Origin of the sequence: Gracilimonas qinghaiensis, assembly GCF_046602855.1 — a bacterium.
In the GTDB taxonomy this organism is placed as follows: Bacteria; Bacteroidota; Rhodothermia; order Balneolales; family Balneolaceae; genus Gracilimonas.
In genome coordinates this window covers 980,416-1,211,101 of record NZ_JBKINJ010000001.1, presented here as the reverse complement: position 1 = coordinate 1,211,101, position 230,686 = coordinate 980,416, and the positions used below count along the sequence as shown (strand labels likewise).

The following is a 230,686-nucleotide window of genomic DNA, read 5'->3' as shown; positions in this document are numbered from 1 at the left end:
AAGGAGGATTGACAGAGATTCGTCGCAACAATCAATCGTACGAACGAACCGTGACCGTGGATTACCTGGGGAATTACCGCATGGGACGTGAGTTTATTGAATCGGTGATCGAGACCACACCGGTACCTGTGGGAGCTGAGATCACCTTTGGGCGCGGATTCTTTGGTTTCGGTAATGATGAAAGCAGTCGGAATTTTATTTTTATCGCCCTGCTAAGTTTGCTGAGCGTGTGGATGATCGTGTCGGCTCTGCTTGAAAGTGTGAAATATCCTGTTTTTGTGATCATGGCGGTTCCATTCAGTTTGGTTGGTATCATGTTGGGTACCCTGGCCAATGATATGGCTTTTGACCGAGGAGCTATTGCCGGCTCATTGTTATGTATCGGAGTGGTGGTGAATAACGCCATCCTCATTTATCATCAGAAGCAGCTGGAAAACGGAAATGGCATCTTTGGGCTGCGCTGCTGGATGCATGTGTACCGGAAACGCATCCGTGCCATACTGATCACCACCGTAACAACTATCACAGGATTGATACCTATGATGATCTTCGGCAACAACGAATTCTGGCAAAACCTGGCTATTGTGGTTATTTGGGGGCTTTCGGTGAGTACGATCCTTTTGTTGGTGATGACGGGGTTGAGGGTGAAGAGTTCTCTTGGGAATAATTAAAAATTCAAGATGAAAAATTTAAAATGAATTATATAACACACCGAGTTATTACTGGCTTATTGTTTTCAGTACTTATTTTTACCGGCTTTGGATGCGTAAGTGGTGGGGATGATACCTCTGCTGTTAAAAAGGAAAACGGTTTGTTTTTAATTAGTAACGATTCTTTTAACCAAACTTTTAATGTTGAGGTTAACAAAATAGAGTCTCTTGATACTCAATTATCCAATCCAAAATTTATAGTCATTTCAAACTCACTCATGTTAATACGAGATGGAAATACTGACAATGATATATTTAAATTTTTTAGAGTTTCTGATTTTAAATTTATTGGTTCATTTGGTGATCAGGGAGAAGGTCCTGGCGAAGTAAGCTCGCCAGCATTTGTTAATCAAGGTGCATTTAAAGGAGATAGTACTTTTGAATATCTGGACTGGGGTAGAAGAGTTCTTCAAAGGTTTAAAGTTGATTCAGTTTTATATAGCGAGAGACCTTTACCTGAATATGAGTACTCCCTTCCATCTAATGTCATTATGCTTCAAAGAGCTTTTCTTTTAAATGATAATTATCTGGTTGGTTCAGGTGGTATGAGGGAAGATAAATTGGTTAAAATTGATACAAGGGGAGATTCGATTATCAGTACAACTCCATTTACGCCAGTTCTGAAAGAGGAATTGGGAAATAGGTCAGCCGGGTATATTTATGCAGGGGAAATAGCTCCAAATGAGGACAAAGAAAGAGTCGCCGTAACTACTCAAAGATTTAAAACCTTAGAAATATATGACTACGATTTGAATCTGATTTCAGATACAAGATTTGATGAGAATCCGGTTACAATTCTTGGAGATGAAAACTCAATAGCTACTGGCGAAACACTAATTCACTACTCCAATATCACTATTTCTGATAACTACATTTTCTTGTTGTATTCAGGTAATAATTATGACGATTTAGAAAATGCATTTTATGGTGATACTTCAAATTTAAAGGAGAGTGAAATTCATGTTTTTGATTGGAATGGTGAACCAGTATTTAGAATGGTTACGGATTCCTATTTATCAGCAATATCATTTGATAAACGTAACAACAGAATAGTGGGAGTAGCACCTTATATGGAAGATTATCAGAATTATATTGTTTATTTGGACATACCCTTTTGAAAATTGATCACCCTTTGCGGTTAAACTTTAATGCCTAAGTTATATTCAAATAAATTGTATACAGATCAATCGGATAAATGGACTACATAACACGTAAAATTTTTACCGGCTTATTAGTATCGGTACTTATGATAACCGGTTATGGATGCGGAAGCGGTGGGGATGATATTTCTGCCATCAAAAAGGAAAACGGGGTGATCTATAATCCCTCTGTGGGGCTTTTGCAGGATGAAGAGGCACCGGTGAAGATTGAACTGGTTGAGACCATTGACCTCTCTATGATCGAGGAACCTGTTATAAGCAACATAGGCTATCTGCAAATTGACAACGATGGTAATTTCTATTTCATAGATCGCCGGTTAAGCAAGCTGATCTCTCTTGATCCTGAAGGTAATCTGCGTTGGGCGACAGGAGAAGAGGGTAAAGGCCCCGGTGATTTTGAAAGTCCGTTTGGGATCAGCCTTTACAAAGACAAACTGTATGTAGCTAATATTCAGGGCTCCCGTTTGGACGAATTCGATCTTTCCGGCACCTTTATCAAGACCTACAACTTGCCTGAAGATATGCGCTTTGCCAGCCTGGTGGATATTCGTGAAGATGGCTTGATATTGATGAGCGGTGCAAACTTTGGAACCGTGGGTGCTTTGGTTTACACTATGGAGTTAACTGACAGCCTAAGGGTACAGGATAATATTAACATCATTGAGACAGAAGATGAAGAATACAGCAGGGCAACGATCCGTGGTGGAATAGAAATGCGGGATGAAGATTTTATTTACTCATTCAATACAGGATATCGGCATCAGATCTATGATTATGCTGGGAATCTCAAAACAGAGGTTCACAGAGAGTTTGACGGCATCTTAGGGCCGGGAATATATGCGAACGAAAACAGTGTCAGTCTTTACGGTTTAGGAAACATTAATTCTCCTGTTTTTTTAGACAGCGGACATTACCTGGTACAGGTTGAACACCCGGTCAATATTGATGATTCGCATGCGTATGCTCGCCGGGCATCAACCGGTGAAACGGAATCCCCGATCTATGAGCACTTTATGGATGTTTATAATGCAGACCACGAATTGTTATATACCTTTGAGGACTCAGATCTTGTAGAAGAATTAGGTAGTCTTTCCGTGCGGGATTATGAAGGCTACTACTATTCAGTGTTCAGCAGTGATCTTTTGATCAAGAAGTATAGGCTAAACACGAAAAATGAGGAATCTGAAATGGAGGAGAGTGACCAAATTCCTATTGTTAATTAAAAATCATTCGATCACAATCCGGATCACCGTAACATGGGAAAAAGCATTTAAAAGTAATTTTTGAAAAATGAGGATTTGATGCTGAAATCATTTGTTAAAGCTCTCACTCATATATTTAAAGTAGTTTTAAATCATTAATAATCTAATTACATAACTATGAAAAAATTTCTTCTAATTTTCTTATTACCACTATTTGTTATTTCCTGCAGTTCCTCTGACATCAAGGATAATAGGAATAATCAAAATAATACCAACCAAGTTGAAACACTAGAGGTTGTAGATATTCGGATTTATGAGAATGGGGATCTTAAAATAAATGGGACCTTACTTTCAGACTCATCATTACCAAGCCACATTGATGCTCTTGAAATGGGGCAAGAAACAAAAGTTCGAGTTTCAGCATCAGATATGGTTTATACAGGGTTAATTAATAAAATTTCCCGAGAGTTGGTTCTCAAAGAAGTAGAACAAGTTGAGATCAATATGATGACTCCGGAAGCTTTCAAGCAGTTCGAAAATGATTTAATAATTGATATCATGAGTAACGGAAAAATTATGCTTGACGGAAATTTACTTTATCCTGCAGATCTATCTGTTGCACTTAAAAATAACAGCGAACTTATAAGTGATACTAAAGTGAGGCTTTATGTAAATGATATGGCTTCTATGGGTACGGTAACAGATATTCAGAAAATACTTGTAAGTAATAAGGTAACCCAGATTTCAAATCAAACCGATAGATCCTGAGCGAATAGAATTCATTATGACCCATGTTATGGCTGCACGTATTAATTCTATTTTCTTTATCACCCTACTTGTTTTGTTTTTCGGCTCCTGCTCGCCGGATGAAACCGATCTGGAAAATCCCCGCTCTGTTTCTTTATCTAAAGTAGATTCGGTGGTTTTAAGTAATTCCGAACCTTTATTTGGTAAGTTTGTAGAACAATTTCGGATTAATGATGCGGGAGATATTTGGATATTTGCCGAACGGAATCAAAACAGAATCTTTGCATTTGATAGCTTGGGCCAGTTTATAAATGTAGTGGGTGAAAGAGGTAAAGGCCCAAAAGGAATTATGCATGTCAGCGGGTTTGAAGTTAATAGCGAAAATCAGGTGATCATAAATGATGCAGCTCAAAGAATGCTTAAAATTTTTGATTTGAGCGGGGAACTCATTCAATCAAATACAATATTTTCGGAGGGTGATTTGTGGGCTCATCCCTATGCTATATATAATTTTAAAGACCGACTTTTAATTCCTGTTACGGAAAGCGAATTTATCCGTGAGCCGCATAAATCAAAATTGTTAGCTATAGTGGATTATGAGGGTACGATTGATACTGTCTTTGGAAAACATGATACATTTACGACGGAAGACAATTCCTATAGCGCAGAAAATACAATCCTAATTAGTTCAAATACCATATTTACCAGTTCAGTTGGCTCGCCTTATATACAAGCTTACAATAGTAGTACCTATCAACAAACAGATTATTTTGGAGGAAGTTCAAGTTTTTCCATACCTAGCAAAGAAATCCATGCCAACCTCCCTATCTCCGAAATTAAAAAGAGAGCAGACGGTAGTTCTGTAACGGCGGGCCTTTATGGTGCAGATCATTTTATAGTTTTGCATATACAAATTCTTACTAAGGAGTTTTTTGAAACTACAGACTTCAATATGAAGAAAAATGTTCTGATACTCTATGACAGGGAGACAAAGGATTTCATAAAAGAGATTCCCGTTCCACATACGTTGGCAGCTGTCCACCATAATAAACTCTATTTCATCGAAGATTTTAATGCGGATAATTATACCATAGGTATATATAAGTTTATTAATGAAAAATGACTTTTATACTCGTACCGCTTTGGAACGAGTATGGATTTCTCCATATATACATTAAACATGAATAAATTCTTTTTACTACTTATTCTCTCACTGCTACTTAGTTCTTGCAACAAGAATAATGAAAGTAGAATACATCCTAACTCAGAAAATATTCCTAATCCTGGACTAGAGAATGAACACATAATCAATAAGAAAATTAATGACTTTCCTAATCTTGATTTCTCAAGTGATCAATATAGTTTTACTGAAACTCTTGGTGATGATAGAAATATTGGTTTTATCAAAGATGTCGAGGTTGATAAAAGTGGCCGTATTTTTGTATTGGATGACCGACAGCAAAAAGTATTAGTATATAGTTCTGATGGAGATTTTCTTCAAACAATTGGAAGAAGAGGTCCAGGACCTGGAGAATTATCTTATGCTAAGTCCATTGAACTTTATGAAGATTCTCTTTTATTGATATCAAGTCGTTTTCGAATTGAAGAGTATGATATTTCTAGTGATTCTATTTCATTTAATCGTACTGTAAATTTTGAAAAGAACATTAAAAGTATTTGTACTACTAATGAAGTGTTATACATACACAATTCAGATATTCTAGATAGTGGTCTGATGAGTTCTGAAATGCGTAAAACTAATATGCTGCATGAGTTCACTCTACCTCAATATTCATATCGATTATCTTTTGGAGAATCATATATTTCAGACTCACCAGTTTTTGTTGATAGATTAACTCAAGGTGATATTATTTGTGACCCATATAATAATGTGCTTGTATATATATCAGATAGAGTTAATGTCCTTAAAGGATATTCACTGTCAAATGGTAAGCAGATGTGGAAGTCTTCAATTGCAGATTTGAACTTCCCCAAGATTGAAGAAATTGTAACTGATGGAAGTCCTGGGCTTAAGATAATGCCTCCAGAAAATGACATCTTTGATAATTTTCTAAAACCTGTACTAATTATGGATGGCTTCATTTTAGTTCAAGTAGATCGGCGAGAAATTGTCGACAGAGAATCCCTCGAATCTAAGAGTTCAATCCTAAGCTACCTAATAGATACAAAAACAGGAAAGGGACATTATCATTCAGATGAATTAGGTAGAATGCTATATTTTTCTGAAAATAGTATTATTGAAGTTAATGAATCATTCACTGAATTAGAGTTAAAGTATAAAGAAACTCGATAGCTTGTACTCGTTCCGTATGTCCATCTTTTGGTGGGTTACAAACGTGGTGCTCCGATGGATCAGGTTCAGTGTTTATCTTGTTACCATAGACAGGTTAGGAAGACGGGCTCGGCTGCACGGTTTGCGTTTAGAAGCTTTTATCTTTTGGGAAGGCCGACATTCTAACTATAACCTGATCCTGTCCCGTTAGGGACAACTTGTTTGTAAAAAGATGACAGCCCTCCAAAACCACGTCCCTTAGGGACGTTATGTTGAGTTGATTTGTACTTCCTGATTATTTCGGTAACATACCGCACCTACGGCGCGAGGGCATTCCTGGGTCTGGTGGGTTACAAACACGGTGCTCCGATGGAGCAGGTTTTTGTACTGGTTTCGAAGGTCCACCTTTGGAACGCAGTCCCGGAAGTAAATAAGAATGCTACGCTCGTAAATTGTTTTCTATAAAACCACAAAAGCCAACTTCAGGTAAACATCAGTGGCTCTTATGCCAACCGGGCGGAGGTTTTACGTCTTGGTACTTATTTACCCCACACCTGTCTCTCCGGCAGACAGGCTGAAGGACGGGGCTAATTTCGGTGATCTCACAGGGTATTTTTCCAAAAAATCATAGCGTTCCAATAACCAATCATTCCGTCTGGTCATATCCGATTGTTCATCTGCAAAGGTGAGGACGGGGTGATGGATGGTTGCTTTGGTGAGTCGTAAATTCAGGCAAACGTGGGATGCAAAAGTAACTCCAACACCCGGCTCTTGTTGGTATTAGAATCTGTTCCAAAAATAGACTGAGCCGAATGATGGAGTGTTTTCGGTCCTTCCTCATCTTTCAAACCAGATTCTAGCGAGATATCTTAATTTCACTCCGATGTACCATCTTCAGCTGCTAGTCCTGGAAGTTTGTCTTTGCTGCCAGGCTTCGAAACACCGGGGTTATATTTTTTAGTATTCTACTTTGAGGCCATAAACTAAGTTGTTTGCCCAGTCAATTTCTTTCCATTCACCAAATGGTTGTCTTTTTACCAATGGATTTACATTCATATGAACTGATTTGCTAAAAAGAGGGGCTACATTTTTTGAGTTACTCATTTTAAGCCATTCGAAAACCACATAGAATTGTTTCTCATTTATGAGCAATAGATCGTCCGTAAAATTACACGTTACCCAACCACTCTTTTTATCAGTGGTGTGAATATAACTTAATGGTATTAGATCTTTTCCGGGATTTCCTGAATCATCAATACTCATAAACCTGCATCTTATGCGAAGGCTGTCGTTAAGGTTCTCATTAAGGAACAAACGAGCATTCAAAGGTCTTAATGGAAGCCTATCTTGCCATTCTATTTTAAATGCAAAAGCTGCTCCTATCGTCTTTCCCGGTCCGCTGGCGCCAAATGCTCCCGGCATGATCGGACGAATTTTTTTACCGATCCATTTATTTTTTGGTTTACGGTCTGATACCCTGATCTCCTCGAATTCATAAGTTCGAGGTTTTAGCTTTAGTGTATCAGTTTGTAATGCTTCTAAAACCGATACTTTTATACTATAATATCCAATGGCAGATACCTGTAGCGGATCAAAATCATCACCATTGGGTAAACGGAGTTCATACATGCCGTATTCATCTGTTGAAGTGCCTTTCCCTATACTTATGAATCCAATGTTTGCATAAGCAATGGGTTCGTTTGTCTGGCTATCTACCACCAAGCCTTTTATATAACTATTCGGTTGAGCTAAAGAATAGCCTGATAGCATAAAAAATATTAATACCTGTATTATTGTACCCTTAAAAAACATTCCCTGTAAGTATTATTTATTATTTAATCTCGTCCAGCAGCAGAGCTTAGGGATAAGTATAAAGTATACATCACTCCATCACCCGGCTCGGGTGGGTATTTGAATGTGTTCCAAAAATGACTGAGCCGAATGATGGAGTAGGTTAAAACCCTATCCAAACTTCTTAACCAGCTCCCAGCGCTTAACCTTACCGGTTTCGGTCATGGGAAATTCTTTAACGATCTTCAGTTCCTTGGGGATCTTAAAATCGATGAGGCTGTCTTTGAGCTGTTCCTTGATCTCTTCGATCTGAGGGGTTTTGCCGTTGGTCAGCGTTACCACAGCCGTAACTCGTTCGCCCCATTCCTCGTCCGGTAACCCGATAACAATGGCTTCCTTGATCAGTGGCAGCTTGATCATGGCTTCTTCCACTTCATTGGGGTTTACATTCTCTCCACCGGTGACGATAAGATCTGTGCGTCGGGATTCAATGAAAAGATGACCAAAACCATTCATATGTCCGTAATCACCGGTATTGAACCAACCATCCTCATCAAACTTAACGTCATTTTCCGAGCTATTGTAATATCCGTCAAAGACCTGGGGACCTTTGAGCCATAATAATCCCGATTGATTCTTACCCAATACCTTTCCGTTTTCATCTCTGATCTGCATTTCGTTGGGGGGGAATGGTTTGCCTGCGCTTTTCAGGGGGGTATACATACCGGAAGGGGCCAACAGCGGATTTGCTATGATCTGTGCACAGGTCTCCGTCATTCCATAGCTTGAAACGATCGGTATACCACGTTCAGCGGCTTTTCTCAGTAATTGTTGGGTTACCGGTCCGCCCCCAAGCAGTATGGATTTGAACTCACGATGAGTTTTAAAAAGGGAGTCGTTCATCAAGCGCTTGAGCATGGTTGGAACCAGTGATGCAGCCTGAAAGCGTTTATTATTCTCCAGAAACTCACGAACCATTTCCTCGTCAAATTTAGCAAGCCGGTATATAGCAGAACCATAGATCAGGGATCTCAGAATAATAGATATACCCCCGATATGGTTCAGAGGCAGACAGAGCAGCCAAAAATGGTTGGGATCCGGTTTGAAATTCTCAGCAGAGGCAATGGAAGCATTCAATATCTGTCGCCGTTTAAGTGGAACGATCTTGGGTTCACTGGTGGTGCCTGAGGTAAAAAAGTATCCAAAGATGAGGTCTTCTTCCAGATCGTTCGCTTCAGGAAGATCTATATTGCGGGCGTCAAAATTAAAGGAATCGAGCAGAAAATTATCATCGATCTGTATGACGTTATCAAATCCCAACCGGCTTCGGTTCTCACTGTCACAAAATATAAGGGCGGGTTTAAGTTCGTCAAGATAACGCTCAAGGTCACCATTTTTAGCATTTGGATCGATAGGAATAAAAGGGATACCCAATTTCCAGCAAGCTGCGATACAAAAGACCAGTACGTCAGACGATTCAGCAACAAAGGCTACCGGCCACTTCAGGGAATCCCCATTATCTTCAACAAGATCCTTGAAATAGGCCGAAAAGCGATCCAGATCTGAGTAGGTGTACATTTCGTGTCTTGAAGACAAAAAGGTATCCTGCTTTTCGCTTTTGTTGAATTCAAAATTATGTAGCCTTGATTTGAACATATACCTTTAAAGCTCTTCGAGTCCTTCCATATCAATATTAATACCTAAACCGGGTTCCTCAGGGATCTCAACGATGGGAGAGTTAAGCCAACTATCAGAAGAAAGATCCTTCTTAAGGAACGAACCGGTTGCCAAGCCCTGAGCATATTTAGGATCACCTAAGCCTGCTGAAAGGGTTGCAATAGCTGCACGACCTATCGCACTTTCAAGCGCCGTGGTCAGTACAGCCTCAATAACATGAGTGTCGACTATCTCTTTTGTTACGAAAATATCCTGGTAAGTCCCCATCAGTGTCGGTTTAATGATCACCATATCCACGGCTTTCACAAATGATAGTTCCTTTGCTGACCTTTTGTTCCGAAGAGATTCATCGGCAGCTATGGGAATGGTCACCGCATCAGTAACCCGCTTCAGACCATAGATATCATCCTTCAATACCGGCTGTTCACAATATTCTATGTCAAATTTTTCCAGAGAGTTGAGATGTTTGATCGCTTCATCCGGCAGCCAGGCCTGATTGGCATCCAGACGAATTTTGAGGTCGGGATATGTTTCACGAAGTTGTTTAACGATGCGATATTCCCTTGTTATTTGATAGCCAACTTTGATCTTGAGCGTGTTATATCCGGCTTCAATAAATTCATCAGCCTTTTTAAGGGCGGTTTTAACTTCCTGAATGCCAATGGTGGCATTACACTGAATGTTGGAACCAAACTCTTTAAACAGATATTTGGCCAGTGATCTTTCTTCGCGTTTGGCAGTCAGGTCATGGAGCAGTGTATCGAGTCCGAAGCTGAGGGAGGGGAAGCGGTGGATTCGGTCAAGTACTCTAAGTGCCTCCTTACCATTGTTCTCTTTGATGGAAGAGGTGATATATCCACGGTTCGATCTCAGAACCTCGATAACCTCACTTATTTCCTCTGTTGAAAATCCGGGTAGTGGCGCAATTTCACCAAAGGCCGTATGTCCTGATTCAGGATCTTTATAGGTCAATATCACACCATCCCGATGAAAAAACTTCTTCCCCGAGATCTGTAATGGGGAGGTGAACGGCAGATGATATTTGTAGTATTTAAGCATTAGTTCATGAGTATACCTAACGAAAACAGAAATCCATACAATATCATAAATTTAGCGGTTTTTTCAAGCATCTCGTTCAGATTACTTTTGTCTCTTTCTGACCATATGCGATAGCAATAGTAAATAAGTAAAGGTGCGACCAAAATGGGTAAAAAGATCCACAGATCATATCCCAGTACAAAGTAAAAATGGGGGGGGGTCGTATAGGCAAGAGCAGCCATTAATATATATTCGGTCTTAAGAGCATTTTCACCTAAAAGAACCCCAAGGGTTCTTTTTCCGGATTTTTTGTCCTGTTCCACATCCCGAAGATTATTTACTACCAAAATATTCACACATAAAGCTCCCACCGCTATGGAAGCCCAGAAGGATGCCTCAGACCATTCCAGTGCATTCACATAATAGGTGGTCATAACAGCCACGAAACCAAAGAAGATGAATACGAAAAGATCACCCAGTCCATTATAACCTAAAGGGAAAGGTCCACCTGTATAGAGGACTCCAAAAATGAGGGAAAGGATGCCGATGACCAGAACTATCCAGCCGGCAGCCCATACAAGGTACAGTCCCAGAAGAAATGCCAGAAGCATAGTAATAATGGTGGCCTGCTTCATCTGTTCCGGAGTGATTAGTCCCGAAGCGGTTGCTCTACGAAACCCGATTCGTTCATCGGTATCAGAGCCTTTGATGAAATCAAAGTAGTCATTGGCAAAATTAGTGCCGATCTGAATAAGCAGGGCACAGATGAGCGCCACGGTAGAATTGGTCCAGTTGATAAGTTCAGCATTATAAGCCAGCGACGCACCAACGATGACCGGAACAACCGCAGCGGGAAGTGTTTGAGGGCGAGCTGCTTCGATCCAAAGACTCCAGTTTGATGAATTCAATTGAAAAAGTTTTCAGGTTTAGTTGTGGATAATTTGAGAATAAAAGATACGACTTTTGATGTTGGCTTAAAAAGTGAAGAGATACAGTAATGCAGGCAAATAAATTAGGCTGAAAGCGGTTTAAATTCCCTAAAATATTAATAAAATTAAGTAAATATATTAATTAACCTGTGTAAGTTATTTGTTAATAAAAAATTAATTAAAAAAGTTGAGTAAAAGAGAAATATAGCTTTATATTTGGTCGTCATTTAAACAACCAACCAAATTCTTTAAAGAATCACATGACCAAGGCTATACAACGATACGACAATTTAGCTGCTGCAAGAAACTTTAAACCGGGTGAGTTGAGAAGTACATCCATGGACATTCCGGAGATCTTTGGTAAGAACACGCTTACCTTAGAAAAGCTTGAGGAAAGACTTCCCAAGGCTGCGTGGAGGGATCTTCAAAAGACCATAGATGAGGGGCAAACCCTGAATATAGACGTTGCTGATGCTGTAGCATTAGCCATGAAAGACTGGGCCACTGAAAAGGGAGCCACTCATTACACGCACTGGTTTCAACCATTGACCGGTTCCACTGCTGAAAAACATGACAGTTTCATCACACCTAATCAGGGTGGCGGAGCCATGGCTGTTTTTTCAGGCAAGGAATTGATACAGGGTGAACCGGATGCATCGAGCTTTCCGAGTGGGGGACTTCGCCCAACGTTTGAAGCGCGCGGATATACTGCCTGGGATCCGACCTCTCCTGCTTTCATCATTGAAAATCAAAACGGAACGTATCTGTGTATTCCTACAGCCTTTGCCTCCTGGAAAGGTGAAGCTTTGGATCATAAGACACCTTTATTGCGTTCGAATGATGCTCTTGATAAGGCTGCCAAAGGTGCGCTGGATCTGTTTGGTGTTCAAACTAAAAGAGCATTGGCAACAGTTGGATGCGAGCAGGAGTATTTTCTTATCGATCAGGAGTTTGTATACCGCCGCCCCGATATCTTGACTTCAGGAAGAACGTTGGTGGGCGCCAAGCCACCAAGAGGGCAGGAGCTGGATGATCATTACTTCGGTTCTATCCCCGAGCGCGTATTGTCATTTATGCTGGAAGCTGAAAAGGAATTGTATAAGCTGGGTATTCCGGTTAAAACTCGTCATAATGAAGTGGCTCCTAGCCAGTATGAGCTTGCGCCTATCTTTGAAATGGCAAATGTGGCGGCTGATCATCAGCAGTTAACTATGATGGTGCTTAAAAAAACCGCCAAAAAATACGGCTTGGAATGCCTTCTTCACGAAAAACCATTCGATGGATTGAATGGAAGCGGTAAGCACCTGAACTGGTCATTATCTACCATTGAAGGCGATAACCTGCTTGAGCCTGGTGAAAGTCCCCATGAGAATATGAAATTCCTGTTTTTCTTCACGGCCGTGTTGCTGGGATTGTATCGTCATCAGGACCTGGTGAGAATATCAGTAGCCCATGCCGGAAACGATCATCGACTTGGAGCAAATGAAGCTCCTCCGGCTATTATCTCTTCTTTCATTGGTGAACAGCTTTATGACATCATTGAACAGCTGGTAAATGGTGGTGCCAAGAGTTCAAAGCAAGGTGGATTACTTGGGTTGGGAACACCTGTTCTGCCGCATTTGCCAAAGCACGCCGGTGACCGAAACCGAACTTCTCCATTCGCTTTTACGGGGAACAAATTTGAATTTCGTGCTCTTGGATCTAATCAGTCTCCTTCTTTCCCGATCGTGGTACTGAATACTATTGTGGCAGAAGCGATAGAGGATATGACGGAAGACCTCAAAAAGGCGAGTAAAAAAAGTTCTATTGAAAAAGCCCTTGGGAAAGTACTTTCTGATAATCTGAAGGAATGTGAGGCTGTGATCTTTAATGGTGATGGTTACTCAGATGACTGGCAAGATGAAGCGAAAAATCGTGGATTGCTTAATTTGAAGACTACACCCGATGCTTTACCACACCTCAGCAACAAGAAGAACATCAAACTGTTCAACAAGTACAAGGTTCTGAACGATAAGGAAATTCACTCCCGAAAAGAGATATGGACTGAGCAATATATCACTGCCAGAACCATTGAAGTTGATACGATAGAGTCAATTGCCAAAACCATGATCTATCCGGCAACCGTAAGATATATTGGTGAACTCAGCAAAGCTGCAGAGCAGGCTGATAAGCTAGGTATTAATAATTCCGGGTCTAAATCTATGCTTACTAAAGTGAATGACGGACTCAATAAACTTGGGTCTGCACTTGATACGCTTGCGGATGTTCAATCTAAATTGAAGTATAAAGACACCTCAGAACATGCCGCAAAAGTAGAATCAGAAGTGCTTCCGGTCATGACAGAGATCCGGGATGCCATTGATTTCCTTGAGCGATATGTAGCTGACGACTACTGGCCACTGCCTGTATATCGTGAGATGTTATTCATCAAATAGCCTATATGGTTATTCATTTTTAGTTAAATTAAAGCCCTGTTACCGAAAGGAAACAGGGCTTTTTAATTTTAAAAGAGATAGGGTAAATGGAAATTATAAGCTGGAATGATTATAAAAAGGTAGAACTCAGAAGCGGAACGATCATAGAAGCGGACGACTTTCCTGAAGCAAAGAAACCGGCTTATAAACTCACTATAGATTTTGGGGAATCTATTGGTATAAAACGGTCTTCAGCTCAGATAACTGAAAATTATACTAAAGATGATCTGGTGGGAAAAACGATCCTAGCTGTAGTTAATTTCCCTCCAAAGCAGATCGGACCATTTATGTCTGAATGTCTTGTTACCGGGTTTCCGGACGAGGATGGTCAGGTTGTTTTGGCCGTACCCGACAAACATGTGAGTAATGGTATGAAACTATTTTAAAAGTGCTTAGTTTAATATGTTGAATTAAGTTGGGCACGTATTTAATTTTTTAGAAGACCGTTTTTATATGAAATCAGTTTACTCACTTTTAGTTTTTGCATTACTTGCAGTAAGCGTCTCAGCACAGGAAATATCTTATCCGGAATTTGAAGACAATATGTCTTCATTTGAATTGGTAATAGAAGGTATTTCTGAGGTAAAAGGGGAAGTCAGAATTGCCGTATTTAATTCTGAGGAAGCTTACGGTGATAAAGAAGAGCCATTACACGCCGTAGTACTGGAAGTTAAAGGCGATACGGTTGTCTGGGACGAGGCGAAATTACCATTTGGAGATTATGCCATTGCCGTGTATCACGATAAGAACGTGAATGGGAAACTGGATTCTAATTTTTTGGGAATACCGAAGGAAGCTTATGGTTTTTCGAATAATGCGAGAGGAAAGTTTGGCCCTGCATCATGGAAAGATGCACATTTCAGCATTGAAGAAAAACAGTATTCATTGTCCATCAAAGTTGATTGACAAGTTTTTGGTTTAGATAATCCAAAATAAAAATGGAATTGTATGGAAGGAGATTATACCACACCTGAGTTGAACCAATATGATCAGAATGTAATGAGCCTGGGCGAGTGGGTTCTGACTGTTTTTATTTCATTTCTGCCTTTGATCGGGTTGGTTATGCTAATTGTATGGTCCCTGAGTGATAACATTAATCCGAACAAGCGAAACTGGGCACGTGCTACTTTGATCATCTATTTGATCTTTATGGTCTTGTACTTTTTATTGATGATCTTTGTTTTTGGGAGCTTGATGTCCGGTGTGGAAGAGATGTACCGAATGTGACAAAATAAAGGCGCAAAAATGTAGCGTTTAATTGCTAGCCAAATTTAGTTGTTTAAAACCATTTCCCTCATAATAGATACAGAATAGTTAAAAATTTACTGCAAATATAGATCAAAGCACATCTTTCAGATCGTCGTTATTCATTATAACAGACTTTGCAAAAGAACAAAGTGGCAAAACCTTCAGGTTATTTTCTCTGGCAAATTCAACGCCGTGTTTAACTAATTTTTTACCATAGCCTTTACCGCGACCTGAATCAAAGACTTCGGTGTGATCAATGATGATCTTGTTTTCACCGGCTTTTGAGTACGTCATTTCAGCGATACGCTCACCGTCTTTTTGAATATAGAACTCGCCTTTATTTTCTGTAGAATCATGCTGGATTTCCATAAGCTAAATCCTAAAATTTGTCTGGTTCAATGTTCAAATGAAGCTACATTTTACGATTACAGAATTAGGATGGAGAACGGTCAAATTTATCCCAATCCGGCTTACGCTTTTCGAGGAAGGCATTACGGCCTTCTTCAGCTTCATCGGTCATATAGGTCAATCTCGTAGCCTCACCGGCAAATATCTGCTGACCTACCATGCCGTCATCAATAGCATTTAAGGCAAATTTGGCCATTTTGGTTGCGGTTGGGCTTTTTGTCAATATCTCCTGAGCCCACTCATAAGCCACCTTTTCTAAATCGTCATGAGGTACCACTTTGTTTACCATACCCATATCGAAAGCTTCCTGAGCGGAATAGTTAGCGCCAAGAAAGAAGATCTCACGGGCCCGTTTTTGCCCCACCTGCCGTGCTAATAGGGCTGAACCGAATCCGCCGTCAAAGCTGGCAACGTCAGTGTCAGTCTGTTTAAAAATAGCGTGTTCTTTACTTGCAAGGGTGAGGTCACATACTACATGCAGGCTATGTCCGCCACCTACGGCCCAGCCGGGAACAACGGCTATAACTACTTTTGGCATAAAGCGAATGAGTCGCTGAACTTCTAGAATATTTAACCGGGCAATTCCGTCTTCAGCTTTATATCCTGTTTTTGAACGTACATTCTGGTCGCCGCCCGAACAGAAAGCCCATTTTCCATCTTTTGGTGAAGGCCCTTCGCCACTGATCAGTACAACTCCAATATCATTATCCTCTTTTGCATCGCTCAATGCCTCATACAATTCGAAAACAGTTTTAGGTCGGAAAGCATTTCGGATCTCAGGTCGATTAAAGGCGACCCGGGCCACTCCATTAGATTTCTTGTAAGTAATGTCTTCGTAGTCTTTGACCGTTTTCCAATTCATGATCGATTATGATTTTGTATAAATGTTTTCAGAATTCTATTCAATTTTCCGGGTTGTTCCAAATGGATGCGATGCCCTGCATCTTCAACAATACCTAACTCTGCGCTCGGTAACTCTTTCTCCATCTGATTATTGACGTGAAGAAATTTAGAGTCATTCTTGCCTGCTAGAAGTTTCACAGGTATGCGTATGTCCTTCAGATCTTTCTTAACGCAGGGCATGGTTCCGGTACCAAATCCAAGTAATGAATTTGAAAGCCAGAATGGATTCTGATCCTTTTGGATCTGCATCATGGAAGTCATCAGTTCAGGTTCAATTTTATCAGACCGGAACATGGGCATTTTCTGCCAATCAGTTAGAAAGCCCTCAAAATTACCAACGATGGCATCAGCTCGCCGGGCATCAAGAGCTTGCCGGGCCTGTCGTTCAGTTTCGCCTTCAAGTCCAAAGGTTGCACTTTCCAGTATCAGGCCTTTGAAAAGATCAGGACGGTGCTTGGCCAGTTGAAGAGCAAGACGTCCACCCATGCTGTAGCCATAGAGGAAAAGTGGTACCTGCAGCTGTTCAGAGATCAGTTTACTGAGGTCGGTAACTTGTTCCTTTGTGGAAAAGCGATAATGAAGCTCGGCTCCTTCACTGCGTCCGTGTCCAAGCAGGTCTATGGTAACAGGGTTACAATAAATCTTAAGTTCTTGAATGAGGTGTTCGAAAACTTTCCCGCTACCCATAAATCCGTGCAGTAAGACAAGTGTAGGAAGTTCATGGTTTTCCTGATGGATCTCGAAATAATAAGAAACACCACGGATCTTAATATTCATGATCAGTTCTGAACTTTAAAATTCCACAGGTCATGTCGTTGTCTCATGGACTCATCCGGACCCGTCATAACTTCCATTACGTGGAATCCTTTTTGGGTGATCAAGCTTTCAAATGTAGGAATGATCTGTTCAGGTCTTGATACAAGGGTATGATCAACACTATGAGCCCTGCATAATGCAGCGATCTTCACATTATGGGGTGTTTCAAAATATGGGGAATATTTATCTTTTAGCTGGAATACCGGGAGCATTCGGAAAATGGTACCACCACCATTGTTCAGGACAACAACAACGAGGGGATGTTGTACTTTTTTTGTGAGCATTAGGGCGTTGGAATCGTGGAGAAATGCGATGTCTCCGGTAAACAGTATTCCCGGCTTATCCTGAGTAACACTCAAACCGATTGCAGTCGAGGTTATCCCATCAATTCCGGCAGCACCGCGATTTACATAGATCTCTTTTCCATCAAATTCTCCAAATAGGGAGATATCCCGAACAGGGAAGGAGTTAGATGCCATTATAAAAGACTTCTTGGGTTGAGTTTCCAGGATCTTAGAGAATACGTAACCATCTGAGATAGGGGTGGAGGGATGGAGTTGGTCATCCCGGTGGATCTTAAAAGCTTTTTCAGTTTCTTTCCACGTTTTCAGCCAGTTTTTACCGGCCACTCCGGAGACATCAGATATCTCCAAAGGCGCTTTTAGAATAACCTGTTTGGATGATGATAAGCTGCCGTCGATCCATTGATTTGGATTCATAAAGCTGATCTGCAACTTATCTGATTGTTTATCCAGATAATTATTCAATGCCTTACTCACCGGCTGCTGACCGAATCTGAGTATGAGGTCGGCTTCAAGGTTATTCCAATTATCAGAGTTTCTTAAAAACCCGTCAAATCCTTGTATGGTATGGCGCGAGGAGGGGGCCATGGAACCTGGTTCAGCTAATACTGGTGCATTCAAGGCACGAGCTAAAGGTGTAATAAAGTCCAGTTGATCGAATTTGGAAGTAGGGCCAACCACGATCAATGGTTTTTCTGCAGAGATCAGATCTGACCAAAAGGTCTCACCCATTTTCATGGTGCCAGTTTCGTAGGTATATTTTGGCAGGGGTTTTCGGGATCGTTTTTCGTTTTCGAATTCAACCTGTCTCAGATAATTTGGATCGGGTTCAAAGGGCTTGGAAAAGGGAAAATTTAGATGAGAAACACCGGAGTGTTCAACTGACATTTGTACGGCCTGAGTAGCGGCAAGCCCTAATCTCTTGTGGTTCCGATCACTGGAATCCGGTTCTCCTACGTCATGATAAAATACAGGGAAATTGCCGAATATCTTTTGCTGGTCGATGGTCTGGGAAGCCCCCAATCCCTGATAATGGGGGGGGCGGTCTGCACTAAGTATGATCAAAGGAATGCCTGAGTAAGCAGCCTCGATCACAGCAGGATAGTAGTTGGCAAGAGCCGTACCCGAAGTGCAAACCAAAACGGTAGGGATACCGGTTGATTTAGCAATACCCAATGCAAGAAATCCGGCAGAGCGTTCATCAACGGCAATATGTTTTTCAAATCCCGAATGAGCTGAAAAAGCAAGCGTCAGTGATGTAGACCTTGAGCCGGGTGAAATTACGACGTGTACAACGCCTTGCTCATAAAGTGCCCTGACAAAAGTAGTACTCCAGTAAAAAGCCGAATTCTGAGGTTCATTTTCTAGCATATTCCAACGCAGTTAACATGGGTATAAATTTCAAATTTGTCTCCTCCCATTCTCTATGGGGATCAGAGTTCTCTACAATACCACATCCTGCGTAAAATCTCACCTCATTATTTTTCAATAATCCGCTTCTGATGGCAACTACAAACTCTCCATTTCCATGGGCATTGATCCAGCCAACAGGGGCAGCATACCATCCGCGATCAAAATGTTCCAGCTTGTTTATGTATGGCATGGCAGCATCGCGCGGATAGCCACCAACGGCAGGGGTTGGGTGCAATTTAGATAAAACCTCAGTTCTTGATACACCATCTTTAATTGTGGCATGAACCGGAGTGTAAAGATGTTGTACATTCGACAGTTTCTTTACATCTGGTGAAACAGGATGCTCAAACACATCGGAATATTGCTGGAGGTTCTCTTCGATCGCATCAAGCACAAATGCATGTTCGTTCAGGTCTTTCTGGCTGTGCCGTAAACGGTATTCAAGTGCGGCGTCTTCAGAGGCAGTCTTACCTCTTGATATGCTGCCGGCCAGTCCTTCTGTTTCAATATCTCGATCGTGAAAGGAGGCAAGTCGTTCAGGAGTTGATCCTAAGAATGCAGTTTCACCATCGTGACTTATCATAAAGGTGTAGCAGTCGGGATACTGATTTCTGAGTTGATTTAATATTCTTGTTGCTGAAGCAGGTTGGTGTAGCTCAATCTTCAACTGCCTAGCCAGCACGATCTTTTTAAATTGGTCTGCTTTAATAAGGTCTGTTGCATTCTCAACAGAGTCCACCCATTTGTTGTATTCATCAGAAGCTTTTTCAGGCGCCTTTATACGGGAGTTGAATGAAGTATCTGTATTGGTCTTATATGTGCCAGCATCACAGATCTTCTCAAGTTTTTTTATACAGCTCGAAAAGGCATTAATGTTCTCAGATACATCTTTGTCGTGATCAACCTTTTTAGTGATCGTCAAAACTGTTAGGTCACCTTTTCTCACCAATAGCCATTCTGGAAGAGTAAAAGAACCTGCACCGAATTCTCTCCATTCCTTGCCAATATTATGGTCAAAAAAGGAAAATCCACCGAGTAAGTGTACTGATGCCAAAGAATGTTTTAATTCAGAAATATGGTATACGTTGTTCAGAAGACTCTTTCCCTGATCAGAAGCATGTCTGAAACGCTGCTCACCGGTTGTTTTTATGCGATGAATGGCGCCGGCTGCTGCCATGGAGAAATTCTCTGATGGTTTCTCCCAATAATAATGGAAAGTGTCTGCTTTCTCATTTTGTTCTAAAACGGCCAGGGGGTCTACAGTAGGAATCTGAATTGAAAGGGAAAGATATTCAAAAATACCATTCGGTTCATTCCTGACTAGTTGAATGGCTTCTTTCAGGGCAAGTGCGGTTATTTGCTCGCTGAAACATTCCTCAATAGTTCCTATTTGGGGATTCTCAGAATCCATATGCTACCTGTTTAGTTTTCAATATAAAATGAAAGTACGGAATTTAATAGCAATGTAAAACTATTTTTAGTTCCGTATCTAAACAGACTATTCAATGATGGAAAAAATAGTGAAGAGCTTAAGCCATTGGGATAGATATGATTAGGAGATCATATCGAGAATCTATTCTGCGTCGTCATCCTGTCCGTTGGCATAAGGATTGTAAATGCCATATTCAGTGGGGTCGTATTCAGCCAGCTTAAAAAAGTGTTCCCAGGCAGCTTCACTTTTACCGCCTTTGTCCACCCAGGTTGGATGACTTTGTTTAATAAGGCCGACTACACGCTTTGCGTAGGAAACACGTTCTTCAGTATCCTCGATACGTGGCAATGCTGCTATCATCAGATCAAGGTTGTAGCCGCAGTCAAAATCTTTTGGTTTTTCTTGGTGTATGAACATGTGGTAAGATAGGTTTTATTTCGGCTCGAAAATAAGCGTTAAAACAGATATATGTAAATAATATCTGTATTTAAATATCTGGAGTGACATAAACCGGAGTTTGTGAATATTCTTAAGTGTGTGGACTAATTATTTCTTAGTTTTAAGACAGTAAATCAATCAACACAAATTATAAATATGTATCTGAACTCCATTCTGGAAGCGGTTGGCAATACTCCGCTCATCAAACTGAATCACGTAAATGGTAATTCAAAAGGCACCTTACTGGCTAAGGTTGAATATTTTAATCCGGGCCACAGTATCAAAGACCGCATTGCTATCAAAATGATCGATGATGCAGAGGAAAAGGGGCTTTTGAAACCGGGTGGGACCATTATAGAGGGAACTTCAGGAAACACTGGGATGGGACTGGCTTTAGTAGCGGTAACCCGTGGTTATAAGTGTGTATTTACTACTACTGATAAACAAAGTAAGACGAAGGTTGATCTATTGAAAGCTCTTGGAGCAGAAGTGATCGTGTGCCCAACAAATGTAGAGGCAGATCACCCCGATAGTTACTACTCAGTGGCAAAACGGCTAAGTGAGGAGATCGAAAATTCATATTACCCGAATCAGTACGATAACGAAAGTAACCTGATAGCTCATTATGAAACTACAGGTCCTGAGATCTGGGAACAGACTGAGGGTAAGGTAACACATTACATAGCGGGGATGGGTACAGGCGGTACAATATCCGGTGTTGGGAAATACCTGAAGGAGAAAAATCCTGACATCAAAGTGATCGGTATTGATAGCTTCGGTTCTGTTTATAAAAAATATTTTGAAACCGGGGAGTTTGACAAGAATGAGATCAAGCCTTACATGACGGAAGGCATCGGTGAGGATATTATTCCTGGTACCATAGATTTTGATTATGTAGATGAGGTAATACAGGTGAATGATAAGGATTCGGCACTTATCACCAGAAGATTGGCTCGTGAAGAAGGATTACTGGTAGGTTGGTCGTGCGGTGCTGCTGCCAAGGGAGCTTTGGATTACATAAAGGAAAACCCATTAGGAGAAGATGACGTCTTAGTGATTATAATGCCGGATAGTGGTACACGTTACATCCATAAAGTGTATAATGATGAGTGGATGAAAGAACAAGGATTTTTGGACGAGTAACATCCGCAGTCAGAATTTAAATTCTAAAGAAATAAGAAAATGGATAAGAAAGATCAGACAATGAACCCCGGTCAAATGGAGATTGAACTCAAAGAAGATGAAGCTACCGGGACCTATTCAAACCTGGTGATGATCACTCATTCTCCATCTGAATTTATATTGGATTTTATTGCAGTTATGCCCGGACTTCCTAAAGCTAAAGTGGTAAAAAGAATGATCCTGACACCAGATCACGCAAAACGTCTGGCCAATGCCCTCAACGATAATGTTTCGAGGTATGAAAAGGAACACGGGGCCATTAATTCCAATGATAAGGTGGATATGCACATGTATAGAGGTCCACAGCCGGAAGCGTGAGAACTTAGAATATTCAATATTCACTGTTCAATTTAGAACTTATTAAGATGAATGTTGGAGTTACTTTTTGGCTTCCAACAGCAAGCCTATTCCAAGAAGAAAGAAAAATATATGGGGCAGGGTGGCTGCCAGCTCGGGGGACAGTGTGCCATAATAACCGAAAGGTTCTATGATCTTCATAAATGCCAGGTATAAAAAGCTTATGGTTAAACCTGCTGCCAGATAGGCACCCTTACCGCCTCTGCGACGGACACTGGCGAATGAAAAGCCCACAATGATGACCACGATGATTGAGAAGGGATAGGCAATCCTGCCAAAGAGCTGAACCTGCGGAATCTCGATGCCACCGGCACCGCTTCGTTCGATGGAAGCAATATAATTAAAAGCTTCTTCATAGGTCAGCTGATAAATATCTGAGGTGGTTCTTGCCAGATCCCTAGGAAAAGCATTGATCACCGTATCTTTGGTTGTATAGGACTCTTCGGTATAACCCGTTTCATTGAAAACTAACTCTTTAACCACTTCCATCTGCCAGCTTTGGGTCGAGTCGATCCAAACCATACGGTTGGCATTGGTGGTTCGGCTGATCTTGTCCCCTTCAAATTCTAACAATCTAACCCGATAGGCTATGTTCTTATTACTATCGAAATAGTTTACCTGCAGTTTTGTGCTTGGCGAAGGTTGCCTGTAAATATCATTTTGATCGATCTTTTCAGACTTATTTTTAAGGTACCTTTCCTCAAAAGCGATCCTTTCGGCGTTTGATTTAGGTATCACATTTGCGTCTAGGTAGCTTATCCCAAGAGCGCAAATTACAGCAAATACTAAATAAGGCACTATCAATCGGTATAAACTCACACCCGCTGCTTTCAGGGCTGTGATCTCTAGTCGGTCGGATAATTGTCCTGTGAGAAAAAGACACGCTACAAATACAGCCACAGGTATAACGAGCCGTGTCATTTCCGGAATGTAGTTGAGATAGTAGTTCTTAAAGATCTGCCCCATCTGAGCTCCCTGATCAGCAAAGTCATCACTATTCTCAGAAAAATCGATCATAATGAATATGAAGATCAGCATGAGCAATACGAATACGGTAATACTTAGCAGTCGAGAGAATATGTATCGGTCAAATCGGTTTATCACTGTTTTCTGAATATATCTTTAAAACTGAAGCCTGTTGAAAGGTGTATGATTAGATAAATACCGGCTATGGATAGCAGGATATTGAAGGTCCACATACCTACAAAAGGTGTGACATGGAGCCGGTCAGCTAGCTTTTCTCCCTGTATCAAGGAAACCCAGTAGAATGTAAGTACCACAGTACTGATCAATGCAGCGTAACCAAAATTGCCGCGTTTGGTCATAATGCCAACAGGGGCTCCAAATAGAATGAAAACCACGCAGGCAAAAGGGATGGATAGTTTTTTATGTATCTCGACCAAATATCTCGCTATCCTTTTTTCGCGCCATTCCACATTGGCTTTGATTGATTCTATCCGGCCGCGGTATTCACGGACTTTTCGGGTTGACTCATCAACCAACCGTCTCTGCAGATCCGCTTTGTCAAAATGATTGACCATAACGTAATCAGATTGATAGCCGGGAATAGTATCAAGATGTGAAGGCATCACAAGTTCAGATGAGAAAAAGGATTCTTCACCTCTGTAGACTTCTGTTGGGTAAAGAGGTTTGTCGGTTATCAGCATTCCGAGCTGTTGATCGATCTCTTTTTTAAGTGAGTCAACCACAGCGAGCATGGCCCGGGAACTCATGGTCCGGTCACTTTTATTGCGCTCATCTGGATCGGATCTCATAAAGGATAGATCTGAGAGATCCAGCGTCATGATGTGTTTATTGAAAGTATTTCGTTCAATGACTTCCTTATTATTTCTTCGGGCCTGAGTGTGTTTTAGAGTGTTTCCGTTAATTAAGTGAAGGTCTAATGCCTGATCTCCTTTACTCACCAACATACCTTTATCAGCGGTAATGATCATCCTATCTCTGTTATTTTCAGGATCCTGAAACAAGGTGATATTGTACAGGCTATCGGTGGTTCCGTCGATCTCTTCCACCAGAAAAGTGTAACCTTCAATACCATCATAAAAGATATTTGGTTTGAGGTCGAAACCCGGTTTTTTGACCCTGATATCAATAAATAGTGAGCGAGCCTTTTGATTTGCTTCAGGCAATACATTGTTAGAGAACCAGGCCAGCCCAACAAACAGCAGGATGGAAGTTACAAGAACCGGTCGTATGATCTTCAGTGGGTTGATACCGGAGGCGCGTAAGGCCGTGAGTTCATTCAGTTCAGAAAATTTACCATATGCCATTAAGGTGGCTACCAGCACAGCCATAGGTGCTGCCAAAACGACCATATAAGCCAGGTTGGTAATAATAAGCTCTAAAATTACAGAGAGCGGGATATCCTTGCCTATCAAGTTATCGATGTGAAGGATCAGAAATTGCATCAACAACAGAAACATCAATGTAAAGAAGCAGAAGAAAAAAGGGTTGACATGCCTTTTAAGCAGGTCGATCTGTAATTTATTTATTTTTGATGCCACAATACTACGTTCGGTCATTAGGGGTTTTAGCAGAAAAATTGCCTCTGTGTTGATTGAGAGCCAAAAAATTCATTTATGATAACATTTTCAAGATACGAAGGTGGATACATTTCTATAATCGTACCCATAAAGGTTATAGAGCCTGATTTTGGAGCTTTCCAAAAAATGATGCTTCACCCTATGTTCACCTAAATTGGTGAATTCACCTATTTTTATACACATAGTGTAAAACATGGTGTCTAGTTATTTCTTTTATAGAATTCACTTATTTCAGGCTTCATTTGTTTGTTCACCATACTAGCATAAATCATGGTGGTTTGATAGTTGGAATGACCAAGCTGTTTCATAATGAATTGAACAGAGAAATTATTGTTCATCAACCAACATCCATGGGAATGCCTGAAGTCATACAAACTTATTTTCTTGTCAGGTTTGAAAGTCTTCAAGACCCTTTTAAAAGTGTAGAAGACTGTCCTTAGATAATCTCCTTGTTCATTCTTCCATTCACGAGGGACAATATAGTCATCAGAAGCCTTACCTTTGATAACTTTTTTCATGTACTCATGAGCCTTTTTTGGGAACCACACAGTCCTTTCTTCATGGGTCTTGGTGGGGTGGTTCTTGCCAATAGTTATCCATTCACCTTCAAAGTCAATGTCTTTCACTTTGATGTGAGCTAGCTCCTCTGTTCTCATCCCTGTATAAAAGTAAATAACCATGTACTGCATGTGGAGCCAATACTTATGCTTTCTACTGCCTTCCTGCTTCATGCCCAATTCATAGAACTTCCAAAACTCATCTTCTTGAAATATTTCATAAGCCTTTTTTGCATTCCTTTGATTCCTAGTGCCAAACTTCTCAAATGTTGGAGTGTATTTGTAGTCATGCTTCTTTTCAAGGTAGGTATAGACATATCCAAACATAGCTAGGTAAGCATTCTGTGATGTGATGTTGTCTGTCTTTTCTTCAATGTACTTAATGACATCAGCTTCAGTGATAGTTTTCATCAGTCTATCTGTTCCAATCCAATTCACAAAACTCATCAGAACTGATTCTCTAGACAGATAGGTTTTCAAAGCAAGCTTACCTTCTATAGTATTCAGGTAAAGCTCCACAGCTTCAAGAATTGTGATCCCACCATTTAGGTCAAAAGAATCAAAAGGGTCATAGGCAATATCATCAGCATTGTGAACAATGTCTTTGGCTTTTATTTCCTTGATGAGATTCTGAACTTCTTTCTTGGTGTACTTGTCCACAGGGAATGATTTCTGTTTTCTCTTCTCTGTGATCTTATGCTTGTACCTGACTACCCAATTATTTCCATTGTTGCTCTTCTTTGGAGTGTATATGTAGTAGTTATTCATTGATTTAGCATTTGTTATATTTTATTGGGTATAAAAATATAACAAATATATATGACACTTAAGTACAATAATCAGAAGTGCTTATAAATAACATGAATCAAGAAAAGGTGGGTGAACCTGTAAGTTGTGAGGTGTTCAGGACTATAATTTTACCACCACAGACTAGGAACCACCACTACCTGCTTACCTAACTAAAGTCCCATAGTCTGCATGCTTTTCTTTTTCAAGGCTCTTAGAATCAAAATCTGACAAGAACATTTGTATTTGAAATACAAATTCTAATCAGTTAACCTACCCCTGAATTACAATCAAATTATTTCGGGTTATGACACTATCAAAAAAAGTAGTTACCACTCTTTTCTTATCCATAATAGTCACCACAATTTCATTTGCTCAAACTACTCCTGCTAAATATATCTGTGACAAGGTTGATGGGGAATTAACAAAGTTCACTGAAGAAAGAAGTTTTGTTGGAGACACTTACAAATGTTCTGTGAAGGAACAATGGGACATGATGATAATGAGTGAGTGAGATAAATGGACTGATAATAGAAGATGATTACTTTGGTAGAGCTAAAGAGTGGAAAAAAAACTTATGTGGACTCAGAGTACTATTCAAGAAGATCATTCAACTTTGATGCAGGGGAGTACTTTATTGTGAATTTGTATGTTCCATTTGAGCAGAAAACAAATCATTTCTACATAGCTGAGTAGTTAACCTGAAAATATTTTGTAAGGAATTGCTCTGAGATTGCTCTTACTACAAACATCCAAACAATAAATAAATATCACTATGGAAAGGTATTTTATTGATACTTCAGGAGTTGACTTAAAAGCAAGAGCTGAAATAGTAGGGAAAGCATTTGAAGTTGCAAAAAAATTAAATGTATCTCATATAATTCTTTGTGTTCCAACATTTGGTGGAGAATGGCTAAATGGAATTTTTGAAGAAGAAGTAAAAGAACAAAGACTAAGAGAAAGAGTACCCATAAATGGTATCGAATTAGGATTGGAATCAAGAAACACAGTTAATGAGTTATTTTTTGATTATGTAATAATCACTATGGGGCTGAGAGCAGATGACTTATTTAATTTTGAGTGTAATAGACATGTAAAAGCAATTCTTGCTTTACCATGGATTAGAGAAGAAATTGATGATTGGGTAAATGGATTTGGTGTAACCGAACTAAGGTCAGGTGTACAGCAAGAAAAACTTCAACTTCCATGTGTTGTTGAAAAAGCTCTTGAAGAACTAACTGAATCAATTAACCTATCAAGTGGGATAACAAATTCTTATGATAATGATAGAGCCAAGACTACAGTACGGGCCCTCAATAAATATAATTATGAGTTGAGTGTTCCTGCAATTAAAGCATGGTTGATTGAACATTATTGGACTCAAGGTGGGATGAATTCATTTACTGAACTCGTTGAAAAAGTCAATAATGGAAAGTATTTCCAAGGTGGCGAAACAACAGGTCTTCAACACTACAAAAACAGGTGGGAAGATGAGTGTAATTAGCTTTAAAGTGTGGAAATAAAAAAGGGAGCCAAAAATGACTCCCTTTCAATCTTACTTATTATGGTTTTTCAGCCTCTTGGATGTCTCTTTTAATAGAATCCTCAATAACTTACTCTTGGTTTTAAACTTAGGGTTGGTAAAATCAGAAGCAGTCTCAACTAAGAGACCCATTGTTCCACCAAGACCATAGACTGAATTCAAATTTTTGAAAATGAATTCTTCATGTATCTGATGGATTGCTTTCAATTCTCTTAAAAGACTTGTTGGAAGCAGTCTGTTGTATTCAACCAACTTGCACATCTCATAGAAACCCTTCTTTTGGAGTTCTTTGAAAGAAATGTTTAATCTCACTTTTAATAAGTGGTACAGCTCTCTTGATAGGAGATTATAATTTTCATCAAGGACTTTCAGATCCTTAATGGTTTTCGGGTTTTTAATTAACTTGGTTTTCATTTTAATTCCTCGTCTTATATATGCTACAATTATATCATTTATACCTTCGTAGATGAGAGACAAATTATGTAGTGCTTCCCGATTATTATCTCCTAAAGAAGTACTGTATAAGTTATGTGTGAGACCACCACACCGCAAATAAAAAACCGATTACTTTTCCACAAATACGGGGACTTATCCACAATGAAAATTATTAACTTCAGATTTATAGAAATAGTTATAAAAATAACTAGAGATATTAATAATGATTCATCCAATTAGTGTCATAAAAGGGTTTATAAGGTATAAATGAGGGGTGGGGTTGAAGTAAAATTCAGCCACAATTGTTTTACAGTAATTGTTAAATGATGTAAAAAAATAAATCTTAAATTTCATTATAAATAATAATATTAGAAGTAATATTTCACATAATAACAGGTGTTATAAAACAGGCAATAAACTTTCTTAACTTACAATTGCAACTATCATAAGTAATTGATAATGTTAGGTAAACCGATTTGTAAGGGTGCAAAACCAACAAAAACAACACTCATGAGATATCTAATCACTTTTCTGCTATTTCTATCACTTCCATTAATTGTCCAAAGTCAGTCCATTGACTCTTTAAATGCTGAAATTGAAGCTTTAGAGCTGAGAGAGCAGAGCATACAGCAACAGATTGACTCCCTGAATGAGAAAATCAAAGATGTCAGATGGGAGCTAGTTAAGAAAAGAAATGAACTTGAAGACATTCAGGATCAAGAAGAAAAGGAACAAATGTTGGAGGAGGGATTTACTGCCACAGTTTCAAGCAGTTTATATAGCATGAAGGAAGAACCAACTGTCTCTGCTAAAAAAATTGCTGATCTTTCAGTAGGAGATGAGGTAATTGTCTATGACTTTTTTCAACGTCCTTATCTCAAAATATCATATAAGGGGCAAGAGGGTTATATAACCCATGGTGCTTTGGAGCAGACAGACTTGTTGGATGAAATAACAGGAGAGACTGAGAGGTTAAGAGAAGAAGATCCTAGATTACCTGAGTTGATTGATAAGTTTGGCAGGGCAACAGCAAGAAAGATAATTAGGGAAGAAGTTTGGATCGGTATGACTGATGAAATGGCAAGAGCTTCATGGGGTAGACCAAGAGATATAAACAGAAGCACCAACGCTTATGGTGTAAATGAGCAATGGGTGTATCCATATGGTAAGTACCTTTACTTTGAAGATGGGGTATTGACCACTATTCAGGAATAAATAACAACTTTTAGAAGCTGAATTTCAGAAACTTTGCGTTGATTATCCATTTGTATTTTATGAATATTCTTCATAAAATAAGATTCAATTAAATGGAAAAAATTATGTCTTATGAAATAACCTGTATTAAAAAAACAGTGGATAAAGTGAGTGGTGAAATTTGTGGTGGAGATCCTGCTGATACTTTCACTCGAAATAGAAAAGACTATGCCATTAAGCTTGCCAAGAAATTAAGCATGAATGATAAATGGCATGAAGTGATGGTTTTGAAATCAACAAGGGATGATCCTGAATACCAAGCATACTTTAGTGATGGTAAATTAAAAGTCAGGATGTTTTAATGAATATCAAAAAGCTTAGAAAGTCATTAGGATTTACCCAAACAGAATTTGCTAAACATCTTGGCACTACTCAAAGAACAGTTTGTGAATGGGAGAATGGTCAATGTCCTGCTTATATTGATAATCTTGCTAAACTTGCTTTAAAAAAAGAGCAAGCCAAATGAATGACTTTCCTTTCTTATTGTCCTTCCGATTTCTCAGGCACCAAGTATAACAGAATTTTAAGCAACAGCATCTAATTTCAGTGGAGCTGTCATTCCATATTTCTCTTTACTTCCCTTTGCCATCTTGGTAAGCAAATTTAGTGCAATGTCTTTGTTTACCATAATTCCATCAAAGATATTCATGAATGGGATATCATGCGTAAGAAGCTTTTCTTCATATGAATGAATGAACTTTGATTCAAACTGAGACATTATGTGACCTAGATTCTTGTGATGATATTCTTTCCACTTCATCATGACCCTGTATACCTCAATGAAATAATCCATGTAAATCTCATCCACTCCAAATCTCTTCCAATTGTATTCATTGCTTTTATTGATCATGGTACTAATATCTTTCTTGAATTTACTTCTATCAGTAGTATCAGGGTCAAACTCCATTAGTACATCATATGTTATTCCTGCCAATGACATGAGTACATACAGGGTTAGTTGTCTTCTCTTTTGATCTTCAAATTCAATCAGATTGGTCTTGGTATCGATATCTAAACCATATTTGTATTTTAAATCAAAAAACAAATCCAACGTCCAATAAAACATTTTTAAAGAATCCTTATCTCTAAGGGCATCTACAAAGACATCAATGAGTTCTTTCTTACTTTTCTTTGATATTTGATGAAGTACCTGGCCCATGTAGTTTACCTGTTCTAATTCTTTCTTGGATAGATCCATCTCTTCAACTAAAACAGTAGATAAGAAATACTGAAATGAGTTGGACAACTCCACAATCTGATGTTCAGTACCTTTGGGTTCAGAGATATGTCTCATGAAGGGTCTGAGTCTCTTATCTGCTAGATTATTATTATGGTAGTCTCTGCCTTCTTTATAAGAGTTATCTGTGTAGAATTTTTTCTGTTTTTTATAATCTTCAGCTACAGGAAGTAGGTCTTCAGGTAATCTATCTTCATCAAGTACCCATTCATCAAAATGTTCTTTTCTTTGCAGTCCAAACTCAGAAGGCTTTGGTTTTGTATTCTCTTCCTTGTACTTGGCTTTCTTCTTATTGTTAAGTGAATCAAAGTACTTCTTAGTAATTCTGAGTCTAAATCTTTTTTGCCATGTATGTTCATCTCTGTAGTACTTAGGATTTACTCTGTACTTGTAGCAACGTGTATAAGCAAGTCCTGCATTAGGAGATACATACTTCTCTCCATCTCTATTATCTCTCTCTATTAATCTATTTTTATAACAGAATTTGAGCAGAAATTTTCTGTGCTCAATGCTAAGTATATCTTGTTGCCATTTGCAACTTTGCTCCCTGAAGTACCAATCAAAATGATAGCTTCCTTCAGTATTGTCAGGATCATACAGACTGCTAAGTAGTATGTAGATCCTATTGGTATACTTCTTTACAAATTTGTTTATGGCTTCTTGCTTGTCCTGCTCTGTCACTAGTTTTTTGTATCTCTCTCTTTGTTTTCTTCTGTCACTGTTCTTCAAGAAAGGGATGTAGTGTTCATTACAATAGTCTTGGAGTAATGGTTTTATGTCTTCTGTTTGTAATTTGTTTATGTAGTAATTCTTCACTTAATGCATCTGTGTGTTTTAAAATTCGAGTTTTATTGTAGTCCATATAGTTTCTGACAGAAGATTTCTCATATTATTTTTAATATCTGCCTTTGTATATGTTAACGTTTGAATTAGGGATATATTGTTGTGACTAAATGAATTTTTCTCATGGACACTACTAATGATATGTGAAAAAAAACGCAGAAAAGCTTCTCTGTATATACCACTTATTACACTGTACATATATATTATATTATATACATAATTATATACTTTAATGAATAATTAGAGAAGGAGTGGAAGATAAAATGATGGGAAACAGAGATAAAAAAGTAGGTAATTCCTCAGATTGGCTAGAAATAAACTATAAAATCCCTGTTTAAAGAAGATAGAGAAGGATTATTGAGGGTTTCAACACTAGCCATCTCAAATTTTGCCATTAACACTGTTAATGATAATTAATATATATATATATAATAGGTATATACTAGTTATTACTACTATACTAAATATTTAAGTTATATGGTATATACTTAATTATTAATAGATAAAAGAAGAAAGAATTACTTATTACTTATTACTTATTACTTATATTAGACTTAAATAGACAATTATAGGGGTAATAATTGGTAAATAGATGTTTAATTAATTATTAATACTAGACTTAAACAAAAGAGTACTTAATTGCAGAACAAAGAATAGATATCTATAATACTATTAATTATGTACTTAAAAAGAATTAAATTAAAATCTAAGTTTAAAATAAAGATATTTAATTAATTATTAATACAGGACTTAGATAGTTAAACTCTCAATAAAACAGGTATAGATCAGTTATCTGTTTGAAGCCAATTTAAGGGGTATTTCAAGTTGAAACTCCAAAAAAGGGGTTAAGAATGACCTATCATTTCCAACCTCAGCAAAGGAAAAGCGCTTCTAAAGAGACTTCACTAAAAAAGGGAGTAAGGATATGGCTACTCAAATTTAAGGCTCTTAGAATTGAAATATAAGGTAAACTTAAATTTGGCTAAAGGAAGTTAAATGATCAAGTAATATTGACGATTTGATAAAGCATATAAGCATTATATATTAAATTATACGTTAAAATGCATATAAATAATACCTAATATTATATTATATATGTACTAGCTCTCATTTTACCATACCTCAAATCTTTTATGTATACATAACAGTCGTTTATCTATTTCCCATCCTTGCGTTCAAAAAAAGCTTCTATATATAAGCATGAATGATTGTTGGGTTATGTTTTTATGCTATTACTGAGAATACACTCGCAATGACTTCTCTATTTATTCAATGATAAGATTATAAAAAAGTATGTAGGAAAGTGCTATCAAAATGATCCCACCATACTTAGGGGAAGTAATTTTTAAATCAGAAGTTACCTGATATAGAAGGTTTTTTTGATTATATAGGCCCGCGCTTGTTTTTCCAATACAAAAGTGAGCATCAATTCTAAATCATTCCAAATGAAAACCTATATAATAGAACTCTATAAAAGACTCATAGAAGCACAGCACCATCTTAGAATTAGCTCTGTAGTACACCAAATGCGTAACGTGGTATCTTACCTCAGCTACCTCATTTCATGCTCTTCAAGACCCATTAAAACGCAAATTCATATTGATTCCAATTCTGTTACTAATTCACTAAATGAAGACAAGAACCTGACAGAGATTTCCAAGATTGAAAAAATTAAGTCCGAAGAATCTCTCGAGGAGTTACTAATGGAGCTTAAAAAGGCAATCGAAGAAGATGAGGGTTATTCGAATGCTTTGGATCTTTTTGATACAGCTATGTTTAACAGCTTGACGCTAGAAGAGTCTTTTTTTCTAATAAATAAAATTCAACTTCTATACGCGGGCTTAGAAGAACCATCACAAGCACAGCTCATAAAGAGTTTAAACCGTAATCCTGTAAAGCAGATCGTCCAATATCCCCCTTCTCTAGACGAACTTATTGATTACAATATTTATGATGAGTATTTCCTTTACCAAGCAAATAAGGATGATGAAAAGCTATATTTCATTAAAAAGAGTGATCTTTTTAAAGTGAAAGAAAACCTCAACTCGTTAGTAAAAAATGAATGGGTTGAGTTTCCTTGGAAATTGAATTGAGAGATTAACTTTTTAGTGAATCCCGTAAAACAGCATTAGTATAAATTTGCTTGTTTAAAATTTTTAGCCTTTTATTAACCCATTAATAATTGTGCAAGTTATACGAATACCTTAGGCAGCGACCATTCGTATAACATCTCAAGAATTACATTATGCGAATCAAAAGAGCCATTAAAGCGTATATGAGCGTTTTCATTCTGTTCGCCCTAACAAACCCCTTGTTCGTATAATATTACGTTAAGTTGATCTAAATTAATGCAAAACAATGAATAAAAACAAAGAGATGAAGTTAGTCGCAACAGTACTACTATTTTTTATTCTTAATTGTTCTATAGTAGCTCAAGATTACAAATACCATAATGTTCTCTTTGGTGGAGATTCGCCTAATGGAGAGCTATTTATAAGTGTGAAAAATTCTATGCTTGATTTTCAGCAACTAGACAATGATGGCGAATATTCGATATTTATTGATACATCTGCGCTTAATTATCACGTATATAAAACTGTCTATATAGGGATGGAGATAATAGTACTTACTAATGATCCCACTACTGTTGTTATGAATGATCTAAGTTTTAATGAACAATTATATAAATCAAAAGATGAAAGAGTAGATGAGATTATTATTGATGGTGAACTTCATTCTATAAAAAGACATCGCTCAGCTTGTTATGAGACTGATGGTAAACAAGATATATATCAAACTATTAGAACATATAAATTTGAATGCACGATAGGTTATCATGATGACGGCACATCAAGTCAGTTAATTCATAATTTTTTTATAAGTGGCAGCGCTAGTATCAAAAACACATCTTCTGAAGATATTTATCATCTAAGTGATGGGATGAGACAAGTTGGAATTGAAGCTTTGTCTTTACATAGGAAATATGACCAAAGCGATAATTAGATATATATTTTTATTAATCATACATCAGCAACCTAACAAAGTAAATTAAGCGGACGCGGACGGGGTTAGGCTGCCTGTTTTCCTGTAAATTCATTTTAGTGACTTTTACTAAATCATAATTTCAGCGCCGCATATTTGCCAAACCGTTATAGGGTTACCATAAAGCTAAATTTCAACAAACTTCTAACTCAATGCCATTATCAAACGAGCAAGAGCGTAAAATAAAACAAAAGCTATCAAGCTATATTCAATTCACGAGTTGTAAATTTTGTAATGGAAACCAATGGACTATCAACAATGAATTGGTTGGATTTCCTATTTTTGATACTGAGCATAAAATGACAGTCGAGGGTTCATTAATGCCAATGGTAGTATTGAGTTGTAATAATTGTGGACATGCTCATTATTTCAGTGCAATGAAGCTCGATATTTTATGATTGTATTTCTTTTCGGTGCTGGAGCATCATTTGGGTCAGGTAATGTTCATCCAATCAATCCCCCGCTTGGAAATAATCTTTTTAATTCTCTTCAAAGATTATTTCCTACGACATGGGGTCAAATCCCTGATGAACTCTCGTCTAAGTTTGAAAATGATTTTGAAAAAGGAATGCATGAAGTGATAAGGAATCACAGCTTTTCTATTGCTCCTCTCATGCAGCATATGGGAATTTTCTTCTCTCGATTTAATCTATATGATGACAAATCCAATTATTACAAATCTTTGGTGAGTCATATAAAAAATGTGTCATTGTTAAACCAAACTGTATTTTCATCGCTCAATTATGAATGTTTATTAGAAATAGCTGTCTCCCAAAAAGGTATTCAAATAAATTACTTTGATGAACCTTCTGATAATTCCGCATCAATTTTCAAACTTCACGGATCTAGCAATTTCAAATCCAATAATATTCAGGCTTCAAGAGGTGTTCAATTTTCTAGTGGCGTATCTTTTGAAGGAGGAATACAAGTAATTCAACCAAGAGATGTACCAAGGGTTTTTAAAGGTAACACTGGGTTATATCCTGCAATGTGTTTATATGCTAAAAATAAACCACTAGCCATTGCTCCTTCTCAAATCAAGGAAGCTCAGAAAAAGTGGAAAGGTATTATTGAGAAAGCAGATAAAGTATTCATAATTGGAGTCAAGCCGAATGTTGAGGACAAACATATTTGGGAGCCATTGGCTAACTCGGAAGCCCATTTATATTATGTTGGCTTGGAAGAAGATTTTTCTAATTGGACAACTGAACATAGATCATATAATTATAAATATTTAGGTTCAACTTGGGAAGAAACCCATGACAAAATATTAAGAGAATTAAACTAAATTCATGTTGCCCTATAACCTACGCATTAAGTGGGAGGTGCCTCACCATTGGCTGCCCGTTTCAATTTGGTCAGTTTCCGCAGTACATTTTAAATCAAATTCGGGGCAACTTTCACCTCTCTTATGCGCAATATCGTTATACTGCCTTAGCTCTATTCATAAAACATTAATATCTGATAAATGGATTATAGAACGTTTCTTAAAAACAAATTCGAAACCGTAGTAGAAAATTTATCAAACAATACTGGGAAGCTAGCCTACTTGAGTTTAACTAGTAAACCTGAAGGTCCTATTCGTGATGAATATGCGTGGTTGTTACAAGAAGAATTACAGAGCAGCACTGATAATTTAATATCAGCACGAGAATATAGTCGATATGATTTAGCGGTCCTTAAAATTCCTGAAAATTCTGAGATCAAAAACGAAGAAGAAGTTAAGCATATCATTGAGTTTAAAGTTGGTTCTGCAGCAAGCTTTCGCGGCGGGCTCCAACAAGCAGATAAATTTGTTAACAGAGTTGTCAGTGATTTTCAAAAAGCCTATGAAAATGATATTGATCTAAATAAAATAACCTCTGCATTTATTGCAGTTGAACCACTACAAGAAATTGATAATAATCAAAGATCATATATTAAATATGCTGCTAGATCAAATATGCTTAGAAAGAAAGTGAACTCAGCTGATGAAGTTGAGTTTGAGATAAGTGAAAAAATGATATCTAAGTTTAAAGAGCGAAAGGAAATTGATTTTATTGATCATATAGCTTCGACAACTGCAGCTTTCAAAAACATTAAAGTAAGATTACATCTAATAATTTTAGGTGCCTTTAAGCAACATTTTAAAGCCTAAATAAACTAAGCAGGCAGTATCCTATATGGATTAAGGAGATGTGCTTAGCCAACTTTTGATGTTTTAGCTCTCCGTTCATTGGTTAAAAATCCTACCTCAAATCTTTTATGTATACTTAACCGTTGTTTATCCATTTCCCATCCTTGCCTTCCAAAAAGCTTCTATATATAAGCATGAATGATTGTTGGGTTATATTTTTATGCTATCCCTGAGAATACACTCACAATCACTTCTTTTCATTGATAAGATTATAAAAATGTAAGTAGGGAAGTGCTATCAAAGTGATCTCTCCATACTTAGGGGGGAGTTTGAAATCAGAAGATTACCTGAATTAGAAGGTTTTTTTGGTTATATAGGCCCCGCTCATTTTTTGACCTCAAGAAATGAGCACCTAACCCTAAATCATATCAAATGAAAGCCTATAACACAGACCTCCCAAAAAGATTTCAAACTGCAAGGAAATACTTCAAAATTCCCGCTGAATCGCACCAAATACACAACGTCATATATGACCATGGCTTTGGCTACAGCTTTCCTTCAAAGCCTATTACGACACAAATACCCGCGGGTACGTATCAGGTTGGATATACAAGGGATCATGATTTTATTCTCTCTAAAACTTCAAAAGTCAATAGAATTGATTCTAATGAATCCATAGAGGATTTGTTAATGGAACTCAATGGGTTTATCGATGAAAAGGAAGTTGATAAAAACCAATTTAAAAATGTCGCACATGAAAAAAGCTACGGCTTTATGGGACGGGGGTATTTCCCGCTTCATGAGTACAATAGTTCATTAAATAGTGTTTATGAAGAACTAATTCTGTTTCTGAACAACAAGGAGTTTTACCAAAAATCTGAATTGGGATTTAAAAGATCAGTCTTGCTTTATGGGGACACGGGGGTGGGTAAAAGTCGTTTCTTGGATTGGTTCTCTAAATCCATGATAAAAGAACTCGATGCAATCGTTATTCGACTGAACAATTCAGATGATATAGATCGACTAAACTCACATGGTCTTAATACACTCAATCGTGTTGCTAAAAATCGCTTAATCATCTTCTTGATTGAAGAACTTTCATCTTTAGTTGGTTATCGACAGAGTCATCTTGGGCTTCTAAATCTCCTCGATAATCCAATATTGAGAGATAACGTGCTTTTCTTGTCAACTACCAACAATCCTGAAAAAATTCCTGCTAATATCATTGCTCGTCAGCAAAGACTAGATGTGCTAGCAGAAGTTAACCCCAAAGATAACAGCGATGATTTTGTGGATGCTTTCTACGAATTTGTATTTCAGGAGGAGTTTCCGCCCAAATACAAAACATCTGAGTGGTATGAAAAACCATTGACTCCTGCAGCTCTTAAAGAGCTATTCATATATGCGCAGATGCACCAAGTAGACCTTGATGCTTCCTACCAAAAGATAAAGGAGAGGGAGAGGCTCGTGAAAGATAATTTTGATAGCAGAGATCCCGTAGGGTTTAGTTTGTTTGATGAATAGTATGAGTCTAGAAGATTGTTTCCTTCTGATATGGGAGATCCAAGTCTTATTTGAGGGACTAGAGCACCCATCCCAATCGCAGCTCTTTGTGTCTTTGAACAGAAATCCCGTCAGAAGGATTATAAAATATCCACCTTTGTCTCCGACGGAAATAAAGAATTATCCTGATTACGAAAATTATTTTTTGTATCAACCGATAAAGGATGATGATAGAATCTACTACATACGTAAAAATGATCTATTCAAGGTTAAGAAGAACCTTCGTGCTTTGGTGATCAATGAATGGATGATCTACCCGTGGAAGCTCAACTAGTAATGTCATAAAGTTGAATAAGCTCGCCAAAGAGCTTAGATATTCAATCAATTGTGTTGGGTTCTGAACTTGTTCATAAATATTAAGAAGTATTTTGTGCCTTAAAAGCTGCTAAAAAGTAATTGGCAGTTTTATTCTAAATATCTACCCATAAATACCTGTCAAACAGACATTTATTTAAATTGATTATTGTACCTTTTATACATAATCAAGAAATACGTGTCTCTTTGGGCAGTCATCTTTATAAATCCATTTAAATAATCATGAGAATTCAATATTTCTTTTCGGCGGTATTAATTTCACTTTTGGCAATAACATCCTGTTCAACAGATAGCACACCCATATATCAACTCACTGTCAATGTAGATCCTGCAGAGGGAGGTAGTGTTAGTCCGACAAGTGGAGAGTATGAAGAGGGAGAAACTGTTGAAATTACAGCATCAACAAATGAGAATTGGGTATTTGAACGGTGGCAAGGGGATCATACAGGTACTTCCAATCCTGCGTCTGTCACAATGAACGCAGATAAAAGTGTAACAGCAATTTTTTTAGAACCATTTGTCCTTGCTCCAAATGGTATTACAGTTCGATGTCCTAATGCTATAATCGGGCAGGTTAGTGTAATCAATGACATTGAATATGAGGCAGTGGATCGTGATTTGCTAATTCAAAGAAGAGATGAAGAAGCTGATTTATCTAAAGTTTGTACGAGTTTGGTAAATGATATGAGTTCTTTGTTCTTAGAAAAATATCATTTTAACCAAGATATCAGTAGTTGGGATGTGTCTTCAGTTACTAATATGAGGGCTATGTTTTATACGGCTTTTGATTTTAATCAGGATATTGGCAATTGGGACGTATCTTCAGTTACTGATATGAGAATGATGTTTGGTCATACTGCTTATTTTAATCAAGATATCAGTAGCTGGGATGTGTCTTCAGTAACTAATATGGGGGCTATGTTTAGAAATGCTGGTTTATTTAATCAGAATATTGGAAGCTGGGATGTTTCTTCAGTTACTAATATGGAAGATATGTTCGGAACTGAGAGAGATATTGTAAAAGGTGCTTACTCATTTAATCAAGATATTAGTAGTTGGGATGTGTCTTCAGTAACTAATATGAAAGGTATGTTTTATAGCGCAGAGTCTTTTAATCAGAATATTGGAAGCTGGGATGTGTCTTCAGTAACTAATATGAGCGATATGTTCAGAGAAGCTCATTCATTTAATAAAGGTATCAATAGTTGGGATGTTTCTTCCGTTACTGCTATGTACGGTATGTTCAATAAAGCTGGTAATTTTAATCAAGATATCAGCAATTGGAATGTATCTTTAGTTACTAATATGGAGGGCATGTTTAGACAAGCTAGTTCATTTAATCAGTATATCGGTAATTGGGATGTATCATCAGTAACTAATATGAGATATATGTTCATCAGGGCTGGTTTATTCAATCAGGATATTGGCAATTGGAATGTATCTTCAGTTACTAATATGGAAGCTATGTTTTATAACGCTGGGTCATTTAATCAAAATATTTCAAATTGGTGTGTTTCGAAGATAGCTTCAAAGCCCACTGACTTTGCTACAGGAAGTGCTCTCATTGAGGCAAACAAACCAATATGGGGCACTTGTCCACAATAATGCCTTTGAATTGACTAAGTATTAATAAATTGTTTGAAAATCGATATTTCGAACGATAGAAAATTAAGCAATAAGCGGTGACAGCATCTGTCACTGCTATGCTATAAGTTAAAGGCACCTCATAAACTTAAATCGGGAGTATCATGAGTGCTTTAACTTATTTAATTGGTTCAACTACGCTATTCTTCATAGGCTTTTATTTGGGGTTTGATAAAGGAATCAGAAATGGTCGAAGTGAGGGGTTTAATGATGGAATACAGGTTGCTTTACAAGAAGTGGATCGGTTAATGAGAGGGGGTTTAAAAACACCGTTAGATTGGGATACTGCACGTCAGCTAATGCAAGAGAAAATGAGCAAGAACTAAATTCAATAGAATTAGTTCAGCTATAGCTGTAGATTGGACAAATAACTAATAAAATTTGAATAATCTATAGATAGCATTTAAGTATCTATTGACAATAAAACTAAATATTAGAGATTTGCTATGTCTTTAAGTCAGCTGTCTTTTTTTTGTGAGGACTATAATGAGTTATCTGTAATTGAAGATTATGAAATGAAACAGCATAATCTACTTAAATGTAATTATTGTGGCTCCGAAAATTATTTCAAAAATGAAATACAGCATGTCTATATAAGTGACAGTGATAAAACAGATCTACTTAAGATAGGAATGTCTGCAAGAGATCCTCAAGAGAGAATTAAAGAATTTAGCAGGGCAACATCTTCAGTCAATTGGAATTTAGCTGTTTACTATAAAACACTATCATCTGTCGATTTAGAGAAGGCAATTTTTAACATACTAAATAGCTATAGGTATGAGTCTAAGGAAATGTTTGAAATCGACCTATACAAGGTTATTGAAATTATAAACGATGCATTAGGAATTTTGCCTAATCATCTTCGTAAAGATTTAGAATTTATTAAAGAGGATTTTGAATTGCCTCTATATCATCGGGATAAAAAAGTACAACGATCGAAAGATAATGCTGTTTTGAAAGATAGCATGAATCAAAGATTTGATGTCAATAAACCACCTAAATAGTTAGAGAGCCTCAGGTTTGCTCAATCTCATTTCTGTAGTATTTTTCTGCAAAGTTTCTTGCCTTATTGAACTCACTAAAAAAATCAAGAGTCATTGAAATTCTATCTTCAAAAAGCATATAAACACTTATTAGTAGAAGTTTTTTATACCAATTAAAGATCACACATCAATCCCTTGAAGCATACATAAAAGCTGTTTATTTATTACTTCATGCTCTTCTTCAACTAAATTATTATAGTTCTCGACTAGTTCATAATACATCTCATGACCATCGATTTCTGCAATGGATTTGATGTTCGGCAGGTACTGCTCAATGAATTTATTACTAATGATGGGATGTATTACATTCATGATCTCAACAGTTTGATCTGATAAATTGTATTGAGATAAGTTTTGAAAAATTAATTTAATGTACTGATTAAGTAGTCGCGCGGTATAACTGTACGGATTGTTCTTTTGGATCTTCAAATTGTCCATATATAGTGGAAATAGTGACTGATGCAGGTTCTTTACTATTTGGTCATAAGTCTGATCATATTGATGTAAACTTTTTGATGTTAAGAGTTCTTGAATATCACACTCGAGAAACTTTGCAAAAATCGGTTCTTTAGTTCCTTTCTTAAAGATCCCCATAGCCCCCGACTTATATATAAAGTCGAGAGCATTCGTGGAGAGTTGCTTGATGTGATTAGTTAATGGCTTTTCTAAATTCATTTTTGTTGTTATTTATATGTTTAATTTTTTCATAAGGGGGACTACTAACTCATCATATTTATCTGTTTCAGATTCTACTATTTGTCGGTATTCATCCAATACTAATTTATATGTGGTTTGATCTGTGATGCCCTCAGTCGACTTTATCCCCGTAATCATAAGATTCAAGAATTCTTGACTCATTACGGGGTGCTGCAATTGGATAATGTTTAGTATCGTTTCAGAAGGGATATAAACTTTGCAAGCACTTACTGCAGCTCTCAGGTAGGCATTTAGTAAATTAGCTGTATCAGGATATTGGCGAAAGACAGCTACATATACATCGTCCTCATAATAATGGACTATCCTCTCGTGTAGCTTTGGTACAAAATCAAAGTAGTATTCATCAAATTGCTTCTCACTTTCAACTTCAAAAATTTTATATAGGTCTACGCCTCTCAGTAACGCAGCTACAACTTCATGGGAGTCCTTATCAAAATGACTTAGCTTTCCTCTCTTTATGAGATAATCCGTTGCTATTCTTGCTGCATCCTCAAATAATGGTGGTATAAATTTTTCTTCAATCATAATCCTGTTTGTTTACTCTTAATTATAATCGAAAAAGATTTTAGGGGAGGGACTGGGGGTAAAAAGGAGTTTTTTATTAAAATTAGAGTATGATCCGAATCAACACAATTCTGAAAACTGAAATCATTTGTTAAAGCCATACCTGTCCCCTTAAGGACGAGGTGTTAATAAAGACCCGATAAGAAAAATCAGGACTAATTTACTTCAGTAAAATACTCCTCATTTAATGTCTTTCTAACTTTATCGATGGTGGAATAGCTACATCTACATCGATGGGATATTTCTTGAGTGGTATAGCCGTTATCAAGATCTTTTATAATCATCTGAGTTTTAGGTTTATTCAAAAACTTCTCTCGACTTTCAGATGTACCTACTTTCCTGCCTCGGTATTTCCCTTCCATTTTACTTCTCTCGATGCCTTCTCTCTGTCTCTCCCTAATCATTTTTCTTTCAAAATCTGACATAGTGGAGAGGATGGAGATCATCAGTTCGGAAAACATATCTGTATTTCCATCTTCATTCAGATTTTGAAAGTTGGGATTTCTACAAACTAATCGTATTCCCAATTCTGTCAGTTCTTTCCATAAATTGAGTACTGAGAGTGTATCTCTCCCAAGGCGGTCGATAGAGTGAACTTCTAAATGAGTAAGTTTCTCTTGATCAATCAGTGTTTTGATTTGAGAACCCTTAGGTCTTTCCCATAGTGGAATAGATCCACTACATTTATCAGTGAAGACATAGTCAAACTCATTGAGATTTTTCAACTGCCTTGAATCATTCTGATCTTGAGTAGAAACGCGGGAATAAAAGACTTTCATTTGTTACTATTTAAGGGTGGATTTTTTCAGGGCCTTAAATAGTAAAATAAGGCGAGTATAACAAGGCCTGAGAGGGGATGGAATTTTACTCTTTGGGGTATACCCAAAAAGAGTAAAGTGATTGTAACAAAAAATTAAATCTAAATAGGGGGTTCATGTAGAAACCAACTTCTAAAAAGATATAGAAATATTCAGAAGATGGTTTGTCAATTCATGATGTGTCAAAAATAGTAGGTTACTCTACTTCAACGGTTCAGAAGCTGAAGAACTTAATTTGAAGGACAGGTTCCCCAAACGGGTTTATACTCTTCAATAAGTGGAGAGTTGAAAGAAAAATATTCAGGTTCTGACGATATGTTTGAGACACACCAACTGGATATGTTTTGATTGAAGGAAGATTCATTAAACATATAATCCATATTCGTCACTGAACTCACGTGCCAACTACCGATGTCTTGGTTGAATGGTGATTTCCTAAACATAGAATCCATAAATGTCACGGAACTCACATCCCAACTTCCAATGTCCTGGTTAAAAGAAGATGAATGAAACATATTACCCATATGAGTCACAGAACTTACATCCCAATTAGAAATATCTTGATTAAATGAAGCATCATAGAACATTAACCACATACTGGTCACGGAACTCACATCCCAACTCGAAATATCCTGATTGAATGGAGTCTCAATAAACATTGAAGTCATATCCGTCACAGAACTTACGTCCCAATTTCCAATGTCCTGGTTAAAAGGAGATGAATGAAACATACCTTTCATATCCTTCACGGAACTCACATCCCAACTCGAAATATCCTGATTGAATGGAGACTCATAAAATATCAATTCCATATCCCTTACAGAACTTACATCCCAACTCGAAATATCCCGATTGAATGAAGATTTATAAAAGACGGTCTCCATGTTAGTCACGGAACTCACATCCCAACTCGAAATGTCCTGATTGAATGGAGACCTATTAAACATTCCCCCCATTTCCCTCAACGAGCTTACATCCCAACTCGAAATATCCTGATTGAATGAAGACCCATAAAACATCAACCTCATATCAGTCACAGAACTTACATCCCAACTCGAAATGTCCTGATTGAAATCACTGTTATAAAACAAATATCTCATATTTGTGATTAAAGAGACACAGACTTTTGAAAGGTCTTTACCTTCATATAAACGTTGTTCTAATAGCTCCCTGTCCACTACTTCATACTCAATTCCGTTGACTATACTAATATCACCAATTTTACCATCAGGACATTTGATGGTAATTCCATCACTACTTAAATAGGTTGGGGTGGTTTCAGTCCCACATGAGGACAGAGTCAAGAGAAGTGAGAAAAGTATCAGATAATATAATCTGGTATGTGTCATTTAAAATCCCTTTAGATATAAAATTATGTTATTAGATATTAATTAAAATCAGTCCCATATACCAACATTCCAAAATTGTAGCTCTTTTTTACCACACTTTGGACACTTGAATTTCAACTCGTCTATAAATACATCCTCATCATCCGAAAGGAATGGTTCAAAAGGTTCAACTTCTCGTTTACATCTAGAACAGATCAGATCTTCATGATTGACATCAATTTTTGTCAGCCTCTTGCAGGGGTAGCAGGGAGTAGGCACGATATTGGCATGAGGTGTAATAATTCCACACCCGACCATAATCTCTCTGTAGTTATGGTTACAAGAATGACATATTGGTTGATAGATGAATCCCATGTGTTATATGTATTCTACAATTAAAAAATTGAAGTATATGAATAAACCAATCTCTAAGAAGATAAAAGACTACTTGGAAGATGGACTTACCATCAGGGATATTTCTAAGGTGGTAGGTTGTTCTACTTCAACCGTTCAGAAGGTTAAAAATATTATTGACTATGTAAGTATTTAGTTAAGTTATCTTGTATTGACTTCACATATAAAACTAAGTCAAATTATATCGAATAAATATTCGGGTTTAAGTATGAAACGGTATTCTAATTTAATCTTATCTCTACTTCTTGTTTTAATTTTTCAATCCTGTTCTGACATTAAATTTAGTGATTCGTATGTGTTGACAGAGAGACTTGTTGAAAGAAATGATACAACTTATCAAGTAAATAGTAATACGCCTTTTACAGGGGTTGGTGTTGACTCTACAGAAAATGTGATGACCTTAAAAGTTGAATATGAAAGTGGGTTGAGAGATGGTCTTTATCAAGAGTTTCACTTGAATACACAATTAAAAAAGGAAGGTAAATTTGAGAATGGTTTTAAGGAGGGAGAGTGGAAAACATTTTATGACAATGGACAATTACTTAGTGTTGGTAATTATATAAATGGTAAAGAAGACGGTAATTTTAAAACCTACTTTAGAGATGGAAGTATTAAGTCAGAGATAATGTACAAGGGAGGAAAAAAGGATGGAATATTCAAAAAGTACCATCAAAACGGTGTTTTGAATGTTGATGTGAGATTCTCTGATGGATTATACGATAGTAGATATGTGGAACTAACTTCAAGTCAAGATACGATATTAACTTTAGATTTTAGTGAGGGGTCGTTTAATGGAAGATTTGTTGTTGATATAAGTCAATACCATAGAAAGGGTGATGGAAGTGAATTATTCGATTTAATTTCTACAAATGTTGGAACTTTTTATAGTGTTAGTTTCAAGAAATTTAGTAATCATAACTTATTCGAAGATGGAAATTTTTTTCTTTTTGAAGATGATATAAGTTCTGTGTCAGGTTTTTATAAAAATGGAGAAAGAGATGGTAGGTGGGTAGTAAAATCTGTTGGTAAAAAAAGTTTAGAATTAGAATACAAGAATGGGGTTAAAGACGGGGAATTAATAAAATTCTATCCATTATCTGATACACCTCAATTAAAAGGAAATTTTAAGGATGGTAGTAAAAATGGTTTATGGAGTATCTTCTACCCAAACGGTGATATTAAAACAGAAATTAATCTGACAGATGATATTTATGATGGTTTTTATAAAAGATACTATGAGAACGGTAATGTTAAGTTAGAGGGACAGTTCAAGAAGGGAGATTTTTTTAATGTTTGGACTGAGTATAAACCTGACGGAACATTATGGAAACAAAGAACTTATGACAGTGAAAAATATAAATTAGAAGAGTTTGATGAAAATGGTAACGTAATTTACACCACTCTAATGGGGTATTAAGTACATTTCAATCTTATCAACCAAGTATTCTTTTTCTACCTGTAAAACCTTCGAGTAAATTCGACTCTTGAAAGACATCAACGGTTTGATATGTTGATAGAAATATCGGCTAAAAAAAACCCAAAATTTCTTGACACAGTTTATGAATTTATATTAAAAGGACCTCTGTCAGTCAAATATAATGCCTCAGAGTGGTATCATAAAGAGCTTACTCCTTCAACCATGAAAAATCTCTTTAATTACATATAAATGAATCAGGTTGACCTTGGTGAAGCGTATCACTTAATTAAAAAAAGAGAGAAATTTGTATGCTATGATTTATAGGTAAGAGAACGCATGAAGTGCAGTCAACAATCTTAATTAGAGTTAAGTTCTAATCACATGAAAATGCAAAAAGTTCTATTGTTTGTTTTATTATCAATCACCATTGTGCAGAATTGTTTTTCACAAGAAAGGAAAAACTTTAAATCTAGTGAAATCGATTCCACAATTGAAAGAGAAGGTTATGATGAGCCAATAATTATAAGTCAAAAAAAATTAGAAGAATTTACACTTTGGGATTATTTGGATGGTAAAGAAGAGTGGAAGGGTAAAAAAGGATATGTAAGTTACTTAAAAGAGTCTAATGGAGGGTTGGTATTGAGTAAAATTAAATTTCAGGATAAGAATTTATACTCAATCTCATATGAAGAACATAATGGTAATGATATAGAAACGACGAGTTTACTATTATCAGATAAATCAGCTAATGCTCTTTTTAAACCTGACAAATTTAATTGGGTTTGTGTCTTAAATGAATCAACAGAGGAACATTTTTATTATTCTAGAAAATCTATCTATTCTAGATTGTCTAGAACAATAGAAAATCAAATTGATGACTTATCGGAATATGATTATTGTGAAAGTTACCTTCCTTTATATATTTCTGATGAGGGAGCGTTAAGGTTTACCATAGTAGTATTACCAAAAGAGAAGGATGAAGAGTACTACATGAAAAGATTCGAAATGGGGCCATACATAGAAGTTGACTCAATAAACTATCACTCGACTTTTAATAATAGATTTACAGAAACAATATTTGATGATGAATTCGTAGTGAGAGATGTAGATTCCTATTCAGAAAGAAATATTAAAGATACTCAGACAAGTTTATACTTCAGTGGTTCAGGCATTAAGAATACAGATGTTTTTACTGCTGAAAGCCCTTGGAGAATTACATGGACGAATGATGGACAATTTATGTCAGGATATTTAATAGATGAAAATGATGAAACTGTAGAAGTAATAATAAATTCAGATGATAATAGGGGAAGAAACAACATCTATAAGACAGGTACTTTCCATATAAAGGTCAATTCAATTGGTAATTGGGTAATTAAAATACATAACTAAGAAAGTCATGATTCTAGTAGTGTGCATGTTATGCGTTGAAAATATTTATAATTAAACAAGGTGCAAATGCTATTTACAACCGTCAATTACGACTCAAAAGACATTGTACAAAGTTATGGAATGGTTGATTCTCACATTGTTGTGGGAGCCAATTTATTCAGAGATGCCTTTGCAGGCTTCAGAGATATTTTTGGGGGAGAGACAAAGAGTTATAAGAAAGACATTAATAAAATGAAAACTGCAGGTATGCAGGAAATGAAAGAGAAAGCAAAGAAGATGGGAGCCAATGCAATCATTGCTTTGAATGTGGACTTAGATGAAGTCTCAGGTTCAGGAAAGTCGATGTTTATGTACAATATGTATGGGACTGCTGTTAAGTTGAAAGAAGAGTTGATACACTCGGAAGACAATAATACTAGTGAACTAGATATTGAGTTTGAAGAGTTTGAGGAACTGAAAAAACTCATTAACAAAAGGGATAAAATTGAAAAGCCTGAAGACATAAAAAAGAATTTACTTCAGAAACTTAAAGAGAATAATCTACTTGATGAAAGGCTTATTAATATTTACATGGAAGGATTTTTAGAAAGCAGGGGACTTTACGATTGTAAAGATTTTTTGTCTTCCATCCCGCTTAGATACTATAAAGATACTTTCTTTTCTAAAATAGATGAACTTGCTCCTTCAAAGCTTAATAAGTTCATAGATGCTTTATCGGAGAACAATTATTATGATGTAGATAAGATTACTCAACTACTTCAGTCTGATAATATGACTATCAGATTGAGAGGATTGAAGTTTGCGCTCATGTATAAAGAAGTATACAGCAAAAGCGATATTTCAAAATTTAAATCTGTTCTAAATGTACTACGGTCAGACTTAAGTTTTGAAGTTGATATAACGGTAATTGACAAAATGATTGGTAGTGAGCAGAAATATAAATGTCCAAACTGCCTAAACGAAGCAAAAGTCAGTATTGCGAATAAATGCAATAAGTGTGATGCAAATTTATTGGGTTTCTTGTCATTACATGATACAGAATTTCCCTATCCCATTGTTCAGACGATTGAAGGAGCAATCAATGAACTTGAAAATAGAGTAAAAGTACTTGAAGAGGTTTTGTAGAACAAAATAAGTCCTTGAGTTGCAACAAAAAGTGTATGATATTGAGCTCAACATGATTGATCTTGAACTATTTCCTGATGAGTTACATCCACATCAATTTCCACCTGAATTGGTGGATTTCATTTAAGGAGTAAACAGACGATAATCATAGGGGTAAAAGCACCAAAAAGTGGTTCACCCTATGTTCACCTAAATTATGATAAATGAGTATAAAGTTCACCCAATGACTGACAAGAAATGTTGCTTAAAGTCCCTATCAAGTTATCGATGTGAAGGATCAGAAATTGCATCAACAACAGAAACATCAATGTAAAGAAGCAGAAGAAAAAAGGGTTGACATGCCTTTTAAGCAGGTCGATCTGTAATTTATTTATTTTTGATGCCACAATACTACGTTCGGTCATTAGGGGTTTTAGCAGAAAAATTGCCTCTGTGTTGATTGAGAGCCAAAAAATTCATTTATGATAACATTTTCAAGATACTCAAATATATGGTATTATCGTTCGCAACCATTCACTCGCTAATTAAAAAAGAAAACAACTTCTGCCTATCGCATAAAGCTACAGAAAATAAGTAATAACCGAGCCAGTAAATATCCGGTGTATTCTTTTTTAAAGTTAGTTTACTATTTGCCATTCGTTTGTCTTATGAGTGGGTTGCTTTTTATCAGTTCGTCTTACGCACAGGAACGTTCCGATATGGCTATGGATACGACTGTCACAGATTCCGCGGACAAAAGCACTAGTCTGATCTTCAGGTCTCCCGGCAGATATCCAACGGCAGTACCATTACCAAAATTATATTATATCCAAAGTCAGAAAGAGAACTTTGACGTCCGCTGGGATTCTACCTCAACCTACAAGATCTTTCGCCGCATTGGTGGTCAAAACGTCTCGCCACCGGCCACTTTATCTTTCACTGAATACGTAAGATTTAAAAGAGAGCAACAAAAAAGAGAGATAAGGTTTCAGCTGATCGAGGAAGGGAAACGGTTTACGGGAGATGAAAGAGGGTTACTTGATTTCAGCCTTCAGATTCCGGGCGGGGAAGAATCTGTATTCAGTTCTATATTTGGAAAACCGGAAGTAAATCTGACTGTAAACGGAACGGCTAATATGAATATAGGTGTATCGGTTCAAAATATCGACGACCCTACCATAGATCCGGATCTTCAGCGGAGAATTGACCCGACCTTCAATCAAAATTTACAGTTGAATATACAGGGTACTGTTGGTGATAAACTGACTATTGCAACAGACTGGGATACAGAACGTGCCTTTGATTTCCAGAACAGGCTGAACATCATTTATGAGGGTTATGAGGATGAGATCATAAAATCCATTGAATTGGGTAACGTGTCGATGGAGACAGGCAACTCACTTATCAGGGGTGGGGCGTCTCTGTTTGGTATAAAATCAGTGGCTGAGATCGGATCATTGAAAATGACATCTGTGATCTCACAGCAAAAAGGCGAAAGTCAGACTCAAACCATCTCAGGTGGGGCGCAGGAAACACAGTTTTCACTGCGTCCGGCACAATATCAGAATAATCGGCACTTCTTCATTGATTTCTATAATCGTCAGGAATTTGAAAATAACGTGGCTGATCCGCAACAACTTGGTCAGGCTTACCAGATCTCAGATATGAGAGTTTGGATTTCTGAACCTCAGGTTAATACTACCGACCCGGAAGCGGTAAGAGCAGCTGCCTTTGTTGATCTTGGTGTTGTTGAGAATCCTGATGGTACCTATAGTTTGCCAAATCCATCAAATGACAGTATTGATGATGCATTGCTAGAAGCAAACCGAGGGAATAACAGCGCATCAGCAGAATCATTCAACGTTAATGGAAATGATTTTTATAACGGATATTTTCGGCCTCTTCAGGAAGGAAGTGATTACACAGTTAACAAAACGCTTGGTTACATCAGCCTGAATCGTAACCTGAATTCAGGTTCTTATCTCGCTGTTTCGTATGTGAGGGAGGGTGTGCCTGATGAAAGTATCGAAAATGTTGTGGTTGGAGATGTAAATCCGCAATCAACAGGTTTGACCTACCTTAAATTGATTAGACCCAGCAACCCTACACCTGACCTGAAAGCGTGGCCACTTACCATGCGAAATATATATTCCTTGGGGGTATCAAACGTAACGCAAGATGGCTTAGATGTTGAGATCAATTATACAACCGGTAATGTGGACGAAACTAATCTGCCGGGCCGGAATCAAACACTGCTTCAGGATCTTGGGCTTGACCGTACAGATACACAGGGTTCTGTAAATCCAGACAACCTAATTGACTTTTCAGGTATAGTTTTGAACCCAAGAAATGGAAATATATTGTTTCCTTATTTAGAGCCGTTTGGAGACCGTATAAGATCATTATTGGAAGAAACAGGCGCATCGGATTCACTGATCGAGTCAGTAACTTATATCGAATTATATAATGAAAGGCAGAATACTGCTGACCAATCGAATAAGAATAATTTTTATCGGATTGATGGGGTTTCAAGTGGCGGTGTGTCTGGAAATTTCTCATTGGGAATAAGTTTGGTTGAGGGCTCGGTCAAAGTCTTTGCCAGTGGTACGGAGTTAATAGAAGGCGTGGATTACGAGGTAGACTATTCGTTTGGAAATATCACGATCCTGAATGATCGCTATCTGGCATCGGGTCAGGATATCAGGATTGAGTATGAAAATAATCAGCTGAACGTGATCGGGCAGAAAAACTTTACAGGTTTACGGGCTGAATATGAGTTTACGGATGATATCAAAATTGGAAGTACCTACTTCAAACTAAAAGAACAGCCACTTTCCGATAAGATCAGGATAGGTAATGAAACTATTAATAACACTATTCTCGGAATGGATGCTCAGGCTTCTTTTGACACACCATGGCTCACGAAGGCCATCGACAGAGTTCCATTATTGCAAACAAAAGAACCATCCAACATTGAAGTAAGCGGTGAAGTGGCTCAGCTCCGGCCCGGAGTTTCACAGACAAATGCGGTCAGGGATGCCATTGATAAGGGTAATTTATTCAGTGATGAGGAGAATGGTCTCGTTTTTATCGACGATTTCGAGGATTCTGAACTTACTATTTCTTTTATGAGTCCGACTAGATGGAATCTTGCCGCAGCACCGGCTGCTATTCCCGGCTATGCTCCTGATCAATCATATTTCACGGATCCATTTGTAACACCATTGAATACACTGAAATCAAAAATTGAAAGGTCAGATCTGCGGAGTCAGTTTGCCTGGTATAGCATCCCAAGAAATATCAGCAGTATCTTAGGTGGTGTTGAAGTTACGCCTGAATCAGAAGTGGTATTGACTGAAAACGTGTTTCCGGGCCGTGAAACGAATCTGGCTCAGGATGAGGTGATTAATACACTGGATTTATACTACGACCCGTCTGTTCGTGGTCCTTATAATTATAATTTAAATCTGAAAGAGAATCTTGAAAATGCACCTGAGAATCAGTGGGGTGGTATGACAGCAGCTGTACCATCGGGACAGGAAGATCTCACGCAAAATAATGTGGAATTTATCGAATTTTGGGTACAGCCTATTTTGCCTGACGGTCAGTCCCCTTCATCCGGCGATCTCCAAAGTTATGACGGTAAAATCTACATTGATGTTGGTACTATATCAGAAGATGTAGTTCCCAATTTTGATCTTAACTCTGAGGATGGTCTGGCCAATAACCCGGCAAACCTTGAACTTGACAGCTTTGGTGAGAATGCACGGTCTTATGTTCCTGCAAATCCTACTGCGCCTCAGGGACAGTTCTCCAACGAAAACAGATCTCTGGAAGATGTCGGTTTTGACGGAGTTCCAAGTGCTAATGGCTTTGATGCCCAAAAAGTAGAAACGGCCTTATTTTCAACATTTATCGACTCGATGCGTGTTGCCTATGGGGTCAGCAGTGATAAATATCAGTCTATATTGGCTGACCCTTCCAACGATGACTACGTATTTTACGGGGAATCAAGGGTGCAGAATTTACCGCTTCATGAGCGTTTTCACCGGTTGTTGGGATATCACGAAGGCAACACACCCACAGCCGGAGGTGATTCCCGGGCTATAACTCCAAGACCTGATTCCGAAGGATTGGTAAGCCGTGCAAATATTGAGACCAATAATAATTACTATCAGTACGAGATCGATTTTAATCCGGCCGATTTCAGCTCTTTGCAGATCGGAAGTCCGGGAACTTATATCGTGGATAAGGTACCTGGCGACAGGCAGCAGGACCGCTGGCACCTGGTGCGATTACCACTTTCAGAATTTACACGCAAGGTTGGGGATATTGATGGTTTCCAAAATATAAGCCACATTAGAATGTGGATGTCAGGCTACGAAAAACCATTTACACTTAGATTTGCCAGCTTCGAATTTATTGGAAGCCAATGGAGGAAGGTTGATAATATTGAGGAAACTCAAAATGCTTCTGCAGATTTAAGCATCGCTACCATTAATATTGAGGAAAATGCCAATAGAACACCAATACCTTATCGGCAGCCGGATGGGGCTATCCGCGCCTTAAACCGAGGTGTTCAGGTTCAAACGCTTGAGAATGAGCAGTCTCTGATACTTGGAGTTGAGAACCTTGAAGCTGGTGAGCTTCAGATGGTAAAAAAGGTGTATCCCGGTGGTTTGAATCTACTTAATTATTCAAACATGCGCATGTTTGTTCATGGTGAGGGCTACGGAGACGGACGGGAGGAACGAAATAATGCCGAACTGGTGATCAGGATGGGAACTGACTTGAACGCCAACTACTATGAATACAGGCAGCCTGTTACACCATCAGATCCTAACTTCCCATTTTCTACTTACAGTCCCGATGCAGCCGGCAGTCTTGAAGGAGATGCGGAAGAAGTCTGGAAATATCAAGAGAACAGTATGAATGTAATACTGTCAGCGTTCAATGAGTTGAAGCAATTAAGGGATCAGCAGGGTACGGGAGACTTAAATCAAAAATTTGAATTGCCACTTTCAACTGAGGAGGATGAAGCTGTACCCGGAGCCATTATAGCCATCAAGGGTAATCCGTCTTTAGGAAGGATCTCTGAACTGGCTATGGGTATCAGAAATCCTTTTGACCCAACCGATGTGAACTCTGAGGGTGTACCTGACCTGACGGCAGAGTTCTGGTTAAATGAATTAAGGGTATCGGGCTTTGATAATGAAAAGGGATGGAAGGCAAATGCCAAAGCCAGTTTTAAACTCGCGGATTTCGCAACTGTTAATACCAATTTCTCTAGAACCACAAACGGGTTTGGAGGGCTCGAATCTCGTTTAGGCCAAAGAAGTATTTCGGATGATATCGGCTATGAACTCAACTCAACAGTAAATTTACATAAACTTGTTCCCGACCGCTATGGTTGGAACTTTCCCGTTACTGTTTCGACCCGAAGAAATATATCAACTCCTAAATTCCTTCCAAATCAGGGGGATATCAGGCTTGAGGATTTCAAGAATGCAACAATCAATAACTCACAGCTCTCTGATACAGAGAAAGAGGAAGTCATAGATCAGCGTATTGAGGAAATTGAGACCGTACGTAATAACTTTTCGGTTAATGTTGCCAATATCTCTAAACAAAACTCCAAAGGGAAATTGGCTCAGTATACCATCGACCGAACGAAGCTGAGTTATGTTTATAATGAAGGCAGTTCGAAAAATCCGGAAACATTATTTCAGAATGATTGGAATTTTACGTCGTCGGTTCAGTACAATCTATCATTCAACAACGTTGGATTGATCAGGCCGTTTGAATTTACAGAGGAGGTTCCGCTGATAAATGTTTTATCAGGCCTCAGATTGGGTTATATGCCTTCATCTCTTAATGCTTCAGCTAACCTTAACCGATCTTATTCTGAAAGGAGACGGAGAAACCTGACGAGCCTGAACGGTCCGGAAGATATTCAGCCACTTCAACAGAGTCATACTTTTAATCAAAGGTCCTCATTTGGGTTTAATTATAACCTGACACGGAGTATCCCTATCTCATTCAGAAGCAGTACCGGATACGACCTTTCAAGGGCAGGAAGGACAGATATCAACGCCACAGGAAAGGAAGCTGATAGTCTTTCCTATAGTGTAGTGCCAACTTTTGAGGTTCTCAATAAGATCATTACAGATTCTCTATCAGCGCGAAGATCGAATTATGAGGAAAGTTATACCCTGAGTTGGCGACCCAGGTTGAATAATATAAATCCTTTGAACTGGATGAGCTATACTGCTTCCTACAGCGGAGGATATAACTGGACAAACAGTCCCAGGGGTTCACAACTTGGCGCAGGAATAGCAAACAATTTTCGTATTGATCACTCTCTTATATTTGAAGTTGAAGAGTTATTCGATAAAATGCCATTCTATACAAAAATGGTAGAGAAGAACCGGGAAGATACTCAGCTTCGAAAACGGGAAGACCAGGAAAAAGATCCCGATCTGGCTAAGGATTTTACCTACGTTGGCCGCAAGTTTATTCTGGCACTATTCAGTATGCGTAGTATTGATATCAGTTATAATGATAACAAAACTTCAAGTCAGTCTGGCTATAGGGGCGATTCTCAATTGTATTATGCTTTTAGAAATCCCGATTCTGATCATTTTTCCCCTCCATTTGCGTATCGGATAGGTTTACAAGATGAAATACCTAGATCGCAATTAATACGGCAAAGTCCGCAGGGACGAACTATCACGTTACCGAAAAACAACACTTATTCTGATAACATCACGCTTGGGACGACCCTAAATATACTCACAAACCTGAGCCTGGATCTTTCCTGGGATACTAAATGGGATGAAAGAAGAACAGATAACCTTGCTCTGAATCAGGACGGTGATATAAATTCAACTGTATCAGCAAGCGGAAATATCAGTTCTTCGGTTTGGGCTTTTGGAAATGGATATAGAGATCTTTTTGAAAGACAGTTGCAAACCGCTTTTGAGGATCTTGATGGCACTAATACCATCAGTGATGAAAGTGGAAATGGAGATGGACGTATTGTTTTGAACCGTAATACCCTGGAAGAGGATTTCAGGAAGGCTTATCTGGGAGGTGGTGTTAGCTCCATTGGTGAAAAAGGTTATACGCCAATTCCAAGACCAAACTGGAGACTCACATGGACGGGTGTTGAGAATGTAATCCCCTTCATCGGTGATAACATGAGGCGGGCAACTTTAACCCACAGTTACAGTGGCAGTTATCGTCTTGGCTGGAACCTGAACAGTATTACAGGATTGCAATCGGAACAAGGGCTTGGAGCCTTTAGCCTGATCGACAGTAGAGATCTGTATGAGCCGAATTCAATAAACATCGAACAGCGATTCTCTCCATTTTTACAGCTTAACGTAACCTGGGAATCGAATCTTAGAACGCAGATCAGCTTAGACAGAAGTAAGACCAGCAGTTTGGCATTATCAAGTAAAACAGTAACAGATCGACTTTCAGAGGGACTTACCGGTTCTATCAACTACACCTTTAGAAGAGTGACGCTCCCATTTTTGCCTCGGATCAAGAATAACATCGATGTGACCATTAACGGTGGTTTCGCCGATGATACGGAACAGAAGTATTACCTGAATCAGGATATAGGTCAGGCATTGAGTGATCCTGATCCGGTAAAAAATGTAGGATTATATGATTTTACGGCCCCGTTCGTCACAGGACAGCGCAGGATTAACGGATCCATTGTACTGGGATACCGCTTTTCTCAAACTGTCACATCAAATTTTGAATATACTTATACTAAGGTGGCTCCAAAGTCCTCAGCTTTTCCGCCAAGAACCAATCATGATATTAGATTTAATTTTAGGATCGCTATTCAGTCACGATAGATCAGGAATTTTCTTTTCTGAAATAAAAGAAACCCCAAAACCCACCGGTAAAAATCAGGCAGGTTACAGGAAGCCAGTTTCCAAAGCGGGTGTAAAGGGTTTCAGTGTATCGGTTATACACTTGTGAGACAAAGCCGGTTCGAACCCAATAATCTGTTTGACTGATGACTTTACCGTTTGGTGCTATGATTCCGGAAATACCATTATTGGCACTCCTGGCGATCCATCGATCGAACTCAATGGCTCTGAGTCGGGCATAGGCAAAATGTTGAAGGTGACCTGAGGTGTTGCCCCACCAGCCGTCGTTGGTGATAATAGTTATAAAAGTGGCTTCATTTCTGACAAATTCCCGGATCCAGGAGGGGTATACGGAGTCATAACAGATCAATCCGGGTGATGTAAATGCTGTGGTTTCGATCATATCAGGAGTTCTGCCCCTTCCAAAACCTGCAATACTGCCCCAATCAACGAAGTCAAATACATCAATTGTGGCAAGTATTTCTACAAATGGGATTCGTTCTACAATAGGGACCAGGTTTGCTTTTTCATAATCTGAAATGCTTCCGTCTGCTTTCACAAAAAGGGTGGCATTGAAATAATTGTATGGGTGTCCGGAACTTTGGATAATGCCTCTATAAAGCTTGTCGGTATCGGTATCGTAAGTTTTGAACAGTCCGGTGCCTACAATAAAGTTTGTGTTCCATGATCTGGCAGAATCAGCTATTCTGGATGCTGTTCTGGATTTGGAGAATATAGCACCATCAATGGCATTTTCCGGCCAGATCACGAGTTCCGTTTTAGGGTTGATCGTTCTATCTGTCAGGCTCATCAAGCTATCCATGACTTCATCCAATCCACTCATACCGGCAAAATCCTCATAGGAATCGTGATTGGGTTGAATGATGGCAACCTCAATTTCGTCTTTAGGATCTGTTTCAATCTCATTAGTAACGAATAAGGTGAATGACCACAAAGGAAAAATGATAAAAACGGTAAGTGTTGTATAGAGAAGTCTGTTCTCTTTGTTCAAGATAAACTGATAGGTTAGGGCTGAAGTAAGCACTACCCAAAGCGAGATACCCAGGAATCCGGTAGCAGATATGTATTGAATGATCCCTATCCAGTTAGACCAGGCATTACCGATGGCCAGCCAGGTCCACGATAGGTCCCAGTTATGGTGTAAAAACTCATACCCAACCCATGCAGAAGTTTGTAACAGTGCGATAAGAACAGGCGAGCTGCTTTTGGCTGAAAAATACTTTGCCAGGCACAATGGGATGGTCATAAGTACGCTGTTGGCAAGAATAGCGGCTATACCGGCAGGGAGACTCGCCATCATCAGCCAGTAGGTTCCTATCAGATTCCAAACTACAAACCCGGCATAACTGTAGTACGCCAGTTGTTTATAAGAATCTGTTTTTTGAACCAGATGGAACAGCAATATAAAGGCGGGTATACTAAGAAAAGATAAATTAACCGGCGGAAAACTCAGCCCCAGTAAAACCCCGGCGCTTATCGAAACTACCCAGTTGTTATCAAACCAATGCTTCATTCTGAATATCCTTTTCCGGCAACGATCACCACGATCTCACCTTTAATACTGTCGCGTGACTCAAACTCAGTTTTAAGTTCATTTATTGTACCGCGCACCACTTCTTCAAATTTTTTGGTGAGTTCCCGCGCTACGGCCGCAAGTCTTTCAGGTTCAAAATGCTTTTCTATCTCACCGAGTAACTTTAAAAGGCGATGAGGACTCTCATAAATTATAATGGTACGTTCATCCTCTGCAAGTTGACCCAATCGCTTTTGGCGCCCTTTTTTATGTGGCAGGAATCCCTCAAATACATAACGGTCGCAGGGTAAAGCACTAGCAACAAGAGCCGTTGTAGCTGCATCCGGACCGGGAATGACGGTGACGGTATGGTTCAAATTCTGTGCTTGCCGCACGGCAAGAAACCCCGGGTCAGATATTCCGGGCATACCGGCATCACTTATAAGAGCTACATTTTGGCCTGCATCCAAAATATTGGTCAGGTGCCCAACTTTTCTATGTTCATTATGTTGATGAAATGAAAAAGTAGGTTTATTGATTCCAAAATGTCGAAGCAGATTACCGGAGGTTCGTGTATCCTCGCACGCAATATAATCCACTTCATTCAATACCTCTACGGCACGAGGGGAGAAATCACTCAGGTTTCCAATAGGTGTGGCAACAATATATAGTGTAGACAAAAGACTTTTTTTATTTTAAACTGTATAAATATCAAAGTACGCGAATCAAAAACCAAACTGTAGTTCATGTTTAGGTTTGTAATTTAAGCAGTTGGTTGTATGTTTAGCGGAGAAATAAAAAATAAATTAATTATCGTTAGAATATGAATTTTAAACCATCAGGTCTTAATCACATTACCATCAGAGTAAATCGTATAGATGCTTCAAAGGAATTTTATGGTGATATCCTTGACCTGGAGCTCGTAAGAACTATGGGCCAAAGTATGGCCGTGTATAAGATAGGGGATGAAGATACTTTGGTGATCGTTGAGGCAGAAACCAGTTACGACCCAACATCTAGAGATTTCAGGGTAGATCACTTCGGTTTTTATGTGGATAGCCCCGAACAAGTTGATGAACTGGCAAAATACTTCCGGGAAAAAGAGGTTACCGTGATGAGCGGACCCGCGAACCGTAAAAAAGGTCGTTTTCTATTTATCTCAGACCCAGATGGTAATATGATCGAATACTTCTATGAGGAAAAAGAATGAAATAGAAAGAGAGCTGGATAAAAAAGGAATTAGAGGCAGATCTTCATAAGAACCTTAACAGTCAGTATTCCCGCATAGAAGTGTTGGAAAGGTTTTATGAGGATAGAAATCCATATGTGATAGGCCTCATGAACTTTTTTTCAACTTTGTTCTTCTTTGAAATTTTTTACTTCTTGATAAGTACTCTTATCAATGGTATGACCCTTGGGTTTACAGGGGAATTCTTTTCAACTCTTGGTCCATTTGCTCATATATCCATTCTGTTCCTATGCGTGACTTCTGTAATTAACAAAAGGTCAGCTGTGGATGTTGTAATCGATAGGTGGACTTTTTGATGATAAAACACACTAATTTTATATGTCTGATACACTGAAAACCGGCACATTACCATTTGAGATCGATGTACCCTATGAACTTATCGAAACCGGTTTTGGGAAATCTAAACCAATGATCGTGTACTTGCATGGATTCAAGCAGAATATCGAATACTTTGAAAAGAAGGTTAGCAGGATGTTAGAACTGAATGCCTATCATCTTTTTATTCAGGCACCTTACCCGGTGTATGATACGACACGTAAAATTAAAGTTTCCCGTTGGGGCAGAGCGTGGTATTTGTATGATGGAGATCAGGAACAGTTTCTTCAGTCGATGGAAGCTGCATCAGCTTTTATTCAGGAAATATTGGAGGAAGTAGTGTTGGATCTTAATGTTGAGAAGGTCTGTTTATTTGGATATTCAATGGGTGCCTATTTAGGTGGGTACTATGCACTATCCAGACCAAAGAGCGTCGATGAGCTTATAACTATAGGCGGACGTATCAAAACCGAAGCGTTTGAGGGTAAAAGGCGAGAGGCAAACCATATTAATGTGCTGGCATTGCATGGCAAAAACGATTCCAGTGTCTATCCTGAACCGCAGAAAGAATGTGTGGAACAATTAAAGGAAGATGGGTTTAAAGCAGAATTCAGGTTAGTGAATGCCGGTCACAAACTGGAAGACATTTTTATAAATGAGTCTAAGGAATGGTTAATGTCACTTGGGTATTCTGATACGTGATTTTTTGTTATACTTTGTTTCTAATGTTTGTTAAGTTATTTTAATCCAATTATAATAAGGCGGCTAATATGGTAAACAAGTACTTAATTTTGCCATATCATCACTAAATAATTTCAGGTAAAAAATGAACATACTTGTAATAGAAGATGATCCTTCAGTACGAACTTTGGTTAAAGCCGTACTGGAACATAACGGTAATTCAGTCTCAACTGCTGATAATGCAACCGATGGAGAATCGCATGCAATAAATAACGATTACGATATGATAATTCTTGATCTAGGGCTACCTGACGGGGATGGATATGAGGTTTGCAAAAATATTCGGGACGGGAATGTTGAGACACCGGTTTTGATACTTTCAGGCGAACAAGAGACTGATGTAAAAGTGAAAATGTTGAAAGTGGGTGCTGATGATTACCTGACCAAGCCATTTAATACTGAAGAGCTGATAGCCCGCATGACCGCCATCAAACGAAGAACTGAATCGGGCGGTGAACAGCAAATTTCCTGTGGGGAGCTGAAAGTTAACCTCTTAAAGCGAGAATTTACGATCAACAAAGAACCTGTTCAGTTGACCAACAATGAGTTTAATCTCCTTGTTTATTTTATGAAAAACAGAAACAGGGTCATCACTCAGGAAGAATTAGCTGAAAAAGTGTGGGATATTCATTTTGACACGCAAACAAACTATATCAATGTGTACATCAGCTACCTGAGAAAGAAGATCAGAGAACATACAGAGGTCGATTATATTGAAACCATTCGGAAAAAAGGATTTGCATTTCGGTGTGATTAAGAACTCATTTTGAACTAATTAAGTATAGTCCCTCAAGTTTTTGTTTGAGGGACTTTTTTTTGTCAACTATGAAACAAAGCACTTTGTTAAAACTCACTGACTACCTGAAAGGGTTCGCTACTGAGGAAAGGTGGAATACCATCACGGAAGTTGCGAACAAAAGAACCCAACATATTACAGTGGTGATTGAGGATATTTATCAGCCACATAACGCCAGTGCCGTTCTTAGAAGTTGTGATGGATTTGGAATTCAGGATGTGCATATCATAGAAAATAATAACGAATTTGATGCTTCAAGTCAGGTTACGATTGGGGCAGATCAGTGGCTTAGCATCCACAGGTATAACAATGAAGGCATAAATAATACTACAAGATGCCTGGAAAGCCTGAGAGAGCAGGGGTATCAGATCATAGCTACTAGTCCCCATGAAAATGATACGGAATTGAATGACCTGAATATCGATCAAAAAACTGCTCTTGTATTTGGAACCGAATTGGATGGCATCAGTGATACAGTTAAGGAAAATGCGGACGGTTATGTCAAGATCCCAATGGCCGGTTTTAGCGAAAGTTTTAATATCTCCGTAAGTGCAGCGATCTGTTTGTATGACCTGACCCTGCGCATGAGAAGATCAACTTTAAATTGGCAACTCAGTGATGAAGAGCTTGATCTACTTAAATATGAATGGCTCAAAAGATCTATTAAAGCAGGCGAAAAGCTGGAGAAACAGTGGTTAGAAAATAATCTCGATAAATAATTTATACTGAGGTTCAGCTCATTTACGTACCTAACCTTTATAGATTACCTTGGGAGTCGTTCTTCAATGTCTGCAACAGCATATGCAAAAGTGGCCATTGTAGCCACGCATTCATTAAAGTCATCTTTGTCGAGCTTGTCCATGGTATCTGCTGCCGTATGATGGTACCAAAAGTACTTTTCTCCATCAACAACCAATCCCATACCGGGTACACCGTCGTTCATAAGAGGACCAATATCAGCACCACCACCGCCTTTTGTTACTTTTCCTGATTCAATTGGCTGGAGGGTTTTACCGATCTCAGTCAATATTTCAAACCCACGGTCGCTGCCGGTAAAACCGAAACCGATGGGGTCAAAAACACCGGCATCTGATTCCATAGCCAATACGTGGTTATTGAGGGAGTTTTCTACTTCCTTGATCCAGCGGTGATATTCAGTGGCACCTCTAAGACCGTTTTCTTCATTAGCCCAAAGTACAACGCGAATGGTACGTTTTGGACGGATACCATTCTTTATCATCAATCGAACCGCTTCCCAGGATGCAATACTTCCACCGCCATCATCCATTACGCCCTGGCCAACATCCCATGAATCTATGTGGCCTCCAAGAACTATAATCTGATTAGGATATTCGGATCCTTTAATTTCAGCGATGATATTACGGGATTCAAAATCTGGAAGTGTTTTAGCATTCATATCTAGGTAAATCTCGATCTTGTTACCTCTATCGTACATTCTTTGGATCATCATGGCATCTTCTACCGTGATTGCAGCATGCGGGATCTTATCAACGCCTTCTTCATAATTCATAGTGCCGGTATGAGGTGTTTGCATAGAAAAAGGGCCAACAGAACGAATGATACTTGCCACTGCACCGAGTTTGGCAGCCTCAACAGCACCATTCATTCTATACTGAACAATACGACCGTAGGAGGTGAATTCTGCGTTATACAGAACGATCTTTCCTTTAACCTCATCCTTTACACTTTCAAGCTCTTCAAAGCTTTTAACCACGATCACCTCCGCAGTAATGCCACCTTCCGGAGTTGCGACACTTCCACCTAATCCCAGCATAGGGAGTTCTTGTTTGCGTGGAGAAATAAGAGTTGCACGCTCTTCACCCCGAACCCAGTGTGGCACCATAACGGGTTGACCCCATACTTTATCAAATCCATCCTTTTGCATTTCCTCCAGGATCCAATCCAGGGCATCCTCCAGATTTTGAGAACCACTGAACCTGGGGCCAAAGGTATCAGCCATATAACTCAATCTATCCCAGGCGAGATCACTTGATACAGCGTTTTGTACCAATTTGTCGATATTTTCTTTATTTGTAGATGAGAGCACATCCTGAGCTTGAATAGCAAAAAGGCTCATAACGCTGAGCAGGGTAGAAAGGAGTAGGCGTTTCATATTCATTTCTTAGAGTTTAAAATCGAGCCAATTAAACGAAAAGATTTAATCTATTCCACAAAAAAGCCCGAACCAATTTGGCCGGGCTTAATATAAAGTTCTTTAGGTGGATCTCGTCCTAATCCATAGAATTTTGGTTGGTCTCTGCTATCTGTTTGAACATAGCATATTCTTCCGGTGAAGTATCTGCAAATAGATAGTAAATAGGATCGACAGGACGCTTGTTGTAGTGAACTTCATAATGCAGGTGAGGTCCCTCAGAAAGTCCTGAGTCACCGGCCATCGCAATTTGTTGTCCGCGTTTAACCTCAACACCTGAACGTATACCATCAGCAAAGCCGGATAAATGGGCGTACATTGTTTCAAAACCAAAACCGTGATTTACAATTACAACATTACCGAGAGTACTTTTCTTACCGGCAAAGCGGATCTTACCGTCACCGGTTGTAAGCACGGGATCGCCCACATCAGCTCTGAAATCGAGCCCGTTATGAGGGCGGGGATAACCTAAAATTGGATGATTACGCATTCCGAAGCCACTAAGCAGAATCCCTGTCGTTGGTTTGATAGCCGGAATATTGCCCATCTTCTCCTTATTCACATTGTACTGATTCTTGATCTGCTCAAAACTTAATTGTTGAATACCAATACGTCTTTCCAGATTATCAACTTTGGAAGCTGTCCATTTAAGCAGTTCAGATGTGGATTCTGAGTATACATCAAAGTCTTCGTAAGGATCTGAACCACCAATACCTGCTTGCCTTTCTTCGTAGGATATTTTGTCCATCCCCAAAACTGATCGATACATCTCGTTATCTTTTTGAGCGATCTCACTTAACTGATTATCTAGATCAACAATGGAATAACGGGTTGATTCTAACTGCTCGTAGAGAGCTTCGTTTTCAGCTTTTAAAGCAAGTTCAGCAGGGGTCCCAATATAATTTGAGAGAAGAATAATCCCTATACCGGTTAATATGACACCGGAAAGGATCCAAATTGAAAGATTGTAAATTACTTGTTCGGTTCGTTTGTACGTAATAGGAACAAACTCACACTTAGCCTCGTCGTAGTAAAAATGATTTTTTAAAGACATAAATTATTCTTGTTACAAAACGCATTCAAGATACAGAGCTCACCGCCTTTATCAAAGAGTAGGAATTAACTCTAATGTTACATGATATTTATTCAATATCTCCCTCAAAGTATTCAATAGCTCTTTTTGGGGCCATGTCACCGCCTTTGGCTTTATCATCAATACTTGTTTTTATCCGTTCCTGAAATGCCTTGGCCGGGTCGTAACCATAATGTTTGAGCAAATAGTTCATGGCGATCACCTCAGCGATCACGGTAATATTCTTACCTGGCGTGATTGGTAGATGAATAAGCGGGATCTCCAGATCCAGGACTTTGACCGAATCGTGGTTCAAACCCGTTCGCTCAACTTCCTGTGCTTCATCCCATAAGGTAAGTTCAAGTACTACTTCCAGTCGTTTTTGATATCGTATCGACCGGATCCCAAACATAGACATTACGTCTACAATGCCGAGTCCTCTGATCTCCATGAAATGCTTGCTCATTTCGGTTGCTGAAGACATCAGGACATTATTTTTTTTTGTCAACATGACTACATCATCCGCTACCAGACGGTGACCCCGTTCAACAAGATCGAGAGCCACTTCACTTTTCCCGATCCCGGATCTTCCGGCCACGAGAATTCCAATTCCGTAAACGTCCATCATAGATCCATGAACCATCGTTTGTATGGCAAACTGATCTTCCATAAAATCCCGTAGCAGATACATGAAGCGAGTAGTCTCAAGTGGGGTAGAATAGACCGGGACCCCTGCTTCTCTGGCTGCCTGTAATAACTTTTCGGGCAGTTCATTACCATCAGTCAGGAAGATGACGGGAATATCGAATTGAGTTATATTTCGGAAGGCTTCAAGCTGCTTATCGCTACCCATATGGCCCAGAAACTGAGTTTCCGTATTTCCAATTATTTGTATTCGCTGATAGGTAAAAAGTTCAATATAACCTGCAAGAGCCAATCCCGGCCGGTGTAGATCAGCCTCGGTAACAAATTTGTCTGTACTGCAGTTTTCAGCAACACAGGATTCAATTTTTATATTGACTCGTTCTTTTAGTTTTTCAACTAAATATTCTACCGAAATTTTATCCTTTCGGGGGATCGGGTCTTGCGGTTTAAATGGCATATTAAAAATTATTGATTAGCGTGCATTTTGTCTTTGTATTTTTTTAGCTGCCGTGAAGCGGTATCAACAGCATTGTGCACAGCCTGTTCGTATGATTTTCCCGGTTCTTTAACTGTGATAACTTTGCGGGGTACTTTAATGATCAATTCGGCTTGATGTGGATTTTCATCTGATGGAGTAGGCTGTAAAACGATATCACACATAACTATTCGGTCGTAAAACTGTTCTAATTTTTCGACACTGTCTATACAATGTTGCTGTAGATCTGCGCTTGCTTCAAAATGGCGTGCTGTGAATGTAGTTTTCATATTTTCTACTCCTTAATTATAGTAATTTTATTTTTAATTATGTTTTTGCTCTCGGATGGGCTTGCTCGTACACATTTTTTAGTCTGTCGATACTTGTATGTGTATAAACCTGCGTAGCAGCAAGATTAGCATGCCCTAGAAACTCTTTAATGATTCGAATGTCTGCACCGTTGTCTAACATATGGGTTGCAAAACTATGCCGCAATACGTGAGGGCTTTTCTGTGTGACCTCACTGGTCTTTTTAAAATATTTTTCAACTATCAGTCCAACAGCCCTGTCATACATCCGTTGACCACTTGCTGCAATAAATAAGGCTCTTTTAGCATCGGCGTCAGTTCTGTTTCCATAAAGTTCCGGTCTCTTCTCGATAAACTCCTTAAGAACATCAGATACTGTTTTACCTAATGGGATTATTCGCTGTTTATTGCCTTTTCCTTTAACAATTACCTGATTTTGTTTGAGATCGATGTCTGTCCGGTTCAAACCGGTTAATTCACTGAGTCGCATTCCGGTACCATAAAACAATTCAAGTATGGCACGATTTTGAAGCCCCCGTGTGGTTTCAGTGTTCACCGCATCCATCATACGTTTAATATCTTCTACGGTAGCAGTTTTGGGCAAGCTTTTATCTTTTTTGGGGACAACCAGCAAGTGAGCCGGGTTCTTTTCAATATGTCCACGTTTGAAACAGTACTTGAAAAAGGAGCGAAGTGCAGCCACTTTTCGTGCAATGGTAGATTTTGCCATACCTTTCTCTGAAAGATCACCCAACCACAGTCTGATCGATAGTCGAGTTATTGATGAAAGGTCGACCTTTTCAGGATCAGTGTCTTCAACACCGGCCGTGAAAATCAGAAAAGTCTCCAGGTCGTGTCGGTAAGAAGTGATAGTATGTTTAGAAGCATTTTTTTCTACGGCAAGGTATTTCAGGTATTTATCTATCAATGCTTTCATATGCCTGAATATGTCCATGTATCTGCTAAAAAGAAAACTAATATTCGTGAAGGTGGAATGAATTTTTCGTTAAACTTCCCGGCCTTTCCATCTGGCTTTTTTACCGGTGTAATGATCCCAAAGGCAGCGAATGCCAAGGACTTCAAACCAAAGTATGGTAAGTGGTTGTAAAAGACTCATAAGCGGATTCCAATTGAATTTAATGTCAAGCAACCAACGCTGTATAAATATCACCCCAAGAATAATGGCTGCATAAAAGCGCTGATCAGGTTCGCCCATTAACAGAATATAAACCGGTGCAATGTATACAATAAACTGCATAACAGACATAAATAGGAATAAAACCGTATTTTTACCGAAACCCACGAAGAAGTTTTTTCTTAAGCCTTCAAAGATCTCATGGTGTGATCGATACATTCTGCAGTTCACTGTCTTTAGTCCGTCGTACATAGTGATGTTAAGACCGTTTCTTTTTATGACCTTAGCAAGTTCCACATCCTCAACGATCTGATTTTTTACCGATGAATGCCCCCCGATCTTTTCATAAGCTTTTCGGTTAAAGCCGATAAACTGACCGCAGGCAGCTGCAAATTGTACTCCAACCTTTTTTCTGATTGTTTTAGGAAGCCATTTCGGATTTTCCTCTACGTACTTTGCAGGAAGCAGACTGTATAACCCGTAATATATCATCGGAATGATAAGTTTCTCCCAGAAGGTTTTGAGCTCTTGCTTTGGCCAAACTGTAATGGCGTCAGAGTCATTAAGGGCATTGACCGATCTGGAAACGGCTGTATTTTCAAGCCAAACATCGGCATCAATGAATACCAGGATCTCTCCACGAGCTTGTTTGCTTAGTTGTTGACACGCCCACGGCTTGCCCAACCAGTTGTCAGGCTTAAGTTTACCTTTTATGGTTCTGAGAGTTGAATTATCAGCCTTAAGTTTATCTAATATGTAAGGAGTTTTGTCTGTTGAGTTATCATCAAGAACCAAGACCTCAAAATTGTTATAATTCTGATCCAAGGCAGAGCTTACGCATCGTTCAATTACGAGTTCTTCATTTCTTGCTGGTATGCAAATGCTGACCAAGGGTTGTTTATCAGATCCATATGAGCACTCTTTGAGAGAACGAAATTCGAACAAGTTGCGTACAAATACGGTAATAGTGTAAATAAAATATGATGCAGCGACAATAAGTAAAATGTCCATAGATGAATATAACAGGCAGAATCTTAAATTGAGCCTTTGACTCAAAAAAAATTATTATGAATATAAGTACTGATTTAGATCAAGTTTCTCCGGATCATGGGAAACCACTTGAAGGGTATGAGTGGTGGTATTTCGATGGAATGAGTTATGATGGTGAATTTTCTTTTGTGATCATCTTTTATCATGAAAATCCATTTTCCACTAAAAAGATCAAAGAACTACAGAAAGAACCGGTTGAGGGTAAAATACATCCTGCAATTAGTATCTCAATATATCGAAACAGCAAGCCAGTGTATTATAGTTTCCTGGAATTCGATGAAAAAGCATTTAATTGGGACTCGGAACAACTGAGACTGTGTGTTGACAGCAACAGCTTTCAGTATGATCTAAAAAATGATCTGTTTACTTACAAGATGATACTTGATCAAACTCTTCCGTCTGGTCACAGTTTAAGGGGGTCCATATCCGGTAGCGGACCACTTCCTGAGAAGACGCTTCTTGAATCCAAGAGCAAAGACAAACATTTATGGAATCTGATCCTGCCGAGTCTTCATTTTAATACTGACTTGAGGTTGAATGGTAAGGATGAAAGTGAAGTGATCAAGACAAAGGGTAGGGGTTACCATGACCATAACATTGGTTACGAACCTATGAAGGAAAGTTTTAAGGATTGGTATTGGGGAAGATATCATTATGATGAATTCACACTCATCTATTACCTGATGGAAAAGCATGACGAAAGACAGTTCGAAGCGTGGCTTATTGACAGTGAAAATCACAAAGTGATCGAGTATTTAAGTGAAGCTGAATTGGGGTATAAGGTATCAAATGTGTTTGGATTGAGATCTGCCCGAAAAATCAACTTGAAATCAGCACAAGTAACTGTAAATATTAATTTAAGAGATAAAATTGATAATGGCCCTTTTTATCAGCGATTCATTGCTAATTCAGTAATCAAGTACAAAGGCCAAGTGCATGCAGCGCAAGGTATATCAGAATACATATATCCTGAAAATATATATAAGAAAGTTTACTGGCCACTCGTACATATGAGGCTCAACTATACTAAACACAAGACACATTGGGTGCAAAAATCGCCCCTCATGTATCCCTGGACTTGGTGACCTAAATTATTTAGGCTAAAATTGAGGAATAAAGCCTTCATCAGAAAAGCCGGCTGTTGCTCTAATATGAGCTAAAATTTGTTGCATATCATGCTCAAATAAATTATTTAATTCATTGTTATTCAATTGATTATCATAATCAACTGTATCTCCTATTGATATATATAACTCAGGTTTGGCTGATCGGAACGAATGCATGTATATACCGATTGGAACGAAGTCAATTTCTTCCACTTTTTTATACAGCCAGCTCAAACCATTTTTAAAATCCGGTTTAGATTCTGAGGCGGGTTTGATCTTTCCTTCTGGATAAATAAAGAGACAGGCGTTGTTTCTTTTCAGTGACTCTATAGCATAACGCAATGAGGTTACTGAGGCTTTTGGGTCGTTAAGATCTATGGAGAACGCGCCGATTTTACTGAAGAAGGGATGCTTCTTCATTTGTTTATCCTCCATGATGGCCCGGGCATTTTGTTTGAAGAAATATTCATTCAGATATAAAGGGATCAATCCATCCCACCAGGAGTTATGGTTCAGGAAGTACACTGTTTTAGTATCATCAGAAGGGGTGTATTCCTGTTTAATCCATACCTGTTCGAAAGTTCTCTTTAGTTTCCATTTGGTGTATAAACTGAAAAACCTGATATACAATGGGGATTCGTTGGCTGGTATAAAACTCAAAGCGATCTTTTTTGGTCATAATAGGGGGTTGCCCCTTATCTTTCAAATATGAAGAATTGTAGAAATAAGCACATCGTTCAGATAACTGATCCGGGAATCGAGCAGTATACCTTAAATTTTACATCTGAGGAGTCAGGTACAATAAAGAGTATTATTGCTTTATCTGGCAAAGAGCTCGACTTTATAGACATGCTGAGCGGCGATTTGATTGGTCAGTTACTTAAACTACTCATTTCCGTCAGCGGTGCCCGGAGAGTTCTTTAGATCGGTACTTTTACAGGGTATTCAGCTTTGATGATGGCTGAAGCTCTTCCTGATAGTGGCGAGATCGTCACGATGGAAATGAATGTCAGAAATCAGGAATTAGCGGAACGTCATTTTCGGCAGTACGACAAAAAAGGAGCTATAAAGTTAATTAAAGGAAATGCACAAGATGAGTTACTTGAGCTGAATGGTGAATTCGATATGGTTTATATTGATGCAGATAAACTTAGTTATGAATATTATTATAATCAGGTGATGGATAAATTAAAGTCAGGCGGGTTGATCGTAATGGATAATGTACTTTGGAATGGCGCTGTTCTTGACCTGCAAGATTCCAAAGCAGTGTCTCTTCATGAATTCAATCTCAAGGTTTCTCAGAATGATAGGGTTGAGCAAATTTTGTTACCTATAAGAGACGGACTTCTTATCGTCAAAAAGATATAATATTATTGTTAGAAGATCGCAATTATCAATTGAATTCCAATTGAATACGTATATAAGTTGAATTTCATGAACAAAGCCAATGTCGACTAAAGTACTGATCATCGGAAAAGTTTGGCCTGAACCAAATTCTTCAGCGGCGGGCTCAAGAATGGTGCAGATCATTGAACTGTTCAGGGAGCAAGGCTGGTCCGTTACGTTTGTAACGGCAGCTGCTAAAAGTCCATTTATGGCTGACCTTGAATCCATGGGCGTAAAGACTTATGTCATAAAGCTCAACGATTCCGGTTTCGATGAATTTATCAGACAAATCAAACCTGATATTGTGTTGTACGATCGCTTCATGACGGAAGAGCAGTTTGGTTGGAGGGTTAGAGAGCAGGTGTCTGAGGCAATGACGATTCTTGATACGGAGGATCTTCACTGTTTAAGGCAGGGCCGCCGTAAAGCCTGGAATGAAGGTCGTGAGTTCGATGATGAAGATCTGTACAGTGATATTGCGAAAAGAGAGGTTGCCAGTATCCTGCGCAGTGATCTCTCAATTATGATATCAGAAATTGAAATGAGCATTCTGAGCCAGCATTTTGAAATCAAAGATGATAAAATAATTCATGTTCCGTTTCTTATTGATTCCCTTTGTGAAAATGATATAAATCAATGGCAGCCATATGATAATAGGAAACACTTTATAAGTATTGGAAATTTTTTGCACGAACCAAACTGGAATGCTGTGCTCTATTTAAAAGAAGAGATATGGCCAAAAATTCGTGAGAGACTACCAGATTCAGAGCTCCATATTTACGGAGCTTATCCATCTCAAAAGGTTGAACAATTGCATAATGAGAAAGAGGGGTTTCTGATAAAGGGACGGGCAGATGATGCCAAAAAAGTAGTGAGTGAATCTAGGGTACTACTGGCTCCACTTAGATTTGGGGCAGGTCTAAAAGGTAAGCTAATTGAAGCTATGCAATGCGGGACACCAAGCATAACAACTCCGATTGGAGCAGAAGGTATGCATGACGGCCTTCCGTGGCCTGGGGCTATCTGTAATGATCCGAATAGGTTTGCAGAGGAAGCTGTTCGGTTATATACGAATAAAGATTTGTGGGAGAAATCACAAATTCTCAGTATAGATCTCATAAACACTTTGTATGATAAAAAACAGCATGGTGATAATTTGACAAAGCGCATCTATGAGATTAGAGAAAATCTTTCAGCCCATCGCATGCAACATTTTACAGGAGAAATCTTACATCATCATAAACTTGGAAGTACCAAATATATGAGTAAGTGGATAGAGGCTAAAAACAAGATTAAAGATCTGTAGAGTTCAGGGATTCCAGAGATGAATAACCATTCATTTTATGAATAGTCCATAAATCAAGCCAGTCCCTGATTCCTACATATCTGTGATCAATAGAGTTCATATTCGAGCAAACGGGCATCAATGGTTGAGTTATAGAACTCAATTCTTTGGTTGGTTCGCAACCCGATCTTTTTAGCGAGGTCAAAATTTCCGGTAAACACATATCCCCAATAACCGGTGGCTTCCTGTTTAAAGAAATCTCCAATACCTTCATACGTCGGTTCTAGGTCCTTCTCATTTCCAATGCGGTCTCCGTATGGAGGGTTCAGCATGATCACTCCGGTTTTATCGGAAGGTATCTCTGTTCCACTGAAATCGCATTTATTTATCTCAATATGATGATCCAATCCGGCAGTACGTGCATTTTTACGTGTGGCATTAACAGCTCTTACGTCGTTATCTGTGGCAATGATCCGTCCTTCGAATGATTTATTCGTTTTGTTATTTAGATCGGACCTGAGATCATTCCAGCGGTCTTCATCAAAGCCAAGAATATGCTTTATACCGTAGTTTGGTCGTAATAAGCCGGGAGCTTTGTTGAGGGCTTGCAGGGCTGCCTCAATAGCAATGGTTCCGCTTCCACACATGGGATTGATAAAATGCTGTCCAGGTTCCCATTTGCTTGCCAATATCAGGGCAGCTGCCAGAGTTTCCTGCATGGGTGCTACGCTGGTTTGTGTTCTGTAACCGCGACGGGATATGGATTCGCCGGATGTATCGAGATAGACTTGCGCACGATCGTTTTTCCAGAACACAAAGATCACAGACTTGTTCAAGTTTGAGCCAGAATCCGGCCTCACACCCGTTTTCTGTCGAATTCTATCCACAATTGCATCTTTGGCCTTTAAATTCGCAAACTGTGTGTTGGTAACCGTTTTATTCTTGATGAAAGAGGTTACACTTACGTACCCATGTTTATCAATGTATTCTTCCCACGGAATCTTAATGAGTTCGTTATAGAGTTCTTCAGCATTTTTAGGCCTGCAATCTTTCAGTCTGTAATGCACACGGTGAGCCGTCCTTAAGCTAAGGTTCAGTAACATACAGTCGTTCAGACTGCCCTCAGTTTCTACACCTGCCAGTCTTTCTTTATTGATCGGAAATCTGAGATCCCTAAGTTCTTTTTTAAGGTAAGGGGTTATCCGCTTTGGACAGGTTATGGAAATTGTGCTTTTAGAATCAAAATCAGCCATAGGAGTAGGGTGGGGTTCAAAAATAAAAAAATGGAGTTCCTCTTTAAAAGAACTCCACATATAAATTTAGTTGAACTAAGATCAGTCTACGATCTCAACCAATTCGATGTCAAATACCAGATCTTTGCCTGCGAGAGGGTGATTAGCATCAATAGTGATGTTCTCATCTTCCACTTTCGTGATCTGAACAGGTACCGGCTGGCCATTTGGCTGATTTAACTGCAGTTGCATACCAACTTCAGGTTCAATGTCTTCAGGAAGCTGATCTCGCTCTATAGACAATTCGAGGTCTTCTCTGCGTTCGCCGTAAGCGTCGCCTGTTTCGATGGTTGCTGTGGTCTTATCTCCAACTTCTAAACCAACTACAGCTTTTTCAAAACCGGGAATTAATTTTCCTTCTCCCAGTGTAACTTCCAGCGGATCTCTGGATTCAGATGTATCAAATACTGATCCGTCTTCTAATTTTCCAGTGTAGTGAACTTTTACGGTGTCACCGTCTTTTACTTTAGACAAAATAAATATTGTTTTAATTGTGAATATATTGTGTTAGCAAATATACATAATATTCGAGACAGATGAGGATCGTAAACACCTATGAAGAAGATCAGTGATAACAAAGAAATTCGGGAAATTCTTAAACAGGCTAAAATCATAGCTATGATCGGCTGTTCGCCTAATGAGTACAGAACCAGTAACTATGCAGCCAAATACCTTTCTAAGAAAGGCTACAGGGTCATACCTGTAAATCCAGAGGCTGATGCAATTTACGGCGAAAGGAGTTACAATAGTTTGACCGATATCCCTGATGACGTCAATATCGATATCGTAAACGTTTTCAGGAACTCAAGGTATTCTGCGGATGCAGTCAGTGAAGTTGTAGACTGGAAAGATATGACCGGTCAAAACCCTGTGGTATGGACTCAACTTGATGTTTCGTCTCCCGAAGCAGAGAAGATAGCTGATGAGCATGATATTCCTTATATCAGGAACAGGTGTATCATGGTAGAATGGGATAGGAATTTTAAGTGAATAATGCTCAATGTTAAATAGATACCCTTTAACATTGAGCATTTAAAATTTTATCACTTCAAATTTACAAACTGCAGTGGCACACCCATATCTTTAGCTTTTAGATGTTTGATGACCGCCTGAAGTTCATCGATCTTTTTCCCTGTCACGCGAACCTGATCATCCTGAATTTGAGGCTGAACCTTTAGTTTTAGTCCTTTGATCTCCTTTGTGATCTTTTTGGCTGTTTCTTTGTCAATGCCTTCTTTCAGTTGTACATCCATCTTTAAATGACCCTGAGATGTTCCCTGCGGTTCTTTAAAATCCAGTACTTTAGGGCTGATATTTCTCTTGATGAAATTCTTGATAAGCATGTCTTTAACTGCCTCGAGCTTCATACTTTCAGCAGCTACTAAATGGATCCTGTTTTCTTTTTTGTGAAACTCAACTTCTGTGTGTAACCCCCTGAAATCGTATCGTGTATTGATCTCTTTTAAGGTATTATTAATGGCGTTATCAACTTCCTGAACATCAATTTTATTTACGATATCAAATGAGGCCATAGGGGGTATTTTGGTTTATAATAGTTGGGTTTTAAAATAAGAGAATAAAACAATGTATAATATTTCATGTTTTCTTATTCCTTTTCAAAATTCGTCATTTTCCAGTCTTTCGGCAATTTTTTTAGATAGTGTTTTTTCCAAATAAAGTTCATCTTCTTCAGGGATCATGGTCTTGAAGCTTTTGATCGCTCCATTTTGTTTATACTCGATCTCGATGACCCCCTCAGAGAACCATGAATAGGTTACGAAATCATCCCATTTGATCTGCCGGTCAAGTAATATCAAGCCTTTAGCCCTGAATTCGGGAACTAAACGAATTGTCAGCCCATACAATCCAAACGCAATAATTGATAGGCCAGATGTAACACGAATGGGAGTTATGGGAATGTCTGAAAATATTGAGGTTCGCTGTATCCCGAATAGGATCACTCCAAGAGCGATCACATTTGGTAAAACATCGGTCCAGAAGGACCGGTTTACGTACAAAATCTTACCTGCATCCATTTTTTGATTGAATTGTTGAATTGAAGCCCCAAAAAAGAACCCGAAAAGTGATGCATACATATTTGCCATGGTAAATCCTGCAGCAGCTTCAGGAAAGTATCCTATTCTGTGTAATAACTGCAGGCTCAGAAAAAGTAACAGAACCAAAATAAGTGTAATCGATGAGCGTCTTGGTGTGATCTGATCGATGTGCAGTAGACGCGAATGACCCAAATAAATACTGACAAGAGAAACTATAATTGTGGAAACAACTATCCAAAGCATTGGTTAATTTTGACGTGGTTCAAATTAAAAGCATATAAGGTACTAATGGACGAAAACGTAACACCCACAGGTATTGAAGTTAGCAATAAAGATCAGGTTCTGGAAATCGCATGGAGCGATAATGTTGTTTCCAGATATCCACTACATGGTTTAAGAGTAAATTGTCCTTGTGTAATGTGCAGAGGCGGGCATGGAAATATGGGAGATTTTGAACCTGAAGCTTTTTTAGAAGAAGATCCACCAAGGATCGAGATCCGAAATATTGAACAGGTTGGTAATCATGCTATTAAGATAACCTGGGGAGACGGCCATAATTCAGGCATGTATCAATGGAAGACTCTCAGATGGCTTGATCCTGAGAATCATAAGCAGTGAACGTATCCTTTTATAAAGCAGTGAAATTTTATTTAGACTCTATCTAAATAAAGTCTTAGTTTTAATTCATTCTAAATATATAAAGAATGTAATTTTAACTTAAATTTATATTATGAAATCTTTTCTTTTGTCGACCATTGTGATCGCAATGTTCATGGTTTCTTGTTCAAGTCAGCAAGAGGTGAATGTTTACTCAGCACGTCACTATGACACAGATCAGGATCTATACAGTCAGTTTACTAAGGAAACCGGCATTGAGGTAAACCTGATCGAAGGTGGATCAGATGAACTAATTGAACGCGTAAAGAGTGAAGGGCTTAATTCTCCTGCCGATGTCCTGATAACGGTAGACGCAGGTAGGCTTTGGAGAGCTGAAGAGGCGGATATCTTGCAACCAATTGAATCGGAAACACTTGAGGAGCGAATTCCATCCTCTTTCAGGCATCCTAAAGGACTTTGGATCGGACTGTCAAAAAGGGTCCGCGGTTTAGTAGTTAATCCTGATGCTGTAGAGGATCCTGAGGACCTGACTTACGAGGATCTTGCAGATCCTAGATTTGAAGATCGGGTTTGTATCCGCTCATCAAATAACATATATAACCAATCTCTGGTTGCCTCCATGGTGGAAACCATCGGAGCGGAAGCCACAGAAGAGTGGGCCAATGGCTTGGTTTCAAATATGGCCCGCGAGCCGCAAGGTGGTGACAGGGATCAGATCCGTGCTGTTGCTGCCGGTGTATGTGATGTGGCTGTCGCAAACCACTATTACCTTGCTGTTATGATAACAGGAGATGATGAAGCTGATAAGGAAGCCGCATCCAAAGTGCAATTCGTATTTCCAAATCAGGGGGAGGGCGAACGAGGTGCCCATGTCAATATCAGTGGTGCCGGCATTCTTAAGAATGCTCCCAATAAAGACAATGCTGTACGTTTTCTTGAATATCTGACCACACCGGAAGCTCAGGAATATTTTATTAGCGGTAATAATGAATATCCGATAAACGATGAAGCTGATGTAGCACCGGTTCTTCAGGAATTTGGAGAGTATAAGAGTGATTCAGTGAATGTATCAGCTTTAGGGAGTAATAACCCTGAAGCCATAAGAATTATGGATAGAGCCGGCTGGAAGTAGTCAATTCTAACTTATAAAATGACTAATAAATTGCCTCGTACGCTTTGCGTCGGGGCTTTTTTATTGCGTTTCAGACTTTCTGGATTTTGCTATAGAACGACTGATAATGATCACCGGAATGATTCCAACCAATACGATCATCAAAGCGGCTCCGGCCGATTCAGCCAGTCGCTCATCTGAAGCATAGCGATACACTTGAACCGCCAGGGTATCAAAATTGAAAGGTCGAACAATAAGCGTAGCGGGCAGCTCTTTCATTACATCCACAAATACAAGGAGAGCAGCTGTAAGCAGGCCACCCGACATCATGGGAATGTGGATCTTTCTTAGAACTTTAGAAAAGCGATGTCCTAGTCCGCGTGCGGCTTCATCCATATTTGGTGTAATTTTTTCCATGCTGGCTTCCACACCGCCATATGAGACGGATAAAAATCGAACCAGATAGGCAAATATCATTGCGAAGATGGTTCCACTTAGTAACAATCCGGTTGAAAAGCCAAACTGCTCTCTGAAGAACCCGTCAATGGTGTTATCAAAGAGACCAAATGGAATCAACACACCTACAGCGATCACCGAGCCGGGAACAGCATATCCGAGTGAGCTGATGCGGTTGAATACTTTAACATAACGGTTTGGATTTAATCGGGCTGAATAAGCCATTACAAGTGCCAAAAGAACAGCCAAAAAACCTGTTATAGCTGATACAGTGAAAGAATTCAGTGCCAGTTCGAGAAATTTAAAATCCAATAGTTCAAGGTTGGAGAAGAACATTTCCAGTAAAAGGATCATTGGAATCACGAAACCAATCAGCACAGGAATAAAACAAACAGTGAATGCGAGCGCAGATCTTGCTCCTTTGAGTTCAAATCGGTTCAAACGTTTAAAACGCGTGGAATTGGATTTCTCATTACTGATCTTATTTCGTGACCATCTTTCAAGAATGAGCAGTACCACGATAAATGCCAGCAAGAAGGCAGCGAGCTGAGCTGCAGCGGGTCGTTCACCCAAACCAAACCAGGTTCTGTAGATACCGGTGGTAAATGTTTGCACTCCAAAATATTGTACCGTCCCAAAGTCATTCAAGGTTTCCATGAGGGCTAATGCCATTCCTGCTGCAATTCCGGGTCTTGCCACAGGGAGAGCAACTCGAATGAAACTTTGCCAGGTTGAATAGCCCATGATCCGGCTTGCTTCAAGAAGCGTGGTAGATTGCTCAAGAAAAGAAGACCTGGTTAGCATATATACGTAGGGGTAAAAAGCCAGAGACATAATAAGTATAGCACCTTCAACCGATCTGATATTTGGAAACCAGTACTCATCAATTCCTAATCCAAATAGATTTCTGATCATATTTTGCAATGGACCGGTTATGTCTAAAAAATCGGTATAAATATAAGCCAGTAAATAAGCAGGTATGGCGAACGGTAATATAGATGCCCATTCGAATATTTTTCGTCCGGGAAACTCGGTCATAGTGATGAGCCATGCAGAAGATACCCCAATTAATATCACTCCGATTGAAACGCCTGTGATAAGTAAAAGAGAATTTTTGATATAGTCATCAAGCACTGTTGAGGCCAGGTGACTCCAAATTTCACCTGCCGGTGTGAAAACTGAAAAGACAACCGTTAGGATGGGAATGGATATCAATAGGGCTATTAGAAGGCTCAGTAAGGTCCATTGCCTCGATCGACTTTTTTGTCGGCTGGAATTCGATCTCAAGTTTTGAATAGTTGTATGCAGCGCTTTTAGCATGCTCAAAGATAAACTTATATCACTTTATATATATTATGAGATGTGAAACTCATTTTTTAAAACGGATTCTGCCGCATGATAACCTGGCATTCCATGAACACCACCGCCGGGAGGAGTAGAGGAAGAGCAAATATATAAACCACTGGCCGGTATTTTATACGGGTCCCATTTCAAGATGGGGCGGCCAAACAGCTGCGTTATCGTTTGTGCACCACCATTAATATCTCCGCCAATATAATTGAAATTGTACTGTTCCATTTCCATGGCATGCATGGTATGCTTACTGATGATGGTGTCCTTGAATCCGGGAGCATATCGTTCGATCTGATCCTCAATGATATCTGTCATGTCATCTTCTGAACCGTTCGGAACATGGCAGTAAGCCCATAGCGTATGTTTGCCATCAGGAGCTCTTGTGGAGTCACAAACTGATGGTTGAGAAACCAGTACATAAGGCTTTTCAGCGTGTTCACCATCCCAAACGGCCTGCTCGGCTAAGGCTATTTCGCGATAGGTTCCGCCCAAATGTAATGTACCTGCTTTTCGTGCTTCCTCGTTTGTCCATGGAACAGGCTCAGATAAAGCCCAATCCATTTTAAAGGTTCCGGGCCCATATTTGTAACTTCTAAGTTTGTTTAAATATGCTTTTGGCAGATCATTTTCTGCAATTCGTGCGATCTGATGAGGAGTAAGGTCAAATAAAACGGCTTTTGCAGGTGGAATATCAGATAGCTTTTTAACGTGGTACCCCGTTTTGATCTCCCCGCCAAGTGACTTAAATAACTCTGACATGGCATTAGTTATAGTAGCAGACCCACCTTTAGCTACAGGCCAGCCAACAGAATGTGCCGAAGCCCCCAAAACAATACCGAAAGAGGCGGTGAAAGACCGGGTTAATGGGACGATACTGTGTGCAGCACATCCTGTAAACAATGCCTTGGTTTTTTCCTTTTTAAATAATGAATCACCCAAAAGCTTTGCAGAAAACATCCCATACCATCCAAATTTAGCCATGAGAAGTGGATGTTGAGGGATGCGTAACGTTCCAAAGATATCCTGAGATAAATAGTCCCACTGGTTTACAAATTCATTATATAATTTGAGGTAAGCGTCTTTATCGATTCCAAGTCCTTCTGCTGTTTTCTCAAGTGATCGGTAAGCTATAGCGGCGTCACCATCTTCAAGAGGATGGGCGTAAGCCACTTCGGGCTGTATGAATTCAAGTCCAAACTTATCAAGGTTTAAGGTTCTTAAGTAAGGGGATCCGGCTGCAGTGGGATGGACCGCTGAGCAGACATCATGCAAAAAACCCGGCTCGGTCAATTCCATTGTGCGTGTGCCACCGCCTATGGTTTCTTTTGCTTCAAGAACAAGAACTTTCAAACCCTCCTGTGACAAACGGATAGCTGAACTCAGTCCGTTAGGCCCTGAGCCCACAATAACAGCATCATAATCATGGTTTGATCGACTCATAGAATTGAATTACCTGCTGAGTTCTTCTGCTGTTCTAATGGCATTGTATGCATTGATAATTCCACCTGTTGAAGATAGTTCTGAAAAAGAAACAGCACTCATATCACCAGGTTTATAGACACTTAAATTTATCTTGGTTACGGTTTTTAGCAAAATGTCCTTTATCTGTGTGGTACTCAAATCCGGGTAATAGGACATCATCAGAGCGGCAATACCTGACACCACGGGCGCGGCCATACTTGTACCGCTGTTCTTTTCATATTCATCGCCGGGGTAAGTGGAATACACATCAACACCGGGTGCAAAAACGTCAACGGTGTTTTTGCCATAGTTACTGAAGCTGGCCACAAGGGTAGAATCTGTTTTCCATGAAGTGGCACCAACGCTAAGAAAGTTAATAGCCTGATTGCCATCCTCATAAAATCGACTTGGAAAGGAGTCAGTCTCATCAATATTCTCACTTCCATTACCGGCTCCTGAAACCAAGAGTACACCCTGTTCATCTGCAAATTTGATGGCGGCATCAACATATTCTTTTTGAGGGGAGTAGCCTTTTCCAAAACTCATATTAATGACCTTTGCCCCATTTTCAGTTGCGTACCTTATTGCATTTGCCACATCCTTATCACGTTCATCCCCATCAGGCACCGTTCTGACGATCATCAATTCAATGTAGTCTGCAATTCCCTGGGCACCAATATTATTGTTTCGGATCGCACCTACAATTCCTGCCACATGGGTACCGTGATCACTCCTTGGGCCTTTTACATCATTGTTTCCATAATAGCGATTACTGAGATCATCATAGTCATCACCCACAATGTAGCGAGGGTCAAAATCCGGGTTCAATCCATATTCACTCAGATCATTGAGTTGCTGATTATATTCGTCCAGATCTTCAATATCCTTTTCTGTGGCTCCATTTGCTTTTAAGCTGCTGATGATCTGTTTGGACTGTAATGTTTGCTGATCTTCGTTGCCGGTAAGTTGAAGACTGTCTTCCGGAATATCATCAATACTGTCGATACCCAGCGTATTTTTAGCAAATTGAACGGCCATCCTTATCTGAGTGATCTGCTGTAACTCCTGTTGGTTTCTATTCACTCGTGTTTGGTAAGCCTCTTTGATATCAAGGAAGTATTGGTATTCATCCATTTTGTCAGAAGGAATTTCTGAAGGATCTTTTTCTTTGAATTCATCCCTCATCTCAGCATAAAGACGGGTAACTTCATAAGTATCTTTGTCAACATTTTCTCCATCCGCACCGCCAATAAAATTCCAGCCGTTAAGGTCATCTACATAACCATTGCCATCATCATCAATATTATTACCGGGGATTTCATCATCATTTATCCAGATCTTATCGGAAAGGTCTTCATGTTCGATATCAGTTCCTGAATCAATGATGGCAACGATCACTTTTTGTCTGGGTGATTTACCGGACAGTAATTCCTGGTATGCCTGCTCCACGCCGGTTCCGGTGTAGCTTTCATTCAGGGCAGGGGTCAGGTGCCAGGTCTCAGTTGGTGTTTCAGCTGCTGGTTTGAATGAATTAATGGTGAAACTATTTGCCGAGTGGCTGATCTCATCAGTTATATTTTTGGTACTGTTGCAACTGACCACAAAGATGAGGACTGCTATTATATAAAATGCCCTGGATACTGTTTTCATAATAATTAGCCAATAATTTGAATTAGTTTGTTCTCTTGATCCTGATCAAAATCATGTCCAGGAACAGTGTTATCCCTATTATAGCAGAAATAACAAGTAAGCTGGCAATTGGTTCCCAGATAATCAGCCCACCAAAAGTACCTAAAACTGCACCTAAATACTGAATATATTGCAATTGATCATTACTGGCATTTTTGATGAGGGTCTCCAGTTTCTTCTCATCGTATTGTCTCAAATTATCTTCAACAAGTGCTTGAACATCCAGCTGATTGATAAGTTTATACAGCATTTTTGTAACCATTTCTTCTATCACTGAACCGTTTTCATCCAGTTTTTCTGGCAGTTCATCCAAAAAGGTATCCATCTTATTCAAACTGTTCTCAATACCGGTCGGAAGTTTGAGCAAGGCACTTTCAACCAAGTCCTGCATTTCCTGACCTTTAAAGAAACTGTAGGCTCTTAGCGCTACTTTTTCAAATGATTTTTCATCAACTGCCTCGTCGATCTGCTCGATCAGTTTTTTTGCAATATTGGATCTGATCTCCCGATCAGCGATCATCTCATCCACATAACCCACTGCTATCTGTTTCAGATTGAAACGGAATTCAGGGTCATCTATGATCTTTTTTATATAGACGGTCGCTTTCTCACGATACTTTGCAATGGCTTCTGACTCATGGACCTTTTGCTTTATGATCTCCGGGTTGATGAGGTCTTCAGATACCGCGCGAGACAGGCGATAGGCAATTCGGTCTTTTTGGGCCGGTATCAAACCCTGACCGAGAATTGGCCGCTTATATGTGGGCCGAAAAAGCATAGTGATAGCGATCCAGTTCGTTAAAAAACCGATCAATCCGCTTATGCTAACAATTCGGAGTATGCCTTCAAAGTTGAAGGTGTGATCAAAAAAGGCAGCTTCGTATCCTGTAAAATCCCAATAAAACGAGAATACAAATATTCCCAGCAGAATATAGGGTAATCCAAAAAGAAGGTTCAGCAACCACCGGTATTCCAAGGTTTTCTTAGGCGGGATATCACGGTTACCTGACGGAAGTTCCTTGGCACTGTGTTTATCAACCTGGGCGCGAAGCAGATCCCAAAGCTGCATTCCAAAAGCCTTGGTTTGTTCCTTGATGATATTTGGTTTGTTATCGGTGCTCATTCACTTTTTGAAGTGATGTACGTAAAGTCTGCTTATTTGTTGTCTTCAGACAACGCCAGATATTTGTCTTCAAGTTCGGTCATGGACCTTTTTTCTTCCTCAGTCTGATCATTATAACCGATCAGGTGCAAAAGACCGTGTATCAGTATTCGTTCAAACTCACGTTCTGCAGACTCTCCAAATTCCTGAGCTTGTTCCTTAATCCTTGGGGCACAGCAGAATAATGTGCCCTCGATCTCTTGGTCACCATCAGATTCTTCATCATACCGAAAGGAGATAATATCGGTAACGTAATCTCTGTCTAAATGTTCATTGTTGATGCGTATGATCTCTTCTTCATCAACGTAGACCAACTCAACGAAACTATAAACCACTTTTTCATGTACCTCGATCAATGATAAGATCTTCTGAGCGGTCGGTTGATCAAGAGGAACATTGACCGAACTCTCATTAAATGACTGCAAAGTCGGTTCACTCATTGGTGGAGGAGATGGGTTTAGAATGAAAAATCATCATCCATAGACTCAGTGAGTGAAAGTGCAATACCGCACATCATCAGGTCTTCGGGAAGTTGAGTGAAGTCGCCGGTCAATATGGATTGATCCACGTTGGCATACAAGCTGCATCCGGCTGTTTTCTCAACGATAAGTCCGGAGGTTTTTTCACCGGATCGTCCGAAAAAGGTGACTTGCTGCAGCATTTCACTGGCAACAAAAGCGGTGCAGTTATGCAGCTGCAGAAAGGTGTTATAAGCATACACGGAAACCATGTTCATGGTTTCTCCGTCTACCTGAAGCCCAAGATGAATCTCCAGGGCTAATTTTCGGGGATCATCTTCGTTCTTTACCTCAAATCGGAATACATCATTACCAAGCGGTTTTGGAGATGTACCAAGTACTTTGGCGATCTCATCGATATTTTCTTTTGTAAATTTGTGAATCATAACTGCTTATTAATATGCTTTGAATATAATATAGTGCGGTAAATAATTAAACAGGCACTTATTTAATTCCTAAACCGTACCGACTGATCTCAGCCTCGCTTTCCGTTTTACTAGCCGGCATAGCAGGGAAATCGGGTCCCATGAAGGAATCAACTTCCATTGCCAATTGCTCTGCTTTATCAGTTTCTTCTGCCATAAAGTACGCGTATTGAACAAGGGTGAGTGACTGCCTGACCGTCCTAACCTGTGTCAGATATTCCTGAGCATCTTCATTCAATTGATTCAACTCTGATCTGATCTCACGCTGACGGCTAATATCACCCTGACTTCTTGCGCTTTCAAACTCATTTCGTAATTCGTTGAATTTTGTTTCAACTCGCACAAAATTATTCAGGCTTGCATTAAGGTCGTTTAGCAGGGGAGCCTCAGCAGTACCAGCTAATCTTGTTGCATCTTCGCCTAAACCAACCTGGGCATAGCGTACTGAGTACAAGAGTTTGATAGACTCATTGGTCTCAGAAGGCCTGAAGGGGATCTTATCTTCGCCCCATTTCAGCCAGTAACCGGCACTGTCCGCCTGTCCTTTTTCCATGAATTTCATGGCAAGGGACATGAAGTTGAATCGGTAATTGCTCAACATTCTTCTAATATTTTCATCGAGATATACATCCGGATTGTCCCATTCTCTGAACTGAAATTTATTCAGGCGATCAATGAAGATCCTGGTGTTAATGTGGCCATCCTGTCCGGCTCCAAAATTCTTAGGGACTACCCGATAGGCTTTACCTTCAGTTCTGAAGTAATCCTGAAGGTTTAGCTGGCTTTGAGATGAAACCGTATTGGCAAAGTAAACCGGTCTTAGCCAATTATTGGTTCGGAGAAGATCCAGAATGAGGTGATCCTGAGTCTGCAAGTAGTAGATACTGTTGCCCTGTTGGTCCTGTCCATATAGGCGACCATCTAATTGCCAGTTCATTGTCTCATCTAATGAATCGACAGGCATTTCAAAATCAATGCCCTTACGTAAAACCTGTAAGGAAGTATCTTGAGGTATACCAATTGATTCCTTGTAATTCCGATCATCGGAAAATGCCTGTCTCAGCATTTCTTTATTCACAGGAATATTGATCTGCTGAGGTTGCCACTGTGATAAACCGGAAGTGACGCGTTCTATCTCCTCATCAGAAAGTGAAATAGGAAGTGGTGCCGACTCATGCGACCATTGATCCCGTAATTGCTTGATATACCAATCTGTATTTAACAGGCTCAGACATACTATACGGACATCCGTTCTGACACCTTCAACTTCCTGCAAGTACCATAACGGGAAGGTGTCATTATCACCGTTGGTGAACAAGATCGAATTTGGTGCCGTGGATTCCAGCAGGTTACGGGCATAGTCTGGTGCCACATAACGGCCACTGCGGTCATGGTCATCCCAATTCTGGTAACCCATCCAGACAGGGGAGGCGATCATGGTGAGCATCAAAACACCCACGCCGGCCCACCTGTTCCTGATAGAGTTGGTAACCAGTTCGATCAATCCGGTCACCCCCAAACCGATCCAGATCGAGAAAGCAAAGAAGGACCCCACGTAAGCATAATCCCGTTCCCGGGGTTGATAGGGGGTTTGATTCAGGAATACGATGATAGCCAGTCCTGTGACAATAAATAAAGCCAATACGGCAAAAGCCCGCTTCCAATCCGAATTAAAGTGATATATCATCCCAAAGAGCCCAAGCAGAAAAGGAATAAAGAAATACGCATTGCTGGCCTTATTACTTGGATAGGCAGGAGCAGTGAATCCGGATTGCCAACCGGCATCCTGAACATCAGCCTGCCGACCAATGAAATTCCAGTTAAAGTACCTTACATACATATGATTCACCTGATAGTTCCAGAAGAAGTCCCAGTCTGAACTGTATCTGGAGTAGTAGTCAATATGATTTGGAGCCGGTGAATAACGGCGGGGGAAAAACTTTTCAGCATCTCTTGTTATCTGCTCGGTACTGTCGTCAAAATAATTTCCTTTCAGAATAGGAGTGGCGCCATATTGCTCACGTTTCAGGTAACTGATAAAGGCTTCGGTGGTTTCAGGATCGTTTTCATCAATTGGGGGATCTGCAATAGAACGTATCATGATAACCGAATAGGAGGAAAAACCGATCAATATCATCGCATAACTGATGGTGATGATATTTGCCAGGCGCATCTTCTTGATGTGCGTATAGTAGATGCCAAATGCTACCACTATCATGATCAGAAAAATAAACGCGATCGGACTTATAAGACCATAAGTTGCTTCATCCATTCCATTTGCGATGCTTGGTATATTCTGAATAGTGAACGGATAGATTGCAAAGAAAGTAACAACGGATATGCCTCCCATGGCCAGGAACGACTTCCACTCAAATTCGTAGAGTTTGAAGTAGACGATCAAAGCTACAAAGAACAGAGCAAGCAAATTCAATAAGTGAACACCAATGGCTAAGCCGAACATATAAGCGATCAGTACGAGCCATCGTTCATTATAGTTTTTGTCATAGTTTTCTGCCCATTTAAGTGCCAGCCACACTACAATAGCGGTAAAGAACATTGAAAGGGCATATACTTCGGCCTCCACAGCGTTGAACCAAAAGGTATCAGTTACGGCAAAGGTCATGGCGCCAACAAATGCACCTCCGTACATGCCGATCTGATCAAAGAAATTCATTGCATCAGGATCGCCTTTCCATTCACGTACCAGTCGTACGATGATCAGATATAGAAGCATAATAGTCAGTGCTGATGAAAGGGCACTGATAAAGTTAATGCTTACTGCTACATAGGCCGTAGGCATGAACATGGAAAAAACTCTCCCGAGCAGGGAATAGAAGGGGGCTCCCGGCGGGTGATTGACCTGAAGTCCGTGACCTACTGCTATAAACTCACCGGCATCCCAAAAACTGGCAGTGGGAGCCAGTGTCAGTATATAGATGATCAGTGAAGCGAAGAATGCTAAAAGTGCCAGATATTTGTTCGTTGTCTTGTGATCTGCAAACATAAAAATAAGTTAACGGCTCAAAAAAGGTTTTGGAATATTGTTGAATACACTTTATGATTGGCTCGCAATGATAAGCACAGCCTTATATTAATCAAAATAAGATACATAAGATTTTAAACTTCTCGCAGCCAAAACGAGAGGCAGCCCTTTTGTATTGTAACTGAAAATAAAACTCCTATGTCAGCACCTTCTAAAGAACGATTTTCCACTAAAATGGGAATGATCCTTAGTGTATTGGGAATTGCAGTCGGAACCGGTAACATTTGGCGCTTTCCCCGAATTGCAGCTCAAAATGGTGGGGAGGAAGGAGCCGGGGCCTTTTTATTTGCCTGGATCTGTTTTCTTTTGCTTTGGTCTATACCTCTTATTATTGCAGAATATGGAATGGGACGTAATGGACGTAAAGGCGTTGTTGGATCTTTCGTGGCACTCATTGGCGAAAAAAGAGGGTGGCTCGGAGGCTTTGTAGGGTTTGTTGCTACAGCCATTATGTTCTATTACAGTGTGGTAGCGAGCTGGTGCCTGTATTACCTGATCACTTCCATTACTACGGCTCTTCCGGCAGATCTTCAGCAGGCTAATGCTATATGGGAGGGATTTCAGGGGTCGAACTGGCCGCTGGCCGGGCATGCACTGGTAATGGGTATCGGTGGATTCATTGTGCTCAAAGGTATTTCATCTATTGAAAAGGTTAATAAGATACTTATACCTTCTCTTCTTTTGGTTTTGGTCATCTCCCTGTTCAAAGCCCTTTCTCTTGAGGGAAGTGGACTTGGAATTGAATATCTATTTACGCCGGATTGGTCAACCCTGAAAAAACCGGGAATATGGCTGGAAGCCCTGACACAAAATGCCTGGGATACGGGTGCTGCCTGGGGACTCATTCTCACTTACGCTGCTTATATGCGCAAAAGTGATGATGTAACCATCAGTGCCTTTCAAACCGGTATCGGTAATAACATGGTCTCTTTGGTTGCGGCCATCATCATCTTCTCAACAGTATTCGGGACTTTAAGTCCTGCCATGGGGAGTGGTGAGATCCTTGAAGTAATGCAAACTTCAGGGCCTGCTTCAACCGGTCTGACTTTTATCTGGATGCCTCAGCTATTTGCAACCATGGGAGGCGGTGGGATCTTTGCCATCCTTTTCTTTCTGGGACTTACTTTTGCTGCTTTCAGTTCGCTGATCTCCATGATAGAGCTGGCTGTTAAGGTCTTTGTAGATATGGGAGCTGTTCGAAAGAGAGCTACTGTTGTGATCTGTCTCGCTGGATTTGGTTTCGGTATGCCATCTGCCCTGAACCTTGACTTCTTCGCCAATCAGGATTTTGTTTGGGGCGTGGGACTGATGGTTTCCGGAGCTTTGATCTCATATGCAGTCATCAAATATGGAACCACTAAATTCCGTAATGAGCTTATCAATACAGAAGAACGCTCATCTACACTTGGCAAATGGTGGGAGATCATCATTAAGTATGTGGTGCCTGTAGAAGTTGTAACCTTATTGGGATGGTGGATGTATTTAAGTGCCACTGAATATGCCCCTGATACCTGGTATAATCCTTTAAGTCCGTTCTCAGTGATGACCGTGATCGTACAATGGGGTATTGCCCTGGGATTGGTCTGGTTCTTCCGTAAGCGACTGATGAAGAGCGATGCAGGAAGCAACATTGAGAAAAGTGACAGTGCAGGTGAAGGCCATGGGCAAGAAAGCTAATTCAAAAAATAAAAAGGCTCCGCATTTAACGGAGCCTTCTTGCATTAAAACTGTTCAGACTTGGTCAAGCGGTCATTTGTTCATTATGTACTCCTTCCCGGATCTCTTCGATCATTTTATCATTAAAGGCCGGCAGATCTTCAGGACTTCGGCTTGTTGTCAATCCCTGATCTACAACTACCTCATTATCGACCCATCTTGCACCGGCATTCTTAAGATCGGTTTTTATAGATGGGTATGAAGTTAGTTCACGACCCTGCAGTACATCTGCTTCGATCAATAGTTGCGGCCCGTGGCAAATGGCAGAAACGGGTTTGCCGTCACTGAAGAAATCTCTTACAAACTGAATGGCGTCACTATTCATACGCAATTGATCGGGATTCATAACGCCGCCAGGCAGTAAAAGCGAATCGTAGTCGGAGGCTGAAACTTCATCCAATGTTTTGTCTACATCAAAATTATCTCCCCAGTTACCATCATCCCAACTTTTTATTGGGCCTGAGTCGGGAGCGACCAAATGTGTTTCTGCACCAGCTTTATTAAGTTCTTCTCTGGGATTGGTTAGTTCAATTTCTTCGAATCCATTGGTTGCTAAAATTGCAACTTTCTTTCCATCTAGTTGATTACTCATGAGGATCTCCTTTCATATTCTATTCTCTCTGTTTCATTATTAAAATGAATTTTAACCGATCAGAATTCCGCCGAAAGCATAAGTGGCTACAATCAAACAAATGAGGGATCCTTATATTTAAAGCGGTCTTACATCCGGCTTAATTTTGTAAGTAAAGAAGATTACCGACAGTAATTTATTTAAGAAGCGGATTATCTAATCTCAAAGATTTAGTAAGCAAGTTGGAATTGACCATAACGAAGAGCAAGATTCCTCTATTCCGTTCTAACAATCTCCACTTCTGTTGCTGATAACCAATGAAAGGCTCCGGTCTGCTGATCCACGATCTTTAGTCCAACCGTAATCTTTGAACCGGTTTCCCAGGTTGGACCTCCTCGTGAAAGTATTACAAGTTTCTGAGGATTACTTTGATCTTGCCGGAATTCCATATCACTGGGACGCCAGATCTCATTTCCCTTGACCACGTATTGTTGCATAACCTCAATAGAGCTTTTGATAGGATCTCCATCTGTTCGAACCAGTGTATTTTTTAAGATCAGTCTTACCGGGGGATCCACGATCGGCATAAAATCTCTCCAAGTGTATGATTCGATCCTATATTCAACTTCTCCGATCATAGTTGAAGAGGAGGACGATCGTATCTGGGATGCAATTTCCTGATCCTGTATTATATCACCATTCTTTGGCGATTCAGGATCTAATGAGGCACTGCTGACACAACCTGCAATAGTAAATATGATCACGGCCAATAGTAGGATAGAAACTCTCATAACTTTGGATATTTATTAGAACCACTTTTGAAAAGGTGTCATATTAAACAAAATAATTCAAGAAAATACTGAACTTATTCTTCTCAAAACCTCAATATCTTACTGAATCAATTCAAAAGAAATAGTATCATCGTGTGTAGTAAAAGTTTCTGCCTCAAATTTCCAGTTACCGTAAGTTATAGGTAATAACCGTTGGTGTAACTTGTATAGGATCGATCAGATACCCACAAAGTTAGGAAGGGAGCGGTGATCTCAAACACTAACAAACCAGACAACCCGTGGAGATTATGGGTCAACCCATGGCTAAACATTTAAAATAAATATCTTCGAAAACCAACGACAAAGCAGCTGCTGACTCCCGGCAGATCCGCGTGCGTTTTATAGCGTCTTGTTAGGCTTGTACTTTCGGTACAGCGCATAAATATATGGACGTGGATCGCCGCTAGGGTTGATATATGTATAATCTTCGTGTTTGATTAGTTCAAAGTCTGAGCCCATGCGTCTTGTCATTTCTTCTATGGAGTAGCGATGGAGTTCAAGGCCTGCGCATTTTTGAACTCCTAAAGTCGAGAACTCTGCCAGTAATGCGTATCCGCCTGGTTTTATCACGGACTGTAAGTTCATAAAGTACCCCTGAATATCTTTTTCCTCGAGCAAAAAATGAAGTACAGCACGATCAATCCAAATATCGGCTGGGGGACTTCCTTCGGGTAAGGGTTTGGATATATCGCATTGCAGCCATGTTAGATTCTTACTTGTACCAACCCGCTTTCTAAGCTTATTCAGGGCTTTATCGCTGATATCGTTCAGAACGATTTGATAGCCTCTCGCCAAAAGCTCATCGACAAGCATGGAAGTTCCTGCCCCCGGGAGGAAGACCGTAGCGGACTCAGACTGTGGAATTTCCTCTAGAAACTTCAGCGTCTGTGAGATATTTTTCTCGTACCAGCCAAGTTCGGGATCAGCTGTGGTGGAGAAGATCCCATTCCAATGTTCATTTCTTGTAGTCATACTTTCCTTCTTGGTAACGACCCGGCATTTAAACGGCGAGCCTGGTTGTTAAAAATTAAAGCCCCGAACGTTAAACGAGTCCGGTTTAAAACGCCTTGTTATGTTTTAAACAGGGTTTACTAAATATTTCTTCCGGATTTAAAGCCGCTTTGATAAGCCTCTGACAAAACAGAGTAATCTAGGAAGATGAAACCGACAGCAATTAATATCAAACTATCAACAAACATCTTGGTTCTATGCTTTCTGTAATTCTTGAAAAAGCTTAATACAAATAAAATTATGCCACCAATTTAACTTAAGTCAATAAGTAGGCCACTTATAAATTTTAGCATGATAAAAGTCTGTATTTAAATTTAGAACATAACATAATATTATTCGAACAATAAGTCCGTTAGGATGAACCGTAAAAAATGGTTCAAACTGGTATCAAGACCATTTCGGTTCGAATATTTTGATTTGAGAAAGATCATACATATTAGCCGTTCGCATATACTCCGGAAAACATTTCAGCCAAAATACCATCTTTGGAAGTAATGTCAATTTATAAGCTTAGGCGAAGGTGTGGGGTACCTGCAGTGGCCGTTTAAATAATGTAGTGTCTTTGTAGAGATGATCTTGTTTGGTTGTTTCGACAACATGCTGTCTTTACAGTGATCAGTAAACAGTAAGCAGTAAACAGTGTTTAAAAAGATAAAATTTGGATTTTTAATTGATAGTTAAATCACGTGGCTGCACGTTGGCAAAAACATTGATCTCAAATTGTGGAATGCTAGCCTTGTCTGAATTTGAGATCCTTCGCGGTATGGATAATAATCCCGTTCAACCCGAAGCCGCTCAGGATGACACCTATAATTTAGAGGAGATCACTAAAACAAAGCCAGGTATTTGAATCATTTTTAACCTTGCCCTAAGGGATGGAGCTACTTGTAGAAATCAAGATCATAGTGTTCACCTAAATCCTGAACATTCATTAGTAATCCTGAAAATCCCGGTTCAAAAAAGTAGCAAAGGTGGGTTCTTGCAACGAGTGTAACGGAAGGATACTCTTGAACATCCTTCCCACACTTTAAATAGCAGTTATTTATAACCTCTTAATCATTCTCTTTTAGTGGACAAGTTCTGATACCAAAGGGAGCATAAAGAGGACAAAAACTGATCAGGCTTGTTAATACAAATACTGCTGCTAAAACTAACAAAGTTATGCCCAGTGTACCACTAATGGTACCTGTGAAGTATAAAATACCTACTACTACTGCAATTATGACTCTGATTACTCGATCTGTTGTTCCCATATTTTTCTTCATGATTCTAAATTTTTTAGTGTTATAAATTAATATGGCATTAATATGGTAACTGATTAATTACTTATCAGTGACTGGGGTCACTACTCTTCAATAATTTTTATACCAATTGAATTTTGAACTACTTTACCTTCAGTTTTAAGCTTGCTTAAGACTCTTGTAACCACTTCGCGGGCTGTTCCTAATTCATTCGCAATCTGGCTATGGCTCATTCTAATGGTGCTATCTTTTGTTAAAAGTGACTTCTTTTTTAAGTGATCATATAGCCTCTTGTCCATATTGTCTACCAGAAGATGACCTATGGTGTTCAAAAGCTCTGTATATCTTAAGTTGAATTGATTGTAGAACAATTCATTGAATTCCGGGTGATCTTTAAGCCATCCCGGTAGATATTTAACCGGAATTAAAAGAATTTTTGAAGCCTCTTCGGTTACTGCAAAAACTTGGCTTGGAGTATTTTTTAAGGCAGCATAAAAAGTCATAACACAGCTTTGGCTGGGTTCGATGTAATAGAGCAGTAATTCTTTCTCATTAAATCTGGAGTAAACCTTAACCAGTCCCTCGATTACGATAGGCAACACTTTTACATATTGTTCTTCCCTTAGAATTTCCGTGCCTTTGGAAAATTCTTTGACTGAAGACAATTCAATTACTTCTTCTCTTAGCTGAGGTTTTAAAAAGGATAAAAATTGTTTATCGAACTCCATCACTGTGTGGTTTATTTCGAAGTTATATTCAAGTTGAGATACATGAAAAGATCCTAAACACTGAATGAAAACCCCTGCCAGATCTTTTGTTGAGTATTCATATTCCCACATTTGTCCTTAAAATTACAACTACCTCGCCAGAATAATTATATGGAATTTAAGATGTAACAGAGGTTTAATGCTTTTAAACGAATAATATTAAAACCCAAAAACCTTGAACATATTACAAAAGAGGAATTAGGAAATCCGAAAATTTATAAAGGGAAACTAATGAACAGGTTTTAGTAAGCAGTGATCTATTGTTAGATCATATACTTTTTTACCTTTCCATGGACTACCCTCAGATCTATTCCTGCTTTCCGAACTCAAACTCCTTTGGCGGATTCACGTTCTTCAGGTGTTTCACAAAGTAACCCCATCGCTTGCGCATCATGTAGTCTTCGCTGTAGTAGCCGTGACCGCGGTTCGGGAACATGATCATGTCGAAATCTTTATTGGCCTCGATGAGGGCATTTACGACCAGCAGAGTGTTATAGGGAGGTACATTGCTGTCGAGAGTACCGTGCGTCAGCAATAGTTTTCCCTTCAGGTTGTCAGCCAGTAACTGGTTAGCCTGATTATCATAGTTAGTTGATTGATCATCCGTTACGCCATCGTTATTCATTCCTTTAAGTAAACCCTGCCACTTTTCACCCCATGGATCGGCATAGTTTCGGTTGTCATGGTTTCCGGCCCCTGATACAGCTACATCATAAAAATCAGGATACGCTAGGATGGCACGAGTTGAGGCGAAACCACCTCCGGAATGTCCGAATATTCCCACTCGAGAAGTATCCATCCAGGAATGGCGTGTACCTAACTCCCGTATCATAGCGATCTGATCCGGAATTCCGTTATCACCCATATTGCCGTAGTAAAAGTCGTGGAAGGCTTTGGATCGCCCGGGAGTACCTTGAGCATCCACCTCAACCACCACAAAGCCCAACTCGGCCAGGGCCTGCTTGTCGGAGCGGGAGGCACGGAATGCACGGCTTCCCACACTGCCCGATTGAGGTCCCGGATACAGGTAATTCAATACCGGATAGGATCTGGAGGAATTAAAATTAGATGGTTTATACATCAGTCCGTATAGTTCAGTTTCATTGTCACGGGCTTGAACCATAAAAGGTTCAGGAGCTACCCATCCTGCGGCCTGAAGGTCACTGATATCAGCTGTTGCAAGCTCCACCACAATCTTTCCATCCATAGTTCTTAAAACTGAGATAGGAGGAGTGTCTGGGGTGGAATAGGTATCCACAAAGTACTCACCTGAATGTGACAGGCTGATCTGGTGATGGGCATTTTCAGGCGTCAGGAGTTCCATGCCGGTTCCATCAAAATTTATGCGATACAAGTAATGGTAGTATGGATTATCGCCGTCACGACCGCCACCGGTAAAATAAATGGTTCGGTTTTCTTCATCTACTCTCAGGATCTCAAGGACGGTCCAGCTACCGGAAGTGATCTGATTTTTGAGCTCTCCGGAAACCAGATCATAAAGGTACAGATGACCCCAGTTATCGCGCTGTGAGAACCAGATAAATTCGTTACTGTCTTCCAACAGTCTCCAGCTGATGCTTTCCACCCCGGATTCAAAAAAAGTATCGGTTTCTTCTCGGTAAACAGATCTTATTGATCCGCTATTTGGATCGGCTACAAAGAGTTCCGCATCCTGATGATCACGGGAGACTGATACGAAGGCGAGAGTACTGCCATCCGCGCTCCATTCATTATCCAGGAATTTTCCGGACCAGTCGGCTACGTGGTCTGTGATAGTTGATCGCTGCGGATCAGGACTTTTTTGAAGTGGCACAACCTTTGGAGAAGGTTCAAGATTGATCACCACACGGTTGAGGCGAAAGATAATACTATCACCGGGAAGAGGATATTTCCATGCCTCCAGTTCGGGGTGCCCGACTTTGGTTGATGCCAGATACATTTCACCGACCCCGCGAGCATCCTGTTTGAATGTTGAAATTCGTTTTGAATCAGGTGACCAAAGTACTATAGGGCTGTCTCGTTTTACCCAACCGGCATTGTTGGTCGCATAACCGAAATGTTCTTCGCCATCGTAGGTAAGCTGTGTAATACTATTGGTCTCAAGATCGCGCATATACAAATTGTGATCCTGGATGAAAACAGACTTTTTACCATCCGGGGAAACCGATTCACTCCAGTTTCGAACACTCGCATCACCGTTTGAATTACACTCATAATCGATAAGGCTGCAGGTAAATATATTGCCATTCGTACTGAATGTAATAGACTCACCTTGGTCTGTATAGTCGAAGCTCCGAAAGGGCTGGTCTAATGGTTCCACATCTTTGTCCAGAATACCTGATAGCACATTGGCGAGACGGTCGTGATCAAATGCGCGTTCTGCCGTTCCTATAGCTGGATCCGCTTTCATATGTTCGGTTCCTTCTTTTACAGTATGCTGATAGAGGAGTATACCATCCTCAGTCCAGCTTTCTCCGGAAATAGTTCCGTAAACAAGATCATTCGTTTGAGATGAAAGAGCCCTTTCAGCTCTTTTATAGTCTTCGTCAGTCACTTGCTCAGGAGCAAAAGTACAACCGTTATAGGCTATTACCATGACAACGTATATGAGAAGGGCAGGTATCCTAAATTCCATAAAGTTATGTTTAATTATCGGCTTTATCCGAATATATAGAATTGAAAGATTCAATCAAGTAAAAGACTGTCACTAAATTATTTAGATACTATGTGAAAGATAACTCTTTTGAAATTCTTATTAAGTGCTTTCAATAAAGTATAGTTTCCAAGATAGACTGATAGAACCCACTTTTCATTTTGAAACTTTGTAAGCAAATTGGTTGAGATTTCAGTAAGGAAAAGTCTGTATCCTGAATTATTTCTGGCAGATAGAGTCAGTTTTTGATTTTGCAACACAAGACTCGTTGTACTTGATTTATAGCTTTCGGCACCCCTGAGCCAATCAAATACCAAGTATCCGTTATCTATACCGGTCTTCATCATATGATAGATGATCAGATTACTTGGGCTGTATCTTGTGTACTCAGACTCAGTATCGTAACCTGTTTGAACAGTATAAATCGTGTGATTGAAATGGTAGGAGAGCTCTACAGCAAATATCTGCTGTTTTTTTTCAGCCCAGTGAATGGAAGCCCATCCATTCTTGAACAAATTTAAAGCCGTTGATCGGAAAAAATCTTCCATTCTCTTATCTGCAAAAATTCCAGGCAGGTCCTGCTGATGCCATCTGTTTTGATGAAGCCTGACCAGCATGTCAAAAATGCGATCAAATTCCTCTTCTGTTTCCGCCTCTTTGATATCAAAGACCTCATCATCATATATGCTGCGTAAACCCCTGCGGATATTCTTCCGGGTAGATCTGCTCAAGGTGCTTAAGTATCGGTCCCAGTCTGAACCTATCAGGCATTGACTGCATACAGAAGCTTCAGTCTTGTTTAAAATCCACTTATCAGATCCTCTAAGAGAGGGGAGGGAATGCATTAATAGACTATGTTCAGGGATTTCATCAAGGTTTATTTGATCTACGGTTTGGATCAACTCTTCGAACAAAACCCGTATTTTCTTTGAGATCAGATCAACATGATCAGGGTGAACTATAATGTCGAGATAACCGGCAAAGGCCTTATTAACAGGAAGAATTCCGCCCTCAATTGTTGTTAGGTGAGAGCCTATGAAATGAAGAGTCTTTACAAACCTGAATCTATTGAATTTCTTCTCTTGAATAAAAAAAGGCAGGATGGCAATAAGTTGATCTTGCAGACTGTAAGTAATAATGTACAGTTCATTATTTGATCCGAAATTATCCCACCACGAATATTGCCATTCATGAAGCTGAAAAACGTCAGCTCCTGTAAAACGTACAAGGTTATTCCATGATTTTTTCAGATCTTGAAAATCATTTTCTGACCTGTATACTCTTTCAGTGAGTTTGAGAGAAACTGTACCCATTGCTGATCTTAGAATGTAATATTTTGAAATATATCTATCTGTATATTAATTACTTATAGAAGGTCGTCTAAATTAATAAAATAATTGAACTATACTTGGTTATAGTTTATTTATTTACTGTAAAAGAACTTCTGTTTTATGAAAAAATTTTTCCGGTTTTACATCCAAAGCAGTTTGCATGTAGCGTTGGCAGTAACGGCTCTTACGGCTGTAACTTATGCTGAATTTGATCTGGATCTGAATATCTGGGTACTTGCTTTCATCTATCTTGGAACGATCGTTGGCTATAACTTCGTGAAATATGCCGGGGTAGGTAATAAGCATCATCTTTCTATTACTCAAAACATAAAAGGCATACGGCTCTTTACAGCGGGGGCGTTTTTGGGACTAATTTATATAGCGTTTTACCTTCCTGAAACTGTAATCTACTATGCTACCGGGTTTGGTATTCTAACGCTTCTATATGCAATTCCGATATTTAAGGGTAAGAATATACGGATGATCAAAGGCTGGAAGATCTTTGTGATAGCGGCTGCATGGGCAGGGGTTTCAGTATTATTACCCCTGGCACATTCAGTTAACCTGATGCAGCCTTCAGTGATCATTGAGCTGCTTTCAAGATTTGCATTCGTGATCGCATTAACGATCCCTTTTGAGATCAGGGACCTGAAGCATGATGAAGAAGAGTTGGGGTCTCTTCCTCAGTTATTAGGTGTAAAAGAAAGTAGAATGCTTGGTTCAGGATTGCTTTTAGTTTTTATAATCCTTCAGTTCTTGAATCCGGTGATCTCGGAATCTTATCTTTCACAAACCGCTTTGATTGCTGTAATTACGCTCTGGGCTATATGGAAAGCTAAAGAAGAACAACATAGATACTATGCTTCTTTTTGGGTCGAAAGCATCCCCATTCTTTGGTTTGGACTTTTCTTGTATAACGGCTTTTAAACTTTTAGTGAGAGTTTGGCTACCGCCTCTATGTGGTAGGTTTGAGGGAACATATCTACTGGTTGAACGATCTCTACATCATACACTTCTTTTAATTCCTTAAGGTCCCGGGCCATGGTAGAGCTATTACAGCTTACATAAACAATACGAGGTACCTTGAGTTCACAAAGCCGTTTCACCACATCAGGATGCATGCCGGCTCTGGGCGGGTCCGTGATCAGTACATTCGGAGCTCCATGCTTATCTACGACATCCTGTGTGAATACATCCTTCATATCCCCTTTGATGAAAGAGACATTATCAACTTCGTTCTCTTTAGCATTGAATCGGGCATTTTCGACGGCTACATCCACCAGCTCAATACCAAGCACGTGTTTGGCTCTGCGGCTCATGTATAAACTAAGAGTTCCAACACCACAGTACAGGTCATATACAATATCATCGTCCTTGATATCAGCAAAATCTTTTGCTACATCGTACAACTTTTCGGCCTGAGCTGTATTGGTCTGAAAAAAAGCATTAGGGTGGATCTTGAAGATGAAGTCACCGATCTTATCTACAATGAAACCGGGACCAAACAGCACTTTCTCATAACGACCGGCAGCTGTCGGGCTTTTGGTATCATTTACGTTGTTGACCACCGTTGTGATGAATGGGAACTCTTGTAACAGGGCATCCTTTACCCTTTCCATAACCGACTGATCATCCTGATAGGTGACCAGGTTGACCATGAAATCGTCGGTATAATGTGAGTTTCGGATCATGATGTTTCTCATGAATCCCGTATTTTCAAGAGTATCATAGGGTTCAATGCCATGCTCAATACAATAATTTCTTACAAAATCCAGGATCTGAAATGATTCAGGAACCTGCAGATGGCATTCCTTTAGATTCAGGATCTTATCAAACCGGCCGGGAGCATGGAGTCCGGCTGCAAATGCTGAATCATCCACGTATTCATCACTTTTGATCTCTTCTTCAGTAAGCCATCGGCGGGCACTGATACTGTATTCCATCTTATTGCGGTAATAGAACTCCTGATCGGATGCAATAGCCTGCTTTACGATATCTCCGTTCATATGGCCGATCCGCTTAATATGATCCTTGACCTGCTGTCCCTTATATTCTACCTGTTTGGAGTATGGGATGTGCTGCCAGCTGCATCCCCCGCACACATTTGCGTGCTGACATTTGGGCTCGATGCGGTGCTCACTTGGCTCAAGGATCTCTAAAAGCTTAGCTTCCCGATGTTTCTTTTTCTTTTTGATGATACGGGCTTTAACCTTGTCACCGGGTGTGGTGCCCGGCACAAATACGGCCAACCCATCAACCTTAGCCAATCCTTTACCTTTAAATGCTGCATCAATGATCTCTAGCTCTACTTCCTGACCTTTTTTTAGTGCCATAAATTAAACTGATTCCTCTGAATTATCTTCGTAGTAGGATTGAATTTGTAAATTTAGTGCTGTTTGCTCGTCTGCAACCTCAGATAGTTTTTTTGTAGTCACTTCAAGTTGCTTCAGGGCTTTATTGGTAAGTGTTTGAAGAAATTTAACCGCAATTTTTGGATGCCGGCCCCTGAGAACCTCAAAATCCGGTTTAAAAAACCCAAGAAGCTCGCAGTTAGAAACACAGCGAGCTGATGTTTTTCTTCTCAAATTATAACCGATTGAAAGAGCTCCAAAACTGTCAGGCGAGTGAAGTTCAAGTGAATTGGGTTTTTCTTCCGAAACATTATCGTCGGGTTCACCAACGGTGAGTTCGATAATCCCGTCTTCAATAAAGTACATACCTGTACCCGGATCATTTTTATAAAATACATATTCTCCTTCCTTATAGCTTCTGCGATGGCAAAGCTGAAGAAATTCGTAACGTTCTGCTGGATTGAGATTCGCCAGAAATTTTGACTTAAAAACAATATTGGACTGATCTTTCAGCTTTTTCAGTTTATCGAACATAGAGTCAGTAGTTGAGGTTAGAAGGAGTGACCAATACCGAAGTTAAAATAGGTTTGTTTGTTATTTAACCAACCAGTCTGAAGGTCGTGCAGCCGGAAGGCAAAATCAAACCTTACTATTACATATTCCCAGTCAAGGCGTAAACCGGGTCCCCCGGCAACAGCAATTTGGTTGTAAAAATTGTCAAATTGGAATCGACCTTGTTCAAGCCTGTCCTGATTATTTTCATCTCTGAAATCGTTCTTTGGACCATACCAAATGTTACCCGCGTCTGCAAAAAGGGCTGCATACCAATTGGCCCCAAGAAAATCCCTGATAAATGCTTGTCTGACCTCAGTGAATGCCGCCAGCTTGATCTCACCACCGGGTATATTTACGCTTTCAGTGGAAATATCACCGGGTCCCAGTTGAAAAGGAGCCCAGCCACGGATATCGTTACTTCCTCCGGCAAAGAATCTTCGATTCAGTGGAATGGAACTGGATCTACCATAAGGATGAGCATATCCACCATATATACGCCAAGCTAGTACACCATCAGCTGAAATCGGATAATATTTCCTATAATCTACAGATAACTTGATATATCGGCTGTAACTGAGGCTATTTTCGCTTAAACCAAAAAGCGAGGGCAGGTTACCTTCAAGAGTACCGGGAGTTGTTAAGTGGTTATCGATGAGGTAGGGGATATTACCGCCAACAGCCACAGAATATTCACTGAAATAACCCCGGTTTCTTTTAATGAGATCTGTATTCTGACTTCTGAATGTGTATCGGACAGTGGAGGATATTTGGGGGTTAAAATCCTCCAGAATTCGCTGAAGTTCAAATGCATCTACAATGGTTCCATCAGATAAGGTATCTGTACCAAACTCATTTCTTAGATTCCGGATATAAGCAGAGGATGGATTGGTATCTACGAGATCAAGTTCAATGAGATCCAAAAAACTTGAATAATTTGAAGTGTGATTGACCTCATACCGCATGTTAAAACCAACATCTGAGTTTATGTCAAATAATAACTGATCTGACCGGCTGTAACTTAAGAGATAACGCGTAACCCCACTGGTAAATCCGGGTCTGTTGTCAAGGAATGAGAAGGGAAAATTCAATCGTGGTACCGAGTAATCGGCTGTAAGTTCATAACTTCTGAACAAAGAGGATTGCGTAGCCGTAGTGTCGATCTCTTCAAGAACAGAAGGCCTCACATACTCAAAACTGGCGTTTGCCCCAATACTTAGATTTTCAGCATTACCGAATACGTTGTTGTTAGTGTAGTCAACCCCAAAACCAGTGCCATAACCATATCGCTTCATGCCAAAAAGTTCCGTTGAAATACTGTGTTTGGTCAGTGTTTGCAGATCAAAGTAGGTGGGAATTTTTTCTTTTGTATAATCGGGCTGAACCTGATCCTCGTTCTGACTGAACCTCTGAATATATAACATACCCAGGTTTTGGAACTCATTTACTGTTTCAAGATACAGTGAGTGATCATACATTTCCCCCGGCTTATATAGTAGTTGATCTGAGAGTAGTCGGAATTTGGATTGGGCTCCTGATTCTTTGAACAACGATATCGTGTATGAAGAATCTACCGTATGGGGTGGTCCGCTTAAGGTATCCGATTCATCGTAATTAACAGGAGGTTCTGTATCACTTAATCTAACTCTGATATCACCAAATTTATATTGACCACCGGGTCTGACTCGGTACAATACATCAAGTGAGTTTGAAGTTGTGGTATCTTCTTTGACCAAGGCTATCACAGAGTCACGTTGTACAGAGGCATAACCATTGTTTTTTAGGAAGGTGATGAGTCGCTCTTGTTCGTTACTAAGCGCTTGTGAGCTGTAGGCTCGATTGACTGTGAAAGTGGTGTCATTGAGTCTTCCCTTTGTAAAGGAACCTCTTTGAAGAAATTCAAACCTTCTGTTAGGCTCAGTAAAAACGGGAAACCCACTGTAGGTTACAGTGTTAATTCGGTGCTGAGGTCCTTCATCGATTATGAAAGAAACTTCGATCTTGTCTGAACGGTATTCTGAGATGCTGGTATCAACCGAAACATCAAAGTATCCCAATGATTCATAATAAAGGGTGATCCGTTCAATGTCGTTCCCGACAGTTTGTCGGTCTAAAAAGGCAGGTTCTTCACCGAATCTTCCTCCTGAAATTTTCCATATAAAAAGCCAGGGTGTGAATTGAGGGATGCTCAGAAACTCACGATTGGTTCGGGTTCGAACCAGGGTTGTGAGTGTACGATCTTTGATATCTTGGTTACCTGAAAACCTGACCCTTCGAACGACGTCTTCGGTGTTTCCTTCACCCTGAACATCCTGAGCCTGTATATTTATAGGATAAAGCAATCCAACCCATGTTATAAAACACAGCAGGAACGCTGAAATGAGTTTACGGGTATCAGGTGTTTGCAAAGTACTACAGAGTGAGAGGTTACGATGGTCGGACGAGACCGGCTACTAAATGTAACCGCAACTTCTGCTGACGCTGCTTAACATTTAAACGTCGTCATAGTCGAAACCTTCATCTTCTTCGTTATGGAAGAAGTCTTCTTTTCTGATGTAATCAGGCCAGATATCTTCGATACCTTCATAAACAGGTTCTTCACCCTGTTCTATCTCTTCAAGTTCTTCGAGGTTCACGATAACCTGATTAGGCAGGCCATTCCGTTCAGCCCATTCGATAAGTTCTTCACGGGTTGCCGGGAAAGGAGCGTCATCAAGTGCAGCAGCTAATTCTACAGTCCAAATCATATGTTTGTAATTATTTTAAAATGAATGAGTGTAATAAACACAAGTGTGATTAAAACACAAGTGAATTAATTAAATTTTTGTTCCAAATTCGTGCCGAAAATATTGTTATCTTCGCACAAATACATCAACTAAATCCTAAGAGGATTATTTTTATGTTTAACAGTTTAGGTGCCCCTGAAATTCTAATTATTGCCATTGTGATTTTAGTTTTATTTGGAGCCAAACGAATTCCCGAACTGGCCCGTGGATTGGGACAAGGTATTAAAGAATTCAGACAAGCTTCAAAAGATATCAAGAAGGAGATCGAAGACAGTTCCAAAGATATTAATGACGCTGCTAATCACGAAGAAAACACCTCTAAAAGCAATTAAAAGCAGAAATTGAATTACATGACTATTTCAGAGACTCGCGAAAAAGTCTTAAACGGGGAAGTACAGCTTCTCGATATTGTCGAACATTATATCTCTAAAATTGAATCCCAGAATCAGGTCATTAATGCCTATGTGGCAACTGATTTTGAAGCTGCTAAAAAGCAAGCTGAAGAGATCCAGAAAAAGATCGATAAGGGCGAAGCCGGTAAGCTTGCCGGTGTGGTTTTGGGTATAAAAGATGTAATTGCTGAGCGAGGAAAGAAGCTGACCTGTGCGTCAAAGATGCTTGAAGACTTTGATAGTGTGTATGATGCAACGGTAATTGAACGCTTGTTAGCAGAGGATGCCATTCTGATCGGTCGACTGAATATGGATGAATTCGCCATGGGGTCGGCCAACGAATACACAAACTTCGGACCGGTTAAAAATCCTCATAACACTGATAAAGTGCCCGGTGGATCTTCTGGTGGCAGTGCGGCAGCTGTTGCAGCTGATATGGCAGTGGCTACATTAGGTTCAGATACCGGTGGGTCTATTCGACAGCCAGCTTCTTATTGTGGAGTAGTGGGATTAAAGCCAACTTATGGCCGCGTTTCACGTTATGGGCTTGTTGCTTTTGCCTCATCCTTTGATTGTATAGGTCCTCTGGCTCGTTCTGTCGAAGACACAGCCAGAATCCTGGATGTGATCGCTGGTTTTGACGAACGAGATAATACTTCCTCGCAAACCAAAAAAGGTAGTTATGTTGAGGCGGCACAGAATCCGAATAAAAATATCAAAATAGGCGTGCCAGAAGAGTTTTTTGGAGACGGACTTGATCCTGAGATCCAGGAAGGCATTGAGAATTTATTAAGCAAGCTGGAAGCAGATGGAGCAGAGTTGGTGCCTATTCATCTTCCACATACAAAATACGGGATTGCTACTTATTATATTCTTGCAACAGCTGAAGCTTCCAGTAACCTTGCCAGGTTTGATGGTATAAGATATGGGCATCGGGCAGATAAGGAAGAAGTATTGGATGACCTGAAGAAGGAAGAGATAGCACTCAAAGAACAATTTGAGTCAGCTATAGGTGAGAAAAAGATCGTGTTGCAGGAGAAATTAGCTAAATTAGATTCACCTCTGATCCGTTTGTATAAAAAATCCAGAACAGAGGGATTCGGTCAGGAAGTAAAACGCAGGATCATGCTTGGTACCTATGTCTTGAGTTCAGGTTATTATGACGCTTACTATGGTAAGGCACAGAGAGTAAGAAGACTCATTCAGGATGATTATAAGAAAGCATTCGAAAAAGTGGATGTCATTGTGAGCCCAACCGCACCAACCACAGCATTTGATATTGGTGATAAACTTGATGATCCGGTTCAGATGTATTTGAATGATGTATATACGATAACGGCCAATCTTGCCGGTATTTGTGGTATCAGTGTTCCCGCCGGGACTCACAGCGACGGAATGCCTTACGGAATTCAATTTATGGCTGATAGCTTTCATGAAGAAAAAGTGATTAATGCCGGCCGACTAGCTGAAATTCATACCCAATAGTTTAGGATCTTATTATGAATCGATTACAGGGAAAAACAGCAATAATTACAGGTGCCTCTGCCGGAATAGGTAAGAGCACGGCAAAACTTATGGCTGAAACAGGTGTTGATCTGTATATAACCGGACGAAGAGAAGAAAAACTTCAGCAACTGAAACGTGACCTGGAATCTGAATATGGCGTTACCGTAACAACAGCTGCCTTTGATGTTCAGAATTCTGAGGCTTGCTCAAAATTCATTGGTTCGATCAACGAGCCCGTTGATATTTTAGTGAACAATGCAGGGATGGCCAAGGGAACCGATCCTGTGTATTCTGCCTCTTTTGAGGACTGGAATACGATGATCGATACCAATATAAAAGGACTATTATATCTTTCCAGGTTGATCTCAGCTAAAATGAAAGAGCGAAATTACGGTCATATCATAAATGTCGGATCCATTGCAGGGCACGAGTCTTATCCCGGTGGAGTGGTTTACACGGCAACAAAACACGCGGTTAAAGCAATAACAGAAGCCACAAAGAAGGATCTTCACGGTACCAAAGTTAGAGTGAGTATGGTGTCACCGGGATTAGTGGAAACAGAATTCAGTGAGGTGCGTTTCAGTGGTGATAAGGAAAAAGCGGATCAGGTTTATAAAGGCATGCAGCCATTGATGGCTCTGGATATAGCCGAGATCATTCTTTTCACTGCTAACCGTCCTGAACACGTTAATATCATGGATACAATTGTATTTCCGGTCGATCAATCGTCATCTACCATGGTTCATAGGGATGAGTAAATGGCTTTATTTGCTAAGTATCCTGACCCTGATCCTGATCGGGTGTGGAGATGAAAAAAGCGAAGGCCTGACCTTTACAGAAAAAGGCAGGGAAGTTCCTTCATTTAATGTTGATTCAGCTTATCATTTTGTAGAACAGCAGGTAGAATTTGGACCAAGGGTTCCAAATACAGAAGCCCATCAACAAGCACTTCATTACTTCCAGAATAAATTTAAGTCGTATGCCGGTGATAATGCTGTCTACGTTCAGCGATTTGAAGCAGAAGGTTATGATGAAACTCTGAACCTTGGTAATGTGATAGCAGCTTTCAACCTATCTGGACCTGATCGCATTATGCTTAGTGCTCACTGGGACAGTAGACCGCGTGCTGATATGGATTCTACTAACGCAGAAAATCCGATCCTGGGAGCGGATGACGGAGCCAGTGGTGTTGGTGTGTTGCTGGAACTGGCTAGAATGTTCCGGGATAATCCACCACCCGTTGGAGTGGATATCATTTTGTTTGATGGCGAGGATTATGGAAAATCAGGTGATCTTAACCGGTATTTTCTCGGCTCGAGATATTGGTCTAAAAATCCACCTGTTCCCGGATACAGTCCCCGCTTTGGTATTTTACTTGATATGGTTGGTGGAGCCGGAGCTCAGTTTCCGAAGGAGCAGTATTCCGTGAATTACGCACCGAATTTGGTAAATGAGGTCTGGAATATTGCAGATGAAAAGGGTTATGGTGATATGTTTCTCAACGAGCAGGGAGCAGCCGTATCTGATGATCATGTAATAGTGAATGAACAAGCCGGGATTCCCATTATTAATATCATACACCACTACCGAAAAAGTAATGGCGTTGCTGAATTTCCATCGTATTGGCATTCTCAAAATGATGATCTGGATATAATAAGCAAAGAAACCTTACAAGCAGTGGGTGATGTGATGGCAGAGTTAATTTACAACAGATTGTAATGGACTATATTGAACTGCGTATTTCTGTTAAAGACGACTTACAGGAGTTACTGATCGCTGAATTATTTGACCGTGATTTTGAAGGCTTTGAACAAGATGATGATCTCCTTGTTGCTACTATACCCTCTCCTCGTTTTGATGATTCCAAAAGAGAGGAGATTGAACGTATTCTAATGTCTCTTGGTACAGATTCGGTCATAATCTCGGAAAAAGTGATCGGGCCACAGAATTGGAATGAAGAGTGGGAGAGAACTATTCAGCCACAGACCATTGGCAAGTTCTATGTGCATCCTACCTGGACGAGCTTCGATGGTGATCTTGATGATAAGATCAATCTACTGATAGATCCAAAAATGGCATTTGGAACCGGTTACCACGCCACAACGCGAGTCCTGCTGGAATGGCTTCCAGAGGTACTTAAAAAAGGTGATAAAGTACTTGATGCTGGAACAGGCACAGGAATTTTAGCCATCGCTGCTCTAAAACTAGGAGCCCAAAGTGCTTTTGGATTCGATATTGATGAGTGGAGTGAAACCAATGCCATTGAAAATATACTGCTAAATGAAGTAGATAATTTTGAGGTCAAATTAGGTTCAACAGAGGTCATTCCAGTAGGTGAGAAGTATGATATGATATTAGCCAATATTAATCGCAATGCACTGATTGATTTGTTGCCAGACCTGGTAAGCAGACTAACTGATAATGGCAAGATCCTGCTTTCAGGTTTACTTATAGAAGATGAAGAAGTCATTCTAAAACAGGAATCTGTTAAGAAACTAAGTCACATTGATACACGCCAGCATGGTGAGTGGATCGCAATACTATTTTCCAGATGACCAGATCAGCTATTGATATCGGGACCAATTCTGTGCTGCTTTTGGTGGCAGAAAAAAAGAGAAAGGGGATCATTGAACCGATTCACGAAGAGCAGCGTTTACCAAGACTCGGAAAGGGAGTGGACGCTCAAAAGGTCATTAATGAAGCCTCAACACAGAGAGTGGTAGATGTACTGCTGGAGTACAAAACTTTTCTTAAGAATTCATATCCCGATGCACAAGAGCCGATTGTTACGGCCACAAGTGCAGTACGCGATGCTTATAACCGGGATGAATTCATACAAATAATAAAGGCAAAAACCGGTTATGATATTCGGTTGCTTTCAGGTAAAGATGAAGCAAGGTGGACGGCTGCCGGTGCTTTATCAATGATCGAAACACCGAAAAGTGGGCGAGGTGAATATCTTATTCTCGATATTGGAGGAGGAAGCACGGAGGTTGCTCATGTCAGGGATCAATATATGGTTGATAAATATTCCTTTGATATGGGATCTGTACGTTTTACTGAACGTTTCCTGAAACATGACCCTGCTAAAAAAGATGAGATAAAAGCCTGCAGAGATTTTATCAAAAAGACGTTCAGGAATCGTTTCTTTCATAACAATTCCTATTTTAAAGCAGTAGGTGTCGCCGGAACTGTTACATCACTTGCCGCTATTATCATGGAGTCAGATAACTATGACCCGACTGATATGAATGATGTAATCATTTATCGTGATGAAATTAATGATGTGATAGAAAAATTTATAGATCAACCCTCCGATGAGATGTTAAATTCTTTTCCAAACGTTCTTGAGGGTAGGTCTGACATCTTTTTAGCCGGATTGTTGATCTTGGAGGGGTTTATGGAGCGATTTGGCCGCGAGGAACTGACGGTTTCAACAGGCGGGATACGTCATGGTGCTATTTTAAATACAAAATAAAAAAGCGTTACTGTTTTAACAGCAACGCTTTAGTTGTAACATTACCTTTAATTCTGAATTTAGAACGGGAATCTAAGCCCGGCACCAATATTCAGTTGATCTGCATCACTGATCACAAATTTTGCTTCTGCAAAGAGTTCCGCAAAATCCAGATTATACTCGAGACCGGCTCCTATATTTAACCCGGTTTCATTATTTGAACTGCTTCCAAAACCATCGATATCTACAGATGAATTGAAGAAGTTCAATCCTGCCAAAGCATAGGCATTAAGTCCCGTCTCCGGATCAGAGTGGAACATATAATTACCGTTTAGGTTTAGTTCCCAATAGTTAATGTCTCCACCGTTTACATCTTCAGGGAAGTAGTAACCGAAGTCTGCAACTCCTCTGAATTGTTCATTGATCGTAAAAACCCCATCAACGCGAATTCCAAGTTGCTCAACCTCGGAGCCATACATCAGGCCGACACCTGCTTTAAATTGCGCCTGTGCACTTTCTACTGCCAGAAATGAGCAAAGTACCAAGAATATAGAAGTAGTTAGTTTTCTCATAAGTATTTATTTTAGTTTTTATTATAGTTGTTACATTTCTGCTTCAACTATTAATGCGTAAAGTTTAATTAAAATGGTTCATTTTAAAAATTATAGCTAAAAAAGGTATTTTCATTTATTACAGTGTTTGTATTTTAAGGGCTGAATTAATTCAGATATGTCAGAAGAAAACTCAGAATTAGAAAATAACTCGCCACGTAAAAATGCATCTGCCAGTAGCCTGGAAGATGATACCTTGGTCAGCGAAGCGTTGGCAGGCAGAGAAGATTCCTACAGTAAACTCGTAGATAAATATCAGAAGCCGCTCTATTTCCATATCAGAAAGATGATAAAGGAAGTGGAACTTGTTGATGATCTGGTTCAGGAAGTTTTTATGAAAGCTTTTCATAACCTCAATTCCTATAGCAATGAATACGCCTTCTCTACGTGGATCTATCGTATCGCCACAAATCACACTATTGATTATCTGAGAAAGAAAAAACTTCAAACGCTTTCGATAGATCAGCCTTATAAAACGAAGGATGGTGATATGGAAATGCAGCTGCCGGATGAAAGCTTTTCTACAGATCAGCCCGTTATGAAAAAAGAGCGGAAAGCAATTGTTCAGGATGCTATCGACAATCTTCCAAAAAAATATCGCCTTGTCATCGAAATGCGGCATATGGAAGAGAAAACCTATCAAGAGATCGCTGAGATCCTGGAACTTCCTTTGGGCACGGTTAAAGCACACATTTTCAGGGCTCGAGAGTTATTATACAAGGCGCTCATCGATAAGAGAGATAAAATTTAATATTCTTATCTGAGCTGTTTATCTCGATTATTTCGTATGTACTGATGCAAATGTTAACCAACAATCAGTATAAATATGACAACTTATACCATTCGACTGCTATCGTTCACTCTTATTATGTTACTATTTGTTTGGACCTCCTGTGGAAGCGATGATCCCGTTTCTGGGATAGATGAGGAGCCGCCTGTGCTCCCTCAATTTGAGGAGATTGAACCTGAACTTACTTATTTCACTGAAAATAATCCTAAAATTCAGACTACCAATCATTTCTATGAAGCGAAGTCCTATGCTATGGGCCTGGCTATGTTTGGACAATTCAGTCAGATATATGGCTCATTCTTTAGTTCTGCCAGTACAAATGCGGCTGAATTCAATAATGGAGTCTGGACGTGGAGCTACTCTTATTCGTTTGAAGGACAATCTGTATCTATAGACTTGAGTGCAGAAGAGCTTGTTGATGTTGTAAGATGGGAAATGAATTGGTCATTTGACGACGGTCAGGGTAATACATTTGAAGACTACACAATGGTTGAAGGAACCGTGGCAAAAGACGGATTATCAGGCAACTGGACCTTTAATTCATTGAATCCGGATACTAACTCTGAAGAACCTTTTATGGTAACTGAATGGGTGAGAAATGGGGATGATCAATATGAACTGACTACAAGTTTTTATGATAATGGTGTTCAGGGAGAAGAGTTCTACACCTTCACTCAAAACGGTACTTCCTTTGATATCACTTATGTATACGGTTCAGAAACTATACTGGTCCATTGGGATAGTGCCACTGAAACAGGGTACTATCAGATAGGTGAAGATCCTAACAACCGTTACTGCTGGGACAGTCAGTTTCAGGATGTGAGCTGTGGCGTTTGATAAAACATAACTATAACAGTACTTAACCTTGGTTAATAAATAATTACGCAAAGCCGTCCTGACTCACAGGGCGGCTTTTTTAATCTGCAATAGCATGAGTGATCTATTAAATGAACTTTTCTATACATTCAATACGTATCAATTAAAAAGGGGAACAATAATCGCAATTTAATACAACTCAACATATATGAAAACGATCAAATTTAGCGTAATATTGGTTCTGATGTACTCATTTATGGCATCCACAGCTGAAGCACAGATCTGGAAAAAGATCAAGGATAAAACAAAATCAAAGGTCGAGGAGAAGGTATCTGACAAGATCTCTGAACAGCTAGCGAATGCTGTGGTTGAAAAAATAGATATTCAGTTTAATTCACCAAACAATCCCTACGGAAACAGTGTAAGGTCAGAAAAACCGGAAAATCTTCCGGAGAGTTATTCTTTCGACTGGAGATTCAAAATGAAGATCACCAACGCCGGAATGCAGGATGAGCTATTGTTTGATTACTATTTGACCTCGAACGGTAATTACGTAGGCTATGAGATGCCAGAAGCTGATGGGGTATTCATGGTGATGGATGGCAATCTCAAAAGTACGATCTCTTATGTAGAGGAAGAGGGCAATTCAATAGCATTGACATATTCTATGCCTGATGAGATGACAGGGACTGAGGATTCAGAAATGGAAAAAGAAGACCTGGTAATCACGGATCTCCCTTCAAAAACCATTTTGGGATATAACACTCAGGGTAAAAAAATTGAGTCAGATGAATCTACCATTATCATGTATTATACGGATGAGATCGATATGAATTTTTCCGGAATGTTTCCGTCTTTCAGCAATAATGAGAAAACACCGGATTATAACTATCCACAAGACATGCGAGAAGCTTCTGTTCTCTATATGGAAGTAACAGAGAATGAAAGTGGAGATAAGTTTATCATGGAAGGGATAGGTATTGATGAAACTGACAGAGTAATTACAAACGGTGACTATCAGTTTTTATGATCTGATTCCGATAGGTTACCTGATACAATTGAAATATTGTGGGTAAACTTATCGAACTTAGCACGGCGAATGGCACTTCCTTCAAAGATAGAATCATATTGAGATTGAGTAAGGTTTTGCCAGAATTGAAGGTCATTTTTGACCACATAATCCCTGGGATGAAGATCTGAAAAGGAGGAAAGCTTTGCGTTTTTGTTCCAGGGGCACACATCCTGACAAATATCGCAGCCATAGATCCAGTTCTGGATCCCGTTTTGATCTGATTCGTTTATCTGATCCTTTAACTCAATAGTGAGATAGGATATACACTTGGTGGCATCCACGCGGTAGGGTTCGTATATGGCATCAGTTGGGCAGGCATCGATACAGCGCGTACAAGTCCCACAATGGTCAGTCTGGGGGGAGTCAGGGGTTAACTCAGCATCAATGATCATCTCACCAATAAAGAAGAAAGAACCAACTTCTTTGTTCAGTAAATTGGAATTCTTGCCGATCCATCCAAGCCCAGCACGCTGAGCCCATACTTTATCTAGAACCGGAGCTGAATCGGTAAATATACGTCCTTCCAGCCCTCCATATTTCTCTTTAGTGAATTGAAAAAGTTTTTTCAGATTCTTCTTTAATACTTTATGGTAATCACGACCCTGAGCATACTTTGAGATCAAAGGTTCATCTGAAACACCGATCTGCCGGGCATGGGATGGGTGCCAGTAACTCGCCAGAACAGAAACTACAGTTTTTGATCCGGGAACAAGCAAGGTGGGATCAACGCGTTTTTCAAAATGATTTTCCATCCATGCCATTGTTCCATGGCGGTCCTGATTTAGCCACTCACCAAGTCGTCGCTCTTCATTCGGAAGGTGCTGGGCTTTGGCAAAGCCACAGGCATCAAAACCGAGTTCCAGTGCATAAGCCCTGATCTGCTCCGTCAATTGTTGCTGATTGACCATGGTAGTGAGTTTTGGTCTGAATTGAAGCTCTTTTACTTAACTGGTACTAACTTGTCACCTTTCCACACAAGATCCTGCGTTTTACCATTGACCATGCGAACTGTTCTTGCTCTGTATTTTTTTACAACAGCGTAATCATGAGTGATCATTAAAACAGCCATGCCACGGTTATTGATGGTTCTGAGAAGCTCCATGATCTCCTTAGTGGCCTTAGGGTCAAGGTTGCCGGTAGGCTCATCAGCTAATAAGATGCGGGGCTCATTGGCAAGGGCACGAGCTATAACGACCCGTTGTTGTTCTCCACCGGATAGATCTCTTGGGAGGTGTTTACGTCTGTGACTCAATCCTACCATCGTCAAAACTTCCAACACGCGTTCTTTGATGAATTTTGGTTTCTCACCGGTTACCTGAAGAGAAAAAGCGACGTTATCAAAAACGTTGCGGTCTTTAAGGAGTTGAAAATCCTGGAATACGATCCCGAGTCTTCTCCGCAACATCGGGACTTCACGTTCACTGATCTTATTAACAGGATATTCAGTAACCCTGACGGTGCCTGAGTCGGGAACTACATCTCTGTATAAAAGTTTCAGAAAGGTGCTTTTACCGATACCGGTAGGACCGATAAGGTAAGCGAACTCGCCGTTGTGGAGTTTAAAATTGACATCATCCAAAACCCTGTTCTTATCATAGTTCAGGGTTACATTTTTAAGTTCAATTACTGCTGTTTCTGACATTTAAGAACCATTGTTACGCGTGCGCTGTTTTCGTCTGCATCAACCAAATCAAAATCTTCGTATTTGGCAACCTGATGATAGGGCGTTTGATCTAAAATTGACAACATTTGATCGAGTGGATAAACTCGTTGTTCGTGAACCTCGTGAAAACTCTCTAAAACGGTTTTCCCGTCATTATCCATCAACTCAATATCAAAGATGTTATAATGAAATTTGTTATGTGGATCGTACGTACTTTTTCTGAAATACCGGTATGAACCGAAACTGCCTTCTTCATTATTCAGATAATCTACGGCTTCAAGAGAGTTTTGGGGGGTTGAAAAATCAAAGATCAAAAGTCCGTGAGGGTTCAATATCTTGTAACAACCCTGGAGCATTTTCAGGATCTCAGTCTCGTCATGCAAATAGTTAACACTGTCAAAAACTGAAAATATAATATCAAATTTCTGATCGATATCGATATCCAGAAAGTTCATACTTCGGAATTGTACATCGAGTTCTTGTTCGGCAGCCTTTTGACGAGCTTTTTCGATCATGGCAGGAGATAGGTCGGTCCCCGTCAGATTATATTCGTCAAACCGGGCAAGACATAGTGATATAGCTCCTGTTCCGCAGGCAAGCTCCAGGACGTCGACCGGATTGGGATGATGGGTTTGAATGACCTCATCAATAAAGTCAGCCCACATCTCATAATCTACGTCATCCATAAGGGTGTCGTACAATTCCGCTAAGGCAGTGTAAATGGGGGTTGAATCAGTCTTCACGCAATTTCTTGTTTGAAAGTTCTACAGCAAGATCATATGCTTCTTTAAATGAGGATGGGTTTGCAATACCTTTTCCGGCAATATTAAAGGCTGTTCCATGATCTGGTGATGTTCTGATAATAGGCAGTCCGGCTGTAAAGTTCACACCTTTTCCAAAAGACAGTAGCTTGAAGGGTGCCAATCCCTGATCATGGTACATTGCCAGAATTCCATCGTATTGTTCGTGCAGTTTTTGCCCGAAAAATCCATCAGCGGGAAATGGACCGGTAACATGATAATTTTCATTTTCCTGATCTATTTCGTTTAGAGTTGGGATGATCATATCAATTTCTTCTTTTCCGATCACGCCACCGTCTCCGGCATGTGGATTCAGCCCAAAGACAGCTATCTTCGGTTCATTGATCCCAAAATCATTTATCAAACTATTCGCCAGTAGTCTTGCTTTCTCTCTAATGAGTGCAGGTGTTAATGATTTGGCAACGTCTTTCACAGGTATATGTGTCGTGACCAAGGCCACCCTTAAATCACCACTGATCAGCGTCATTAAAACAGAATCTGTGTTTGTTGATGAGGCCAAAAACTCAGTATGGCCTGGGATGTCATATCCGGCCAGATTTACTGATTCCTTTGATATAGGAGCTGTAACCAATGCGTCAGCCCTGTTATTTAGGCACAGTTCAACACCTGTTTCTATGGCATTCATGGCAACTGTTCCACTTTCCGGTGAGAGCGTGCCGGGTGTCACGTTAATATCAGTTTTGTAAATTGGCAATATGTTAACCACACCGCTTCGTATTTCATTACGATTTCTAAGCACTCTGTAATTCAGGTCAATATTCAGAAGCTCAATATAGAACTCAATAACTCCTAAGGGAGAAATGAGGATCGGGGTTGATCTTTCAAGGTCAATAGCAGAGAGGCTTTTGAGAATGATCTCCGGACCTATGCCATTGAAATCACCAACGGATATTGAAATTATAGGGTTTCTATCTGATTGCATAAGTACATGAAATTACAACTTTAACCTTGTAATCCATAACCTTACCGTTTGCCTATAAGCTTGAAATCTCCGAAACCTGAAACTGCCTCAAATACAAAGGTCTGATTAGGATATTTCCAAATTTCGCGGGTTTTACCACCGGGAGGGAAGACTCTTTCTTTAGAATTGGGCGGGCCGAATTTTATGTAAACTTCACCACGATCACTTTCATGCCCCAGTGGTTCCTGTTGGCTCCCAAATTCTTTATAGGCATGATCTATCCTGTTGTAGTATTCTGCCATAAGTTCATTATAAACAGTGTTAGGGGTAGGATCACGTTTCTCCCAGAATTCCCGGAATTTCCTTTCCCTTTCTTTATCTGAACCTCGACGGATGCGTTCTATCTCATCATTTGAAGCGATGAATTTCAACATATCAATTGCGATGTTCAAGTTATAGAGACTCGCCGGCATATCCTGCCAGTACGATTGAAAAGTTCTTTCCGATACTGTTTTATCAGATTCGGTGTGTTTAACTGTCAGTTTATATCTTGAATTGTCAAATTTACTTGACGGAATTTTTACGACAGCATATGTAAAGTTACCAGAGTTCTGAAGGATAAGTGCTGGCTCTGAGCTTTTAACTATTTTTAATGAAGTATTTTGAAAGAAGGATTCATCTGAGATCTCTGAGCTGAATAGTGATTCAGTGCTATCATTATTCTCTTTGTCATCTACGATTTTATTTACTGTAGCTGTATAGATATTGTTTTTTTGATAGTTGGGAATACGGATCAAGGCAGTAAAATCTTTACCGAATACAACGTTATCATCCATATTTATCAGCTCATATTTTGTACCGTTTGAAGTTGAGCTTACTGACTTGATCAGATAGATCTCACCCTTTTCCATTTCAGACAAATTGGGAATTTCGATCTCTCTGCGCTGTGTACTTCTCTCGTTTATTTCCTGAAGCATAGATAATTGGAGTACATAATTATAGGACCCCGGAGTGAGTTTTGTAGAGAGGGCACCGGAAGCATATTTTTTATTGGCTTGGGTATCCTCAAAACTCGAAACGTAGACAGTATCTGTCCAGCTATCTCTTCCAGCAGTGTTAGTACCCGGACTGTTACGTTTCTTTATTTTGCCTTCAAAAACTTCCGCACTGAACCTGAGTGTTGAATAATATTCAGTATTGGCCGGGGCTTGATCAAGCTCAGAAGCTTGAAGTTTTCTAAAAGGGATAAAGTCGTTATTAAAACGAAATGAGAACATCAGGCTAGATGAACTGTCGCTATCTGGAACGATAATATCGTTGATGAAGATCTGAGGGGTTTCAGAACGATTTACCAGTTGTGGGTAAGAAACCCTTTGAGATAATGCTGTATCAGCCATTCCCAGGGCTATTAACAGTACTGCCAAAAACTTATACATACTTTTAAAGGTTTTTTGAATGAATTATTTGAATATCGGGGTTTACTGATTAAATATAATCCCTATTTTCAACGCACCATTTCATTAATCATTATAAAACTAAATTATAACTGTTTATGAGTACATCAACCGGAAGCGCTACCAAAAACTGGCTTCACCAGCTTATTGAAGAATTTGGAGAAACAGAGGGTGAGATCAAACTTGGAGGTGGGCAAAAGCGCATCGATAAAGAGCATGGAAAAGGAAAGTTAACTGCACGAGAGCGCATTGAGATGCTTACCGATGATGACTCTAAATTTTATGAACTGGGTTTGTGGGCCGGGTATGAAATGTATGAAGAGCAAGGTGGATGCCCTGCAGGGGGTGTTGTCACAGGTATCGGTGAGGTTAGTGGTCGACAATGTATGATTGTAGCGAACGATGCTACAGTAAAGGCGGGAGCCTGGTTTCCGATAACAGCAAAGAAAAACCTGAGAGCGCAGGAGATAGCCATTGAAAATCACATTCCATTGATCTACCTGGTGGATTCAGCGGGTGTTTTTCTGCCAATGCAGGATGAGATCTTTCCGGATAAGGATCATTTTGGACGCATGTTCCGGAATAACGCAGTGATCTCAGCTAAGGGTATTCCACAGATCGCTGCTATTATGGGTAGTTGTGTTGCCGGTGGCGCTTATCTGCCTATCATGAGTGATGAAGCCCTTATTGTAGATGGTACCGGCAGCGTATTTTTGGCAGGTAGTTATCTTGTGAAGGCAGCGATCGGAGAGGATGTGGATAATGAAACCCTGGGTGGAGCTACAACACATACTGAGATCTCCGGGGTCACTGATTATAAAATGGAAGATGATGAAGAGTGCCTTACTACGATCAGGGATCTCGTTGATAAACTTGGTCCGTTTGATACGGCCGGCTTCAATAGAAAGGAAGCTAAAGAGCCGGAAAGACCAGCAAGTGACATTTTTGATATTTTACCCGAATCACGAACCAGTCCTTACGACACTTATGAATTACTTGATTGTATTATCGATGAAGATAGCTTCACTGAATTCAAAAAGGGCTATGGTCAGACACTCATTACAGGGTATGCACGAATCGATGGATGGAGCGTTGGAATTGTTGCCAATCAGCGTAATATAAATCGAACCAAGCAAGGAGAAATGCAGATCGGAGGTGTTATCTATTCAGATAGTGCCGATAAAGCAGCCCGGTTCATCATGAATTGCAATCAAAAGAAGATCCCTCTCATCTTTTTGCAGGATGTAAGCGGATTCATGATCGGGAAGCGTAGCGAACATGGCGGTATCATCAAAGACGGTGCAAAAATGGTGAATGCTATGAGTAACAGCACAGTTCCTAAGATCACGATTGTGGTGGGTAATAGCTACGGAGCCGGTAACTATGCAATGTGCGGAAGGGCTTATGATCCTCGTTTTATGTATGCCTGGCCAACTGCAAAGATCGCAGTAATGAGTGGTGCTTCAGCATCGAAAACGCTAATGCAGATCCAGATTGCCTCCATGAAGAAAAAAGGAAAAGAGGTTAGCGAAGAGGATCAGGAAAAGATCATGAAGAAGATCAGCGACAGATATGACCGTCAAACAGATGTAAGATACGCGGCCTCCAGACTTTGGGTAGATGGCATCATTAATCCACTTGAAACTCGAGATCGAATTTCCAAAGCTATCAGTTGTGCAAACCTAAATCCCGAGATTGAAGAATTCAAAACCGGTGTTATTCAAACCTAGTGAATTGCGACCAAGAGTAAGATCAATCATTGAATTACGACCTATATAAAGACCGTAATATTGTTTTTTTGGGAGTCGAGTCCAGTTTTACACTGATCGACTTCTTACTGTTTTTCTCGAGTTTTATTCTTGGTTTTGTATTTGCATTATTCTTCTTCATATTCGCATTTGCTGTATTACAGAAGATCTTTTCACGCTATGAATTTGAATTTGATTCAGATTCATACACAATAACCAAGTACTATAAATTCTTCGGTTATTTCAGGTTTAGAATTCAAACTATTAGTTACGGTGAGATTGATGAGTTCCTTTTATCAAACTACGACAGTGGAAAAGCATTATTTGGAAAAGGCATGGAAGCCGCAGAATGGTTTACATTAGACCTTATAACTGAAAACGGTTACATCCGTATGGCAAAGGCAGAAGAAGATGAACTTGAAGATGTTTATGAAATATTTCAGATGTTGAAAGAGAGGCTGGATATTTATTTTAGGTTTAGAATTGAGTTCATTGAGTCATGATCACACACACGAAAGCTGTCATATTGCAGGTCATAGACTTTCAGGAATCGAGTAAGATACTTACGGTTTTATCTAAAGAGCACGGAAAGATCGCACTTATAGCAAAGGGAGCAAAAAAACCTAAGAATAAGCTTTCCGGCATTCTTGAGATCGGCGCGGTACTAGATGTGGTTTATTATTATAAACAATCAAGGGGAGTTCAAACTCTAACTGAAGCTTCGGTCTATTATAGTGATCACAGTTTCAGGACCGATCTGCAAAAGACCGCAATTTTATATGCAACTTTAGAGTTAATAGCACAAATTGTCCATGAACATGAAGTAAATGACCCTGTCTTCGATTTTGTTATCACCTTCATAAAATGGCTGGGTTATTCTGAAGAAACATACCCGTCTGTTTTTGCGTACGTTCAGATCAGGTTAGCAGATATAATTGGTTTTGGATTGATAAGTAATATGGAGAACATACCGGATAACGCTTATTTAAATATTTCTAGAGGTAACCTTTCGGAACATTCTGAAGACGATTTATCTTATAAACTTACAGTCGCTCAAACCCATTTTTTGATTTTGGCTATGGCAGGTAAAAACAGTAAAATTTTCAAGGTTCAATTTGGCAACGGTGAATTGAAACAACTTGTTCACCATCTTGATGTGTATTTTAAATACCATATCGAAGGATATCAGGAGCGAAAATCTGATTCCATTTTTGAGCAGATGCTATAAAACTATATTATTATGAAAAGAAAAGATCTGATCCTTACCGGAATATTATTGCTGATGATCGGTGTAACTTTTGGCACTCTCATTGCTTTATATTCCATCAATAAAGAACTTGCACCTTTATCTGAGGTCCGTGTAACGGAGATCAACAGAAGTTCGGACCCCTTTATCAGTGATGAAGCACTTGAAAACAAGGATACCCGCTTCCTGTTCCGTAAGATTGCAGAAGAGGTCACACCAACGGTAGTCTACATTGAAGCTATAGTACCCATTGAGGGTAGTATTCCAAATGATGAGAATCATCAGTTTGAAGAAGAAGATCTTGATGATAATGAAAGCATATGGGATAGACTGATGCCTCAGCGGGCACGCACCGTTGGTTCCGGTGTACTCATTACTTCAGATGGTTATATTCTGACCAATCATCATGTGATTGAAGGGGCTGTTGAAAATGGACTGAATGTTGTATTGAGTGATAAACGAGAATATCCTGCTCAGGTTATTGGTAATGATACGAGTACCGATCTTGCTGTAATAAAGATCAACGGCTCTGACTTTCCAAAAGCAACTATAGGCGATTCAGAGACAATAGATGTCGGAGAGTGGGTACTAGCCATTGGAAATCCATTCAGGTTAAGATCTACCGTTACTGCAGGCATTGTAAGTGCTTTGAGTCGGGATGTACAGATCATTAATGACAGAATGAGGATAGAAAGCTTCATACAAACTGATGCTGCTATCAATAAAGGTAATAGCGGTGGAGCCTTAGTAAACACCAGTGGGCAGTTGGTGGGTATTAATACAGCCATAGCTTCACAAACGGGTAACTATCAGGGATATGGTTTTGCTGTACCAAGTAACCTTGCGATCAAAGTTGCTAGCGATCTGATCGAATATGGTAAGGTCAGACGTGCTCTGCTTGGAGTTTCTATTGCTGCTGTTGACTACGACAGAGCAGTAGAAAAGGGAATGGAAACTGTTAGAGGGGTCGAGATCATAACAGTTAGCCGAGATGGTGCGGCCTCAGAATCAGGTTTACAGTCGGGAGATGTTGTGCTCAGAGTAAATGGGGTGGAAGTAAATGAAGCCAATCAGCTTCAGCAACAGGTAGCTGTTTTGAGTCCCGGAGAAAATGTTAGGCTAACCATATTGCGAGATGGTGACATATTCGAAAAAGAAGTTCCTTTGAAAATGCAGGAACCTGAAGAAGTGCCTGAAGTTGCTTTAAACGAAGATAATATTGTGCCTGATGAGATCCCCGAGGGAAATAATGGCGGAATAGAATATAAAGAATTCGATCAAGGCTTTAGATTAGTAGGCATTGCCAATCCCCAAAACCCCGGGATTCAGGATATTTATGTACATCAGGTATATCGTTATTCTGAAGCCTGGAACAGAGGAATGAGGGAAGATCAGCAGATCACAGAAATAGATGGAAAAAAGGTTGAGAATCTCGAAAGATTAGAAGAACTTCTGACCGAAAACTTTAAAACAAACAGATCAGTCACCCTTCAGTTTAAAAATGACGAAGGAGCAACAGGATATATCCGGTTAGAAAAAATCAATGATTAATACGTTTAAAGTACTTGTAATCTCGACGGTAATTTCATTTGGAATGATAGGATGTTCCGCCACCCAGGAAACAACTTCACCACAACAAACCGAATCTCAGGACATAGCCTATCCGTCTTGGTATGAGCAAGTAATGTTTCAGACTGACTCAACTTCATTTATTGGCTATGGAGAAGCAGTTGCCTTAGATTCAGTGACTGCCATCAAAAATGCAGAACTTCAAGCCAGGGTAAATCTAGAAGCAGGTGTGTCTGAAATAATTGAGGAGACACGAGAGAGTATATCAGATAAGGGAAATGAAACCGTGAATACCCCTGAGTTTTTGATTATGCTGCGTAATGCTAGTCAGGCTATACAGAAGGAAGGAACCATTGCAAATAAAACCTCATTAAACAAAGACAGCTACTTCAGGGGCTATGCTACAGTAAGAATTTCAAGATCTGAAGCTTTAACTACCCTGAGAACCGGCTTTGAAGCAAATCAAGGTTATTGGCGAATTTTGAATGACTCATCTTTATTTCAATAACAGGTGTTTTCAACTCTGGAGTTCAATGAATGTTTTAGCTCCTTACCATCTTTAAGAGCTCTAATAGTATATATTCATACTCTTGCATTAACTGAGATAGACGGGGCTGCGATTAAGATTTACAAAATTTAGATAGGATATCCTTTATTACTATCAAATTAATGCAGTTATTCAGACGATTCGAAATTTTAACTTTATCATTTGCTATGAGAAAAACATTTCTAATGATAGCGCTGTTATTTATGGGGTCGGGAGTGCAGCAACTTTTTGCACAAACTACACCAGCACATGCGCTTAAGAACGTTACTATTCATAATGCTGATGGCTTTGCCACAGAATCCGCTACTATAATTTGGCGTGATGGTGTGATCGAAGCTGTTGGAACTAACGTGAACATTCCTTTTGATGCCTACGAAATAGATGGAGGAGACAGTCTCCATGTGTATCCGGGTTTTATTGATGGCTATTCGATCTGGGGTAGCCCTGATCTTCCAAGTAATCTTCCTGATCTGGATGATCCGGGTAATCCTCCATATGACAGGGCGGGTGTTCAACCAGAAAGGAACCCCTCAGATCTTTTGACTGGTGATAAAAATTTTGCAGCAGCAATGAAAGCAGGCTTCACGACGGCAGCTTTGTACCCAAATGGTTATATGCTCCCCGGTAGTGTTGAGATCTTTTATCTTTCGGACGATCACACCAATATAAAGTTACTTTCTGATAATGTAGGACTAGCCGGATCCTTTGATACAGCACCCGGTGGCTGGGGAAGTGGTGCCTATCCATCTACACTCATGGGAGTGATGGCAAAATTCAGACAGGTCATGTTTGATGCCACAGCTCTGCAGCAACATATCGAGTACTATTCTCAGAATCCTGAGATGCCTGCGCCAAACAGAGATCAGGTATTGGAAGCTCTTTTTCCGGTTATAAACAAGGAGGCCCCTCTTTACTTTGAAGTAGATTCTAAAGAGAATATTGAACGACTATTTAAACTACAGGACGAATTTGGTTTCGGGCTGGTTATCGTTTCAGGCAAGGAAGCCTATGCAAAAGCCGACGAACTCAAACGAAGAAATATTCCTGTTCTTGCCAGCGTGGACTTTACCGATGCCCCTGACTGGTATAAGGATGAAAACAAGAAAGATGAAGAATCAGAAGATTCGGAAACTAATGAAGTGGAAGAAGAGATCTCTGAAGAAGAACAAGCTTATCGAGACAAGCAGTTGGAAGCCTGGAAAGCTGAAGTTGCAAATATTAAAAACCTGATGGATGCCGGTGTTAGAGTTGGTTATGCATCTGCTGGTTTAGATCTCAAGGATCTGAATGGTAAAATTAAAACCCTCCTCGAGGAAGGTGGGATGAGTGAGCAGAATCTTGTCGAACTTATGACCTTTAATACAGCTGACATTTTGAGAATTAACAGAACCCACGGCAGTATTGCAAAAGGTAAAAATGCAAGTTTTTCAGTATTTAATAAGCAAATGACTGAAGATGATGCCAAGGTTCTACACAACGTTACGAACGGAATTATTCACGAATTAACTGGAGAGTAATACAATGAAGAAATTAATAACACTCTGTGTGATCGCAGTTGCCTTTGTTGTTTCTGTCCATGCACAGGAAAAAGGTTCTGTACTGATAAAAAATGCTACTGTAATATCCGTTACGGACGGTGATCTCGAAAATACTGACGTCCTGATCCAGGATGGGATTATACAGGATATCGGGAAAGACCTGAGTGCTCCTAGAGGAGTTGAGACGGTCGATGCCACAGGTAAGTTTGTAATGCCCGGTATTATTGATGCTCACTCTCACCTTAACGGTGTGGATATTAACGAAGCTCGAAACCCTGTTACCGCAGAGGTTACCATGGAAGAATCCGTGGATCCCAACGAAGTTGGAATCTATCATGCATTGGCCGGTGGGGCAACCACCATACACCTGATGCACGGTTCTGCAAACGTGATCGGTGGACAAGGTGAAACTCTGAAATTACGCTATGGAACCACTCAGGAGGGAATGAGATTTGAAGGTGCTAAACGCACTATTAAATTTGCTCTGGGTGAGAATCCAACAAGAGTACACGGACAGGGAAATGGCATTCAACCCAGAACCCGAATGGGTGTGGAACAGGTGGTTCGAAATCATTTTGATGAAGCCCTGGATTACAAACGCAAGCGCGAAACTTACATGAATGCCAAAGCAGAATATGATCGCAGAGGCCGGGGCACCCCACCAGTACCTGTAGCAGAAAACCTGCGATATGAAGTGCTGAATGACATTATAGAAGGTGAGATCTATGTGCACTGTCATTCTTATCGTGCCGACGAGATCCTTATGTTGATGCGTGTATTTAACGATTACGGGATTGAGAACTATACATTCCAGCATGCCAATGAGGCTTTTAAAGTTGCTCCGGAGTTAGCTGAAAACGGAGCGATGACTTCTGTATTCTCTGACTGGTGGGCATATAAATTTGAAGTTTATTACTCAACTGCCTATAACGCCTCAATTTTAAATGCAAATGGAGTGATCAATAGTATTAACAGTGACAATAATCAGCTTTTAAGAACCTTGAATCACGAAGCAGCTAAAGTTGTGAGATACGGAGATACATCTGTAAATGATGCCATCAAGATGATCACTTTACACCCTGCAATACAGCTAGGTATTGACGATCATGTGGGAAGTATCGAAGAAGGCAAACACGGTGATGTGGTCGTATGGAGCGGCCATCCACTCAGTATTTACAGTAAAGCTGAAATGACCTTTGTTGACGGTAAAAAATATTTCGACCGATCTAACGACCCAAGTGATATGAGAATTGACATCGATCCGGGTTCAGAATTTGAAGATGGATCTAATTTCCGTGAGATCGTGACTCGGCGTGAAGAAGATGCCTGCTTGCAGGATGCCTTCATTTTGATGCAAAATAATACTCAAAACTAAACAGGAGTACAGAACATGAAGAAGCTAAATATTTTTGTTATAGCCATTGCTCTGCTGTTTGGTTTAACAGCAACAACACAGGCACAAATTACTGAGAAACCTGAATATGGTAAATTTGCCATAACAGGTGCTACCATTCACACCGTTACGAACGGTACCATTGAGAATGGTGTGATCTTAATAGAAAATGATACGATCGCTTATGTTGGCAATAACATCCGTGTTACCGGAGATTATAAGCGTATTGATGCAATCGGTAAACATGTTTACCCGGGATTTATCGATGGCTGGTCAGGACTTGGTCTGGTTGAGATATCAGCAGTTGCGGTAACTGTTGATGATGCCGAGGTTGGGCAATTCAATCCTCATATGTATGCATTCACGGCCTTCAATCCGCACAGTGCTTCAATTCCTGTTACACGGGTAAGTGGAGTTACAACAGTACTAGCTAAACCCAGATCAGGCAGCATTTCCGGTAAAGCAGCTGTTATGGATCTTTGGGGTTATTCTCCGGATTCCATGGCTGTTAAAAAGAGCGGTGCTTTGGTAATGAATCTTCCATCATCATCCGGTGGTGGCTGGTGGGATAATCGTAGTGACGAGGAGATTAAAAAGCAATACGATCGTCAGATAAAAGAGATCAACGATTTTATCGCAAAAGCCAGTTTCTATAATGAGATGATGGAAGCCTTCGAAGCAGATCCAGCTGGAAAGACAAGGCCGGATCATGATCCACGAATGGAAGCAATGCGTGAAGTTCTCAATGGCGATGTTCCAGTAGTGATTACCGCTAACGATAAGGTGGAAATTCTAGATGCTATTGAATGGGCTGAAGGTCATGAAGGTATGAATTTTATCTTGGCAGGTGTTCGTGAGGGATGGAGAGTAGCTGAGGAGATAGCAGAAGCGGAAATCGGGGTATTAACAACCACGCTTTATACACCGAGCCGTGATTATGATAACTATCAGCGTCCTTACCAGAATCCCGGCCTGATGGCGGAAGCCGGTGTAAAAGTGGCTATAGTATCTGATGATACAGAAAATTCACGTAATACAGCTTTTGAAGCCGGTTATGCAGCTGCATATGGAATGGGAACTGATGAGGCTTTAAAAGCAGTGACAATCAACCCGGCAGAATTATTTGGAGTGGCCGATAAGATCGGGTCTCTTGAAGAAGGAAAACAGGCAAACTTGTTTATTTCTGATGGTGATCCTTTTGAACCGCTTACGAACATTGAGCAGGTATTTATCAAGGGCTATAAGATCCCAATGCAAAGTCGTCATACCCAGTTATTTGATGAGTTCCTTGACAGGGACGCAGTAAACAAATAATCTGAGATGATTTGTAAAGTTTAAAACAAAACCCTGCTTTATAATTAAGCAGGGTTTTTTATTTCACAAGCAGTGAAAATATCCCGATATTCAATCTGAATCTAAGTTGTTATAAATAAGTATTTAAATGAAAGATTTTATCCGTATTGCATCAGGACAAGGATTTTGGGGCGATCTCCCAAATGCACCCGTTAATCAGGCAAAGAAAGGACCTATCGATTATCTCGTAATGGATTACCTTGCGGAGGTAACGATGTCGATAATGCAGAAACAAAGAATGCGTAACTCTGACTGGGGATACGCTAGAGATTTTGTTTCGGTGGTAGAGCAGGTGCTTCCTGAGATCAAAAATGATGGCGTCAAGGTGATCAGCAATGCCGGTGGTGTAAATCCAATGGCATGCAAGGATGAGATCTTGAAAGTTGCAAAAGAAAAAGGATACACTGATCTTAAAGTTGCTGTTGTTGACGGTGATGATATTCTTGGTCAGATAGATGAATTGATCAAAGATGGTCATACTTTGAATAACATGGACAACGACAGACCAATTTCTGAAGTTAAGGATGAGCTGCTCAGTGCCAATGTTTATTTTGGTTGTTGGCCAATTGTGGAAGCGCTTCAAACCGGTGCTGATGTGATCATTACAGGCCGGGTAACTGATACAGGTCTTACATTAGCACCAATGATTCATGAATTTGGCTGGGAATCTGATGATCTGGATAAAATGGCCGTGGGAACCATTGCCGGTCACATCATCGAATGTGGAGCGCAGGTATCAGGCGGTAATTTTACTGACTGGCATAAGGTGGAAGATTTTACTGATATCGGATTCCCAATAATTGAGGCATACCCCAATGGTGATTTTTATGTTACCAAACATGAAGATACCGGCGGCTTGATAAGTGAAATGACGGTTAAGGAACAACTTCTGTACGAAATCGGTGATCCATCAGAATATATTACGCCGGACGTTATCGCTGACTTTACTTCCATTCAGGTTGAAGAGACCGATAAGAACAAAGTAAAGATCACGGGAATAAAAGGCCATCCTGATACTCCTACCTATAAAGTATCTGCAAGCTATAATGATGGCTACAAACTTTCAGCTACTTTAGTTTATTGTTGGCCTGAGGCACTAAAAAAAGCTGTTAAGGGAGCAGAGATCCTAAAAGGCCGTGCAGAACTTCTTGGTCTTGAATTTGATGAATTTCATAGCGAATACATAGGCTATAACGGTAATTCAGAAATACCAGTAACCGATGAGGCTCTCGAAAAAGAATTTGATGAAATTCAATTGAGGGTATCGCTATCAGGTGAAAACAAAAAAGACCTGAATCGATTCGGTATGGAGATCGCACCTCTGATTTTGACAGGACCAAGTGGTGTTACTGGCTTCGCAGGTGGACGCCCCAAAGCCAGTGATGTGGTTGCGTACTGGCCGGCTTTACTTGATAAAACAGCCGTAAAGCCAAGGGTGACACTCTTTGAAATTGATTGATATGCGATCTGATCATAAAAGTCATTGATAACAGATCTAATTTATGAAGATCGCGATCATTGGGGCCGGAATTTCAGGACTTGTAGCGGGTAGAGAGTTGTATAAAGCCGGTCATGATATAAACATATTTGAAAAAAGCCGCGGGTATGGCGGAAGAATGGCAACCCGGTATGCTGAGAATGATAAAAGCTTAAAACTGGATCATGGAGTCCCTTACTTTTCTGCTGATTCTGACGAATTCAGTGTATTGCTGAAAGAGCTTTCTGAAGTAAATATCCTAGAAAAATGTAGGGGTAATTTAAAAAAGAGAGGGTGTAATGAGGTTCTTAAAAAGAATAAATTTAGATCAAAGACATATTTTGCTCCTGACGGAATGAATTCGATCGGTAAATTCCTTGCAAGAGATCTAAAGAGCCAGCTCAATCAAAGAGTGATCAGTTTAACTCATGCTCAAAACTCGAAATGGAGAAAGAGAAAATGGATTCTGGAATGTGAATCCGGTTTAACAAAAACGGCAGACGCTATTGTTATCTCAACACCGGCCCCGCAAGCTGTTGAATTACTTAAAACTATAGAGAAAGACACTGATATTATAAGCCTTATACAAGATCTTGAAGAGGTTACATATGATCCTAAATTTACTCTCATGCTTACCTATAGCCATAATGAACTGCCGGATTGGGTTACAATGGAAGTCGAAGATAAGGTCATAAAATTTATTTCAAATGAGTCTAAAAAACGTGATCTTAGGAAAAAAGCAATAGTTGTTCATTCATCATCTGAATTTGCAAGTAAATATACTGGAAAGGACAGAGACGCCATAGCAGATATAATTCAAGAACAATTGAGTGCGATACTTGGCAAATGGACGGAATCCCCCGATTGGAAACAACTTCATTTCTGGAGATACAGTCAAACAAGAGATTCGTTGCCGTATGATTTCATGGAAACCGATGGAAACGGTACACCACTGGCATTGGTTGGTTCATATATGAAGGGTAATTCTGTTGAATCAGCTTATCTGTCTGGACTGAATCTTGGAAGACATTGGGCTATACAGTTATCTGAAAAAGAATAATAACACTAAAGCCAAAACACCTTGAAAGGTTTGGGCGCAATAAAAGAATTAAATAAATACCTGAAGAGGTACAAGAGCACCATGATCCTGGGTGTTTTGTTTTTGACCGCTTCAAACTTTTTTCTCATTTGGATACCTGTACTTATCCGACAAACAATGGATGAGGTTGAGTCTCTTTCTGATGCAGGATTTGAGATACCCGAAAGTATCTTTGAAACACTTTTTTATACAGAAGCCTCTGCCATTCTTGCTCAGAATTCACTTATTTTGATAGGTACCGTGGTTTTATATGGTATCCTGTTATTTGCCACACGTCAAACCCTCATAGTGACATCCAGAAAGGTTGAATTCGATATCAGAAATGATATAGTAAAGAAACTGATGGAGTTGCCTCAGCGATTTTTCACTGAAAATTCATCAGGTGAGATCTACGTAAGAGCAACAGAAGATGTTGGCAAGGTTCGCGATTATTATGGTCCTGTTATCATGTATAGTGTTAATACAGTTACAAGAGCTGGATTTGTGCTTGCCATGATGTTCATCGTAAATGCAGAATTAACCTATTGGGCATTAATACCACTGCCGTTTATTTCTATATTTGCCTATTGGATAACCGGTTATATTCACGAACACTCAACTATTATTCAGGAGCAGTATTCCAAAATGGCAGGAAGAGCAAAAGAAACTTTTTCAGCCATTCGTTTGATCAAATCTTTTAACAGGGTGGACCACGAGCAGGAACTATTTGAGAATGAAAGTGAGGATTACAGGAAAAAAAAACTCAGACTAGACATGATCGAGTCGATGTTTCACCCCGGGCTCAACTTTTTAATCGGAATATCCCTACTCATTGTTATCTGGAAGGGTGGTGAAATGGTAATCGAGGGAACAATTACTGTTGGTAATATTGCAGAATTTTTGATCTATGTAGCTTATTTGACCTGGCCTGTTGCTGCATTGGGTTATACCACGAACCGGTTTCAGCGTTCACTGGCATCCTGGGACAGGATAAAAGAATTGCTGGATGAACCTGTCAACATCGAAAATAAGGAAGATAAGATAGAAAAAGAGGTTGAGGGCCTGCTGGAATTCCGGCATGTCAGTTTTAAGTATCCCGATTCTGGTGAATATATATTGAAGGACGTGTCATTTAAAATAAAGCCCGGTGAAAATGTAGCATTGGTTGGCAGAACGGGGGCCGGTAAAACCACTTTAGTTCAGCTTATACCGAGGTTATTTGATCCATCTGAAGGGAAGGTACTGCTCGATGGACATGATCTTAAAGATTGGTCACTTGAAAAAATAAGGAGATCTATTGGTTTTGTGCCACAGGAAACCTTCTTATTTTCTGATACCATTGGCGATAATATTGCTTTTGGAGTTGACAGTGCTTCAGAAGAGCTTATTGAACAGGCCGCTGAGAAGGCTCAGGTTAAGGAGAATATTTTGGATTTTGAGAAAAAATTTCAGACTATACTCGGAGAACGAGGAATTACTCTTTCCGGAGGACAAAAACAGAGGACAGCTATTGCAAGGGCACTGATCAAAGATCCGAAAATATTGATCTTTGATGATTCACTTAGTGCCGTTGATACGAAAACAGAGGACGCAATATTAAAACATTTAAGGCAAGAGCTTAGCGGTAGAACCACTATTATGATTAGTCATCGTATATCAACTATTAAAGATGCGGATAAGATCTACTATTTGGAAGATGGAGAAATAACAGAAACAGGTACGCATGAAGAACTGTTAGCTAAAAATGGCAAATATACAGCCATGTACAATAAGCAAGTACTTGAACAGGAATTGGCAGAAATTTAAAACAATAAAATAAAACTGGGCTTTTGTTTGAAAGCAATGCCCATTCAAATCATATCTCACGGGAGAAATAAAATGATTGTAGTACCATTAGGAGTAGCGTCGGCGACCCCAACAGCCATAAGACATTTACCATCAGTTGCATTATGGAGAGAAGGCAGTGTCTTTCTTTTCGATTGTGGCGAAAATGCACAAATGCGCATGTTGCAAGCGGGAATCAAGAGGTCAAAAATAGAAGGTATTTTTATCACTCACTTTGATGTAGATCATTATTCTGGCCTTCTTGGATTATTGGCTACCCTGCAATTACAACGCCGCGAAAAACCATTGACCATAACAGGTCCGGTTGGCATTAAGGACTTTGTTGAGTGGAATCTGAAATTTGCGGATATACAGCCAAATTATGATATCAATTATCATGAGATCAAAGATGATATTGATGTAGATCGTGTCATGGATTCTGACGAATATTATGTGGAAGCCCGTCCATTGAAGCACAATAAATTTTGTGTTGGATATCGCTTTCAGGAAAAAGACAAACCCGGTAAAGTTGATGCTGACAAAGCTGAAAAAATGGGTATTTCCCAAGATCAACAGTATAAAGATCTTAAAGCCGGTAACGATGTTACTTTAGATGACGGTTCAGTTATTAAGTCATCTGATATTGTTGGTCATCCTCGTCCCGGTGATAGTTTTGCCTATGTGACTGATACCGAATACACGCCTAATGCTGTTAAACTGGCGATGAATACCAATATCCTTTATCATGAAGCAACCTTTGGTAATGATCTTAGTGACAAAGCCGGAGAAACGGGGCACTCGTCCACTTCTGATGCTGCACGTGTGGCAACTGAAGCACAGACAAAATTATTGGTTATAGGTCACTTTTCAGCCAGGTACACCAACGCACATGATCTTCTGAAAGAAGCTCGTGAAGGGTTTTACCCGGCATGGCTGGCAAATGAGCTTCGCCCAATTTTTACGGATCCAATGCACGAAAGAGGGATTATCACTCCAAAAGTTGAGATCACCGAATTGGATGATAAATCCGGAGGAAAGAATTATAAGGGAAAGAAAAACCACAAAGGCAGTAAGAAGAAATTCCGTTCCAGAAAAGGTGGACCAAACAAAGGGAAAAGTAATTACAGAGGTAGCAGAAGCGGCAGTTCAAGTCGTTCTGACAGCCGTAATAGCAAAAATTACAAACGTAAGACGTACGGAAGCAGCACCTATAGTTCCAAAATAAAGGATAAAAAAGATGATTCGGATTCCGAGTCATCTCACCGTAATATTACTCCAAGATCATCTTACGATGATGATTTTGATAGATTTTAATGAATTAAATAAGTGAGCAAGACTAAAGATTCTAAGGCCGTCGATACCACTCTGATTCGGCGGCTTTATTTTTTTCTAAAACCGTATAAGTGGTTTATTCTGTTGGCCATTGTGCTAACTTTATCTGCCTCTTATTTAGGTACGATCCGGCCAAAGCTGACTCAGATCGCAGTAGATGAGTATATTGCAACTGATGACTTTGAAGGTCTTTGGTGGATCATCACCTTACTTGCAGGAGCCTTACTGGGTGAGTTCATCCTTTTGGTCTTCAATACCTACATCACTCGATGGTTTGGGCAGAACGCTCTTTACTCTTTGAGGAACACGGTCTTTAAAAAGATCCAGACACTGAATGTCCAATATTTTGACAAGAACCCGATCGGAAAACTGATCACCAGAACCACCAGTGATATTGAAGCACTAAGTGAATTATTATCCGATGGTGTGGTCGCTATTATTGGGGATATGTTCAGGATCATATTTATCCTTTACTTTATGTTCAGCATGAACTGGGAATTGAGTTTGGTCACATTGACGGTTTTGCCTATTCTCTTCTATGCCACATTCTGGTTCAAGGCAAAGGTCCGCGTTACTTTCCTGGAGGTAAGGGATAAGATAGCACAGCTAAACTCTTTCATTCAGGAGCACATCAATGGGATAGATGTCGTTCAATTATTCAACAGAGAGAAAAAGCAACGTAAAAAATTTGAGAAGATCAACGCCGGTCACAGGGATGCCTACATTGATACTATTTTCTATTTTGCAATTTTCTGGCCTATCGTGGAAATAACAGCAAGTCTGGCCATGGCCTTAATAGTTTGGTATGGGGGCGCAAGAGCACTAATGGATGGTGTGACATTTGGTGTATTGTTGGCATTCATCCAATATGCCCGACAGTTCTTTCGCCCGATTCAAGGTTTATCTGAGAAATTCAATACACTGCAGTCAGCTTTGGCTTCATCAGAACGAATATTTGGTGTACTTGACACAGATACTGAAGTTGTTCAAACAGATAATCCAAAAACTATCAAGGATCCAAAAGGAAAGATCGAGTTTCAAAATGTATGGTTCAAATACAATGAGGGTGAAGACTATGTTCTCAAAGATATTTCATTTACAGCTGAACCTGGTGAAGATATTGCAATTGTAGGAGCTACAGGAGCCGGTAAGACAACCATCATCAATCTACTGATGAGGTTCTATGATATTGAAAAAGGCAGCATCAAAATTGACGGTGTTGACATCAGAGATCTGACCCTAAAAGACCTGCGTTCTCATTTTGGATTAGTACTTCAGGATAACGCTCTTTTTTCAGGTTCTATACTAGACAATATTACACTTGGCCACCCTGATATTGACCGCGAACAAGTAATTGATGCAGCTCATAAAGTAGAAGCTCACCGATTTATCGAGAAATTATCCGGCAGCTATGATTATGTTTTAACGGAACGGGGAGCTTCACTTTCAATGGGACAACGACAGCTTATCTGTTTTGTACGGGCTTTGGTTTACAATCCGGAGATCCTGGTACTTGACGAGGCCACATCAAGCGTTGACTCTGAAACGGAGGCGTTAGTTACAGAATCTAGTCGATTGATGATGCAAGGTAGAACCTCCATTGTGGTTGCTCACCGCCTCTCAACTATTCAGCACGTGGATAAGATTCTGGTAATGCATAAAGGGGTTATTCGCGAGGTTGGCAGCCATCAGGAATTAATTGAGAAAGACGAGGGTATTTATAAAAAACTTTATGAGTTACAATACAAAGATCAGCTTGTATTGGATTAAGCTTAAACTCTAATATTTTGTGATTATCATCCATAAAAAAAGCCTGCAATTTATTGCAGGCTTTGATTCAGGTTTACTAACTAAACTAGATTTTAATATTAGTTTTGTTCCAGTAATATTGTTCCTATGTCAGTTGTTTCATCAACTATTACTGTTACCCCTAATTCATCTTTAGCACTGTAATTTGTATTTGTAGGATCAACAGATACAGTATAACTACCTTCTTCAAGTCCTATTAAGCGAAAGTTCCCACTTGTTGTGTCAGCAAAAGTTGAAGATAATGTGTCGCCATTAGCAATTGCGTAAACAACTGGTTTTGCATCTGCCGGGCTTACTATACCTTCAATATTACCTGTTATTGCTTGGTTAGTTGCTTTTATAACTGGTTTGAGTATGTAGTTTTCACCGGAGACTTCAGTTCCAGTTACTACAACAGATCTGCTTGCATCAAAATCAAGAAGCATAGTGTAAGTTATGTCAGGTTGAATTTCTGCATTAACATTTAATTTGATACCGGTTTGAGCTCCACTTGGTATAAACATGTCATGTACTTCACCGTTTGTTACAACACTATGTCCATCTCTGCTTAGAATTAGACGAATTTGCTGATAAGTGCCCGGTTCTAATTCTACTTCTCCTAATGGTTCAAGTACGCCATTGGTAAGTTCTAAGAGATCAAAAGATTGTTCTGGAGTACTTACTGTTACCCAGCCTTCATCACCTGTACTATTATTAACTTCTACGCTTTCTATAAATACATTTACCTCATCGTAATGAGCAGGTGCATCGTGAAGAAGAACCTGAAAAGTACCGGTTCGACTATCGGATTGAGTTCCACAACCAATGAACAGGAATGTGGTGAAAACAAGTGCTGTTATTGTTTTAAACATTTTTGGGTAAAACATAATATTTGATGTTTTGAGTTTTGTTATTAAGTGTCTTTACTAATACGACGACGAACTTTGGATTTGGTTACTGAATTAAATCATTTTCTTTATAAAGAAAGAAGAGTGATACAGATGGGATAAAAAAACATTTCTGAAGAGCCTGAAACGGTAGGAAAGGTAGGCAGATAAGTTAAATAAGTTGTTTGGGAAATTAACTGCCGCCTTGATTATTCCCACTTCCAGCATTCACCGGCCTTCCGGGTAAACCTGAAGGAGGTCCGGCCAGAATTTTACCGTCAAATAATCCTTGAAGTATTTCAGATGCTGGTGCCCCAGTTTTTATTCGTTCTAATATGCCATTTACAACACTTCCGGCTGGTATTTGGCCTCTGCTTTGTGCTATTCTCATTGCAGAAGGTAATTTTTGTAAATCAGCTGAATCAAATCTACCCTTAAGTGAACGAATTATAAGCTCACCAGATAGTTTTTGATTTTCGGCACTTGTTGGCAGATCAGGGAGAATCGTTATTGAAGTAACCACTTCATTTCTACTGATATTTGAAAGAAGATCCTGATTTCCTAACTCATTCAGGAACCCACTGAGTACATTTTTAGAAAAGCCCTGATTCAATGCTCTTGCGGAGCTTTTAAGTAAGTCGTTTCTGAAAGTTTGTGCTGATTCCGAGCCTGATTCACCAGCCAGATTTTTTACTGCGGGCTTTTGCATCCACCTATCGATTATAGGTGCTGCATTTTGAGTTGAGGTTTGTAACCCTTTCAAAACATTTGATAATACATTTACAGGAACACCTTTGGCTAATCCTTCAGATGTCTTTTGAAGGATCATGTCGAATGGAAGGTTATCTTGTGCAAGGGTAACGGCAGGTTCAAGTATTTGAGCAAGCTGATCATTATTAATACCATTTTCATGAGCTCGTTCTTGCAGCTTAGAGATATGTGAGGCATCGATCCCTAAATCAGCAGATTTCTGGTGTAGTATAGAAATCGAATTTTCTTGAGCAAAAAGAGACAGAGGAAATGACAGTATTAAGCTGAATAGAGCAAGCTTAGCCATTTTCTTTGATATGTATTTAAGTATTTTCATGATATTATCAGTTTCTTAGTCAACAATTTTTAGAGCATTGACACCACCAAAGCTGTCATTTACTGTTGATATGTCATTTGAAAATTTAAGCCATTTTTCTTCATTACCGTTTTTGACCAGAATCCTGTACTCATATATACCGGGATCGAGCTTCAACGTGGTAACGTATTTATTTCTTTTAGTTTTTCTGAGTGGGATACCTGGTCTTTCCCAATCATTAAAATCCCCAATAACATATAGGTTACCTTCACCCCGGTATTTTATACTAATGAGATACTCTCCATCCTTTAAATTCCACTTAGGTTCTACTATATTTTTTTGTGGTGAATTTAAATTAGGTGCGAACGACAATCTGAATCCGCCTGAAATTTGAATATCTGTAATTCCCGTTTCGAGTGAACTGGATTGATACAATAACCGGTCAGCAGAAACAAAAGCAGAGATATTCTTTGAGACCGGGTAAGTACCTTCAAATTTGAGCCGCCAAATCTGATCATCAATAGATTGTGTTTCAGAAGTTGTTCCACCCGGTGGGGTGAATGGCCCCCCAGGACCACTTCCGCCATCAATTATAGTAGTGTATTCAGTGCTATAATTGATGAACTGTATCTCGGAGCTTAATTTGATCCCGTTTAAAAAAGAATGTCCCAGAGACAGCGAAGTAGAAAGACCATTTTGTGGTGAACTTAAATTATCCAAATTGCCATAGATGCCTGCTTTTAACTGCCATCGAAAATTGAACCACCTTTCAAATTCAAGACTGTAGGAATTAAATCGATTTTTGACATCAGGTCTATCTTGTAGGTTTACATAATCCGTGAAATTTGATCCTATCTTAAAGTTAAAAGAGGTATAACTAGAGGGAAACCAGGTAACGTAAGGTTGAACCCAGCTAAGGTTCCTTTTGAAATCAGACTGGAAAGCAGTGGTGCCAATAATCAATCCTGCGTTAAAGTTTTGATTAATATCGTACAGATATTTTCCATAGGCTAAATAACCGTGCCATGTTGGTTGTTCTGATAAAAATGGTTGGTATACATAACCACCGTTTAATTCAAACTTATGTTTATTTTTATCCCAAAAAAGCTGACCAAATGTGGAGTTTAAACCATAACCGGAATCATAAGTTCGATTCCACTCAGAGAAAAAAGGATTCAGATAGGTATTTGTGGAATACCCTACTCTAAACTCAGATGTTATAGTAGTCTGAACATCTTGTGAGTTAGATGAAATTGGCAATATGGAGCCTATCATTAGCATAATTACAAATTTGAACCTCATAGGTAGATTACTGCATTTTTATTTCCAAAGCCGTCATCTTCATACATATTTGCTAGGGGATCAGTTACCCACTTTTCTCCGTTCACTACAAACATATATTTATTCTCACCACGTGGCATAGAAAAAAAGCCGGTCCAGACATCCTTACCATTTACCTGCTGTTCGCTAAGCTGATAAGGTTCCCAATCATTGAAATCTCCGGCAATGGCTATTTTGTCAGCATTTTCATCAACATATATAAACCTGACCCAAACTAATTCTTTTTTTTCGGCAACAGTTTGTGTTGTAGCCATATCATTGCTTTGAACGATGGTTCTTGCATCTGTTTGTGACAGATATAGTGAAAGTGCTGGGATAAGAATTACCAAAGTAACTGCAAAAGTTATAAGTGCCGGACTGAGTTGATAACTTCGTGGGGTAAAAATAGACTGAAGCCAGATAAAGAAGTCGGTCATGAGGGGTGTTTTTTCTGCCTGTTCTTCTAGTTTTTCCAACTGATCAATTTTAATCATTACTTTATCAGAAAAACTATCAGGTACTTCAAATGATTTATGATCGAAGGACGGATCGGCAAATGATTGTCTTATAAACAATTCAAACTGCAGTGATGCTCTTAATTCGGCATCGTCGGCTATAGAATGTAAAGCATCTTTCTGTTCAGAAGCCGATAATTCATTGTCCAGAAATTTTCTAAGTAGTTCTTGATTACCCATAACTCTGTTACATTTTATGTTTCATGAATTCTCTTAACTCAGCCCTAGCCCTGTGAACTCTTTGTTTCAGTGCATTAACACTTACATCCAATTGGTTTGACATTTCTTTATAAGAGAGTCCATCATTGTATTTCATTAAAAATGCCTTCGCATAATCCGAAGTTATGTTTTGCAATGCGTCATACAATATGAAATTGATTTCTTTAGTTTCCATCTCATAATCCGGAGAAATAGAATGCATTGTTAAATTTTCAATCTCATAAGATTCCATTTCACTGAAATTTTTATTATCTCTGCGAACGTTTTTCATATAATCACGACAATGGTTCATGCTTATCACATAGAGCCATGATGAAAATTTAGACCGCCTGTTAAAAGATTCAAGTCGCTCATAGGTTTTGACAAAGATTTGCTGTGCCAATTCTTCAACAAGCTCATCATCTTTTACAAATTTACGAACAACATGAAATACCATCGGCGCATAACTGTCAACCAGTTCTGAATACCTGCTACGCTCACCGGCGATAATATTATCAATAATTTGATTATCCGAATTCTCGTTATTCTGCATTAAGCTTTGTCATAGTCGTAAAGTCGATTATACTTATAACATACTTAAAGTTTTTAACTCCTTTATCAATATGACGACTCAGTTACAGTTTGGTTACTTATAATTTTTAAATTTGACATAAGGTGCAGAAATATTGACCTATACCCAGAGAAAAGCGTTCTTTATATATTTAAATGTTTGGAAAGACTTCAAACTTTAACAGTTAAATTTGTATTTTCAAGTAACTCAAAAATAGGAGGAGTAATGGCTGCAACTAAGAAGAATTCCAAAGCGAAACAAGATATCGAAGAAACTATCAACGATACAACTGAAGCTCTTCAAGACAAAGCTGAAGAAACATATGATGCTTTGCTAAACAGGCTTAAGTATGAGCGTGATGGTTTGGAAAGAGAACTTAAGCACGAGTATAGAAATGCCCGGCGATACATAAGAAAACACCCTGAACAAGGTCTTGGTGTTGCTTTTGTAGCCGGTTTGGTACTCGGTGCACTGCTTACTCGCAGATAATAATTGATTTAATATAACAGATGGCAATAAATACAGATCGCTTGAATGAACTCTATGAGCGTATTGATGCGCTTAGGGGGTATCTTTGACTACGACAAACGAAAAGTCAGAATCATAGAACTTACTGAACAAACACAAGATCCTGAATTTTGGAATGATCCATCAAAGGCTCAATCCATAATGAAAGAACTTGATCATGAAAAAAGTCTTGTTGAAGGCTGGGATAAACTTGATGAACTAAGAGAGAGTATCAACGTATTTCTTGAATTTCAGGAAATGGGTGAGGATGTGGAAAGTGATCTGAATACGGAGTATAAAAAACTGGAGAAAGCTTTAGAGCAAATGGAACTCCGGAACATGCTTAGTGGACCTGACGATCACAGAGATGCCATCGTTAATTTTAATCCTGGAGCCGGAGGGACTGAAAGCCAGGATTGGGCTCAGATGCTTTACCGAATGCATACTCGTTGGGCTGATAAAGCGGGATTTAAGGTTTCTGTAGTTGATTATCAGGATGGAGATGTTGCAGGACTTAAAAGTGCAACCATCGAGGTTTCAGGAGATAATGCTTACGGATTTTTAAAAGCTGAAAGCGGAGTGCATCGTTTAGTCAGGGTATCACCGTTCGACAGTAACGCGAGAAGGCATACATCATTTTGTTCGGTTTTCGTAGCTCCTTTAATTGATGATACTATTGAAGTAGATATAAACGAGAGCGAAGTTGAACTACAACGATTTCATTCAAGTGGGGCCGGTGGTCAGAATGTGAATAAAGTCGAAACCGGTGTTCGTTTGATCTGGGAAGGCGAGCTTTCCGATGGCCGTACTGAACGAGTGGTTGCAGAATGTCAGCAAGAGCGGTCTCAGTTACAAAACCGTGAAAAAGCAATGGTTTTGTTAAAATCGCGAATATATGAACTTGAGAAAGAAATCCGGGAAGCTGAAAAAGCCAAACTTGAGGGATCAAAGAGTAAGAATGAATGGGGTTCACAGATCAGAAGCTATGTATTTGATGATCAGCGCGTTAAAGATCACCGTACCAATTATGAGACGAGTGATGTGGATGGAGTGATGGACGGCGATCTGGACGAATTTATAAAGGCCTATCTTCTTCAGGAAGTCGAAAGTTAACGGATCTTAAAAACTGATATCATGATCAAAGTTGGAATAACAGGTGGTATCGGTTCAGGAAAAACAACTTTTTGCAGAGAGTGGGAAAAACTTGGTGCTTATATTCTCTATGCTGATGACTTTGCTAAAGAACTAATGTTAAAAAATGAGACTCTCAAGAAGGAGATCAAACAAAAATTCGGGGATAAAGCATATTTAGAAAACGGGGAGCTTAACAGGGCTTTTCTTGCTCAGGAAGCATTTGAGAAAGGCAGGGTGTCTGAACTAAATAACCTGGTACATCCTGTTTTATGGGAGGAAACCGATAAACTTGCGGCTCGGAAAGAGAAAGAAGGGTTTGATATTTTTGCCAAAGAGGCTGCAATATTGCTAAATAATGGCAGGCCTAAAGGTCTTGATTACGTAATTCTGATACTAGCAGATGAAAGTGTCAGAGTGGATAGAACTTCTAAAAGAGATGATACTGCGCAAAAAGCCGTCACTGATAGGATCAGTAAACAACCTGATTATGAAAATCTGACCCATTTGGCAGATTTTATCGTATACAATGATGGACCTTTAGAGGAACTTAAGCTGAAGGCTCAAACTATCTTTAAGGAGCTGAAAGAGTTAGCTCTGAATGATTAAGATTTCTTAGAAGATTTTGTGAGAAAAACATCCTTATATTTGTAGAAAAGCGCTTCCAAAAATTAAAATGATCCATGGACAGTTCTAAAAGTAAAAGGCTTGAAACCTTAGAAGAATACATTATTCAATCGCAAAACAGGTTTCCGGGTGCTACCGGTGAATTATCTCAGTTGCTAAGGGATATCAGCTTGGCAGCCAAGATCATATCCCGTGAGGTCAACAAAGCGGGAATTACGAATATTCTTGGTGTAGATGGATCTACGAACATACATGGTGAAGCTGTTAAAAAACTGGACCTTTTTGCTGATCAACAATTGATATCGGCCTTAGACCGGTCACTTATTACCTGTATGGTTATTTCAGAAGAGAATGACGGCATTGTCAAACTCAGCAGCCAAGGCGGTAAATACATCGTATATCTTGACCCTTTGGACGGCTCATCAAATATTGATGTGAATGTGTCGATTGGAAGCATTTTTTCGATCTATATGAGAGAAGCCAGGTTTAATGGCAATCTGAAGGAAGACGATGCACTTCAACCTGGCATTAAACAGGTAGCGGCCGGATATGTATTATACGGTTCCAGTACTATTTTGGCATACACGACAGGCTTGGGAGTGTCTGTGTTTACTCTAGATCCAAGTATCGGTGAGTTTATTTTAAGTGACCGAAGTATAAAGATGCCGGATCATGGTGCTATCTACAGCATTAATGAAGGCAGTTATAACTCATGGGATCTGGGACTCAAAAAATACATCAAGTATTGTCAAGAACAGGATCCTGATACCGGGAGGCCTTACACTGCAAGGTATATTGGGTCAATGGTGGCAGACATTCATCGCACACTTATCAAAGGGGGGATATTTATTTATCCGCACAGCAGTAAGTACCCAAATGGAAAACTGAGACTGATGTATGAATGTAATCCACTTAGTTTTATCATAGAACAAGCCGGTGGTAAGGCAACAGACGGCTCAAAACGGATCATGGAAATAGAACCTGATGCCATTCATCAGCAGACACCGGTCTACATAGGTTCAAAAGATAATGTTGAAAAGGTTACTGAGTTTCTCGAGACCTATAAAAAAATTGAACAAGTCTAATCTAATACAGATCTGTCAAAACCTGATCTTGTGTCCCTCTCTTATGTCATTAGAGATGGCATAACCACCGTTTGTTTCTACAACAAATTTGGCCGGTGCTTCCGATAAAAGCTGTTTACTGTTAAAAGGTGCCGTGTTATGATGAATACGAACAATAACACTATCTGAATTCACAAACATGATATCGAGAGGGAGAGGGGTGTTGGCCATATAAAAACTTAGAGGCTCTTCTTCAGGAAATATAAATAACATTCCTGCATCACTTGGCAGTTCATTTACATCCATCAAGCCCTGATTTCTTTTTTCCTGATCATCAGCAACAGCAACCCGTATAGTTGATATTTTATTATCAGATGAATTCAGAAAGGTTACATTTTCAGTGAAATTCAGTGATCTTCCTGCTTTTTTCTCTGCATTCTCTTCTTTTTCTGATGTGCATGATACTCCGAATAATAGAGTCAGTGAGATTATTACAATTGAGGTGATAGTTGCATTCATAGGTAATTTCATTCTTTTAACCGTTGACTTCATTTGAGTAAGAGTTTATAAATTAGATTAAAAGAGAATCATAATAAAATGATTATATTCTCATTCTCGTTGATTCATTGAAATTTAGGCGAAATAAGCCTAACTTAGGAGAGCAGTGAGCGTCGGAAGGCACTCGCTTTTTTTTGTTTCAGAATTTATTGAAAATGCAGATAGATATCATTAAAAATATTAAAGACTTAGCTGAACCTCTTGCAGAGGAGAAGGGTCTTTTTGTAGTAGATGTTGAGCTTAAAACCGGTAGCGGTCTGGCAGAACTTTGGGTTCTTCTTGACAACGAAGAAGGTGGAGTTAACATAGATACATGCACTGATATCAGTAAGGAACTCGGATTTTTAATCGAAGCCCATGACCTTTTTGATAAAGGCTATCGGCTGAATGTTTCTTCACCCGGCTTAAGCAGACCATTAAGTGATAAACGTCAGTACAGGAAAAACGAAGGACGAGTCGCTACTATTAAGTTCAAAAACAAAGAGGGCGAGTACACAAAAATTGAAGGTGTTATAACTGGCATCACGGATGAAGCGGTTGCCATAACGGATGAAGATGAAACTGAAAAAAAGATTCCGTTTGATGCCATAGTTGAAACCAAAATTATCCCCGTAATTTAATCTTACAAGACTAATGCAGAACGAATTATCAAAACAGATCATCTCCTCATTTGCAGAGATCGCTCATGAGAAGGGCATTGACAAGGATATGTTACTCTCCATCCTGGAAGATGTTTTTAGAACGATGATCAGAAAAAAATACGAGTCTGATGATGCATTCGAGGTTATCCTGAATGCTGACCGGGGAGAAATACAAATTCTTCATGTTCAGGAAGTTGTACCTGCCGATGAGCTTACCGATGCTGTGGCTGAGATCACCTTTGAAGATGCTAAGAAAATTGATCCTGATATTGAGCTTTATGATGAATTGGCTCAGGAAATTCAGATAACAGACTTTGGTCGACGCGCTGTGACAATGGCCAGACAGCAGCTTGCTCAAAGAATTCGTGAGATCGAAAAAGACAATATCTATGAAGATTATACAGATCGCGTAGGAGAGATCATACTCGGTGATGTATATCAGGTACGACAGAATAAGGATATTTTGGTTAATCACAATGGCATTGAACTTTTGCTGCCAAAAAGTGAGCAAATTTATAAAGACAGATATCGCAAAGGGGATACCATACGTGCTGTTGTTTCTGAAGTACGCATGAAAAATGGCAATCCTACGGTTATCATTTCCAGAACTTCAGAGCTTTTTCTTGAAAGGTTATTTGAAAATGAGATCCCTGAAGTGTTTGATGGTATCATTGAATTAGTACGCATCGCACGTGCACCCGGCGATCGTTCAAAAGTTGCAGTACTTTCACACGATGAACGTGTTGACCCTGTTGGTGCTTGTGTTGGTATGAAGGGAATTCGTATTCATGCCATTGTTCGCGAGTTGCAGAATGAGAATATTGATGTTATTAATTTCACCCCTGATAAATTTGAATTTATTAAACGGGCTCTTCAACCTGCTGAAGTATTGAAAGTGGAATTAGATGAAGAGAATAAGCATGCAAATGTATTGGTGCCTGCCGATGAAGTATCAAAAGCTATCGGTAAAGGTGGCGTAAACATCCGCCTTGCTTCAAAACTAGCCGGAGTGGAAATAGATGTTTACCGCGAAGTTGAAGCCGAAGATGATATAGATATCGATGAATTTGCTGTTGATTTCGGTGAAGATGTAATAAATATGCTACACGATATCGGTTGCGATACTGCAAGAGCAGTACTTGAACTGAATGCAGAAGAATTAGTTAGCAGAACGAACGAAGAAATAGATCCAGAGCTTGCTGAGAAAATTATGAGTGTAATTGCGTACGAATTTGAGGACGAGGCTTAAATCGGCAATTCCGAATAAAAATTCTTAGTTTATAAAGCTCACATTTAAAAATTATATATGACGTCTAAAAGACCTAAACCATTATTTAAAGTTGCCTCTGAATTCAACGTAGCCACACAATCAATTGTGGATACTCTGACAGATAATGGGTTTGATGCAACGAATCGTCCAAATTTCAAGGTAACACCTGAGATGTACTCGGTACTTGATCAGGTTTATGGAGACGATAAGGCTAAGAGTGCAGATCACGAAAAAGCCAAAGAGGAGTATGAAAGCCGCAGAAATCAGATGAAAAATCAGCGTAACGACAGTGTTACGATTGATAATGTGCTTGAACCCATCGAAGAAAGTATTGGCTTGGAACCTGAAGATGAAACTCCTGATCTGGAACCCGAAGAGGATTTAACGCCAGAGCCAGAGCCAGAACTTGAGCCTGAGGAAGATGTTGAGGAAGTTGTCGAGTCCAAGTCAGAAGAAGACGATTCTAAAGAAGAAGAAATAGAAACTGAGTCTTCTGATGAAGAATCGTCTGATGATGAGGAAACTACCAAGTCTGAACAGACTGATGAAGAAGATGATGGTGAGAAAAAACCTGATGCCAAAGAATCAGCTGTTAAAGACAAAGATAAAGAAGCTGAGGAAAAAATAGCTGCAACAGCTGAAGATACAGATGAAGAAGAAGACGCTGAAGACGAAGAGGATGAATTAGAGTCTGAAGATGAAGATGAATCCGACTCGGAAGTTGAAAGTGATGAGGAAGAGGTAGAAGATGAAGAGGATGAGGACGACGAAGACGAGGAAGAAACCGAAGAAGAAGTTATCCGTGGGTCTGCCGGTAAACTAAAAGGAACTAAAGTATTAGGCAAGGCGTCATTTACATCTGATATTGCTCAGAGAAAAACTCGCAAGAAGCGTAAGCGAAGAAAGGACAGAAAAGACGACTCATCCAAAAAAGACGACAGCAGTTCTAAGAAGACAAGCAAGAAAAAACGCAAGAAGAAAACTGAGATAGACGAGACTGACGTTGATAAGATGATGCGTGAGACCATGAAGAAGATGCAGTCTTCTAAAACGGTTGGCAGTAAACGCTCAAAACGTCGGCGGGAACGTAAGGAGGAACGCGAGGAGGAACTGCAAAAGCAGCAGGAAATGGAAGAACTCGAATCCGATATTATCGAGACTACCGAGTTCATCACTGCTAACGAATTGGCTGATCTTCTTGATGTAGGTGTAAACGATATTATCTCTGTTTGTATGTCGATCGGTCTGATGATCACGATCAATCAGCGACTGGATGCGGGAACTATTGAACTTGTTGCCGAAGAATTTGGTAAAGAAGTTGAGTTTATTGATGCTGAAGAAATTGATGAAGACCTTACGATTCCAGAAGATGACGAGGAAGATCTTAAACCACGTGCGCCAATCATTACAGTTATGGGTCACGTTGATCACGGTAAAACATCTTTACTTGATTATATCCGTGAAGAAAAAGTGGCAGCCGGTGAGGCCGGTGGTATTACCCAGCACGTTGGTGCTTATCAGGTAGTTCATAATGATAATGAGATAACTTTCCTTGACACCCCTGGTCACGAGGCCTTTACAGCGATGCGTTCTCGTGGTGCCCAGGCTACAGATATTGTGATTCTGGTTGTTGCCGGTGACGACTCAGTTATGCCCCAGACCATTGAGGCTATTAATCATGCCAAGGCAGCCGGTGTACCAATTGTTGTTGCTATCAACAAAATGGATCTTGAGGGTGTTAACCCGGATCGTATTAAAGCTGAGCTGGCAGAACATGATGTGATCGTTGAGGAATACGGTGGTCAAGTTCAATATGCTGAAGTTTCGGCCGAAACGGGTCAGGGAATCGAAGATCTGCTTGAAAAAGTATTGATAGAGTCTGAATTGCTCGAACTTCGGGCAAACCCTGAAAGACGTGCTGATGGCGTTGTACTTGAAGCGCGTTTGGATAAAGGAAAAGGTATTGTAGCCAACGTGTTAGTTCAGGGCGGTACACTAAAAGTTGGAGATCCGTTTGTTGCCGGACCTTGTTTTGGACGTGTCCGTGCTATGGAGAATGATCTTGGAAAACGAGTTCAAGAGGCCGGTCCTTCTACTCCCGTACAGCTGATGGGTTTTGACGATATGCCTCAAGCAGGTGATAAACTGTTAGTAGCTGAGGATGAGAAAATAGCAAAAGAGGTTGCCAGTGAACGGATGCAGATCAGACGTGAGCAAGCAATGCGTAAGAACAAGCATGTGACACTAGATGATATTTCTCGTCGTCTTGCACTTGGTGAAATATCTGAACTTAATGTTATTGTTAAAGCTGATGTGGATGGTTCTATTGAAGCACTTTCCGGTTCACTCCAGAAATTGAGTACCGACGAAGTAGCTGTGAACATCATTCATACAGGAGCCGGTGCTATTTCAGAATCGGATGTGCTCTTAGCATCTGCTTCTGATGCTATTATAATCGGTTTTCAGGTACGACCTACTTCTCAGGCACGAAAATTAGCTGAAGAGGAAGAGATCGACATCAGATTATTTAGCGTGATCTACGATGCGGTAGATGAGGTAAGAGATGCACTTGAGGGTCTTCTTTCACCGGAGATCAAAGAGCAGATGATGGGTGTTGTTGAGGTCCGTGAGATCTTTAAAGTATCCAAAGTTGGTACTATTGCAGGGTGCTACGTAACCGAAGGTAAGATCGAAAGAAATAATCCGATTAGACTCGTTCGTGACGGTGTTGTCATTTATGATGGAGAGATCGATGCATTGAAACGATTTAAGGATGATGTTAGAGAAGTTACTTCCGGTTACGAATGCGGTATAAGTATCAAAGGATACAATGATATTAAAGTAGGTGACAATATCGAAAGTTATAAGATCACTGAACAGAAACGAACACTGGAAGACTCAGCCGGTTAATATATTTTTAATGATTCGGCCATACTGGTTATGAGCCGAATTTTTTTTCATTTCATTCGAATCGAATCACTCACTTAATTATTCAGTAATGGGATTCAGGCCAGAAAGACTAGCTGCAGTTATTAAAAAAGACTTAGGTCATATTATCCAGAAATCCTATCAACCGGATGGCACTTTTGTTACAGTTACCAATGTGATCATGACTGATGATCTGTCTATCGCAAAAGTTTATCTAAGTGTGTTTGCTCCCGGAAGAGATGATAAGCCGGTTTATGAATTTCTGGATGAGAGTATTCCTGAGATCAGGTTTGAACTTGCCTCAAAAATTAAAAATCAGGTTCGAAAGATACCTGAATTGCACTTCTACCAGGATGATACAGCAGAGTATGTGAACAAGATCGAAAAGATCTTCAACAAGATAGACATCCCTGAAGAAGATAAGGACAGTTCTGACTCTGAGTAAATGGCTAAAGTACTTCCTTTAGAAGAAATTCCGGTATTTGGTAGATATAATTTACCCAATAAAGATACTGATCTGGCAGCAGGTGCTATATTTCTTATCGATAAGCCTCTTGAATGGTCAAGCTTTGATGTCGTTAAATTCCTCCGTAAACGTATCAGAGTAAAGAAAACCGGACATGCCGGAACTCTAGATCCTTTAGCTACCGGACTTTTGATCCTATGTTGTGGTAAAGCCACAAAATCTATTTCAATGATACAGGATCTGCCAAAAACATATGTTGCAGAAATTACCTTTGGGAAATCTACCACGACCTACGATTCTGAGGGTGAAGTTGATGAAGAAGCGACGAGTAAACATATTACCCAGGAACTAATACTCAGTAAACTTGAAGCTGAGTTTAAAGGTACTGTAAATCAGGTTCCCCCAATGTACTCCGCTCTTAAATATGGTGGCAAGAAGTTATATGAACTTGCAAGAAAAGGGCAGACCGTTGAAAGAGCCCCAAGGCAAGTTACCTTTCACGAATTTGATATTTTAGGGTTCCGGCCTCCAATATTAACCTTAGTGGTAAAGTGCAGCAAGGGTACTTATATCCGGTCGCTTGCCAGAGACCTTGGTGAAGCCTTAGATTCAAAAGCATACTTAAGTAAACTGGAAAGAACGTCAATCGGGCATTATCTGGTAGAGGATGCTTTGACACCTCACGAAATGGGAGATAGACTTAAGGAGATATGGCTAGACTAATAGAACTTAAAGACATTGATCATGTGCCTAATACGGTATTGACTGTAGGTACCTTTGATGGCGTTCACAGAGGTCACCGGGCACTTATTGATACAGTGGTAAAGAAAGCTGATGAACGTAAAGCGCGCAGCGTCGTTGTTACCTTTGACCCCCATCCAAGAGAGATAATCAATCCCGGTAAAAGCGGTATTCAGATGCTTACATCGCTTAAAGAAAGGTGTGAATTACTTGAAGATATAGGTGTGGATATATTGTTGGTCATACCCTTTGACCGGGATTTCTCGTTGCTCACCTCAGAAGAATTTGTTCGCGATATCATACACGAGAAGGTCGGTGTTTCTGAATTTGTTATAGGATACGACCATCAGTTTGGAAGGGATCGGAAAGGCACTATTGAAACCATCGAAAGACTTGGTAAAGAACTTGGATTTGATTCACATGTGGTTTCCAAGCACGAAATGGGAGATGTAACGATCAGCAGTACCCTAATACGAAAGACATTATCCGAAGAAGGGAATGTTAAAAAAGCCGCTGAATATCTGAACCGTCGTTATCTGCTAAACGGAATAGTGGCACACGGAGACAAAAGAGGAAAGCCTATAGGATTCCCAACAGCAAACCTCAAACCTGAGCACGAGAATAAGGTTATTCCTAAAAATGGAGTATATGCTGTGAAAGTCAGAGTTAGCGATAAGTGGTATGGAGGAATGATGAATATTGGTGTCAGACCAACCTTTGAAGGCCAGAAACAAACGCTAGAAGTGCATATTTTTAATTTTGAGAAAGATATTTACGGGCAGACCATACAGGTTAGATTTATTGACAGAATTCGTGATGAAATGAAATTTAATGGAGTTGATGAGTTAAAAGATCAATTGAACAGGGATAAGGATAATAGTTTGGAGTTGATAGGTCAATTGAATGAATTCCCTCATAATTAATAAGGAGTAGCATTGTCCATTACGGTAAAAACCCCTATCTTTAAAAACTATAAATCGATTTATACAAGTACTAATTAAACCATTGCAATGAGCATAACCGCAGAAGAAAAAAAAGAAATCTTTAAAAAGTTTGGGAAAAGTGAAACTGATACGGGTTCCACTGAAGGACAAATAGCCCTTCTAACCAAAAGAATTAATGACCTGACCGAACATTTAAAAGACAATAAATTAGATCACGCATCTCGTCGTGGATTGTTGAAGATGGTAGGTAAAAGAAGAAGGTTGTTAAACTACCTCATGAAGAATGATATCGAGAAGTACAGAGAACTGATCAAAGAACTCGGTATCCGTAAATAAGTTTATTCGTTATAAAAGGCTCCTGATGTTGGAGCCTTTTTCAATTTATCCTGCCTCTGGTACATTTCTTATCTGTTGTTGGCAGGGTTCAGTAAATCCAAAAGACAAAGAAGACAAATGAAAGAACAAATAAGAAGTGTAGAATTTGCACCGGGAAAGGTGCTATCAGTAGAAACAGGGCGAATTGCCAAACAAGCCGATGGCGCTGTAGTGGTTCGTATGGGTGACACCCAGGTATTATGTACCGCTGTGAGTGCAAAAGAACCAAAACCGGGTCAAGGGTTTTTCCCTCTGGTTGTTGATCACAGAGAAAGTTTTTCAGCCGGTGGTCGTTTCCCCGGAGGATTCATGAAACGTGAAGGTCGTCCTTCAGAAAAAGAAGTATTAGCCAGTCGTTTGATCGACCGTAGTATTCGCCCGCTTTTCCCAAAAGGTTATTTATGTGAAACACAGATCATCTCTAGCGTACTTTCTTCAGACGGAGAAAACGATGGTGATGTGCTTGGTGGATTTGGAGCCTCAGCTGCTCTACATATTTCAGATGCACCGTTTGAAGGACCAATGGCAGAAGTTAGAGTTGGCCGAATTAATGGAGAATATATCATTAACCCAACGCTTTCTGAGTTGAAGGAAAGTGACATCGACATGATCGTTGGTGGTACTGCCGATTCTGTTTTGATGATGGAAGGAGAAATGAAAGAGATCTCAGAAGATGAAATGCTTGGTGCTATAAAAGCAGCTCACGCTTCTATTATCACTTTATGTGAATTTCAGGAGGAACTGAGAGAAGAATACGGTAAGCCTAAACGTGAATTTGTTGCTGAAGGCTATCCTGAAGAGATCGAAAATAAAGTTCGTGAATTAGCTACAGATAAGATCAAAGAAGTAGTGAACATCGGGCTTGGCAAAGAAGAATATAGCGAGAAGCTTAAAGAAGCTAAAGATTCTGTAGTTGCCGAACTTGAAGAAGAGTATGAAGAAGAAGTTGACACCATCAAAGATATCTTAGGTGATATTGAGAAGGAAGAACTTCGAAATATGATATTAGAGAAAAAACGCCGTATTGACGGTCGCTCACCTGAAGATGTTCGTGATATTTGGACACAGGTTGGGTATCTCGCAAGAACACACGGTTCTGCGATCTTCACTCGCGGTGAAACTCAGGCACTTGTTTCTGTAACCCTTGGTACCAAAAAAGATGCACAGGGTGTAGATACACTGTTTGACGAGGAGGACAAAAAATTCTATCTGCATTATAACTTCCCACCATACTCTGTCGGTGAAGCTGGCTTCCTAAGAGGACCTGGTAGACGAGAGATCGGTCACGGGCACCTTGCAGAACGTGCTTTAAGAATGATGATGCCATCTTTTGACGATTTCGGATATGTTATCAGAATTATCTCTGATATTACTGAATCAAATGGTTCATCTTCGATGGCATCTGTTTGCGGTGGTTCGATGGCACTTATGAGTGCCGGTGTTCCACTTAAGAAACCGGTTGCAGGTATTGCAATGGGAATGATAGTTGGAGATAATAATTCAGTTGTCCTATCTGATATCCGTGGCGAAGAAGATTTCATGGGAGACATGGACTTTAAAACAGCCGGTACCGCTGATGGTATCACGGCTTGCCAGATGGATATGAAAGTGAAGGGAATTTCTTTTGAAGTAATGGAAGAAGCCCTTAAGCAAGCTCATACAGGACGCTTACACATTCTGGGTAAAATGGCTGAAACCATTTCTACTCCAAGTGAAACACTATCCGAATTTGCTCCGCAATTTATTAATATGACGATTGACGGTGATATGATCGGTGCAGTTATCGGACCTGGTGGTAAAGTAATTCAAACACTTCAGAAAGAGACAGATACTGAGATCTGGATCGAAGAAGACGAAAGTGGAAAAGGTAAGATCACCATTTCAGCCGATAGTCTTGAAAAAGCTGAAGAAGCTCAAAACAGAATCAAAGCAATTACGGGTCAGCTCGAAGAAGGAGCTACTTACAAAGGTGAAGTTAAGTCCATTAAGGACTTTGGTGCATTTGTTGAGATAGCGCCTGGAAGAGACGGCTTACTTCATATTTCTGAAGTTGCTCACGAACATGTTAAAGATGTAAGTCAATACATGAGCGTAGGTGATGAGATTGAAGTTAAGTTGCTCAAGGTAGAGCCTGGTAATAAGCTAAGATTATCACGAAAGGCCTTGTTATCAAAAGACGAAGAAGAGTAAGCCTTTAGACTCTAAGGTTATTATATTTGCTCCGCTCATATTCAATGAGCGGAGCTTTTTTATTTAAAGATTATTCATAAAGATGAAAAACACACAAGAAATTGATTTTGTAAATAAGAGCACGCTGAAAAATGGACTCAGGATCGTAACTGAGCATATCGACAGCGTAAAAAGTGTAACAGTTGGAATATGGGTTAAGACAGGGGGCCGACACGAAACGGAATCAAAAGCTGGTATCACCCATTTTCTTGAGCATATGCTGTTCAAAGGAACCGATAGCCGGTCTTCTTATGATATTGCACTGAGTATGGAATCTGTAGGAGGTTACCTGAATGCATTTACTTCATCAGAATATACCTGCTACTATTCACGATGTGTGAATACGCAGTTGGATAAGGCACTTGATGTTTTATCTGATATGGTATTACACCCGTCTTTCCCTGAAGATGAGGTAGAGAAAGAGAAAAAGGTGGTTATTGAAGAAATGAAAATGTATCGCGATTCTCCTGATGATTTCCTTTTTGAGGCATTTAACAGCAAAATATTTGAGGGACATGAACTTGGAAGGCCTGTTCTTGGCTTTGAAGATTCGGTATCAGCATTTAGCCGTCAGGATCTTTATGATTATATGAAGGAGCGATATTATGCGGGTAATCTTCTTATATCTGTAGCCGGTAATGTGGATCATGACAAAGTTGTAGATCTGGTTTCCAGCTACTTTGACAAACTAGAAAAAGAAAACCGGGAAGAAAAAGAGCAACCACTTCCCGCATTCCAAAAAGAAGATCTAAAACTTACCAAACCGATCGAGCAAACTCATTATATCTACGGCCGCCGTGGTTTGAACTATGATGATGATGACAAGTACCTGCTTTTGCTTGCTAACACTGTTCTAGGTGGAGGGATGAGTTCTCGTTTACACCAAAACGTAAGGGAAAAATATGGATACTGCTATTCCATTCAGACATTCAATCAGTCTTACACTGATACCGGGTTGTGGGGGATTTATGTAGGAACCGATAAAGATTATGTTGATCACGTTCGGGAGTTAATACTTAAGGAACTTAAGATCATGCAGAACGAACCTATTCCTGAAAAGGAACTGGCAGAAGCAAAATCACAATTAAAGGGTAAACTGTTGCTATCTCAGGAAAGTACAAGTAACAGAATGACTCGTCTTGCAAAAAGTGAACTCTATTTTGGAAGGTTTGTTACCTTAGATGAACTGGTTGAAAACATAGATTCAGTAACTTCTGAACAGATCAGGGACTTTGTGCAAAGTTTCTTTGTAGATGAGCACTTTATGGAAGCTATTTTGTTACCTGAAAATTAGTTTCAAGGTTCAAGACTTGCCCTATGCTAACTTGAACCTTGCATCTGAAAAATTGATCCTAAAACCAACAAATACCATACTAACTTAAAAAATGATATACATTAAAAATCTTTCAGAACACGTCGATAAAGAAGTAACGCTAAAGGGATGGGTATATAACTACCGTAGCAGCGGAAGCTTAGTATTCATTGAAATGAGAGATGGCTCGGGTTTGACCCAATGTGTAGTAGCCAAAGATGATGTGTCAGAGTATGTATGGGAAGCAGCTACTTCATTGCGTCAGGAGAGTTCACTGGAAGTAACAGGTACTGTTAAGGCTGACGATAGAAGTATTGGTGGCCATGAAATACATGTGTCAAATATTGTAATTCATCAAGTTGCTGAAGATTATCCTATTACACCAAAAGATCATGGTGTTGAGTTTTTAGCAAACAACCGACATCTGTGGTTAAGAAGTCAGCGTCAATGGGCAGCCATGCGTGTGCGAAATGAGATCATATTTGCGATCCATACATTTTTTCAGGGTCGTGGTTTCGTACAGATGGATTCGCCAATTTTTACCGGGAATGCTGCTGAAGGCAGTACCACTCTGTTTGAAACCGATTATTTTGAAGAAAAAGCTTATCTGGCTCAAACCGGTCAATTATACGGGGAAGCGATGGCTATGGCACATGGTCTGATTTATACGTTTGGACCAACCTTCAGAGCAGAAAAATCTAAAACGCGCCGTCATCTGACCGAATTCTGGATGATCGAACCCGAAATGGCCTATTATGACCTAGAAATGAATATGGATCTGGCTGAGGATATGATCAAGGCTATTGTAAGCAGAGTATTGGAGAATTGTAAGGATGAACTTGAAACCCTTGAAAGGGATATCAACTCATTGGAAAAAATTGCTGATAAAGCTTTTGAGCGAATGACTTATACTGAGGCTGTTGATATTCTGACCAGTGACGAAACTGCAAATATGCTCGATGAAATGGCTGAATCTCGTCGTCAGGAAAAATTAGACCTTGGTAAGGAAGAAGAAGAGATCAAAAAAGAGCAAGGCTCTGCTAAAAAATGGAGAAAAGCTCAGATCGACCAGCGAATAAAGGAAATTCAAACGCGAGTCGATCAGATCGATGAAGATCTACGCAATATTCCAAGTTGGAAAGAGTCGGCCCGTAATTTTGAGTGGGGTAACGATTTTGGAGGGAGTGATGAAACCGTTTTAATGATGCAGTTCGATGTTCCTTTGATAGTGACACACTGGCCGGCTGAGATCAAAGCGTTTTACATGAAACGGGATGAGACTGATAAACTGGCCCTTGGTATGGATATACTGGCACCTGAGGGATATGGTGAGATTATCGGAGGCTCTCAGCGAGAAGACGACCTTAAAGTTCTTGAAGAGCGTATAGCGGAGGAAGAATTGGATAAGGAAGTTTTTGAGTGGTATCTGGATCTCAGACGTTATGGAAGTGTCCCACATTCAGGTTATGGATTGGGCCTTGAGCGTACTGTTGCCTGGATATGCGGCCTTTCACACGTTAGAGAAACTATTCCATTCCCTCGAATGATGGGCAGGCTTAAGCCTTAATAAAGAAGGCAAAAGTTAGTGAAATATCGGAATCAGTTGTAAAGAGAAAAATAAATTTCTGAGGGTTGTGTAACCATTTTGGGATTATTCTTCAGTTCGTTATGAAGTTCTGGTGATATAAGTTCAGCCGAAATTATGGGTCTATTCCCATTGGTTGTTTTTACTAATATTATTCCGCCAAGAGTGACTGATAGTTCTTCAACCTTTTCCAGGGATGATTTAAGGGATTTAGCTGATTTTAAAATCTTTTCACCCATATGGCCATTATTTCTATCCAAAAAAACATCTTCTAATGCTTTTTTCCCGGTAGAAAATACTTCAGTTAAGTTTTTTTTCTCATTCTGATCATTTCGGTCCATCACATACGTGAGGTGCTGATAAAAGGGGTTATATGTGGGTTCATCAAAAATTTCGAATGTAAAACCCAGGGCTTCCATAAAATTACCAGCAGCTAATTTAATTTCTTTGATTGATGTTTTTTCGATGTTATTACCTGGAATTCCAAGTAATATATTACTAATAACACGGTTGGAAGAAGCCCTGTTTCCATCTCCTGATATAATAGGCTCAGCTGTAACTTCTTTAACGTAATTTTTGGACCTTTTATAGGTAACAGTGGATGTCTTGTCTGAATCTTGTATTTGTTTGTTTGAAGTTTCTTTCATCTTTTTTTGCACTGAAGAATCATTGTAAACCACTTTCTCATCAACATCCAAGACGTTATCACCCGACGTTATATTTCCGTCAATATATGCGCCTTCGTTGACTACAAACTGCTTTGCATATATTTCCCCTTGTACAGATGAAGAACCATTCAGGATTAAGCTTTTTTTAGCAAATATCTTACCCGCAATTTTTCCGGAAACTTCTATGATTGGAGCTGAACATTCTCCATGAAGTTCTCCGGTAGAGGATAGTATAATCTTTTCATCAGATTGAACATTTCCGGTAACCTTACCTCCAATTCGGATTGTTTTTTTTGTCTTAATACTGGCCTCAATTTCAGTTTCCTGGCCAATTTGTGTAAAAAGTGAATCTGGTGCTTTGGTATCCACGGCGTTAGAGTTTTTATTTGATTTTTGATCAACGAATCCGAAAAACATAATAAAAGATAATTTTTAGGGTTAGTACATTTATCGTCCATTGATTTCATTTCTTAAATTTATGAATATCAGCCGTGAAGAGTCGGCCTGTAATTATGAGTGGGATAACGATTTTGGAGGGAGTGATGAAACCGTTTTAATGATGCAGTTCGAAGTTCCTTTGATAGTGACACACTGGCCGGCTGAGATCAAAGCGTTTTACATGAAACGGGATGAGACTGATAAACTGGCCCTTGGTATGGATATACTGGCACCTGAGGGATATGGTGAGATTATCGGAGGCTCTCAGCGAGAAGACGACCTTAAAGTTCTTGAAGAGCGTATAGCGGAGGAAGAATTGGATAAGGAAGTTTTTGAGTGGTATCTGGATCTCAGACGTTATGGAAGTGTCCCACATTCAGGTTATGGATTGGGCCTTGAGCGTACTGTTGCCTGGATATGCGGCCTTTCACATGTTAGAGAAACTTATTCCATTCCCTGGAATATTGGGACGTCTTAAACCTTGAAATTGAACCGTATCGGGTTATTTCTTAGAGAAGATCTTGCCCGATCCGGATTTCTTATCATTAGATTTTTCCTTTTCAGTGGAATCTGATGTATTGGAAGAGGTCTTCATTGAACTGCTGGTGTCTTCGACTGACACATTTGGACCCACATGCAGTGAACCTTTGATTTGTGCTCCATCTTCAATTGAGATCTTTTTTGTATAGATCTTGCCTTCTACAACGGCTGTAGACTTAAGGGTCAGCTTATCTTTAACACGCACATCACCGTTTACTTTTCCGGCTATTTCAGCTTCCTGGGAGTTAACTTTGCCATTTATAACACCGGACTCATTCAAGATAAATTTCATTTTTGAATGAACCTCACCTTCAATTGTACCGGCGATTCTCAGGTCTTCATCACAATTAATGTCACCTGTGATTTTTGTTGGTTTGTTTATAAAAGAAATGGCAGGGGTTTGATTACTCACTTCAGTATTTACGTTGGTTGATTTTCTATTTAGCATCATACAAGGGCAAACTTTATAAAACAGTTTTTGTTCCGAATTAAATCAATTGAATAAGTCATTTCATTAAAACTAACATTCCTTATCTTTGCCATCCATGGCACGCAAACAGAACAGCAATCAGATCTATCAGTCGGTACTGGGTGAGATAAACTCCGTTAACCTTAAACAGGTGTATTTTCTCTGTGGGGAAGAGGAATTTTACTTGGATCAGTTGCTGGATCAATTTTCAAAAGTTATCTCACCCGAACAAAAGGATTTTAATTACGATCTTCTTTATGGACAGGATATCACACCTGCAAAAGCTTTATCCATTGCCAGGAGCTTTCCTATGATGGCTGAAAAACGGATTCTTATTATCCGTAATTTCATGCAGCTTAAAAAGGGAGGGGAGGAAGACGGTTCACCCAGTGGACACATCAATGATTTCGTTGAGTATTTCAAGAACCCGAACCCGACAACTTTACTTGTTCTGTTTGATGAAAAAAAACCGGCCGGTAACACAAAGATCGGAAAAACATTAAAGAGCTGTAACCACTGTGGGTTTTTTGAATTCGAAAGAATGGCAGATTACCTGATCCCCGATTGGGTCATTGACTGGGTCAGAAGTCATCACTCCAAAAATATTGAGCCTGCTGCTGCACAATTACTATCTCAATTTGTCGGTAATAATCTGCAGTTACTGTCCACTGAAATAGATAAAGTGTGCACTTTTGTAGACACTTCTGATACGATCACTGAAGCTGATGTTAAAAAAATAATTGGTTCGTACCGCGAATTTACGGCCATAGAGCTCAAAGAGGCTATTATTGACCGTAATATGGAGCAGGCACTCTATATTTCGGAACAGATGTTGCAACACACTAAATCAGACACGGGAGAATTAATTCGTCTCGTGGGGTTCTTTACAAGTGTGTTTACAAATGTCTGGCAAATTTTACGACTCTCTGAAAAGGGGATTGCTAAGAATCAGATCCAAAATGAGTTGGGAATCGGCAGTGGCTGGTACTTCAATAAACTTTGGGATGATGCCTCAAACTTTCGTTATGCTGAAATGCCCCGGATATTCGAAGCTCTTTTAGACGCAGACCGTTCTATAAAGGGATTCAGTACACTAGACTCCACGTCAATTTTATTCTTCTTGGTTAAGCGAATCATCGGTTAAGGCGATTCGCGATTATTTATTAATCGGAAAATAATAGTGGAGTTTAACGATGAATGCATTTCAATTTGCATCTGTAAAACAGTATAGCGATGAAGATCTAATGGAGTATTTTCAGAATGGAAAAGAAGCTGCGTTCAATGAACTCGTGATTCGGTTTCAGGATCGCCTACATAATTTTTTATATCGTTATACTCATAACCACCAGGATTGTGAGGATTTGGTTCAGGAGACCTTTTTGAGAGTACATAAAAGCAAACATTCGTACGAGCGCATTGCAAAATTTTCTACCTGGATGTATACGATCGCTTTAAATCTTGCAAAGAGCCTGTATAAAAAAAAGCAGCGGATGTATAAGGTATCGATCCATAAGGATGAATTTGATCCTGATGACAGAGAATTACACATCGAAGATGCGGGTATACTTCAGGATGATGCCCTTCATGAAAAGTTATGCATGGAACAGCTTGAAAAGGCACTAATGGAATTGCCCGAAGATTTCCGAGAGGTTATTATTTTGAGGGATCTCCAACAGCTTTCTTATGAAGAGATATCAGAGATTACAGGCATTCCAATGGGAACTGTAAAATCCAGGATCAATCGCGGAAGGGCTCAAATTCAAGCACTCATCCAGGATTATGTTCAACTGGGAACAAAATAAATCACTGTGACTTAAAGGGTGTAAAGGAAAACTTAGCAAACTCCCTTTATGAAAAATTATTTAGACAATGAGTACCATCCAGTAATTGAGGATTATATTACTGATTATGTAGATGATAATCTTGAATCGGTTGAGCGATCTACTTTTGAAGAAGTGCTTGTTCACGATGATGATCTTCGAGAACTTGCCTTATCAGCTAAAGAAGGTAAAAAGCTCCTTAATCAATTTCGCGAGGTTAAAGCTATGGATGGATTTTTAGAAAGACTGTTAAAAAGTATTCCTCAATAATCGAGTAATTTGGCCATCATTGATTCTAACTGTGAATCAGCCATAAATCCATGCTCTAGTCCTTTGTCGTGGGGAATTGGCATATCAAGTGAAGCACATCGCAGGACGGGGGCATCAAGCCATTCAAAGCATTCTTCCGATATAATGGCCGAAATTTCACTCAATGGACCGAGAGTAAGTGAAGGTTCCTGTAAAAGCAATACTTTCCCTGTTTTTTTAACTGTTTGTTTGATGGCTTCTTTATCAAGCGGAAGCAAGGTCCTCAGATCCAGGATCTCTATGCTTATGTCATTCTTATTATACGTTTCAGCCATTGTTTCAGCCCAGTGAATACCCATTCCATAGGTAATAATACTCGCATCGGTTCCATCTCTTCGGATCTTAGCCTTACCAAGTGGTTCGTAGGTTGCTTTGTCAGAGATCTTAGCCTTTAAACTCCGATATAACTTCTTATGCTCAAAGAACAGTACGGGATTAGGATCAAACAGAGAACTGTACAACAGATTCTGGGCATCTTCGACCGTACCGGGTACAACAACCTTAAGGCCGGGAATTTGCATGAACCAACCCTCAACAGATTGAGAGTGGAAAGGTCCAGCACCAACGCCGCCGCCGTGTGGAGCTCTGATGGTGATATTTAATGGTGGAGCCCACCTGTAATGAGATTTTGCTATGTTATTGACTATCTGATTGAAGCCGCAGGAAATAAAGTCAGCAAATTGCATCTCAACTATGGGCTTAAATCCTTCAAGAGCCAGCCCCATAGCTGCTCCCAATGCGCCTGATTCAATTATCGGTGTGTTGCGGACTCTCTCTTTTCCAAACTGCTCCAGAAATCCTTCAGTTATCTTGAAAACCCCGCCGTATTCAGCCACATCCTGGCCCATGATCAGGAGCCGCTCATCTTCTTCAAAAGCTTGTCTTAATGATATTTGAATGGCATCCACAAAACGGTGTTCAGCTGTAACCCCATCTTTATTTTCAGGGTGGTATTCGGGTTCATCAGCATATACGGCGTCAAGTTCTGTTGCCTGATTAAACACAGGGTCATCAGCAACTAAAGCCTTTTCCATATCCTCCTTAAAGGATTTATCAATTTCTTTTGTGATCCTCGTAAAGTCATCTTTTGAAGCTATACCCTGAGACTCCATATACTTCTCTAATCTCAGAATAGGATCTCTGTCAGCCCAGTTTTCGAATAGAACATCAGGAACATAATGTGTGCCGGAGGCTTCTTCATGCCCACGCATTCTGAATGTCTTTGCTTCGATCAAAACCGGCTCGCCATTAAGGGCAAGTCTTCGGGCTTTGTCGATGGTTTCCATTACTTCAAAGATATTATTGCCATCTATATTGAAACCGTGCATGCCATAACCCTTAGCTCTGTCTGAGAGATGCTCACACGCAAATTGTTCTGAAGTAGGGGTAGATAACCCATAGCCATTATTTTCAATAATAAAAACAACTGGCAGTTTCCATACGGCAGCAAGATTAAGTGCTTCGTGGAAATCCCCTTCACTAGTGGCTCCATCCCCGCAAAATGAAAAAGCGACGGCGTCCTCACCTTTTAATTTTTTTGCCAAGGCCAGTCCGTCTGCTACCGGCATCATGGCAGCTAGGTGAGAGATCATTCCCACGATCTTATGGTCCAAACTGCCGAAATGAAATGATCGGTCACGACCTTTGGTGAATCCGTTAGCTTTACCAAACAACTGACTAAATAAGGTATAAAGCGGAACTTGACGGGTTGTAAAGACACCGAGATTGCGGTGCATCGGTAAAATATAATCATCTTCTTTGGCTGAAAGCGTAACTCCTACACTAACGGCTTCCTGACCAATCCCTGAAAACCATTTACTGATTTTATTCTGTCGGAGCAGCTTAAGCATCCGCTCTTCAATCCTGCGGGGAAGCAACAAACTTTTATAGATGTGAAGAGCTTGTTCTTTAGTGAGGTCTTTTTCTGTAATAGCCACGCTTACTTCTGATTTGTATTAAGTTTCACCAGCCCAATAGGTAAGCAAAAATCAGCGGAGCCACAATAGTAGCATCAGATTCAATTATAAACTTTGGTGTATCTATTCCAAGTTTTCCCCAAGTGATCTTTTCATTGGGTACCGCACCTGAGTATGATCCGTAACTTGTTGTAGAATCACTGATCTGACAAAAGTACGACCACAGGGGGGTATCTGTTAAACCAAGATCCTGCTCCATCATCGGAACCACGCATATAGGAAAGTCACCGGCAATACCTCCGCCGATCTGAAAGAAACCGACACCGTTGCCGGCATTTTTTTTGTACCAGTCAGAGAGCATCATCATATACTCAATACCTGATTTGGTTGCTGATGGATGGGTTCTGCCTACGATACAGTGTGAGGCAAAGAAATTGCCACAGGTAGAGTCTTCCCAACCGGGTACTATTACAGGTATATTTTTTTCTGCAGCAGCCAACAACCACGAATTTTTTGGGTCTATCTGATAGTCATCTTCAAGATCACCGCTTAACAGGAGGTCGTAAAAATATTCATGAGGAAAGTATCGTTCATCTCTTTCAGAAGCTTTAACCCAGCGTTCCACTAAGTGTGTTTCAATACGGCGCATGGCTTCTTCTTCAGGTATGCAAGTATCAGTCACCCGATTAAAATGATGGTTTAGTAGATCCTGCTCATCTTCCGGGCTTAGATCCCGATAATTTGGAATCCGTTTATAGTAATCATGAGCTACTAAGTTAAATACATCTTCCTCTAAATTTGCCCCTGTACAAGTGATAATATGAACCTTATCCTGACGAATCATCTCTGCCAGTGACAAGCCAAGTTCAGCCGTACTCATAGCTCCGGCAAGTGTGATCATCATCATTGCATCAGAATTTAACTGATCCTCGTAAGCCATTGCGGCATCTACAAGTGAAGCCGCATTAAAATGTCTGTAATGGTGGGTGATGAAATCAGAAACAGGTCCTTTTTTACTCATGAATTCGCAAATTTATAGCTTAGCATTTTATAGTATAATTTAGCAGTAAGAAACTGAGGTGCAGTGAAGTTATCAATTGGGGCGAGTTCAACAATATCAAAACCGACAACTTCTTTTTGGTTGAATACCTTTTTCAAATAACTGATCATGGGATTCCATAGTATTCCTCCGGGTTCGGGTGTTCCCGTAGCCGGCATTATGGAAGGATCAAAGACATCAAGATCAAGAGTAATATAGACCTTGTCCGTCATCTTACTAACGGAATCGTCCATCCAATCAGTCTGTCCATACATATTCTCTGCAAAGTAGCATCTGTTCCGGTCGAGGTAGGGAAGTTCAACAGAATCCATACTTCTAATGCCGACCTGTATCAAATTTGCGTTTTGAGAGGCGTCATGAACAGCACATGCATGATTGTAAGGTGAGCCGTGGAACTCAGGCCGTAGGTCAGCGTGAGCATCCAGCTGAAGAACGGTAAGGTCTGGGTGGGCCTCATAAAAAGCTTTTATAATGCCAATACTGACTGAATGTTCACCACCAAAAAAGGTCAGGAATTTTTCTGTTTTTAAGAGTTCTCTTGTTTGATTATAAACCTCTTCAAAGACAGCTTTAGGGGATGAATCTTCCAAAAGTGGTTCAAGAATATGAACCCCCTTTTTATAGGCTTCACTATCTGTTTCTATATCATAGATCTCCATGTTTTCTGATGCATCCAGAAATGCTTCAAAGCCTTCATCTGCACCTTTTCCCCAGGTACTTGTACCATCATAAGGGATTGATTGGAGCAGGACGGAGGCATTATCAAATTCGTTATGTTTACCATCAATACCGGCGTATATGGGAGTTTTTTTAGTCATTATATCCTAGAATATTAAGCATATTATCAACCGTTTGTTCATCACGGTAGATGTAATCAAATAAATTTCCATTTTCGTCTTTGTCTACCACAATGTGTTTTGGGGAGGGAATCAAGCAGTGTTTGATACCTCCGTAACCGCTGATGGAATCCTGATAAGCTCCCGTGTGGAAAAAGCCGATGTAGAGTGGTTCATCTTCATCGTTTGAATAAGCCGGTAAAAGAACTTGTTGATTCAGCTCTTCGGAGTTATAATAATCCGAATGATCACAACTGATCCCGCCAATGTTAACGCGCTTATAATGTTTTTCCCATTTATTAAGGGGCAAGAGGATAAACTTTTCGTTGATGGACCAGGCATCAGGAATGGTGTTCATCAGGCTGTTATCCACCAGGTACCACAATTCTGTATCATTTTGTTGTTTTTGCTCAAGAACCTGAAAGATCACAGCCCCGCTTTCCCCAACCGTATATTTACCAAATTCCGTATAAATATCAGGTTCCTCAACCTTTGCATCCTGACAGGCTTCCTGAATGTTTCGTACGATCTCACCTGTGATATATGCATAATCAAAATCGAAGCTAAGGCTGTTTTGAATAGGAAATCCACCACCTATGTTCAATGCATTTACTGTAGGGACCAGTTGTTTGATCTTGGTAAATTGATTCAATGCTTTCTTGAATTCATTCCAATAATACATACTGTCGTTGATGCCGGAATCAACGAAAAAGTGTACCATTACCAACTCCACATTATCGTTCACAAGAACTTTCTCTTTTATGAAATCAATGATCTCGCGCTTATTGATACCAAGTCTTGAAGTGTAATATGAGGCTTGTGGGTCTTCTTCAATGGAAATACGCAACCCGATCTTTATAGGTTGATCGGTTTCTAATTCTGATAATTTATCAAGTTCTCTGGCATTATCCAGAACGGTAATGGAATTCTTAAATCCTTTATTTATCAATCGGCCGATCTTCTTGATATAATCATCTGTTTTGTATCCATTGTGTACAATTGTTTTATCGGCCCCAAATACACCTTTGTTATGTAAATTCTCAATAAGATCGATATCAAATGAAGAGGAGGTTTCAAGGGAAACATTTTCTTTCAATGCGGTGCGAATCACGTGATTGAAGTGGCAGCATTTAGTGCAATAACAAAACTCATATTTTCCGGAATAATTATTCTCTTCTATAGCCTTGTTGAACCAGTGCCTCGACTGTGCGATCTTTTCTCTTATTCTTGGAAGATAAGAGACCTTGAAGGGCGTGTCGTATTTTTTTATTAGTCTGTGAAGATCAACACCATTGAAATGTAGAGTCCCATTTTTTAGATCGAACCCATTTTGAGGAAAATCATAGGTCTGATCTATCAGCTCATAGTACGTATTCTTCATTAATAATCAGGATGACAGAGATTGGAAAAATTGTGAAAGCATGAATGCCATAAACCAAATATAAAAGATAATTTATTATTTATTTTATCTCGTTATGAATAAAGTAATCATAACTTGATTCTGATCGATCACTTATGTTGCATAGAATACAATTTCAGAAGATTTGACGTTGTTAATCATTTGAATAGATGAGTTTGACGACAGTACCAGCCACGATGCGCTTCCTAAACTACCAGGGTTTCTATCGATCTGATATTCAAATACTACACAAACGTTGAATTAGGTGCTTACCTCTTATATGTCGACTGAAATTTTATCTATGCTATTTTAACGAAGAACATCAATGCAAATGGGTCGGGGACCTCCTGGGATGGTGACTGAGTTATAGCGCTCTTTTCAATTTTCTATAATGCTTTGGCATGCTATTTTAAAATCCAGTCACAAACCATAAATTTGACAGTGGTTAAAACCTGATCATATAACAGTTTTTTGTACTTTTGTGTCGAAAATAGATTCATATACTTTGGCTTCATAAAAATAGGCTTAATCTTTCTTCATTTGATTAGTAACTGAACCTAATTTTATTTAAAGGTAGTTTTAAATTAATCTGCCGATCTATTTTATCATAAAAGACATCTGATCAACCTATTAATGCTCTGCTTTTTAAGTAACCTGATTCAAATTCTGCTATCGTTCGCTTAATAAAATTCATCTGTGTTCATTTCCCCAAAAGGAAGAACGAACATAATAGTCTTTATAACATCTTGCTCTGCGTGGTTACAAGCTTTATATTCAGTTTAAATTTATTGAATGCTTATAAAGAAAGACTGAGGGATTGGGCCCGTTGACGTCTTGGCAACCATTAAGTACATACTTTATGTACCTGACAGGTGCCAAATCCCACACTTCACACAAAATAGGTGCAGTGGAAGATAAGCGAGCTGATCACTCACCGACTCTTTCTGTATAAGCTAATCTGAATAGAAAAGAGTGAAAATAGAAGAAGCATTACAAAAAAGAGTACTGATTCTTGATGGAGCCATGGGCACCATGATTCAGCGCTATAAGCTAAAAGAAGAAGATTTTCGTGGTGAACGATTTATAGATCATCCTGACGATCTGCAGGGAAATAATGACCTGCTAAGCCTAACAAGACCTGATATTATTCAGGCTATTCATGAGGAATATCTGGAAGCAGGAGCTGATCTTGTGGAAACTAATACCTTTAGTGGCACCTCAGTTGCCCAGGCAGATTATGGGTTGGAATCAGTTGTGTATGAATTGAACAAACGATCTGCAGAGATTGCCAAAACGGCCACTGAAAAATTCACTAAACAGAATCCGGATAAACCTAGATTTGTGATAGGTTCAATGGGGCCAACCAATAAAACGGCTTCCATATCTCCAGAAGTTACGGATCCAGCTTTCCGCGCAACCACCTTTGATGAACTGGCGGCAGCGTATAAAGAACAGGCAAGGGGACTTATGGACGGTGGCTCGGATGTTTTGCTGGTGGAAACAATATTCGATACCCTTAATGCCAAAGCTGCACTCTATGCCATTCAGGAACTCTATGATGAAACAGGAAAACAAATTCCTATAATGGTATCTGGAACTATCACAGACGCATCCGGCCGAACATTATCGGGCCAAACCGTTGAAGCTTTTTTGATCTCGGTGTCACACGCGCCAATATTAAGTGTTGGATTTAACTGTGCACTAGGTGCAGAACAGCTGTTTCCGTATTTAAAAGAACTATCCAACCGGTCACCATTTTACATCAGTGCCTATCCCAATGCCGGACTCCCAAATGAATTTGGTGAATATGATCAGGGACCTGATGAAATGACTAGACAGGTCAAAAAGTATCTTGATGAAGGAATCGTAAACATTTTGGGTGGATGTTGTGGGACTACTCCGAATCACATTAAAAAAATGGCAGATCTTGCAGCTCGGTATGAACCGAGAAAAATTCCGGCAGGATTGAACTGATATGAAAACATTACCACTTACACTTAGCGGGTTAGAACCGCTGATCATTACGGAAGACTCGAATTTTGTAAATGTAGGAGAGCGTACAAATGTCACGGGCTCAAGAACTTTCCTAAATTACATAAAAGAACAAGAATATGATAAAGCACTCAAAGTTGCTTTAGATCAGGTACAGGGTGGGGCCCAGATCCTTGATGTGAATATGGATGAGGGCATGCTGGACAGTGCCAAAGAAATGACGCACTTCCTGAACCTGATCGCATCTGATCCTGATATCGCCAAGATCCCGATCATGATCGACTCCTCAAAGTGGGAAGTGATCCTTGCCGGGCTTAAATGTCTTCAGGGCAAAGGCGTGGTTAATTCAATTAGCCTGAAAGACGGAGAAGATGAATTTCTGCGACGAGCCAAGATCATACGCCGCTTTGGAGCAGCCGTGATCTGCATGGCTTTTGATGAAGATGGTCAGGCTGATTCACTTGAACGCCGTAAAGAAATATGTGGGCGTGCTTATAACTTACTTACCAATGAAGCAGGATTTTATCCTTCAGATATAATATTGGATCCAAATATATTTCCGGTAGCAACCGGCATGGAAGAGCACCGTCGAAATGCTGTAGATTTCTTTAACTCTGCAAAGTGGATCCGGGAAAGTCTCCCAGGTGCTCATGTAATAGGTGGCGTCAGTAATGTATCGTTCTCCTTTCGTGGTAATAATCGCGTTCGGGAGGCTATTCACTCCGCATTTTTATATCATGCTATTGAACATGGTATGGATATGGGAATTGTAAATCCAACTCAGCTTGAGGTATACGATGATATTCCCACTGAATTGCTTAAACGGGTGGAGGATGTCCTGTTCGATAGAAGAGAGGATGCTACTGAACGGCTGCTCGAACTCGCAGAGGATTACAAGGGTGAAAGTACTGCAAGCAAGGAGAGAACAGACCTTGAGTGGCGTAATAAGGCAGTGGAAGAGCGCATTAAACATTCTCTTGTCAAGGGGATCAATGAGTTTGTGGAGGAGGATGCAGAGGAGGCCCGGCAAAATTACGGAAGCCCGCTGCAGGTTATAGAAGGTCCTCTGATGGATGGGATGAATGTGGTCGGCGATCTTTTCGGTTCGGGTAAAATGTTCCTCCCACAGGTAGTTAAAAGTGCACGGGTTATGAAGCAGGCTGTGGCTTACCTGACACCGTACCTTGAGCAGGAGAAAGCGGATAACAAAGATACCAGTGAACAGCCTAAGATTCTATTAGCTACCGTAAAAGGTGATGTCCACGATATAGGAAAGAATATTGTAAGCGTGGTCTTGGCCTGTAACAACTATAATGTGGTTGATCTTGGTGTAATGGTTCCTGCTGATAAGATCCTGGATGAAGCGCAAAAGTACAATGTGGATGCGATCGGACTGAGTGGATTGATCACGCCTTCGCTTGATGAAATGATATATGTAGCCCGCGAAATGAAGAAAAGAAACATGGACTTACCACTGTTGATAGGCGGTGCAACCACATCCAGGCTTCATACTGCGGTTAAGATCGATCCGGAGTATGATGGCAGTATTATCCATGTGCTGGATGCATCACGAGCTGTAACCATGGCAGGTGATGTCATCAATCCAAAGAAAAGAGATGATGTAAAACAACTATTCAAGAAGGAGTATGCAGATTTACGGGAGCAACATGAAGGCCGACAGGCAACAAAGAAGCTTATTTCTTTTGATGAAGCCCGTGCCAATAAGGTCAGCATTGATTGGGAGGGCTATGAACCTGTAAAGCCATCATTTTTAGGCAAAAAAGTATTCAATGATTATCCTATATCAGAATTGAGGAAATACATAGACTGGTCGCCTTTCTTTCGTACTTGGATGCTCACCGGAAAGTATCCCGATATTCTTGAAGACAGTGAGGTAGGAGAGCAGGCTACAGCACTTTATGATCATGCTCAGAGGCTTATCGACAGAATTATTGAGAATGACCTGTTAAAAGCCAAGGGAGTTGTTGGCTTTTATCCGGCAGTGTCTTACGGTGATGATGTGATCTTATATGAAGATGAGAAAACTGATAAAAATCATGAGTGTTTCCACTTTTTAAGACAACAAAATAAAAAGAGAAAAGGTCAGCCTAACTCATCATTGGCGGATTATATAGCTCCAGCAGAAACCGGGATCAAGGACTACATGGGCTTTTTTGCAGTGACTGCCGGAATCGGGATCGAATCCTTGATCAAAGAATTTGAATCTAAGCACGATGATTACAACATCATTCTTGTTAAAGCTGTAGCTGACCGACTTGCGGAAGCGTTTGCCGAACGTTTGCATGAAAGAGTAAGGAAAGAGTTTTGGGGCTATTCTGATGAGGAAGCATTCACCAATGAAGATCTGATCGCTGAAAAATACTCCGGAATCCGTCCCGCACCCGGATATCCTGCCTGTCCGGATCATACCGAAAAGCGAATCCTTTTTGATCTTCTGAATGTGGAAGATGAGGTTCAGATCGAGCTGACTGAATCTTTTGCCATGTATCCGGCTTCTTCAGTAAGTGGATTTTACTTGTCTCATCCTCAATCGCGCTATTTCAGGGTTGGCAATATTGGTGAAGACCAGGTTACCGACTACGCTAAACGTAAATCTGTATCCAAAGAGGAAGTTGAAAAGTGGCTTTCTCCAATCATAGATTATTAATCAGGTTAAAATGAAAGTTACTGAGCATATAAATAAAGCTGACGGCAATACATTATTCTCATTTGAAGTGCTTCCACCACTTAAAGGGCAAAATATTCGTTCATTATTTGATCATATGGATCCGCTGATGGAGTTTAACCCACCGTTCGTGGATGTGACTTATCACAGGGAAGAATATGTATACAAAAAACGAGAAAATGGACTTTTGGAGAGAAAGACCGTGCGTAAACGCCCCGGGACGGTTGGTATTTGTGCAGCTATCCAAAATCACTATAAAGTAGACGCCGTACCTCATATTATCTGTGGGGGATTCACTAAGGAGGATACTGAAAATGCACTTATTGACCTTAATTTTTTGGGGATCGACAACGTATTGCTTATTCAGGGTGATACACGTAAACCGGAAAGAGAGTTTATTCCTGAACCGGATGGCCATGCTTACGCCTCTGAGTTGATAGAGCAAGTGGTCGAGTTGAACAATGGTGTGTACCTGGATGAAGAACTTGAAAATGCCAAACCTTCTGATTTTTGTATCGGTGTGGCAGGATACCCAGAAAAACATTTTGCAGCACCCAATATGCAAACCGATCTGAAGTATCTGAAGCTAAAACAGGAAAAAGGCGCCCATTATATAGTCACTCAGATGTTCTTTGACAATCAATGTTATTTTGATTTCGTGAAACAATGTAGAGAAAACGGGATCACACTTCCTATTGTTCCCGGACTGAAGCCATTTACATCAATCAAACAATTAACAATACTTCCGCAATTATTTCATGTTGACCTACCGATGGAACTCACCCGTGAGCTGGAAAAGTGTGATAATAGCGAGCAGGTACGAAAAGTGGGCATTGAATGGGCTATTACTCAGTCAAAAGAACTGATGGAATTTGGTGTTCCCAGTCTGCATTATTATTCAATGGGTAAATCAGCTTCCGTTTATGAAGTAGCTAAAGAGTTATTTTGATCAGAAATGCTCAACTTCTTCGTCAAGGCAGCGCTCCAGGAAGCGATGTATATTAGTCATTTGCTTGTGGCCAAGTCTCTGCCCAAAATAGGCTACCAAATAGAGGCTAAGAAAAACGAGTATCAGTACCGGAACAAGCCATAGTACAGTCGCCGGTTTACCTAGCGACCAATAGGATAGTCCGATCATCGAAATGATCATAACGGCGAAACCTATTGCTGCATAGAAGAAAACAAACATGGTCCAAACAGATGGTTTTGGCCCATATAAGCCGCGAACCCGAGTTTTTTCCTGATCCTCAGCATCAAGTGTTATTGTAAGTTGTGGCGACCAGAAATGTTGATCCTCTTCCTGGGGAAAAATAGTAGCATATCCCGTGGTTGATTCTCCGCTGCATAAGCAGCAATCATCCCTAAGTTGTTTGCGAATGCGTTGATTCACTTCTTCAGGAGATAGTGATGTCTCAACGTAAATTCGGGGCCTGATGCTTTTAAAGTTAATATGCTCGCTCATAATACCTTAGATCCATTTCTGATCTTCTATAGCTACTGAATTTTCATTTTTGGTTGAACCGGTGTGTAGAGTGGACTTCGGTTCTATAAGCATCACCCAACATTCTTCTTCTGCCACAGGAAGATGATCAACGCCTGCAGGTACCACGTACATGTCGGCCTCATTTAACTGAATATCCTTTCTTTCCCTGAATTTCAGCAGCAATGAGCCTTTAACGATATAAAATAACTCGTCTTCATTTTCATGATCATGCCAGATGAATTGCCCTTTAAGCTTGGCAATTTTTACGTACTGATCGTTAAATTCTGCGACAATCTTAGGTGTCCAGTATTCATCAAACAGGTCGAATTTATGTTTTAGATTGGCCTTGAGCATCTTTGAAAATTGATACTAATTTATCGTTCAGGTTAGATTCCAATTGGGGTTTAAAGGTGCTCCCGGTTAGCATCTCAAACAATTCGGCATAACGTTCAAAGACCTTTATTCTGAAATCATCAGGGAGATCCGGTAAATCTTGTCCCTCCAATCCCTGAAATTGATTATCCATAAGCCACTCGCGTAAAAATTCTTTGGAGAGTTGTTTCTGTTCATCGCCTTTGGCCTGACGTTCTTCGTATCCTTTCAGATAAAAGTATCGGGATGAATCGGTGGTATGAACCTCATCGATCAAGGTAAGTTGGCCGTTATACAATCCAAATTCATATTTGGTATCAACCAGTATCAACCCTTGTTTGGCAGCTATCTGAGATCCCCTTTCAAATAACATGAAGGCCTTTTCCTTGATGTCATTCCATAGGTCTGGAGATACTATCTTTTTGCTTAGGATCTCTTTTTCAGATATATCCTCATCGTGACCCTCCTGAGCTTTTGTGGCCGGAGTAAGTATAGGATTAGGAAGCTTATCGTGTTCTTTAAGTCCTTCAGGAAGATCAACTCCACATATTTGTCGTTTACCGGACTTATAAACTCTCCAGGCATGTCCTGTCAGGTAACCGCGCATAACCACTTCAATCGGGATGGTATCACATTTTTTGGCTATGGTGACGTTAGGGTGGGGTACATCGATGATATGTGTTGCTATAATATCCTTCACCTTATCAAATGAAAAAGCTGCAAGTTGGTTAAGGATCTGTCCCTTGAACGGGATAGCCTCTTTCATAATATGATCGAAGGCCGAGATGCGATCGGTAACGACAATACCAAGTTTGTCGGAATCTAATACATAAACGTCTCTGACTTTTCCTTTATACGGCTTAGGAAATCCTGGGACGTTAGTGTCAGTAATACAATGAGTTAATGCTTCTTGAGTTGGAAAATCTAAATTCACTTCTTGTTTTTATTTTCGGTTGAACCTCTTTGAATTAACACAGGATTGATCGTTGTCTGATACAACTCACCGTCAGGTTTTTTAATAATATCAGCCAGACGTTTAGTCGCCTGAACACCGATCGTATACATCTTTTGATCTACGGTAGTCAGGTCCAGATACTTGGTCAATTTAATATTGTCATAGCCCATGATAGCGATATCGTCAGGCACCTTCTTACCCAATTTTGACAGGGCATACAAAGCGCCTACGGCCTGTGTGTCATTAGAGCAAAAAATAGCATCAGGGAAATCCCCTTGCTTATCAAATTTGTAAATAGCTTCAAACCCTGCTTCCTCTGTAAAACCACCATGCTTAGTAGTATCACCACTTTTGAAAAGATTTTCATCAATGGTCATTATATAGTTTTTGAGAGCATCTTTAAATCCTCTTAGTCTTTCTTTAGAGGTATTTGATGTAACAATACTCTGTATCATCCCAATTCGCTCAAATCCCTGTTTAACGAGATGTTCACCAGCCATGTAACCACCCTGATAATCATTAAGCATGAAATAATCGTAAGAGGGGTGTGAGGAATTCACGAGCACGGCAGGTGTTTGGGTAGCCTGAAGTCGCTCATGTACATCATCACTTACATCAATAGACAAAAGTATTACGGCATCTGCTGTTCCACGGTCAAAAAAGTTTTGAACACCTTCTTCAGGATTTTTAGAGCCTGTATTATAAAGGATAATATCGAGGTCCATTTTTTTGATCTCATCTTTGACACCCTTTAAAACTTCATTGAAGTAAGGAGTGGTGAAGGATGGGACGGCTATAGCGAGCATTTGAGGCTGCTTGCTCGCGAGTTTTCTTGCACTGACCTGAGGCCTGAAATTTAATTCTTTGATCGCTTTATCCACTTTGATTTTTGTGGCGTCAGAAACATTTTCTGATCCATTCAGGACCCTCGAAACAGTAGATATAGCAACCTCTGCTTTTTTTGCAACCTCATAAATTGTTACTTTTTTATTCATTATACCTGAAAAATTTAATAGGAATTTATATAAAAGCTAATAACTTTACCCTTATCGACCTTAAGAAGATAATCAATTTTAAGGTTCAATTATAAACATCAAATATCTAAAATGTTAGCGCTAATAAGTTTAATAATTTAATTTAGTCAGGAACTATTTACATCCAATAAGAGCTTTATAGGGTGAAATGGTACAACTATGACAAATTTACTCAGATATCCATACCACGTAATTCGCCCACTATACGAGAAAACCTCGTTCCACACATCCGTTATAGATGATGTTCAGGATGAGTCTTTGAGGGAAGCATACACACATTGCCGCTCTATTACAAAGAAGCATGCAAAGACCTTCTATATGGCTACCCGTTTTCTTCCCAATGAAAAACAACGAGGTATCTTCGCTATATATGGTCTATGCCGATATTTGGATGACCTGGTAGATGAAGCGGAAGACCTTATTCACGACAAAAAGATCACGATCGACGAAATTGATGATAGACTCGATCATTTTAAGCAGCGATTAATCGACGTGTATGATGGAAAGATCGTTGACGATCCCATATTATCAGCCTTTTCAGACACACTGAAACAATACCACATCTCAATGGAATTACCATTTTTGTTGATGGATGGAGTAAAGACTGATCTTGTCAAGGACCGGTTCGAAACTTTTGAAGAAGTTTATGATTACTCTTATAAAGTGGCATCGGTAGTTGGTTTAATGACATCAGAAGTATTTGGGTACACGCACAAAGACGCTCTCAAATACGCCGTTGACCTAGGTATCGCTATGCAGCTTACTAATATCCTGAGAGATGTAGGTGAGGATCTTGACCGAGACCGAATTTATCTTCCGCAGGAGGATCTGATAAAGTTTGGAATATCAGAAGAAGATTTATTTTCAAAAAAACTGGATGATAAATTCAAAAAGATGCTGAAATTTCAGATCGATCGAGCCCGCAAATATTATGAAAGATCTGATAAAGGCATTGCTCTTTTAAACAGTGACAGTAGATTACCGGTATGTATGGCAAGACATAACTACAGCCGAATCCTCAATAAGATCGAAGAGAACGATTATAATGTATTTGATAATCGGGCCTACCTAAACTACACTGAAAAGCTGTCTATCTTACCGCGAATATTTATGGATATGAGAACAGCCAGTTAATTTCGCTTTCACTTGGAGAATCTTGCAGTAAAGTCCTATCATTAGATAAAAATTCTAAACAGGATCTTATGGCTGAAATCAAAAAAATATTAGTTGCTAATCGCGGCGAGATCGCACTCAGAGTTATTCATACATGTAAAGAATTAGGAATTGAAACCGTGGCTGTCTATTCACGTCCCGACGCTCATTCACCACATGTAATGCACGCGGATGAATCTGTTTTTATCGGTGAAGCTGCTTCCTCAGAGAGTTACCTTGTTATTGATAAGATCATTGATGCTGCAAAACAAACCGGTGCCGATGCCATTCATCCCGGCTATGGATTCCTAAGTGAGAATGCTTCTTTTGCTGAGAGGTGTAAAAAAGAAGGGGTGATATTTATAGGTCCTGAGCCGAAAGCTATCACTCTTATGGGTGATAAGACAGAAGCCCGTGAGTTGATGAGCCAGCATAACATACCAACGCCTCCAGGCTTGAAAAGCGAACTCAAAGATATCGAGGAAGCACGTGAGGTAGCTGATGAGATCGGTTATCCAATTCTAGTAAAAGCAGCTGCCGGTGGTGGTGGTAAAGGTATGCGCATTGTTCACAAGAAAGAAGAATTTGAAGCCAGTATCAAAGCGGCAAAATCTGAGGCTAAAAATGCATTTGGAGACGATCGTATTTATATAGAGAAGTACCTTGAGGAACCACGGCATGTCGAGTTTCAGATCATGGCTGATACACACGGAAATGTATTGCATGTGTTTGACAGAGAGTGTTCGGTACAACGCCGACATCAAAAAGTAATTGAGGAAGCTCCCTGTGCGCTACTTACTGATGAACTTAGGGCTGAAATGGCTGAATCAGCTATAAAAGCAGCTAAAGCCTGCGATTATGTCGGTGCCGGAACTATTGAATTTTTGGTGGATAAGCACATGAAATTCTACTTCCTGGAAATGAATACTCGTCTGCAGGTGGAGCATCCTGTAACTGAGATGATCTCAGGTGTTGATCTGGTGGCCCTGCAAATTTTGGTTGCCGAAGGAAAAGAGCTTCCATTCAAACAGGACGATCTTGAGATCAACGGGCATGCTATCGAGTGTCGTATTTATGCGGAAGATCCGGCTGATAATTTCCTTCCTAGTACAGGCCTTCTGATAAAACACAGGGTGCCAACCGGTTCCGGTATTCGTGTGGATGCCGGTGTGGAAGAAGGACAGCAGATCACGATCAACTACGACCCAATGATCTCTAAGCTGAGTGTCCATGGCCCGGATCGGGAAATGGCCAGAAAACGAATGCTAAGAGCACTTGATGAGTATGAGATAGCAGGATGTAAGACAACCATTCCTTTTTGTGAATTTACACTGAATCACCCTGCCTTTATTGAAGCCAGATATGATACGCATTTTGTGCCTGATCACTTTGAACCTGAAAAAATGCAGGATAAAATGGGTGATCAAGAAGTTGCAGCCCTCGCTGCTTCGCTATTGAAAGGCTACGAAAAAGAAGAATCAGGGTCAGTTGGCACCTTAAATGGGTCCTCTGAAAGCATGTGGTGGAAAAACCGCAGGGAGTAAGTAACTTGAGTTCCGATGCTGGTAAGCAAAAGCTTTTCAAACAACTTGAAAAACTTTCAACAGAAGAAAGAAATGCGAACACTAAAGAAGTTGACCTGGCTTCATCTTTGGAGATAGCAACACTCATTAATAATGAGGACCGGTCAGTTGCCTTTAAAATTCAGGAGAAGCTCGATGAGATAGCCGCTGTGATTGATCTTCTTGCCGATGCTTTTCAAATGGGAGGGCGCTTGCTTTATTTTGGTGCGGGTACAAGTGGCCGACTTGGTGTCTTAGATGCCGCTGAATGTCCACCGACATTTGGCACATCCCCTGAACAGGTTCAGGGATTTATTGCAGGGGGTAATGAAGCCATGTTCGTGGCGCAAGAGGGGGCAGAGGATTTTGAAGAGAATGGCGCACAGGACATCGAAAAAGCTAAGGTTGCACCGCCGGATATTGTTTGCGGTTTGGCTGCAAGTGGACGTACACCATATGTGCATGGTGCAATAAAAGAAGCGGCCTCTCGGGGATGTCAGACCATCCTGGTAACTACGGTACCTGCTGATCAAATAGATTTGAAGGTGGATCATTTGATCGATATTCCTGTGGGACCTGAAGTTGTGATGGGAAGTACTCGCATGAAAAGCGGTACAGCACAAAAAATGGTTTTAAATATGTTTACAACCGGAGCAATGATCAGGCAGGGAAAGGTTTACGAGAACGTAATGGTAGACCTTATGCTGACAAATAAAAAACTGGTTGAGAGGGCCAAGAGAATTCTCATGATCTTTACTGACATTGATTATGATCGTGCATCCGAACTGTTGAATGAGGCAGAGGGACATGTTAAAACTGCTTTACTCATGGAACTTGGTAATATCAACTGCGAAACATCAAGATCACTACTTAAAAAACACAACGGATTTGTGCGAAAAGCACTCCTAAGTTTATAAAATTATGAGATATCTCTTTAGTATCTATGTGTTCATCTATTTCAGTTTTCTGTTCCTGATCTTCTTTTTTATTATTTCTCTGGTATTCTTATTGACCTTTCCATTCGATAAATATCGAAAAGCACCAAATTACACTTTATCCATAATGGCAAGGTTCATGATGAAAGCAAGTCCGGGATGGAAAATGGAATTTGAAGGGGAGGAAAAATACGACCCGTCAAAACCAACCATTTTTGTATCCAATCATCAAAGTTTTTTGGATATGGCTTTTATATATCATTTGCCCTGGAAGATGAAGTGGGTTTCTAAAAGAAGCCTGACATATATCCCCGTGATGGGTTGGCTGGTTTGGCTGACAGGACATTTAACGATCAATCGAAGCAGCAAGACGGCTCTCAAGAAACTCGATAACCTCGTTGCGCCTTTAAAGGATCTGGTTCCCGTGATGATATTTCCGGAAGGAACGCGCACAATGGATGGTAAACTCAAACCGTTTAAGAATGGAGCTTTTCTTTTGGCCAAAGAACATGGATTCAGAATTCAGCCAATGGTGATAGATGGGGGTTACGAGGCTATGCCACCCAGTTCCGGGCTTCTGAATCCGAATGCTACCTTCAAATTAAAAGTTTTGGACGTGATAGAATCTGAGCATTTTGATGATATGAAGTCACTGAAAGATCACACCTATCACATAATGAAACAAGAATTACAGAAATTGAAAGAAACTTGATCCAAAAATTTGTCAAAATATATTTGAATGACCTTGATCATACACAGAGGTTTATGATCGCTTTGATCGGGTCACTTTTTATTTTTTTGGCAATATTCAAGCTTTGGCCGGCTTCATCTTCCGAGGAAGTAGATTTTTTGGAGTTCTATTCGGATGAGGAGATCCTGATCGATAATGCGATCATTACACGTCAGGCTGATTCCCCGCCGCCACCTCCAAAACCTATGGTTCCCGTCCCTGTTCCAAATGATGAGATCATACCAGAAGACATAGAATTCCCGGATATTGAAGACGTATTTGCAGAGGAATCATTCTCAGAATTGCCGGGTAGAGGAGAGACATCCGGTAAAGCACAGCTTGTAGGCAACCCTCAGTCACCACCCATGCTCCTCAAGATCGTGGAACCCACAATACCGCAAGCGGTCAAAGATCAAAATATTAAGGCACAGATAGATGTCACTTTTCTGGTTGGAGCCGATGGAAATGTTGAAGATGCTTTTATTTCTGAAATAAGGTTATTTGATGGAGACTCCTACAAAATAGTTGATCAGATAGGGTATGGTTTACTTGAGGCTACCATAGAGGCAGCAACCAAATGGAAATTTTCCCCTCCCAGAGATAATGGTGAGCCTGTGAGAACCTACGTTCAAAATAGTTTTAATATTGGTTTTTGAACTGACCATTGACCAGTGATTATGTAGTTCTGAAGAATGAATGGTAGGATCTTGACTCAACATTCTATACCAAGTCCGGTCATTCATATCCCACCAGTGGTTGATTTTAATTTCCCAATTCAACATAAATATCAGTCATCTTGAGGGTAGCCCCGAAAGATCTTGCCTATTTAGGCAGAGGAAACTAATAATGCCTATAAATCTACCACTTTCAACAGGTTTTGCAGTACTAATCCTTGATACTTCTCAAAAGGCAATATTCTTTGCTTCACTCTGATAGAGCATCTGTTGAAAAGAGGTCTGCAAGCCCAATGATCACGCCTAACATTCTGATAATTCAATGAGGTAAAATTAATTAGTGAAAGCATCATTAATTTCGTTGATATAGGATCTAAATACTTATATCTTAGGCGCCCTTCGACGGACTATCATCGAAACAAAAACGGAGAGGTGCCAGAGCGGTCGAACGGGCTCGCCTGGAAAGCGAGTGTATCCTTTACGGGATACCGAGGGTTCGAATCCCTCCCTCTCCGCATTTCGCTTATCTATTCTGCATTATCCTCCAAATTCAGTATCCTTTAGCACACCCGATTTTTATTATGCAGATCATTGACACATCACATATCAAAAGGTTTCCCAAAGAGGTCTCATTGGGTTATAGCCCGATCTCTGAAGACTATACAACCTATATTCTTTCAGACAAAGAGAAGTCAGAATTTCGAAATTTCAAAAATCCCGGAAGACAAGCTGAGTATTTGACCGCCCGCTATCTGTTTAGAAAGATGCTGGAAGATCTGGGTTATGATACTGATAAGGCAGAACTGCATAAAGAAGAGGGAGGGAAGCCTTACGCAATGATCAAGAATAAACGACTGTTCGTGAGCTTTTCTCACAGCCAGCAAATGGTCTTTTGCGCCCTTTCAGAATCTCTCGATATCGGCGTTGATACTGAGATCTTAGGTCGAAGTATTCCGCAGAGAGTACTGAACCGGGTATTGAATGAAACAGAAAAACAAACTTTGAATAGCCTTGATCTCTTGCAGATATGGACGCTTAAAGAAGCTGCCGTTAAATGCCTCGGAACCGGACTGAGAACAAATCTGAATGATGTGAGTATCTCAGTGGAAAAGAACGAAGAAATTTCTGCAAGATTTAATAATGATAACTTAATTGAAATTTGTAGTTTTAGGGCAACAAATCATCAGATAGCCTTAGCTTATCAGAGCATATATATTTGATAGGATAACAAAGCCTAAAGACTCCAATTGCGTTGGCGCAGGAAAGGTGTCTTCAGGCTTTTTTGTTTGTAGGCAATCAAATCACCGCATACGGCATTATGAATATTAAAGAACTTTCGAAACAAGAGATAAGAAAGCACATCGAGGAAGCACACGATCTGAATAGCAGTTCTGACGAAGTCAGAATGCTGTTTGTACCTAATTACATTGATGAGGGTAACTTCAGTGAGATCTGTGCAACCTATAAAACAGTGTTGGGTCAGCAGTTTGATACCATTGTTATAATTGAATCATACACAGGGCAGCTACAGAAGAAATTGGCCATGCCTTCCAATAAGACCTTTGAATCACGATTTGGTGAAGTAGAAGTCAATGATTATCTCAGAAATGAATTTTGTGATGAGGAGGATGATTTCTTTATCGCTGATGAAGGCTACAGCAAAGAAATGAGTTTATACACTCAATTACCGTTCCTGCAGTCTGTTTTTGATGACTTCGATATGGTCAGTTTGCAGATCGGGGATTATGACCCTGCGATCATTCGGGAACTGGCCTACACACTTGATGAGCTTCTCCTGAATAAGAATGCACTGATCGTTTACTGCTGTGATGTACCCGCCGGCAGTCCTGAGGAACTGGAGCATTTGAGATCTTTGGTGGTCAAAAACAACGAATCAGGTTTAATGCACTATCTGAACAGCAATGATAAAACCGTGAATGGTGCCCGCGCTTTCATGAGTGGCTTACTTGTGGCTCGCTCCTGGGGATATGAGATCGAGTTTCTTGACCATATCGAATCTGCTTCAAATATTTGCGGTTACGCCAAGCGCGGTAAACTGCAAACAGTCTGACATGGATAAACCCTCGATCTCGATCTCGATCATCGGACTCGGAAAGGTCGGAACCGCTCTGCTCAGAGTGCTTTCCGAAAATGGATACCGAATTTTGTCAACTATTGATAGGGGATCGGTTTCTAAGGATTTGAGGTCGGAATACTCCGAGGTGACTCTCCTCGATTCAATTCCCGATTCAAAAGAAGATCTGGGTAACCTTATTCTAATTACTGTACCGGATGATGCCATAGCTGAGATTGTGAACGATCTTGATAAGAAATTTAAATCCCTGAACCATATATCGATTGCCCACTGCTCAGGAACCCATTCTTCAGCAACTCTCGGTAAATTAAGGTCCAAAGGTGCTAAAATAGCCTCTTTCCATCCTATCCGCTCTATCACGGGTTCAACCAAAGACTTTAAAGATACGTGGTTTGATGTGGAAGGCGATCTGGCACTGATCAAAGTATTTGAACGGATCGCTGAAGATCTGGATGCAAATCTCATTGAGATAGAGGCTTCCCAAAAGCCATACCTGCATACCTCGGCAGTCATTGCCTCAAATTATCTGGTGGTCCTGGCAAATTTGATGACTAAAGTTTCAGTCGGTGGAGACATACCTGAAGAGGTGTCATTAAAAGCCATGATCCCCTTAATGAGAAACACATTGGATAATATTGAGCAAAATGGTGTTTCTGATTCTTTGACCGGTCCCATTGCGCGGGGTGACGTCAATACCGTGAAAGACCATCTGAAGTTATTGTCTTCTCATCCTGATTTGTTTAGATCATACAAGCTGCTTGGTTTGGAAGCCTTAAAAATGTCAACCTTAGAAAGCTCTAAAGGTCCGGCTTATGATAAGTTAATGGAGTTGCTGAGTTGAAAAAGCAGCAGAGTGAATATTTGACCTGCTTTGTGTATTATAGCATCAGTTATTAAATCAACGAAAATTTGTACTTAGAAAAGAGGTCGTATTTTGACTAAGCATCTTTCACTGACAGTACTGGTTTCTTTGTTTGTCATGAGTTCGGGGTTTGGACAGGGGCAACTTAGTTTTGGTGATACACTGCCTCTTGGGGATAAACAGGTAGAGGATACTACCGGGCGAAATATTACGCTTCAGCAGACCGCTGATAATAATGGGTTGATCGTGATCTTTTCATCCAATACGTGTCCCTGGGTCGCAAAATGGGAAGACCGTATGATAGAGATCGCAACGTTTGCCTCTTCTAATGATTTTGGGATGATCGCACTCAATGCTAATGAAAGGATACGGGACAGGGGCGAATCACTTGAAGACATGAATCGAAGGGCTCAGAAACAAAATTATAACTTTACATATGCCTTGGATGCCGGACATGAGATTGCAGATGCCTTTGGGGCTCAATATTCACCCGAGGTATTTGTGTTCGATCTGAACCTGCAATTAGTTTACCACGGTGCTATTGATGATAACCCGAATAATGCATCAGGTGTTTCTAACGCTTATGTGATGAATGCTTTGGATGCTTTACTAAGCGGTGAAACTGTAGATACACGTCAATCCCGCATCATTGGTTGCAGCATCAAGAGGTCTGAGTAATTTTGCCAAAAAAACCGTAGTTTTAGGCATGCCACAAACGTGGCTTTTTTTATTTGCATAAAGCGGCTTCAAACGAACACAAAATTTATTACGGATAATGCCAACCTGGACACTACACACCGAGTTTAAATTCGATGCGGCTCATTATATAGATGGTTACGATGGAAAGTGCGGAAGAATGCACGGACACTCTTATAAAGTGAAGATGACCGCAAAATCGAATAAGCTCAATCCCTCTCAATATCTGGATACCCCCGACATGGTCTGCGATTTCAAGGAGTTGAAATGGGCCGCCAAAGATTCTGAGAAGGGTGGGTTTGACCATGGGGTGCTAAACGACCTCATTTCTCAGAATACTACGGCAGAACGCATTGCTGAATTTATACATAAAGTAACTAAAGGGAGGATCCCGGAGGGTATCGACCTTACAGTTACGGTTTGGGAGACAGATACCAGCTGGGTAGAATACACTGATCAGGATGTTTAAGACAGACACACAAATATCAACAGAACACACTGAAAAGTACCTGGATGTTGAATACCCGGTCATGGAGCATTTCTACACCATTCAGGGTGAAGGTGCGCATGCAGGGCGGGCAGCTTACTTTATTCGCACAGCAGGCTGTGATGTCAATTGCTGGTGGTGTGATGTGAAGGACAGCTGGGAAGATGAAGGTCACCCAAGGCTTACAGTGCGCGAATTGGTGAAAGCCGCTAAAGAAAGCGGAGCTCCTTTCGTGGTGATCACGGGGGGTGAGCCTCTTCTGCATGATCTTTTGCCTTTGACCTTGGGACTTAAATCTGCCGGACTGCAAATTCACATCGAGACAAGCGGTTCATCTCCCTTATCCGGTTCATTGGATTGGATCACACTCTCTCCAAAACGATTCAAGAAACCCACCGAAGAAGTATTCTCCTACGTAGATGAACTGAAAGTCGTGGTTCTGACCAATAAAGACCTTAAGTGGGCCCAGGAGAATGCCGAAAAGTGTCCGAAAGGAACCCGCTTGTTATTGCAACCTGAATGGGATACCCCGGAATCCATAGATCTTATTGTAGATTTCGTTAAGGAAAATCCGGAATGGGGCATCAGTCTCCAAACTCACAAATTCCTAAAGGTTCCTTAACTCTTTGTCTTCACCAGGGAGATCAATAGAACTCTTGGTCTAGGATAAACCATCGATATAACCGCAGAGAACGCACAGATGGCGCAGATGGCGCAGATGGCGCAGAGTGCGCTAAGACACATACTTTGCGATCCTTACGAATCCTTAGCGCCCTTTGCGGTTAACCCGTTAGTACAATATATCTCAATAAACTCTACAATTGAGTCATTATGTTAAGTTATGAAGGCGTACACCTACATAATAACCAACCCAAAAAAGACAACCTTATACACTGGTGTTATAAATGATCTCAGAAGAAGGATTGTAGAGCATTACCTGTATCGAGGAACCACAAAATTATTTGCTGTCCAATATTATTGTTATGTTCTTGTTTGGTATGAAGCTTTTCCAACAATGAATGAGGCAATTCAAGCAGAGAAATACATAAAAGGTAAAAGCAGAAAATGGAAAAAGAAATTGATTGCTAAAAGAAATTCTAGATGGAATTCTTTGAATAAGAATATACTTGGCGAATGGCCACCAAATAAGACTCTTCCAAATTAGCTTTTCATATTGTCTCGAATATATTTGAGTTAATTGGCATAAATCGATTGATAGTCATTCAGAGCGGTAGCGATGAACCTTGCCTTTAGCGAAGCATCGATGGTTGCAATTCGTGGTTTTTTGGTAGTGGCAGGATGGTCAATCAAAGCATAGATCAATCCCTAAATAGGCAAGGTTCTTCGGGAGTACCCTCAGAATGACTGGTCTTAATATTTAATTATGACTCACAAGCCCACTTCAAGTCATTCAGAGCGATAGCGTTGAACCTCGCCTTTAGCGTAGCATCGGGGTTTGCATTGTATCGGTTGTCAGAAGTGGTTGATTGTTTTTGTAGTTCTTACTCCATTTCCTAAATAGGCATGGTTTCTTCTCTACCAACCGGCGGATCAGAATGACCACCTGATGAATTTGATATAACACAAACACAAGTGTCAAAAAAGTTTAATAACGTCTTTGTTTGAGCCGAATGATGGAGTTACCTTGTAACAGTTCAAAAATAGTTTATCATCTATTATGGCATTCAAAGACGCAGCGGTATTGATCACAGGCGGGAGTAAAGGGATAGGGCTGTCCATTGCTAAGATTTTTGCCAAGGAAACGGATCGCTCCATTATTTTACTGGCTAGAAATCAAGAAGACCTTAAAAAGGCCAAAGAGATTTGCCTGGAGGGAGGCGCAAAAACGGTTCACACCATAGCTGCAGATATTACGGATGAAGAGCAATTGGCACAATCTGATCTCAAAGACTATAATATTGGCATACTCATAAACAACGCCGGTAGTTTTTTATATAAACCCACGCAGGAAACCACATCTGAGGAATTCCGCTCACAGCTGGAAGTGAATACGATAGGGGCTTTTAATGTAACGCAATCGGTTTTGCCGGCAATGAAAGAATTGGACCGTGGACTGGTCGTTAACATTTGCTCAATGGGAGCACTAAAAGGATTGGAAGGAAGCGGAGCATATTCGTCCTCCAAACATGCACTTTTGGGATACACCCGGTCCCTCCGCAAAGAATTAATGAAAACTAACATTGCTGTTTCTGCCATAAATCTGGGACAAACATACTCAACATCCTGGGATGGAGTGGATATTGATCCCCAAAAACTGATCGATCCGGAAGATGTAGGGCGACTGATTTTAAGTTTATCACAACTCAGCAAGCGTACCGTAGCAGACGAAATATTGCTTATGCCGCAGGGTGGAGAAGTCCCGCCAATGTAGAATTTGTGCTCCTAAAAGCATATCAGGCAATGATATATGATTTTAAGAGTATTTTAATAGTAACTTTCTTGCCCCTTTGTGTATCATGAAGGCAGATCAAATAACACATAGGTTGATCATTGACATACTGTTTTGAATACAGATTATGCAATATTAAAATTTTTTAATATTTTATTTTTTGTAACAGGGCGGCAAATAAGACCTCTTGTGTTCGGAAACAAATTCACAAACACTAAATAATTTCTAATTTACTTTGATGCGGTTAATCTTAACATTTGCATCAGACGGAATTAAAAAGTTTAACAACACAAATAAATAAACAAACAACACTTAGGAGATCATCATGGGTCAACAACAATTATTACTCGTAATACTCGTAACAATCATCGTAGGTATCGCAACCGTGGTAGCTATAAATACCTTCGGCTCTGCCGCAGATTCAGCTAATTTGGATGCTGTACGTCAGGATGTTGCTCAAATTGCCGCTTCTGCTCAAGGATATTACATGAAGCCAAAAATGTTAGGTGGTGGTGGTAAAGACTTTACTGGTGTCACTTTTGAAAATATATCTTTCAGTGCCTCAGATATGAATGCTGATGGTACAATAGCTTGGAATGAGAACGGTACATATGAAATAACTGCTACAACCGCGCCTAGTGGTACTACACCCAGTTCTATTTCAATCTCTGCTACTCCTTCGAGTTCCGATGGATATGTACAAGGAGCAACAGGAAGTGATCCATTAACTGCGACTATTGAACCAGATAATATGAGATGGGGAAGCTAATTTTCTAATCACATGATTTGGTAAAAGCCCTGCGATTAGCAGGGCTTTTTTTTTACAAGAAAGAAAATCACTACTGTTTAGTATAAATGAAAAGTATATCTTGGTTTATAATAGGTTCATTTGGATTAATTTTTATTCTTCTTCCAAACTCTAGTCCATTTATTGAGATACCTTATAATTCAAAAAGGATATTTCAGGTTGGTTTTTTATTTTTGATGGCATTTCAGATTGGACTCTCTAAAAAATATTTTACTCATTTCAGGGTTGAGTGGGAGGCAATTCCAAAGAAGTTGAAATTCATAATTTATATTATTGGGACTTTAGGTTTTATTTCCGCTTTACAAGCAGAATTTTCCTTTTATGCTTTTGTGGAAATTTGCGTCTTCATTCTTTTACTAGTACTCGTTTTTCTTTTATTAAACTGGTATAAACAAAATCCAGATTTATTTCTAAAAACTATTGGTGTGATCTTATCACTAATGGTCGTTCTATACTTTATACGGTTTAGCGTAAACTATATTTATAATTTTGTTTACCCGGATTGGCCGGTTTGGCCTAGCATAAAATTCACTCAGATGTTAGTACATGGAAAGCCTCTTTTCCCAGAACCATTTTTGGGATTTGTGAATCAAAGATTTTTGAATCATCTGCATACATGGTCATTGCCACTCTTTGCATTATTCATTATCAAAATTCCTAAACAATTGTGGGCTTACAGAACCCTCTTGTACTTTTTTACTAGTTTTTGGTGGATGTTGGTGTTTGCTTCTGATGCGAGGGGGACAATGCTAGCTTCATTACTATCACTGATTTTGGTAGCTGCCTTATTCAGAGAAAGAATTAAACAATGGACAATGGCTTATCTTATTACTTTTGTTTTAGGTCTTCTATCATATTTATTTTTCTTTAAATTTTTGCTCCCGGAAGGCAGCAGAACTGTACTCACCCGTTTTGATGATAGTAGCCGGATCACACTGTGGAATAATGTCTTAGAGTTATTTAAGGAGAACCCGTTATTGGGTGCGGGTCCAATGCACTTTGCTGATATTTCTAATGGGTTTGCTTTTGCCCACCCGCATAATTTTTATTTACAAATATTAAGCGAATGGGGAATTATTTCGTTTTTACTATTGGCAGGTTTGTTCATTTATTTATTCTCAAAATGGTTTATTAAAAGTTATGAAAGTGAACTTGAAGGAAATGTTCTTTTAGTACAAACAGCCTTAACTGCATCATTATCAGCCGGTTTTATGCACAGTTTTGTAAGCGGTTTGTTTCACACACCACTGAGCCAGTTAATGGCAGCCATAGTGATTGCCTGGTCCATTGGATTTTATCAATTACATTTTAAAAACAATCCAGTTAATAAAACTTTAGACGTAAAAAAATTAATATTAAAATCTCGGATAAGTAGGGCATTCTTAATTTCTGTAGCTATGTTTGTTTTGATAGCTACTTATAAATCATATAAAGATTTACCAGAAAGTAGAGAGAAATATATTTTACAAGAAAATACTGCTAGATTTTCACCACGTTTTTGGGATCATGGTAATATAGGCTTGGATTAATAATTACTAATTACAATGACTATTTGTTTTTAGTATTGTTCGTCGAAATTAAAATACAATGGATATGTTATGGGGCAACAGCAGTTATTTTTAATCATTTTGGTTACCATTCTTGTTGGTATTGCAACAATAGTGGCAATTAATACCATGCAGGCAACTCGTGCAAATGCAAACTATGATGCTATTCGCCAAACTATGCTTGATGCGTCTGTCAAGGCTCAGGGATATTACATGAAAAATGATATGATGGGCGGCGGTGGAAAATCATTTCAAAATATTTCAATGGAAATAATTGAGCTTGAACCGAATAATGAACATGGTACCTTCAGTATTTCAGATATAGGGGATGATTCTTTTACGATTACCGCTATACCTGCTGCCGGAGGGGATAATATTGTTGGTGTAGTCTACGCTGACAGCATCGAATTTGTAGATCCTTAGGTAATTAGACAATCATTTTCATTTTATAAGGGTAGTTTTAATAAAGGGATTTGAGCCTGATACATCAGTAACACCTATCACCAACCCATCCCCATACTCCGTTATCTGAGGAAACCCGCTGCTTCTGTCTTTGGATAATCCCTGTATCGAGTATTCACCTTTCATTTCTCCCTTCAGGTCATATTTTCTGATCATCAACTCTGCATTCTCTTCATTTGGTCTGAGCCAGCTTACCCAAAGTACTCCTTTTGTCATATTCAGGTCTACACGGCCAAGAGGGGCCTCAGAATCTAGTACAACAGGATCGCCGTAAGTCTGACCATGATCTTTTGAGATAGCCATTTTAACCAAAGCCTCGCCATTGGCACCGGTAAACCAGGCTACGGCTACGGTGTTGTCATAAGCATCTATAGCAGGACCATTAACCGGGCAGGCCGCAATGTGCCAGTTATCATCGTAAATGGCTTTTGGGTCTGACCATTCTTCATCTATCAGCGTTGTGGTGTAGATATCGCGAATTTCATTGGAAGTTCGGTTTCGGTAAGCAGCAGCGTATCCTGCTTCAGTTTTAACGATGGCTGTTTGGCAGCAATCGCAGACGGTTTCATCAATAAGAAATTTCTCAATGATATTTCCGTCAGTGGAAATATGAGCGGCTCTGAGGGTCATAGCCTTATCCATGTTGGCGTAATCATCAACGGCTCTCCCCAGGGTATTTCTTCCGTCCAGCCAGAGGGCCATATAGCTGGAATCAGTAGCCGGCGACATACTGACGAATCCATGTTCGGTGGGAGTGTTGTCGGTATGGGCAGTAAAGGCCTCGGTCCAGCCTTTATTGTAAGCCTTCATCTTAATGTGATAGGCATAGGTGCCTCCTTCAACCTTATCCATCCAGTGAGCGGCCATGGGTTTGCCGTTTCGGGCAATAATGGAGGGGTAGTCCGCCCAATTGACGAACCAGGTGGAGTCAGATACGATCTCAACCGGTTCACTCCAAGTATCATCTTTAAAAGTGACGTACTTTAGTTTGGTGACGGAGTTTTCTCCTTGTTCCATCCAACTCATGAATACGGTGCCGGTGTTATCGGTAAAGAGTCTGGGATAGAAGCTGTTTTCGGAGGCAGGAGAGGGTATCTCCTGTATGTGAGTGTCAGATGCTGGGTTACACCCGGTTATGAGAATAAAAATGACAAAACAAATTATGCCGGAGTATTTCATGAATAAAGGTTTGGTATTGTTAAGTAGTGAGAATGTACATGAAATTGAGCAAACGGACATCCCCCTGCAAATAATAAGAGATAATTTTCGGTCCCTCTTCAAAGAGGGATTTTATTTCTAACTCATATCTTTACCCTTGAGCGCGTAAAGAAATGTACTTCGCGAACCTTGCGTAATCTTTGCGCCCTTTGCGGTTTATACCATAGTACTATCGAGCCACTTAATCCATCATTTCGTCCTGTAAGATTCTATTTCAAAGATATTTATTATGAAGGACGGGGTGATGGATATATGTCGCTTCCTAGATGTATATGAAATTCGATACATAACTACTGACATCCCTCTGTTTTTGAGCTTCAGCTCAAAAACTATCTCCCTTCCAAGGGAGAATTCTCTTTAACGGCTTGGGTTGTTAGTGTTATGAAAGGCGGCTAATAAATCTATTTAATTGGTCAGGCGAAATTCCCTCTTTGAAGAGGGACCGGCATTGAGCTTCAGCTCAATGACAGGGGGATGTTAGTCACTCAGAGATTCCTGTCTGGTATAAGCCAAATAAGCCAGATAGATACCAGTCAGGTGTAAGCCAATAACCGTCAGGAAATAGTATAAAGGCTCGGTTTGATGAGAGTTGGCAATTTCAATACCACGCCAAAGGAGGAGGATACCTCCAAATAAAACCGAATAAAGCTTACTCTTGGACCTCATCACGGTCAAAACCAGCATGGCGGCCAGCCAGGTGCTGGTGAGGACAGAGGCAAAGATCACATAGGTCCATACATCAGCAGGGAGGTGAGAGATGCCATAAAAGTTAAATTCGACCCGATGGTAGAAAGTGATGATAAGTCGGGCAAAACCCTCGAAGAATAGGATCCCCAAAAATCCGGAAATAAGGGTGATGATGGCTTTCATTGAACGTATTTTTCATGTGATTTGTAAAGAATGCTAAACTATTAACTATAAACCAATAACCATAGTAAAATATGCCAGAAGGACCGGAAATATGGCGTGCCGCTGATAAGATCAGTCAGGCAGTAGCCGGAGAAGAGATCATTGATCTTTATTTTGCATTCGATGAACTCAAAGAATTTGAAGAAACACTGAAAGGCCGAAAGATCACCTCGGTTACCCCAAGGGGTAAAGCCATTATCACGGCTTTTGATAATGAATTCAATCTCTACTCACACAATCAGCTGTACGGAAAGTGGCTGATCAGCAAGACGCCTAACGAACCGGATACCAATCGTTCATTACGAGCAGCTATCCGAACGAAAAAAGGCTCGGCTTTTCTTTATTCTGCCTCAGAGATCGAAATGCTGGTGGATCGGGAAGTGGAAGATCATCCCTACATCAAGAAACTGGGTCCCGATGTGGTGCACCCTGATACTACCTATGAAGAAGTTTTAGACCGGTATAAAGGTGATACCTTTAAAAATCGCAAACTGGCTACGCTGTTACTTGATCAGAGTTTCTTGAGCGGAGTCGGGAATTATCTGAGAAGTGAGATCATGTTTTGTGCGAAGGTTGACCCTGAATTCAGACCTAAGGATTGTACCGATGAGCAGATCGAGGCGTTGGCAAAGTATTCGGTTGAACTATCAAGGCGTTCCTATAAGACCGGAGGTTTAACAACCGAACCGGAACTGGTTGAAGCTCTGAAGCGGGAGGGAAGTTCAAGGAAACAATATCGGCACTATGCTTATGACCGTACCGGAAAACCGTGCTACAAATGTGGCAAAGAGATCGTTGAAATTAAGACTGGTGGAAGAAAGATCTATTATTGCGAGAACAGACAAAAAGAGTATCATTAATTTAGATAATCGGACGATATCGGATGAGATTTACCCAAACTTATTTGTATGTTTGAGCTCCCTGAAAATCTACGTAATATCCTATGAAAACATTATGGATCGCTATAGGTGCTATGTTTATATCAACCGGAGTATTTGCTCAGGAAGCTAAGGTAATACGCCTATCTGAACCGGTTGAGCAAACAGAAGAGTATGAAGTGTTCGGCGCTCCTGTAAATAACTGGGATACGGCACTCACTTTGAGCGAACTGGTCGACTCTCCAGATCGATATAAGGATAAAGTGGTCACTATTGAGACTAAGATCGCCGAAGTATGTGAGAAGAAGGGATGCTTTTTTGTGGCAAATGCCGGAAATGAGTCTGCACGTATTACCTTCAAAGACTATAAATTTTTCATTCCAACCGACTCAAAAGGTAAGACGGTTAAACTGATCGGTAATTTTGAGGTCAATGAATTGACTGAGGAAGAGGCTGAGCATTATGCTGAAGATGCCGGTCAGAATCCGAATCTAATTTCCGGGCCACAGAAGGAATATTCGATCGTTGCAAAATCTATACTCGTACCAAGATCATAAATCAATTCTGCACTATTTTATAAAGAAAATATTAACAATAAAACTAAATTCTATTCATGCCAGAGAACGATTTTTTAAACGCTGAGCCGACTGTACATTCAACCAAGCAACTCATGGAATCGCCTGAGGTGGAAGCCATTGCAAAGAAGGTGATCGAAAAGCACAAAATGGAATTTGGTCCGGCTGAGATAGGGTACTTTCTTGTTTATCCAAACTTATCTAAACAGCGGGCTGCCAAATGTATGAAGGCGAGCCGTGAGGTAAAGCATTATTCGGGCAATGACTATCTGATCGAGATCTCAGGTGAGCTTTGGGATATGCTTGATAATGATACCAAGGAGATGATGTTATATCATGAACTGCTGCACGTGGATCCTACCTTCAAGTCCAAAACACAAGAGTGGAAAATGACCATTCGAAAGCCGGATTTCGCGGATTTCTACACCATCAACGACAAATTTGGCAACGAATGGTACAAGACTATCCAGGCAACAGCCTCATCACTATATGATCTGGATCCTAAACAGGAGAGTAAAGTTAAATTATAGGTGTTAGGGAATAGGTTTTAGGTGTTAGTTTATTTCCTTAGCAAAGTATGGATCATTTTTTGAACTTCGTCGTTGCAAACTAGTGCTTTGGTCAGATCACTAGGTTCAATGATTTTATCCTGCCTTAGTAACAGTAGTTGAGTTTCGAGTTCAAAACTGGAACCCAGTGAAATTCTTAAAAATCGTTTAAAATCTTTTCTGCTCTCTCGACTGCTTCCCTCAGCAAGGTTCGATGGAATTGAGATAGATGATCTGATTATTTGGTCGCGATAGGTGAACTGTTCGTATTTAGGTAATTTATATACGACTTGACGGATTTCAGTTGCCAGCTCCATGCTTCTTTGCCAAACAATAAGATTTTTGAAATTTTTCACTCTTCTTATTTTATATATGGTTTACTTTTGAAGTAAGAGCGATGAAATTCAAATTCCTTACAAAATTAAATTTTGAAAATAGAAATCCAAGGTTCAAAATCACTAACACCTAACACCTTGAACCTAATCCACCTCATATCCTTCCTTAGCCAGGATCTTCTTAATTCTATCCACATGGTCCCCCTGAATTTCGATGGTCTTTCCCTTGATGGTTCCACCGGTCCCTAATTGTGTTTTCAATTTCTTTTCAAGCTTTTCGATGACCTGAGGGTTGTGAGTTATACCTCTAATCACAGAGACCTGTTTCCCTTTTCGTCCTGCCGTTTCCATTTTTACCGTTACTTTCATAAATGAACCACTTGTAATTTCGTTATAAATTTTCTTCTCAGAAGGTAACAGATGTTAAGGGGCAATTAAAACAAAAAAAGTCCGCGGGAAAGAACCCAGCGGACTTCAAATAATTACTAAAAGAGTTTAACAGTTTAGTTAGCCGTTTTTCTTCTTGTTCCGGATATCTGATCAAATACTGTCTCTTCACCTGAAGGAGAGGTGAGTGTGATCTTTATGGTCAGATCAGCCGCATCATTCGTATTTTCATCGGTATCTCCTATTGAAAAATTAAATTCGGTTGAGCCTGCTCCGGGAAACAAGCGATTACCCAAGGTGAAATCAGTAGCACCGGTTACTTCAATTCCCTCACCGGCTTCAACATTTATTTGGGTTCCGGCCGGCATTGGTTTACCATTTATATCAGTAACGGTATAGGTAAAGCTGGCACCAGCGCTCATTTGAAGGTCAGTTTCAGGCTGCAGTAGGTGAGTGTGCTTTTTCAGAATTAAAATCAGGTTCAGGTACATGCTTCCAGACAATGTAGGCCATTATCAGAATCATGACAGTTCCAATGATCGTGTTGCTGACATATCCACTTTTTACATAAAACGGCCCTGCTATGGATCCTCCAACACCATACCCAACCTGTCCGATAGCAACTAACAAACTCATCAAAGACCCTCTGTTGTCGGATTTTATAAGTTGTGTTGACAGGGCCTGAAATGGACTTATCCGCATAGCAATAAGAACCATGGTCAGGAAAAAGATGATATAGGCCACCCAAAAATCCTTAATAACATAAGTAGTGATAAGCATGACTAAGGATAAACCCAGACAGGAAATAATAATGATCTTTTTACGGCCAATTCGATCCGAAATTTTACCGGCTATAGGACCGGTTATGACATTAGCTATTCCTCCAACAAAGAAAAGCGATGCTATAGCGGTTCCACTCACGCCAAATGATTCTTCAAGCCAGGTAGGTAGGTAGACCACATATACTGATACGCTTAAGAACATGACAACATATGCCAGGGCCACTGCTCGCACCTCACTTCTCCTAAGTAGTTTTAAATATTTATCGAAAGATCCCTTGAATGTGATCTTATCCTTTGATAACTCCACGTTTGGCTGAGGTACCTTTAGATAGGTTAGAATAAATGTAAGGGCCATAATTCCCCCAAACAGAACAAATGGAATCCGAAAGCCGGAAATATCAGCTAATAAGGTGCCAAGCGGGATACCGAGTATTTGTCCCATGGCGATCCCACTCATGATCCAGCCGTTTGCCCAACCACGTTTCTCGTAGGGAAAATAATCCCCGACGTAGGCAACAGCAGCACCGCTTAACACACCACCGGCCATACCTGCCAGGGCTCGAACTACCATTAGTCCCCAAAAAGAATCAACAAGACCGTGAAGAAATAGGGAAATGGTTATGCCACCGGTTCCGATCAGTAGAATTTTACGTCGACCTATTTTATCTGACAGTGGCCCCATTATGATCGCAAAAACACCGACCATGACTGCATATACCGTTACAAGATTTCCTAGGATCTCAAGAGGTGTACCGAGTTGTTCACTGATTCGGGGGAGAATAGGAGAGATGATCATGACCTGACTACTCGCGGCAAATACCAGTAGCCACAGAGCAAAAATAATTATATAAGGATTACCGTCTTGTTCTTTGGTCATAGGATGTTTTTTGTGAAGATAGACCGCATCAGTTTAAAAAACAGTAAATAATTATAGCTTTAATTCTTATGAGATTCTCACAGTTCTAAGTAATACCAAATTTTTGAGTGCTATTTATCTGATTCATATATATAAATGTGACAAAATCATTATGCTTATTTGCTAAAATAATGTAGTTTATCGCACCATCTATAGATATATACAGTGTTTTTGGTTACATGAAGAATAAATAATTTGTTCACTGTTTAAATATTTTTTTATTTCAAGTAATCATTATCGGGTTATAAATGTATAGAACCCACAAGCAGCAGAGAAAGTTACTATGGCACAATTCAGGCTTAAAGCTATTTCCCAAAAAGGCAAGGTTGTACAAACTGAGTTTGAGGCTGACAACAAAAAGCAAGCACAGAACAAAGTTGATCGCTTGTCAAAAACAAACGGATTGAAGATACAGGCGCTTGATGAAAAGAAAGTGTACATGTATAAAGCGCAACGTGCCGGTAAAACCGTAGTTACAGGAGAGCAGGAGGCGTACAGTAAAGAAGAACTTGAAAAGGCCTTAGTAAAACTTGGTTATAAGGTTAAAAGTATAAACAAGAAGCTGTTTGATTTTAAAGGCAGCGTTCCCCACGATGAAGTTGTAACCTTTATCAGTTTATCTGCCGATCTCCTTAACCAACAGCTGCCATATGATGAGATCCTGAACCTTCTTTATGAGGATACTCAGAATAAACGCATGAAAGAGGTTATTAAGACTATTCAGAAAGACCTTAAGGATGGTAAAGAGGGAGATGAAGTGTATGGCAAGCATGAGGATGTATTTGGGAAGTTTGCCTCATATATGTTAAGTGTTGCTTCCACATCGGGTAATATGGCCCTCGTATTTGAAAGTACCGCTAAATTCCTTGAACGGGATGCTGAGTTTAAGAAGAATATGCGTCGTTCATTGATGATGCCTGCTGTAACGGTTTTGGCTGTTATTGGGGTGATTTTGTTTTATGTGGGTTATATTTTCCCGGCAACGGCTGAGTTATTTCTAGAGTTTGATATTGCACTCCCACCTATGACTGCCGCAACTTTGGAGTTTAGTTACTGGTTGAGTGACAACTGGATATTAATTTTAATGTCATTTCTTATCCCGATCTCAGCCTTTATTTATTTCATTAAAACACCGAAAGGTGAACTTCTTAAAGATAAGTACATCATAAATATTCCTGTAATCGGGGATCTGCTCCACAAAACAAGCATTGAGATCTTTGCTCGCGTATTTTACACGCTTTACAGCGGTTCCGGACAGAATATTGAGGTTATAAAAGTTGCTGCCGAAGCCTGCCGTAATAAATATATGGAAAAGCAGATCAAGGAAGTGGCTATAAGAAGAATGCTTAAGGATGGTGCCGGTCTGATAGAATCTATGGAAGCGACCGGTGTTTTTACTAATACAGCATTAAGTAGATTCAGGCTTGGTGCAGAGTCAGGAGCATTGCGCGAGAACGCCAAGCAGCTTGCTGAATATTACGAGCTTCAAACAACTTATAAAATGCAATCAGTCATTGATATGATAAATTTATTTGTAAATTTATTTATTATGATTGCACTGATCGCAATTACGGTCGTATCCTCTGAATCAGCGATCATTCAACCAAATACGGGCGTATAAACAATAGAAGTAATAAATGGGTAAAATAAACATCCGCAGACATATAGGTGATATCCTTGTCAATAAAGGCGTTATTACGGATGAACAGCTTCAAAAAGGGTTGCAGATATTATCTGAGGAGCCAAAGGAAAGTAATAGGCGTTTAGGGCAGATTCTTTCTCAGGATCTTGGGCTGAGCCGGCACACGATCATGAAAGAGATTGCTAACATCTATGCTTTCCGGGAAGTGCTTAAAGATGTTGAGGATATCCCAGGTGAAGTGCTTGATCACATTAAAGAAAACATTGACGAACTATCCAAAGAGATCGTAGATGAATTGGTCCATCATAAGGCAGTTCCTTATCAGAAGACTCAAGATGCCATTGTAATTGCAGCGGCAGACCCGTCTGACCCAAATATTCAGAATATCCTCAATAAGATCAATTTCAAACAGACAGAACTTGTTTATTGCAAGTATGAATCTGTTGAAGAAATTCTTTCAAAGGTTTATGAGCAAAAGAATGAATTCCTTGATCTGCTTGAAGAAATAGATTATGAAGAACCTGACCTGGAAAAAGATCAGGAAGAAGTTGATGAAGAAGAGATCGATGCTGAGATCAATCAAAGCATGCTCAACTCTTTGGTTGAGGGAATGCTTGTTGAATCGGTGCGGCAGGGTGTAAGTGATATGCACATTGTGCCAAGTTCACCAACTACTACGGATATTCGTTTTCGTGTTGATGGTAAGCTTCAGCTTTGGTATCAGCAGAAAAATGTTAAACCTGAGGCTATCACTGCTGTAATAAAGGATAAAACAAGAAACGTTGATCGTTTTGAAAGGGATGCCTCCCAGGATGGTTTTATTCAGCGGCAGATTGACGGTGTGGGTATTCGTTATCGTGTATCCATTATGCCTATCGTGGGTAAACAATTTGATCGAAAATTTGAGTCTATTGTAATTCGGGTTTTGGATGACCGAAATGTTATACGCGATCTCGATAAGCTTGGACTGCAGAAGAATGCTAAGGAAAATTTCATTAAATCCATCAAAAAACCTTCTGGTATTGTTATCATAACCGGCCCGACCGGTAGTGGTAAGTCTACCACTCTTGTTGCTGCATTATATTATGTGATCGATCCAACTAAGAATGTATTGACTGTTGAGGAACCGGTAGAGTATATCATAGAGGGTGCAAGGCAGCTTAAGATCAGTAATCACATGACTTTCGATCAATCTATTCGTGGTATCTTGCGTCATGACCCCGATATTGTATTAGTGGGTGAGATGCGTGATCTTAAAACAGCAGAGATCGCCATTAAATTAGCGAATACGGGTCACCTTACTTTTTCAACCCTTCACACGAATGATGCGCCCAGTGCTATCTCACGTTTGTTTAAGATGGGTGTGGAGCCCTTTCTTATTGCCAATGCGGTAAATCTTGTTGTGGCTCAGCGACTTATTCGAAGGCTGTGCAACAACTGTAAGGTAGAATTTCAACCCCATCCAGAAATGGCAAAAGGATTAGGGTTTACAGATGAAGAAATTGAGACTACTACCTTTTATAAGCCCGGAGGGTGTGAAAAATGCAATAACACAGGTTATAAAGGTCGTGCCGGTATACATGAAGCTCTGTATTTTTCTAAAGAAGTCAAGCAAATGATCCTTGATGCCGGTGGTGACATTGATGAAGGCGCGATCAAGGATTTGGCCATGTCTCAGGGCATGCTCACTTTGCGTGGTTCAGGTCGTGAAAGGATAAAAGAAGGAATTTCAACAATAGAAGAAGTCATAGCAGCAACTATTGAGGATTAATAAGAGGTAAAAATTGAAAATTAATATTAACTTTACAGATAGCGACTTGTTGTCAGCGGTAACTATTATAGGGGTTTACTATGAGCAGTGAAAATTCAAATTCCAGTGATGAACTAATGACGGACTATATAAAGAAATTCCTCAAGGAGCCTCCTTTGCTTCTGAAGAACTTCCATTATGAGGACGTACTGGAATTTTTGCAACTGGGCGTTGAAGAACGTTTTTTAAATGATGAAGTGATATTAAATGAATCTGAATATGTAAATTCAGCCTACTTAGTTGCAGAGGGTAAAGTCAGTATCTGGAAAGACAACATTCAAATGGCAACACTGGGCGAGGGTAATTTTTTAGGTGAAGCTTTTCTTTTTAGTAAAAATAACAGAATGGCAAAGGTAACAGCTGACGGGGATTGCGTACTGCTGAGGTATGAACGGTATGAGGCTTTAAATTTCTTTCGCAAAAAGCCTGAAAAGCTTTTCAATATATTCACAAAAAATATCATTGAAATACAGCAAAGAAAGATCAGCAACATGAATGTTCAGTTGTTAAACCTTAAGAAACGGTTGTTGAACGATACCAATTGGTAATAGGATATAGCTAAATTATAGGGTACAATTAATTTAATGTTGTTTTATTAAATTAAATTAATTTAGTTTGTAACATATCATCTACAAAAACATCTATTACTGTGTCATCTTAAAATGTTATTGGCTTGTATATGGAGACGGCTAAAATCTCTGATAAAATTAATGAATTAGTTCAGCCAGTCATAGATCAGGTTCCTCGTTCAATGCGAGGAATTGACCGGCATATGGCTATTGGAAAGGTTATTGATAACCTGGACGATGAGCATCGATCTCAATTATCCAGCGTGGTTGATTCTTTGCTAGTCAGAATGCTCAAAAATGAGGCATCTGATATCGACATAGGCGGGCCCGGTTGTGATGGAAAGGTCTGGTATCGTATTTTTGGAAACAAGAGTCCTGCCAAAAACCCAACAGGTTTAACACACGATCAGACCAATGTCTTGCTTCATAATATTATCCTTCCTTCACAGAGGAGAAAATTGATCGAAGATAAAAATCTTGATTTCTCCTACAGTATACCTCTGGATGAGAGCAAGAATCAGCGGTTTCGTGCTGATATGTATTTCGATCTTGAGCATCTTGCTTTGAATATGAGGAAGATCGATAATACAATCCGTCCCTTTAAAACTTTAGGTGTTCACAGTGAAATTGCTAAGGCTCTTAGTCTAAAATATTACAAATACGGCCTTACACTCATCACCGGTATTACCGGATCCGGTAAATCATCCACGCTTGATACGATCATTGATGCTAACAACAGAACTGTCGATTCGCATATAGTGATCATAGCATCACCTGTTGAGCTGATCCACAAGCCAGTTAAGTCTGTGGTGAGGCACAGGGAAGTTGGCAGAGATGTAGAGTCCTTTAAAGATGGGGCTATACAATCGCTGCGTCAGGATCCGGATATCATTGTAATTGGTGAGTTGAGAGATCCCGATACTATTATGACCTCATTAGAGATCACTGACTCAGGTCACAAAACCTTTGGAACACTTCACACTTCTTCAGCCATGGAGAGTATTGAACGTATCTTGGGAGAGGTTCCAACGGAAGAGCAAAATCGTGTAAGAACCCGACTAGCCGACGTATTGACTTGTGTGATCAGCCAAAAACTGGTGCCCAGTCTTGATGGAAAACGGGTTCTGGCCAAAGAAGTTTTGGTCGTAAATTCGTCTGTTCGTGCTGCTATACGTAACAACAACATAAGCGAGATCTATCAGATGTTGATGGAAGGTGGTGAGCGTGGGATGAATACTATGGAACAAGACCTAAAAAGGCTTTATACTCAAGGTGTTATTTCCAAGGAAACGGCTTTAAACCATGCGAACAATAAGACCAAGATCTTGCAATTATTAAGTGAAATTAACTACTAACGGATAGTACATGTTCCAAAACAAGACATATACAGGTATTGTTGTAGAAGGTGATTCACTTAAAGTTGCCAAACTTAAAGTGGCCGGAAAGAAATTAGAACTTGTAAGTCTTGATCAAGTCAGGCTGATAGAGCCTTTAAAAACTAGAAAAAGTCTTCAAAAGCAAAAAGCTGAACCTGTTTTTGAAGATCTTGAGATGGATCAGGACCTTGATGATGAAGAATTGATCTTTGGCTTGGATTCTGATGAAGATGAAGATGAAGACGATGGACTTGATCTGGAAAACCTGGATGATGATCTGAATGATCTTGATTTTGAAGATCTGGATGATACTTCAGAGCAGGTCATAGATACTGATATGGTGGACGAAGCCGGTGCACCAGCTTCCAATGAACTGCTTTTATATAATTTACTGAGTTCTATAAGTTCAGACCGGGTTGATCTTGGAATAAGTATTCCGGCGGGACAAACCATATTTCAGATCCTTAAGGATACTGACTTTTCTGATACCAAGAAAAAAGACCTGCAGGTTATTGTAGACGATAGATTAGAAGCATTGCACGGGGTCCCGAAAGGCGAAGATTTTTATTCCTACACAGTAAGGGATGATGGAGCATTACTACTAACATCCATTGATGATGAACCTCAGCTACTAACGCTATTAAATAGGACCCAAGATCTTTACAGAGGAAAGTTATTTATAAATCAGGTTCTTCCTGAGGAGATACTCTTATTAGGGCTTATCAGAGCAAATTACGAGCTCGAAGAAAATAGTATTTCAGGTGTTGTTCAGTTTGGTGAAGAATTCTGTCGTGTGATCTTCTTGAGGGGAGATCAGCTTTGGATCGTATCACCAATAATAACTGAAGGGGTAAATAGTAAGAAGTTTTTAAATACAGTATTCAGTAAGATCTTATTCCAGTTAGATACCGGCGAGGTTCCAAACCTGGACAGACTGATAATCTGTAACAATTCTCTTGGCGATTCTGCCATTGAATTTTTTGAGGAGAGATTTCAGGACGTTGATGTTTCTGAATTTCATTATCAGGAAGATTTCCTTGATACTGAAAATATCAATGAATCAACTATATCATCTTTTACTACAGCTATTGGTGCAGCCTGGGCCGCTTCCGGGCATCGATCTGACGTACTTCCTAATATCTCGTTCTTACCCAAGTATGTAGATGACCGACAAAAGATCTTTAAGCTTCAATGGCATGGGTTTCTGTTGCTATTCCTTATCCTCATAACTCCGATGGTGGCGAACTATTTTATCACACAAAATGCATCAGAAATAGATCGACTTGAGGGTAATATCAGTACCCTGGAAGCACAGATTCGATCACTTGAATCAACAGTTCAGCGATCTAATGAGATAACTAATGAATTAGGTCAGATACAATCCAAATTAGCCCTTCTAAGTGAACTAAATCAGGGAACACTGAGGTGGTCAACCAATCTTGATCAGCTCAACAGTGGTGTAAGCGATATTAATTCACTGTGGATCACAGCAATGCGACAAAATCAGAATAATAGCATTGAATTAGCCGGTGTTGCAAGGTATAGAGATAGAATACCGATGCTTGCAGACCTTTTTAATGATGCAACATTATTGAACGTCACTACAGCAGAAATCAGGTTAGAAGAAGTCTTTGAGTTCAGATATGTTGTGGAAAGCTTTTTTGAAGACGAAAATATATATACACCTGAGAATGTTCAGGGAATACAAGAAATAATAGGGGAATAAATTGTCATACGGCGTTAGAAATACCATTATTCTTTTAGTTGCACTCTTATTGTTGGGGGGTGGTGCTTTTGCCTATATTCAGTTCATTCAAGTTCCGGAACTGGACAAATTGGAGGCTGCATTACAAGAAAAACAACAGGATTATAACAATAAGAAAGCGATCAGTGACGCCTTTCCTCAACTCAATGAAAATTATCAAAATGCTTTATCTATCATAGAGAACTATGATAAATCCCTTTACAAAACCCCTAATCCTGATGACGTTTTCGACTACCTGAATTTTATCAGAAACAGTTCAGAGAATCTAAGAGTATTTTTTGACTTTAATTTTGTTGACTCTACCGCACAGGATCAATATGGCATTATTCGCTCCAACTTGAATGGTTACGGAAACTTTGAAAACGTTGTCAATTTTATAAATACAATAGAAAACAGTCAGTTACTCAATAAGGTAACGGCATTATCTTTGGTTCCACCCGGTGGTAATAATGAGGCACAGGAATTAACTGATATTACATTCAATTTCACATTGGAAAGCTATTACGAACGAATCCCAATTCAGGAAAATGTAACGAGAACTAATATTTTGACCAGAAATCAACAGGTTTCAGTATATAATTCTTTTTATCCGCTTATTCAGCCCTCAGTACCGCCAAATACCGACAACCTTATTAATATAGAACAAAGCAGGATAATTGGCATGACCGCATCCAGAATTTTTATAGTTGATCAGGGAGGAAGTGTACAATCTCTGACAGTCGGAGATGATGTATATCTCGGTTCTCTTCAGTCTATTGATATTAATAATAAAACGGCTACTTTCAATTTAAATAAAGGTGGCATCACGGAACTAGTTACCTTGGAGTTAGAGCGATGAACACAATGAAAGCACTTTTAAATAGATACTGTTTGTTATTTACTCTCTTCACGGTTTTACTGTTGAACGTTGTGCCTCAGGTAGCCTCAGCTCAGATCGTTGACCCTCTCAAGGAATATACTAATCCTGATGAAGTTGTTGCTTTCAATAAGAGTACAACCTATAACGAGGCCATTGAGATAATTGACACTTTTGCGCAGGAGTACGAGGATAGATTCATAGTTGATAACTCAGGGTATAGTGGAGCAATAGGAGTCAACCTTCCGGCTATGCATTGGAAAGATGCCCTAGAATACATTATTCGGTTCCAGGACCTTGAGTTGATTGAGTTTGAAGAGTATTATGAAATTGTAACCCCCATAGATGAAACTATAACAAATACTACCCAGGCAACTGGTGGAAATAGAACAGGACAAGGCGGTACGGGTATTATACTGCCAACTACAGAAACAAGGGAAATAAGAATAAATGCCACATTTTTTGAGGGTAACAAAAGAGCCTTGCAGGAAATAGGTATTGATTGGTCAACTTTAACAAGTGATGTTCCTGATAATTTGAATGATTATGTGAGTGGAGAAGGTAACGAATCAATACCCACTTCTGATTTTAATGATCAGTTTGTAGCAATAAATTCTTTTAATGCTCAAAGTGTGTCACAAAACGCATTCAACGCAGTCGTAAATATGGGTGAATTTGGCCCCGGTATCAGCGTACAGGCGCTCTTTAGTGCATTTGAAGCTGATAATCTGGGTAAAGTGCTTGCCACTCCCTCCATCAAGGTTGTGGATGGGGAAGAAGGAAATATTCAGGTAGGCCAGGATTTCTCGATCAAACAAAGAGATATTGCTGGTAACGTGACTGATAACTTTGTTAGTACAGGTACTATACTTACAGTTACCCCGCAGATCATTACTCAGGAAGATACATCTTTCGTCTATTTGGAATTAGAAGTTGAAAGATCAACAGCGCAGCCTGATGTTGTAAGTACAATCATTAATAAACAAGAAGCTACAACGTCAGCTATACTTTTAAATGGGGAGTCAACCTATGTCGCTGGTTTATACAGAACGGAAGAAACAACTGTTCGCCGAGGTATACCATTATTGAAAGACATACCGGTGCTCAAGTATCTGTTTGGATTCAATTCAAAGGATTTTTTGGAAAATGAATTGATCATTATTGTTCAGGCAGAACTTGTAGAGCCGGTCAGAACCCGATTTGACAATGCAAGGCTTACAAAGCGTGACGTACTCAATAACACAAGAGACGATATGCGTGCGGACCTCGACAGAGTATTTTCTAGAGAAGAGGGAAAGTTTTTAAGTCCTGATGCGATAGATACTTCTGATGAAGTGGTAATTGAAAAGCCAAAGGATTCTGAAGAAACAACTGAAACAATTGAAGAAGAAGATAAAACAGAAGAGATAAAAGAAGACCTTTCAGAGGAACAGCAAGAAATTGCAAAAGAACTCAGCATGCCTGTTCAAAAACCTGAATTGATGGTTGTTGTTCCTAAAGCTTTTAGTTTAGATGAGTATCTTGAGTACAAAGCCAACGGTGGAAAAGAGGAGATCATTAAAAATAATATCAATACTGATATCAAATATTTCATCATAGGCGGTTCATTCCTGGTACCCGGCAATGCTGAAAGGTTTAGAGAACGCCTTGAAAGAGAAGGTTATAATACCAGAATCCTTTTCAATCCTGAAACCAGGTTCAACTATGTAGCCTACGAAGGATATGCTGATTTTGATAAAGCAGTAGATAGAACTTATGAGGTCAGAGATTCATTTAACGATGAGGCCTGGTTGTTTACACTTCGGGACAATACCGAAGAAGTGAGCAGATAGGTAAGGAGTGATTTCTTTGGTATAGCAAATGAATGATAAGTAAGCTTATCAAGAATGGGTCTTTAAGTATTCAATTGAGACCCTGTTGAAAGCACCGGGTCTCTCCACATTGCAGACGTGTCCACAGTTCTCGATGACTTTCAAGCTCGAGTTTTTGTGCTCCTTTACTATTGATTTAACAGGAGGCAAGAACATGTGATCTTCACTTCCCATAACATATAGCATTGGGGACTTCACTTCTCTTTCTTTAAAGTATCTTAATAAGGGATTTACTTCGTTTGTAAGTTTAAACCATCTTAAGAACTCTTTTTGATATAGCTTCTTTGCTTCACGAATGAATAAATTCCTGGATTTGGCATGACGTTTTCTAGGCATTATGATCCAAGCAAAAAATTTATAGAGCCACATATAAGGGATGAATCTTTTAAAAGTATGACCAAGAAATACAAGAATACGTGAGCGAACATTTAATCGGGTAATAGCGCCACATAAAACAGCAGATTTTACTCTTTCAGGGGCAATTTCACCGATCGTTCTGATAATAATAGTTCCTAATGAGACCCCAATAAAATGAGCTTTATCAATATCCAGGTGATCTAAAACATCGATAACATCCTGACTAATGAATTCAAAAGAATAATCTTCTTCGTAATATTTCTGAAGTAGGTCTTTAGATTTTCCATGTCCTCTAAGATCGATCAGAAGAACGTTAAAATGCTTTTTAAAATCCCGTAATTGACTAAACCAAATAGAGGAACTGCCGCCGGCTCCATGGACAAAAATTACCCAATCCTTATCCTGAGATGATATATATTTCTTATAATAAAGCATTAGCCAAGATTAGCAATAAATTTTATCTATTTAAATACTTGAAGAACATTTAATAAACATAGTAACAGTTTGGGAACAGTTAAAGTTTACATTGGCATTTTTATATTTCGACGCGATAAATTAAACTATTACAGTATTAAAATATAATATGAGGCACATAGCAGCAGTAATTAAATTGAGTGGGTTTTTGGTGACTACACTGTTTTTCTATTCACTTATCATGATTGTGTTAGTGTTATCATTGATCGGGCTTAATTATGAAAAGTACAGGAGCTATCTACTCAATTATTGGGGCAAAAGTGTTTGTGTGATCATGAGAATGAAATTCGAAATAAGTGGTAAGGTACCTCGCCCGCCATTTTTTTTAGTTTCAAATCACCTTAGTTACGCGGATGTCTTCGTTTTATTCTCTCAGTTAAGGTGTCTTTTTGTGGCCAAAAGTGATGTAAAGCAATGGCCGTTGATTGGCTTCATAGTAAAGACTTGCGGTATTTTGTTTATTGACCGACAACGAAAAAGGGATATCACGCGAGTGAACAGTGATATTTCAAAAAATATAAATGAGAATCAGGGCATTATAGTATTTCCTGAGGGAACGACAAGTCCGGGCACTGAAGTATTAAGATTCAGAGCTCCTTTACTAGAGTATCCTGCCAGCATGCGTTTTCCTGTTTCGTATGTTGCTTTATCATACCATACGCCCGAAAGTGAAGAACCTGCTTACCGTTCAGTATGCTGGTGGGATGATACCTCATTCTTTGTCCACTTTTTTGAACTTCTTAAACTCAGATCTATAACATGTTATATGAGATTTGGTGAAAGTACTATCACTAAGAATGACCGTAAAGAGCTGACATTAGCATTGAACAAGGCTGTATCAGAAAGGTTAAAGCCGACTATAAGGACTAAAGAGTATAATCATAGACATGGGGAATTTGAGCCCCTAAAGATTTAAGCAGTGAAAGGTTTATTTTCAGTTAGTTTTTTAATCCTATGTTTTACAGCATATATACCTGTTGATCTCTTTGCTCAAGATTCAACAAGTAATGCTGATACTTTGTCGGTAAACAGATATGACTCTGTTTCGAGAGACAGTCTGGATAAGTTACTGCCTTATCTGGATGAGGTTAAAGCTGATTCCCAAAATGAATTGAATATGCTATATGTACTGGCGATCGCAACTTCATCTTTGATCAGTGAAGATCTTGCTGCTATAGGGGCAGGGCTGATGGCAGTAAACGATCTGATCCCATTCTGGTATGCAGTTCTGGGAGCCATACTCGGGATATTATTTGGTGACTACTCACTTTATTTTGCCGGCAGGTATTTAGGCAGACCAGTTTTAAGAAAGGCTCCGTTACGTTGGTTCATAAAAGAAGAAAGTGTAGTTAATTCTGCTATCTGGTTTGATAAAAAGGGTCCTTTTATTCTATTTCTTAGCCGATTTATACCCGGGAGCAGATTACCTGTTTATCTTACAGCCGGGATATTAGGTACCGGTTTTTGGAAGTTTACGCTTTATTTTGGTCTGACTGTCCTTATTTGGACACCGATGTTTGTTTGGTTCTCCATGTTGGCAGGGCAGGAGATCCTGTATATGTATGAAGCCTACGAACAATATGCCATTCCTTTTATTCTCATATTCATTGGGCTCTTGTACGGATTTTACAAGATTCTACCTCTATTGCTAACTCCGGCAGGAAGGCGTTTACTTTGGAAAAAAATCAGGTTTAACTTCCGAAAATGAAAGCATGATCAATAAAAAAGTCCGGACAAGTGTAATATCCGGACTTAAAGTTGTTGGTTATATATGAGTTTCAGATCAAATAGAACTAATGATCTTGTTTAAAGTTTTACTAGGTCTCATTCGATCAAATACTATCTCACGGTCGGGCCAATAATACCCGTTTATATTTTCAGGATCACCCTGTGCCTCTATCAGTTCCTTGTTGATCTGCTCTTCATTCGTTTTAAGCTGCTCCGCAACCGTCTTAAAATGATTTGCCAATTCAGTGTCTTTACGTTGATTAGACAATGCATCAGCCCAATACATGGCTAAATAAAAATGACTTCCACGGTTGTCATGTTCATTTACTTTTCTTGAGGGGGATTTATCATTTTGCAGATACTGAGTGTTTGCTTCATCGAGAGCTTCCGAAAGCACAAAAGCACGATCGTTTTCAAACGTTTTCCCTAAGTGTTCAAGGGAAACAGCTAATGCAAGGAACTCACCCAGTGAATCCCATCTGAGGTGACCTTCATCCAGGAACTGCTGAATGTGCTTTGGAGCAGAGCCACCTGCACCGGTTTCAAATAATCCGCCACCATTCATCAAAGGTACAATAGAGAGCATTTTAGCACTTGTTCCAAGTTCCAGAATAGGGAAGAGGTCGGTCAGATAGTCACGCAGTACGTTACCGGTCACTGATATGGTGTTTTTTCCGGCTTTCGTCCTTTCCAAAGTATAACGCATGGCTTTTACAGGCGACATGATCTGAATATCCAATCCATCAGTATCAAAATCAGGCAGATATTTATTAACCTTCTTGATGAGCTCGGAATCATGTGCTCGATTTTCGTCAAGCCAAAAAATAGCAGGAACGCCTGTTTCCCGAGCTCTGCGTACAGCCAGGCCGATCCAATCTTTAATCGGTGCGTCTTTGGTTTGGCACATTCTCCAGATATCACCTTCTGACACTTCGTGTTCTAAAAGGCTTTTACCTTCTTTATTTACTACTTGAACTTTGCCATTGCCCGGAATTTCGAAGGTTTTATCATGTGAACCATATTCCTCAGCTTTTTTAGCCATCAATCCTACGTTAGGGACACTACCCATAGTGGTTGGATCAAATGCTCCATTTTCTTTACAAAAGTCGATCACTTCCTGATAAATACCGGCATAACTGCTTTCCGGGATTACGGCTTTGGTATCCTGAGTTTCGTCATTTTTATTCCACATTTGTCCTGATGTACGTATCATAGCCGGCATTGATGCATCAATGATAACATCACTTGGTACGTGCAAATTAGTAATACCCTTGTGTGAATTCACCATAGCCAGGTCAGGACCCTTTTCATAACACTTTTGTATATCAGCACGGATCTCAGCTTGTTTATCCTCATCAAGTTCCTTGATCTTGGATTCAAGGTCTCCAAAGCCATTGTTAGGATCTACTCCAAGTTCCTTTAGAGTCTCACCGTGTTTTTCAAATACGTCTTTAAAATATACTTTTACAGCGTGACCAAATATGATAGGATCAGAAACCTTCATCATAGTTGCCTTTAAATGTAGTGAAAAGAGGACGCCTTTATCTTTGGCATCTTGAACCTGTTCTTCCAAAAAATTAATCAGAGCTTTCTTACTAAAGTTCCCGGCATCTATAACTTCACCGGGTAACAGTGGGGTACTTTCCTTTAATACATGAACATCTCCATCATTACCTACGAATTCAATTCTTACGTCATCTTCATTATTTAACGTAACTGAACGTTCTGAATGAGCAAAGTCATTATCATCCATGGTTGAAACATGAGTTTTAGAATCAGAACTCCATTCACCCATAGAATGAGGATTTTTCTTTGCATATTCCTTGACTGCTTTCGGAGCTCTTCGGTCTGAATTACCCTCGCGCAGTACAGGATTTACAGCACTGCCTTTTACAGCGTTATAGCGCTCCTGAATTTTCTTTTCTTCTTTGTTCTTTGGCTCTTCAGGATAGTCAGGAAGATTGTACCCTTTTTCTTGTAGTTCCTTTATTGCAGCTACCAATTGCGGAACTGAAGCACTGATATTTGGAAGCTTCATGATGTTTGCTTCAGGCTTTTTAGCAAGTTCACCAAGTTCAGCAAGATCATCCGATACTATTTGATCATCCTTAAGATAATCCGGAAATTTGGCAAGAATCCTTCCAGCCAGGGATATATCTTTGGTTTCAACATTAACACCCGCAGCTTTGGTAAAAGCTTCTACAATGGGTAAAAAGGAATGCGTTGCAAGGTAGGGGCCTTCATCAGTAATAGTATAAAATATCTTTGCTTTATCAGTGTTCATCTTTTAGTAATAGTTAGAGGTTTGGAATTTTATTTCGTGATCCTCAACATTAAAAAATTGAAGAAAGTAACAGGGTCTTGAGTTTACAAAATTTCGAGGCAAAAGGACATCCCACTGAAGACTGAATACCTATGAAAAAAATAATGATTATCTAATATCAGCGTTAAATCTTAAATAAAGGATACTGAATATTTCAGATTCTGAATTCGATATTCACCCTTTTGATTCCCTATATTAAAACGTGATAGATAAATTTATCCCGTTAGCCATTTTAAGCTAATAAAAATGAGGTAATGTTATGATCCGACCAATGTTCGGCTTCCGGCCTAAGCCCAAAAAATTCGATTATCAGTACAGGTATTATGATCCCAAAAAAGATGAAAGAGAGAAAAGAAGACAACGTATAAAATTTGAAACACACAATAGAAGAAGACCAGCTCAGTTTGCTCGTGTAGTATTCTATGCAGCACTATTGAGCCTTGTTGTTTATCTAATTTCATTATAATACTAACTAAGTAACCCTTTGAGCAACAATAATATCAGTGAATCTATAATTCATCAGTTACCTCCCGAGATCAGCAACAAAATTGCGGCGGGAGAGGTTATTCAACGGCCGGCTTCTGTAGTAAAAGAACTTCTAGACAATGCCATTGATGCCGGGGCCGATCAATTAAAGATCTTAATTCAAAATGCTGGGCGAACATTAATTCAGGTTTCTGATAATGGTTGTGGAATGAGTAAAGAAGATCTTCCACTATGTTTTGAACGGCATGCTACTTCCAAGATCAATTCTGTAGATGATCTCTTCAAAATTCGCACACTGGGATTCCGCGGAGAAGCCATGGCTTCGATCGCTTCAGTATCACAGGTTACAGTCAAAACAAAACGTGCTGAAGATGAAAACGGCTGGGAATTTGAAGTATGGGGAGGGGAAGAACGCGATATCAAGCCTACTGCTACAGATGATGGTACTACAATAGCTGTACGTAACCTGTTTTTCAATGTCCCTGCTCGAAGGCAATTTCTGAAGACAGATGTTACTGAACTCCGCCATATTCTTCGCACCATTCAATACGCAGCCTTGGCAAATACTAATGTGGCATTTTATGTTGAAGCTGATGGTGACATCATATACGATCTTCCGATTCAAGACCTTAAACAGCGGGTAACCCAGATTTTTGGCAGTTCTTACAAAGCCAGTTTGATCGAATTCAGTGAAGAAACAAGTTATGTAAAGATCCACGGATTTGCTTCAGATCCTAAACTTGCCAAAAAGAGCAGGGGTGAACAATTTTTATTTGTAAACGGAAGACCGTTCCAACATCGATATCTTACGCATGTTATTTTAAGTTTGTATGATGCGTGGACTCGTAATAACGAGTATCCTTTTTACGCTTTGTTCTTTGATATAAACCCTTCTAAAGTAGACGTGAACGTGCACCCATCAAAAATGGAAGTTAAATTTGAGGATGAGCGCAGTGTGATTCAATTGGCTCGGTCTGTAGTAAACAGAGCTTTAAATAAGCACTTTCAGGTCCCTGATATTCAACCTGACGAAGATGTGTTTCTGAGCGGTAACCAAACCAGGGGTTTTGATTCAGGTTTTAGTTTTAACCAACCAAAGACAAGTCGTAATACGGATGGAGGGCTTCATTTCTCTTCCCGCATAAATACCGGTTATGATCCGGTGAAGGGACAAGGTGATGAGTTCAGTGATCAGTTATATGGCAATAGGAATTCAGCTCCTTCAAATTTAGATTTTTCTCACGATCCGGATCTAAGTAACAAATCAGATACAGCAAAAACTGTGTCACAGGACAAAGGATTTTGGCAGTTACACAATACGTATATCCTCACTCAGACTCGAACCGGACTAACAGTCATTGACCAGCATTTAGCGCATAAGCGAATCATTTTTGAAAAAGCGATAAACGCTACTGAAGAGGCCCTTCCAAGCACTCAACAGCTATTATTTGCCCAAACTCTTGAACTTTCAGCATCTGACTACACTTTATTAAAAGAGTTGCATTCAATAATCCAGAGAATGGGATTTTCAGTTCAACTTCTAAGCGGTAATACTGCTATGATCAATGGCGTGCCGGCTGATATTGAGATAGGCAATGAGGAGGAAGTATTGATCTCAATGTTGCATCAGTATCAGGAACTTGGCCAAAAGATAAAACTCGAAGCTCGCGAAAAGCTTGCTATTGCTTTTGCTTCTAAGGCTGCCATACCCAGAGGTAAGAAGCTATCTCGCGAAGAAATGGAATCCATTGTTGATCAACTCTTTGCTTGCGAGCAACCCTATCTTGACCCATTAAAGAAGCCTACGATCAGCTACATTCCTTTAGACGAGATTCAATCCCGATTTAGATAAATTCAACTGCTTTTTAAACATCCTCGCTGTTTATTTAGTTTATAAATTAATTGACAGTTAAGATGAAACAATTTAGAATTATTCACGAATCAATCGTTCAAAATTTACCAACTATAATTGAAAATATTACGTCGATGAGAACACTCCTGTTTATAATTATATCATTATTGATGCCACTTGAAATAACTGCTCAGAATACAAAATCCAGCAAATCTGATGATGAAACCGTCCTTATTCTTACCCGTCATGCTGAAAAAATTAAGACTGAAAATCAGGATCCTTCACTTAGCGAAGCAGGGAAAAAACGCACCATCAAACTATTAACACTATTGCAAAATTATGACACTTTAAACGCGGTTTATTCAACAGAATATAACAGAACCAAGGAAACAGCCCAACCTGTAGCTGAATATTTTAAATTACCTGTCACTATTTACAATCCTGGTGAATTGAAAAATTTAAAAAGTCAGTTTTTAGAAAAACATCAGGGCGAAACCGTACTTATCGTAGGGCATTCAAATACAACACCAGATCTAATCAATGTAGTTATGGGAGAGGAAAGGGTAGATCAATTCGATGAAAATGATTATAGCAACATGTACATCATAAAATTAAGAAAGGGCGAATCTCCGGTTCTCCAGCATTACATTTACTGATCTGGGAGTGAAAGACATAATGAAATCAGGGTAGAGAATAATATTTTCTGAGAAACCACTCAGAACCAAGGATAAGGACCAAAAGAACGAACCAATAAATGTATCTCACCGGAAATATATAATTCTCAATTGTAACTGTATTGTTTGAAATGACACCATCACGGTGAAGTTCATCCCAAAATCCTTCCATTTCATTATAAATATAGTATGACCCACCTGAATTATTTGCGATAGAACGCAGTAACGCATCATTTCTATTTGTATCACTGTATTCGCTGCTAGTATTGGATATGAGGAATTCCCCCTGTTGAGTTTCTATCAGCCGGCCCGATTTCCGTGCATTTGCAGTAAAAGTATAAAGACCTTCAGATAATTTAGGGAGCTCCAAACGGTAACTGCCTTCCCCAATATTTTCCATATTAAAGGTTCTAGTTGATAAGTTATCACTCTCAACTTCAACTTCTATCACAGCATCTGATTCAGGATTACCCCGCTCATTTCTTACAAATCCATTCAGAAAAGGATTTGAAGACGAATTGATGATCTTTTTTTCCGGAATGACTCTGAGCAACCTGTCATCGGGATTATTAGCAGTCCATGAAATGATATTGGTGAATAGGTTCAGATAAAAAGCCCTGATCGTCGGATCTGAGCTTTGAGCCATTTTGAACCAACCCCATGGCAGAACATGACTACGTCTAACATTACCCATTTCAGAAATAGATACAGCCGGAAAGGAGGTTTCAACACCATTATACACAAGGTTATATAACGTTGAAGCTCGTGGTTCATTTAAAGCGCTTCGTCTTGGGCTAAATAGAGGCGGAAGATCATTTAGGTTAACCTCAGGAAGTTCTAGAATAGAATGTTCACTGCTATTCACATTTTGTTTAAGTTTAGCTTGAAAAGCAGGGTTCAATGCAGAGTTGATCAACCGATAGGAATTCCAGGTGCTTTCTGAAAAATTTCCAGTATTAATTCCTCCCAACTCCATAAATAATATTGGGATATTGGTAAGATCCCTTATGACAGGGATCTGTACGTTGGTATTTGGCCGTCCCTGAACAATTAAAAGATCAACCTCATCCTGTTCCAGATTAGGGATTTCTTCGATAAAACGGTCATTGCCAAGCCAGGTCAACGAATATAAAACATTGTTTTGATCGGATTCAATTAACGATCTCAAGGCCTTCACGTCGGGATGCACAGCAAATGCCAGATGAAGTATCCTGACTCGGCTATCAATAACATCTATAGAAACAAGGCCGGTATTATTGTTCTGTGTCCATTCATCCTGTAAAGGTTCAGATAAGATCTCAAACTGTTTTAGGCCAGGTTCATTTAAAGGTATTTCAAATGTGATCGGCTTGGTTTGATCATTCGTTTCAAATGATAATCTTTGTTCTTGAATGATCTCATTTCCCGTGATCAGTTGGAGGTTCACCGTTTCTCCTTCAAATCCTGTCTGAGTAATATCAGCCTTGATCAGGTGGTTAGTATTAGTGTAGCCGGTTGTATTCGTGGTGATATTTGAGAGAGCAATGTCGCGAACATAAGAAGTATCACCAATCCCAATAGTATAAATTGGAATAGATGAATTAAAAGAATTGATTACGGGATTTCGGCCATAAGTTATAATCCCATCAGAGATCAGGATAGCAGCCTGAACATTATCGTTCATCTCGAGAACAGATTGCACCGGAGCTGATAAATTTGTTTGGGTCGCTGTTCCCTGTATTGAATCTAAAACGGAAGTTTTTACGTGTTCGCCGAAAGAGTAAATATCAATATTTACATTTTCTATATCGACAAGATCAAGTTCTTGAATCAGAGCTCGATACGATTCCAGTCCATTGTATTCACTTTTATTAATGGTTGTGCTCTCAGTATTGTCAAAAAATAAGGCAATTTTTGGAGTTAGCTCAACCTGTCGTGATGAAAAGAAATAAGGATTTAATAGAAGTAATAGCACTATTAAAAATGCAGCTGATCTTAAAGACATAAGAATCCAGCGGCCGGTTGTTGATATGCTTTTCAGTTTACTATAAGAAAACCATGCAAGAACAATCAACCCAATTGCCAGTATAATGATCAGAATAGTAGGGAAGGTATTTTGAAAACCGTGAAATTCCATTTCAAATCCTCCTTCAGTAAATGTCACCCTTCGTCCAAAAGCATGTTGATCAACTTAACAGTTGTAAATCCTTCAGCTTCTGCGGCATAATTATTTACAATACGGTGACGAAGAACAGGAATGGCTAAAGATTTTATATCATCCTCGGTCACATGATATCTGCCTTGTGATAAAGCTCTGGCTTTCCCACCTAAAATTAAATACTGAGAGGCTCGTGGACCAGCTCCCCAACTCATATATTTACTGATGTAATCCGGAGCGATAGATGTATTAGGACGGGTTTTTGAAACCAATTCAACTGCGAAATCAAGCACATTTTCAGGGACGGGTACTTCGCGGACCAAAGCCTGTAATTGTTGTATCTTTTCTTTGGTCAGTAACGGATTAATTTGAATATCCTGATAAGCTGTGGTTTTGCTTACGATCTCTTTTTCCTCTTCTAGTGTTGGATAATCCACCCAAATGTTGAACATGAAACGGTCAAGCTGAGCCTCTGGGAGAGGATAAGTTCCTTCCTGCTCAATTGGGTTTTGAGTTGCCAAAACAAAAAACGGTTGATCCAGATTGTAGGTCTTTCCGGCTGTAGTAACGTGATATTCCTGCATGCCTTCAAGTAAAGCCGCTTGGGTCTTTGGAGGGGTTCGATTGATCTCATCCGCTAAGACAATATTAGCAAACACCGGTCCTTTTATGAATGTAAATTCTTTACGTCCTGAATCCTTGTTTTCTTCGATAACTTCCGTACCTGTAATATCTCCGGGCATAAGGTCTGGGGTAAACTGAATTCGATTGAAGCTTAAATTCAGTGATTCTGCTAAGGTTCTGATCAACAGTGTTTTAGCTAATCCGGGAACACCTACCAAAACACAGTGACCCTTAGAGAATAAACTAATGAGCAGAAGGTTAATTATATTTTCTTGCCCAATTACTGCTTTATGAATTTCAGCTTTTATCTCGTGAAAAACTTGATGAAATTCATCAGCCAGTTTCACTGAATCCTTCATTTCACTTCTCATAAAGTATTCTCCAGATCCATTGTATTGTCAGGTCTCTCAATTTTATATTCGATATAAATCTCATCTCGCAGCTTTTCTATCCACTGCTGCATGACTCGGTTTTGCTTTTGCTGAAGAGCAATACTCTTGATACGATCGTAATCCTGCTCAAGATTGGCAATATGTTCAGGAATCTGTTGATCTAGCTTTACAATTCGGTATGCCTTACTATTTTGACTCTGAAGCGTGAAAGAACGTGGTTCAGAAATTGAGCCTTCTTCGTCCATCAATAATACAATTCTGTACATGGCAGGATCAAGTCTGTTCAAGGGTAAAAGGCGCTCACCCGATTGCGGATCAAAGATCTTACCACCATAAGGTTTTGTGTTCGGATCTTCACTGAATTTTCGTGCAACAGCAGCAAATTTGACATCTTTATTCGTCATGATACTGTCTCTCAGAGTATTTAATCTTTTAATAGCATACTCTTCATCCAGCTGTTCATTGTCCACAGAGATTAATATGTGATTGGTTTCAATTCTGTCACCAACTCTTCGTTTCAATTTAATGATGTGAAATCCAAATTGTGTTTCTACAACTTTAGAGATACCACCGGGCTGAAGAGCGGAAGCAGCGGCTGAGTATTCAGATACGAGCTCATCAAGTCCCATTAATGGTAAAGCTCCGCCATTGGCAGCTGAGCCTCTATCATCACTGTGACGACGTGCAAGTTCTTCAATAGGCACTCCGTGTACAACGATGGAATCACGAAGCTGCTGAGCGAAATTGAAGGCGGCTTGCTTAGCATCATCTTTAGCAGGAGGAACGATCACAATTTGTGACAAAGCCACTTGTTCAGGTATTGTTGGCAAAGAATCTGTTGGAATAGCATTAAAAAATTCTTCAACCTCAGGTCGGGTTATGCTTATAGATTGAATTTTTTGTTGCTGAACACGCTGAGCTATCATTTGCTCTCTGAAATCTTCCTTAAAATCTGCACGGAGTTGAATCAGTGACTTGCCAAATGCTTGCTCTAAAGCACGTTCACTTCCGGCCTGTGCAACCAATTGTCTTATTCTTTGGTCCATTTGGAGGCTCACTTCATCATCAGAAACGGTTATGGAATCGATCTCAGCCTTCTCAAGCATTACATAGTTGTTAATTGCAGATTCAAGAAAACTGAACCATAACTCTTCACTAAATTCAACATTCTGATCTGAGACGCGAGCCTGCCTCATATAATCGGCCACACTTTGATCGATATCAGACTTCAGAATGATATTGTCATTAACGTGAGCAACAATTCGATCAGCTAATATTGGTTTTTCCTGGGCTGTAAGATCTAATTGTATAAATAGGGTGATTAAAAGGAGGGGTAATAAAAAAAGTTTATTCTTCATTATTGATTTTTCTCAATGAAACGGTATCTGCAAAAGCATTACTGCTTTCATCAGTTTTGTTATAAATTTTAATTTCGTTATTTGCCTGAGCCTGAAGATAAAGATTCTTTACGTATGTGTTGAATGCTCTTTTACGTTTTTCAAGCGTCAACCAATCACGTATTTGTTCTATAAGCCAATCCAGATCCGGATGGTCACCTTCAGGCCGCTCTTCTATTAACTGCACAAAGTGATATTCATTGCCCGAACGATAGATAGGCGATATTTCGGATGGACCTATTACACGTAAGTATCGATTGAGCATGTTCACTTCACCGCCAGAAATGGAGATCGGCCAGAACTTTTGTGACTCTCTGATCTTAAGATCAGGATATTTTGAATATCTTTTGGCGACTGTCTCCCAGTCTGTACCTCTCATTATCTCACGTTTCGCACTTTGAGCTTCCGAAATGGATTCAGTAATTACGTGACGATATTGTACATACGGTTCTTCGAGAGTGAATTTGTCTTTATTTTGTTGATAGTAGTTCCGGGCTTCAAGTTCACTTACACTAAGATCATCCTCAAATTCACTGATAATATAGTCCTGAACTGCCTGAAGTATAAACTCATCCTGAACACGCTGCATGCGTTCTCTAACGTCTCTTCTGTTCGTAAAATTAAGCCGATTTGCTTCCTGCAATATTACCTGCCTTCTAACCCAGTCTTCTGTGAAATTTTGCAGAGCGAGCGTGCTATCAGTTTGCAAGGCATTTACAGGAATAGATGAAATAGCATCTGCCTGTGTTAAAACCTCATCACCAACCTCAGCTAATACAACAGTGTCGTTACCATTCTTTGGCTGACAAGCTTGAAATGAGATCAAGATAAACGTGATGAAGAGTATAAAATTAGTCTGCATGGCGGAAATTATAGCTATTGTAGGCTTGCTTTAAGTTAGGATAAATCTCCTTCACTTTATAAACCTCTCTTAAATTCTGTATAAATTCCTTTTCTTTATCCGGCAGATACTCATTAAGCATTTGGTCAAACGCTTCCTCAAAAGACTTATTTCGTTCTTTGAGGTCGAATTCAGGAAAATTACTGTAAGTTGTATAGGAGTGAGATTTAACTTGTATATTTTCATTATTTACAATTCCGACAGTGAGAGGAGATTTAAATCCCTGGCCTATAACAGGGAAGGGCAATGCCAGGAATTGTATTGAAACTGATAAAATCCGGAACAATATCATATCTAACCGTATTCAGTAAAAATGTATTAATGTTAGAATAACATCCCGGCAAAAGTAGCTGTCATCAAATTAGCCAATGTACCGGCAAAAACAGCTTTTATACCAAATTTAGCCAATTCAGATTTTCTACTTGGTGCAAGGCCGCCGATACCACCGATCTGAATAGCAATGGATGAAAAGTTGGCAAATCCACAAAGAGCGAAAGTCGCCATTGCTATAGTTTTAGGAGAAATATTAGCTGCGCTTACCTCTTGGGCAAGCTGAAGATAGGCCACAAATTCATTCAGTACGATCTTGGTGCCAAGCATAGATCCCATGTTAACGGCATCTGCCCAGGGAACACCTATCAACCAGGCAATAGGAGCAAATACCCAGCCCAATAACATTTCTATCGTAAGTGATTCACCCAATAGGGATGTGATTCCAATAAGGTCACTGCCCCAACCAAGTATTCCATTGAACATTGCCAATAAAGCAATGAAGGCCAACAACATAGCCCCGACATTTAAAGCTAGTTTTAGGCCAACGCCTGCTCCTGTTGCAGCTGCATCTATACCATTTGCATCGGTCTTTTCAACATGCATGGATACTTCACCTTTAGTAACCGGCTCATCATCTTCCGGTATAAGGATCTTTGCAATCACGAGTGCTGCAGGTGCAGCCATGAGGCTTGCTCCAAGTAATCGCTCGGCAAATAATTGTTGTGCAACCGCTATTTCGAGACCATTTGCTTCTGCAAAAGGAGTGCCAAGCATAGCAACATAGGCAGCCATTACGCCGCCGGCAATGGTAGCCATACCACCGGTCATGACTACCATAAGTTCAGATTTAGTCATTTTCTCAATGAATGGCTTGATTACAAGAGGAGCCTCTGTCTGTCCAACAAAAATATTTGAGACCACTGAAAGAGTTTCTGCCCCTGATGTACCCAACAGCTTCTGTATGCCTTTGGAGACTATTTTAACGACAAATTGAAGGATACCATAGTGGTATAAAATAGCTGTTAACGAAGCGAAGAATACAATGGTCGGAAGCACCTGAAATGCAAAAAACACACCTAAGCTTTCAGGGTGACCGGGACCCTGTCCCAATCGGCCAAATATAAATGAAGCTCCCTCTGTTGTGTAATTTAAAACCACAACAAAGAAGCTTGCAACTTTTTGAAAAGCTATCATCGGCCAGCCAAGAGGGGCCCAATATGCGGCAATAACATCGGCTTTTAAAATAAAAATGGCCAATAAAAACTGAAATCCAATTCCTATTCCAACAAGTTTCCAGTTTATATTCTTTCTGTTTTTACTGAAAATTAAGGCAAGCCCAAGAAGAGCTACAATTCCAATAATTCCACGAATTATATCCATGAGGGTAAATTAAGTTAGTTCTTTTTGTTCTTGATTTGCAGGTTGTTTATTGGATCTTTCTGCGTTAGAGTTGCCAAATGGTTTAATTGGTTTTCCACGTCGTTTATCATGTGGTGGACGAAAGCAATGACGGGCCCTGGGTTCGTAGGCATCATATTCACCTACCAGAACCTTTCCTTCCTTTTCAATAATACGCTGAGAGTAATGTGCCATAGTCCCACTTTCTGCACACACAGCATGTAGTTTTGTGACATACTCTGCAACAGCAAGTAAATTGGGCATCGGACCAAATGGCCTTCCTTCAGAATCCATATCTAATCCGGCTACAATAACACGTTTACCATCATTTGCAAGGGTATTTGCGACATCAACTACACGATCGTCAAAAAACTGTGCCTCATCAATACAAACCACTTTGGCGTTGCTGGTCAGTAAAACGATCTGATCGGCCGTATCTACTAATATGGAAGGTAAGGCTGTTTCGTTATGAGAAACTACTTCTTCATCACTGTATCTTTTATCTAAAGAAGGCTTAACGACAACAACATGCTGACCGGCAATATGTGCTCTTTTGGCTCGCCTGATAAGTTCCTCAGTCTTTCCTGAAAACATTCCGCCACAGACCACTTCGATCCATCCAAATTCTCTTGGAGCCAATGAGGGTTCGTTGATCATTAATTTCTTCTATTCTGTATTTGAACCTTGTAATTTTAAGGTTGGAATATATCAGGCGATAGGGAGAAAAGGAAAGTTTAAAACAACAGATTTCTTTTTTTGTGTATTGATACAATTTCTCTTTTGGAATCAGAAGGCGAGCCAGGCAATACATAATTTTTACATATACGAACAGATTGGTATCTTGATGCATGAAGAAATTTATATTGAAAAAAGATGAACCGGTAAAACGGCCTGAAGACTATTCGATCGCATACAGGGAATTGCTGAATGAACGTCAGGTTGAGGCCGTATTCCATGACAATGGACCGGCTTTAGTGGTTGCAGGGGCGGGCACTGGTAAAACCCGTACATTGGTTCATCGTGTAGCCCGACTAGTTGAAAGTGGTGTTAACCCCTCAAATATATTACTGCTTGCCTTTACAAGGCGTGCAGCCAGAGAAATGCTAAATAGGGCCAGCAATATTCTGGATGAACGCTGCAAACAAGTTCAGGGTGGAACCTTTCATTTTTACTGCAGTATGCTTTTACATCGATACGCCGATGCCATAGGGTATCCTGCCAATTTTACCATTATTGATACTTCTGATTCCCGGGAAGTGATTCAATTTGTTAGAACACAGCTTGATCTTCACAAAAAGAAAAAACGTTTTCCCAACAAAAATACTCTGCTTAACATCATTAGCACAGCCAAAAATAAAAACCTTGATATAAGAATGGTTCTTCAAGAAGAACATCCACAGTTCCTTGAAGAGGAGGAAAAGATCTTTCAAGTAGCTGATGCTTATCAGGCTTACAAAGAAAAGAACTTTGTGATGGATTTTGATGATCTGCTTATCAATACGAGGGAATTATTAAGTAAGAATAATGATATACGTATTAAGGTAGCCTCAGCAAATAAATACGTTATGGTAGACGAGTTTCAAGATACCAACAAGTTACAGGCCGATCTTACAAAGTTGTTCTCAAGCGTGCATGATAATATTATGGCTGTAGGTGATGATGCTCAAAGTATCTATTCTTTTCGAGGAGCCGATCATCAGAACATTTTAGAATTTCCTAAAAGATTTCAAGGGAGCAAAGTTATAAAGCTAGAAGAAAATTACAGGTCTACGCCTGAGATCCTTCAGGTTGCTAATAATTTGCTAAAACAGGCCAGTTTTAAGTTCGATAAGGAACTTTATTCTAATAATCAGGGAGGTAACTTACCTGCTTTAGTACAATCATCGAGCGAGCACGATCAGAGCCGGTTTATTTCTCAGATCGTATTACAATTACGCGAAAAGGGCTTGCGTCTCAATGAAATTGCGGTGTTATTTAGAAACGGCAGAGATTCTTTTGACCTGGAAGTTGAGCTGAATCGAAATAATATACCATTTGTGAAGTATGGCGGACAAAAATTCACTGAAGCTGCTCACATAAAAGATGTCTTGGCACATGTCAGGGTTTTGGTGAATCCAATGGATACTATTGCCTGGAACCGCGTTCTTATGCTGCTAGACGGAATAGGTCCCAAGACAGCACAGGAACTTTTCGAGTGGATACGATTAGCCAAAAATCCATACCAGCTAGACCTCTCTGATACAACAAGTCAGTCGTACATTGATCAGCTTAAGGAGCTTAGTAAGTTACTGGTCGATATTAAAAAAAACGATCACTCTATACCTAAAGTGATAGAATTGATCACAGATTATTACAAGATCTTTTGCAAGAAGCGTTATGATGATTATCCAAAGCGCATTAAAGACTTAGAAGCTTTTATTAATGTATCGGAGAGCTTTGATTCTTTGCCTAAAATGCTCGAAGAATTAGCTCTTGACCCCATTACTGCTACTGCTGTCGATACGCAACAAAAAACCAAAGAAGAAGCTCCTTTGGTTTTAAGTACCATTCACTCTGCAAAGGGTTTGGAATGGAAACATGTAATCATAATACAGTGCCTTGATGGCATCATACCTTCATCTTATTCGGTTGAAGATGAAAAACAATTGGATGAGGAGCTCAGGCTCCTATATGTAGCCGTTACCAGGGCAGAAGATATGCTCTATTTCAGCTACCCGGTTTTGGCACAGTCTGCCTATGGAGATTATTTTACGCAACCATCCCGCTTTTTGAAGAAGATGAATGAGGATCTTGTAGAAGAGTGGAAACTTGTTGAAGAAGATCGGCAAAAGCAGTTACCAGAAGGTGAAGAAAACAATTTACAAGAGCCGGGTAGCTGACCTGTTCAATCTTCTTTCATGTATTTTCTTTGCATGTACATATCATATATAAGCCATGCGATAGGGTAGATGGGTACAAAAATTGCCAACGCGATCTGCCAGTTGTGTCCTTTCTTGCGTCCACCATCATATGGTAAAGTTATCCCGGCCATTCCCGCCATCCAAAAAATAAAAAAAATGAACATAAAGATGGCTATTAACAAAGTGCCGAGGAATCCGAAGTTTTCGTAAAAGCTTTGAAGCATAGTATATTGTGCTGAATAATGCGTACCTTTATTGCTTGTTATAATCTAAGAATCTAACACTTAAAATGCTTCCAGTAGTTTCAATAGTAGGACGCCCAAACGTTGGTAAATCAACCTTTTTTAATAGACTGATCGGTAAACGTAAAGCCATTGTTCATGATGAATACGGTGTAACACGAGACAGACATTACGGTGAAACCTTTTGGAATGGCCGTGATTTCAGTGTTATTGATACAGGTGGGTATTTGCCAGACGATATGAATGTCATGTCAGTTGGTATTAGAGAGCAGGTTCACATAGCCTTGGAAGAATCTGATGTCATACTATTTGTAGTTGATGTTGAAACCGGAGTAAATGCTTTGGATAAGGCCGTTGCATCTTTGCTAAGAGAAGAAGACAAACCGGTTATATTAGTAGTAAATAAAGCTGATAATGAAGAGCGGAGACTCAATGCCACTGAATTTTATGAGCTAGGATTTGAAGATCTTTATCCGGTTTCATCCATTAGTGGAATGGGAACCGGTGATCTGCTCGATAAGGTGGTTGAACATCTTCCTGAGGCTGATCCTGAACCTGAAATTAAAACACCAAAATTGGCCTTTATTGGCCGTCCCAATGTGGGGAAAAGCAGTTTGTTCAATGCTTTACTGGATGACAAAAGGGCTATCGTGACCGATATTGCCGGTACCACGCGCGATTCTTTGAATAGTCACCTTCATTATAATGACAAGGATTACATACTCGTTGATACGGCCGGTTTGAGAAGGAGGACAAAGGTCAAAGAGAATATTGAATTTTACAGCACTGTTAGAACAGAAAAGGCTATACGTGAATGTGATGTTGCCATTCTTATGGTAGACGCGATGCAAGGTTTTGATGCACAAGATAAGCGCGTTTTAAAAGAAGCCGAGAAATTCAACAAGGGACTCGTGATCGTGTTAAACAAATGGGATCTCGTGCCTGAAAAAGATACTAACACGGTAAAAGATTTCGAAGAATACATCTATACTTCAGTTCCTCAGCTATCTTATATACCTATTGTTACAATTTCCGCATTGAATAAAAAACGTGTTCATAAGGTGCTGGATATGGCACAAACTGTGATCGAGGAACGCCGAAAAGAGATCTCAACTTCTGATTTCAATGACTTTATTGAAACTATGTTAGGTGAGCGGCCTTTACCTATGAAAAGAGGGCAGCAACTCAAGATAACATACGGTACCCAGGTTAAGAGCAACCCACCAGTGTTTAAGTTCTTTATGAATAGTCCCCATGAGTTACCGCCGAATTACCGGAAATTCATAGAAAGTAAGATACGTCAAAGATTTGGGTTTATTGGAGTACCAATAACGATGGTATTTAGACAAAAATAATCAAAGGATCTTATAATATTCTTTGATGCTAAGACAACAATGAAGTATTTTCATCGCAATTGTTCTTAAATGAGAGCCATATTGATATGGTGAAAAGCAATCAGAAACAATAACAACTATTTAACTCCCGCATCAAACAGCCGGTCTTAGAGGTTTCATTTCGAATGGAGATAAAACAGAGCCAAATTGATTCATTAATTAGTGATGTAGCATATCTTGAACATGAGGCAGAAGCCTTGAAGTACGTGATTGATTCTGTGCCGTACGATAAAACCCCAGCAGATGGCAGCTCTATTGCCGAAATACTTCATTATCTCGACCACGCTCAGCAACGGTATTATAGAAGGGTAATCGAGGATACTTTTAAAAATAACCGTCCCATCAATCTAAACTCATATACCAAACCGTCAGAAAGCTACGAAAGAGACGAGGAGCTTCTACAAAACATCCAAAAACTTTTATACAAGATCTCTAAGCACAGAGTTGCACTAATTAACCTTATAAAGAACTTACAGTTAATTGATTGGGAGAGAGAAATTACGGAAGGAAGGTCAACAATCACTTTATACGAGTTTACCTTAAGGATGGTCAACAAAGAAAGAAAGACATTGAAAGAGATAGCTGACCTGGTTATGAAATATCAAAAATCGAATAACTCTAAACAAGAACTTGAAAGCAGAGATTCTAGCAGTTAATGGAACCGGTACAGTGGGTTGACCTAGTTGTTGTAATAACATTATTGATCACTTTGAGCACTTTGCTCAAGCAGTACATACGTAGAAGGTCGCTGGTAGATCTATATTTTGGAATTTCAGCCCTCATATTATGTGTCGCTTATTCATTTCACCTTTTAGAGTTACAAACCAGTCAATTCATTATGAACTGGGGTAAATTGGTATCAGTTACATTCTATATTAGTGGGTTGTTAGTACTTATAAGAGAGTCAAAACCATTATTTGCCCGATTCCCATTATATTTGACAGCTTTACCATTCGTAAGTTTTATTTTTTTTCCAATGATCATAGACTCCATTGTTATAAAAAACCTTGTAAATGGAATATATCAGGGAGGGGCCTTGATCGTTACAATTCTTGTCTTCACAGTAAATAAAGCTAATGCTGCCGGTCGCAATTATTACATTTTAGGACTCTCATTTGTTAGCTTAGCCTTTATTTTATATTGGTTTGTTTTTAATCGGTACATGGTAGAAAACATCTGGATCAACGAATTATTATTATCAACGGGAATTTTATTGGTATTGTATCGATTTAGTCAGTCAGTCTCTTTTCAAAACGAAAATTAAACATCATACAATTGAAAGCAACAGATTTTACCTTAAAAGACACTAATTTAAAAGAAGTAACACTTAGCTCATTTGAAGGAAAGAAGAATGTAGTATTACTTTTTTTCCCACTGGCATTCAGCAGTGTTTGCACTACAGAGCTAAGCACAACTAGAGATAATATGAAACTATATGATTCTCTGGACGCAGAGGTATTAGCTATTAGCGTGGACAGTACATTCAGTTTAAATGCTTTTAAAGAAGCCAATAATTTAAATTATACACTACTCAGTGATTTCAACAAGGATGTTAGTGAGGCGTACAATGTTCTTTATGAAAATTACTTTGGAATGAAGGGGGTGTCTAAACGATCTGTATTTGTGTTAGATAAATCTGGAGAGATTGTACACAAAGAGATCCTTGAAAATTCAGGTGATATGCCTGATCTAAATAAAATTCAGGAAGTATTAGTCGAACTGAATTAATAATAGCATCTATAGGCAAGGAATTGTTTATGTCTATCATAACCTAACTTTACATAATATAAATTATAAGAAAGCATTATATATTTAAATCATTACATTGTGTAAATATTTCTTATTATCGTGTAGAATTTTTAATTACTTATGGCGATTGGCTAACAAACAAAATAGTATTAGTAATGAAGATAGTTGTTGTAGAAGACGATAAAGTTTTATCCCTTCTTTTGTCCAAAATGGTCGAGAGAATTGGGCATGACGTTGCATCCATTGTAACCAAAGGATCTGAAGCAATAGATCAGATCCAATCGATCTCACCAGATCTCATTTTAATGGACATTATGCTTGAGGATGATATTGATGGCATCACAGTGATGGAAAAGATCCGTGAGAAAGAGCTTCATTTCCCTGTTATTTATATAACCGGTAATTCTGATCCCGCTAATCTAAAAAGAGCCCGATCAACTAATTTCGAAGAGTATCTAATTAAACCCGTTAGCTTCGATGACCTTAAAAAGAATATTGATTCAGTTGAACAAAAAAAGCCCTGATACTTCAGGGCTTAATATTTAACCTACTTTAGATTTAGTGACTAACTATTCTGATCTTTTAATGTGAAACTTATTGGCATACTGTAACGCACCAGTACAGGTTTGCCCCGCTGCATGCCAGGTTTAAATTTCACCTTTTTAACAGCTTTAAGAGCTACTTCATCGCAACCCCCACCAATACCCCTTATTATTTTAGGATCTCTTACGTTTCCTTCCTTATCAATTATGAATTCAACAATAACACGACCTTCTATTTGAGCTCTTCGAGCCATCTCAGGATATGTTATATGTTTATTCAATGAGGCCAGTCCACCTATTAGTTCAGGCATCTGTTCAACTACAATGAAAATTTCCTCTTCATCTGAATTATCTTCCACTTCAGGTGGCGGTGGTGGCGGCAACTCCATAAATGATTCGTCCAGATCTAATTCTGCATCGAGATCAATAAAGTCATCAGTTATGATCTCATCATTGGGTACTTCTACAGGAACCATAGGTCTTGGCGGTGGCGGTGCTTTTAATTCTTGTTTGGTTTGTACAATTTCCTCTACAAATACTTCTTCCTGACGCTCTACAACTAAATCGTCTTTTTCTTGATTAATGTTTAAATCAAGTTTAAAGGCAGATATCATAATAAGAAGTGCTAAGATGAATCCAATTTCTAATCGAATCAAGTACCCCTTTTTCAGATCATTTTTCCTGTCAATTATTTTTACCGGAAATCTCATAGTAACCTCCTGTTGGTTTTAGAAGTTATATTAAGATATGCTGTGCTAATGAAGATATTATGAAGCTGAAATCCGTAGAATTACTTCACAATGACACTAAGGCAAGCTTTTTCCATTTGAAAACTGAATCGGTTATGAGTACCCAATTGTTCACCATCACTGTGAGCTCTGAGTTCTTTTGAAGTGTGAACTTTTAGTATCCTTGTGAACTCAAGGACATCCACAACCTTTTGGTTGAATGGCACACCAAAAGAAAGTTTAATGAATTCAATGATAAGTCTAAGTCTCGATATATCATTAACTATAACGATCTCTGCTACTCCATCACCATTATCGGAGTATGGCGAAATTTTGTATCTCCCTCCTTCTGTTTTTCCGTTTGCAACTGCAAACATCCAAATTGAATCCAATTTTACAAGAGAAGATTCATCAATGGTAACTTCAACATCAAAACGATCAGCTTGTAACAATGCTCTGAGTCCAGCAATAAAATATTTAAGAAAGCCGGATCTAAATTTAGATTTTGAGGCGTAGTAATTTGTTAATCCATCAACACCAATGCCATAGGTATTAACAAATAATTCCTGATTGGCTTGAATAGCATCTATTTTTTTGACCTTGTCTTTTATCAATACAGATAGGTTATGACCAAAATCAGCATTTAAACCTATGTTTTTAGCAAAATCATTACCACTGCCTAAAGGAATCACACCCATAATCTTATCCTTATCGGCAAGGGAATTTGCAACCTGATTTACGGTGCCATCACCACCACAGGCAATAAAGTGGGAAAAATTATTAAGATTATCATTTACGTAACCCTGTATAGAATCCTCAGAATGTATATATCTGATTTCAGAATCGGGAAACTTGTTTCTGATCAAATTTTCATGCCGCCGGAATAACCCTTCAGATGAATAAGCATTTGAAGCGCAGTTGATTATGAAACAATATTTAGCAGACTCACTCAACTTTATTTAATCAAAGTGCTTTACATCGAGAGAATACTTTTCTTCCTTACTTGATTTTAAGATGATCTTATCGATCAAGGCATCTTTCGTTACCTCACCTAGTATTTCAACGTATTCTAAATCATTAACTTTAATATGTTTTATGGGAGCCTGAATTCTTAAAGGGTCTAGCACGATCAGCAACAAAGGCTCACCCGAATAAAATTCATTTATGATTGTTTCGGCATTTTTTCCTGTGAACGTCCTCAATTTTCCATCTGAACTAAATTCAGGCGAATAAATGTATTCACTTTGAGAAATTTCACGCCAGTCAGATTTTTTTACTGTAACAAAAAGTAGATCTATTTCCAATGTTCTGATATTTATTTATTATATGCATAATGAATAAGGGCATCGCCCTTATTTACTACAGGGCAATTATTTAGCCCTATTACCATACCATCATGTGGAGCCACCGCTCGAGAATTTAATTCTCCGTATGGGTCTTTTATCAACCCAAGAACCTGCCTTTTATTTAATTCTTCTCCAAGTATTGTCTTCGGTATAAATAACCCGGCATTCTTAGTTCGTATCCAGGTTGAGTTATTGAACACACGTGTCTTTATAGCATCAGGTGCATGTTTGATCATTCCAAGATGCTTCATTAATCTACGAGCACCGTCGATCCCTTCTTCAATACCATATTCATCGTATCTAAGAGATTCCCCTGTTTCAAACACCAATATTTCGACTCCTTTCTTGTGTGCTGCATTTCTGAATGTTTTAGATATCAGTCCAGAATGCATCATTACCGGGCTGCCCATTGCTTCAGCTAATGTTTTTGCTTTATCGATCTTGAAAGAGCATCTAACCTGGGGATAGTTTGACCTTGAGGCTCCTCCTGTATGATAATCGATACCGCAATCCACAACAGGGATGATCTCAGACATTAAGGTATGAGCCAGTAATTTAGCAAGCGAACCTCCCCTCGCTCCCGGAAAGCTTCTGTTGATGTCTTTTCCGTCGGGCAATCCTCGGGAATTTTGTATAAAACCATAGATATTCACGATAGGGATGGCAATAACCGTTCCTTTATCCGGTATCACAAGTTCCCTTTCGATCATTCTTCTGATAGTCTCAACACCATTAATTTCGTCGCCGTGTAATCCACCTGTTAAAAGTAAAACAGGTCCATCTTCAGGTGCCCGATAAACTAAAACAGGCAGATCGATACTGGTGTAGGTCGGCAAACGGGCTATATTCAGATTTATCGTCTTTTGTTCACCTAATGCGATCTTTTCCTTATTGATCGTAATGTGTTTAGGCATTCTTTTTAGCCTTCTTTTTACGGGCTGGATTTTTTTTGCGTTCTTCTACAGCTTTCTCAATGTATTTTATGATGTAACTAGCAATATCTTTATTTGTGGTTTTCTCAATTCCTTCTAAACCGGGAGAAGAATTCACCTCAAGAATAAGCGGACCTCGTTCCGATTGCAGCATATCAACTCCGGCAACCTGAAGATCCATGGCAGCCGCAGCTTTGAGGGCTGCAATTCTTTCAGTTTTGCTTAATTTTATGAGTTCTCCACTGCCACCCTGGTGAAGATTTGACCTGAACTCACCTTCTTTTCCTTGTCGCTTCATAGCTCCGACCACTTTTCCGTCCACAATAAAAGCTCGAATATCTGCACCCTTAGATTCAGATATGAACTCCTGGACAATAACCCTTGCTTTCATGGCATGAAAGGCCTCTATGATAGACTCAGAAGCTTTTTTAGTGGGTCCAAGAACAACACCATGACCTTGTGTACCCTCAAGTAATTTAACGATAAGAGGCGCTCCTCCAACAGACTCAATAATCTTTTTTACTTCCTTCGAATAATTAGTGAATACTGTTTTGGGAAGCCCTACTCCGGAACTGGCAAGCAATTGCAAGCTCCTGAGTTTATCTCTGGAACGAACCAATGCCTGGGAATGAACCACGCTGAATACATCCATCATTTCAAACTGGCGGACTACGGCAGCTCCATAAAAAGTTACTGAAGCACCAATCCTTGGAATTATGGCGTCTAGATAATCGATTCTCTTACTTTTGAAATAGATCTTAGGATCGTCCTGTTCGATTACGATATCGCATTTAAGGTGATCGATGACCTCTACCTGGTGGCCATGTTCTTCTGCGGTTTTAATCAGGCGCTGTGTTGAGTACAAAGAAGAGTTCCTGGAAAGGATTCCAATGTTCATTATTAAGACTCCGGGTCTTTATTTTTTTAAATTATTCAAATTTTCTTTAGTTACATCTACCAAAAAAGGTCCTTTTTGCAGGAATTTTCTTCCAATTAAAAGAGGATATTTCATTGCGGAGCGGTCAGTTAATGAAAATTCAATGATGTAAGGGTCCTTAAAAAAAAGTACTTTCGTTTTTACGATGTATCTTAGTTCAGACTCACCATTGGATGATTTGACTTCACGCTTATCATGAACCGGCATAATTATTTCCTGTTTATTGTATGCCTCGTGATCCGGATCAAGTAAGAAGAATTTTATCCAGCTCTCCCCATTCTTTTCAAAAGCCTCAATATCATGACAATGCAAACTTGAAGTGTATGCACCAGTATCAATTTTAGCTTCCAGATCGTTGAAGTTCCATTCGGGAAGATCTACAAGTTCAGTTCGCCCAATAATTTTTTGTTTTGGCATTGTTTTCATAATACCCAAAAATAATGGTTTTCTTCACGGAATAACATTCTCTTAGAAAATTAATTAGCTATTGTTTTGATTTCATATCTTAATGATCAAATCCAACAGTTCAAATAAGTTCTTTATGAACCGATCTATTTACCTCCTTGCCATTTTCTTTATAACTTCATGCGCATCAACACAAACCATAAGTAACTCAGAAGAGGCCAAACCTGAAGACCCTTCTCTTCAGGCTACACTTTGGGTGCAAAATTCTGCTGAATATGACGCACTGAATTATCAAGCGTATAAAACGGCTGAGAGAATGCTTGCCCTTCCTATGGAAGATTCCTTCTGGTCAGCATCTTTGAATCAAACAGACGAGTCAACCTATCGCAAACTTCCTCCTGCCATTATCATGGACATTGATGAAACCGTGCTAGATAATTCACCTTTTCAGGCGCGAATGATCCTCGAAGGTAAATCATATAATTCGGAAGACTGGAAAACCTGGTGCCTGGAAGCAAACGCTGACGCCGTGCCCGGAGCTCTTGAATTTGCTAAGTATGCTGCTGAAAAAGGAGTAACTATTTTCTATCTCAGTAACCGAACTTATGAAGTTGAGCATGCCACTCGTGAGAATCTGATAAAACTTGGTTTTCCGGTGACCAAAAATATGGATAACATCCTTACTAACGGCGAACAGCCTAACTGGAACTCATCTAAGATTAATCGTCGAAAAATGGTCGAAGACAATTATCGTGTTATTATGATTTTTGGAGATGACCTCAATGATTTCTTTTCGGCCAAGGAGATAAGTCAGTTAAAGAGAGAAAGCAAGGTTGTTGAATACTCCGAATATTTTGGCAGAAAATGGTTTATTCTACCTAATCCTATATACGGTTCATGGGATTCCGTTTTAAGGTCAGAACTTGAAACCGGTGATTCACCAAATCACGGATTGAACCCTGTTTATAACAAATAGTTGAG

The 230,686-nt window shown here is 39.6% G+C and carries 217 protein-coding genes, 1 tRNA gene, 1 pseudogene and 1 riboswitch (1 of these 220 cut by a window edge); of the genes and pseudogenes, 125 read left to right on the top strand and 94 right to left on the bottom strand.

Going from position 1 to position 230,686, the window contains the following annotated elements:
• The 6 genes from ACKGJO_RS05435 to ACKGJO_RS05410 all read left to right on the top strand — a co-directional run.
• On the top strand, positions 1-671 hold the 3' portion of the coding sequence (locus ACKGJO_RS05435; RefSeq protein WP_411322389.1) for an efflux RND transporter permease subunit. The gene continues 2,482 nt to the left of window position 1, outside the view; the window shows 671 of its 3,153 coding nt (coding positions 2,483-3,153); the start codon falls outside the window, past its left edge; its stop codon occupies positions 669-671.
• A gap of 23 nt (positions 672-694) precedes the next feature.
• A complete protein-coding gene (locus ACKGJO_RS05430; RefSeq protein WP_411322388.1) occupies positions 695-1,828 on the top strand; it encodes a BF3164 family lipoprotein in 1,134 nt (377 codons plus the stop codon).
• 77 nt (positions 1,829-1,905) lie between these two features.
• Positions 1,906-3,093, top strand: coding sequence for a 6-bladed beta-propeller (locus ACKGJO_RS05425; RefSeq protein WP_411322387.1), 1,188 nt, complete (start codon positions 1,906-1,908; stop codon positions 3,091-3,093).
• 156 nt (positions 3,094-3,249) lie between these two features.
• Positions 3,250-3,840 carry a hypothetical protein gene (locus ACKGJO_RS05420; RefSeq protein ID WP_411322386.1) on the top strand — a complete coding sequence of 197 codons (591 nt, stop codon included), beginning with the start codon at positions 3,250-3,252 and terminating at the stop codon, positions 3,838-3,840.
• 28 nt (positions 3,841-3,868) lie between these two features.
• Complete coding sequence (locus ACKGJO_RS05415; protein WP_411322385.1) at positions 3,869-4,942, top strand: 6-bladed beta-propeller; 1,074 nt, start codon at positions 3,869-3,871, stop codon at positions 4,940-4,942.
• A 57-nt stretch (positions 4,943-4,999) separates the two neighbouring features.
• Positions 5,000-6,133 carry a 6-bladed beta-propeller gene (locus ACKGJO_RS05410; RefSeq protein WP_411322384.1) on the top strand — a complete coding sequence of 378 codons (1,134 nt, stop codon included), beginning with the start codon at positions 5,000-5,002 and terminating at the stop codon, positions 6,131-6,133.
• Between the two features lie 936 nt (positions 6,134-7,069).
• Here the strand turns inward: ACKGJO_RS05410 and ACKGJO_RS05405 are convergent.
• The 4 genes from ACKGJO_RS05405 to ACKGJO_RS05390 form a co-directional block, all read right to left on the bottom strand.
• Positions 7,070-7,882 carry a carboxypeptidase-like regulatory domain-containing protein gene (locus ACKGJO_RS05405; protein ID WP_411322383.1) on the bottom strand — a complete coding sequence of 271 codons (813 nt, stop codon included), beginning with the start codon at positions 7,880-7,882 and terminating at the stop codon, positions 7,070-7,072.
• 192 nt (positions 7,883-8,074) lie between these two features.
• On the bottom strand, positions 8,075-9,559 hold the full coding sequence (locus tag ACKGJO_RS05400; protein ID WP_411322382.1) for a class I adenylate-forming enzyme family protein: 1,485 nt from the start codon (positions 9,557-9,559) through the stop codon (positions 8,075-8,077).
• 6 nt (positions 9,560-9,565) lie between these two features.
• Positions 9,566-10,639 (bottom strand): o-succinylbenzoate synthase, encoded by a 1,074-nt coding sequence (menC, locus tag ACKGJO_RS05395; RefSeq protein ID WP_411322381.1) that lies wholly within the window; start codon positions 10,637-10,639, stop codon positions 9,566-9,568.
• Entirely contained in the window at positions 10,639-11,526 is an 888-nt protein-coding gene (locus ACKGJO_RS05390) for a 1,4-dihydroxy-2-naphthoate polyprenyltransferase (RefSeq protein ID WP_411322380.1), read from the bottom strand. Before ACKGJO_RS05390 ends, menC begins: the two co-directional genes overlap by 1 nt.
• A gap of 281 nt (positions 11,527-11,807) precedes the next feature.
• Here ACKGJO_RS05390 and ACKGJO_RS05385 point away from each other — a divergent pair, with 281 nt between their 5' ends.
• The 4 genes from ACKGJO_RS05385 to ACKGJO_RS05370 all read left to right on the top strand — a co-directional run bounded on the left by ACKGJO_RS05385 (position 11,808) and on the right by ACKGJO_RS05370 (position 15,248).
• A complete protein-coding gene (locus tag ACKGJO_RS05385; protein ID WP_411322379.1) occupies positions 11,808-13,982 on the top strand; it encodes a glutamine synthetase III family protein in 2,175 nt (724 codons plus the stop codon).
• An 86-nt stretch (positions 13,983-14,068) separates the two neighbouring features.
• A complete protein-coding gene (locus ACKGJO_RS05380) occupies positions 14,069-14,407 on the top strand; it encodes a tRNA-binding protein (RefSeq protein ID WP_411322378.1) in 339 nt (112 codons plus the stop codon).
• 67 nt (positions 14,408-14,474) lie between these two features.
• Entirely contained in the window at positions 14,475-14,927 is a 453-nt protein-coding gene (locus ACKGJO_RS05375) for a DUF2141 domain-containing protein (RefSeq protein WP_411322377.1), read from the top strand.
• A 42-nt stretch (positions 14,928-14,969) separates the two neighbouring features.
• On the top strand, positions 14,970-15,248 hold the full coding sequence (locus ACKGJO_RS05370; protein ID WP_411322376.1) for a hypothetical protein: 279 nt from the start codon (positions 14,970-14,972) through the stop codon (positions 15,246-15,248).
• Positions 15,249-15,359: 111 nt separating this feature from the next.
• On the opposite strand, the gene ACKGJO_RS05365 is transcribed toward ACKGJO_RS05370, so the two are convergent.
• The 6 genes from ACKGJO_RS05365 to ACKGJO_RS05340 all read right to left on the bottom strand — a co-directional run bounded on the left by ACKGJO_RS05365 (position 15,360) and on the right by ACKGJO_RS05340 (position 20,960).
• Complete coding sequence (locus ACKGJO_RS05365; protein ID WP_411322375.1) at positions 15,360-15,638, bottom strand: GNAT family N-acetyltransferase; 279 nt, start codon at positions 15,636-15,638, stop codon at positions 15,360-15,362.
• Between the two features lie 64 nt (positions 15,639-15,702).
• Complete coding sequence (locus ACKGJO_RS05360) at positions 15,703-16,542, bottom strand: 1,4-dihydroxy-2-naphthoyl-CoA synthase (protein WP_411323278.1); 840 nt, start codon at positions 16,540-16,542, stop codon at positions 15,703-15,705.
• Positions 16,536-17,357: a 2-succinyl-6-hydroxy-2,4-cyclohexadiene-1-carboxylate synthase gene (gene menH / locus ACKGJO_RS05355; RefSeq protein WP_411322374.1), complete on the bottom strand. Its 822-nt coding sequence runs from the start codon at positions 17,355-17,357 to the stop codon at positions 16,536-16,538. Before menH ends, ACKGJO_RS05360 begins: the two co-directional genes overlap by 7 nt.
• 2 nt (positions 17,358-17,359) lie before the next feature.
• Positions 17,360-19,069, bottom strand: a complete 1,710-nt coding sequence (gene menD / locus ACKGJO_RS05350; protein WP_411322373.1) for a 2-succinyl-5-enolpyruvyl-6-hydroxy-3-cyclohexene-1-carboxylic-acid synthase — start codon at positions 19,067-19,069, stop codon at positions 17,360-17,362.
• On the bottom strand, positions 19,056-20,522 hold the full coding sequence (locus tag ACKGJO_RS05345) for an isochorismate synthase (RefSeq protein WP_411322372.1): 1,467 nt from the start codon (positions 20,520-20,522) through the stop codon (positions 19,056-19,058). Before ACKGJO_RS05345 ends, menD begins: the two co-directional genes overlap by 14 nt.
• A 162-nt stretch (positions 20,523-20,684) precedes the next feature.
• Positions 20,685-20,960: a DUF4290 domain-containing protein gene (locus ACKGJO_RS05340; RefSeq protein ID WP_411322371.1), complete on the bottom strand. Its 276-nt coding sequence runs from the start codon at positions 20,958-20,960 to the stop codon at positions 20,685-20,687.
• A gap of 177 nt (positions 20,961-21,137) precedes the next feature.
• Here ACKGJO_RS05340 and ACKGJO_RS05335 point away from each other — a divergent pair, with 177 nt between their 5' ends.
• Both ACKGJO_RS05335 and ACKGJO_RS05330 read left to right on the top strand, forming a co-directional pair.
• Positions 21,138-22,124 carry a PLP-dependent cysteine synthase family protein gene (locus tag ACKGJO_RS05335; RefSeq protein WP_411322370.1) on the top strand — a complete coding sequence of 329 codons (987 nt, stop codon included), beginning with the start codon at positions 21,138-21,140 and terminating at the stop codon, positions 22,122-22,124.
• Positions 22,125-22,163: 39 nt separating this feature from the next.
• On the top strand, positions 22,164-22,481 hold the full coding sequence (locus ACKGJO_RS05330; RefSeq protein ID WP_411322369.1) for a DUF3467 domain-containing protein: 318 nt from the start codon (positions 22,164-22,166) through the stop codon (positions 22,479-22,481).
• 60 nt (positions 22,482-22,541) lie between these two features.
• Here the strand turns inward: ACKGJO_RS05330 and ACKGJO_RS05325 are convergent, their stop codons facing one another.
• The 3 genes from ACKGJO_RS05325 to ACKGJO_RS05315 form a co-directional block, all read right to left on the bottom strand.
• A complete protein-coding gene (locus ACKGJO_RS05325) occupies positions 22,542-23,624 on the bottom strand; it encodes an LptF/LptG family permease (RefSeq protein ID WP_411322368.1) in 1,083 nt (360 codons plus the stop codon).
• Complete coding sequence (locus ACKGJO_RS05320) at positions 23,621-25,063, bottom strand: LptF/LptG family permease (RefSeq protein WP_411322367.1); 1,443 nt, start codon at positions 25,061-25,063, stop codon at positions 23,621-23,623. The genes ACKGJO_RS05325 and ACKGJO_RS05320 overlap by 4 nt, the downstream gene beginning before the upstream one ends.
• Positions 25,064-25,284: 221 nt before the next feature.
• Positions 25,285-26,409 carry a tyrosine-type recombinase/integrase gene (locus ACKGJO_RS05315; RefSeq protein ID WP_411322366.1) on the bottom strand — a complete coding sequence of 375 codons (1,125 nt, stop codon included), beginning with the start codon at positions 26,407-26,409 and terminating at the stop codon, positions 25,285-25,287.
• A 325-nt stretch (positions 26,410-26,734) separates the two neighbouring features.
• Between ACKGJO_RS05315 and ACKGJO_RS05310 the strand changes: the two genes are divergently transcribed.
• Positions 26,735-26,941 carry a hypothetical protein gene (locus tag ACKGJO_RS05310; protein ID WP_411322365.1) on the top strand — a complete coding sequence of 69 codons (207 nt, stop codon included), beginning with the start codon at positions 26,735-26,737 and terminating at the stop codon, positions 26,939-26,941.
• A gap of 261 nt (positions 26,942-27,202) precedes the next feature.
• Positions 27,203-27,931 carry a hypothetical protein gene (locus ACKGJO_RS05305; RefSeq protein WP_411322364.1) on the top strand — a complete coding sequence of 243 codons (729 nt, stop codon included), beginning with the start codon at positions 27,203-27,205 and terminating at the stop codon, positions 27,929-27,931.
• Positions 27,932-27,982: 51 nt separating this feature from the next.
• On the opposite strand, the gene ACKGJO_RS05300 is transcribed toward ACKGJO_RS05305, so the two are convergent.
• A complete protein-coding gene (locus ACKGJO_RS05300) occupies positions 27,983-28,384 on the bottom strand; it encodes a hypothetical protein (RefSeq protein WP_411322363.1) in 402 nt (133 codons plus the stop codon).
• A 531-nt stretch (positions 28,385-28,915) separates the two neighbouring features.
• On the opposite strand from ACKGJO_RS05300, the gene ACKGJO_RS05295 reads away from it, so the two are divergent.
• The 3 genes from ACKGJO_RS05295 to ACKGJO_RS05285 all read left to right on the top strand — a co-directional run bounded on the left by ACKGJO_RS05295 (position 28,916) and on the right by ACKGJO_RS05285 (position 30,125).
• Positions 28,916-29,620 (top strand): SH3 domain-containing protein, encoded by a 705-nt coding sequence (locus ACKGJO_RS05295; protein WP_411322362.1) that lies wholly within the window; start codon positions 28,916-28,918, stop codon positions 29,618-29,620.
• 92 nt (positions 29,621-29,712) lie between these two features.
• Complete coding sequence (locus tag ACKGJO_RS05290; protein WP_411322361.1) at positions 29,713-29,961, top strand: hypothetical protein; 249 nt, start codon at positions 29,713-29,715, stop codon at positions 29,959-29,961.
• Positions 29,961-30,125, top strand: a complete 165-nt coding sequence (locus ACKGJO_RS05285; protein ID WP_411322360.1) for a helix-turn-helix domain-containing protein — start codon at positions 29,961-29,963, stop codon at positions 30,123-30,125. The genes ACKGJO_RS05290 and ACKGJO_RS05285 overlap by 1 nt, the downstream gene beginning before the upstream one ends.
• Before the next feature lie 57 nt (positions 30,126-30,182).
• On the opposite strand, the gene ACKGJO_RS05280 is transcribed toward ACKGJO_RS05285, so the two are convergent.
• Entirely contained in the window at positions 30,183-31,712 is a 1,530-nt protein-coding gene (locus tag ACKGJO_RS05280) for a hypothetical protein (RefSeq protein ID WP_411322359.1), read from the bottom strand.
• A 1,472-nt stretch (positions 31,713-33,184) separates the two neighbouring features.
• Between ACKGJO_RS05280 and ACKGJO_RS05275 the strand changes: the two genes are divergently transcribed.
• The 9 genes from ACKGJO_RS05275 to ACKGJO_RS05235 all read left to right on the top strand — a co-directional run bounded on the left by ACKGJO_RS05275 (position 33,185) and on the right by ACKGJO_RS05235 (position 41,423).
• On the top strand, positions 33,185-33,832 hold the full coding sequence (locus tag ACKGJO_RS05275) for a hypothetical protein (RefSeq protein WP_411322358.1): 648 nt from the start codon (positions 33,185-33,187) through the stop codon (positions 33,830-33,832).
• A gap of 265 nt (positions 33,833-34,097) precedes the next feature.
• Positions 34,098-34,742 (top strand): hypothetical protein, encoded by a 645-nt coding sequence (locus tag ACKGJO_RS05270; RefSeq protein ID WP_411322357.1) that lies wholly within the window; start codon positions 34,098-34,100, stop codon positions 34,740-34,742.
• Positions 34,743-35,175: 433 nt separating this feature from the next.
• Positions 35,176-36,069 (top strand): hypothetical protein, encoded by an 894-nt coding sequence (locus ACKGJO_RS05265; RefSeq protein WP_411322356.1) that lies wholly within the window; start codon positions 35,176-35,178, stop codon positions 36,067-36,069.
• A 180-nt stretch (positions 36,070-36,249) separates the two neighbouring features.
• Positions 36,250-36,918, top strand: coding sequence for a hypothetical protein (locus ACKGJO_RS05260; protein WP_411322355.1), 669 nt, complete (start codon positions 36,250-36,252; stop codon positions 36,916-36,918).
• A gap of 411 nt (positions 36,919-37,329) precedes the next feature.
• Positions 37,330-38,421, top strand: coding sequence for an AAA family ATPase (locus ACKGJO_RS05255; protein ID WP_411322353.1), 1,092 nt, complete (start codon positions 37,330-37,332; stop codon positions 38,419-38,421).
• A 1-nt stretch (position 38,422) separates the two neighbouring features.
• Positions 38,423-38,734, top strand: a complete 312-nt coding sequence (locus tag ACKGJO_RS05250) for a hypothetical protein (RefSeq protein WP_411322352.1) — start codon at positions 38,423-38,425, stop codon at positions 38,732-38,734.
• Between the two features lie 263 nt (positions 38,735-38,997).
• A complete protein-coding gene (locus ACKGJO_RS05245; RefSeq protein ID WP_411322351.1) occupies positions 38,998-40,380 on the top strand; it encodes a BspA family leucine-rich repeat surface protein in 1,383 nt (460 codons plus the stop codon).
• Between the two features lie 143 nt (positions 40,381-40,523).
• Positions 40,524-40,745, top strand: coding sequence for a hypothetical protein (locus ACKGJO_RS05240; RefSeq protein WP_411322350.1), 222 nt, complete (start codon positions 40,524-40,526; stop codon positions 40,743-40,745).
• Between the two features lie 189 nt (positions 40,746-40,934).
• Complete coding sequence (locus tag ACKGJO_RS05235; protein ID WP_411322349.1) at positions 40,935-41,423, top strand: GIY-YIG nuclease family protein; 489 nt, start codon at positions 40,935-40,937, stop codon at positions 41,421-41,423.
• A gap of 159 nt (positions 41,424-41,582) precedes the next feature.
• On the opposite strand, the gene ACKGJO_RS05230 is transcribed toward ACKGJO_RS05235, so the two are convergent.
• The 4 genes from ACKGJO_RS05230 to ACKGJO_RS05215 form a co-directional block, all read right to left on the bottom strand.
• Entirely contained in the window at positions 41,583-42,137 is a 555-nt protein-coding gene (locus ACKGJO_RS05230; protein WP_411322348.1) for a hypothetical protein, read from the bottom strand.
• 12 nt (positions 42,138-42,149) lie between these two features.
• Entirely contained in the window at positions 42,150-42,704 is a 555-nt protein-coding gene (locus ACKGJO_RS05225; protein ID WP_411322347.1) for a hypothetical protein, read from the bottom strand.
• 194 nt (positions 42,705-42,898) lie between these two features.
• Positions 42,899-43,522 (bottom strand): recombinase family protein, encoded by a 624-nt coding sequence (locus tag ACKGJO_RS05220; RefSeq protein WP_411322346.1) that lies wholly within the window; start codon positions 43,520-43,522, stop codon positions 42,899-42,901.
• A gap of 269 nt (positions 43,523-43,791) precedes the next feature.
• Positions 43,792-44,910: a BspA family leucine-rich repeat surface protein gene (locus tag ACKGJO_RS05215; protein ID WP_411322345.1), complete on the bottom strand. Its 1,119-nt coding sequence runs from the start codon at positions 44,908-44,910 to the stop codon at positions 43,792-43,794.
• Between the two features lie 391 nt (positions 44,911-45,301).
• On the opposite strand from ACKGJO_RS05215, the gene ACKGJO_RS05210 reads away from it, so the two are divergent.
• From ACKGJO_RS05210 to sov, 5 genes are all read left to right on the top strand, one after another.
• Complete coding sequence (locus ACKGJO_RS05210; protein WP_411322344.1) at positions 45,302-45,439, top strand: helix-turn-helix domain-containing protein; 138 nt, start codon at positions 45,302-45,304, stop codon at positions 45,437-45,439.
• Between the two features lie 72 nt (positions 45,440-45,511).
• Complete coding sequence (locus ACKGJO_RS05205; RefSeq protein ID WP_411322343.1) at positions 45,512-46,720, top strand: toxin-antitoxin system YwqK family antitoxin; 1,209 nt, start codon at positions 45,512-45,514, stop codon at positions 46,718-46,720.
• Positions 46,721-47,107: 387 nt separating this feature from the next.
• Positions 47,108-48,112: a hypothetical protein gene (locus tag ACKGJO_RS05200; RefSeq protein ID WP_411322342.1), complete on the top strand. Its 1,005-nt coding sequence runs from the start codon at positions 47,108-47,110 to the stop codon at positions 48,110-48,112.
• 66 nt (positions 48,113-48,178) lie between these two features.
• Positions 48,179-49,237 carry a YbjQ family protein gene (locus ACKGJO_RS05195; protein WP_411322341.1) on the top strand — a complete coding sequence of 353 codons (1,059 nt, stop codon included), beginning with the start codon at positions 48,179-48,181 and terminating at the stop codon, positions 49,235-49,237.
• A 647-nt stretch (positions 49,238-49,884) separates the two neighbouring features.
• Positions 49,885-57,087, top strand: coding sequence for a T9SS outer membrane translocon Sov/SprA (gene sov / locus ACKGJO_RS05190; RefSeq protein ID WP_411322340.1), 7,203 nt, complete (start codon positions 49,885-49,887; stop codon positions 57,085-57,087).
• 1 nt (position 57,088) lies between these two features.
• On the opposite strand, the gene lnt is transcribed toward sov, so the two are convergent.
• Entirely contained in the window at positions 57,089-58,639 is a 1,551-nt protein-coding gene (gene lnt / locus ACKGJO_RS05185; RefSeq protein ID WP_411322339.1) for an apolipoprotein N-acyltransferase, read from the bottom strand.
• Positions 58,636-59,319: a 16S rRNA (cytidine(1402)-2'-O)-methyltransferase gene (rsmI, locus tag ACKGJO_RS05180; RefSeq protein ID WP_411322338.1), complete on the bottom strand. Its 684-nt coding sequence runs from the start codon at positions 59,317-59,319 to the stop codon at positions 58,636-58,638. Before rsmI ends, lnt begins: the two co-directional genes overlap by 4 nt.
• A 143-nt stretch (positions 59,320-59,462) precedes the next feature.
• Here rsmI and ACKGJO_RS05175 point away from each other — a divergent pair, with 143 nt between their 5' ends.
• From ACKGJO_RS05175 to ACKGJO_RS05160, 4 genes are all read left to right on the top strand, one after another.
• Positions 59,463-59,849, top strand: a complete 387-nt coding sequence (locus ACKGJO_RS05175; RefSeq protein WP_411322337.1) for a VOC family protein — start codon at positions 59,463-59,465, stop codon at positions 59,847-59,849.
• Between the two features lie 357 nt (positions 59,850-60,206).
• Positions 60,207-60,905 carry an alpha/beta hydrolase gene (locus ACKGJO_RS05170; protein ID WP_411322336.1) on the top strand — a complete coding sequence of 233 codons (699 nt, stop codon included), beginning with the start codon at positions 60,207-60,209 and terminating at the stop codon, positions 60,903-60,905.
• 124 nt (positions 60,906-61,029) lie between these two features.
• On the top strand, positions 61,030-61,701 hold the full coding sequence (locus tag ACKGJO_RS05165) for a response regulator transcription factor (protein ID WP_411322335.1): 672 nt from the start codon (positions 61,030-61,032) through the stop codon (positions 61,699-61,701).
• A gap of 83 nt (positions 61,702-61,784) precedes the next feature.
• Positions 61,785-62,459 (top strand): TrmH family RNA methyltransferase, encoded by a 675-nt coding sequence (locus ACKGJO_RS05160; protein ID WP_411322334.1) that lies wholly within the window; start codon positions 61,785-61,787, stop codon positions 62,457-62,459.
• A 44-nt stretch (positions 62,460-62,503) separates the two neighbouring features.
• Here ACKGJO_RS05160 and ACKGJO_RS05155 read toward each other — a convergent pair whose 3' ends face one another.
• The 6 genes from ACKGJO_RS05155 to ACKGJO_RS05130 all read right to left on the bottom strand — a co-directional run bounded on the left by ACKGJO_RS05155 (position 62,504) and on the right by ACKGJO_RS05130 (position 68,559).
• Positions 62,504-63,874: a M28 family metallopeptidase gene (locus tag ACKGJO_RS05155; protein ID WP_411322333.1), complete on the bottom strand. Its 1,371-nt coding sequence runs from the start codon at positions 63,872-63,874 to the stop codon at positions 62,504-62,506.
• Positions 63,875-63,992: 118 nt separating this feature from the next.
• A complete protein-coding gene (locus tag ACKGJO_RS05150) occupies positions 63,993-64,967 on the bottom strand; it encodes a M23 family metallopeptidase (protein WP_411322332.1) in 975 nt (324 codons plus the stop codon).
• A gap of 88 nt (positions 64,968-65,055) precedes the next feature.
• Positions 65,056-66,087, bottom strand: coding sequence for an HPr(Ser) kinase/phosphatase (gene hprK / locus ACKGJO_RS05145; protein ID WP_411322331.1), 1,032 nt, complete (start codon positions 66,085-66,087; stop codon positions 65,056-65,058).
• Between the two features lie 8 nt (positions 66,088-66,095).
• Complete coding sequence (gene hpf, locus ACKGJO_RS05140; RefSeq protein WP_411322330.1) at positions 66,096-66,395, bottom strand: ribosome hibernation-promoting factor, HPF/YfiA family; 300 nt, start codon at positions 66,393-66,395, stop codon at positions 66,096-66,098.
• A gap of 37 nt (positions 66,396-66,432) precedes the next feature.
• Positions 66,433-67,368 (bottom strand): tyrosine recombinase XerC, encoded by a 936-nt coding sequence (locus tag ACKGJO_RS05135; RefSeq protein WP_411322329.1) that lies wholly within the window; start codon positions 67,366-67,368, stop codon positions 66,433-66,435.
• Between the two features lie 51 nt (positions 67,369-67,419).
• Positions 67,420-68,559 (bottom strand): glycosyltransferase family 2 protein, encoded by a 1,140-nt coding sequence (locus ACKGJO_RS05130; protein ID WP_411322328.1) that lies wholly within the window; start codon positions 68,557-68,559, stop codon positions 67,420-67,422.
• 56 nt (positions 68,560-68,615) lie between these two features.
• On the opposite strand from ACKGJO_RS05130, the gene ACKGJO_RS05125 reads away from it, so the two are divergent.
• Positions 68,616-69,683, top strand: coding sequence for a hypothetical protein (locus ACKGJO_RS05125; RefSeq protein ID WP_411322327.1), 1,068 nt, complete (start codon positions 68,616-68,618; stop codon positions 69,681-69,683).
• Between the two features lie 15 nt (positions 69,684-69,698).
• Here the strand turns inward: ACKGJO_RS05125 and ACKGJO_RS05120 are convergent, their stop codons facing one another.
• The gene (locus tag ACKGJO_RS05120; RefSeq protein ID WP_411322326.1) at positions 69,699-70,364 is read right to left on the bottom strand and encodes a lysophospholipid acyltransferase family protein; all 666 of its coding nucleotides are present in this window, start codon (positions 70,362-70,364) and stop codon (positions 69,699-69,701) included.
• Positions 70,365-70,412: 48 nt separating this feature from the next.
• Here ACKGJO_RS05120 and ACKGJO_RS05115 point away from each other — a divergent pair, with 48 nt between their 5' ends.
• From ACKGJO_RS05115 to ACKGJO_RS05105, 3 genes are all read left to right on the top strand, one after another.
• Positions 70,413-70,628, top strand: coding sequence for a hypothetical protein (locus ACKGJO_RS05115; RefSeq protein WP_411322324.1), 216 nt, complete (start codon positions 70,413-70,415; stop codon positions 70,626-70,628).
• The gene (locus ACKGJO_RS05110; protein WP_411323277.1) at positions 70,629-71,072 is read left to right on the top strand and encodes an O-methyltransferase; all 444 of its coding nucleotides are present in this window, start codon (positions 70,629-70,631) and stop codon (positions 71,070-71,072) included. It begins immediately after the preceding gene.
• A gap of 79 nt (positions 71,073-71,151) precedes the next feature.
• Complete coding sequence (locus ACKGJO_RS05105) at positions 71,152-72,396, top strand: glycosyltransferase family 4 protein (protein ID WP_411322323.1); 1,245 nt, start codon at positions 71,152-71,154, stop codon at positions 72,394-72,396.
• Between the two features lie 86 nt (positions 72,397-72,482).
• Here ACKGJO_RS05105 and ACKGJO_RS05100 read toward each other — a convergent pair whose 3' ends face one another.
• A complete protein-coding gene (locus ACKGJO_RS05100; protein WP_411322322.1) occupies positions 72,483-73,628 on the bottom strand; it encodes a THUMP domain-containing class I SAM-dependent RNA methyltransferase in 1,146 nt (381 codons plus the stop codon).
• 81 nt (positions 73,629-73,709) lie between these two features.
• Positions 73,710-74,141 carry an FKBP-type peptidyl-prolyl cis-trans isomerase gene (locus ACKGJO_RS05095; RefSeq protein ID WP_411322321.1) on the bottom strand — a complete coding sequence of 144 codons (432 nt, stop codon included), beginning with the start codon at positions 74,139-74,141 and terminating at the stop codon, positions 73,710-73,712.
• An 81-nt stretch (positions 74,142-74,222) separates the two neighbouring features.
• Here ACKGJO_RS05095 and ACKGJO_RS05090 point away from each other — a divergent pair, with 81 nt between their 5' ends.
• Entirely contained in the window at positions 74,223-74,657 is a 435-nt protein-coding gene (locus tag ACKGJO_RS05090; protein WP_411322320.1) for a CoA-binding protein, read from the top strand.
• A 53-nt stretch (positions 74,658-74,710) separates the two neighbouring features.
• Here ACKGJO_RS05090 and ACKGJO_RS05085 read toward each other — a convergent pair whose 3' ends face one another.
• Together ACKGJO_RS05085 and ACKGJO_RS05080 are read right to left on the bottom strand one after the other, a co-directional pair.
• Positions 74,711-75,199, bottom strand: a complete 489-nt coding sequence (locus tag ACKGJO_RS05085) for a YajQ family cyclic di-GMP-binding protein (protein WP_411322319.1) — start codon at positions 75,197-75,199, stop codon at positions 74,711-74,713.
• Between the two features lie 84 nt (positions 75,200-75,283).
• The gene (locus tag ACKGJO_RS05080) at positions 75,284-75,967 is read right to left on the bottom strand and encodes a hypothetical protein (RefSeq protein ID WP_411322318.1); all 684 of its coding nucleotides are present in this window, start codon (positions 75,965-75,967) and stop codon (positions 75,284-75,286) included.
• Between the two features lie 45 nt (positions 75,968-76,012).
• On the opposite strand from ACKGJO_RS05080, the gene ACKGJO_RS05075 reads away from it, so the two are divergent.
• On the top strand, positions 76,013-76,342 hold the full coding sequence (locus ACKGJO_RS05075; protein WP_411322317.1) for a gamma-butyrobetaine hydroxylase-like domain-containing protein: 330 nt from the start codon (positions 76,013-76,015) through the stop codon (positions 76,340-76,342).
• A gap of 112 nt (positions 76,343-76,454) precedes the next feature.
• Positions 76,455-77,474, top strand: a complete 1,020-nt coding sequence (locus ACKGJO_RS05070) for a Fe(3+) ABC transporter substrate-binding protein (protein WP_411322316.1) — start codon at positions 76,455-76,457, stop codon at positions 77,472-77,474.
• A gap of 60 nt (positions 77,475-77,534) precedes the next feature.
• Here ACKGJO_RS05070 and ACKGJO_RS05065 read toward each other — a convergent pair whose 3' ends face one another.
• Genes ACKGJO_RS05065 through ACKGJO_RS05035 form a run of 7 tightly spaced genes read right to left on the bottom strand, consistent with a single transcriptional unit; the run spans position 77,535 to position 87,521 of the window.
• Entirely contained in the window at positions 77,535-79,229 is a 1,695-nt protein-coding gene (locus ACKGJO_RS05065) for an ABC transporter permease (RefSeq protein ID WP_411322315.1), read from the bottom strand.
• 33 nt (positions 79,230-79,262) lie between these two features.
• Positions 79,263-80,702 carry a phytoene desaturase family protein gene (locus ACKGJO_RS05060; protein WP_411322314.1) on the bottom strand — a complete coding sequence of 480 codons (1,440 nt, stop codon included), beginning with the start codon at positions 80,700-80,702 and terminating at the stop codon, positions 79,263-79,265.
• Between the two features lie 9 nt (positions 80,703-80,711).
• Positions 80,712-82,373 carry a S8 family peptidase gene (locus tag ACKGJO_RS05055; RefSeq protein WP_411322313.1) on the bottom strand — a complete coding sequence of 554 codons (1,662 nt, stop codon included), beginning with the start codon at positions 82,371-82,373 and terminating at the stop codon, positions 80,712-80,714.
• A 22-nt stretch (positions 82,374-82,395) separates the two neighbouring features.
• Positions 82,396-83,535, bottom strand: a complete 1,140-nt coding sequence (locus ACKGJO_RS05050) for a DUF445 domain-containing protein (protein WP_411322312.1) — start codon at positions 83,533-83,535, stop codon at positions 82,396-82,398.
• A gap of 32 nt (positions 83,536-83,567) precedes the next feature.
• Positions 83,568-84,014: an rRNA maturation RNase YbeY gene (gene ybeY / locus ACKGJO_RS05045; RefSeq protein ID WP_411322311.1), complete on the bottom strand. Its 447-nt coding sequence runs from the start codon at positions 84,012-84,014 to the stop codon at positions 83,568-83,570.
• Positions 84,015-84,031: 17 nt separating this feature from the next.
• Entirely contained in the window at positions 84,032-84,478 is a 447-nt protein-coding gene (locus ACKGJO_RS05040; RefSeq protein WP_411322310.1) for a hypothetical protein, read from the bottom strand.
• A 58-nt stretch (positions 84,479-84,536) separates the two neighbouring features.
• The gene (locus tag ACKGJO_RS05035; protein ID WP_411322309.1) at positions 84,537-87,521 is read right to left on the bottom strand and encodes a glycosyltransferase family 117 protein; all 2,985 of its coding nucleotides are present in this window, start codon (positions 87,519-87,521) and stop codon (positions 84,537-84,539) included.
• A gap of 177 nt (positions 87,522-87,698) precedes the next feature.
• On the opposite strand from ACKGJO_RS05035, the gene ACKGJO_RS05030 reads away from it, so the two are divergent.
• Complete coding sequence (locus tag ACKGJO_RS05030) at positions 87,699-89,237, top strand: sodium-dependent transporter (protein ID WP_411322308.1); 1,539 nt, start codon at positions 87,699-87,701, stop codon at positions 89,235-89,237.
• 64 nt (positions 89,238-89,301) lie between these two features.
• Here ACKGJO_RS05030 and ACKGJO_RS05025 read toward each other — a convergent pair whose 3' ends face one another.
• From ACKGJO_RS05025 to ACKGJO_RS05015, 3 genes are all read right to left on the bottom strand, one after another.
• The gene (locus tag ACKGJO_RS05025; RefSeq protein ID WP_411322307.1) at positions 89,302-89,868 is read right to left on the bottom strand and encodes a type 1 glutamine amidotransferase domain-containing protein; all 567 of its coding nucleotides are present in this window, start codon (positions 89,866-89,868) and stop codon (positions 89,302-89,304) included.
• A 254-nt stretch (positions 89,869-90,122) separates the two neighbouring features.
• On the bottom strand, positions 90,123-90,638 hold the full coding sequence (locus ACKGJO_RS05020; RefSeq protein WP_411322306.1) for a hypothetical protein: 516 nt from the start codon (positions 90,636-90,638) through the stop codon (positions 90,123-90,125).
• A gap of 378 nt (positions 90,639-91,016) precedes the next feature.
• On the bottom strand, positions 91,017-91,649 hold the full coding sequence (locus ACKGJO_RS05015) for a class I SAM-dependent methyltransferase (RefSeq protein ID WP_411322305.1): 633 nt from the start codon (positions 91,647-91,649) through the stop codon (positions 91,017-91,019).
• Between the two features lie 709 nt (positions 91,650-92,358).
• Here ACKGJO_RS05015 and ACKGJO_RS05010 point away from each other — a divergent pair.
• Complete coding sequence (locus tag ACKGJO_RS05010; RefSeq protein WP_411322304.1) at positions 92,359-92,538, top strand: hypothetical protein; 180 nt, start codon at positions 92,359-92,361, stop codon at positions 92,536-92,538.
• 202 nt (positions 92,539-92,740) lie between these two features.
• Here the strand turns inward: ACKGJO_RS05010 and ACKGJO_RS05005 are convergent, their stop codons facing one another.
• The 4 genes from ACKGJO_RS05005 to ACKGJO_RS04990 form a co-directional block, all read right to left on the bottom strand.
• Positions 92,741-92,953: a YgaP family membrane protein gene (locus ACKGJO_RS05005; RefSeq protein ID WP_411322303.1), complete on the bottom strand. Its 213-nt coding sequence runs from the start codon at positions 92,951-92,953 to the stop codon at positions 92,741-92,743.
• Between the two features lie 80 nt (positions 92,954-93,033).
• On the bottom strand, positions 93,034-93,768 hold the full coding sequence (locus tag ACKGJO_RS05000) for a Crp/Fnr family transcriptional regulator (RefSeq protein WP_411322302.1): 735 nt from the start codon (positions 93,766-93,768) through the stop codon (positions 93,034-93,036).
• A 235-nt stretch (positions 93,769-94,003) separates the two neighbouring features.
• Positions 94,004-96,331, bottom strand: coding sequence for a S9 family peptidase (locus tag ACKGJO_RS04995; RefSeq protein WP_411322301.1), 2,328 nt, complete (start codon positions 96,329-96,331; stop codon positions 94,004-94,006).
• A 77-nt stretch (positions 96,332-96,408) separates the two neighbouring features.
• Positions 96,409-97,662: a GNAT family N-acetyltransferase gene (locus tag ACKGJO_RS04990; RefSeq protein ID WP_411322300.1), complete on the bottom strand. Its 1,254-nt coding sequence runs from the start codon at positions 97,660-97,662 to the stop codon at positions 96,409-96,411.
• A 138-nt stretch (positions 97,663-97,800) separates the two neighbouring features.
• On the opposite strand from ACKGJO_RS04990, the gene ACKGJO_RS04985 reads away from it, so the two are divergent.
• Positions 97,801-98,607 carry a UbiA prenyltransferase family protein gene (locus ACKGJO_RS04985; RefSeq protein ID WP_411322299.1) on the top strand — a complete coding sequence of 269 codons (807 nt, stop codon included), beginning with the start codon at positions 97,801-97,803 and terminating at the stop codon, positions 98,605-98,607.
• Here the strand turns inward: ACKGJO_RS04985 and rlmD are convergent.
• The 4 genes from rlmD to ACKGJO_RS04965 all read right to left on the bottom strand — a co-directional run bounded on the left by rlmD (position 98,604) and on the right by ACKGJO_RS04965 (position 103,330).
• The gene (gene rlmD, locus ACKGJO_RS04980; RefSeq protein WP_411322298.1) at positions 98,604-100,013 is read right to left on the bottom strand and encodes a 23S rRNA (uracil(1939)-C(5))-methyltransferase RlmD; all 1,410 of its coding nucleotides are present in this window, start codon (positions 100,011-100,013) and stop codon (positions 98,604-98,606) included. The two genes, ACKGJO_RS04985 and rlmD, sit on opposite strands and share 4 nt — an antisense overlap.
• 3 nt (positions 100,014-100,016) lie before the next feature.
• The gene (locus ACKGJO_RS04975) at positions 100,017-100,565 is read right to left on the bottom strand and encodes a cyclic nucleotide-binding domain-containing protein (RefSeq protein ID WP_411322297.1); all 549 of its coding nucleotides are present in this window, start codon (positions 100,563-100,565) and stop codon (positions 100,017-100,019) included.
• A gap of 17 nt (positions 100,566-100,582) precedes the next feature.
• Positions 100,583-102,925: a BamA/TamA family outer membrane protein gene (locus ACKGJO_RS04970; protein WP_411322296.1), complete on the bottom strand. Its 2,343-nt coding sequence runs from the start codon at positions 102,923-102,925 to the stop codon at positions 100,583-100,585.
• Between the two features lie 150 nt (positions 102,926-103,075).
• The gene (locus ACKGJO_RS04965; protein ID WP_020402200.1) at positions 103,076-103,330 is read right to left on the bottom strand and encodes a DUF2795 domain-containing protein; all 255 of its coding nucleotides are present in this window, start codon (positions 103,328-103,330) and stop codon (positions 103,076-103,078) included.
• A gap of 152 nt (positions 103,331-103,482) precedes the next feature.
• Between ACKGJO_RS04965 and ACKGJO_RS04960 the strand changes: the two genes are divergently transcribed.
• Genes ACKGJO_RS04960 through ACKGJO_RS04935 form a run of 6 tightly spaced genes read left to right on the top strand, consistent with a single transcriptional unit; the run spans position 103,483 to position 108,745 of the window.
• The gene (locus ACKGJO_RS04960) at positions 103,483-103,701 is read left to right on the top strand and encodes a Sec-independent protein translocase subunit TatA/TatB (RefSeq protein ID WP_411322295.1); all 219 of its coding nucleotides are present in this window, start codon (positions 103,483-103,485) and stop codon (positions 103,699-103,701) included.
• An 18-nt stretch (positions 103,702-103,719) separates the two neighbouring features.
• Positions 103,720-105,246, top strand: a complete 1,527-nt coding sequence (locus ACKGJO_RS04955) for an amidase family protein (protein ID WP_411322294.1) — start codon at positions 103,720-103,722, stop codon at positions 105,244-105,246.
• 14 nt (positions 105,247-105,260) lie between these two features.
• Positions 105,261-106,025, top strand: a complete 765-nt coding sequence (locus tag ACKGJO_RS04950) for an SDR family NAD(P)-dependent oxidoreductase (RefSeq protein ID WP_411322293.1) — start codon at positions 105,261-105,263, stop codon at positions 106,023-106,025.
• Positions 106,018-106,986: a M28 family peptidase gene (locus ACKGJO_RS04945; protein ID WP_411322292.1), complete on the top strand. Its 969-nt coding sequence runs from the start codon at positions 106,018-106,020 to the stop codon at positions 106,984-106,986. The genes ACKGJO_RS04950 and ACKGJO_RS04945 overlap by 8 nt, the downstream gene beginning before the upstream one ends.
• Positions 106,986-107,822, top strand: coding sequence for a 50S ribosomal protein L11 methyltransferase (gene prmA, locus ACKGJO_RS04940; protein WP_411322291.1), 837 nt, complete (start codon positions 106,986-106,988; stop codon positions 107,820-107,822). Before ACKGJO_RS04945 ends, prmA begins: the two co-directional genes overlap by 1 nt.
• Positions 107,819-108,745, top strand: a complete 927-nt coding sequence (locus tag ACKGJO_RS04935; RefSeq protein ID WP_411322290.1) for a Ppx/GppA phosphatase family protein — start codon at positions 107,819-107,821, stop codon at positions 108,743-108,745. Before prmA ends, ACKGJO_RS04935 begins: the two co-directional genes overlap by 4 nt.
• Before the next feature lie 59 nt (positions 108,746-108,804).
• On the opposite strand, the gene ACKGJO_RS04930 is transcribed toward ACKGJO_RS04935, so the two are convergent.
• The gene (locus ACKGJO_RS04930; RefSeq protein WP_411322289.1) at positions 108,805-109,296 is read right to left on the bottom strand and encodes an outer membrane beta-barrel protein; all 492 of its coding nucleotides are present in this window, start codon (positions 109,294-109,296) and stop codon (positions 108,805-108,807) included.
• Between the two features lie 157 nt (positions 109,297-109,453).
• On the opposite strand from ACKGJO_RS04930, the gene ACKGJO_RS04925 reads away from it, so the two are divergent.
• The 3 genes from ACKGJO_RS04925 to ACKGJO_RS04915 all read left to right on the top strand — a co-directional run bounded on the left by ACKGJO_RS04925 (position 109,454) and on the right by ACKGJO_RS04915 (position 111,971).
• Complete coding sequence (locus ACKGJO_RS04925; RefSeq protein ID WP_411322288.1) at positions 109,454-110,086, top strand: RNA polymerase sigma factor; 633 nt, start codon at positions 109,454-109,456, stop codon at positions 110,084-110,086.
• A 117-nt stretch (positions 110,087-110,203) separates the two neighbouring features.
• Complete coding sequence (locus ACKGJO_RS04920) at positions 110,204-110,962, top strand: hypothetical protein (RefSeq protein WP_411322287.1); 759 nt, start codon at positions 110,204-110,206, stop codon at positions 110,960-110,962.
• A gap of 187 nt (positions 110,963-111,149) precedes the next feature.
• Positions 111,150-111,971 (top strand): hypothetical protein, encoded by an 822-nt coding sequence (locus ACKGJO_RS04915; protein ID WP_411322286.1) that lies wholly within the window; start codon positions 111,150-111,152, stop codon positions 111,969-111,971.
• Here ACKGJO_RS04915 and queG read toward each other — a convergent pair.
• The 5 genes from queG to ACKGJO_RS04890 are packed head-to-tail and all read right to left on the bottom strand — an operon-like array spanning position 111,959 to position 116,822.
• On the bottom strand, positions 111,959-112,921 hold the full coding sequence (queG, locus tag ACKGJO_RS04910) for a tRNA epoxyqueuosine(34) reductase QueG (RefSeq protein WP_411322285.1): 963 nt from the start codon (positions 112,919-112,921) through the stop codon (positions 111,959-111,961). The genes ACKGJO_RS04915 and queG overlap by 13 nt on opposite strands.
• Positions 112,922-112,953: 32 nt before the next feature.
• On the bottom strand, positions 112,954-113,655 hold the full coding sequence (gene ftsE, locus ACKGJO_RS04905; protein WP_411322284.1) for a cell division ATP-binding protein FtsE: 702 nt from the start codon (positions 113,653-113,655) through the stop codon (positions 112,954-112,956).
• Positions 113,637-114,419 (bottom strand): class I SAM-dependent DNA methyltransferase, encoded by a 783-nt coding sequence (locus tag ACKGJO_RS04900; protein WP_411322283.1) that lies wholly within the window; start codon positions 114,417-114,419, stop codon positions 113,637-113,639. Before ACKGJO_RS04900 ends, ftsE begins: the two co-directional genes overlap by 19 nt.
• Positions 114,409-115,419 (bottom strand): 4-hydroxythreonine-4-phosphate dehydrogenase PdxA, encoded by a 1,011-nt coding sequence (pdxA, locus tag ACKGJO_RS04895; RefSeq protein ID WP_411322282.1) that lies wholly within the window; start codon positions 115,417-115,419, stop codon positions 114,409-114,411. Before pdxA ends, ACKGJO_RS04900 begins: the two co-directional genes overlap by 11 nt.
• A 41-nt stretch (positions 115,420-115,460) precedes the next feature.
• A complete protein-coding gene (locus tag ACKGJO_RS04890) occupies positions 115,461-116,822 on the bottom strand; it encodes a GWxTD domain-containing protein (RefSeq protein WP_411322281.1) in 1,362 nt (453 codons plus the stop codon).
• 128 nt (positions 116,823-116,950) lie between these two features.
• Here ACKGJO_RS04890 and ACKGJO_RS04885 point away from each other — a divergent pair, with 128 nt between their 5' ends.
• From ACKGJO_RS04885 to ACKGJO_RS04825, 13 genes are all read left to right on the top strand, one after another.
• Positions 116,951-118,582 (top strand): acyl-CoA carboxylase subunit beta, encoded by a 1,632-nt coding sequence (locus ACKGJO_RS04885; RefSeq protein ID WP_411322280.1) that lies wholly within the window; start codon positions 116,951-116,953, stop codon positions 118,580-118,582.
• Positions 118,583-118,611: 29 nt separating this feature from the next.
• Positions 118,612-119,103, top strand: coding sequence for a hypothetical protein (locus tag ACKGJO_RS04880; RefSeq protein ID WP_411322279.1), 492 nt, complete (start codon positions 118,612-118,614; stop codon positions 119,101-119,103).
• Entirely contained in the window at positions 119,100-119,828 is a 729-nt protein-coding gene (recO, locus tag ACKGJO_RS04875) for a DNA repair protein RecO (RefSeq protein ID WP_411322278.1), read from the top strand. The genes ACKGJO_RS04880 and recO overlap by 4 nt, the downstream gene beginning before the upstream one ends.
• Positions 119,829-119,840: 12 nt before the next feature.
• Positions 119,841-121,397, top strand: coding sequence for a S1C family serine protease (locus tag ACKGJO_RS04870; protein ID WP_411322277.1), 1,557 nt, complete (start codon positions 119,841-119,843; stop codon positions 121,395-121,397).
• On the top strand, positions 121,390-121,923 hold the full coding sequence (locus ACKGJO_RS04865) for a hypothetical protein (protein ID WP_411322276.1): 534 nt from the start codon (positions 121,390-121,392) through the stop codon (positions 121,921-121,923). The genes ACKGJO_RS04870 and ACKGJO_RS04865 overlap by 8 nt, the downstream gene beginning before the upstream one ends.
• A gap of 206 nt (positions 121,924-122,129) precedes the next feature.
• A complete protein-coding gene (locus tag ACKGJO_RS04860; protein ID WP_411322275.1) occupies positions 122,130-123,479 on the top strand; it encodes an amidohydrolase family protein in 1,350 nt (449 codons plus the stop codon).
• A 4-nt stretch (positions 123,480-123,483) separates the two neighbouring features.
• Positions 123,484-124,875, top strand: a complete 1,392-nt coding sequence (locus ACKGJO_RS04855) for an amidohydrolase family protein (RefSeq protein WP_411322274.1) — start codon at positions 123,484-123,486, stop codon at positions 124,873-124,875.
• A gap of 15 nt (positions 124,876-124,890) precedes the next feature.
• On the top strand, positions 124,891-126,207 hold the full coding sequence (locus ACKGJO_RS04850; RefSeq protein ID WP_411322273.1) for an amidohydrolase family protein: 1,317 nt from the start codon (positions 124,891-124,893) through the stop codon (positions 126,205-126,207).
• Between the two features lie 127 nt (positions 126,208-126,334).
• Entirely contained in the window at positions 126,335-127,705 is a 1,371-nt protein-coding gene (locus ACKGJO_RS04845) for an acyclic terpene utilization AtuA family protein (protein WP_411322272.1), read from the top strand.
• A 43-nt stretch (positions 127,706-127,748) separates the two neighbouring features.
• Positions 127,749-128,783, top strand: coding sequence for an NAD(P)/FAD-dependent oxidoreductase (locus ACKGJO_RS04840; protein ID WP_411322271.1), 1,035 nt, complete (start codon positions 127,749-127,751; stop codon positions 128,781-128,783).
• Positions 128,784-128,813: 30 nt separating this feature from the next.
• Complete coding sequence (locus ACKGJO_RS04835; RefSeq protein WP_411322270.1) at positions 128,814-130,607, top strand: ABC transporter ATP-binding protein; 1,794 nt, start codon at positions 128,814-128,816, stop codon at positions 130,605-130,607.
• 72 nt (positions 130,608-130,679) lie between these two features.
• On the top strand, positions 130,680-131,939 hold the full coding sequence (gene rnz / locus ACKGJO_RS04830) for a ribonuclease Z (protein ID WP_411322269.1): 1,260 nt from the start codon (positions 130,680-130,682) through the stop codon (positions 131,937-131,939).
• 12 nt (positions 131,940-131,951) lie between these two features.
• Positions 131,952-133,727 (top strand): ABC transporter ATP-binding protein, encoded by a 1,776-nt coding sequence (locus tag ACKGJO_RS04825; RefSeq protein ID WP_411322268.1) that lies wholly within the window; start codon positions 131,952-131,954, stop codon positions 133,725-133,727.
• A 98-nt stretch (positions 133,728-133,825) separates the two neighbouring features.
• On the opposite strand, the gene ACKGJO_RS04820 is transcribed toward ACKGJO_RS04825, so the two are convergent.
• The 5 genes from ACKGJO_RS04820 to ACKGJO_RS04800 form a co-directional block, all read right to left on the bottom strand.
• Complete coding sequence (locus tag ACKGJO_RS04820) at positions 133,826-134,632, bottom strand: DUF4382 domain-containing protein (protein WP_411322267.1); 807 nt, start codon at positions 134,630-134,632, stop codon at positions 133,826-133,828.
• Between the two features lie 193 nt (positions 134,633-134,825).
• Positions 134,826-135,719 (bottom strand): hypothetical protein, encoded by an 894-nt coding sequence (locus tag ACKGJO_RS04815; RefSeq protein WP_411322266.1) that lies wholly within the window; start codon positions 135,717-135,719, stop codon positions 134,826-134,828.
• Between the two features lie 15 nt (positions 135,720-135,734).
• On the bottom strand, positions 135,735-137,000 hold the full coding sequence (locus tag ACKGJO_RS04810; RefSeq protein ID WP_411322265.1) for a glycogen-binding domain-containing protein: 1,266 nt from the start codon (positions 136,998-137,000) through the stop codon (positions 135,735-135,737).
• Positions 136,997-137,713, bottom strand: a complete 717-nt coding sequence (locus ACKGJO_RS04805) for a hypothetical protein (protein ID WP_411322264.1) — start codon at positions 137,711-137,713, stop codon at positions 136,997-136,999. The genes ACKGJO_RS04810 and ACKGJO_RS04805 overlap by 4 nt, the downstream gene beginning before the upstream one ends.
• A 7-nt stretch (positions 137,714-137,720) precedes the next feature.
• Positions 137,721-138,284, bottom strand: a complete 564-nt coding sequence (locus ACKGJO_RS04800; protein WP_411322263.1) for an RNA polymerase sigma factor — start codon at positions 138,282-138,284, stop codon at positions 137,721-137,723.
• Between the two features lie 243 nt (positions 138,285-138,527).
• On the opposite strand from ACKGJO_RS04800, the gene ACKGJO_RS04795 reads away from it, so the two are divergent.
• From ACKGJO_RS04795 to fbp, 4 genes are all read left to right on the top strand, one after another.
• Complete coding sequence (locus tag ACKGJO_RS04795) at positions 138,528-138,791, top strand: hypothetical protein (protein WP_411322262.1); 264 nt, start codon at positions 138,528-138,530, stop codon at positions 138,789-138,791.
• A gap of 20 nt (positions 138,792-138,811) precedes the next feature.
• Positions 138,812-139,922, top strand: a protein-coding gene (prfB, locus tag ACKGJO_RS04790; protein WP_411322261.1) for a peptide chain release factor 2 whose coding sequence is annotated in 2 segments (ribosomal slippage) — positions 138,812-138,877 and positions 138,879-139,922 — 1,110 coding nt in all. Because the reading frame shifts where the segments join, the coding sequence is not laid out codon by codon here.
• A 21-nt stretch (positions 139,923-139,943) separates the two neighbouring features.
• On the top strand, positions 139,944-140,549 hold the full coding sequence (coaE, locus tag ACKGJO_RS04785; protein ID WP_411322260.1) for a dephospho-CoA kinase: 606 nt from the start codon (positions 139,944-139,946) through the stop codon (positions 140,547-140,549).
• A 74-nt stretch (positions 140,550-140,623) separates the two neighbouring features.
• Positions 140,624-141,652 carry a class 1 fructose-bisphosphatase gene (gene fbp, locus ACKGJO_RS04780; protein ID WP_411322259.1) on the top strand — a complete coding sequence of 343 codons (1,029 nt, stop codon included), beginning with the start codon at positions 140,624-140,626 and terminating at the stop codon, positions 141,650-141,652.
• 15 nt (positions 141,653-141,667) lie between these two features.
• On the opposite strand, the gene ACKGJO_RS04775 is transcribed toward fbp, so the two are convergent.
• A complete protein-coding gene (locus ACKGJO_RS04775) occupies positions 141,668-142,162 on the bottom strand; it encodes a DUF192 domain-containing protein (protein WP_411322258.1) in 495 nt (164 codons plus the stop codon).
• Positions 142,163-142,344: 182 nt separating this feature from the next.
• On the opposite strand from ACKGJO_RS04775, the gene ACKGJO_RS04770 reads away from it, so the two are divergent.
• The 10 genes from ACKGJO_RS04770 to ACKGJO_RS04725 all read left to right on the top strand — a co-directional run bounded on the left by ACKGJO_RS04770 (position 142,345) and on the right by ACKGJO_RS04725 (position 154,662).
• Positions 142,345-142,809 carry a ribosome maturation factor RimP gene (locus ACKGJO_RS04770; protein ID WP_411322257.1) on the top strand — a complete coding sequence of 155 codons (465 nt, stop codon included), beginning with the start codon at positions 142,345-142,347 and terminating at the stop codon, positions 142,807-142,809.
• A 13-nt stretch (positions 142,810-142,822) separates the two neighbouring features.
• Entirely contained in the window at positions 142,823-144,079 is a 1,257-nt protein-coding gene (nusA, locus tag ACKGJO_RS04765; RefSeq protein WP_411322256.1) for a transcription termination factor NusA, read from the top strand.
• A 57-nt stretch (positions 144,080-144,136) separates the two neighbouring features.
• On the top strand, positions 144,137-147,010 hold the full coding sequence (gene infB / locus ACKGJO_RS04760; RefSeq protein WP_411322255.1) for a translation initiation factor IF-2: 2,874 nt from the start codon (positions 144,137-144,139) through the stop codon (positions 147,008-147,010).
• A gap of 88 nt (positions 147,011-147,098) precedes the next feature.
• Positions 147,099-147,473, top strand: coding sequence for a 30S ribosome-binding factor RbfA (rbfA, locus tag ACKGJO_RS04755; protein WP_411322254.1), 375 nt, complete (start codon positions 147,099-147,101; stop codon positions 147,471-147,473).
• Positions 147,474-148,217, top strand: a complete 744-nt coding sequence (gene truB / locus ACKGJO_RS04750; protein WP_411322253.1) for a tRNA pseudouridine(55) synthase TruB — start codon at positions 147,474-147,476, stop codon at positions 148,215-148,217.
• Positions 148,205-149,158 carry a bifunctional riboflavin kinase/FAD synthetase gene (locus ACKGJO_RS04745; RefSeq protein ID WP_411322252.1) on the top strand — a complete coding sequence of 318 codons (954 nt, stop codon included), beginning with the start codon at positions 148,205-148,207 and terminating at the stop codon, positions 149,156-149,158. The genes truB and ACKGJO_RS04745 overlap by 13 nt, the downstream gene beginning before the upstream one ends.
• Before the next feature lie 87 nt (positions 149,159-149,245).
• Positions 149,246-149,515 (top strand): 30S ribosomal protein S15, encoded by a 270-nt coding sequence (rpsO, locus tag ACKGJO_RS04740; protein WP_411322251.1) that lies wholly within the window; start codon positions 149,246-149,248, stop codon positions 149,513-149,515.
• Positions 149,516-149,632: 117 nt separating this feature from the next.
• Positions 149,633-151,744: a polyribonucleotide nucleotidyltransferase gene (gene pnp, locus ACKGJO_RS04735; RefSeq protein ID WP_411322250.1), complete on the top strand. Its 2,112-nt coding sequence runs from the start codon at positions 149,633-149,635 to the stop codon at positions 151,742-151,744.
• A gap of 82 nt (positions 151,745-151,826) precedes the next feature.
• Positions 151,827-153,077 carry a M16 family metallopeptidase gene (locus ACKGJO_RS04730; protein ID WP_411322249.1) on the top strand — a complete coding sequence of 417 codons (1,251 nt, stop codon included), beginning with the start codon at positions 151,827-151,829 and terminating at the stop codon, positions 153,075-153,077.
• 91 nt (positions 153,078-153,168) lie between these two features.
• Positions 153,169-154,662 carry an asparagine--tRNA ligase gene (locus ACKGJO_RS04725; protein ID WP_411322248.1) on the top strand — a complete coding sequence of 498 codons (1,494 nt, stop codon included), beginning with the start codon at positions 153,169-153,171 and terminating at the stop codon, positions 154,660-154,662.
• 32 nt (positions 154,663-154,694) lie between these two features.
• Here the strand turns inward: ACKGJO_RS04725 and ACKGJO_RS04720 are convergent, their stop codons facing one another.
• On the bottom strand, positions 154,695-155,765 hold the full coding sequence (locus ACKGJO_RS04720) for a bactofilin family protein (protein WP_411322247.1): 1,071 nt from the start codon (positions 155,763-155,765) through the stop codon (positions 154,695-154,697).
• A 76-nt stretch (positions 155,766-155,841) separates the two neighbouring features.
• Between ACKGJO_RS04720 and ACKGJO_RS04715 the strand changes: the two are divergent.
• Positions 155,842-156,271: pseudogene (locus ACKGJO_RS04715) on the top strand (amino acid--tRNA ligase-related protein); the annotation flags it as partial.
• A gap of 17 nt (positions 156,272-156,288) precedes the next feature.
• Here ACKGJO_RS04715 and ACKGJO_RS04710 read toward each other — a convergent pair.
• The gene (locus ACKGJO_RS04710; protein WP_411322246.1) at positions 156,289-156,777 is read right to left on the bottom strand and encodes a bactofilin family protein; all 489 of its coding nucleotides are present in this window, start codon (positions 156,775-156,777) and stop codon (positions 156,289-156,291) included.
• A 94-nt stretch (positions 156,778-156,871) separates the two neighbouring features.
• On the opposite strand from ACKGJO_RS04710, the gene holA reads away from it, so the two are divergent.
• The 3 genes from holA to ACKGJO_RS04695 are packed head-to-tail and all read left to right on the top strand — an operon-like array spanning position 156,872 to position 158,885.
• A complete protein-coding gene (gene holA / locus ACKGJO_RS04705) occupies positions 156,872-157,939 on the top strand; it encodes a DNA polymerase III subunit delta (protein WP_411322245.1) in 1,068 nt (355 codons plus the stop codon).
• Between the two features lie 49 nt (positions 157,940-157,988).
• Positions 157,989-158,597 (top strand): sigma-70 family RNA polymerase sigma factor, encoded by a 609-nt coding sequence (locus ACKGJO_RS04700; RefSeq protein ID WP_411322244.1) that lies wholly within the window; start codon positions 157,989-157,991, stop codon positions 158,595-158,597.
• A 48-nt stretch (positions 158,598-158,645) separates the two neighbouring features.
• Complete coding sequence (locus tag ACKGJO_RS04695; protein ID WP_411322243.1) at positions 158,646-158,885, top strand: hypothetical protein; 240 nt, start codon at positions 158,646-158,648, stop codon at positions 158,883-158,885.
• On the opposite strand, the gene ACKGJO_RS04690 is transcribed toward ACKGJO_RS04695, so the two are convergent.
• Genes ACKGJO_RS04690 through ACKGJO_RS04675 form a run of 4 tightly spaced genes read right to left on the bottom strand, consistent with a single transcriptional unit; the run spans position 158,879 to position 164,117 of the window.
• Positions 158,879-160,861 (bottom strand): alpha-ketoacid dehydrogenase subunit alpha/beta, encoded by a 1,983-nt coding sequence (locus tag ACKGJO_RS04690; RefSeq protein ID WP_411322242.1) that lies wholly within the window; start codon positions 160,859-160,861, stop codon positions 158,879-158,881. The two genes, ACKGJO_RS04695 and ACKGJO_RS04690, sit on opposite strands and share 7 nt — an antisense overlap.
• A 25-nt stretch (positions 160,862-160,886) precedes the next feature.
• Positions 160,887-161,861, bottom strand: a complete 975-nt coding sequence (locus ACKGJO_RS04685) for a deoxyhypusine synthase family protein (protein ID WP_411322241.1) — start codon at positions 161,859-161,861, stop codon at positions 160,887-160,889.
• Entirely contained in the window at positions 161,858-162,718 is an 861-nt protein-coding gene (gene speB / locus ACKGJO_RS04680) for an agmatinase (protein WP_411322240.1), read from the bottom strand. The genes ACKGJO_RS04685 and speB overlap by 4 nt, the downstream gene beginning before the upstream one ends.
• Positions 162,711-164,117 (bottom strand): type III PLP-dependent enzyme domain-containing protein, encoded by a 1,407-nt coding sequence (locus ACKGJO_RS04675; RefSeq protein WP_411322239.1) that lies wholly within the window; start codon positions 164,115-164,117, stop codon positions 162,711-162,713. Before ACKGJO_RS04675 ends, speB begins: the two co-directional genes overlap by 8 nt.
• An 811-nt stretch (positions 164,118-164,928) precedes the next feature.
• A riboswitch (SAM riboswitch) is annotated at positions 164,929-165,056 on the top strand.
• Between the two features lie 102 nt (positions 165,057-165,158).
• On the opposite strand from ACKGJO_RS04675, the gene ACKGJO_RS04670 reads away from it, so the two are divergent.
• From ACKGJO_RS04670 to ACKGJO_RS04660, 3 genes are read left to right on the top strand one after another with little or no spacing between them, the layout of a single operon-like run.
• Positions 165,159-166,109, top strand: coding sequence for a homocysteine S-methyltransferase family protein (locus tag ACKGJO_RS04670; protein WP_411323276.1), 951 nt, complete (start codon positions 165,159-165,161; stop codon positions 166,107-166,109).
• Position 166,110: 1 nt separating this feature from the next.
• Positions 166,111-168,795, top strand: coding sequence for a methionine synthase (metH, locus tag ACKGJO_RS04665; RefSeq protein WP_411322238.1), 2,685 nt, complete (start codon positions 166,111-166,113; stop codon positions 168,793-168,795).
• Between the two features lie 10 nt (positions 168,796-168,805).
• Complete coding sequence (locus tag ACKGJO_RS04660) at positions 168,806-169,762, top strand: methylenetetrahydrofolate reductase (RefSeq protein ID WP_411322237.1); 957 nt, start codon at positions 168,806-168,808, stop codon at positions 169,760-169,762.
• On the opposite strand, the gene ACKGJO_RS04655 is transcribed toward ACKGJO_RS04660, so the two are convergent.
• The 4 genes from ACKGJO_RS04655 to ACKGJO_RS04640 are packed head-to-tail and all read right to left on the bottom strand — an operon-like array spanning position 169,763 to position 172,618.
• Positions 169,763-170,275 (bottom strand): hypothetical protein, encoded by a 513-nt coding sequence (locus ACKGJO_RS04655; protein WP_411322236.1) that lies wholly within the window; start codon positions 170,273-170,275, stop codon positions 169,763-169,765.
• Between the two features lie 6 nt (positions 170,276-170,281).
• Complete coding sequence (locus ACKGJO_RS04650) at positions 170,282-170,650, bottom strand: cupin domain-containing protein (protein ID WP_411322235.1); 369 nt, start codon at positions 170,648-170,650, stop codon at positions 170,282-170,284.
• Complete coding sequence (locus ACKGJO_RS04645) at positions 170,625-171,602, bottom strand: phosphoribosylaminoimidazolesuccinocarboxamide synthase (RefSeq protein ID WP_411322234.1); 978 nt, start codon at positions 171,600-171,602, stop codon at positions 170,625-170,627. Before ACKGJO_RS04645 ends, ACKGJO_RS04650 begins: the two co-directional genes overlap by 26 nt.
• The gene (locus ACKGJO_RS04640) at positions 171,599-172,618 is read right to left on the bottom strand and encodes a LacI family DNA-binding transcriptional regulator (protein WP_411322233.1); all 1,020 of its coding nucleotides are present in this window, start codon (positions 172,616-172,618) and stop codon (positions 171,599-171,601) included. The genes ACKGJO_RS04645 and ACKGJO_RS04640 overlap by 4 nt, the downstream gene beginning before the upstream one ends.
• Positions 172,619-172,816: 198 nt before the next feature.
• On the opposite strand from ACKGJO_RS04640, the gene ACKGJO_RS04635 reads away from it, so the two are divergent.
• The 17 genes from ACKGJO_RS04635 (at position 172,817) to ACKGJO_RS04555 (ending at position 187,038) form a co-directional block, all read left to right on the top strand.
• The gene (locus tag ACKGJO_RS04635) at positions 172,817-173,791 is read left to right on the top strand and encodes a phytoene/squalene synthase family protein (RefSeq protein ID WP_411322232.1); all 975 of its coding nucleotides are present in this window, start codon (positions 172,817-172,819) and stop codon (positions 173,789-173,791) included.
• Positions 173,792-173,859: 68 nt separating this feature from the next.
• Entirely contained in the window at positions 173,860-175,353 is a 1,494-nt protein-coding gene (locus tag ACKGJO_RS04630) for an acetyl-CoA carboxylase biotin carboxylase subunit (protein ID WP_411322231.1), read from the top strand.
• A 5-nt stretch (positions 175,354-175,358) separates the two neighbouring features.
• Positions 175,359-176,288, top strand: a complete 930-nt coding sequence (murQ, locus tag ACKGJO_RS04625; protein WP_411322230.1) for an N-acetylmuramic acid 6-phosphate etherase — start codon at positions 175,359-175,361, stop codon at positions 176,286-176,288.
• A gap of 4 nt (positions 176,289-176,292) precedes the next feature.
• Complete coding sequence (locus ACKGJO_RS04620; protein WP_411322229.1) at positions 176,293-177,018, top strand: lysophospholipid acyltransferase family protein; 726 nt, start codon at positions 176,293-176,295, stop codon at positions 177,016-177,018.
• 53 nt (positions 177,019-177,071) lie between these two features.
• Positions 177,072-177,692 (top strand): energy transducer TonB, encoded by a 621-nt coding sequence (locus ACKGJO_RS04615; protein WP_411322228.1) that lies wholly within the window; start codon positions 177,072-177,074, stop codon positions 177,690-177,692.
• A gap of 444 nt (positions 177,693-178,136) precedes the next feature.
• Positions 178,137-178,225 (top strand) — tRNA-Ser (locus ACKGJO_RS04610).
• Positions 178,226-178,291: 66 nt separating this feature from the next.
• On the top strand, positions 178,292-178,930 hold the full coding sequence (locus ACKGJO_RS04605; protein WP_411322227.1) for a 4'-phosphopantetheinyl transferase family protein: 639 nt from the start codon (positions 178,292-178,294) through the stop codon (positions 178,928-178,930).
• A 98-nt stretch (positions 178,931-179,028) separates the two neighbouring features.
• Positions 179,029-179,781 carry an AmmeMemoRadiSam system protein B gene (gene amrB, locus ACKGJO_RS04600; RefSeq protein WP_411322226.1) on the top strand — a complete coding sequence of 251 codons (753 nt, stop codon included), beginning with the start codon at positions 179,029-179,031 and terminating at the stop codon, positions 179,779-179,781.
• Position 179,782: 1 nt separating this feature from the next.
• Entirely contained in the window at positions 179,783-180,646 is an 864-nt protein-coding gene (locus ACKGJO_RS04595; protein WP_411322225.1) for a Rossmann-like and DUF2520 domain-containing protein, read from the top strand.
• A 93-nt stretch (positions 180,647-180,739) separates the two neighbouring features.
• A complete protein-coding gene (locus ACKGJO_RS04590) occupies positions 180,740-181,345 on the top strand; it encodes a redoxin family protein (protein ID WP_411322224.1) in 606 nt (201 codons plus the stop codon).
• A gap of 97 nt (positions 181,346-181,442) precedes the next feature.
• The gene (locus tag ACKGJO_RS04585) at positions 181,443-181,832 is read left to right on the top strand and encodes a 6-pyruvoyl trahydropterin synthase family protein (RefSeq protein WP_411322223.1); all 390 of its coding nucleotides are present in this window, start codon (positions 181,443-181,445) and stop codon (positions 181,830-181,832) included.
• Positions 181,825-182,472: a 7-carboxy-7-deazaguanine synthase QueE gene (locus ACKGJO_RS04580; protein WP_411322222.1), complete on the top strand. Its 648-nt coding sequence runs from the start codon at positions 181,825-181,827 to the stop codon at positions 182,470-182,472. Before ACKGJO_RS04585 ends, ACKGJO_RS04580 begins: the two co-directional genes overlap by 8 nt.
• Positions 182,473-182,691: 219 nt before the next feature.
• Positions 182,692-183,015: a GIY-YIG nuclease family protein gene (locus ACKGJO_RS04575; protein ID WP_411322221.1), complete on the top strand. Its 324-nt coding sequence runs from the start codon at positions 182,692-182,694 to the stop codon at positions 183,013-183,015.
• 513 nt (positions 183,016-183,528) lie between these two features.
• A complete protein-coding gene (locus tag ACKGJO_RS04570) occupies positions 183,529-184,242 on the top strand; it encodes an SDR family NAD(P)-dependent oxidoreductase (protein ID WP_411322220.1) in 714 nt (237 codons plus the stop codon).
• A 343-nt stretch (positions 184,243-184,585) separates the two neighbouring features.
• Complete coding sequence (locus tag ACKGJO_RS04565; RefSeq protein ID WP_411322219.1) at positions 184,586-185,029, top strand: hypothetical protein; 444 nt, start codon at positions 184,586-184,588, stop codon at positions 185,027-185,029.
• 86 nt (positions 185,030-185,115) lie between these two features.
• Positions 185,116-186,597 carry an O-antigen ligase family protein gene (locus ACKGJO_RS04560; RefSeq protein WP_411322218.1) on the top strand — a complete coding sequence of 494 codons (1,482 nt, stop codon included), beginning with the start codon at positions 185,116-185,118 and terminating at the stop codon, positions 186,595-186,597.
• A 69-nt stretch (positions 186,598-186,666) separates the two neighbouring features.
• Positions 186,667-187,038 (top strand): hypothetical protein, encoded by a 372-nt coding sequence (locus tag ACKGJO_RS04555; RefSeq protein ID WP_411322217.1) that lies wholly within the window; start codon positions 186,667-186,669, stop codon positions 187,036-187,038.
• An 18-nt stretch (positions 187,039-187,056) separates the two neighbouring features.
• Here the strand turns inward: ACKGJO_RS04555 and ACKGJO_RS04550 are convergent, their stop codons facing one another.
• Complete coding sequence (locus tag ACKGJO_RS04550; RefSeq protein ID WP_411322216.1) at positions 187,057-188,256, bottom strand: hypothetical protein; 1,200 nt, start codon at positions 188,254-188,256, stop codon at positions 187,057-187,059.
• Positions 188,257-188,772: 516 nt separating this feature from the next.
• On the bottom strand, positions 188,773-189,165 hold the full coding sequence (locus ACKGJO_RS04545) for a hypothetical protein (RefSeq protein WP_411322215.1): 393 nt from the start codon (positions 189,163-189,165) through the stop codon (positions 188,773-188,775).
• Positions 189,166-189,236: 71 nt separating this feature from the next.
• Between ACKGJO_RS04545 and nei the strand changes: the two genes are divergently transcribed.
• From nei to ACKGJO_RS04530, 3 genes are all read left to right on the top strand, one after another.
• Entirely contained in the window at positions 189,237-190,064 is an 828-nt protein-coding gene (nei, locus tag ACKGJO_RS04540) for an endonuclease VIII (protein WP_411322214.1), read from the top strand.
• A gap of 83 nt (positions 190,065-190,147) precedes the next feature.
• Positions 190,148-190,639, top strand: coding sequence for a DUF4920 domain-containing protein (locus ACKGJO_RS04535; RefSeq protein ID WP_411322213.1), 492 nt, complete (start codon positions 190,148-190,150; stop codon positions 190,637-190,639).
• A gap of 56 nt (positions 190,640-190,695) precedes the next feature.
• Positions 190,696-191,187: a putative metallopeptidase gene (locus tag ACKGJO_RS04530; protein ID WP_411322212.1), complete on the top strand. Its 492-nt coding sequence runs from the start codon at positions 190,696-190,698 to the stop codon at positions 191,185-191,187.
• Positions 191,188-191,216: 29 nt separating this feature from the next.
• On the opposite strand, the gene ACKGJO_RS04525 is transcribed toward ACKGJO_RS04530, so the two are convergent.
• The 4 genes from ACKGJO_RS04525 to ACKGJO_RS04510 form a co-directional block, all read right to left on the bottom strand.
• Entirely contained in the window at positions 191,217-191,561 is a 345-nt protein-coding gene (locus ACKGJO_RS04525; protein ID WP_411322211.1) for a four helix bundle protein, read from the bottom strand.
• 123 nt (positions 191,562-191,684) lie between these two features.
• Entirely contained in the window at positions 191,685-191,909 is a 225-nt protein-coding gene (locus ACKGJO_RS04520) for a translation initiation factor (RefSeq protein WP_411322210.1), read from the bottom strand.
• Between the two features lie 134 nt (positions 191,910-192,043).
• Entirely contained in the window at positions 192,044-192,349 is a 306-nt protein-coding gene (locus ACKGJO_RS04515) for a hypothetical protein (protein WP_411322209.1), read from the bottom strand.
• Between the two features lie 13 nt (positions 192,350-192,362).
• Entirely contained in the window at positions 192,363-193,586 is a 1,224-nt protein-coding gene (locus ACKGJO_RS04510) for an MFS transporter (protein ID WP_411322208.1), read from the bottom strand.
• 322 nt (positions 193,587-193,908) lie between these two features.
• Here ACKGJO_RS04510 and ACKGJO_RS04505 point away from each other — a divergent pair, with 322 nt between their 5' ends.
• From ACKGJO_RS04505 to ACKGJO_RS04475, 7 genes are all read left to right on the top strand, one after another.
• Positions 193,909-195,246, top strand: a complete 1,338-nt coding sequence (locus ACKGJO_RS04505; RefSeq protein WP_411322207.1) for a type II secretion system F family protein — start codon at positions 193,909-193,911, stop codon at positions 195,244-195,246.
• A gap of 16 nt (positions 195,247-195,262) precedes the next feature.
• Complete coding sequence (locus tag ACKGJO_RS04500; RefSeq protein WP_411322206.1) at positions 195,263-197,038, top strand: GspE/PulE family protein; 1,776 nt, start codon at positions 195,263-195,265, stop codon at positions 197,036-197,038.
• An 80-nt stretch (positions 197,039-197,118) separates the two neighbouring features.
• Positions 197,119-197,625 carry a Crp/Fnr family transcriptional regulator gene (locus tag ACKGJO_RS04495; RefSeq protein ID WP_103663906.1) on the top strand — a complete coding sequence of 169 codons (507 nt, stop codon included), beginning with the start codon at positions 197,119-197,121 and terminating at the stop codon, positions 197,623-197,625.
• 131 nt (positions 197,626-197,756) lie between these two features.
• The gene (locus ACKGJO_RS04490; RefSeq protein ID WP_411322205.1) at positions 197,757-199,001 is read left to right on the top strand and encodes a type IV pilus twitching motility protein PilT; all 1,245 of its coding nucleotides are present in this window, start codon (positions 197,757-197,759) and stop codon (positions 198,999-199,001) included.
• Positions 199,002-199,011: 10 nt separating this feature from the next.
• On the top strand, positions 199,012-200,748 hold the full coding sequence (locus ACKGJO_RS04485) for a PilN domain-containing protein (protein ID WP_411322204.1): 1,737 nt from the start codon (positions 199,012-199,014) through the stop codon (positions 200,746-200,748).
• Between the two features lies 1 nt (position 200,749).
• The gene (locus ACKGJO_RS04480) at positions 200,750-201,625 is read left to right on the top strand and encodes a hypothetical protein (protein WP_411322203.1); all 876 of its coding nucleotides are present in this window, start codon (positions 200,750-200,752) and stop codon (positions 201,623-201,625) included.
• A gap of 5 nt (positions 201,626-201,630) precedes the next feature.
• Positions 201,631-203,475, top strand: coding sequence for a type II secretion system protein GspD (locus tag ACKGJO_RS04475; RefSeq protein WP_411322202.1), 1,845 nt, complete (start codon positions 201,631-201,633; stop codon positions 203,473-203,475).
• Between the two features lie 48 nt (positions 203,476-203,523).
• Here ACKGJO_RS04475 and ACKGJO_RS04470 read toward each other — a convergent pair whose 3' ends face one another.
• Entirely contained in the window at positions 203,524-204,306 is a 783-nt protein-coding gene (locus ACKGJO_RS04470) for an alpha/beta fold hydrolase (protein ID WP_411322201.1), read from the bottom strand.
• Positions 204,307-204,625: 319 nt separating this feature from the next.
• Here ACKGJO_RS04470 and ACKGJO_RS04465 point away from each other — a divergent pair, with 319 nt between their 5' ends.
• Positions 204,626-205,261, top strand: coding sequence for a lysophospholipid acyltransferase family protein (locus tag ACKGJO_RS04465; RefSeq protein ID WP_411322200.1), 636 nt, complete (start codon positions 204,626-204,628; stop codon positions 205,259-205,261).
• A 3-nt stretch (positions 205,262-205,264) separates the two neighbouring features.
• Positions 205,265-206,053, top strand: coding sequence for a DedA family protein (locus ACKGJO_RS04460; protein ID WP_411322199.1), 789 nt, complete (start codon positions 205,265-205,267; stop codon positions 206,051-206,053).
• Positions 206,054-206,128: 75 nt separating this feature from the next.
• Here the strand turns inward: ACKGJO_RS04460 and ACKGJO_RS04455 are convergent, their stop codons facing one another.
• On the bottom strand, positions 206,129-208,357 hold the full coding sequence (locus tag ACKGJO_RS04455; protein WP_411322198.1) for an NADP-dependent isocitrate dehydrogenase: 2,229 nt from the start codon (positions 208,355-208,357) through the stop codon (positions 206,129-206,131).
• Between the two features lie 523 nt (positions 208,358-208,880).
• Here ACKGJO_RS04455 and mutL point away from each other — a divergent pair.
• The gene (gene mutL, locus ACKGJO_RS04450; protein WP_411322197.1) at positions 208,881-210,734 is read left to right on the top strand and encodes a DNA mismatch repair endonuclease MutL; all 1,854 of its coding nucleotides are present in this window, start codon (positions 208,881-208,883) and stop codon (positions 210,732-210,734) included.
• A gap of 62 nt (positions 210,735-210,796) precedes the next feature.
• Positions 210,797-211,390, top strand: coding sequence for a SixA phosphatase family protein (locus ACKGJO_RS04445; RefSeq protein ID WP_411322196.1), 594 nt, complete (start codon positions 210,797-210,799; stop codon positions 211,388-211,390).
• A gap of 25 nt (positions 211,391-211,415) precedes the next feature.
• Here the strand turns inward: ACKGJO_RS04445 and ACKGJO_RS04440 are convergent, their stop codons facing one another.
• The 7 genes from ACKGJO_RS04440 to ACKGJO_RS04410 are packed head-to-tail and all read right to left on the bottom strand — an operon-like array spanning position 211,416 to position 219,187.
• The gene (locus ACKGJO_RS04440; protein ID WP_411322195.1) at positions 211,416-213,524 is read right to left on the bottom strand and encodes a vWA domain-containing protein; all 2,109 of its coding nucleotides are present in this window, start codon (positions 213,522-213,524) and stop codon (positions 211,416-211,418) included.
• 23 nt (positions 213,525-213,547) lie between these two features.
• Positions 213,548-214,540, bottom strand: a complete 993-nt coding sequence (locus ACKGJO_RS04435; protein ID WP_411322194.1) for an AAA family ATPase — start codon at positions 214,538-214,540, stop codon at positions 213,548-213,550.
• Positions 214,537-215,919 (bottom strand): peptidylprolyl isomerase, encoded by a 1,383-nt coding sequence (locus tag ACKGJO_RS04430; protein ID WP_411322193.1) that lies wholly within the window; start codon positions 215,917-215,919, stop codon positions 214,537-214,539. Before ACKGJO_RS04430 ends, ACKGJO_RS04435 begins: the two co-directional genes overlap by 4 nt.
• Positions 215,909-216,820, bottom strand: a complete 912-nt coding sequence (locus ACKGJO_RS04425) for a peptidyl-prolyl cis-trans isomerase (protein WP_411322192.1) — start codon at positions 216,818-216,820, stop codon at positions 215,909-215,911. Before ACKGJO_RS04425 ends, ACKGJO_RS04430 begins: the two co-directional genes overlap by 11 nt.
• Complete coding sequence (locus ACKGJO_RS04420) at positions 216,810-217,145, bottom strand: hypothetical protein (RefSeq protein WP_411322191.1); 336 nt, start codon at positions 217,143-217,145, stop codon at positions 216,810-216,812. The genes ACKGJO_RS04425 and ACKGJO_RS04420 overlap by 11 nt, the downstream gene beginning before the upstream one ends.
• Positions 217,146-217,183: 38 nt before the next feature.
• On the bottom strand, positions 217,184-218,512 hold the full coding sequence (locus ACKGJO_RS04415) for a NupC/NupG family nucleoside CNT transporter (RefSeq protein WP_411322190.1): 1,329 nt from the start codon (positions 218,510-218,512) through the stop codon (positions 217,184-217,186).
• A 9-nt stretch (positions 218,513-218,521) separates the two neighbouring features.
• Positions 218,522-219,187: a thymidine kinase gene (locus ACKGJO_RS04410; protein ID WP_411322189.1), complete on the bottom strand. Its 666-nt coding sequence runs from the start codon at positions 219,185-219,187 to the stop codon at positions 218,522-218,524.
• Positions 219,188-219,378: 191 nt separating this feature from the next.
• On the opposite strand from ACKGJO_RS04410, the gene ACKGJO_RS04405 reads away from it, so the two are divergent.
• Positions 219,379-221,409 (top strand): ATP-dependent helicase, encoded by a 2,031-nt coding sequence (locus tag ACKGJO_RS04405; protein WP_411322188.1) that lies wholly within the window; start codon positions 219,379-219,381, stop codon positions 221,407-221,409.
• A 5-nt stretch (positions 221,410-221,414) separates the two neighbouring features.
• On the opposite strand, the gene ACKGJO_RS04400 is transcribed toward ACKGJO_RS04405, so the two are convergent.
• Positions 221,415-221,594, bottom strand: coding sequence for a hypothetical protein (locus ACKGJO_RS04400; protein WP_411322187.1), 180 nt, complete (start codon positions 221,592-221,594; stop codon positions 221,415-221,417).
• A 125-nt stretch (positions 221,595-221,719) separates the two neighbouring features.
• On the opposite strand from ACKGJO_RS04400, the gene der reads away from it, so the two are divergent.
• The 4 genes from der to ACKGJO_RS04380 all read left to right on the top strand — a co-directional run bounded on the left by der (position 221,720) and on the right by ACKGJO_RS04380 (position 225,339).
• Positions 221,720-223,027 carry a ribosome biogenesis GTPase Der gene (gene der, locus ACKGJO_RS04395; RefSeq protein ID WP_411322186.1) on the top strand — a complete coding sequence of 436 codons (1,308 nt, stop codon included), beginning with the start codon at positions 221,720-221,722 and terminating at the stop codon, positions 223,025-223,027.
• 164 nt (positions 223,028-223,191) lie between these two features.
• Positions 223,192-223,722 (top strand): hypothetical protein, encoded by a 531-nt coding sequence (locus ACKGJO_RS04390; RefSeq protein WP_411322185.1) that lies wholly within the window; start codon positions 223,192-223,194, stop codon positions 223,720-223,722.
• A gap of 619 nt (positions 223,723-224,341) precedes the next feature.
• On the top strand, positions 224,342-224,794 hold the full coding sequence (locus ACKGJO_RS04385) for a redoxin domain-containing protein (protein ID WP_411322184.1): 453 nt from the start codon (positions 224,342-224,344) through the stop codon (positions 224,792-224,794).
• A 176-nt stretch (positions 224,795-224,970) separates the two neighbouring features.
• The gene (locus ACKGJO_RS04380; protein WP_411322183.1) at positions 224,971-225,339 is read left to right on the top strand and encodes a response regulator; all 369 of its coding nucleotides are present in this window, start codon (positions 224,971-224,973) and stop codon (positions 225,337-225,339) included.
• Between the two features lie 41 nt (positions 225,340-225,380).
• Here the strand turns inward: ACKGJO_RS04380 and ACKGJO_RS04375 are convergent, their stop codons facing one another.
• The 6 genes from ACKGJO_RS04375 to ACKGJO_RS04350 form a co-directional block, all read right to left on the bottom strand.
• Entirely contained in the window at positions 225,381-226,067 is a 687-nt protein-coding gene (locus tag ACKGJO_RS04375) for an energy transducer TonB (protein WP_411322182.1), read from the bottom strand.
• Between the two features lie 80 nt (positions 226,068-226,147).
• A complete protein-coding gene (locus ACKGJO_RS04370) occupies positions 226,148-227,038 on the bottom strand; it encodes a diacylglycerol/lipid kinase family protein (protein WP_411322181.1) in 891 nt (296 codons plus the stop codon).
• 6 nt (positions 227,039-227,044) lie between these two features.
• Positions 227,045-227,389, bottom strand: a complete 345-nt coding sequence (locus ACKGJO_RS04365) for a hypothetical protein (RefSeq protein WP_411322180.1) — start codon at positions 227,387-227,389, stop codon at positions 227,045-227,047.
• 11 nt (positions 227,390-227,400) lie between these two features.
• Positions 227,401-228,345, bottom strand: coding sequence for a succinylglutamate desuccinylase/aspartoacylase family protein (locus tag ACKGJO_RS04360; protein WP_411322179.1), 945 nt, complete (start codon positions 228,343-228,345; stop codon positions 227,401-227,403).
• Positions 228,338-229,261: a 30S ribosomal protein S6--L-glutamate ligase gene (rimK, locus tag ACKGJO_RS04355; RefSeq protein ID WP_411322178.1), complete on the bottom strand. Its 924-nt coding sequence runs from the start codon at positions 229,259-229,261 to the stop codon at positions 228,338-228,340. Before rimK ends, ACKGJO_RS04360 begins: the two co-directional genes overlap by 8 nt.
• 18 nt (positions 229,262-229,279) lie before the next feature.
• Positions 229,280-229,717: an ATP-dependent zinc protease family protein gene (locus ACKGJO_RS04350; protein WP_411322177.1), complete on the bottom strand. Its 438-nt coding sequence runs from the start codon at positions 229,715-229,717 to the stop codon at positions 229,280-229,282.
• 124 nt (positions 229,718-229,841) lie between these two features.
• Here ACKGJO_RS04350 and ACKGJO_RS04345 point away from each other — a divergent pair, with 124 nt between their 5' ends.
• Positions 229,842-230,681 (top strand): 5'-nucleotidase, lipoprotein e(P4) family, encoded by an 840-nt coding sequence (locus ACKGJO_RS04345; protein ID WP_411322176.1) that lies wholly within the window; start codon positions 229,842-229,844, stop codon positions 230,679-230,681.
• Positions 230,682-230,686 lie beyond the last annotated feature (5 nt).

What these genes read in the sequence shown, in the direction of transcription:
- ACKGJO_RS05430 (WP_411322388.1), top strand. Translation starts at nt 695, where the DNA reads ATGAATTATATAACACACCGAGTTATTACTGGCTTATTGTTTTCAGTA.
- ACKGJO_RS05425 (WP_411322387.1), top strand. Translation starts at nt 1,906, where the DNA reads ATGGACTACATAACACGTAAAATTTTTACCGGCTTATTAGTATCGGTA.
- ACKGJO_RS05420 (WP_411322386.1), top strand. Translation starts at nt 3,250, where the DNA reads ATGAAAAAATTTCTTCTAATTTTCTTATTACCACTATTTGTTATTTCC.
- ACKGJO_RS05415 (WP_411322385.1), top strand. Translation starts at nt 3,869, where the DNA reads ATGGCTGCACGTATTAATTCTATTTTCTTTATCACCCTACTTGTTTTG.
- ACKGJO_RS05410 (WP_411322384.1), top strand. Translation starts at nt 5,000, where the DNA reads ATGAATAAATTCTTTTTACTACTTATTCTCTCACTGCTACTTAGTTCT.
- ACKGJO_RS05405 (WP_411322383.1), bottom strand. Translation starts at nt 7,882, where the DNA reads ATGCTATCAGGCTATTCTTTAGCTCAACCGAATAGTTATATAAAAGGC.
- ACKGJO_RS05400 (WP_411322382.1), bottom strand. Translation starts at nt 9,559, where the DNA reads ATGTTCAAATCAAGGCTACATAATTTTGAATTCAACAAAAGCGAAAAG.
- menC (WP_411322381.1), bottom strand. Translation starts at nt 10,639, where the DNA reads ATGCTTAAATACTACAAATATCATCTGCCGTTCACCTCCCCATTACAG.
- ACKGJO_RS05385 (WP_411322379.1), top strand. Translation starts at nt 11,808, where the DNA reads ATGACCAAGGCTATACAACGATACGACAATTTAGCTGCTGCAAGAAAC.
- ACKGJO_RS05380 (WP_411322378.1), top strand. Translation starts at nt 14,069, where the DNA reads ATGGAAATTATAAGCTGGAATGATTATAAAAAGGTAGAACTCAGAAGC.
- ACKGJO_RS05375 (WP_411322377.1), top strand. Translation starts at nt 14,475, where the DNA reads ATGAAATCAGTTTACTCACTTTTAGTTTTTGCATTACTTGCAGTAAGC.
- ACKGJO_RS05370 (WP_411322376.1), top strand. Translation starts at nt 14,970, where the DNA reads ATGGAAGGAGATTATACCACACCTGAGTTGAACCAATATGATCAGAAT.
- ACKGJO_RS05365 (WP_411322375.1), bottom strand. Translation starts at nt 15,638, where the DNA reads ATGGAAATCCAGCATGATTCTACAGAAAATAAAGGCGAGTTCTATATT.
- menH (WP_411322374.1), bottom strand. Translation starts at nt 17,357, where the DNA reads ATGAATATTAAGATCCGTGGTGTTTCTTATTATTTCGAGATCCATCAG.
- menD (WP_411322373.1), bottom strand. Translation starts at nt 19,069, where the DNA reads ATGCTAGAAAATGAACCTCAGAATTCGGCTTTTTACTGGAGTACTACT.
- ACKGJO_RS05345 (WP_411322372.1), bottom strand. Translation starts at nt 20,522, where the DNA reads ATGGATTCTGAGAATCCCCAAATAGGAACTATTGAGGAATGTTTCAGC.
- ACKGJO_RS05340 (WP_411322371.1), bottom strand. Translation starts at nt 20,960, where the DNA reads ATGTTCATACACCAAGAAAAACCAAAAGATTTTGACTGCGGCTACAAC.
- ACKGJO_RS05335 (WP_411322370.1), top strand. Translation starts at nt 21,138, where the DNA reads ATGTATCTGAACTCCATTCTGGAAGCGGTTGGCAATACTCCGCTCATC.
- ACKGJO_RS05330 (WP_411322369.1), top strand. Translation starts at nt 22,164, where the DNA reads ATGGATAAGAAAGATCAGACAATGAACCCCGGTCAAATGGAGATTGAA.
- ACKGJO_RS05320 (WP_411322367.1), bottom strand. Translation starts at nt 25,063, where the DNA reads ATGACCGAACGTAGTATTGTGGCATCAAAAATAAATAAATTACAGATC.
- ACKGJO_RS05315 (WP_411322366.1), bottom strand. Translation starts at nt 26,409, where the DNA reads ATGAATAACTACTACATATACACTCCAAAGAAGAGCAACAATGGAAAT.
- ACKGJO_RS05310 (WP_411322365.1), top strand. Translation starts at nt 26,735, where the DNA reads ATGACACTATCAAAAAAAGTAGTTACCACTCTTTTCTTATCCATAATA.
- ACKGJO_RS05305 (WP_411322364.1), top strand. Translation starts at nt 27,203, where the DNA reads ATGGAAAGGTATTTTATTGATACTTCAGGAGTTGACTTAAAAGCAAGA.
- ACKGJO_RS05300 (WP_411322363.1), bottom strand. Translation starts at nt 28,384, where the DNA reads ATGAAAACCAAGTTAATTAAAAACCCGAAAACCATTAAGGATCTGAAA.
- ACKGJO_RS05295 (WP_411322362.1), top strand. Translation starts at nt 28,916, where the DNA reads ATGAGATATCTAATCACTTTTCTGCTATTTCTATCACTTCCATTAATT.
- ACKGJO_RS05290 (WP_411322361.1), top strand. Translation starts at nt 29,713, where the DNA reads ATGGAAAAAATTATGTCTTATGAAATAACCTGTATTAAAAAAACAGTG.
- ACKGJO_RS05285 (WP_411322360.1), top strand. Translation starts at nt 29,961, where the DNA reads ATGAATATCAAAAAGCTTAGAAAGTCATTAGGATTTACCCAAACAGAA.
- ACKGJO_RS05275 (WP_411322358.1), top strand. Translation starts at nt 33,185, where the DNA reads ATGAAAACCTATATAATAGAACTCTATAAAAGACTCATAGAAGCACAG.
- ACKGJO_RS05270 (WP_411322357.1), top strand. Translation starts at nt 34,098, where the DNA reads ATGAATAAAAACAAAGAGATGAAGTTAGTCGCAACAGTACTACTATTT.
- ACKGJO_RS05265 (WP_411322356.1), top strand. Translation starts at nt 35,176, where the DNA reads ATGATTGTATTTCTTTTCGGTGCTGGAGCATCATTTGGGTCAGGTAAT.
- ACKGJO_RS05260 (WP_411322355.1), top strand. Translation starts at nt 36,250, where the DNA reads ATGGATTATAGAACGTTTCTTAAAAACAAATTCGAAACCGTAGTAGAA.
- ACKGJO_RS05255 (WP_411322353.1), top strand. Translation starts at nt 37,330, where the DNA reads ATGAAAGCCTATAACACAGACCTCCCAAAAAGATTTCAAACTGCAAGG.
- ACKGJO_RS05250 (WP_411322352.1), top strand. Translation starts at nt 38,423, where the DNA reads ATGAGTCTAGAAGATTGTTTCCTTCTGATATGGGAGATCCAAGTCTTA.
- ACKGJO_RS05245 (WP_411322351.1), top strand. Translation starts at nt 38,998, where the DNA reads ATGAGAATTCAATATTTCTTTTCGGCGGTATTAATTTCACTTTTGGCA.
- ACKGJO_RS05240 (WP_411322350.1), top strand. Translation starts at nt 40,524, where the DNA reads ATGAGTGCTTTAACTTATTTAATTGGTTCAACTACGCTATTCTTCATA.
- ACKGJO_RS05235 (WP_411322349.1), top strand. Translation starts at nt 40,935, where the DNA reads ATGAAACAGCATAATCTACTTAAATGTAATTATTGTGGCTCCGAAAAT.
- ACKGJO_RS05230 (WP_411322348.1), bottom strand. Translation starts at nt 42,137, where the DNA reads ATGAATTTAGAAAAGCCATTAACTAATCACATCAAGCAACTCTCCACG.
- ACKGJO_RS05225 (WP_411322347.1), bottom strand. Translation starts at nt 42,704, where the DNA reads ATGATTGAAGAAAAATTTATACCACCATTATTTGAGGATGCAGCAAGA.
- ACKGJO_RS05220 (WP_411322346.1), bottom strand. Translation starts at nt 43,522, where the DNA reads ATGAAAGTCTTTTATTCCCGCGTTTCTACTCAAGATCAGAATGATTCA.
- ACKGJO_RS05215 (WP_411322345.1), bottom strand. Translation starts at nt 44,910, where the DNA reads ATGACACATACCAGATTATATTATCTGATACTTTTCTCACTTCTCTTG.
- ACKGJO_RS05210 (WP_411322344.1), top strand. Translation starts at nt 45,302, where the DNA reads ATGAATAAACCAATCTCTAAGAAGATAAAAGACTACTTGGAAGATGGA.
- ACKGJO_RS05205 (WP_411322343.1), top strand. Translation starts at nt 45,512, where the DNA reads ATGAAACGGTATTCTAATTTAATCTTATCTCTACTTCTTGTTTTAATT.
- ACKGJO_RS05200 (WP_411322342.1), top strand. Translation starts at nt 47,108, where the DNA reads ATGCAAAAAGTTCTATTGTTTGTTTTATTATCAATCACCATTGTGCAG.
- ACKGJO_RS05195 (WP_411322341.1), top strand. Translation starts at nt 48,179, where the DNA reads ATGCTATTTACAACCGTCAATTACGACTCAAAAGACATTGTACAAAGT.
- sov (WP_411322340.1), top strand. Translation starts at nt 49,885, where the DNA reads ATGAGTGGGTTGCTTTTTATCAGTTCGTCTTACGCACAGGAACGTTCC.
- lnt (WP_411322339.1), bottom strand. Translation starts at nt 58,639, where the DNA reads ATGAAGCATTGGTTTGATAACAACTGGGTAGTTTCGATAAGCGCCGGG.
- ACKGJO_RS05175 (WP_411322337.1), top strand. Translation starts at nt 59,463, where the DNA reads ATGAATTTTAAACCATCAGGTCTTAATCACATTACCATCAGAGTAAAT.
- ACKGJO_RS05170 (WP_411322336.1), top strand. Translation starts at nt 60,207, where the DNA reads ATGTCTGATACACTGAAAACCGGCACATTACCATTTGAGATCGATGTA.
- ACKGJO_RS05165 (WP_411322335.1), top strand. Translation starts at nt 61,030, where the DNA reads ATGAACATACTTGTAATAGAAGATGATCCTTCAGTACGAACTTTGGTT.
- ACKGJO_RS05155 (WP_411322333.1), bottom strand. Translation starts at nt 63,874, where the DNA reads ATGAAACGCCTACTCCTTTCTACCCTGCTCAGCGTTATGAGCCTTTTT.
- ACKGJO_RS05150 (WP_411322332.1), bottom strand. Translation starts at nt 64,967, where the DNA reads ATGTCTTTAAAAAATCATTTTTACTACGACGAGGCTAAGTGTGAGTTT.
- hprK (WP_411322331.1), bottom strand. Translation starts at nt 66,087, where the DNA reads ATGCCATTTAAACCGCAAGACCCGATCCCCCGAAAGGATAAAATTTCG.
- hpf (WP_411322330.1), bottom strand. Translation starts at nt 66,395, where the DNA reads ATGAAAACTACATTCACAGCACGCCATTTTGAAGCAAGCGCAGATCTA.
- ACKGJO_RS05135 (WP_411322329.1), bottom strand. Translation starts at nt 67,368, where the DNA reads ATGGACATATTCAGGCATATGAAAGCATTGATAGATAAATACCTGAAA.
- ACKGJO_RS05130 (WP_411322328.1), bottom strand. Translation starts at nt 68,559, where the DNA reads ATGGACATTTTACTTATTGTCGCTGCATCATATTTTATTTACACTATT.
- ACKGJO_RS05125 (WP_411322327.1), top strand. Translation starts at nt 68,616, where the DNA reads ATGAATATAAGTACTGATTTAGATCAAGTTTCTCCGGATCATGGGAAA.
- ACKGJO_RS05115 (WP_411322324.1), top strand. Translation starts at nt 70,413, where the DNA reads ATGAAGAATTGTAGAAATAAGCACATCGTTCAGATAACTGATCCGGGA.
- ACKGJO_RS05105 (WP_411322323.1), top strand. Translation starts at nt 71,152, where the DNA reads ATGTCGACTAAAGTACTGATCATCGGAAAAGTTTGGCCTGAACCAAAT.
- ACKGJO_RS05100 (WP_411322322.1), bottom strand. Translation starts at nt 73,628, where the DNA reads ATGGCTGATTTTGATTCTAAAAGCACAATTTCCATAACCTGTCCAAAG.
- ACKGJO_RS05090 (WP_411322320.1), top strand. Translation starts at nt 74,223, where the DNA reads ATGAAGAAGATCAGTGATAACAAAGAAATTCGGGAAATTCTTAAACAG.
- ACKGJO_RS05085 (WP_411322319.1), bottom strand. Translation starts at nt 75,199, where the DNA reads ATGGCCTCATTTGATATCGTAAATAAAATTGATGTTCAGGAAGTTGAT.
- ACKGJO_RS05080 (WP_411322318.1), bottom strand. Translation starts at nt 75,967, where the DNA reads ATGCTTTGGATAGTTGTTTCCACAATTATAGTTTCTCTTGTCAGTATT.
- ACKGJO_RS05075 (WP_411322317.1), top strand. Translation starts at nt 76,013, where the DNA reads ATGGACGAAAACGTAACACCCACAGGTATTGAAGTTAGCAATAAAGAT.
- ACKGJO_RS05070 (WP_411322316.1), top strand. Translation starts at nt 76,455, where the DNA reads ATGAAATCTTTTCTTTTGTCGACCATTGTGATCGCAATGTTCATGGTT.
- ACKGJO_RS05065 (WP_411322315.1), bottom strand. Translation starts at nt 79,229, where the DNA reads ATGCTAAAAGCGCTGCATACAACTATTCAAAACTTGAGATCGAATTCC.
- ACKGJO_RS05060 (WP_411322314.1), bottom strand. Translation starts at nt 80,702, where the DNA reads ATGAGTCGATCAAACCATGATTATGATGCTGTTATTGTGGGCTCAGGG.
- ACKGJO_RS05055 (WP_411322313.1), bottom strand. Translation starts at nt 82,373, where the DNA reads ATGAAAACAGTATCCAGGGCATTTTATATAATAGCAGTCCTCATCTTT.
- ACKGJO_RS05050 (WP_411322312.1), bottom strand. Translation starts at nt 83,535, where the DNA reads ATGAGCACCGATAACAAACCAAATATCATCAAGGAACAAACCAAGGCT.
- ybeY (WP_411322311.1), bottom strand. Translation starts at nt 84,014, where the DNA reads ATGAGTGAACCGACTTTGCAGTCATTTAATGAGAGTTCGGTCAATGTT.
- ACKGJO_RS05040 (WP_411322310.1), bottom strand. Translation starts at nt 84,478, where the DNA reads ATGATTCACAAATTTACAAAAGAAAATATCGATGAGATCGCCAAAGTA.
- ACKGJO_RS05035 (WP_411322309.1), bottom strand. Translation starts at nt 87,521, where the DNA reads ATGTTTGCAGATCACAAGACAACGAACAAATATCTGGCACTTTTAGCA.
- ACKGJO_RS05030 (WP_411322308.1), top strand. Translation starts at nt 87,699, where the DNA reads ATGTCAGCACCTTCTAAAGAACGATTTTCCACTAAAATGGGAATGATC.
- ACKGJO_RS05025 (WP_411322307.1), bottom strand. Translation starts at nt 89,868, where the DNA reads ATGAGTAATCAACTAGATGGAAAGAAAGTTGCAATTTTAGCAACCAAT.
- ACKGJO_RS05020 (WP_411322306.1), bottom strand. Translation starts at nt 90,638, where the DNA reads ATGAGAGTTTCTATCCTACTATTGGCCGTGATCATATTTACTATTGCA.
- ACKGJO_RS05015 (WP_411322305.1), bottom strand. Translation starts at nt 91,649, where the DNA reads ATGACTACAAGAAATGAACATTGGAATGGGATCTTCTCCACCACAGCT.
- ACKGJO_RS05005 (WP_411322303.1), bottom strand. Translation starts at nt 92,953, where the DNA reads ATGAAGAAAAATATGGGAACAACAGATCGAGTAATCAGAGTCATAATT.
- ACKGJO_RS05000 (WP_411322302.1), bottom strand. Translation starts at nt 93,768, where the DNA reads ATGTGGGAATATGAATACTCAACAAAAGATCTGGCAGGGGTTTTCATT.
- ACKGJO_RS04995 (WP_411322301.1), bottom strand. Translation starts at nt 96,331, where the DNA reads ATGGAATTTAGGATACCTGCCCTTCTCATATACGTTGTCATGGTAATA.
- ACKGJO_RS04990 (WP_411322300.1), bottom strand. Translation starts at nt 97,662, where the DNA reads ATGGGTACAGTTTCTCTCAAACTCACTGAAAGAGTATACAGGTCAGAA.
- ACKGJO_RS04985 (WP_411322299.1), top strand. Translation starts at nt 97,801, where the DNA reads ATGAAAAAATTTTTCCGGTTTTACATCCAAAGCAGTTTGCATGTAGCG.
- rlmD (WP_411322298.1), bottom strand. Translation starts at nt 100,013, where the DNA reads ATGGCACTAAAAAAAGGTCAGGAAGTAGAGCTAGAGATCATTGATGCA.
- ACKGJO_RS04975 (WP_411322297.1), bottom strand. Translation starts at nt 100,565, where the DNA reads ATGTTCGATAAACTGAAAAAGCTGAAAGATCAGTCCAATATTGTTTTT.
- ACKGJO_RS04965 (WP_020402200.1), bottom strand. Translation starts at nt 103,330, where the DNA reads ATGATTTGGACTGTAGAATTAGCTGCTGCACTTGATGACGCTCCTTTC.
- ACKGJO_RS04960 (WP_411322295.1), top strand. Translation starts at nt 103,483, where the DNA reads ATGTTTAACAGTTTAGGTGCCCCTGAAATTCTAATTATTGCCATTGTG.
- ACKGJO_RS04955 (WP_411322294.1), top strand. Translation starts at nt 103,720, where the DNA reads ATGACTATTTCAGAGACTCGCGAAAAAGTCTTAAACGGGGAAGTACAG.
- ACKGJO_RS04950 (WP_411322293.1), top strand. Translation starts at nt 105,261, where the DNA reads ATGAATCGATTACAGGGAAAAACAGCAATAATTACAGGTGCCTCTGCC.
- ACKGJO_RS04945 (WP_411322292.1), top strand. Translation starts at nt 106,018, where the DNA reads ATGAGTAAATGGCTTTATTTGCTAAGTATCCTGACCCTGATCCTGATC.
- prmA (WP_411322291.1), top strand. Translation starts at nt 106,986, where the DNA reads ATGGACTATATTGAACTGCGTATTTCTGTTAAAGACGACTTACAGGAG.
- ACKGJO_RS04935 (WP_411322290.1), top strand. Translation starts at nt 107,819, where the DNA reads ATGACCAGATCAGCTATTGATATCGGGACCAATTCTGTGCTGCTTTTG.
- ACKGJO_RS04930 (WP_411322289.1), bottom strand. Translation starts at nt 109,296, where the DNA reads ATGAGAAAACTAACTACTTCTATATTCTTGGTACTTTGCTCATTTCTG.
- ACKGJO_RS04925 (WP_411322288.1), top strand. Translation starts at nt 109,454, where the DNA reads ATGTCAGAAGAAAACTCAGAATTAGAAAATAACTCGCCACGTAAAAAT.
- ACKGJO_RS04920 (WP_411322287.1), top strand. Translation starts at nt 110,204, where the DNA reads ATGTTACTATTTGTTTGGACCTCCTGTGGAAGCGATGATCCCGTTTCT.
- ACKGJO_RS04915 (WP_411322286.1), top strand. Translation starts at nt 111,150, where the DNA reads ATGAAAACGATCAAATTTAGCGTAATATTGGTTCTGATGTACTCATTT.
- queG (WP_411322285.1), bottom strand. Translation starts at nt 112,921, where the DNA reads ATGGTCAATCAGCAACAATTGACGGAGCAGATCAGGGCTTATGCACTG.
- ftsE (WP_411322284.1), bottom strand. Translation starts at nt 113,655, where the DNA reads ATGTCAGAAACAGCAGTAATTGAACTTAAAAATGTAACCCTGAACTAT.
- pdxA (WP_411322282.1), bottom strand. Translation starts at nt 115,419, where the DNA reads ATGCAATCAGATAGAAACCCTATAATTTCAATATCCGTTGGTGATTTC.
- ACKGJO_RS04885 (WP_411322280.1), top strand. Translation starts at nt 116,951, where the DNA reads ATGAGTACATCAACCGGAAGCGCTACCAAAAACTGGCTTCACCAGCTT.
- recO (WP_411322278.1), top strand. Translation starts at nt 119,100, where the DNA reads ATGATCACACACACGAAAGCTGTCATATTGCAGGTCATAGACTTTCAG.
- ACKGJO_RS04870 (WP_411322277.1), top strand. Translation starts at nt 119,841, where the DNA reads ATGAAAAGAAAAGATCTGATCCTTACCGGAATATTATTGCTGATGATC.
- ACKGJO_RS04865 (WP_411322276.1), top strand. Translation starts at nt 121,390, where the DNA reads ATGATTAATACGTTTAAAGTACTTGTAATCTCGACGGTAATTTCATTT.
- ACKGJO_RS04860 (WP_411322275.1), top strand. Translation starts at nt 122,130, where the DNA reads ATGAGAAAAACATTTCTAATGATAGCGCTGTTATTTATGGGGTCGGGA.
- ACKGJO_RS04855 (WP_411322274.1), top strand. Translation starts at nt 123,484, where the DNA reads ATGAAGAAATTAATAACACTCTGTGTGATCGCAGTTGCCTTTGTTGTT.
- ACKGJO_RS04850 (WP_411322273.1), top strand. Translation starts at nt 124,891, where the DNA reads ATGAAGAAGCTAAATATTTTTGTTATAGCCATTGCTCTGCTGTTTGGT.
- ACKGJO_RS04845 (WP_411322272.1), top strand. Translation starts at nt 126,335, where the DNA reads ATGAAAGATTTTATCCGTATTGCATCAGGACAAGGATTTTGGGGCGAT.
- ACKGJO_RS04840 (WP_411322271.1), top strand. Translation starts at nt 127,749, where the DNA reads ATGAAGATCGCGATCATTGGGGCCGGAATTTCAGGACTTGTAGCGGGT.
- rnz (WP_411322269.1), top strand. Translation starts at nt 130,680, where the DNA reads ATGATTGTAGTACCATTAGGAGTAGCGTCGGCGACCCCAACAGCCATA.
- ACKGJO_RS04820 (WP_411322267.1), bottom strand. Translation starts at nt 134,632, where the DNA reads ATGTTTTACCCAAAAATGTTTAAAACAATAACAGCACTTGTTTTCACC.
- ACKGJO_RS04815 (WP_411322266.1), bottom strand. Translation starts at nt 135,719, where the DNA reads ATGAAAATACTTAAATACATATCAAAGAAAATGGCTAAGCTTGCTCTA.
- ACKGJO_RS04810 (WP_411322265.1), bottom strand. Translation starts at nt 137,000, where the DNA reads ATGAGGTTCAAATTTGTAATTATGCTAATGATAGGCTCCATATTGCCA.
- ACKGJO_RS04805 (WP_411322264.1), bottom strand. Translation starts at nt 137,713, where the DNA reads ATGGGTAATCAAGAACTACTTAGAAAATTTCTGGACAATGAATTATCG.
- ACKGJO_RS04800 (WP_411322263.1), bottom strand. Translation starts at nt 138,284, where the DNA reads ATGCAGAATAACGAGAATTCGGATAATCAAATTATTGATAATATTATC.
- ACKGJO_RS04795 (WP_411322262.1), top strand. Translation starts at nt 138,528, where the DNA reads ATGGCTGCAACTAAGAAGAATTCCAAAGCGAAACAAGATATCGAAGAA.
- coaE (WP_411322260.1), top strand. Translation starts at nt 139,944, where the DNA reads ATGATCAAAGTTGGAATAACAGGTGGTATCGGTTCAGGAAAAACAACT.
- fbp (WP_411322259.1), top strand. Translation starts at nt 140,624, where the DNA reads ATGGACAGTTCTAAAAGTAAAAGGCTTGAAACCTTAGAAGAATACATT.
- ACKGJO_RS04775 (WP_411322258.1), bottom strand. Translation starts at nt 142,162, where the DNA reads ATGAAATTACCTATGAATGCAACTATCACCTCAATTGTAATAATCTCA.
- ACKGJO_RS04770 (WP_411322257.1), top strand. Translation starts at nt 142,345, where the DNA reads ATGCAGATAGATATCATTAAAAATATTAAAGACTTAGCTGAACCTCTT.
- nusA (WP_411322256.1), top strand. Translation starts at nt 142,823, where the DNA reads ATGCAGAACGAATTATCAAAACAGATCATCTCCTCATTTGCAGAGATC.
- infB (WP_411322255.1), top strand. Translation starts at nt 144,137, where the DNA reads ATGACGTCTAAAAGACCTAAACCATTATTTAAAGTTGCCTCTGAATTC.
- rbfA (WP_411322254.1), top strand. Translation starts at nt 147,099, where the DNA reads ATGGGATTCAGGCCAGAAAGACTAGCTGCAGTTATTAAAAAAGACTTA.
- truB (WP_411322253.1), top strand. Translation starts at nt 147,474, where the DNA reads ATGGCTAAAGTACTTCCTTTAGAAGAAATTCCGGTATTTGGTAGATAT.
- ACKGJO_RS04745 (WP_411322252.1), top strand. Translation starts at nt 148,205, where the DNA reads ATGGCTAGACTAATAGAACTTAAAGACATTGATCATGTGCCTAATACG.
- rpsO (WP_411322251.1), top strand. Translation starts at nt 149,246, where the DNA reads ATGAGCATAACCGCAGAAGAAAAAAAAGAAATCTTTAAAAAGTTTGGG.
- pnp (WP_411322250.1), top strand. Translation starts at nt 149,633, where the DNA reads ATGAAAGAACAAATAAGAAGTGTAGAATTTGCACCGGGAAAGGTGCTA.
- ACKGJO_RS04730 (WP_411322249.1), top strand. Translation starts at nt 151,827, where the DNA reads ATGAAAAACACACAAGAAATTGATTTTGTAAATAAGAGCACGCTGAAA.
- ACKGJO_RS04725 (WP_411322248.1), top strand. Translation starts at nt 153,169, where the DNA reads ATGATATACATTAAAAATCTTTCAGAACACGTCGATAAAGAAGTAACG.
- ACKGJO_RS04720 (WP_411322247.1), bottom strand. Translation starts at nt 155,765, where the DNA reads ATGTTTTTCGGATTCGTTGATCAAAAATCAAATAAAAACTCTAACGCC.
- ACKGJO_RS04710 (WP_411322246.1), bottom strand. Translation starts at nt 156,777, where the DNA reads ATGATGCTAAATAGAAAATCAACCAACGTAAATACTGAAGTGAGTAAT.
- holA (WP_411322245.1), top strand. Translation starts at nt 156,872, where the DNA reads ATGGCACGCAAACAGAACAGCAATCAGATCTATCAGTCGGTACTGGGT.
- ACKGJO_RS04700 (WP_411322244.1), top strand. Translation starts at nt 157,989, where the DNA reads ATGAATGCATTTCAATTTGCATCTGTAAAACAGTATAGCGATGAAGAT.
- ACKGJO_RS04695 (WP_411322243.1), top strand. Translation starts at nt 158,646, where the DNA reads ATGAAAAATTATTTAGACAATGAGTACCATCCAGTAATTGAGGATTAT.
- ACKGJO_RS04685 (WP_411322241.1), bottom strand. Translation starts at nt 161,861, where the DNA reads ATGAGTAAAAAAGGACCTGTTTCTGATTTCATCACCCACCATTACAGA.
- speB (WP_411322240.1), bottom strand. Translation starts at nt 162,718, where the DNA reads ATGACTAAAAAAACTCCCATATACGCCGGTATTGATGGTAAACATAAC.
- ACKGJO_RS04675 (WP_411322239.1), bottom strand. Translation starts at nt 164,117, where the DNA reads ATGAAGAATACGTACTATGAGCTGATAGATCAGACCTATGATTTTCCT.
- ACKGJO_RS04670 (WP_411323276.1), top strand. Translation starts at nt 165,159, where the DNA reads ATGGGCACCATGATTCAGCGCTATAAGCTAAAAGAAGAAGATTTTCGT.
- metH (WP_411322238.1), top strand. Translation starts at nt 166,111, where the DNA reads ATGAAAACATTACCACTTACACTTAGCGGGTTAGAACCGCTGATCATT.
- ACKGJO_RS04660 (WP_411322237.1), top strand. Translation starts at nt 168,806, where the DNA reads ATGAAAGTTACTGAGCATATAAATAAAGCTGACGGCAATACATTATTC.
- ACKGJO_RS04655 (WP_411322236.1), bottom strand. Translation starts at nt 170,275, where the DNA reads ATGAGCGAGCATATTAACTTTAAAAGCATCAGGCCCCGAATTTACGTT.
- ACKGJO_RS04650 (WP_411322235.1), bottom strand. Translation starts at nt 170,650, where the DNA reads ATGCTCAAGGCCAATCTAAAACATAAATTCGACCTGTTTGATGAATAC.
- ACKGJO_RS04640 (WP_411322233.1), bottom strand. Translation starts at nt 172,618, where the DNA reads ATGAATAAAAAAGTAACAATTTATGAGGTTGCAAAAAAAGCAGAGGTT.
- ACKGJO_RS04635 (WP_411322232.1), top strand. Translation starts at nt 172,817, where the DNA reads ATGACAAATTTACTCAGATATCCATACCACGTAATTCGCCCACTATAC.
- ACKGJO_RS04630 (WP_411322231.1), top strand. Translation starts at nt 173,860, where the DNA reads ATGGCTGAAATCAAAAAAATATTAGTTGCTAATCGCGGCGAGATCGCA.
- ACKGJO_RS04620 (WP_411322229.1), top strand. Translation starts at nt 176,293, where the DNA reads ATGAGATATCTCTTTAGTATCTATGTGTTCATCTATTTCAGTTTTCTG.
- ACKGJO_RS04615 (WP_411322228.1), top strand. Translation starts at nt 177,072, where the DNA reads ATGATCGCTTTGATCGGGTCACTTTTTATTTTTTTGGCAATATTCAAG.
- ACKGJO_RS04605 (WP_411322227.1), top strand. Translation starts at nt 178,292, where the DNA reads ATGCAGATCATTGACACATCACATATCAAAAGGTTTCCCAAAGAGGTC.
- amrB (WP_411322226.1), top strand. Translation starts at nt 179,029, where the DNA reads ATGAATATTAAAGAACTTTCGAAACAAGAGATAAGAAAGCACATCGAG.
- ACKGJO_RS04595 (WP_411322225.1), top strand. Translation starts at nt 179,783, where the DNA reads ATGGATAAACCCTCGATCTCGATCTCGATCATCGGACTCGGAAAGGTC.
- ACKGJO_RS04585 (WP_411322223.1), top strand. Translation starts at nt 181,443, where the DNA reads ATGCCAACCTGGACACTACACACCGAGTTTAAATTCGATGCGGCTCAT.
- ACKGJO_RS04580 (WP_411322222.1), top strand. Translation starts at nt 181,825, where the DNA reads ATGTTTAAGACAGACACACAAATATCAACAGAACACACTGAAAAGTAC.
- ACKGJO_RS04575 (WP_411322221.1), top strand. Translation starts at nt 182,692, where the DNA reads ATGAAGGCGTACACCTACATAATAACCAACCCAAAAAAGACAACCTTA.
- ACKGJO_RS04570 (WP_411322220.1), top strand. Translation starts at nt 183,529, where the DNA reads ATGGCATTCAAAGACGCAGCGGTATTGATCACAGGCGGGAGTAAAGGG.
- ACKGJO_RS04565 (WP_411322219.1), top strand. Translation starts at nt 184,586, where the DNA reads ATGGGTCAACAACAATTATTACTCGTAATACTCGTAACAATCATCGTA.
- ACKGJO_RS04560 (WP_411322218.1), top strand. Translation starts at nt 185,116, where the DNA reads ATGAAAAGTATATCTTGGTTTATAATAGGTTCATTTGGATTAATTTTT.
- ACKGJO_RS04555 (WP_411322217.1), top strand. Translation starts at nt 186,667, where the DNA reads ATGGGGCAACAGCAGTTATTTTTAATCATTTTGGTTACCATTCTTGTT.
- ACKGJO_RS04550 (WP_411322216.1), bottom strand. Translation starts at nt 188,256, where the DNA reads ATGAAATACTCCGGCATAATTTGTTTTGTCATTTTTATTCTCATAACC.
- ACKGJO_RS04545 (WP_411322215.1), bottom strand. Translation starts at nt 189,165, where the DNA reads ATGAAAGCCATCATCACCCTTATTTCCGGATTTTTGGGGATCCTATTC.
- nei (WP_411322214.1), top strand. Translation starts at nt 189,237, where the DNA reads ATGCCAGAAGGACCGGAAATATGGCGTGCCGCTGATAAGATCAGTCAG.
- ACKGJO_RS04535 (WP_411322213.1), top strand. Translation starts at nt 190,148, where the DNA reads ATGAAAACATTATGGATCGCTATAGGTGCTATGTTTATATCAACCGGA.
- ACKGJO_RS04530 (WP_411322212.1), top strand. Translation starts at nt 190,696, where the DNA reads ATGCCAGAGAACGATTTTTTAAACGCTGAGCCGACTGTACATTCAACC.
- ACKGJO_RS04520 (WP_411322210.1), bottom strand. Translation starts at nt 191,909, where the DNA reads ATGAAAGTAACGGTAAAAATGGAAACGGCAGGACGAAAAGGGAAACAG.
- ACKGJO_RS04515 (WP_411322209.1), bottom strand. Translation starts at nt 192,349, where the DNA reads ATGAGCGCTGGTGCCAGCTTTACCTATACCGTTACTGATATAAATGGT.
- ACKGJO_RS04510 (WP_411322208.1), bottom strand. Translation starts at nt 193,586, where the DNA reads ATGACCAAAGAACAAGACGGTAATCCTTATATAATTATTTTTGCTCTG.
- ACKGJO_RS04505 (WP_411322207.1), top strand. Translation starts at nt 193,909, where the DNA reads ATGGCACAATTCAGGCTTAAAGCTATTTCCCAAAAAGGCAAGGTTGTA.
- ACKGJO_RS04500 (WP_411322206.1), top strand. Translation starts at nt 195,263, where the DNA reads ATGGGTAAAATAAACATCCGCAGACATATAGGTGATATCCTTGTCAAT.
- ACKGJO_RS04495 (WP_103663906.1), top strand. Translation starts at nt 197,119, where the DNA reads ATGAGCAGTGAAAATTCAAATTCCAGTGATGAACTAATGACGGACTAT.
- ACKGJO_RS04490 (WP_411322205.1), top strand. Translation starts at nt 197,757, where the DNA reads ATGGAGACGGCTAAAATCTCTGATAAAATTAATGAATTAGTTCAGCCA.
- ACKGJO_RS04485 (WP_411322204.1), top strand. Translation starts at nt 199,012, where the DNA reads ATGTTCCAAAACAAGACATATACAGGTATTGTTGTAGAAGGTGATTCA.
- ACKGJO_RS04475 (WP_411322202.1), top strand. Translation starts at nt 201,631, where the DNA reads ATGAAAGCACTTTTAAATAGATACTGTTTGTTATTTACTCTCTTCACG.
- ACKGJO_RS04470 (WP_411322201.1), bottom strand. Translation starts at nt 204,306, where the DNA reads ATGCTTTATTATAAGAAATATATATCATCTCAGGATAAGGATTGGGTA.
- ACKGJO_RS04465 (WP_411322200.1), top strand. Translation starts at nt 204,626, where the DNA reads ATGAAATTCGAAATAAGTGGTAAGGTACCTCGCCCGCCATTTTTTTTA.
- ACKGJO_RS04455 (WP_411322198.1), bottom strand. Translation starts at nt 208,357, where the DNA reads ATGAACACTGATAAAGCAAAGATATTTTATACTATTACTGATGAAGGC.
- ACKGJO_RS04445 (WP_411322196.1), top strand. Translation starts at nt 210,797, where the DNA reads ATGAAACAATTTAGAATTATTCACGAATCAATCGTTCAAAATTTACCA.
- ACKGJO_RS04440 (WP_411322195.1), bottom strand. Translation starts at nt 213,524, where the DNA reads ATGGAATTTCACGGTTTTCAAAATACCTTCCCTACTATTCTGATCATT.
- ACKGJO_RS04435 (WP_411322194.1), bottom strand. Translation starts at nt 214,540, where the DNA reads ATGAGAAGTGAAATGAAGGATTCAGTGAAACTGGCTGATGAATTTCAT.
- ACKGJO_RS04430 (WP_411322193.1), bottom strand. Translation starts at nt 215,919, where the DNA reads ATGAAGAATAAACTTTTTTTATTACCCCTCCTTTTAATCACCCTATTT.
- ACKGJO_RS04425 (WP_411322192.1), bottom strand. Translation starts at nt 216,820, where the DNA reads ATGCAGACTAATTTTATACTCTTCATCACGTTTATCTTGATCTCATTT.
- ACKGJO_RS04415 (WP_411322190.1), bottom strand. Translation starts at nt 218,512, where the DNA reads ATGGATATAATTCGTGGAATTATTGGAATTGTAGCTCTTCTTGGGCTT.
- ACKGJO_RS04410 (WP_411322189.1), bottom strand. Translation starts at nt 219,187, where the DNA reads ATGATCAACGAACCCTCATTGGCTCCAAGAGAATTTGGATGGATCGAA.
- ACKGJO_RS04405 (WP_411322188.1), top strand. Translation starts at nt 219,379, where the DNA reads ATGAAGAAATTTATATTGAAAAAAGATGAACCGGTAAAACGGCCTGAA.
- ACKGJO_RS04400 (WP_411322187.1), bottom strand. Translation starts at nt 221,594, where the DNA reads ATGTTCATTTTTTTTATTTTTTGGATGGCGGGAATGGCCGGGATAACT.
- der (WP_411322186.1), top strand. Translation starts at nt 221,720, where the DNA reads ATGCTTCCAGTAGTTTCAATAGTAGGACGCCCAAACGTTGGTAAATCA.
- ACKGJO_RS04390 (WP_411322185.1), top strand. Translation starts at nt 223,192, where the DNA reads ATGGAGATAAAACAGAGCCAAATTGATTCATTAATTAGTGATGTAGCA.
- ACKGJO_RS04380 (WP_411322183.1), top strand. Translation starts at nt 224,971, where the DNA reads ATGAAGATAGTTGTTGTAGAAGACGATAAAGTTTTATCCCTTCTTTTG.
- ACKGJO_RS04375 (WP_411322182.1), bottom strand. Translation starts at nt 226,067, where the DNA reads ATGAGATTTCCGGTAAAAATAATTGACAGGAAAAATGATCTGAAAAAG.
- ACKGJO_RS04360 (WP_411322179.1), bottom strand. Translation starts at nt 228,345, where the DNA reads ATGCCTAAACACATTACGATCAATAAGGAAAAGATCGCATTAGGTGAA.
- rimK (WP_411322178.1), bottom strand. Translation starts at nt 229,261, where the DNA reads ATGAACATTGGAATCCTTTCCAGGAACTCTTCTTTGTACTCAACACAG.
- ACKGJO_RS04350 (WP_411322177.1), bottom strand. Translation starts at nt 229,717, where the DNA reads ATGCCAAAACAAAAAATTATTGGGCGAACTGAACTTGTAGATCTTCCC.
- ACKGJO_RS04345 (WP_411322176.1), top strand. Translation starts at nt 229,842, where the DNA reads ATGAACCGATCTATTTACCTCCTTGCCATTTTCTTTATAACTTCATGC.